Below are 227,717 nucleotides of genomic sequence, written 5' to 3' on the forward strand. Positions count from 1 at the left end.
GGCCGATCACGGCCCAGACCTCGTCTGAGATCACGTCACGCGACATCCCTCAAGACTGAGGCATCGACCCCTTGGAACCCTTTAGCAACACGCCCAGTGCCCGGCCATGGACGTGGCCCACGTCCTGCCCGAGACGACCGAGCACCTAGAGTGATCCACATCACTCCCGCCTCGGCCTCTCACCCTGAACAGGAGCCCTATGTCCGCCACGTCCACACGTCCGCCCACACCCCGGCCCCCGGGCCGTGCCGCCCGCGAGGGCACGTTCTTCAGCCGCGCCATGCGTCCGCTGAACACGACGATGGAGCGGTTCATCCCGTCCTCGCTCGTGTTCACCATCGTGCTCACGTTCGCGGTGGCGGCCCTGTGCCTGCTGCTCACTCCGGCCGGGCCGGCCGACGTCGTCGTGGGCTGGGGTGACGGCCTGTCCGGGCTGCTGGCGTTCATCACGCAGATGGCGCTCGTGCTCATGCTCGGACACATCCTGGCGAACACCGGCCCGGTGCGCCGCCTTCTGGCCCGGCTCGCCAGCATTCCCCGCACGCCCCTGGCCGCCTACATCTTCGTGTTCGTGGTGGCGGCAGCGGCCTCCCTCATCACGTGGGGCCTGGGCCTGGTGGTCGGTGCGCTGCTGGCCAAGGAGGTCGCGGCGCAGGCCCGTGAGCGCGGGCTGGTCCTGCACTTCCCGATGCTGGTGGCCGCCGGGTTCTCCGGGTTCGTGGTGTGGCACATGGGGTACTCGGGCTCCGGCCCGCTGACGGCCGCCACCCCCGGTTCGTTCCTCACGGAGAGCCTGGACGGCCGGACGGTCCCGGTCTCGGACACCACCTTCTCCTGGTGGAACATCACCGCCGCCGTGGTGACCGTGCTCGTCGTGGCCCTGGCCCTGTTCCTCGTCGCCCCGCGCGCCGGGGACCGCATCATGGAGCTGGAGATCGACGCGCGGGACCAGGACGCCGTGTCCGCACCGGAGATCGAGACGCCGGCGGACCGCCTCGACGCCTCCCGTGTCCCCACGCTCCTCGTCGGCATCATGCTCGTGGTCTATCTGGTAATGCACTTCGTCGGCGGCGGCACCCTCACCCTGGACATCGTCAACTGGTCCTTCCTCGCGCTGATCCTGCTGCTGGTGCGCAGCCCGCACGAGCTGATCGGCCTCACCCAGTCGGCCGCGTCCAACGTGGGCGAGATCCTGCTGCAGTTCCCCCTCTACGCGGGCATCCTCGGCATGATGACGTCCACCGGCCTGGTGGCGGTGCTCTCGGACGCCTTCGTGGCGATCTCGAACCCGGTGACGTTCGGCCTGCTGGCGTTCCTGGCCGCGGGCCTCGTGAACTTCTTCGTCCCCTCCGGCGGCGGACAGTTCGCCGTGCAGGGCCCGATCATGCTCCAGGCCGGCGACGCGCTCGGCGTGGACCCGGCCATCACCATCATGGCCGTCTCCTACGGCGACCAGTGGACCAACATGATCCAGCCCTTCTGGGCGATCCCCCTTCTGGCGATCGCCGGGCTGAAGATGCGCGACATCCTGGGGTACACCACGGTCGTGCTGCTCGCGTCGGGACTCGTCTTCGGCGGCACGCTCCTGCTCGTCTCGCTCTGACCCGATCGGCCGACGCCGGCCGGGGCAGGACAGACGAAGGGCCCCGGGATCACCGGGGCCCTTCGCCTGTCATCACTCGCACCTTCATCACTCGCACCTCGATGAAGTGGTTCCACCATACGAACCGAGCATGGGCGCAGCCGTCACGCAGCCTGGCAGTTGCCTGGCAATGGCCGCCTCAGCCCAGGGCACCGCCGGACTCGGCCAGATAGCACGTGCCGCACAGGGACTCGTAGGTCACCTGGACACCGTCGATCGCCACCTGGTCCCCCTCGAACACGAAGTGCTCGGCGCCCGTGGCCGGGTCAACGACCTTGCGCGTGTTGAACACCGCCTTCCGGCCGCACCGGCAGATGGTCTTCAGCTCCTCCAGGGAGTGCGCCAGCTCCAGCAGTCGCGCGGAGCCCGGGAAGGAGCGGGTGCGGAAGTCGGTGCGCAGCCCGTAGGCGATCACGGGGACGCCGTCGAGCACGGCGATGCGCAGCAGGTCGTCCACCTGCGCCGGCTCGAGGAACTGCGCCTCGTCCACGAGCAGGCACGCCACGGGCGGGGCCTCCACGTGCCCCACGAGGGCGTCCGGGTCGTCACCGGTGGCGTGCCGGCGGAACAGCTCCCGCACGTCCGCTCCCGCCGGGACGAGGAAGTCCACGGCGCGGGTCACACCGAGGCGGGAGACGACGTCGCCCTCCCCCTTCACGTCGACCTCCGGCTTGGCCAGCAGCACCCGCTGACCGCGCTCCTCGTAGTTGAAGGCGGCCTGCAGCAGGCCTGTGGACTTGCCGGAGTTCATGGCCCCGTAGCGGAAGTAGAGCTTGGCCACGGCTCCGCTCAGCCCTGGGCGCGGCCCTGGTCGGCCTCGATCTGCTCCGCGGCCGTGGGGTCCGAGTCCCGCAGGAAGGTGCGGATGCGCTCGACCTCCTCGGACTCCCCGATCCCGGCGGCCGCGCGGCCCAGCGCGTACAGGGCGCGCAGGAAGCCGCGGTTGGGCTCGTGGGCGTACGGCACCGGGCCGGCGCCGCGCCACCCGGCCCGGCGCAGCGCGTCCAGGCCCCGGTGGTAGCCGACGCGGGCGTACGCGTAGGAGTCCACGGTCCGACCCTCGGCCCACGCGTCCTCCGCCATGAGCGCCCACACCAGGGAGGACTCGGGCGCCACCGGCACGATGTCCTCGGGCAGGTCACCGGCCTCGAGCCGGGCCAGCACCTCCGGCTCCTCCGGCAGGCGCGTCGCCGGCGGCTCCATCAGGTTCTTGCCGATCAGGGACTCGGACATGGGATGCCTCTTCTCCTCGCGGACGGTGCGGTCGCGGCCGAGTCTATCGACGGCGCCGGACGGGTCTCCGTTCCCGTCCCCGCGTCCAGGACGGTCCGGTACCGTAGGCGCAGCGTCCGTCCGCCGCCCCACGCTCCCGGGGCCGGGCCGCCGATGCCGTCGAAGGAGCCTCCATGACCCACCCCGCGCCCGCCCGCCGCCGTGCCCCGCTGGCCGTCGGCGTCGCCGCCCTCGCCCTCGCCCTGGCCGGCTGCGGCTCGGCCGGCCAGTCCGGTGAGCCCGCCTCGTCGACCGCCGCGGCGCCCAGCGGATCGGCAGCCTCGGCCGCGGCCGGCTCGGCCACGGAGAGCCCCACCGACCCGGCGTCCGCCGCGGCGTCCCGCGTCCGTGAGGCCCGCGCGTCGGAGTCCGCCGAGGGCACCCCGCGCGCCGAGCCGCGTCAGGCGTTCGAGACCGTCGGCCCGGGCATCAAGGACGGCGCCGCCACCGAGGCCTGGAAGAACACGGCCGCGGTCCGCAACGACACCGTCTCCGTGATGGACTGCACGCGCGACGTCCTGGACCAGCGCACCCTGGACGCCGTCGCCACGCACATCCCGGACAGCTCGAACATCGAGATCGTGCAGCTGTTCGCCTCGCAGGACGAGACCCACGAGTTCCTCACCTGCGTCTACAACGGCTACTTCGAGTACAGCCCCGGCATGCCCCTGGCGCAGGTCCACTACCAGCACAACCTCGACGACTCCCGCCTCGAGTGGTGCCAGGAGGAGCCCGCCGCCGTGGCGGACGAGTACACGTTCGACCCGAAGACCGGCAAGGGGCTGCTCGCCCTGCTGCGCCCGGGCATGGTCGGCGGCCAGGACGGCGCCCCCCTGCTGCCCCAGCGCACCGCGTGGGCCTGCTCCGAGGACGGCAGCGAGATGGTCTCCGTGACCATGGGCTCCATGGAGGGCTTCGGGGACGCCAACGGCGGCCTCACCCAGGTGGAGAACTCGCCGGTCGCGCAGAGCACCACCCTCGTCACCGAGACCCGCGACCACCTCGCGGACACCGTGCTGAAGGACGCCGGGGAGTTCCAAGAGGTCATCAAGCTCAGCTCTCCGTTCTTCCTGAACGCGCAGATGGACGAGGAGACCCTGGCCAAGGCCCGGGAGATCCCCACCGGCCGCGTGCCCGACGAGCTGCTGAACAACCAGTCCACGATCGACCGCCCCGAGGGCGCCCCCGGCCCCGTGGCCCCGGGCCAGCCGCCGCGGCCGTTCCAGGGCGCCGCGCGGGAGGCCGCCGAATCGCAGCGGGCCGCGGAGGCGTCCGCCTCGGCGTCGGCCAGCCCGTCACCGACGAACTCGGCCTCGGCCTCGCCGTCCCCGTCCCCGTCCCCCTCCACGTCCGGGGACTGACACCCGGCACGACGACGGCCGGTCACCCCGTGAGGTGACCGGCCGTCGTCGCGGGGCCCGGCGGATCAGGCCTTCGCCGCGGCGTCGTCCTGGCCGGCGAAGTGCCGGCGGTACGCGCCCAGGGTGAGGAACGCCGGGTACTCCGGCGGCAGGGCCGACTCGCAGAACACGCGCACCGCGTCCTCGAACCGGTGGCCCTCGGGCACCGGGCCGGCGAGGATCCGAGCGTGCTCCTCACGGATCAGCTGCTCCATCCAGCCGCGGTTGGCGGTCCGCACGCCGCCCTCGGTCAGCTGCACACCGGTGCCGTTGTGGGCCCACTGCCAGATCTGGGACCGGGAGATCTCCGCCGTGGCGGCGTCCTCCATGAGTCCGTGGATCGCGGCGGCGCCGTTCCCCCGCAGCCAGGACTCGATGTAGCGGATCCCGACCTCGATGTTCATCCGCACGCCGGCCTCGGTCACCGAGCCCGTGGTCGCGGCGACGTCGAGCAGGGCGGCCTCGTCCGGCTCCACGTCCTCGCGACGGCGGGTGCGGATCTGGTTCGGGGCCTCGCCGAGCACGGCGTCGAACTCCTCCCGGGCGACCGGCACGAGGTCCGGGTGCGCCACCCACGAGCCGTCGAAGCCGTCGCCGGCCTCGCGGGCCTTGTCCGCGCGCACCTTCTCCAGCGCGGCGGCGTTGGCCTCCTCGTTCCGGCGGTCCGGGATCACGGCGGACATGCCGCCGATCGCCGAGGCGCCGCGCCGGTGGCAGGCCCGGACCAGCTGCTCCGTGTAGGCCCGCATCATCGGCTGGGTCATGGTCACCTCCGAGCGGTCCGGGAGCACGAACTCGGCCCCGCGGTCCCGGAAGTTCTTGATGATGGAGAAGATGTAGTCCCAGCGGCCGGCGTTGAGGCCCGCGGCATGGTTGCGCAGCTGGTACAGGATCTCCTCCATCTGGAACGCCGCGGTGATCGTCTCGATCAGCACGGTGGCCCGGATGGTGCCCTGGGGGATGCCCAGCTCGTCCTGCGCCGCCACGAACACGCAGTTCCACAGCCGCGCCTCGAGATGGGACTCGAGCTTGGGCAGGTAGAAGTACGGGCCGTGGCCGCGGCGGATCAGCTCGTGGGCGTTGTGGAAGAAGTACAGGCCGAAGTCCACGAGGGCGCCGGCCATCGGCTCGCCGTCGACGCGGATGTGGTCCTCGATGAGGTGCCAGCCGCGGGGGCGGACGATGATGGTCGGCCGGTCCGTGAGCTCGCGCTCGCGCAGCCGGTACTCCTTGCCCTCGGGGGAGGTGAAGTCGATCTGGTCGCGGATCGCGTCGAACAGGTTGACCTGCCCGTCCAGCATCCGGTCCCAGGACGGCGTCGAGGAGTCCTCGAAGTCGGCGAGCCAGCCCGATGCGCCGGAGTTGAGGGCGTTGATCGTCATCTTCCGGTCCACGGGGCCGGTGATCTCCACGCGGCGGTCCCGCAGGCCGGGGGCCAGCGGCGCCACACGCCAGGAGTCGTCCTCGCGGACCCGGCGGGTGGACCGCAGGTAGTGCGGGTTCCAGCCGTCGGTGATGCGGCGCCGGGTGTACTCCCGCTCCTCGAGCAGCCGCCGACGGCGGTCCTCGGCCAGCCGGTGCAGGCGGCCGAGGAACGCCAGCGCCTCGTCCGTGAGGATCTCGGCCTGCCGCCCGTCGACCGGCCCGTGGACGGTCACCACGGGGTCGGCGCCCTCGGGGATGACGACGGGGATGGCCTGGGTGCTCACGTCATGCGGCAGGGGCGTGTGCTCCCGAACGTCGTCGGCATGGATCTCGTGCAGGGTGGGGGTCGTGGTCTGCGGGCTCATGGGACTGCCTCCTCGCGGTCTCGGCTGAGCGGATCAGTGGAACTGGCCGGACTCCGTGGAGCCCGCCAGGGCCACCGTGGAGCTGTCCGGGTTGATGGCGGTGGACACGGCGTCGAAGTAGCCGGTGCCGACCTCGCGCTGGTGCTTGGTCGCGGTGTAGCCACGGGCCTCGTCGGCGAACTCGCGCTCCTGCAGCTCGACGTACGCGGACATCTGACGCTCGTGGTAACCCTTGGCCAGGTCGAACATCGAGTGGTTCAGGGCGTGGAAGCCGGCCAGCGTGATGAACTGGAAGGTGTAGCCCATGGCGCCCAGCTCGCGCTGGAACTTGGCGATGGTGTCGTCGTCGAGGTTCTTCTTCCAGTTGAAGGACGGCGAGCAGTTGTAGGCCAGCATCTGGTCCGGGAACTCGGCCTTGACGGCCTCGGCGAACTTCCGGGCCAGCTCGAGGTCCGGCGTGCCGGTCTCCATCCAGATCAGGTCCGCGTGCGGGGCGTAGGCCTTGGCGCGGGCGATGCAGGGCTCGACGCCGTTGCGGACCTTGTAGAAGCCCTCCGCGGTGCGCTCACCGGTGATGAACTCGGCGTCGCGCTCGTCCACGTCCGAGGTGATCAGGGTGGCCGCCTCGGCGTCGGTGCGGGCGATGATCACGCTGGGCACGTCGGCGACGTCGGCGGCCAGGCGGGCGGCGTTGAGCGTGCGGATGTGCTGGCCGGTGGGGATGAGCACCTTGCCGCCGAGGTGGCCGCACTTCTTCTCGGAGGCCAGCTGGTCCTCCCAGTGCACACCGGAGGCGCCGGCGGTGATCATCGACTTCATGAGCTCGTAGGCGTTGAGCGGGCCGCCGAAGCCGGCCTCGGCGTCGGCCACGATCGGCACGAGCCAGTCCTCGACGGTGCTGACACCCTCGGCGTGCTCGATCTGGTCCGCGCGCAGCAGGGCGTTGTTGATGCGGCGCACCACCTGCGGCACGGAGTTGGCCGGGTACAGCGACTGGTCCGGGTAGGTGTGGCCGGAGAGGTTGGCGTCCGCGGCGACCTGCCAGCCGGAGAGGTAGATGGCGCGCAGTCCGGCCTTGACCTGCTGGACGGCCTGGTTGCCGGTGAGGGCGCCGAGGGCGTTGGTGTAATCACCGCGGGCGTTCTCGTCCTTCAGCTGGGTCCACAGCTTCTCGGCGCCGCGGCGGGCCAGCGTGTGCTCCTCCTGGACCCGGCCGCGGAGACGGACGACGTCCTCGGCGGTGAAGCTGCGCTCGACGCCGGCCCAGCGGGGGTTGTGCTCCCAGTCGTGCTGGAGCTGCTCGGCGGAGGCGGGAGTGGAGTGGCGGGGCTGGGTGGTCATGACGTCCTCCTGGGGATCGGTCCGGTTCGGTGAGGGTTCGGTGCGACGTGTCCGCCGCTGCCGTTGACATCCACCTTGGCCCCGGGCAAGGCCCTCTGGAACACAAAATCGGTGGAAACTCCGGTCGTTCCTGCCGCTGGGTCAGGACGTGACAGTCCTTACGCCCCAATGTGGTCTGAATCACGACAACGGCCCCCCGCTTGTCAAGAATGTGACCTTCTTTCCGCCACGCGTGATCTCCTGCCCCGGTTCCGTCTACAGTTCCGCGCATGATGACCCGCCCGCTTTCCGAGGACAGCGCGACCGTGGACGCCGTCGCGCTGGGCCGCCGCGTCCGGCACCTGCGCAAGCAGGCCGGCCTCACCCTGGACCAGCTCGCGGAGCGCACGGGCGTGAGCGGCTCGCACCTGTCCCTCGTGGAGAACGCCCGCCGCGAACCGCGGCTCTCGCTGGTCCAACGGATCGCAGAGGTCCTGGACGTGCCGGTCGAGGACCTGCTCACCGGCCGAGCACCCACCCGCCGGGCCGAACTGGAGATCGAGGTCGAACGGTTCGCGCGCTCGGAGCACTACGCCTCCCTCGGTCTGCCGCCGTTGCGCATCGGGCCGCGCACCCCCACCGAGGTCCTCGAGGTGATCGCGGGGCTGGAGGCCGAGCTGCGCCGTCGCCTGGAGGAGCAGGCCGCCACCCCCGAGGAGGCGCGCCGCGCCAACGCCCAGCTGCGCGCGCAGATGCGCGCGGTGGACAACCACTACCCCGATCTCGAGGCCGAGGCGCATCGGCTGCTCGACGCGATCGGCCACACAGGCGGGCCGCTGGGCCTGCACGCGGTCTCGGAGCTGGCCGAGCACCTCGGCTTCACCCTGCGCTTCGTCCCGGACCTGCCGCACTCCACGCGCTCCGTCACGGACCTCAAGCACGGGCGCATCCACATCAGCGGCTCCCGCTCCTCGGACCACGACCGCCGCACCGTGGTGCTCCAGGCTCTCGCCGCCGCCGTCCTGGGCCACGGCGAGCCGCGGGACTACGAGGACTTCCTCGCCCAGCGTGTGGCGGTGAACTACCTGGCGGGCGCGCTGCTCATGCCGCAGCGGGCGGCGTCGTCGCTGCTGCGGGCCGCCCAGAAGCGCCGGGACCTGTCCGTGGACGACCTGAAGGACGCGTTCGGCGTCTCCTACGAGGCCGCCGCGCACCGGTTCACCAACCTGGCCACCGTGGACCTGGGCATCCGCTGCCACTTCCAGAAGGTCCACGAGACCGGGGTGATCCACAAGGCCTACGAGAACGACGGGATCGTGTTCCCCGCCGACCACACCGGTGCGATCGAGGGCCAGCAGGCGTGCCGGAAGTGGGGCGCGCGGCAGGCCTTCTCCCGCAACGACCGGTTCCGCGCCCACACGCAGTACACGGACTCGCCCAACGGGACGTTCTGGTGCACCTCGATGATCGAGAACGGCCCCGACGGGCTGTTCGCCCTCTCCGTGGGCACCCCGTTCGAGCATGCCCGGCACTTCCGCGGCGCGGACACCCGCCACCGGGTCACCTCCACGTGCCCCGATCCGCGCTGCTGCCGCCGCCCCGACCCCGAGCTCGAGGCCGCGTGGGGCGGGCACGTGTGGCCCGCGGCCCGCATGCACGCGCATCTGCTGGCGGCCATGCCCACGCAGACCTTCCCCGGTGTGGACGAGCGCGAGGTCTTCGAGTTCCTCCAGGCCCAGGAGGAGCGGGAGGGCTGAGGACGACGCCGGCCCGCACCCTCACGCGAGGGTGCGGGCCGGTGCGGCGGGCGGCGGGGTCAGCCGATGCTCTTGCCGGCCGAGTTCAGCTCGGTGCAGGCCTGGACCACGCGGGCGGCCATGGCCTCCTCGGCCTTGGCGCCCCACACGCGGGGGTCGTACTGCTTCTTGTCGCCGACCTCGCCGTCGACCTTCAGGACGCCGTCGTAGTTCGCGAACATGTGCCCGGCCACGGGGCGGGTGAACGCGTACTGGGTGTCCGTGTCCACGTTCATCTTCACGACGCCGTACTCCACCGAGTCGGCGATCTCCTGGGCGGCGGAGCCGGAGCCGCCGTGGAACACGAGGTCGAACGGGCGCTCCTTGCCGAACTTCTCGCCCACGGCCTGCTGGATCTCCTGCAGGATCTCCGGGCGCAGCTTCACGTTGCCCGGCTTGTAGACGCCGTGCACGTTGCCGAAGGTCAGCGCGGTGAGGTAGCGGCCGTGCTCGCCGAGGCCGAGGGCCTCCACGGTGGCGATACCGTCCTGGACGGTGGTGTAGAGCTTCTCGTTGATCTCGTGGGCCACGCCGTCCTCCTCGCCGCCCACGACGCCGATCTCCACCTCGAGGATCTGCTTGTTGGCGTGGGTGCGCGCGAGCAGCTCGCGGCCGATCCGCAGGTTCTCCTCGAGGGTCTCGGCGGAGCCGTCCCACATGTGGGAGTTGAAGATCGGGTCGCGCCCGGCCTTCACCTCGGCCTCGGAGGCGTCCAGCAGGGGCAGAACGAAGCCCTCGAGCTTGTCCTGGGGGCAGTGGTCCGTGTGCAGGGCGATGTTCACGGAGTACTTCTTGGCGACCTCGCGCGCGAACGCGGCGAAGGCCAGCGAGCCGGCGACCATGTCCTTCACGGAGGAGCCGGAGAAGTAGGCGGCGCCGCCGGTGGAGACCTGGATGATGCCGTCCGAGCCGGCCTCGGCGAAGCCGCGGATGGCGGCGTTCAGGGTCTGGGAGCTGGTGACGTTGATCGCCGGGAAGGCGAAGGCGCCGTTCTTGGCGGCGTCGATCATCTCGGCGTACTTCTCCGGGGATGCGATGGGCATGCTGCAGCTCCTAGGCGTCGTCGACTCGGGCAGGCGGGGGAGCGCGGCGGGCGCGACACCCTCGGGCACATCCTATCCGCGCGGCCGGACCCGCCCCAGGGTCCCGGACCCGACGGCGCCGCCGGCCTGGGCACGGCCCCGCCGCCGGCCTAGGGTGAGCTGCATCACATTCGCATCCGAGAGACCGGAGACCGCCATGGCCCCCTCCCGCCCCCTCGCCCTGGCCGCCGCCGTGGCCGTCGTCGCCGGGTTCGGCGCGCCGCACGCCGCCCTCGCCCAGGAGTCCGCCCCGGCCCCGGACGCGCCGGAGGTGAGCTCCGCCGTCGAGGACCTGTCGCAGCCGGCCACGACGGCGGAGGACGCCCGCTGGAACGCGGCCCGGGACGCCCTGGCGGCCGCCTCGGCCGACGACCCCTTCTACCTGCCGCCCGCCGTCGTGCCCGCGACCCCCGGCGCCCTGATCCGCAGCGAGCCCGCCGCCTTCTATCTGGATCCCGTGCGGCTGGTGCAGGTGCCGGCGCAGGCCACGCGCATCATGTACGCCTCGCAGGACGCCCAGGGCCGGCCCGTCGCCGTGACCGGCACCGTGCTGACCCCCACCGCCCCCTGGACGGGCGGCGGCGAGCGCCCCGTGATCGGCTACGCGGTGGGCACCCAGGGCGCGGCGGACCGCTGCGCCCCCTCGCGCACCCTCTCGACCGGCGAGCAGTACGAAGGCGTGGGGATCACGTCCCTGCTGAGCCGCGGCCACGCCGTGGTGATCACCGACTACGAGGGCCTGGGCACCCCGGGCGCGCACACCTACATGGTCCGGGAGGCCCAGGCGCACGCCGTCCTCGACGCGGTGCGCGCGGCCGCCCAGGTGTCGGGGTCGGGCGTCACCGCGACCGCGCCGGTCGCGCTCGCGGGCTACTCGCAGGGCGGCGGGGCGGCCGCGGCCGCGGCCGAGCTCGCGTCGACCTACGCCCCGGAGCTGGATCTCAAGGGCGCCTACGCGGGCGCCCCGCCGGCCGACCTCGTGCAGGTCGCGGACCGGATCGACGGCGGTCTCTACGCGGCCTTCCTGCTCTACGCGATGGCCGGGCAGCTCGCCGCGTACGACGTGGACCCGGCCACGCACCTCAACGAGACCGGCTTGACGGCCCTCGACGGCGCGGCCGAGACCTGCATGACGGGCAGCCTCGCCTACGCGCACCTCGACTCCGCCACGCTGACCCGCACGGGGCAGGACTTCCCTGAGCTCGTCCGCTCCGACGCCGAGCTGGGCGGGATCCTCGCGGAGCAGCGGATCGGTGCGCAGGGCCGCCGTCCCGCTGTGCCGGTGATGATCGCGCACTCCGTCACGGACGACGTCATCCCGTACCGCGCCGGCCGCGACCTGGGCCGCCGCTGGTGCGCGGAGGGCGCGCGGGTGCGCTTCGACCCGCTCCTGACCCCGACCCACATGGGCGGCTACGTGGCCGCGCTGCCGCGGATGGGGGCGTTCCTGGACGCGACCCTCGCCGACCGCTGGACCGCCGACTCGTGCGGGTGGTTCTGAGCCTCGGCTAGCGTCGGGGCCAGGACCGTCCCGCCCACCGAAGGAGCAGTCATGCGCGCCGAGCAGGTCACCGATCCCGTCACCTACCACGGCGAGGGCCCCGTCTGGGCCGCCTCGTGGGGCACCGCCGCCGAGGGCGTGACCGCCGGCGGCGGCCTGCGCTGGGTGGACATGCTCGCCGGGGACGTCCTGTCCCTGCGCGCCGACGGGACGGTGGACCGCACGCACGTCGGCGACGTGGCCGCCGCGCTGCGCCCGCGTGCCGGGGGCGGCGCCGTCGTCGCGGTGGAGCGGGGCTTCGCCCTGATCTCCCCCGAGGGCGAGCTGACGACGCTGCCCGAGCTGTGGGGCGCGGACGCGGGGATCCGCATGAACGAGGGCGGCTGCGACCCGGACGGCCGGTTCCACTGCGGCACCATGGCGTACGCCAAGACCCCCGGCGCGGCGAACCTCTACCGGCTCGCCCCCGGGCCGGACGGCGGCGCCGGCGAGGTGGACGTCGTGCTAACCGGCGCGACGACGTCCAACGGCCTCGAGTGGAGCCCGGACGGCACGCGGGCCTACTACAACGACACCCCCACGCGGCAGGTGGCCGTGTTCGACTACTCCCGCGAGGAGGGCCTGACGAATCGGCGCGTGCTCGTGGACGTGCTCGACGGCGAGGGCAAGCCGGACGGGCTCACCGTGGACGCCGAGGGCGGGATCTGGGTGGCCGTGATCAGCCACGGGCAGATCCACCGGTACACGCCCGAGGGGACGCTCGACGAGGTGGTGGAGGTGCCCGTGCAGAAGACCACGGCGTGCACCTTCGGCGGCGACGACCTCGGCACCCTCTACATCACCACCTCCTGGGAGAACCTGGAGCGCGGCGAGGACCCGCTGGCCGGGGCCCTGTTCGCCGTCCGCCCGGGGGTGACGGGCCTGCCGGCCCGCCCCTTCGCGGGCTGAGGCCGTCACGCCGCACGTCGTCGGCGCGGTCCTGCGCCGTCCTGCGCCGTCCTGCGCCGTCCTGCGCCGTCCTGCGCTGTCCTGCGCCGCGAGCCAGACGAATCTGCGGTCCGGAGGCTCCTTTCAGCACGGAATCGTCTGGCTCGCGCCGGAGTCAGGGGACGGCCGCGTGCTGCCGGATCCACGCGTGCATCGCGATGCCGGCGGCCACGCCCGCGTTGATCGAGCGGGTGGAGCCGTACTGCGCGATGGACAGCACCGCGCTCGACGCCGCCCGCACCTCCGCCGAGAGCCCCGGCCCCTCCTGCCCGAAGACGAGCACGCAGGCACGCGGGAAGTCGAAGGTCTCCACCGGCACCGACTCGGGGAACAGGTCCACACCGAGCACGGGCAGCCCCTCCCCCGCCGCCCACGCGGTGAACGCCGCCACCGTCTCGTGGTGGCGCACGTGCAGGTAGCGGTCGGTGACCATGGCGCCGCGCCGGTTCCAGCGGCGCCGCCCGATGATGTGCACCCCGGCGGCGTTGAACGCGTTGGCGGTGCGCACGACGGTGCCGATGTTCAGGTCGTGCTGCCAGTTCTCGATGGCCACGTGGAACGGGTGCCGCCGCGCGTCGAGGTCCGCGACGATCGCCTCGAGGCTCCAGTAGCGGTAGCGGTCGAGCACGTTGCGGCGGTCGCCGTGCGCGAGCAGCTCCGGGTCGTAGCGGGGGTCCTCCGGCCACGGGCCGAGCCACGGCCCGACGCCGACCTCGCGGGGCGCGGCGCCGTCCTCAGCCGGCGCGGGCTCGCTCAGCGGCCGGCCTCGGACCGGTCGACGGCGGCCCAGGCGGCCCCGGCGGACACCGCCGCCACGGAGAGCACGGCCGGCCACGCGCCGATCTTCTTGGCCAGCGGGTGGGAGGCGCCGAAGCCGCCGAGATACAGGGCGGCCAGGCCCCCGGCGACGGCCGGCCCCCGTGTGGCCAGCCACGTCCGGCCGGCGTACAGGCCCGCGGCGGCCAGCACGACGCCGCCGAGCGGGCGGATGCCGGTCTCACGGGCGGTCAGGTAGCCGCCGATCAGACCGAACGCGGTGACCGGGGCCGTGGAGACGGCGTGGGCGGGGAGCAGGGTCTTGCCGTCGCGGACGACGGGCGGGGCATGACGCGGAGTCTTCATGGCGCCACCGTAGCGCGCGCATCCTGGAATACGCCGGGGGCCAGCGTCGGGGAGAATGTCCTGGTGAGCATGATCGACAACGCCGTGTACGTGGACGGGCGGCGCGTCCACGCCCCCTCCACCCTCGAGGACACCTGGGGGGAGTGCGAGCGCACCGGCGGCATGGCCTGGCTGGGCCTGTACCGCCCGGACGTGGCCGAGCTCCAAGCGGTCGCGGAGGAGCTGCGCCTGCACCCGCTCGCCGTCGAGGACGCCCTCGCCGGAGGCGAGCGCGCCAAGCTGGACCGCTACGGCGAGGACTCGTTCATGGTCCTGCACCCGGCCCGCTACATCGACCGCACCGAGACCGTGGAGTTCGGCGAGCTGAGCGTCTTCACCGGTGAGCACTACGTGGTGACGGTGCGTCACGCGGAGGAGCCGGACCTGGCCGCCGTGCGTCGGTCCCTGGAGACGGAGGGCCGCGAGCGCCTCGCGATGGGGCCGTGGCAGGTCACCCTGGAGATCCTGGACCGGGTCGTGGACGACTACTTCCCGGTGGCCGACGGCCTCGAACAGGACATCGCGGAGATCGAGGACCAGGTCTTCGCCGGCGACGGGCACGTCTCCCGGCGCATCTACGACCTCTCCCGCGAGGTACTGAACTTCCAGCACGCCATCCGCGCGCTGCCGCACATCGTGGAGCAGCTCCAGGAGGAGGTGCGCACCCGCCTGCACGAGGACACCCGCCGCCTCGACGCCGACGGCCTGCCCCGGCGCGACGACGCCCACGCCTGGGAGGACGAGGAGCTCAGCGATCAGGCGCGCCTCGAGGTGGAGAACCTGCGCCGCCTGCGCGACGTCCACGACCACACCGTCCAGATCAACGAGCGCGTGACGACCATGCGCCAGATGCTCAACAGCGCCCTCGAGCTGGACTCGACGCTGGCCTCGAAGCGGCTGGCCGAGCAGTCGATCGCCCAGAACGAGCAGGTCAAGCAGATCTCGTCCTGGGCGGCGATCATCTTCGCACCGCAGCTGGTGGGCTCGGTGTACGGCATGAACTTCGACGGCATGCCCGAGCTGCACTGGGCGTTCGGCTATCCGTTCGCCCTGGGACTCATGCTGGCGGTGGCCCTCACCCTCTTCGTGCTGTTCAAGCGCGCGGACTGGCTCTAGGCGGGCGGCGCGGGGCCGTCCGAGGCTCAGCCGAGGCCGAGCTCGTCCTTGCCGAACGCGTACAGGTACGGCACCCCCGCCTCCTCGGCCACGCGCTCGGCGGCCCCGGTCGCGCGGTCGACGATCACGGCCACGGCCTGGACATCGCCGCCCGCGTTGCGCACGCCCTCGACGGCGGTCAGGGCGGAGCCGCCCGTCGTCGAGGTGTCCTCCAGCACGACGACGCGGCGACCGTCCACGCCCGGGCCCTCCACCTGCCGGCCCATGCCGTACGACTTCTGCGCCTTGCGCACCACGAACGCGTCGAGCGCGCGGCCCGCGGCGCCGGCCTGATGCATCATCGCGGTGGCCACGGGGTCGGCGCCCATGGTCAGACCGCCCACCGCGTCGAACCCGATCCCGTTCTCCTCGAGCAGGCGCAGCATCACGCGGCCGATCAGCGGGGCGGCCTCGTGGTGCAGGGTCACGCGGCGCAGGTCCACGTAGTAGTCCGCCTCCTTGCCGGAGGACAGGGTCACCCGGCCGTGCACGACGGCCAGCTCCTGGATGAGCTGCCGGAGCCGCTCGCGGTCCTGCTCGGGCGTGGGGACGGTGGGGGTCTGCGCGTCGGTCATGCCGCCCATGCTAGTGCGGGCCGGACCGCCCCTGCCGCTTCCGCCCCGGCCTGGCTAGGCTCGGGCCATGAGCGAGATCCCGCACGACGACGCCGCCGTCCAACACCCCTCCGGCCTGCCCCTGGCACACTGGCTCACCCTCACCGAGGGCCTGATCGCGGCGCGCGTGGCCGAAAGCCTCGAGGAGCACGGCCTCACCCGCGCCCAGTGGCAGCTGCTGAACACCCTCACGGTGGCCCCGCAGTCCCGCGCCGAGCTCGAGGCCGGCTTCGAGGAGGAGCAGCGCGGCGCGGTGTCCGGTCAGATGGAGGAGCTGGTCGAGTCCCACTGGGTGACGGTCGAGGGCGACCTCTACACCCTCACCGCCACGGGCCGCACCGCGGGCGCCCGCGTGGGCGAGGCGGTCGAGGCCCTGCGTGCCGAGGCGACGGCGGACGTCCCGCGGGACCAGATCGACGACGCCGTCCGCGTCCTGCGCCGCATCGCCCGCAACCTGGGGCACCCGGACGCGTGAGCCGTCGTCGCCGGCCGCCCCTGTCCCCGTGCGCGGGGCCGGTCCTACGCTGACCGGCATGCGTGAACTCCAGCAGCGGATCATCGCCCAGCAGGGCGTCCTCCCCGAGATCGACCCGGCGGCTGAGGTCGAACGGCGCGTGGCCTTCCTCGTCGACTACCTCGCGGCCACGGGCGCGTCCGGCTTCGTCCTGGGCATCTCCGGCGGCGTGGACTCCACCGTGGGTGGCCGGCTGGCCCAGCTCGCCGTCGAGCGTCGCCGCGCCCAGCTCGGCGTCACGGACGCCGTCGCCCTGGGCGGCCCCGGCACCACCCCGCCGGGTGAGGCGGGGGCGGGCGCCGACGTCGTGCCCTCCCGCGAGAACCCCCGGTTCACCGCCGTGCGCCTGCCCTACAAGGTGCAGCACGACGAGGCGGATGCGCGGGCGGCCATGGACTTCGTGGGTGCGGATCAGGACGTCACCCTGAACATCGCGGAGGCCGTGCAGGGTCTGGCCGCCGCCTTCGCCGAGGCCGTGGGGGAGCCGATCTCGGACTACAATCAGGGCAACGTGAAGGCCCGCATCCGCATGACGGCCCAGTACGCGGTGGCCGGCGCCCACGGGCAGCTGGTGATCGGCACGGACCACGCGGCGGAGGCCGTCACCGGGTTCTACACGAAGTTCGGCGACGGCGGCGCGGACGTCCTGCCGCTGGCCGGCCTGAACAAGCGGCAGGTGCGGGCGCTGGGCCGCGAGCTCGGCGCCCCCGAGCCCCTGTGGAACAAGGTGCCCACCGCGGACCTGCTGGACGGCACGCCGGGCCAGACGGACGAGGCCGAACTCGGGATGACGTACGAGGACATCGACGACTACCTCGAGGGCAAGGACATCCCCGCCGAGGTCGCGGAGAAGCTCGAGGGGATCTGGCTCCGCAGCCGCCACAAGCGCACCATGCCGGTCTCGATCCACGACGACTGGTGGCGCTGAGGCGCCGATCCCACCGTGCCCGCGCCCTTCGATAGCCTGGCCGGGTGAAGATCGCCACCTGGAACGTCAACTCCCTCCGTGCCCGCGCCGACCGCGTCGAGGCCTTCCTCGAGCGCCACGACATCGACGTCCTGGCCATCCAGGAGACCAAGTGCCGGGACGAGAACTTCCCGTGGGAGCTCTTCGAGCGCGCCGGCTACGAGGTGGTGCACAACGGCACCTCGCAGTGGAACGGCGTGGCCATCGCCTCCCGCGTCGGCCTGAGCGACGTGCAGCGCGGCTTCCCCGGCCAGCCGCACTTCGGCAAGGGCGGCGTGGACCCGCAGGAGGAGTCCCGCGCCATCGGGGCGACCGTGGGCGCCGAGGCGGCCGACGGCGTCGCCCCGGTGCGCCTGTGGAGCCTGTACGTGCCCAACGGGCGCGGCCTGGAGAACGAACACATGGGCTACAAGCTCGAGTGGCTGCGCGTGCTCCAGGAGCACGCGGCCGCTCGCCTCGCCGAGGACCCGGACACCCGGCTCGCCCTGACCGGCGACTGGAACATCGCTCCGCAGGACGAGGACGTGTGGGACATCGAGCTGTTCCAGCGCGAGGGCTACACGCACGTCTCCCCGCCCGAGCGCGCGGCGTTCCACGCGTTCGAGGACGCCGGGCTGGTGGACGTGGTGCGCCCGCGCCACCCCGGCCCCGGCGTGTACACGTACTGGGACTACACGGGCCTGGCCTTCCCCAAGAAGAAGGGCATGCGCATCGACTTCCAGCTGTGCTCCCCCGCCCTCGCGCGGACGGTCACGGACGCCTGGATCGACCGCGAGGAGCGCAAGGGCAAGGGCGCCTCGGACCACGCGCCCGTGGTCGTCGAGCTGGGCTGAGCCACGGACGAGCCCGCGATGACCCACGACGACGACGGCCCGCCCCCGGGTGTCGCGCGCGGCACCGCGCACCTGCGCGTCTTCCAGCCGCTGGCCGCGTTCCCGGACGCGGTCCAGGCGCGACTGATCGCCGGCGGCCATCGCACGCGCGCCGAGGTCGAGGCCGAGGCGGCGGAGCGGGCCCGGCGTCGCCTGGCACGGCCCGTGGCCGACCCGTTCCCGGAGCCCGGTGAGGACGACCTCGTGCGGGTCCTGCAGGACGAGCACCGCTCCGCCTTCTACTGCCCGGACGAGCGGGGCCTGCGCGCCGAGATGGCCGCGGCCGTGCTCGAGGAGACCATGCTGCCGCGGCTGCACGAGGCCGCCATCCCGCCGGCGGCGCGGGCGATGAACCGCGGCCGCGCGCTCGTGGCGCTCGAGGAGGAGTGGGGCCTCTCCCCCGACCCGGACGCGGCGGGCGAGGACCCGCAGGACGAGGACGGTGCGCCGGACCACCACCGCGGGCAGACGCGCACGGCCACGTGGGGTGTGCCGCACGGCTGGCTCACGGTGTTCGACCCCGAGGAGCCGGTGGAGCGCCTCGTGGACGGCGAGCGCACGGCGTACCGGCGCGCCCCGATCGTGGCCGCCCGGGAGCGGGCCGGGCACGCGGCGGCGGTGCTCGCGCGCCACGCCCCGGACGCGGAGCTGATCGGCGAGCTCACGGTGATGGTGGAGTGGCTCGGCGCGTTCCACCCCGACTCGTGGATCGAGCTGGACTACGGCGGCCTCACGCGGCATGTGTGGCCGGACGACTCCGTCTTCGACCTGTGGACGCTCATCGACGCGCTCGAGGAGGGCGACGAGGCGACCGCCGGCGTCGCGCAGGAACGACTGAACCGGCGCTGGGCCGCCGTCGGGATGCTGGCCCGGCTGACCTGAGCCGGCCCGGCGCACCGGGGTGGGGCCGCCCCGGGCATCCGAGACGCACACCACGCCGCCGACGCCGCCCACGCGGGGCGCGCGCCCCGGCGTCGGGCCTAGGGTGGATCCCATGACCACGCAGCGCCTGAGCACCCCGCCCTCGGAAGCCCGGAACCGGCCCGTCACGCCATGGTGGGTGGACGCCGTGATCTACCAGGTGTACCCGCGCTCCTTCGCGGACGCGGACGGGGACGGCATGGGCGACCTGCGCGGCGTCACCTCGCGCCTCGACTACCTGGCCCAGCTCGGCGTGGACGCGATCTGGCTCTCGCCCTTCTACCTCTCCCCGCAGCACGACGCCGGCTACGACGTCGCGGACTACCGCGCCGTGGACCCGCGGTTCGGCACGCTCGCGGACGCGGACGAGATGATCGCCGCCGCGCACGAGGCCGGCATCCGCGTGGTCGTGGACCTCGTGCCGAACCACACCTCGTCCGAGCACGCGTGGTTCCAGGCCGCCCTGGCCGCCGGCCCCGGCTCCCCCGAGCGCGCCCGCTACCACTTCGCCGAGGGCCGCGGCGAGCACGGCGAGCTGCCCCCCAACAACTGGGAGTCCACGTTCGGCGGCCGGGCCTGGACCCGCGTGACCGAGGCGGACGGCACCCCGGGCCAGTGGTACCTGCACCTGTTCGACACCACGCAGCCGGACCTGAACTGGGAGAACGAGGAGGTGCGCGAGGAGTTCCGCTCCATCCTGCGGTTCTGGCTGGACCGCGGCGTGGACGGCTTCCGGGTGGACGTGGCCCACGGGCTCATCAAGCAGCCCGGCTACCCGGACGCCGAGCACTCCCGCATGGGCATGGTCACGGACGCGGGCGAGGACGCCGACCCCACGTTCGACCCGGACACCTTCGAGCCGCTCACCCCGTTCATGGACCAGGACCGCGTCCACGAGGTCTACCGGGACTGGCGGCAGGTCCTGGACTCCTACGACCACGAGCCGATGATGGTGGCCGAGGCGTGGGTGGCCCCCCTCTCGCGCATGTTCCGGTACGTCCGCCCCGGCGAGATGCACCAGACCTTCAACTTCACCTACCTCATGGCCGGCTGGGACGCCGCGTCGCTGACCCACGCGATCGACCGGTCCTTCGAGCAGGCCGGCCGCGTCGGCGCCCCGAACACCTGGGTGCTCTCGAACCACGACACGGTGCGCCACGCCTCCCGCTACGGCCTCGCGGACCCGAGCTCCTACCCCGCCGGCATCACGGCCGAGGACGAGCAGCCGGACGAGGCGGTCGGCCGCCGTCGGGCCCGCGCCGCCGCGATGGTGGAGCTGGGCCTGCCCGGCTCCGCGTACATCTACCAGGGCGACGAGCTGGGCCTGCCCGAGCACACCACCCTCGCCGCCGAGCATCGCCAGGACCCGTACTTCTTCCGCACGGACGGCAAGGAGCCCGGCCGCGACGGCTGCCGCATCCCTCTGCCGTGGGCCGCCGACGAGCCGTCCTACGGCTTCTCGACCCCCGCGGACGACGACGGCCCCGCGTCCGCCGCCGAGGGCGTCGCCGTGCCGTGGCTGCCCCAGCCCGCGTCCTTCCGAGCGCTGGCGGCGGACCGGCAGGTCGGCGTCGAGGGCTCCGTGTTCGAGCTGTACCGGCGTCTGCTGCAGATCCGCGGCGAGCTCGACCTGGGCACGGGCACGTTCGCGTGGTCCGAGCACCACGACCCCGCACGCGGCGTGCTGGCGTTCACGGTCACCTCGGGCGGTGGCCGGCACCTGGGCTCGGGCCAGCCGATCCCGGCGCGCACCGTGCTCGTGATGGCGAACCTGTCGACCGATCCCGTCGACCTGCCCGCGAACCATTCCCGGGCCCTGTTCTCCCTCGAGGAGGCGGAGGCCGTGCAGGACGGGCGGCTCGCGCACGACGCCGCCGCGTGGCTGCTCATGGACTGAGCTCGGCGCGCCCCGGGACCCGCCGGGGCGCCACGGACCTTCCGCGGGGAATCCGCGGTGGGCGAGGTCACATCATCCGGCCCGGCCGGACGAACGCGACGTAACGTCCACGATGACTCGCATCACACCGGACAAAGTGGCATGAACGCTGTGTCACGAGTCACCATGGCGTGTCCTGATCCACCCCCTTCGAGCGGAGACTTCACGTGAGCACCTCCCCCTCCGGCTCCCGCGTCGCCGAGCCCGGCGCGGCCACCGCGGACCGCGGGCAGCTGCACCGCGGCCTCAGCCAGCGGCACATCATGTTCATCGCCCTGGGCACGGCGGTGGGCACCGGCCTCTTCTACGGCTCGGCCGGCGGCATCCAGGCCGCCGGGCCGGGCGTGATCCTGTCCTTCCTCGTCGCCGGCGCCGCCGTGTTCCTCGTGATGCGCGCCCTCGGCGAGATGACGCTCCGGGAGCCCGTCTCCGGGTCCTTCGCCGCCTACGCCTCCCGTTATCTCGGCCCCTTCGCCGGCTACGTGACCGGCTGGACCTTCGTCTTCGAGCTGGCCGTCGTGATCGTCGCGGACACCGCCGCCATCACCACGTACATGGCGTTCTGGTTCCCGGGGGTCCCGGCCTGGGCCTGGGTCGCGGCCACGATCCTCGTGGTCGGCCTGATCAACTTCACGCACGTCGGCAACTTCGGTGAGGCCGAGTTCTGGCTGACGCTCGTGAAGGTCGGGGCCATCGTGGCGATGATCTTCGGCGGTGTGATCCTGCTCTTCACCGGCGCCTCCACCGCGGACGGCACCCAGGCCGGCCTGGCGAACCTCGTGGACCACGGCGGATTCCTGCCGCACGGCATCCTGGGCGTGCTGACCGCGCTCACCATCGTGACGTTCTCCTTCGGCGGCATCGAGACCCTCGGCGTGGCCGCGGGCGAGGCCAAGAACCCGGAGAAGGTGCTGCCCAAGGCCATCAACACGGTGCCGATCCGCATCCTGTTGTTCTACGTGCTGACGATGGCGGTCATCATGGCCCTCGTCCCCTGGAACCAGGTGGACGGCAAGGCCAGCCCGTTCGTGCAGATCTTCGAGGGCCTCGGCGTCCCCTTCGCCCCGCACCTGCTGAACTTCGTGGTGCTCACGGCCGCCGTCTCCGCGATCAACGCCTGCATCTACGCGTCCGGTCGCCTGCTCTACGCGATGGCCCACGACGGCCAGGCGCCCCGGGCCTTCACCCACACCAACCGCGGCGGCGTGCCGTGGCTGTCCGTGGCCGTGATGCTGGGCGTGATGGTGCTCGGCGCGGTGCTGATCACCGTGGACCCGAATGCCTTCAGCCTGGTGGCCGGCGTCGCCTCGTTCGCCGTGGTGCTGACCTGGGCCATGATCTTCCTGTCCCACCGCGCCATGCGCCGGCGCGTCGCGGAGCAGGGCGCGGAGCCGTCCCCCTTCCCCATGCCGCTGGGCAACGTCGGCACCTACCTGGGCCTGGCGTTCGTGGCCACCGTGGTGATCACCATGGCCACCATCCCGGATTCGCGCCAGGCGCTCATCATCGGTCTCGTGTGGGTCGCGGTGCTGACCCTCGCCTGGTTCGTCACGGGCACCCGTACGTCGGCCGCGGCCCACGACCGCACCGGCACCCTGCCGGTGGTCCGTACCCGCCAGTCCCACGAGGACTGACCCCCCCACGACGACGACGGCCCCTGTCCCGCGCGGGACAGGGGCCGTTCTCGTCGGGGCCGGGAGGGCGCCCGGGGGCCGGACGTCAGTGCTCGGAGCGGCGCAGCCGGGTGCGGCGCGGCCCCTCCGAGGCCGGGACGCCGGCGGCCGCATCGGCGATCCGCTGCTGGTGGTCCCGGCTGAGGGAGGCCCACCACTGCGAGGCCGCCACGGGGCCGGCGTCGACCACCTCGTCGTCGTCGGACTCGAGGCCCAGGCGGTCCTTGATGGAGGCCAGCATGGCCTGGCGGCGCACCGCCTCCACCCGCGCCACGGAGTAGCCGAGCGAGCGGAACGTGGCCAGGCAGATCAGCAGCATCATCACGGAGAACGGCAGGCCGATGGTGATGGCCAGGACCTGGATCGCGGACAGGCCGCCGGCGGCCAGCAGTGCCGCGGCCATGAGCGAGGTGGCGATGGCGAAGAAGATCTTCACCGTGGCCTTCGGGTTCACGTCGCCGCCGGTGGCGAGCATGCCCATCACGAGCGAGCCCGAGTCGGCGGAGGTGATGAAGAAGATGCCCGAGAGGATGATGGCGCCGACCACGAGCATCATGCCCGCGGGCAGCTGCTCGAGCACCTGGAACAGCGCGGTGTTCGAGTCGATGGCGCCGTCCGCGCCCACCACGGAGGTGTACCCGGCGGGGCGGGTGGTCTCGAGGAAGACGGCGGTGCCGCCCAGGATGCCGAACCAGACCACGCAGACCAGGGTGGGCACCAGCAGCACGCCGGCGAGGAACTCGCGCACGGTGCGGCCGCGCGAGATGCGGGCGATGAAGATGCCGACGAACGGCGTCCAGGACATCCACCAGCCCCAGTAGTACGCGCTCCAGCCGGCCTGCCACGCGTCGCCCTCGGCGCCGTAGAACGCGGAGACGTTGAGCGAGTTCGCGAAGAAGTACTGCATGTAGGAGCCGAGGGACTGCACCATCTCCTTGAACAGGAACGCGGTGGGCCCCACGATCGCGATGAACAGCAACAGGCCGGCGGCCAGGATCAGGTTGGTGTTGGACAGCCACTTCATGCCGCGCTCCACGCCGGAGACCACGGTGTAGAGCACCACGCAGGTGACCGCGCCGATCATGACGTACTCGAGCCAGGGGCTGTCCTCGGGCACGATGCCCAGCGCGCGCAGGCCCGCGGACATCTGGGTGACGCCGAGGCCCAGCGAGGTGGCCACGCCGAAGACGGTGCCGATGAGGGCGATGTTGTCGATCAGGTGGCCCCAGCCGCCGCGCACGCGGCGCTCGCCGATCAGCGGCTCGAAGGCCCAGCGCAGCGCGAGGGGACGGCCACGCCGGTGGATGGCCAGCGCGACCGCCACGCCCACCACCGCGTAGATCGCCCAGGGCTGCAGGCCCCAGTGCAGGAACGTGGTGGCCAGCGCCGACTGGGCGGCCTCCGCCTGGGTGGGGTTGGCGGCCGCCAGGTCGGGCCGCGGGTCGGTGAAGTGCATGAGCGGCTCGGTCATGCCGAAGAACACGAGGCCGATGCCCATGCCCGCCGCGAAGAGCAGGGAGAACCAGGACAGCGTGGAGAACTCGGGCTTCTCATCGGGCTTGCCGAGCGTGATCTGCCCCTTCCGGGAGAACGCGAGGTAGCCGCAGAACAGCACGAAGAACAGGGCGACGAGGGCGTACCACCACGAGAAGTTCGTGATGATGGCCTGCTGGACCAGGCCGATGCCCACGGTCATCTGCTCGGGGGCGAGCAGCGTGGCCACCACGAAGGAGAGCACGATGACCGCGGAGGGCCAGAACACCCACGGCAACAGGACGCGGTCGCGGGCGGCCGCGGCGGAGGTGGCAGGGGCGACGCCGGCGTCGGGGGCGGTCGCCGAGGACGGATGGTTCCCGGGTTGCTCGGGGATCATGGGCTCGGTCGAGGGCGGTGTCGGATCGCTCATCCTCCCGACCTTACGTGGTCCCGCGCGCAGGCCCCCCGCCTGAGACGCGGCCGAGTGGACGGTCTCACCCGGCCGGGTGACCGCGCCCACGGCCCCGGCGCGGGCGCCCCCTGGTGACGCGTGGGCGGCCTCACTAGGGTGTGGGGCACCACGACGACGGCGGGGCCGGACGGGCCCGCCCGTGAGAGGAAGGACCCGCACCATGACCGACGTCCCCTTCGAGGACCGCGAGGACGAACGAGAGCTCGAGACGGACCTGCTCGCCGATCCCAACGCCGCCGGCGACCCCGAGCCGGAGGACGGCCGCGACGGCCAGCCCGTGCGCGGCGGCTCGGACGACCCGCAGCACTGGGCCGGGGAGGGACGTGCCCCGGACTCCCTGCGCAATGCGGAGTCCGCCGCCCTGCACATCGAGGAGGACGCCCAGGACCGCACACGTGCGGACGAGGGCGACGTCGAGATCCTGTGAGCGCCCCTCAGCCCCGGTCGGGGACGAGGCCGGTGCGCAGGAGGGTCAGTGCATCGTCCTGCCCGAGGAGCGGCTGACGCATCTCGGCGCGGAGGAAGTCGAGCATCGCCGCGGCCAGCGCCGGCTCTTCGGAGGCGATCGCGTCCGTCGCGATCGCGGCGTGGAAGTCGAGGGCGAACGCGGCCGTGGCGGTCTCGGCGATGCAGCTGTGGGTGGAGACGCCGCACAGCAGGAGCCGATCCACCCCGCGGCCCCGCAGCTCGGCCGCCAGTCCGGTGCCGTGGAAGGCGGAGTCCCGGGTCTTCACGACCTCGACGGCGTCCGGGGCGGCCGCCGCGACCCCGTCGAGCAGAGCGGCCTGCCGGGTGCCCGGGAAGGCGAAGCCCTCGCCGTCGGCCAGCATGTTCAACGTCCACGTGGAGCGGTCCCGCGCGTGCTCGGTCCGCACCAGGAAGACGGGTCGGCCGGCCTCGTGCGCGGCCCTGAGCAGTTCCACGACCGCCGCCGTCAGCTCGGCCTGATGGGCGGCCAGCGCGGGATGCTCGAAGTAGCTGTGCTGGACGTCGATCACCACGAGCGCGGTCTCGCCGCCGGTCGCGCGGGCGGAGGGGGAATCGGGCATCGACCCAGTGTCCCCACCGGGTCGCCGCCTGTCAGCGGCCCGTCGCCCCGGACGACGAAGGCCCCCCGCGTCTGCGGGGGGCCTTCTCGAAGTGGTGGCTCCGACCGGCGTCGATCCGGTGACCTTACGATTTTCAGTCGTACGCTCTACCAACTGAGCTACAGAGCCCGGCGACCTTCGTCACCAGGACCATGCGTCACCGGACTCCGTTTCCGAATGCCGGTGATCGGACGATCCGAGCGACCCTGACGGGACTTGAACCCGCGACCTCCGCCGTGACAGGGCGGCGCGCTAACCAACTGCGCTACAGGGCCATGTTCTGTTGTTCTCGCCGCTTTCGCAACGAGTGGAAACTCTAGCAGAGCCTCCGAGCGTCGTGCAAATCCACGCTCCACGTGCCGTTCCGGCCGCCGAGGGCGGCCGTTCTGCGTACCCCCAACGGGATTCGAACCCGTGTCGCCGCCGTGAAAGGGCGGTGTCCTAGGCCTCTAGACGATAGGGGCAGGTCCGATGTCGAGATTCCCGAGGTGGACCCTGGGAGTCTATGGTGGCCGCACACCCTCCGGCAAGTCCGGCCGCCGGCCGGCCGCCCTCCGCACCGCGGAGCCCCGCACCCCCAGGAGCCGCCGTGGACCACCGCCCGTCGCCCGAGCAGCCCGCCGCCACGTGGATGAGCGAGCAGGAGTTCGACGACGCCGTCTCCGCGGCCCTCACCCGCATCCCGGACGAGCTGGCCCGGCTGCTGACGAACGTCGTCGTGGTGGTGGAGGACGAGTACGAGCCGCAGCGCTGGGAGGACCCGGCCACCGAGCTGTTCGGCCTCTACGAGGGCGTGCCGCTGACCGAGCGCGCCGAGTTCGCGTGGCAGATGCCGGACCGGATCGTGGTGTTCCGCGGCCCGCTCACCCGCCATTGCACCTCCCGCGCCGAGCTCGAGGACGAGATCACCGTCACCGTCATGCACGAGGTGGGGCATTTCTTCGGCATCTCCGAGGAGCGCCTCCACGAGCTCGGCTGGGGCTGAGCGCCGGTCAGGACTCCGGCTGGTCCTGGACCGGGCCGAACGAGGCGCGGCGGCCGAGGCGGACGTCCTCGCGGAACGGGACGACGAGCACCGGGCCCTTCGCGTGGTCCGCGACGCCGCGGCTCGTGGAGCCGACGATCGCACCGGCGAAGCCGCCCAGACCGCGCGTGCCCACCACGGTGAGGCGGGCGGTGGCGGTCTGGTCCACCATCACGTCCACGGGGGTGCCGTCCACGAGCTCGGTGAGGACCTCGAGGCCGGGGAACTCGGAGCCGATCCACGCGGCGCCGGCGTCGAGACGCTCGCGCAGCTCCCGCTCGCGGGCCTCCTCGTCCAGGCTGACGGCCAGCCACGCGGCGTTCGCGCCCAGGGGCGGGACGGCGCACACGAGCTTCAGCGGGGCCTGGCGGAGGCGGGCCTCCTCGGCGGCCTCGAGAGCGGCGGCACGGCCCTGCTCGGAACCGTCGACGCCCACCACGACGGCGGTCCTGTCCCCCGCGCGGCTGGCCTCGACCCCGGCGGGGATGAGGGCGACGGGGCAGTGCGCGTGGCCGGGCAGCGCGGCGGCCACCGAGCCGAGCAGGCGGCCCATGAAGCCGCCGCGGCCGCGCGCGCCCGAGACGAGCAGGGAGGCGTCGGCGGAGAGCTCCACGAGGACGCCGGCCGCGTCGCCGACCTCCACGCGCAGCTCCGGACGCACCCCGTCGGCGTCGAGCTTGCCGGCGACCTCCTCCAGGAGGGCCTGCACGCCCTCGCGGAGGCGGGAGTCGTCCAGGACGGCGCCGCCGGCGTCCGCGCCGTAGCCCCAGTACGCGGGGATCGAGTAGGCGGTGACGAGGGTCAGCGGCTCGCCGCGCAGGCCGGCCTCGCGCTGGGCCCAGCGGGCGGCGGAGACGGACTGGTCGGAGCCGTCCACACCCACCAGGACGCCGAGCGGTGCGTCCTCACGGCGGGGGGCGGCGGGCTGGGTCTGGGCGGACATGGCGACCTCCTCGAGTCAGACTCGACGGGCCCCGGGCGGACCCGACCGAGTGCCCCCAGTCTACGCCTCGGGGCCCGGGACGAGCCCCGTGATCCCGGGCGAGACACCCGCGGGGAAGCCCCCTGGATCCTCCGCGAGCCGGGCCGGGAAGGCGTCCATGCGCAGGGCGCGGGCCAGGCGGTCGCGGGGGTCGGCGCCGGGCGGGGCGTCCGCGGCGGGGCGGGCCACGGGGGCGTCCGAGGCCGCCACGATGACGTTGCCGCGGCGCCGCCCCTTGAGCATGGGCGGGTCCGCGATCACCTCGACGTGTTCGAACGCGGCGACGACGGCGGCCACGTCCGCCCGCACCGACGTCAGGTCCGGCCCGCCGCCCACGTTGAGCACATACAGCCCGCCCGGGGCGAGGACCCGCGCGGCGGCGCGGGCCGCGTCCAGGCCGGTGAGGCCCGGCGGGGTGATGTGGCGGGCACCCGTCAGGTCCGTGGGGTCCGGGGCGAAGACGTCGCGGATGATCAGGTCGCGGCTGGCCGGGTGGGCCGTGGCCAGGACCTCGGCGGCGTCGGCCACGCGGATGCGCAGGGCCGGGGCGCGGGGCAGGCCGAAGCGCTCGCGGGCGAGGGCGGCCAGGCCGGCGTCGATCTCCACCGCGGTCTGGTGGGAGCCTGGGTACGCGTGGTCCACCCAGCGGGCGAGCGCGCAGCCCGCGCCGCCCAGGTGCAGGGCCCGCAGGGGCGTGGGCTCCGGCCAGTGCGCGCGGACGGCCGCGGCGGCCCAGCGCATGTACTCGAAGGCCATGCGCTCGGGGCGCTCGGGGTCCAGCGGGGAGGACTCGACGCCGTTGACGTAGAGGATGAACGCGCCCGGCTCGAAGGCGTCCTCACGGATCTCGGCGGTGCCGTGGGTGATCGCGTGGACGCCCGGCTCGATCCCGGCGGGGCCGGTGGATCCGCCCGCGGCCCGGCCCCGGCGCGCCGACGACCGGCGGCTCACGTCCCACCGCCGTCGTGCCGGAGACGGCGCACCATCACCTGCTCGTGCAGGCCGGCCCACGGGCCGGTCATCGGCTCCGGCGCCCCCACGGCCGCGAACCCGTGCTTGGCGTAGAACGCCACGGCCCGCGGATTCTCGGCGAGGACGCGCAGCATCACGGGGCGGTCCCCGACGACGGCGTCCAGCAGGCGCGCTCCCAGGCCGGTGCCGTACGCCTCGGCCAGGACGTAGAGCACCATGAGCTCCACATCGGGCAGGTCGGCGGGCGATGCGGCCGCGTCGTCCGCACCCGTCCGGCCCGTCTCCGCCGCCGAGCGACGCGGGCCCGCGAGCGCCACGCCGAGCAGACGGCCGCCGTCGTCGGCGACCCAGAGGTCCCGGTCCGATGCGATCAGCGCGGTCCACGCGGGCACGTCCTCCGGGATCCGGGCCTCGATCGCGTCCAGGTAGGCGGACGGCAGGAGCGCGCCGTAGGCCTCCCGCCACGACCGCGCCTTAACGCGCAGCAGCGCCTCGACGTCCCCGGGGGCGGCGGGGCGCACGGTCACGGGCTCAGGCACGGGCTGCTCCTCCGGGCCGCCGGCGCGGCGGCCATTCCTCGAACGAAAGCGCCTCGGCACGCCGCCGTTTCTCGAACGAAAGCGTCCGGGGGCAGCGGGGAGGGGGTCACCCGGCGTCGCCGTCGCGCGGGGCCGGGGCGGCGCGCCGCCCCTCGTCCTCGGCGAGGACCGACTCGAGGCGCTCGAGCTTGCCGTCCAGCTCGCCGGTGTGGCCGGGGCGGATGTCCGCCTTCAGCACGAGCGAGACGCGTGTGCCGTACGGGGACACGGCGTCCACGGCGGCGCGCACGACCTCCATCACCTCGTCCCACTCCCCCTCGATCTCGGTGAACATCGAGGAGGTGCGGTGCGGCAGGCCGGAGGCGCGCACCACGGCGACGGCGGCCGCGACCGCCCGGTGCACGGACGCGGTGTCCGCGTCGCCGGGCAGGTGGTCGGCGTCGGCGGGTTGGCCGGAGGGGGCGACGGAGAAGGCGACGATCATGGCACCAGTGTGCCCCGCCCCCGCCGCCGGCTCACCCCCCGAGCACCGGCTGCAGGGCCTTGAGCAGCTCGTTCACGCCGATCGCCACGAACACGGCCGCGGTCAGGCCCAGCAGGATGTTGCGTACCCAGCCGTTGCGGAACTGCCGCGGCACGTCCTTCGTGTTGTTGAGGAACAGCAGGGTCACGGCCAGGAACGGCATGAACAGGGCGCCGAGCGTGCCGTAGAGCAGGATCAGGAAGATCGGCCGGTCCAGGAACAGCAGCGCCATGGGCGGCAGGGTCAGCCACAGCAGGAAGAAGCGGCCGGGCTTCGAGGACAGCGACGGCGCGTCGTCCTGGTCCAGCTCCGCGGCGGGCCGGCGGAAGTTCGTCCAGAAGTCCGCGAACATCAGCGAGACGCCGTGCCACACGCCCAGCAGGGAGGAGAAGGACGCGGCGAAGAATCCGATGAGGAACACCGTGGACCACACCGAGCCGTAGCGCTCGGCCAGCACGTCGCCGACGTCGAGCAGGCCCTTGTCGCCCGAGGAGATCGCCAGCCCCGCCGAGTGCAGCAGCTCCACGCCCATGACCATGGTGGCGATCACGAAGATGCCCGTGAGGATGTACGAGGTCGCGTTGTCGAACCGCATGACCTTCAGGTACTTCGGGACGTTCCAGCCCTTCTCGCGCAGCCAGTAGCCGTAGGCCGCGAGCGTGATGGTGCCGCCGACGCCGCCGGCCAGGCCGAGCACGTAGAACATGGCCTGGGGATCGCCGGAGGGCAGGCGCGGCACGAGACCGGCGAGGATCTCGCCCAGGTTCGGGGCCGTCAGCGCCGCGGAGAGCAGCACCGTCACGAACATGACGCCGATCAGCACCGTCATGAGCCACTCGATGAGCCGGTACTTGTCCAGCCAGACCAGTCCCAGGCCGATCAGGCCCGCGGCGATCGCGAACACCTTGCTGTCCACACCGGGGAACAGCGCCGCGAGCGGCAGGGCGGTGGAGGACATCGCCGTCGCCCCGTACACGATGCCCCAGATGAGGATGTACGGGCCGAAGTACCAGGACGTCCAGGCCCCGAGGGTGCGCCAGCCCTGGAAGATCGTCTTGCCGGTGGAGAGGTAGTAGCGGCCCACGCCCTCCACGAGCACGATCTTGAAGATCACGCCCAGCACCACGGCCCACAGCAGCATGTAGCCGTAGCGGGAGCCGGCGGTCAGGGTGGCCACGAGGTCCGCCGCGCCCACGCCCGTGGCCGCCGCGACGATGCCCGGGCCGAGGGAGTTCCAGCGCGGGCGGATCGGCGTCTCGTTCAGTTCGACGTCGGTGAACCCGACGATGTCCGGGTTGTGCACGGGGCGCCCGGGGTCGGCGGCGTGGGCCATGGGATGCTCCTGCGATCGGGGATGCGCGTGATCCGGCAAGTATCACGCACGGGGGCGACGCCGCTCACATTTTTCCGCGGTGCTTCACACGTGCGTCCCGTCCGCCTCCACCGCGATCCCCAGCTCGTTGCCCGGGATCGAGGCGAGCAGCCGCCGCGTGTACGGGTGCCGGGGGTTGGTGAAGACCTCCTCGGAGCTGGCCGCCTCCACCACCTGGCCGTCCTTCATGACGCACACGTAGTCGGAGATGAGCCGCACCACCGCCAGATCGTGCGAGATGAACAGGTAGCTCAGCCCCAGCTCGTCCTGCAGGCGGCGCAGCAGCGTGAGGATCTGGTCCTGCACGAGCACGTCCAGCGCGGAGACCGGCTCGTCGCACACGATCAGCTCGGGGTTCAGCGCGAGCGCCCGGGCGATCGCCACGCGCTGGCGCTGTCCGCCCGAGAGCTCGGCCGGGTACCGGCGGTGGAAGTGGGAGGGCAGGGCCACCTGGTCCATGAGCTCGAGCACGCGCGCCCGCCGCTGCCTGGCGTTGCCCCGCCGGTACGTCTGCAGCGGCTCCTCGATGATCCGGCCCACCGTGAACGAGGGGTTGAGCGAGGAGAAGGGGTCCTGGAACACGGCCTGCACGCGCTGCCGGAAGTCCTTGAGCCCCTCCCCCTTCAGCGCCAGCACATCCCTGCCCTCGAAGCTGATCTCGCCCGAGGTCGGCTCGATCAGCTTGAGCAGCATGCGCGCCGTCGTCGTCTTGCCGGAGCCGGACTCGCCGACGATCGAGACGGTCTTGCCGCGCGGGATCTTCAGGGAGACGTCCTTCGCGGCGGTGAAGTCCTCGTGCCCGCGCACGGGGTAGACCTTCGTGAGGTCGCGGATCTCCACCAGCGGGATGAGGTCCTGCTTCGCCAGGGCCACCGTGGTCAGGGCCGCGGTGTCGTCCTCGGCCAGTGCGGCGGGCGCGGGATCGAAGGCCTCGGGCAGCAGGCGGGCCGCCGCCACCGACGGCGCGGCCGCCACGAGCGAGCGCGTGTAGGCGTGCTGCGGGTCCTCGAGGATGGCCCGTGCATCGCCGGACTCCACCACGCGTCCGCGGTGCATCACCACGAGCTGCTGCGCCCGCTCGGCGGCGAGGCCGAGGTCATGGGTGATCAGCAGCACGGAACTGCCGAGCTCGCGGGTCATCTCGTCGATCTGGTCCAGGATCACCTGCTGCACCGTCACGTCGAGGGCGGAGGTCGGCTCGTCCGCGATCAGCAGCTGCGGCCGGCACGCCAGGCCGATGGCGATCAGCACGCGCTGGCGCAGGCCGCCCGAGAGCTCGTGCGGGTACTGCTTGGCCCGCCGCGCGGGCTCGGGGATGCCGGCGCGCTCCATCACCTCGACGACGGCGGCCCCCACGTCCTTCTTCGTCGCCATGCCGTGGGTCAGCAGGGTCTCCCCGATCTGCTGGCCCACCCGGGTCACGGGGTTGAGGTTGGACATCGGGTCCTGCGGCACCAGCCCGATCCGGCGGCCGCGGATGCCGCGCATCCGCGACTCGGGCAGGCCCACGAGCTCCTCGCCCGCGAAGCGGACGGAGCCCGCCGTGACCCGGCCGTTGCCGGGCAGCAGGCCGATCGCGGCCATCGCGGTGGTGGACTTGCCCGAGCCGGACTCGCCCACGATCGCCAGCGTGCCCCCGGCCGGGAGCGTGAGGGACGCGCCCTCCACGGCCTGCACCGTGCCCTGCTGGGTGGTGAACTCCACGTCCAGGTCGCGGATCTCCAGCAGCGGTGCGCCGGCCGCGCCGGCCGCGGGCGCCGCGCCGGGGCCGGGTGCGCCGTCGTCGTGCTTGGGGTCCATGGTCAGCGCCTCCGGGAGGTCGGGTCGAGGGCCTCGCGCAGGGACTCGCCCAGCAGGGTGAAGCCGAGCGCGGTGATGGCGATGCACAGGCCGGGCAGGAACGCAAGCCACGGGTTGATGCCCAGCTCGGCCTGCGCGTAAGTGAGCATGCGGCCCCACTCGGCGGTCTCGGGGCGGCCGCCGCCGAGGCCGAGGAAGGACAGGGCGGCCGCGTCGATCACGGCCGTGGCCAGGGTGAGCGTGGCCTGCACGATCACGGGGCCCAGCGAGTTCGGCAGCACGTGGGACATCGTGATCCGCCCGCGCGAGAGGCCGAGGGTCTGCGCCGCGAGCACGTAGTCCGACCCCTTCTGCGTGAGCATCGAGGACCGCAGCAGCCGCGCGAACACGGGCACCTGCGCCACACCGATCGCGATCATCACCGCGAACGGGGTCTGCCCGAGGATCGCCGCGATGGACACCGCCAGCAGCAGGTTCGGCACCGAGAGCAGGATGTCCACGACGCGCATCACCACGGAGTCCACCCAGCCGCCGAACGTGCCGGCCAGCAGGCCGAGCAGCATGCCGCCGACCAGGCCGAACGCCGTCGAGACGACGCCGATGAGCAGCGAGGCCTGCGCGCCCCAGATCAGCTTGGAGAGCACGTCCCCGCCGAAGCGGTCCAGGCCCAGCGGGTAGCCGGCCACCTCGCCGGGGCCGGGCACGTGGGTGGGGCGGATCTCGCGCATGCCGGGTGTGGCCGTGCCCGCGTACGGGGCCAGCACCGGGGCGAGGACGGCCACGAGCACGAAGAGCAGCACGATCACGGCGCCGGCGATCGCCGCCGGGTTGCGGCGCAGCCGCTGGAACGCGGCGCCCCACACGGAGGTGCCGCGGGCGTCCGCGGCGGCCTCGGTGGTCGCCTGGGTGGCCCCGGCCTCGACGGGCGCCAGCGCGTGGTCGACGGCGTGCTCGGTGGGTCCGCCGCCGGGGCTGGGGGGCAGGTTCACGCTCATGAGACACGCACCCTCGGGTCGATGAGGCCGTAGGAGACGTCCACGACCAGGTTGATCAGCGAGTAGAGCAGGGCGATGAAGATGATGAAGCCCTGCAGCACCGGGAAGTCGAGCTGGAAGATCGCCTGGGCGAGGAACCGGCCGATCCCGTTGAACGCGAACACCGTCTCGGTGAGCACCGCCCCGGAGATCAGCAGGCCCAGCTGCAGGCCGAGCGTGGTGCTCACCGGCAGCAGGGCGTTGCGCATGATGAACCGGTCCCGGATCAGGCGCGGGGCCAGGCCCTTGGCGCGGGCCGTGCGCACGAAGTCCGCGTCCTGCACGTCCAGCACGGAGGCGCGGGTGATGCGCGCGATGATCGCCAGCGGGATGGTGCCCAGCGCGATGCCGGGCAGCACCAGGTGGGTCAGCGCGTTCAGGGCCGCGTCCCACTCGGCGGTGATGATGCCGTCCCACACGTAGAAGTTCGTGTAGTGGGTGGCGTCGATCCGCGGGTCCTGTCGGCCGTCCGTGGGCAGCCAGCCCAGCTTCACCGCGAACACCCACTTGAGGATGAACGCCAGGAAGAACACGGGCACCACCACGCCGATCAGGGACAGCACGACGGCGACGTCATCCTGCCACCGGCCCACATGGCGGGCGGCCCAGTAGCCGAGCGGGATGCCGATGACCACCGCGAACACGATCGCGAAGATCGAGAGCTCCAGCGTGGCCGGGAAACGGTCCGCGAACTCCTCGACCACGGGCCGATTCGTCATGGTCGAGGTGCCGAAGTCGCCGCGCAGCAGCCGCCCCATGTAGGTGACGTACTGCTCGAGCAGGGGCTTGTCGAAGCCGTACGCCGCGTTCACCCGGGCCACGGCCTCGGGGGTGGCGCGGTCGCCGAGCAGGGCGGTGGCGGGGCCGCCGGGCAGGCTGCGGACCCACACGAACAGCAGGACGGACAGTCCGAACAGGGTGGGGATCAGCAGCACCAGGCGCTTGCCGATGAGTCTGAGCACGAGGGGCCTCCATGCCGGCGCGGGGGCCGGGCCGGTCGGTGCGAGGGACGGGCGGTGGCGGGCGGGCCCGCGACGACGGCGCCGGGGCGCGGCGCCGTCGTCGCCGGCGGGGCGGGTCGTCCCCGGCCCGCCGGGCTCACTCGGTCAGGTCGATCTCGTTGAAGACCTCGTCGTTGACCGGGCTCGCCGGGTAGGAGGCCACGCGCTTGTCGAAGGCCAGCGACGGGGCCGGGTGGGCGAGCGGGACCGCCGGGACGATCTCGGAGATCTGCTCGTTGATCTCCTGGTACTTCGGCGTCTGCTCCTCGAGCGTCGGGATCTGACGGGCCTCCTCGAGGGCGGAGAACAGCTCCTCGTCGGTGAAGCCGAACTCGGGCTTCTCCTGGCCGAAGAACACGCCCACGAAGTTGTCCGTGTCGTTGTAGTCGCCGGTCCAGCCGAGCAGGTGGATGCCGTGGTCCGCGGAGCCCTGCACCTGGTCGAGGTAGTCCGGGCTCCACTTGGCCGGCTTCGCGTTCACCGTGATGCCCACCTCGGCCAGCTGGCTCGAGAGGTTGGAGAACGCCTGCTCGGGGGTCGGCATGTACGGGCGCGAGACGCCGGTGGGGTAGTTGAAGTCGATCGTGAAGCCGTCCGGGTAGCCGGCCTCGGCGAGCAGCGCCTTGGCCTTGGCGGGGTCGTGCTCATACGTGGTGACGTCCTCGCTGTACCCGTTCACGGACTTCGGGATGAACTGGGTGGCGGGCTCCGTGCCCTCGGGAAGGGTCTGCGCGATCAGGGCGTCCTTGTCGATCGCGTGGGCGATCGCCTGGCGCACCCGGACGTCCTGGAGCTCCTCCTTCTCCTGGTTCAGGCCCAGGTAGAGGATGGTGAACGGGTCGCGGGCCACCACGTTGAAGCCGGCCTCGGACAGGGCCGCGGTGTCCGCGGGGGCCACGAGGTCGTAGCCGTCGATGTCCCCGGCCTCGAGCGCCTGACGGCGGGCCACCGGGTCGTCGATCACGCGGAAGGTGATGTCCGTGACGTCGCCGCCCTCACCCCAGTAGTCCTCGTTGGCGGTGAGCTTGACGTCCTCGCCCACGCTCCAGGACTCGAACTTGTAGGGGCCGGTGCCGGTGGGGTGTGCCCGGGCGTACTCGGACAGCTGCGGCGACTCGGCGGTGCCGCCCACCTCGTCCGCCTTGTACTCCTCGAGCGCCTTCGGCGACTGCATGGCGAAGGCCGGCAGGGACAGGGAGGAGATGAAGCCCGCGAACGGCTGCGCCAGCGTGATCGTGGCCTCGTGCTCGCCGGTGGCCTCGCACTCTTTGTAGACGGCGTCCTCGGGCTTGTCCGCGAAGCCGCGGAACAGCTTGCCGTAGTAGTACGAGAGGGTCTCCGACTGCTGGATGCCCGTGAAGTTGTACCAGCGGTCGAAGTTGGCGCACACGGCCTCCCCGTTGAACGGCTCGCCGTCGTGGAAGGTCACGCCCTCCTTCAGCTGGAACGTGTGGGTCAGGCCGTCCTCCGAGGACTCCCAGGACTCGGCGAGCAGCGGCGCGGGGTCCGCGGTGCCCGGCTTCGTGCCGACGAGGCCCTCGAAGATCTGACGGGAGACCCGGAAGGTCTCGCCGTCGGAGGCGAAGGCCGGGTCCAGGGTCTTCGGGTCGGAGGAGGCGGCGAAGAGGAACGAGCCGTCCACTTGGGCGGCATCGCCCCCGCCCGAGCCGCCGGAGCCGCCGCCGTCGCGCTGGCTCTGGGCGCAGCCGGTGACGAGCAGGGCGCCGGCCGCGGTGAGCGCGGCGGCGGACAGGAGTCGGTGACGCAGACGGGTGGCCATGGGGGCTCCTCCGGGAGAGGTCTCAGCCGAGACGCGGGTGCGAGGGGACCGCGCCGTCGGTTGTGACCTGGAGCACGGTCGTGGATGTGACTATAGCCACAAGCGCGGGCGGGGACGCAACGCGGGCCGCGTCTGCGCGTGCGGCGCGGCGCCCTCAGGCCCCGGTGGGCACCCGCTCCCGACGCGCGGCGGCCCGCTCGCGGACCCAGCGCAGCACGTCCTCCGGACGGTTGGTGGTGAGCTCCTGCACCCCCTGGGCGAGGAGGAACTCGGCGTCCTCGCGCTCGTCGACGGTCCACACGCGCAGCCGGCGCCCCGCCGCCAGCCACGCCTTCACGTCCGCCAGGTGCTGCCGCACGTAGGCCACGGAGGGCCCCGCCAGCCCGGCCCGGCCGCGCCAGACGAGCGCCTCGGACCCGGCCAGCGACTGGCGCGCCGCCGCACGCACCGCCGCCCGGCTCAGCGGCCCCCGCGCGAGCCGGGTCGGCAGCTGCGTCGGCAGGAGGTCCATCAGGGGGCAGAGGGGGTCCGTGCCGGCCAGCGGCGCCACGTGGCGCAGCGCGTCCGGGTGGAAGCTCATGAGGGACACCTGCACCTGACCCACCCGGCCGGTCTCCGGGTCCCAGCCGGCCCGCAGCAGCTCCCGCAGCACCCGCTCCTCGAGCTCATGCCCGAACGGGGAGGGGTGCTTGAGCTCCACGGCCAGTCGCAGCGGCCGGTCCGCGGCCGTCGCGACCGCCAGGAGGTCGGCCAGGGTGAGCACCTGCTCCCCAGCGCCGCCGTACGCGGCGGGCGGCGCCGTCGTCGGGGCGGGCTCGGCCCCCGGGCGCTGGGCGTGCCACGAGACGACGTCGAGGGCGCGCAGACGATCCAGCGTGTGGTCCGCGACGGCGCCGCGCCCGTCCGAGGTGCGGTCCACGGTGGGGTCGTGCCAGCAGACGACCTCGCGGTCCCGCGTGAGCTGGACGTCGCATTCGAGACCGTCCGCGCCCACGGCGAGGGCGTGGAGCATGGCGGCGCGGGTGTGCTCGGGGAAGGCGGCGGAGGCGCCGCGGTGGGCGATCACGAGGGCGGGCACGCCGCCAGGCTAGGGAGCGCGTGTGCCGGCCACGTCACCGCAGGGTGCCCGGCTGGTTAACTGGTGGGGACCATTCGGTGCGCGCGATCAGGAGCCTCCCGTGTCCCTCTCCCCCGACCCCGCCCAGCAGCTGCTCAGCGCCGGCGCCCTCGAACGTGCGGCGGGCCTGCGGCGCATGAAGGCCGTCGCCCTGGGGCTGCTCATCCTGCTGGCCGTGGTGTTCGTGGTCGCGTTCCCGTTGCAGGACACCCACCCGGTGTGGGGCTACGTGCGCGCCGCCGCAGAGGGCGGCATGGTCGGCGCGCTGGCGGACTGGTTCGCGGTCACGGCGCTGTTCCGCCACCCGATGGGGGTGCCCGTGCCGCACACCGCCCTGATCCCGCGGAAGAAGGACCAGCTCGGCGCCGCGCTGACCGAGTTCGTGCAGGAGAACTTCCTGGACTCGGAGGTCGCCCACGAGAAGGTCGACGGATTGAAGGTGGCCGAGGCCGCCGGCGGCTGGCTGCGCCGTGAGGAGAACGCGGCCCGCACCGCCCGGGAGATCGCGACGGCGGCCCGGGGCGCCATGGCCGCGGCCGACGACGACGCCGTCCAGGAGCTGCTGCGCCAGCTGATGGAACGCCACATGGTGGCCCCGGACTGGTCCCCCACGCTCGCAGGCGTGTTGGAGGACGTGGTGGCCGGCCGGCACCACGAGCGCGTGGTGGACCTCGTGGTCGCCCACACCGGGGACTGGGTGGCCGCCCACCCCGAGCTGTTCGTCGAGACGGTGCGCCGTCGCTCCCCCGAGTGGAGCCCGGACCTCGTGGACCGCCTCCTCGCCGAGCGACTGCACGCCGAGACCCTCAAGTACCTCGCCGGCATCCGCCGCGACCGGCAGCACGAGGCCCGCCGCGCCGTCGACGACTGGCTCGACCGCCTCGCCGACGAGATGCGGAACGAGCCGGCCACCCGCGCCTCGGTGGAGCGGTTCAAGCGGAACCTGTTCGCGGACGAACGGCTGCGCGCGTGGGCCGGGCGGGCCTGGGTCTCCCTGCGGGACTCGCTCCTGGACGCGCTCGAGGACCCGTCCTCCGACCTGCACCGCGCGCTCGTGGCCGCCCTGCGCGACCTCGGCGCCCGCCTGCAGGAGGACCCCGAGCTGCGCGACCGCGTGGACGGCCACGCCCGCCGCGCCGCGGCGTATGCGCTGAGCTCCTACGGCCCGGCGCTCACCGGGGTGATCGAGGAGACGGTCGCCCGCTGGGACGGCGAGCAGACCGCGCGCACCCTCGAGCTGTTCGTGGGCAAGGACCTGCAGTTCATCCGCATCAACGGCTCGGTCGTCGGCGCGCTCGCGGGCCTGGCAATCCACGGGGTGGCGACGCTGTTCCTCTGAGACCGACCCGTTGCCCCGCACTTTCGAACGTGAAATGGGGCGAATGGGGGCTTTCGAACGTGAGATAGGGCCTCTCTCACGTTCGAAAGCGCGGGGGCGGGGGCGACGGACGCGCGGGGGCAGGGCCGTCAGGCGGCGGGCTTGTCCTTCTCGTCCTTGCCGCCGGGCAGGGCGCGACGGATCGCGCCGAAGACGCCGCCGTCGTCCTTGGTGCCCTCGGCGCGCTCCCGCGCGGCGCCCTCGCGGATCTCACCGGGGATCACCATCGGCAGGGGGCCGAAGAGCTCCGCGGCGTTCTCCATCACGGCCTTGCCCATGGCGCGGTTGCCCACGCCGCCGATCACGGCGCCCACGCCGAACGGCACGGCGCGGCCCACGAAGCCGGCACCCTGGCGCAGAAGCATCTTGCGCATGAACGTCCTCTTGAGGCGATCCACCACGAACGCGCTGATGCCGGTGCCGGAGGCGGTGCCCGCGAGCGCGTTGAGGCTGGACTGCGGGTCGTAGGGACGGCCGGCCTTGGCGGCGGCCTCGCGGAGCAGCTCCTTGGCGTCGTCGCCGAGCATGAGGGCCATGACGAGGGCCTGGGCGCGCTGCGGGTCCTGCGTGGTGATGCCGTGCAGCTCGGCGAGGGACTGCGCGTAGAGGGCGGTGGCCTCCATGAAGCCGGCGACCGCGGCACCGGACAGGCCGAGCGCGGCCACGGTGCCGATGCCCGGGACGATCGCGGTGCCGCCCACGGCGGCACCGGCCCCCGTGACGGTGGTCAGGTACTGCTGCCCCAGCCGCTCGGCGAGCCGCTCCGGGCTCTCCCCCGGGTGCTTCGCCGTCATGCGCTGGATGTTCTTCAGGACCAGGGGACGCTGGACCGCCAGCACCGTGGAGAGGGCCTTCTCGAAGCCCTCCGTGGGCTCGCCGTTCTCATCGAGTGCCGACTTCAGCGCGAAGTCCTTCACCTTCCCGGATGCGTACCGGCCGATCGTCGAGTTCTTTGCCATGCGCGCCACAGTATCGGCGCGCGACCCCCGCGGTCAGGATCCGGGCGTCGCCGCGCGCAGGGAATGCTCGAGGAAGATGCGCACGTCACGGACCTCGTCGGGGCCGGTCCCGTGCAGGATCCCGGGGTAGGTGCGCACGGTCAGGCGGGTGTGCTCCTCGGCCCACGCGAGGGTGTGGGCGACGGCGTCCGGATGGATCACGGGATCCTCGGCGTCCCGGCCCCAGAAGAACGGGCGCGGGCCCGGTCCCTCGGCCGGGGAGTCGAGCATGGCCAGCAGCTCGTTGTCGACGGCGAAGCCGCTCAGGCCCACTCCGCAGGTGAACGCCTCGGGACGCAGACGCAGGACCGTCGTCGCCATGGCCATGCCCTGGGAGAAGCCGAGCACCGAGACCGTGCGGAAGCCGGCCGCCACGACCTCCTCGGCGGAGAGCACGTCGAACACGCGGTGGGCGGCGGCGAGCACCTGGGCGAAGTCGGACTGCAGCAGCAGGTCGAGCAGGAACCAGCCGTGCGCGCCGGGGTCGCCCGGGCCCTCGGAGGCCGTCTCGTCGATCTCGAAGCCGCCGCGCACCGCCAGGCCGGTGCACCGCTCCGGGAGCATCGGGAAGTGGCGGCGCGCCGCGCGGACCTCGTTGGAGCCGTAGCCGTGGAACACGAGCACCAGGTCCGTGCCCGCGCGCTCCGCCGGCGGGCGCGACCACACCACGCTGTGGCCGGAACTGATCGTCTCGGTGACGGGTGTGGGCGTGGGGCTCATGGCTTCATCCTAGGGAGGGGCCCCTGACCGGGCGTCATGCCTGGTCAGGGGGCCGCTCTCCGGTGGGCCCTGCGGGGATCGAACCCGCGACCGGCGGATTAAAAGTCCGATGCTCTGCCAGCTGAGCTAAAGGCCCCCACCCGCGGCCGACGACGACGGCGCGTGGCCGACGACGGCGACCCTCGCGGGTGCCCTCCGATGGTAGCCCAGGCGTCCGGGCACTACCGTGGACGGGGCCGCCGCCTCCGGCGGCCACATCCCCACCCCGATGCGTCCTCGAAGGGAGCCCGCCCATGGCACGTCACCGCCTGCCCGCCGGCCGCGGCGCCAGCTCGAGCGCCTCGGGCGTGCTGCGCCCCCACCGGCCCCGCCTCTCGGAACCGCAGGAGCTCACCCACTTCGCCGGTGGCGAAGACCCGCAGGAGGTGGCCGCGGCGGCTTCGCGCCTGGCCCACGCCCTCGTGGCCGGCGGCCGCGCGGAGGAGGACCCGGCCGTCGTCGAGCGGCTGGTCGGGCTGGTCCGCGAGCTCGGCGTCGAGACGCTCGCCGAGCTGTGGGCGGACGCCCCGCCCGTCTCGCTCGCCGGCGCCCTGTGGCGCCTGTACGCGCTCCAGGAGGCGACGGCCCGCGACGGCGAACGCTGGGCCGCCTGGTACCGCGCCGGGCACGCCGCCTACGCCTCGCGCGTCGTGGCGGGCGCCGTCGAACCGCCGGGGCCGGCCGAGCTGCGCCGCCTCACGGACACGATCCTCACGGGCGCCTACCGCTCCGAGATCGACGTCGCGTTCGAGCGCGCCGCCGCCTACGCCCGCGTCGTGGCCCTGGGCCAGGTCGAGCACGCCGAGGGCTCCGAGGCCGCCGCCCCGGAGCGCGCCGCCGCCCTCACCCGCCGGGCCGCGCGCCTGGTCAGCACCGCGGACGCCCTGGAGGCGGCGGGTCGAGCGTTTCGGGACGGATCGCTAGACTGATGGGGACGGCGCCGGGCCGCTGGTAACCCCGGGCTCCAACACATAGCCGCTGCGAGCGGCCTTCCGCCGAGAGGCGTTCCCGGTCCGGCGTCGTCGTCGACCCCTTCGCCACCCGTCGACGAGAGAGCGACCGCTGCCCATGTCCCCCCGCATGCCCTGGCTCGTCACGCGCGACACCCCGGCGCTGCGCCACATGGCAGACCTCGCCGAGGCCCTGCACCGGGCGGTGCACCTGGTGGCCCAGGTCGCAGGGACGCGCGGACCCGAGGCGGACCGTGCCGCCCGTGAGCTCGAGGAGCTCGACTCGTCCTCGAGCGCCACCCTCATGGCCTTCCTCACCGCGCTGCGCAGCGCCTACGTGACTCCGCTGCCCCGTCAGGACCTCTACCGGCTGGCCAGCGGCGTGCACGCGACCACCCGGCGCGTCGTGTCGGCGGGCGTGCTGATCCAACGGGCCGACCTCGAGGAGCTGCCCACGCACGCCCTCGACGTCCTCGAGACCGTGGGCCGGCAGGCCGAGCTGCTCGCCCGCGGCGCCGCCGAGATGCGCGACCTCGACGCCCTGGAGGCCACCTGGATGCAGCTGCTGCGCGCCTCCCGCCGCACGGAGCGGATCATGGTCGAGTGGCTCGCCGACCTCGGCATGGACCTGCTGCAGCGCGACTACAACCGCCAGCGCGAGGTCGCCTGGGCCCTGCACGCGGCGCTCGAGGCCCTCTCCCGCGTGAACATGGACCTGGGCATGGTGCTCGTCCGTGAGTCCTGAGCCGGTGGAGGCGCCGTGACCACGGGGCTCGCCGTCGTCCTCGTGCTGCTGTGCGCCGTCGGCGCGCTGATGGGGTTCCGCGACGCCCCCAACGCCGCGGCGCTGCCTGTCCGGTACCGGGCGCTGACCCCGCGCGGGGCCCTCCTCCTGACCGGGGCGGTCAACACCGTGGGCGCGCTGCTGGGCATCGGGTTCATCACCCTGAGCGTGCACTACTTCACCTCGCCCGCGGTGCGCAGCGAGATCGGCCCCCTGGCCGTGGGCGTGTCCTGCGCGGTGACCCTCGTGTGGGGTCTGCTGCTGTGGTGGCGGCGCCTGCCCGGCTCCAGCACGCACGCGCTGATCTCCGCGCTGGCGGGCAGCCACCTCGCCGTGCGCCTGAGTCTGGACATCGACGTCGCCCACACCATCTTCGACCTCGTCCGCGCCGAGGTGCTGCTCAGCCTGCTGCTCTCGCCCCTGATCGCCTGGGCGCTCGCCCGCCTGCTCACCGCCCCCGCCATGCGGCTCGCCACCCGGGGCACCACGGTCAACGTCCAGCACCGGGCCCGCGTCGCGTTGGGCATCTCCGCCAGCGCCATGGCCATGGGACACGGCCTGCAGGCCGGTCAGCGCATGGGGGTGCTGTGGGCCGCCGTGCTGGTGGGGTCCGGGTCCGTCCTGGCGCCGGACGCCCTGACGGCCGAGTTCGTGGGGGGCGCGTTCCTGTTCGCCTTCGCGGTCGGGCTCGGCACGCTGGGCGGCGCCTGGCGGATCGCCTGGACCCTCACCGAGCGTCTCGTGCGCCTCGACCCCCTGCGGGCGTCCGTGGCCGCCGTCATCCCCGGGGGCCTGCTGTTCCTCGGATCCCTGGTGTTCCACCTGCCCCTGTCCTCCACCCACACGGCGACGGCGGCCATCGTGGGCGCCGGCCAGACGCAGACCTACGCGTCCGTGCGCTGGCCCACCGTGCTGCGCGTGGTCGGCTGGTGGGTGCTGACACCGGTGGCCTGCGCGCTCCTCGGCCTCCTCGGCACGCTGGCCCTCGTCCCGCTGGCCTGAGGCCGCGCCCGACGACGACGGCCCGGCCCCGCAGACGCCGCGACCCCGCCCGGCGTGCGGCCGGACGGGGTCGGGGACGGAGCGCGGGGCGGCTCAGCCGAAGCGGCCGGAGACGTAGTCCTCGGTCTGCTGGCTCGAGGGGTTGTTGAAGATGACGTTGGTGTCGTCGTACTCGATCAGCTTGCCGGGCTTGCCGACGCCCTGGATGTTGAAGAACGCGGTCTTGTCCGCCACGCGCGCGGCCTGCTGCATGTTGTGCGTGACGATGATGACCGTGTACTCCTCCTTGAGCTCGTTGATCAGGTCCTCGACGGCGAGGGTGGAGATCGGGTCGAGCGCGGAGCAGGGCTCGTCCATGAGGATCACGTCGGGCTGCACCGCGATGGAGCGGGCGATGCACAGACGCTGCTGCTGGCCGCCGGAGAGGCCGGAGCCGGGCTTGTCGAGGCGGTCCTTGACCTCGTTCCACAGGTTGGCGCCGCGCAGGGACTTCTCCACGAGCTCGTCCGCACGGGACTTGTTCAGGCGGGTGCCGTTGAGCTTGTAGCCGGCCAGCACGTTGTCGCGGATGGACATCGTCGGGAACGGGTTCGGACGCTGGAAGACCATGCCGATCTGGGAACGGACGCGGACCGGGTCCACACCGTGCCCGTAGATGTCCTCGCCGTCGAGCAGGAGCTTGCCGTCCACGGTGGCGCCGGGGAGCACCTCGTGCATGCGGTTGATGCTGCGCAGGAAGGTGGTCTTGCCGCAGCCGGAGGGGCCGATGAAGGCGGTGACGGAGCGGGGGGCGATGTCGATGTTGACGCCCTCGACGGCCTTGAACTTGCCGTAGAAGACATCGACGTCGATGGCCTGGATGCGCTTGGACATGAGTGGTTCTGTTCCTTCGTGGAAGTCTCTGGGGGGTTGCGACGGGGTCGGGGCCGGCCGCCCGGGGGATTCCGGACGGCCGGGCCTCACCGGCCCTTCTTGGGGGCGAACGCCTTGGCGATGAACCGTGCCGCCAGGTTGAGCAGCATGACGATGGTCACGAGCAGCAGGGCGGCTGCCCAGGCGCGGGCGGTCGAGGGGTCCGCCGCCGTGGGCGAGGTCGGGGCGACCAGCTGGCGGTAGATGTACACCGGCAGCGCGGTCATCCAGTTGTCGAACGGGTTCCAGTTGATGCTGGTGGCGAAGCCGGCCGTCACGAGGATCGGCGCGGTCTCGCCCGCCACGCGGGCGATGGCCAGGGTGACGCCGGAGGCGATGCCGGAGATCGCGGTGGGCAGGACCACCTTGGCGATGGTCTGCCACTTGCGTACGCCGAGGGCGTAGGCGCCCTCGCGCAGCTCGTTGGGCACCACACGGAGCATCTCCTCCGTGGATCGCACGACCACGGGGATCATGAGCACCGAGAGCGCGATCGCGGCCGTGAGACCCATCTGCACGGACTGCAGTGCGGTGGACTTGCTGCCGGTGACCAGGGTCAGGACCCACGTGATCGCGGCGTAGGCGAAGAGGCCGGCCACGATCGAGGGGATGCCGGTCATGACGTCCACGAAGAACACGATGGCGCGGGAGAACCAGCCGCCGCGGCTGTACTCCACCAGGTAGATGGACGTGAGCATGCCGATCGGCACGGAGATCAGGGTCGCGATGATCGTGATCACGACGGTGCCGATCAGGGCGTGGCCGAAACCGCCCGCGAGCCCGCCGGCGGGCTTGCCGTCCTCCACCCACGCCGAGTCGTCGATGCCGGTGATGCCCTTCATGTCGTACGCCATGATCTGCGGGTTGGCGATCAGGGTCGGCAGACCGGCGGAGAGGACCGACCACAGCACGGAGACCAGCGGCACCAGGGCCACGAGGAACGCCAGCCACACGAGGTTGCGGCACAGGCCGTCTGCGGCGCGGCGCCGGTTCTCCATCACGCGGGTGGCCACGTAGAGCCCCGCGATGTAGAGGATGGCGGCGATGATCACGAAACCGACGACGTTGAAGGCGCCGCTGAGCAGCACGGTCAGGCCGGCGGCGACGACGGCCGCGGCAGCTGCGACGGCCATCCAGGTCCAGCCGGGCTTCTGACCCTCGGTCAGGGAATGACGCCGCGGCGTCACGCTGTCCTCGGTGGCCCGGGGAGAAGTCGAGACAGTGCTCATGTCAGTTGGCTCCCGAGAATTCCTTGTGCTTGTTCACGATCGCGCGGGCGATCATGTTCACCGCCAGGGTGATGATGAAGAGCATGAGACCGGCAGCGATCAGCTCGTGCAGGCGCATGTTGAACGCCTCGGGGAAGTTGAGCGCGATCTCCGACGGGATCGTCTGGTTCCTGCCGGACTCCACGAGCGACCAGGAGAAGACGCCGCCGGAGAGCACCATGGTGACCGCCATGGTCTCGCCGAGCGCGCGGCCGAGGCCGAGCATGATCGAGGAGATGATGCCGGCTCGGGCGAACGGGAACACGGTCATCTTGATCATCTCCCAGCGCGTGGCGCCGAGGCCGAGCGCGGCCTCCTCGTGGAGCTTCGGGGTCTGGGTGAAGATCTCACGGCAGAGCGCGGTGATGATCGGCAGGACCATCACGGCCAGCACGACGCCCGAGGTCAGCAGGGTGCGGCCCGTGGTGGTGGCCGAGCCGCCGAAGAACGGGATGAAGCCCAGGTTCTCGTTGAGCCAGCCGTAGATCGGCACCATCAGCGGAGCGAGCGTCAGCCAGCCCCACACGCCGTAGACCACGGAGGGGATCGCGGCCAGCAGATCGATCACGAAGCCCACCGACTGCGCGATGCGCGGGGGCGCATAGTGCGAGATGAACAGGGCGACACCGATCGCGACCGGGGTGGCGATGAGCAGAGCGATGATCGACACCATCACGGTGCCGGCCATGAGCGGCCACACGTACTGGAAGAAGGAGTCCGCAGACACGAGCTCCGCGCCCGGCTGCAGGGCAGGCCATGCCTCCGTCAGGAGGAAGACCGCCACGAAGGCGAGCACGAGCAGGATCAGGACGGCGGCCGCCAGGGCCCCGCCGGAGAGGAGCTTGTCTCCGGCGGCTCCGCGGCGGGGGCCGCGCAGGCTGGACGACTTCGGTGCCGCCTCGTTGGTGGTTGAGGACACAGTGCCTTCCCTCAGATCGACGTGCATGGTGATGGACGGGCCGCGACGAACGAGCGCCCTGACGCGGCTTCAGCCGCCGGGCCCGTGGGGCCCGGCGGCCGAAGCGACGGTGGGTCAGCCGACAGGAAGCGACATCAGCCCTTGACCGAGATGGCCTCGATGCGCTCCATGGCCTTCTTGCGGGTGTCCTCGGAGATCGGGGCGTTGCCCGCGGACTCCTCGGCGGTCTTCTGACCGTCCTCGGACACGACGTACTCGGCGAAGGCCTTGACCTGATCCACGGTCTCCTGCGAGTCGTACTGGTTGCAGTAGATGTGGTAGGAGACCAGCACGACGGGGTACACGCCGGACTCGTCGGTGGCGCGGTCGAGCTCGATCGAGCCGTCCTCCTTGGCCTCGGACTTCTCGACGGTCGCGGCCGCGGCCTCGGCGGAGTACTTCACGTACTCCTCGCCGACCTTCACGGACACGGTGCCCAGCTCGCCCACGGCGGAGGCGTCGGCGTAGGTGATGGCGCCTTCGGTCTGGGAGGCCAGGCCCACGACACCCTTGGTGCCCTGGGCGGACTCGGCGGTGATGTCGGACGGCCAGGTCTCGACCTCGTCGTAGGACCAGGCATCGCCGGCGGCCTCGGTGAGGTAGGCGGTGAAGTTCTCGGTGGTGCCCGAGTCGTCGGAACGGTGCACGACGGTGATCGGGGTGTCGGGCAGCTCGACGCCCTCGTTCTGCGCGGCGATGGCCTCGTCGTTCCAGTTCTTGATCTCACCGGAGAACACCTTGGCGATGGTCTCGGCGTCCAGCTTGACCTCATCGACGCCCGGCAGGTTGTAGGCCACGGCGATCGGGGAGATGTAGGCCGGCACGTGGAACGCGCCCTCGTCGCCGCAGTTCTCCTTGGCCGACTCAGCCTCCTCCTCCTTGAGGGCGGCGTCGGAGCCGGCGAAGGAGGTGGCACCGGCGAGGAACTTCTCACGACCGGCACCGGAGCCGTCCGGGGAGTACTGCACGGTCAGGTTCGGAGCGGTCTCGGTGACACCCTGGGTCCAGGCAGTCATGGCCGCCTCCTGCGAGGAGGCGCCGGCGCCGACCAGGTTGCCCTGGACCTCGGAGGTGGTGCCCTGCTCGCCGCCGGCGGAGCCGGAGGCATCGGAGCCACCGTTGCCGCTGTCCGCGGAGGAGCAGGCGGTCAGGGCGATGGCGGCCACGGACAGGAGGGCGGCGGAGCGGCCGAAGCGGAGAGCCTTCACGAAGAGCCTCTTTCAATCGGATGACGACGGTGAGGGCAGAGCGTCCGGCTGGCCCGGTTCTGCACCGCACTCGACCGTACGGTCCAGAGGTGAATCGAGTGCTCGGCCGGGGTGAACAGATGGTGAACTGGAGCGGCATTCGCAGGAATGTGCTGTGCCGTGGGTCACAATACCCGGTTGAGCCCCGCACGGTGGGGGCTCCGCGGCGTCGGACTAGGCTGGCCGCATGACGGACCGCTTCGCCACCGCCACGGGCACGGTGCCGATGGTCGACCCCCAGACCCGCGGGGAGCGCCTCGGCCGCTTCCTGCGTCGGCGCGCCCGTGCGGGCTGGTCCCGCGTCCGCTCCTCCGTGGGCCAGGCCGCCCTCGTCGCGGTCTGCGCGGTGGGCGCCTACTGGTTCGCGGAGGCCGTCCTGGGCCACCAGCAGCCCCTGTTCGCCTCCACCGCCCTGTTGATCGCCCTCGGCTTTCAACGGGAGCCGAAGCTGCGCAAGGTGGCCGAGGTCGCCGTCGGCTGCACCGTCGGCATCCTGATCGGGGACCTGCTCATGGTCGCGCTCGGCCGCGGCCTGTGGCAGGCCTCGGTGGTCGTGTTCGTGTCCGTGATGGTGGCCCGGTTCCTGGACTCCGGCGCCACGTTCACGATGCAGATGTCCCTGCAGTCTGTCCTCGTGGTCCTCCTGCCCATCGGCACGGGAGGGCCGTTCGTCCGCAGCCAGGACGCGATCGTGGGCGGCGTCCTGGCCCTGCTCGTCACGTTCCTCTCGCCCCAGGACGTGCGCCGTCCCGCGGTGCGTCAGCTGGGTGGGCTCTACGACTCGATCGCCACGGTGCTGCGCGACCTCTCCCGGGCCCTGCGGGAGGACGACTCCCGCACCGCCTGGATGGCGCTCGTGGCCAGCCGCGGCACGCACACCACGCTGGAGGCGCTGCGCAAGGAGCTGCGCGTCACGCATGAGCAGACCGTGTTCAACCCGCTGCACCGCTCCTCTCGCTCCTTCGTGGACGACGCGGTGAACGCGGCGGACCGCTCAGACCTGGCGGTGCGCTCCCTGCGGATCGTGGCCCGGCGGGTGGTCACGGTCCTGGAGGAGGGCGTGTTCGACGACGACGACCGCGAGCGCCTGGCCGCCTGGTTCGACGACGCCGCGGACGCCGTCGAGATCCTGCACCGCTCCCTCGTGGAGCCGCAGGCCGAGGGCCGCCATCGCTCGCTGTCCGTGGCCCGGGACGCCCTGGGGGCGTCCGCCTCCACGTTGGACCCGCACCAGCTGGGCGGCGGGTCCGTGCACGGCGAGGCGCTCGTGATGCTGCTGCGGCCCATGATGGTGGACCTCATCGAGGCCACGGGCGCCGAGCACGACGAGGCGCGGGCCTACCTGCCCCGCGTCTGAGCCCGACGGCGGCGCGCGGCCCCGGCGGTCGACGTCGGGGCCGCCTGCGGGCCGGTTAACGCGTCCGCCCCGGATCCTAGAGTGGGCGCATGGCCACCAAGACCGCCCCGAAGCGCGCCCCCGGATACCGCTGCACCGAGTGCGGCTGGACCACCGTGAAGTGGGTCGGCCGCTGCGGGGAGTGCCAGTCGTGGGGCACGGTCGAGGAGGTCGGCCTGACGTCCACCACCGGCCGCACGCGCGCGGCCACGGTCGCGGAGGTCGCGCCGCGCATCGCGGACGTGGACGCCACGCTGGCTTCGTTCCGCTCCACGGGGGTGCGCGAGCTGGACCGCGTGCTCGGCGGCGGCCTCGTGCCGGGCGCGGTGATCCTGCTGGCCGGCGAGCCGGGCATCGGCAAGTCCACGCTGCTGCTGGACGTGGCCGCCCAGACGGCCCGCGGCGCGGGCGGCGGCGGTCCGCGCTCGGTGCTGTACCTGACGGGCGAGGAGTCCGCGGCCCAGGTGCGCTCTCGGGCAGACCGGATCGGGGCGATCGCGGACACCCTGCGTCTGACGGCGGAGACGGACCTGGGCCGGGCCCTGGGGCAGATCGAGCGGACGGACCCGGAGCTGGTGATCGTGGACTCCGTGCAGACCCTGCAGTCCACCGAGGTGGACGGGATCGCCGGGGGCGTCAGCCAGGTGCGCGAGGTGGCGGCCAGCCTCATCCGCACGGCCAAGGAGAAGGGGATCACCACGGTCCTGGTGGGCCACGTGACGAAGGACGGGACCATCGCGGGTCCGCGGCTGCTCGAGCACCTCGTGGACGTGGTCTGCCAGTTCGAGGGGGACCGCCACTCACGGCTGCGCCTGGTGCGTGCGGTGAAGAACCGCTTCGGGCCCACGGACGAGGTCGGCTGCTTCGACCTGCGGGAGGACGGCATCGAGTCCCTGGACGACCCCTCCGGCCTGTTCCTCTCGGGCGTCTCGGAGCCGGTCGAGGGCACGTGCGTGACGGTGACGCTCGAGGGCCGGCGCCCGCTCGTGGCCGAGGTGCAGTCCCTGCTCACCCCGTCCGCCGGCGGCAGCCCGCGCCGCACCGTCTCCGGCGTGGACGCGGCGCGCGTGAACATGCTCCTGGCCGTGCTCCAGCGCCGGGCCCGTTTCGCCCTCGCCCAGGACGACTGCTACGTGGCCACCGTGGGCGGCGTGCGACTCTCGGAGCCCGCCTCGGACCTGGCCGTGGCCGTCGCCGTGGCCTCGGCGAAGCTCTCGGCCCCCGTCCCGCAGGGGATGATCGCGGTCGGCGAGCTCGGGCTGGCCGGGGAGGTGCGCCCCGTGCCCGGCATCGGGCGGCGCGTGCGTGAGGCCGCGCGGCTGGGCTTCACCCGAGCCCTGGTCCCCCGCTCCCCCGAGCCGCTCGGGGACGTCCCCGCGGGCTTCACGGTCGCGGAGGTCGGCTCGATCGGCGAGGCCCTCGCCACGATCCCCACGTGGACCGGCGGCGGCCCGGGCGCGCGTCCGGAGGCCGGCCCCGGCCGCTGACGACGCGCCCGGCTCAGCGGGACGGCGACGGGTCGGTGGTCGTGGCGGGCGCCGCGGACGGCGAGGCCGACGCCGGGTCGGAGGCGGACCCCGACGGGGAGGCGCTGCCGCTCGAGGAGGGGGTGGCCGAGGAGCCGCCGTCCTGGGCCCCCGGGGCGAGCTCCTCGAGGATCTTCAGCGCGACGGGGCGGGAGGTGACGTCGCCGAGGCTGACCGTCAGCAGATGGGGCCCGGGCTCCGCGAGAGCGCCGGGGCGGCCGCAGTCCTGGCTCGAGGCGCGGCCGGACCAGCGGTACACGGCGGTGAGCTCCTCGTGCGGGTACAGCACCCGCTGGGCCTCCGCGGGGTCCGCCTGGCAGATGCGGGTGGAGAAGACGTCGTCGCCCTCGGCCGTGCGGATCGTGAACTCCTGCCGGGCCGTGCCCACATCCGTGCGGCACGGGGTCGAGGAGAGGTTCGTGATGCCCAGGCGCAGCTCGGCCTCCTCGCCCCGCTGGTACTCGGACCGGTCCGCGGAGGCGGCGATCCGCAGGTCCGAGGGCTGGCACTCGGCCGCGTCCTCGAGGGCCACGGTGGGCGAGGCGGAGCCGGACTCGGCGTCCGTCGCCGGGGCGGGCGACGGGGAGTGCACCGGCGTCGGGGCGGCGGAGGGGTCGGCGTCCTCGGAGGAGAAGGCGCCGATCCCGGCGCGGACGAGCGCCACGACGGCCCACCCCACCAGGACCAGGAGCACGAGGGCGAGCAGGGCGGCCACGAGCCGCCGGCGGCGGTAGACGGCGGGGGACGGCTTCGACCCGGGGGAAGTCGGACGAGACGGCATGCGATCCAGGGTAGGCGGCGGCGCACCCTACAGTGGACGCCATGCCCGCGCCCGCCCCCCTCGTCCCGCCCACGGTGGACGTGCCGCGCCTGCACGACGCGGTGCTGGGCTGGTTCGCCGTCCACGCCCGGGACCTGCCCTGGCGCAGCCCGGACTGCTCCCCGTGGGGCGTGCTCGTCTCGGAGATCATGCTCCAGCAGACGCCGGTCGTGAGGGTGCTGCCCCGCTGGCGGGAGTGGCTGGAGCGCTGGCCCACCCCCGCGGACCTGGCCGCCGCCCCCACCGCAGACGTGCTCACGGCCTGGGACCGGCTCGGCTACCCGCGCCGGGCCCTGCGCCTCCAGGAGACCGCCCGGGCCGTCGTCGAGCGCCACGACGGCCGGGTGCCGGCCGACCCCGCCGCCCTGCGCGCCCTGCCCGGCATCGGCGAGTACACGGCCGCGGCGGTCGCGAGCTTCGCGTTCGGCATCCCCGAGACCGTCGTGGACACCAACGTGCGCCGGGTGATCGCGCGCGCGGTCGCGGGTGAGGCCCTGCCCGGCAGGTCGCTGACCCGCGCCGAGATGCGCCGCGCCCAGGCCCTCATGCCCGAGGACCCCGCCCGCGCCAACGCGTGGAACGCGGCCGTCATGGAACTCGGGGCCCTCGTCTGCACCGCCCGCTCCCCCGCCTGCGACCGCTGCCCCCTGGCGGAGACGTGCGCGTGGGTCGCGGCGGGCTCCCCGCCGCCGACGGAGGCGCCGCGCGGCCAGGCCTGGGCCGGCACGGACCGCCAGGTGCGCGGGGCCGTGATGGCCGCCGTCCGCGAGCACGGGCGCGTGGCCGAGGCGGAGGTGCCCGCCGTCGTCGTGGCCGGGGGGCGGCTCGGGTCGCACCGCCCCGAGGACGCGCAGTGGGCGCGGTGCGTGGCCGGGCTCGTGTCGGACGGGCTGCTGGCCCGGGACGACGACGGCGGCCTCACCTTCCCGGCCTGACCTCGCCGGGGCACGGGACGGCCCGCGGTGCGGCGGCTCAGAGGCGGCGGATCATCCGCGTGTTGCCGAGCGTGTTCGGCTTGACCCGGGCGAGATCCAGGAACTCGGCGACGCCCTCGTCCGTGGAGCGCAGCAGTTCCGCGTAGACCTCCGGGTCCACGGCGGACTGGTCCGCCATCACCTCGAAACCGTGCCGGCGGAAGAACTCGACCTCGAAGGTCAGGCAGAAGACCCGCTCGACGCCCACGGCCCGCGCACGGTCCAGCAGCTCCTCGATGACCAGGTGCCCGACGCCGGTCCCCCGGTGGGCCTCCGAGACGGCGAGGGTGCGGACCTCGGCGATGTCCTCCCACATCACGTGGAGGGCGCCGAAGCCGGCCAGGGTCCCGTCCGACTCCTCGGCGACCACGAACTCCTGGATCGCCTCGTAGTAGGCCACGGCCTCCTTCTGGAGCAGCACGCGCTCCCGCGCCAGCGGCTCCACGAGCGCCTGGATGGCCGGGACGTCCTGGGTCCGCGCCGAGCGGAGGGTGAGGGGGCGGTCGGCAGGCATGGGGTCCAGTCTAGGCACGGACATCCCGACCCCGGACAGACGGGAGCCCCCGTCCCGGCGGACCGGGCGGGGGCTCCCGCGGCGTCGACGGCAGGCTCAGGCCTGCTGCTCGCCCTCGTCCCCGGACAGGAACTTCTCCTGCGCGCCGTCGACACCCTTGTTCACGGTGTCGCCGTGCTCGCCGAGCTTGTCGCCGTGCTTCTCCTGAGCGTTGTCCACGGCCTCGTCGATCTTGTCCGAGTGCTGGTTTGCGAGGTTGTTCAGGTCACCGATACCCATGGGCGGCCTCCTTCTTCTCGGGGCTGCCCCGCAGCCGTCCCGGCGAGCGCCGGGTCGAAGCGGAGACAGGACCACCGTCGAGCGGTCACAGACCACAGTGGCACCGATCCCGCCGCGAGGGAACCCCTCTCGTGCCTCCGGGGAGGCGGGCCGGTTCAGCGGTCCTTCGAGAGGCCGTCCTTGATGCCGGCGGCGGTGTCGCGGACCTCGGCCCCGGCGTCCCCGCGGGGGCACGACGACGGCCCGCCGCCTCCTCCCCGAGGGGAGGGGCGACGGGCCGTGGGCACTGGACGCGCGGTCCGGCGTCGTGGGTCAGGCCCCGCGGGTCACGCGGAGCGGTCGGCGTCCACCGGATCGCCGGCGCCGGGCTCGAGCTCGGCCAGGTCCGCACCCTCCAGGGCCTCCCGGCCGCCGGAGAATGTGAACGTCAGCTCGGCGCCCTCCCCCTCGCCCGTGGCGTCCACGGTGATGAGGGAGCCGGCCGGGATCTCGCCGAAGAGGATCTTCTCCGAGAGCTGGTCCTCCACCATCTGCTGGATGGTGCGACGCAGCGGGCGGGCGCCCATGGCCGGATCGTAGCCGCGGTCCGCGAGCAGTTCCTTGGCGGACTGGGTGAGCTCGATGGACAGGTCCTGCTCCGCCAGGCGCTTGCCGAGGCGGGAGATGAACAGGTCCACGATCTCCACGATCTCGTGCTTCTGCAGCTGCGGGAACACGATCACGTCGTCCACACGGTTGAGGAACTCGGGGCGGAAGTGCTGGCGCAGCTCCTCCTTGACCTTGCCCTTCATCCGCTCGTACCCGGTGGTGGTGTCCGTGGCCGACTGGAAGCCGGTCATGACGCCCTTGGAGATGTCCCGGGTGCCGAGGTTCGTGGTCATGATGATCACGGTGTTCTTGAAGTCCACCACGCGGCCCTGCGAGTCGGTCAGGCGACCGTCCTCGAGGATCTGCAGCAGGGAGTTGAAGAGGTCCTGATGGGCCTTCTCCACCTCGTCGAACAGCACCACGGAGAACGGACGGCGGCGGACCTTCTCGGTGAGCTGGCCGCCCTCCTCGTAGCCCACGTAGCCGGGAGGGGCGCCGAACAGCCGCGAGACGGTGTGCTTCTCCTGGAACTCGGACATGTCCAGCGTGATGAGCGCGTCCTCGTCCCCGAAGAGGAACTCCGCGAGGGACTTGGCCAGCTCCGTCTTGCCGACGCCGGTGGGGCCGGCGAAGATGAACGACCCCGAGGGGCGGTTCGGGTCCTTCAGGCCCGCGCGGGTGCGGCGGATGGCGCGGGACAGGGACTTGATGGCCTCGTCCTGGCCGATCACGCGGCGGTGGAGCTCGTCCTCCATGTTGCGCAGGCGGTCCGTCTCCTCCTCGGTGAGCTTGAACACCGGGATGCCGGTGGACTTGGAGAGCACCTCGGCGATGAGGTCCTCGTCCACCGTGGCGACATCGGCGTCGGCGCCGGTGCGCCACGCCTGCTCCTTCTCGCGGCGCTCGTCCTCGAGCTGCTGCTCCTGGTCCCGCAGGCGGGCGGCGCCCTCGAAGTCCTGGCCGTCGATGGCGGCCTCCTTCTGGGTGCGCACCTCCGCGATCCGGGACTCGTAGGCCTTGATCTCCGGCGGCACGGTCATGCGACGGATGCGCAGACGCGCGCCGGCCTCGTCGATCAGGTCGATGGCCTTGTCCGGCAGGTGCCGGTCGGAGACGTAGCGGTCCGCCAGGCCGGCGGCGGCCTTGAGCGCGCCGTCCGTGATGGAGACCTTGTGGTGCGCCTCGTAGCGGTCCCGCAGGCCGCGCAGGATCTCCGTGGCGTCCTCGACGGACGGCTCGGCGACCTGGATCGGCTGGAAGCGGCGCTCGAGCGCGGCGTCCTTCTCGATGTGCTTGCGGTACTCGTCCAGCGTGGTGGCGCCGATGGTCTGCAGCTCACCGCGGGCCAGCATCGGCTTGAGGATGCTGGCGGCGTCGATCGCGCCCTCGGCCGCACCCGCCCCGACGAGGGTGTGGATCTCGTCGATGAACAGGATGATGTCCCCGCGCGTGCGGATCTCCTTGAGCACCTTCTTCAGGCGCTCCTCGAAGTCGCCGCGGTAGCGGGAGCCGGCCACGAGGGAGCCGAGGTCCAGCGAGTAGAGCTGCTTGTCCCTGAGCGTCTCCGGGACGTCGCCGCGGTCGATCGCCTGGGCCAGGCCCTCGACGACGGCGGTCTTGCCGACGCCGGGCTCGCCGATGAGCACGGGGTTGTTCTTGGTGCGGCGGGAGAGCACCTGCATGACGCGCTCCATCTCGCCCGCGCGCCCGATGACCGGATCCAGCTTGCCGTCGTGCGCGGCCGCGGTGAGGTTGCGTCCGAACTGGTCCAGCACCACGGAGCCGGCGTTCTGGCCGGCCTCGCCGCCCTGGCCCACCCCGGCGCCGGCGGTCTCCTTGCCGCCCTGGGCGCCGCCCTGGTAGCCGGAGAGCAGCTGGATGACCGTCTGACGGACGCGGTTCAGGTCCGCGCCGAGCTGCACGAGCACCTGGGCGGCCACGCCCTCGCCCTCGCGGATCAGGCCGAGCAGGATGTGCTCGGTGCCGATGTAGTTGTGGCCGAGCTGCAGCGCCTCGCGCAGGGACAGCTCGAGCACCTTCTTGGCGCGCGGCGTGAAGGGGATGTGGCCGGGCGGGTTCTGCTGGCCCTGGCCGATGTCCTCCTGGACCTTCTCTCGCACGGCGCCCAGGGAGATGTCCATGGACTCCAGTGCCTTGGCTGCGACGCCCTCACCCTCGTGGATCAGACCGAGCAGGATGTGCTCGGTGCCGATGTAGCTGTGGTTGAGCATGCGCGCCTCTTCCTGGGCGAGCACGACCACCCGCCGGGCGCGGTCGGTGAATCTCTCGAACATGGGCACACTCCTTGCGTACGGTCGTGGTCGAGACTACGCACCCGGACCGCGTGCCGCGCGGCTGTTCGCCAGCGGGAGAAGCGGCCCGGCCGTCGTCGGGAGGGGCCGGAACGGGGCCCGGGGACGCCGATTCCTCGACGCACCCGGGCGGGGCGCTCACTTGCGCTTCGCGTTGCGGTAGGCCTCCACCACGTCGCGGTGCAGGCGACCGCGGCTCGAGACCTCGAAGCCGTTCTCGGCCGCCCACTTGCGGATCTGGGCGGCCTCGACCTTGGGCGACGGCGGCGCCACGGCGCGGCCCTTCTTCATGTAGGGCTTCAGGAACTCACGGAGTTCCGCGGCGTGCTCCTTCGACAGGTCGATCTCGTAATTGCGACCGTCCAATGCGAAGTTCACGGTCTCATCTGCAGGCGAGCCGTCAAGATCATCCACGAGGACCACTTCTACCTTCTGTGCCAACGGTGATTCCCACTTTCTTCTCTCGTGCGCGTGTCCCTGGGTTCCGGTCTTCGCTCTCGGGCTTCTTCCCCGCGTGCTCACGATTCCGGCCGTGCACTTGTGGTGATTCAAGAATACCGCAACAAAGCCGGGCAGAAGGATTCTTCAACGCCGAGGAAGGAATCTCAGCGGGCGCGGTCCTCCGGCTCGGCCTCCGTCCCGCCCTCGGCTCGGCGTCGGGCCGCCCACTCACGGGCCTCGGCCTCCTCGCGGGCCGCGCGCGCGTCCGCGCCCGAGAGCCGACGGGCCTGACTCTCGCGCTCACCCGTGTCCGAACGCAGCAGGGAGCGCATCACCAGCCAGAAGATGAGCCCGAGGCCGATCGAGGGGGCGAGGACGGAGAAGTAGTCCCAGAAGTGGGCCATGTCAGGCCTCCGGCTTGAGCAGCGGGAAGAGGATGGTCTCGCGGATGCCGGCGTCCGTGAACAGCATCACCAGGCGGTCGATGCCCAGGCCGATGCCGCCCATGGGCGGTGCGCCGTACTCGAGGGCGCGCAGGAAGTCCTCGTCCAGCTGCATGGCCTCGTCGTCGCCGGCGGCCGCCATCGCCGACTGGGCGGTCAGGCGCTCGCGCTGGATGACGGGGTCGATCAGCTCGGAGAACGCGGTGCCGCGCTCCATGCCGCCGATGATCAGGTCCCACGCCTCGATGACCCGGTCGTCCGAGCGGTGCGGGCGCGCGAGCGGCTGAGCGGCCGGCGGGTAGTCGTACACGAACGTGGGGTTCATCAGGGTGGGCTCCACGATCTCGCCGAACAGCTCGATCACGAGCTTCTCCGCGTCCCACGCGGGGTCCACCTTGACCTCGTGCTCCGCGGCGATCGCCCGCAGCGTCTCGGCGTCCGTGTCCGGGGTGATCTCGCGGCCCACGGCCTCGGACAGCCCCGGGTACACGGCGACCCAGGCCCACTCGCCGTCGAGGTCGATGACACCCTTCGCGGTCTCGAGCCGACGCCCGGCGCCCACCGCGTCCGCGGCGTTGAGGATGATCTCCTGCATGCGCTCGGCCATGACGTGCATGTCCGCCCACGCCTCATAGGACTCGAGGGTGGTGAACTCGGGCGAGTGGGTCGAGTCCACGCCCTCGTTGCGGAACACGCGGCCGATCTCGAACACGCGGTCGATGCCGCCGACGACGGCGCGCTTGAGGTACAGCTCGGTGGCGATGCGCAGGGTCATCGGCTGGTCGAACGCGTTGAGGTGCGTCTCGAAGGGACGTGCGAGGGCGCCGCCGTGGACGAGCTGGAGCATCGGGGTCTCCACCTCCACGTAGCCGTGGCCCTCGAGGGTGCGCCGCACCGCCGAGGTGACCTTGGCGCGGGTGTAGACCATGCGGCGGGCCTCCTCGCGCACGATCAGGTCCGCGTAGCGCTGGCGGACGCGGGTCTCCTCGTTCAGGTCCGCGTGCAGCACGGGCAGGGGGCGCAGCGCCTTGGAGGCCATCTCCCACGCCGAGGCCATGATGGACAGCTCGCCCCGGCGCGAGACGATCACCTCGCCGGTGACGGAGAGGAAGTCGCCCAGGTCCACGACCTTCTTCCACTCGGCCAGGGACTCCTCACCGACGGCGGCCAGGGACACCATGACCTGGAGGCGGACGGCCTCCCCGTCCGCGCCGGACTCCTGCAGGGTGGCGAAGCAGAGCTTGCCGGTGTTGCGGAGGAAGACGACGCGCCCGGTCACCGACACGGTCTCGCCCGAGGCCCAGTCGGGCTCGTGGCCCTCGAACCGCTCACGCACCTCGGCCAGCGCGTGGGTGCGCGGCACCTGCACGGGGTAGGCCTCGCGGCCCGAGGCGAGCAGCTGCTCACGCTTGGCGGCGCGGACGGCCTGCTGATCGTGGTGGTCGACGGCGGCGGAGGCGGAGTTCTGGGTGGTCACGGTCCCCGAGTCTACCGACGACGCCCCGCCGGTCAGCCGCGCACCTCGGGGTTGACGAGGGCCGGGACCTCCGCGCCCGTGGCCATGGCGATCGCGTTGCGCGCGGCCAGCTCGGCCATCGCGGCGCGGGTGTCCCGGGTGGCGGAGCCCAGGTGCGGCAGGAGCATCACGTTCTCCAGCTCGGCCAGGCCCGGGGCGAGGGCGGGCTCGTCCTCGTAGACGTCCAGGCCGGCGCCGAAGAGCCGTCCCTCGCGCAGGGCGGTGACGAGGGCCGCCTCGTCCACCACGGGCCCGCGGGCGGTGTTGACGAGGACGGCGTCGTCCTTCATCTTCGCGATCACGTCCGCATCCACGAGGTGGTGGGTGTCGTCCGTGAGGGGCACGTGGAGGGACAGGACGTCCGCGACCTCGACGAGCTCCTCCCAGCGCACCTGACGGACGCGGCCGGCGAGGTCGCCGAGCTCCTCAGGCGCGACCTCCCGGTGCGCGGGCGGCCGCGGAGCGAACACGACGTCCATGCCGAAGGCGAGCGCACGCTCGGCCACCGCCTTGCCGATCCGCCCGAAACCGGCCAGGCCCAGGGTCGCTCCGCGCACGTCCCTGCCGACGAGCAGGTCCGGCGCCCAGCCATGGAAGCGCCCCTCGCGCACCATCCGCTCGCCCTCGGGGGCACGGCGGGTCACACCGAGGATCAGGAGCATCGCGAGGTCCGCGGTGGCGTCGGTGAGCACGTCCGGGGTGTTGCCGACGGCGATCCCCCGCCGCGTCGCGGCGGCCACGTCCACGTTGTTGTAGCCGACCGCGTAGTTGGCGATGCCCTTGATCCGCGCGTCGGCGAGCACGTCGGCGGTGAACTTCTGGTCCAGGGCCGCGACGACGACGTCGTAGTCCCCCGAGGCCACCAGCCGCGCGAGCGCGGCGTCCCCTCCGACGTCGGCGCCGTCCACCACCTCTCCGGCCGCGCGCAGCATCCCGAGCCCGGGCTCGGGGAGGCGGGTCATGAGCAGGAAACGGGGGGTCACGGCGGGGCCTCACTCTCGGATCGGGGGGGGGGGGAGGACGCGGCGTCGTCCGGCGTGACCAGGCTAACCGCGGACGGCGGGTGCGGCCCGGGCCGACGCCCCTTACGATTGACTCTCGTCAATCATTGACTCATGTCAATCACCGCGCCGCCCCTCCCGCCGAAGGACCCCATGACCCCGACTTCCCCCGCCCCCGAGGCCGTCGCGCCGGCCGGCGCCCCCTCGCTCGAGCGCGCCGCCGACGACGCCGCGCGCCACCGCGCCGTGCTCCAGGCCCTCACCGGCCTCCTGCTGGGCATGTTCGTCTCGATGATCGCCAACACGGTGGTCTCGACGTCGATGCCGGTGATCATCCACGACATCGGCGGCGACCAGACCGCCTACACCTGGGTCATCACCTCGGCCCTGCTCGCCACGGCCATCGCCACCCCGATCTGGGGCAAGCTGGCCGACCTCGTCAACCGCAAGGTCCTCTTCCAGGTCGCCCTGGCGATCTTCGTCGCCGCCTCCGCGGCGGCCGGCTTCACCCACGACCCGACCTTCCTGATCGTCTGCCGCACCGTGCAGGGCCTGGGCGGCGGCGGCCTCGCCGCGCTCAGCCAGGTGATCATGGCGGACATCATCAGCCCGCGTGAGCGCGGCCGCTACATGGGCCTGTTCGGCGCCGTGATGGCCGTGGCCACGGTGGGCGGCCCCCTGGCCGGCGGCGTGATCACCGACCTGTGGGGCTGGCGCTGGAACTTCTTCGTGGCGGTGCCCTTCGCCGTCGTCGCCCTGGTGATGGTGCAGCGCACCCTCCACCTCCCGCACCGCGAGCGCCAGAAGGTGTCCATCGACTACCTCGGCATCGTGTTCCTGGCTGCGGCCACCGCGCTGCTGCTGATCTGGGTCACCAGCGCCGGCCGCGACTTCGACTGGGCCAGCACCACCACCGCGTGGATGCTCGGCGGCGTCGCCGTCGCCACCGTCCTGTTCGTCGTGACCGAGCTGCGCGTCGCCGAGCCGCTCATCCCGCTCACCCTCTTCCGCGACCGCACCTTCACCCTCGCGACGATCGCCTCGATCGCCACGGGCCTGGCCATGTTCGGCTCCTCCGTCTACCTGGCCCAGTACATGCAGCTCGCCCGCGGCGCGACCCCGACCCAGGCCGGCCTCATGACCATCCCGATGATCGTCGGCCTGCTCGTGTCCTCCACGGTGATCGGCGGCGTCATCACCCGCACCGGCGTGTGGAAGCGCTGGCTCGTGATCGGCGCCGTCCTGCTGATCGCCGGCACCGGCCTGCTCGGCACCCTGCACTACGACACCTCGTTCTGGCTGGTGTCCCTCTACATGTTCCTGCTCGGCGCCGGCGTCGGCATGACCATGCAGAACCTCGTGCTCGTGGTGCAGAACACCACGGACCCGCGCCAGATGGGCGTGGCCAGCTCCGGCGTCACCTTCTTCCGCACCCTGGGCGGCAGCATCGGCGTCGCCGTGATGGGCGCCGTGGTGTCCAACGTGGTCCCGGACCGCATCGAGGAGCGCCGCGCGGACCTCGCCGCGGCCCTGCGCAGCCTGGGCCCGGACGCCGCCGAGTGGTCCGAGAGCCTGCAGTCCAGCACCCTGCCGCGCGTGGCGGAGATGCCCGACGGCCTGCGCTCGATCTTCGAGGACGTCTACGCCACCGGCATCTCCCACGCGTTCCTCGTGGGCGTGCCGCTCGCGATCGTCGCGCTGGCCGCGATCCTGTTCCTGCCGAACATCCCGCTGGGCCGCATGACCACCTCCGAGCGCCTCCACGCCACCCGCGCCGACCTGGCCACCCACTCCACGGCCGAGGCCATGCAGACGCTGCCCGCGACCGGTCCGATCCCCGTGGTGACCGCGGCGCCGGGGCGGCATCCGGCCGAGGACCCGGAGGAGTCCCGGGCGGTGGCGGACGAGCGCCCGGCGACGGCGTCGCCGGTGGCCGGCCGGCCCGTCGTCCCCGCGGCGCTGGCCGTGGCGGGGACGGCCCTGCTGGCGGCCGTCGTCACCGCGCTGGTCCGGGCCCGCCGTGGCTGACGGCGCCCCGGACCCGGGCAGAGGCGGCGACGACGCGGGCTTCGAGGCCGCCGTCCAGGGGCTCGAGCAGGCGTTCTCGCGTCTGGTCCTGCAGCACCGCCAGGTCATGGTCCGCTACGCGGCGGCCCTCAGCCCGGCCCTGTCCGTCGGGGCGATGAAGGCGTTCATGATGCTGGCCAACGAGCGGACCATGACGCCCTCGGCCGTGGCCGAGGGCCTGCTGGTGGACCGCGCCCAGGTCTCCCGCATGGTCCGCGACCTCGAGGCCGCCGGGCTGATCACCCGAGAGCCGGACCCGCGGGACCGCCGCTCCGCCCTCCTGAGCGCCAGCCCCGAGGGGCTCGCCCGCCTCGACGCGGTGCGCGGCGGCCCGGCCGGTCGCGGGCTGCGCGACGACCTGGCGCGCTGGGACCGCGAGGACATCCGGACGCTGACGCGCCTGTTGGACCGGCTGGCCGCCGAGCGTCAGACCCGGATGCAGGACCCCGCCGAGTCCGAGTGAGCCGCCGGCCGGACCCGCGGGGCCCGGCCGGCGGGCGGGATCACCAGATGGTGACGCGCTCCTCCGGGGCCAGCCACATCGGGTCCCCCTCGCGCGTGCCGAACGCCTCGTGGAAGGCGTCGATGTTCTTGACCACCTGGTTGCAGCGGAACTCGTTGGGCGAGTGCGGGTCCGAGGCGATGCGGGTGACCATGGCCTCCGGTCGCGTGAGCTGACGCCACACGGTGGCCCAGGCGGTGAAGAACTCGCGGTCCCCCGCCGCGGCGTCGAGGGAGGCGCCGTCGCCCTCGTCCCGCCAGATCTCCAAGGCGCGGTGGGCGATGCCCAGGCCGCCGAGGTCGCCGATGTTCTCCCCGAGGGTGAACTCGCCGTTGACGCGGTGGTCCGGGGCCTCGGCCGGGGAGAGCGCGTTGTACTGGGCCACCAGCCGGGAGGTGCGCTCGGTGAACGCCGCGCGGTCCTCCTCGGTCCACCAGTCCTCGAGCCGGCCGGCGCCGTCGTACCGCGAGCCCTGGTCGTCGAAGCCGTGGCCGATCTCGTGGCCGATCACGGCGCCGATCGCCCCCAGGTTCGCGGCCATCGAGGCCTCGGGGTCGAAGAACGGGGGCTGCAGGATGGCGGCCGGGAAGACGATCGCGTTCTCGAGCGGCGAGTAGTACGCGTTCACCGTCTGCGGCGTCACGTGCCACTCCTCCGGGTCCGGCCCGTCCGCGATCTTGCGCAGGTCCCGCTCCCACTCGAGCTCGGAGGAGGAGCGGGCGTTGCCCAGCAGGTCGCCGGCGTGGACCTCGAGGGCGGAGTAGTCCAGCCACTTCGAGGGGTAGCCCACCATGGGGCGGAACATCGCCAGCTTCTCGAGCGCCCGCTGACGGGTCTCCTCCCCCATCCACTCGAGCTCCTCGATGGACCGGCGGTAGGCCTCCTGGAGCAGGCCCACGAGCTCGTCCATCGTGGCCACGTGGCCCTGCGGGAAGTGGCGGGCCACGTAGAGCTGCGCCACGTCCTCGCCGGCCGCCCCGTTGACGAACGCGACCGCGCGCTTCCAGCGGGGGCGGACCTCCTCGGTGCCGGCCAGGCGGCGGCCGTAGAAGGAGAAGTTCTCCTGCACGAAGGCGTCCGGCAGGAACCCGGCGAAGGAGCGCAGCACCTGCAGGATCAGCCAGTGTCGCCAGTCCTCGAGGTCCGCGGCCTCGGGGCCCACGAGCAGCTCCTGCACACCGGAGAGGAAGTCCGGCTGCCACACCACGACCTCCGCGGCGCGCTCGCCCGCGGCGTCCACACCCTCGAGCCAGGCGTCGGCCAGGGGGAAGAGCTCCGTCAGGCGGTCGTGGGTCATGAGGTTGTAGCGGGCCACGGCGTCCCGGGTGCGGACCACGTCCCAGTGCAGGGCGGCGATGCGCTTCTCCAGCTCCACCACCCGGGCGCCCAGCGCGGCGGCCTCGTCCCGGTCCGCGCCGATCCCGGCCAGCGCCAGCAGGCGGCCGGTGTGCTCGGTGTACTGCGCGAGGATCTCGGCGTAGGCCTCGTCCCGGTAGTAGGACTCGTCCGGCAGGCCCAGACCGCCCTGGAGCAGGTGCAGGAGCATGCGGTCCGGGTCCCCGGCGTCGTTGAGGGCGCCGGTGTTGATGAGGCCGGAGACGCCCTGGCGCTGCAGTCGCCCGGACAGGGCGAGCAGCTCCGCGGGGGTGGACACGGTGGCCACTGCCGCCAGGTCCGAGGCGATCGGCTCGAGGCCGCGGGCCTCCACGGTCTCGTCGTCCATGAAGGACGCGTACAGCGCGGCGATCCGGCGCTTGAGCTCCGGATGCTCCGAGCCCTCCGCGTCCTCCTCGTCCAGCGGGGCGAGCGGGGCGTCCCGGTGCGCGCCGGCCGCGGCCGTCGCCTGCACGCGCGCCTGGGCGGGGTCGAAGCCCGTGCCGACCTCGCGCACGGCGTCCTCGCACAGGTGCCGGACGGCGAGCTCGGCCGCGTCCCGCAGCTCGAGGAACGCGCCGTAGGCGCCCTGGTCCGCGGGGATCTCGTGGGTGTCCAGCCACCCGGCGTTGACGTGGCGGTACAGGTCCTCGCGCGGCGACGGGACGCGGGGCTCGGCGGTGGCGGTCACGGCGGATCCTCCTGGACGTGGGGGGTGGGACGGTCTCGCACGGCACTCTAGCCGTGACACCGGACACGACGACGGGCACGCACCCTGGTCGGGTGTGTGCCCGTCGTCGTGGAGACGGCCGACCCGGGGGCCGCCGTCGGGAAGCGGGGGTCAGCCGACCTCGGCGGCCAGCTTCGCGAGCGACTCCTCCATCTGCTCCTCGGAGACCATCGGGAAGAGGTTCTTCTCCAACAGCTCCGGGTCGGTGACGTCGGTCCAGTCGTAGGTGAGGGACACGTCCGTGCTGCCGGAGCCGTTGTCCTCGAGCCGGTAGACCCACTGCCAGCCCTTGGGCTCGGTGCCGGCGGGGGCGGTCTTCCAGCCGACCAGCTTGTTCGGGTCGTAGGCGACCACGTGGTTGTCCGTCTGGTAGTCGCCACCCATGTGCTCCGCGTGCATGTTCATGGTGAACACGTCGCCGACCTTCTGGATGCGCTGGGTCTTGTCGTCCGACTGCACCATGCCCGAGCCGTCGAACTTCGCGTGGTTCGCGGGCAGGGTCAGGAAGTCGAACACGTCCTTGGCAGACGCGTCGATGGTCCGGGTGACGGTCTGCTGGGTCTCGCCGTGGGCGGTCTTGTTCATCTCGGTCATGGGATCAACCTAGGCACGGGGCCGGGGCGGCCGACAAGGTCTGGGGCTCAGTCCGGCACGTTGCGCCCACGCCGGAACGCGGACACGCTGCGGTGGCCGGCCACGCTGAACCGCCACGGGAAGCGCACGGAGCCGCCCTCCCCCGAGACGCCGACGCGCGGGCCCGTCACGACCTCGATCGGCGGCTCGGCCGGATCGCGGGGCGCGGGCGGGGCCAGCAGGAAGCGGGCGGGTGCGGCCGGCGCGGCGAGGCGGGCCGGGGTGCCGCCGTCGTCGTCCACCTCCGGCGGCGCGGCGACGATCTCCACGGGCACGTGGCCCATCTGCAGGGTGATGCCGAGGCCCTGGCCGAGGTTGCCCGGACCGGAGAGCAGCTTGGGGCCGGTGTCCCGGCCACGTCGGGCCACCGCGAGGTCCCCTCCCGCGAGCACCTCGGCCGCACGCAGCAGCACACCGCCGGCCTCCCCCTCGGGGTGGCCCACCAGGTTCAGGCAGCGGTGGATGCCGTAGTTCAGGTACACGTACGTGCGCCGCGGCGGCCCGAACAGCGCGGCATTGCGCTCGGTGCGGCCGCGGAACGAGTGGGCGCCGGGGTCCGCACCCGCGTTCCCGTACGCCTCGGTCTCGGTCAGCCGCACGGTGACGGCGCCGTCCGGGGCGACGACGGTCAGCCGGCACCCCAGCAGCGTCGCGGCGAGCGCGGGCGTGGGGCCGTCGAAGGCGGCGGCGAGACGCTCCGGGGTCACGGCAGCGGTCCCACGGCGGGCAGCACCATGTTGTCGATCAGCCGGACGGGCGGCACGTGCGCGGCCACGAGGGCGAGGGCCTCGCGGCGCAGCGGCTGGCACAGCAGCTCCGGACCGAGCTCGGCGAAGGTGTCCCGGTCCACCACCACGAGGTGGTCCAGCTCGACGCCCGGCTCGTCCTCGACCATCCGGCGAGCGGCCTGGACGTCGACGGGCTCGCCAGCCGCCGCGGCGTCGGCCAGGGAGCGCAGGGCGCGGCTGAGGACGAGCGCGTGCTCCAGGCCCGCGGCGTCCAGGCGGGTGTTGCGGCTGGAGAGCGCGAGGCCCTCGGGCGAGCGGACGATGGGCACGGCGCGGACGTCGACGTCGATGTCCAGGTCCGTGGCCAGGCGGCGCAGGACGGTGAGCTGCTGCGCGTCCTTCTGGCCGAAGTAGCTGCGCAGGGCCGGCGCCGCCGGGCGCACGATGTTCCACAGCTTCGCCACGACGGTGGCCACGCCGTCGAAGTGGCCCGGGCGGGAGGCGCCCTCGAGGACCTCCCCCATGCGGCCGGCCGAGACGGTGACGATCGGCGCGTCCGGGTAGCCCGGGTACATCTCCTGCAGGTCCGGGGCGAACACGACGTCGGCGCCCGCCGCCGCCAGCAGGTCCAGGTCCGCGTCCAGGGTGCGCGGGTAGTGCTCCAGGTCGGCCGGATCGCCGAACTGGAGGGGGTTCACGAAGATGCTGACCGCGACGACGTCGTTCTCGGCGCGGGCCCGCCGCACCAGGGCCGCGTGGCCGCCGTGGAGGGCGCCCATCGTGGGGACCAGGCCGACGGTGACGGGCTCGGCGTCGCCGTCGTCCGTGGCGTGGGCGACGAGCTCACGGAGAGCGGAGCGCATCTGGGCGACGGTCCGGGCCAGACGCGGGCGCGCGGAGGCACCGTCGACGTCGGCCGTCGCGGGGGCCGGGAAGGCGTCCTCGAGGGTGAGGCCGGTGCCGGCGGGGACGGGGCGCTGGTCGGGGACACGGTCGAGAGGGGTCACCCTCCGAGTCTAGGCACGGGGCCTCGTGGAGGACTTCCGCCTCACCACACGCATCTGGTCGAAGGCCTGAACCGCAGGCCGGATTCGGCCCCACCACGCACGACGCCGGCCGGCCCCGTCAACGGGACCGGCCGGCGTCGTGCTCGGATCGGGCTCAGGCGTCCTTCGCCGTGTCCTTCACCTGGCGGGCGGCGTCCTGGGACTCCGCCTTGAGGTCCTGCGCCGTGTCCGTGCCCTGCTCCTTGAGGTGGGACGCGGCCTCGGCGGCCGACTCCTTCACGCTCCCGGCGGCCTCGCGGGCGGCGGGCTCGAGGTCCTCGCGCAGCTGCTGGGCGGCCTGCTTGGCCTCGTCCACCAGCGGGGCGGCCTGGTCCTTGAGGCCCTGCGCGGCGCGCTGCTCCGCGCGTGAGGCGGGGATCAGCGAGCTGAGCAGCAGGCCGGCACCGAAGGCGATCAGCCCGGCGGCCAACGGGTTGCCCGCAGTGCGGCCGCGCAGCTGAGCCGGGGCCTGGTGCAGGGCGTGCTGGGCGTCATCGGCCCACTCGGACACCCGGTCGCCGGCGTCGCCCAGGCGGTCCTGGGCCTGGCCGGCCGCGTCATACGCGGAGGCCCGGGCGTCGTCGACCACCGCGTGGGCGCGATCGCCCAGCGAGGGCTCGTGGCGGTGCTGCTCCGGGGAGCCCATGATGTTCTCCTTCGCGTGGATGAAGCCGTCCTTGATGCGGTTGGTCTGCCGGGACACGGCCTTCGTGGGGCTCACCTTCTCGGCGAGGGCGTCCACGTCCTGGCCGAGCTCGCGGCGCGTGCGCTCGATGTCGGCGCGGATCTCGTCGGGGTTGTTGCTCGTGGTCATCGCGTCTCCTTCGCGGGGTTCAGGGTCTCGGGGATCTCCTGAAGCGTCTCCTGGGTCTGCGGCAGACCCTTGATCTTCTCGATGTCCTTCTTGCCCTGCACGGCCAGCACGGCCGCGACGACGCCCCACAGCACGGCCACGATCAACGCGGCCCAGCCGATCGGCAGGAACACGTCGAGCAGGTGCATCAGGGCCAGGGACAGGAACATCAGCAGGAAGAAGCCGCCGACGGCGGCGCCGGCCAGCAGGCCCGCCCCCTTGCCGGCCTTCTTCGCGGACTCGGTGGCCTCGGCCTTGGCCAGGGCGATCTCCTGGCTGACCAGCGTCGACAGCTTGGCCGACAGGCTCTGGAACATCTCGCCGAGGCTCTCGTGCTCGGCGCGGAACTCCGCCTGCGTGGGCGGCGGGGTGTGCGCGCCGGAGTGCGGCGTCGCGTCGCGGAACGGTTCCTGGGCGGTGCTCATGCGTCACCCCCGGGACGGGTCTGGTCGAACGGCCGCTCGGCGGTCAGGCCCTGCTGGACCGGCGCCTGCGTGCCGTACGGGGTGTCCCCGACGCCGGCCGCGCGGCGGGGCCCGGCGCCGTCCGCGACGCGGCCGTCGGCCTGGGAGAGCGAATCGCTCGAGTAGGCCGGGGCCTGCGAGTCCAGGTGGTGCGGGGTCACGTCCGCGTGCACCGCGTCCGGACGGGTCTCGTGACGGCGCGGCGAGGTGGCGGCGGCGGAGTCCGGCTGGGCGGCGTCGCGGATGCCGCGCGTCAATCGACCGGCCACCAGCCCGGCACCCAGGGCGAGGGCCAGGAACGTGCCCGGACGGCGAGCGGCGAAGCCGCGCACGTCCTGCAGCAGGTCCTGCGGGGAAGCGGTCTCCAGGCGCTGCGTCAGGGCCTCGGCACGGTCCGCCACCGAGGCGACGCCCTGGCGCACCAGGTCGGTCTGCGGCTGCTCACCGGAGACCACGCGGTGCAGGTCATCGGTGTAGCTGCGCACCTGGCCCGCGAGCCGCTCCTGCTGGGTCTGCACCTGAGCGCCGACCTGCTCCTGGGCGGAGCCGACCAGCGACTGCACCTGGTCAGCGGCCTCGTCCTTCACCTGGCCGGCCTCGTGCTTGGCGGTGGCCGCGAGGTCCTGGGCCTTGTCCTTGGCGTCGTGGGCCACGGCCTTCACCTGGCCCTGGGCCTCGCCCGCGGCCTGCTGGGCCTTGTCCTTCGCCTGGTCCTTGGCGTCACGGCCCTCGGCTGAGGAGCCGTGGGCGTTCTTCGGCGTGTTCGTCGTCATGCTGTGCCTTCCTTCGTCCGGGTCGGCGGCCCCTCATGGTCGGCCCTTCTGGCCGTCCACGTCACCGGGTCCACCGGTCTTGAGGGCCAAGGTAAGCACCGCCGGGACCGTGCCGGAAGACCTCGCGTCCGCCGGGATCGGCCGACGCACCACGCGTGCCGTCGCGCCCCCCACCGGGCCGGGCGGCGCGACGGCGTCGTCTCCGGTCGGGACGGGGTCAGCGCACCTGCAGGCCCCGCTGGGCGGTCTTGCCGACGCCCCGGCCCGGGTGCTCCTTCTTGCCCTGCATCCAGGTGTCCACGGCCTGCACGCCGAGGTCGGGGTGGTCGGTGAAGAAGCCGTCGATGCCGGCGTCGAGGAACGGCTGGATCATGCCGACCATGTCGCCCTGCGCGTTCCGGTCCGTGGAGGATCGGAACTCCGTGTAGAGGAACTGGTTCTCGGCGCGGAAGGTGTAGGGCACCACCTCGAGGCCCGCGCGGTGGGCGAGGGAGACGAACGCGGTCTCCTCGCCCATCGAGCCGTCCTTCTCCTTGGTGATGATCTGCGCGAAGGCCGGGCCGAGCGTGTCGACACCGGCCGCGCGGATCTCGCGCATGCCCGCGGCGGTCTCGTAGAAGTCGTAGTCGCGGAGCCCGTCGCCGGCGGCCACGGAGTCATAGGGCGCACCGTTGACGCTGGAGAGGAACACCGTCTCGGCCTTGAGGCCGAGGTTCTCGTTGAGATCGCGCAGGTTGGCGAGCTCGAAGGACTGCACGGTGGCGGGGGCGTTGCGCTTGTTCAGGCCGTGCTCGTCGAGCAGCTCGACGACGCGCTCCTCCATGGACAGGCCGATGGAGTCGAAGTAGGTGGGGTGCTTGATCTCGGGGATGACGCCGATCTCGCGGCCGTACCGGGCCGAGAGGCGCTCCCGCAGCTCGAGCACCTCCTCGAAGGTGGGCACCTGGTACCGGCCGTCGTAGGACGCGGACTCGGGGCGGACCTGCGGCAGGCGCTCCTTGGCGCGCAGGGTCTTGAGCTCGGCGAGGGTGAAGTCCTCGGTGAACCAGCCGGTGAGGGCCACGCCGTCGACGACCTTGGTGGTCTTGCGGTCCGCGAACTCGGGTCGCTGGGCGACGTCCGTGGTGCCGTCGATCAGGTTCTCGTGGCGGACCACGAGCACGCCGTCCTTGGTGGAAACCAGGTCCGGCTCGATCACATCCGCGCCCTGGGCGGCGGCCAGCTCGTAGGCGGCCAGGGTGTGCTCGGGGCGGTAGCCGGAGGCGCCACGGTGACCCACGACGTCGGGACGCACCACGGGCTTGCCCGTGACGGACTGCGCGGCGGCCGGGGTCTCCGTTGCGGCGGGGGCGGCGACGGCCGGGGCGGCCAGCGGGGCGCTGACGGCGACGGCGGCGGCGAGGGCCACGAGGCCGCGGGCGGCGTGACGACGGACGGAGGTCATGGAACGGTCCTTTCCGGGAGGGGGATGACCGCTCCAGTGGGCCAGATCCGGGTGTCGGCCGGGTGGCCCCCCTCCGGCCACAGCCGGCCCGTCCGGTGAACAGCCGGTGACGGGCGGCTGATCGGAGACGTTCAGCCGCCCGTCACGATGCGCGGCGCCGGGCGCGGCGACTCAGCTCGCCGTCGACGACGGCCGCGTCAGTCCCAGCGTCTCCGGGGTCGACGGGACGCCGTCGCCGAGGACGTGCTCGCCCAGGAAGCCGAGGACGACCTCGTACCAGACCTTCGCGTGCTGCGGGGCGAGGATCCAGTGGTTCTCGTGCGGGAAGTAGAGGAACCGGTGGTCGGTGGTGCCGTCCGCGGCGGCCGGCCGCCCGGACTTCGCCAGCAGGTCCGACCACAGGCGCAGCCCCTCGCCGATCGGCACGCGGTAGTCCTTGTCGCCGTGGATGACGAGCATCGGGGAGACGATCTCGCCCACGGACCGGTGCGGAGAGTTCTCCTGCTGCATCTGCTCGTCCATCTCGCGGGCCCAGTAGAACGCGGCGTCCGTCGTCGGGCCGAAGCCGTCCAGCGCCCACAGCGAGGCGTGCGTGACCACGCACCGGAACCGATCGGTGTGCCCGGCCACCCAGTTCGCCATGTAGCCGCCGAACGAGCCGCCCATGGCGGCGGTGCGGTCGCCGTCGACGTCCTCACGCGCCACGACGGCGTCCGTGAGCGCCATCAGGTCCGTGTAGGGCGCCTGGCCCCAGCGGCCCCAGCCGCGTTCGATGAAGTCCTGGCCGTAGCCCGTGGACAGCGCCGGGTCCGGCAGCAGCACCGCGTAGCCGCGCGCCGCCATGATCCACGGGGTCCAGCGCCAGCTCCACGCGTTCCACGAGCCCAGGGGCCCGCCGTGGATCCACAGCAGCAGCGGGTGACCGCCGGCCGGCGCCTCCCCCTCGGGGAGCACGAGCCAGCCGCGCACGCGCGTGCCGTCCTCGGCGACGGTCTCCACGTCCTCGAGGGTGCCCGGGATCGCGGGGCGTTCCACGGGGTTCGGCAGGCGCGTGGCCTCGCCCGTGGCCAGGTCGATCCGCGCCACCTCCGGCGGGAACAGGTAGGAGGAGCGGACGCCGTAGGCCGTGGCCCCGTCCGGGGAGAGCACGACGTCGGTCCACGCCTCGTCCTCCCGGGTCACCTGCGCGACGGCGCCGGTGGCCACCTCGATGCGGAACACCGGGCGGCGGCCCTCGGAGTCCGCGAGCGCGATCACCGCGGAGTCGTCCGGCAGCCACGCGACGACGTCGGCCCACCGGTCCCAGCCGTGGGCCAGGGGCGTGGTCTGGCCCGTGGCCGTGTCCATCACGTACAGGCGCGGGTGCACGGCGGAGTGCGGGGTGGAGTCGGGCGTGCGGACGACGACGGCGCGCGTGCCGTCGTGGCTGACGGGGCCGACGGCCACGTCCTCACCGGGGACGTCGTGCAGGACGCGGTGCTCGCCCGTGGCCAGGTCCACGCGCACCACCGTGCCCTCGCGCACGTTGCCGCGGGCCTCGGCGGTGGCGGCCGTGGTGAGCAGGAACGAGCCGTCCGGGGCCACCTGCGCGCCGATCCCGAACGCGTGGGAGCGCGGGAATCCGGAGACGTGGCGCAGGTGGTGCGCCACGTCGTCGGCCTCGGGAGCCAGGCCGGAGGCGGCGGGGCCGGGCTCGGCGGCGTCGGCGTCCGTGGCGGGCTCACCCTGCGGGTCCGGGCCGGCCTCGAGGACGAAGAGCTCGGGGCGGGCGGGGCCGAGGTCGTGGTCCCAGAAGCGGATGGGGTAGCCGGTGTGCAGGATGGCGTCCACGCCGGCGTCCTTGCGGGTCTGCGCGAGGGCCGCGTGCTCGGCCTCGGTGGTCGCACCGAGCAGCCGGTCCGCCGTGACGACCACGCGGTCCGCCGCGGAGGCGCACGTGACCGCGGCGACGCCGCCCGGGCGGGAGAGCACCACGCGCGCCTCGCCGCCCCGGGCCGGCAGGGCCCACAGGGCGCTGCGCTTCTCGGCCTCGGCGTCGGCGGGGTCGGGGCGGGCGGAGGTGAAGAAGAGGGTGCCGTCCGCGGCGAACTGCGCACCCGCCTCGCCCTCGCGGGAGCGGGTCAGGCGGTGGGCGGGGCGCTCGCCCGCGGGGTCGACCTCCCAGAGGGCGGTGGCGTAGCCGGTGCCCTCCGCGTCCCGGGTGGCGACGGTGGTCACCAGGCGGGCGCCGTCCGGGCTGAGGGTGAGACCGGCGACGCGCGGCAGGGCGGTGAAGGCGTCGAGGTCGTGGAAGGGGGTGGCGGGGGTGTCCGCGGTGTCCGGGGTGGAGGTCATGCGTTCGTTTCTATCGGCCCGCACGTGATCCGGGCAACACGGAGGGCGGCGGGGGTGGTGGCGTCGACGGCGGGCCGCCCCGGCGCCCGCCGCGCCTCAGGCGCCGGGCAGCGTGCCGACGTCGGCCCGGATCTGCTGGAGCTGCTCGCCGAGCCAGTCGACGTACCCGCCCATCCACTCCCCCGTGGCCTGGTCGTTCCAGCTCTGGCCGACCACCGGCTGCGGGAAGACGACGGCGTCCGAGAGGGTGTCCCGCAGCGCGAGGGCGGGCCCCTCCTCATCCGCGACCGTCACCCACTGCATGCCGTGGCGCGCGCCCAGGTGCTCGCCGAGCAGCACCGCGACGACGTCCAGCAACACCGCCAGCTCCTCGGGGTCGATCTCCTCGGCCTCGGCCTGCGAGCGGGCCAGCACGGCGTCGTAGTAGGCGGCGACCGCGTCCAGGTCCAGGTGGTCCACGCCCTCCTGCGCGGCGAAGTCGCGACGGACGCGCACCCACTCCCGCTCGGACTCGGTCAGGGGGCTCATCTCGGGCTGGTCGGTCATGGCCTCCATCCTGCCAGGCGAGTCGGGCGCCGCCGTCGGTGGAACGGACGGCGCCGGCCGCGCTTTCGTTCGAGAAACGGCGGCGTGTCGCAGCGCTTTCGTTCGAGAAACGGCGAGGAACCGGGGGACGGACCGCCGGAGGCCTGCGATCCCCCAGCGGGAGCACTCGTGGAGGCACCCGATGTCGTGCCGCCAGCGACGAGGCGAGCGTGCGGGCCGTCGTCGTCCGCCGCCCCCGACCGGACTTGAGACACTGGCCCCATGCGCGTCATGACCGTCTGCCTGGGGAACATCTGCCGCTCGCCCGCCGCCGAGGCCGTGCTGAACCGCAAGCTCGCGGAGGCCGGTCTCGACGACGTCGAGGTCACCTCCGCCGGCACGTCCGACGAGCACGTGGGCGCCCGGCCGCATCACCTCACCCGCGAGGTCGGCGGGGAACTGGGCTACGAGTTCCCGACGGTGGGGGTGCAGCTGTCCGCCGACCTCGTGGACGACGCCGACCTGATCCTGGTGATGGACGAGGCCAACCTCGCCGACGCGCGGCGGCTCGCGACCACGGACGAGCAGCGGGACCGGATCCACCTGATGGGCGAGTTCGCGTCGGATGCGGACCGCGCCGGGGTGCGCGAGGTCCCCGATCCGTACGGGTATCCGCGGCCGCAGTTCGAGGACATGTACCGGCAGATCGAGGACGCGGCAGACGGCGTCGTCGCCGCGATCCGCGACGGACGCCTCTGACGGCCGGGGCGCGGTCCCGGGGTCCCGTCCCAGCGACGCGAACGCCGCCGGACCCGCCGTTTCCCGAACGAAAACGGCCGGGGACCCGCCGTTTCCCGAACGAAAGCGGGGGCGGGGGGCGGAGGGGGATCGGTCAGTCGTCGTGGGGGTCGTCGGAGCCGTCGAGGACCTCGCGCAGCCGCGCCGCCGTGTCCGCGCGCAGGGTGCCGCGGGTCTCGGCACGGTCGGTCGTCGCGCGGGCGAGGGTCTCCCACACGGCCCGCACGTCCGCCGGCAGTCCCCCGGCCTCGAGCTCGCCGAGGGTCTCACGGTGGGTCCGCAGCGTGTCGACGTCGCCGCGGGCCACGGGTCCGGTGAGGGCGCCGTCGCCGTCGGTGAGCGCGTTCTCCAGCGCGGCGGTCATGAGCGAGCGCAGCACCCGCTCCGGGTCGGCCACCCCGATCGTCTCGAGGATCTGACGGGCCTGCGCCGTCAGCGTCACCAGGTGGTTCGACCCGTGGGACAGCGCCAGGTGGTAGGCCGCCCGGTCGGCCTCCTTCACGACCACGGGCTCGCCGCCCATCTCCACCACGAGCGCCTGGGCCACGGGCAGCACCACGGGGTCCGCGGTCACGCCGAACACGCAGTCCTGCAGCCGGGCGACGTCGAGGCTCAGCCCCGTGAACGTCATGGCCGGGTGGATCGCCAGGGGGATCGCCCCGTGCGCGCGCACCGGCTCCATCACCCCCACCCCGTAGCGGCCGGAGGTGTGCACGAGCAGGTGGCCGGTCTGCACGTGCCCCGCGGCGGCCAGGCCGGCCACGAGCTCGCCCAGTGCGTCGTCCGGGACGGCGAAGACGACCATCTCGGAGCGGCGCAGGATCTCGGGGATCTCCAGGACGGGCACGCCCGGCAGGAGCATCTCCGCGCGGTCCCGCGAGGCCTCGGAGACGGCGTGCACGCCCGTGATCGTGTGGCCCGCCGCCCGCAGCGCCGAGCCCAGCACGGCCCCCACACGACCCGCGCTCACCACGCCGACGCCCAGCCGCCCGGGCCGCTGCGCCGGGTCGTGCGGGTCCAGGCTCAGGTCGAGTCCGCCGGTCATCGCTCCTCCTCGCTGCGCACGGCGGGGACGTCTGCCCCGCTCTCCTCCCCGACGACGGCGCCGCCGACGACGCCGGCCCGGGCCAGTTCGCGGCGGCCCACCTCGGTGGCCGCGACCTCGCGCGTGCGCTGCTCGAAGCGGGCCAGCTCCTCGGGCCGCATCCACTGGTCGCGGTCGGTGAGGCGACGCGAGACGGCGGCGTGCCGGGCCTCCCGGGCGTACAGGTCCACGGCCACGTCCTCGTCGAGGTCGCGGACCACGGCGTTCGCCCCCGCGACCCACACGCGCACCGTGGCCAGACCCAGGCGTCGCTGCACCGGGCCCTGCGCCAGCTCGGCCGCCTGCATGCGCTCGTGCTGGAGGGTCTGCAGCCGGCGGTTCAACCAGCCGCTGCGCACCACCAGCAGGGACCGCGTCGTCGTGAAGCCGGTCCGCCGCCAGGCGAACCAGTTGAACCACCACCTGCCGCGCCGCGGCACGTGCTGGAAGCCCCCCTCCGTGCCGGTGCCGTGCACGCCGAGGTGCATGAGCCCGGCAGGGGTCAGCCCCTGCGCGGCCCGCGGATCACCGTCCAGGCCCGGGTCCGGGGCCACGACCGTGAGGACGCGGAGCACGTCCTCCCACGGACCGACGGGCAGCGCCACGTCCCGGGCGCCGTCGGACTCCTGCCCGTAGCCGGCCACCGCCACGTTCACCCGATACCAGCCGAAGGGCCGCCAGAACAGGGACTGGGACACGGTCACCCCCTGCACCCGCCCCGGCGGGACGGTCTGGTGGGTGGTCTCGGTGAGCCCGTGCCGCAGCCGCAGCCCGTCGGTGGAGCGGCGCACCTGGAAGCCCCAGCCGGCGTTCAGCCGGGACCACGCGACGCCGGCCACGGAGAACAGGGCGGGCAGGGCCGCGGCCGCGCCGACACCGGTCAGGGTCTCCCCCTCGTCCAGCACCGCCTCGGGCAGCAGCGCGACCACGAGGGCGAGGCCGGCCAGCCAGATCAGGGACCCGGCCAGCACCCCCAGCACGCCTCCGGAGAGCAGGACGGAGCCGAGGAGCCGCCCCGCGGGCACCTGCAGCATGAGTTCGCCGGCGTCCGCGTCCGCGGCGTCGGCGCCGGGGAGGCCGGCCTCGGCCGCGCGCTCCGGCGCGGACGCGTCCGCTCCGGCTCCCCCGAGCACCCCCGACGCGCGGTCCAGGATCTCCCGGCGCACCGCTTCGGCCTCGGCGCGGCGCAGGAAGGACAGCTCGAGCGCGGACTCGCCGCCGTCGGCCGCCTCGACCTTCACCGTGGCCAGCCCGAGCAGCCGGGCCACGAGGGGGTGCTGCAGGTCCACCGCCTGGATGCGGTCATAGCGCATCTGCCGGCGGCTGCGGAAGAGCCAGCCCTGGCGCAGCTCGATCCGGTCCTCCCCGCAGCGGAACCGGGTGAACCACCAGGAGAAGAAGAACACGAGGCTGATCAGCAGGGTGACCCCCAGCAGGATGCCGCCGGCCACGAACAGGCTGCCGTCTCCGCCACCCGGGACGTCCTCCCCGCTGAGCCGGCCCGCCGCGAAGTCCTCGACCGCGTTGCGGCCCGCGAAGAACAGGATCAGCAGCAGGAAGGTCCAGCCCCGCACCCAGGGCGAGGCGGGGTGGACGCGGACCCAGCCGGCGTCGTCGGCGGGGGGCGGGGCGGCGGCGCTCACAGGCCCGCCAGCCGCGCCTGGCCGCGCGCCATGAGGACCTCGCGCAGCTCCTCGGCCCTCTCGCGGGGCACGCCCTCCAGGGTGACGTCCCCGCCCGCGGCGGCGGTCTTCAGGGTGAGGGTCTGCAGCCCGACCCGGCGCAGCAGCGGGCCGTCCGAGACGTCCACGTACTGCAGGCGGCCGTACGGCACCGCATGCACGCTGCGGAACAGGATGCCCTCGCGCCACAGCACGTCGTCCTCGCGCTCGGCCCAGCCCATCGCGCGCACGCGCCGCGGGATCAGGATCAGGTCCACGATCCAGGACACGACGACGACGGCCGGCAGCCCCCACGCGGCCCACGCGGCCATCCCCGCCCATGGGCCGGTGAGCTTGAGGATCAGCGGCACGGAGAACGCGGCGAGCCAGATCAGGTGGCCGATGGTCGTGGCGATGAGCTTCACCGTCGCCAGCCGCGGCGAGGCCGGCGTGAAGGCCACGCCGCTCAGGTCAATGCCGGGCACGGGCATACCCTCCTTCGGTCTCCGGACGGGCCGGTCGGCCCGGGGACCCATCCTGCCCACGACCGCCCTCAGGCGCATCCTCCTCAGGGGGGATCCGGCACCACCGTTCGACGATCAGCCCCACCACCAGCAGGACGAGGCCGCCGACGGCCTGCAGGGCGGCCTCCCGCACGGTCGGCGCCCCGACGCCGGCCCGCAGCAGCACCTGCACCGCCACACCGGCGTGCCAGCCGCCGAGGGCCGCTCCCGCGAAGCCGGAGGCCTGGCCGAGCACAAGCGTGCGGGCCGCGGCGAGCGGGTCCATCCGCGCGGCGGCGGGCTTCTCCCGGTCGCGGCGCACCCGCCAGCCCAGCGCGAGGCACAGCACGGAGACCGCGGCCACGGTGATCAGGCCGCTGCGGCCCACCACGGGCGCCGGCCAGCCCAGGGACGGCGCGGCGACCCCGGCCAGCCAGCCGAGCACGGCGGCCACCAGCACCACGAGCAGGGTCCACCCGGAGCGCAGCGCGATCACGTGGCCTCCCTCCCGAGGGCGTCCGGGCGTGCCGGACGGAGCGGGGCGACGTCGTCGGTGCCGGCCAGCAGCCGGTGCCGCTCGGGCTCCTGGCGGCGCACCCCGGGGGCGTCCGCGGCGACGGCGGCGAGGTCGGCGACGGGCGTGCCGGCGAGCGTGGCGTCCGCGTCGAGCCACAGCCACGGCAGCAGCACGAAGGCCCGCTCGGCCGCGCGGGGATGCGGCAGGGTGAGGTCCGGGTGGTCGCTGCGCACGTCCCCGTAGGCGATCACGTCCACGTCCAGGGTGCGCGCGCCCCAGCGGACCTCGCGCCGCCGATGGTGGTCCTGCTCGAGCCGGTGCGCCACCGCGAGCAGCTCCCACGGCGCGAGGTCCGTGCGCAGGGTGACCACCTGGTTGAGGTAGTCGGGCTGGCCCGGCGGCCCGCCCACGGGCGCGGTGACGGCTCGGGGCGAGGCCCGGACGTCCGTGATGTGCGGCAGCGCGGACAGGGCCGCGACGGCGGCGTCCAGCGTCTGTGCGGGCTCGCGCAGGTTGGCGCCGAGGGCCAGCACGGCCGGGACGGGCGCGTCCGGGCGGGCGCCCAGCGCGGGGACGGGCGCGGGGCCCTCGGCCGGGTGCGACCAGTCGACGGTGCTCACGCGAGATCCCCCCGGGTGCGGTGCACGGTGACGGCCGCGTCCGCGAAGTCGTGCGGGATGGGCGCCTGCGGCTTGTGCACGGTGACCTCGACGGCGGTCACCACGGGCTGCTCGGCGAGGACGGCGCGGGCGATCCGGTCGGCGAGGGTCTCGATCAGGTCCACCGGCTCCCCGGTGACCAGGCGGACCACCGTGTCCGCGACCTCGGCGTAGTTGGCGGTGCGGGCGAGGTCGTCGCCGGCCGCGGCGGGGCCGGCGTCGAGGTGGAGGACGACGTCCGTGACGAACGGCTGCCCGTCCCGGCGCTCGTGGTCGAAGACCCCGTGGTGCCCGACGGCGGACAGCCCGGCCAGGCGGATGCGGTCCCGGGCGCTCACGGCAGCACGTCCTCGGAGACGGGCTCACCCGGGGCATGCGCCCCGGCCCAGGCCGCGGCGGTGCGGACGGCGTCGGCGCTGGCGCGCACGTCGTGCACGCGCACGCCCCAGGCGCCCTGGGCGGCGGCGAGGGCGGAGATCGCCGCGGTGGCGGCGTCGCGTGCGGCGGGCGGGGCCGGGGCGCCGTCGTCGTCCGCCAGCAGGGTGCCCAGGAACCGCTTGCGGGAGGCGGCGACGAGCACCGGGTGGCCCATGGCGCGGAGCCACTCGAGGCCGCGCAGCAGCTCCCAGTTCTGCTCGCCGGCCTTCGCGAAGCCCAGGCCCGGGTCCACGATCAGCTGCGCGGGCTCGACGCCCGCGGCGAGGAAGCGGCCGGCCACGTCCCGCAACTCGCACACGACGTCCGGGACGGTGTCCTCGTAGACGGCCAGCCCGTCCATGGTCTGCGGGTTTCCGCGGTTGTGCATGAGGATGTAGGGCGCGCCCGACGCGGCGATCAGCGCCGGCATCTCCGGCTCGTGGGCGAGGCCGGAGACGTCGTTGACGATCACCGGCCCCAGCGCCAGGGCAGCCCGGGCCGTGGCGGTGTGGCGCGTGTCCACGGAGACGACGACGTCCTCGGCCAGCAGCGCCTCGATCACGGGCAGGATGCGCTCCTGCTCCTCGGCCGGCGGCACGGCGCGGGCCCCGGGGCGGGTGGACTCCCCGCCCACGTCCACGATGTCCGCGCCGTCCGCGACCATGCGCCGGGCGTGCTCGACGGCCGCGCGGACGGTGGCGTGCTCCCCGCCGTCCGAGAACGAGTCAGGGGTGACGTTGAGGATGCCCATGATTAGGGTCCGGCCCGCAGGCAGCCGCCCCAGCAGGGCGCGGTTCGCCTCCCGCGCCGCCGCGTCGATGCTCTCGTCCACGTGTCCTCCTCCGCCGTCGGTGGTCCTCAGCCGTGCATGATGAGGCTCATCGCCTCGGAGCGCGTGGACGGATCCCGCAGCTGGCCGCGCACGGCCGAGGTGACGGTCTTCGCGCCCGGCTTGCGCACGCCGCGCATGGACATGCACATGTGCTCGGCCTCCACCACCACGATCGCCCCGCGCGGGGCCAGATGCTCCATGAGCGCCTCCACCACCTGCGTGGTCAGCCGCTCCTGCACCTGCGGACGCCGCGCGTACAGCTCCACGAGGCGGGCCAGCTTGGACAGCCCCGTCACGCGGCCCTCGGCGGAGGGGATGTAGCCGATGTGTGCGGTGCCGTGGAACGGCACCAGGTGGTGCTCGCACGTCGAGTAGAACGGGATGTCCTTCACCAGCACGAGCTCCTCGTGCGCGATGTCGAACGTGGTGCCGAGCACCTGGTCCGGGCTCTGGTGCAGGCCCGCGAAGAACTCCGCGTACGCCTTGGCCACCCGCGCCGGGGTGTCCGCCAGGCCCTCGCGGTCCGGGTCCTCACCGATCGCCAGCAGGATCTCCCGCACCGCCGCCTCGATGCGCGGCCGGTCGACCGCGGTCGAGTCCGGGTCGAACGTGCCGGGGACGGCGTCGTCGGGGGTGTGGGCTGTCATGCGGGCCTCCTGCGCGGTCAATAGGTCGGCCCCTCGCCGGGGCCCGGCGTGTTGCTCGGGCCGCCGTGCGGAGGCAGGCCGGGGCCGGCCGCGTCCCCGCCCAGCGACGACGGCGGCGCACCCTCCGGACGCACCGGCACCGTGGTGCCCTCGACGCCGACGGGGGTCTGCTCCCCGCCGTCGTGGCGCGAGCGGCGCTCGGAGGGGGAGAGGACGGGCGGGATGTCCTGCGGGAGCCGGTCGTCCGAGGCCAGCCACACGCCGCGCTCGGGCCGCTTGCGGACGTCCGCGAAGATGGCGTCGATAGCCTCCTGGGTGAGCGTCTCCTTCTCGAGCAGCTCGTAGGCCAGGCGGTCCAGGACGTCCCGGTTCTCCGTGAGTACCCAGTGGGCCTCGGCGTGGGCCTGGTCCAGCAGGGTGCGGACCTCGGCGTCCACCAGGTACGCGAGCTCCTCGGAGTACTCGCGGGAGGAGCCGCCGGTGGCGCCGCCCACGAAGGGCTCGGAGCTGCCGCCGCCGAGCTTGACGGCGCCCACCTTGGCGGACATGCCGTACTCGGTGACCATCTTGCGGGCCGTGTCCGTGGCCTTCTGGATGTCGTTCGCGGCCCCCGTGGACGGGTCCTTGAACACGATCTCCTCCGCCACGCGCCCGCCCATCGCGTACGCGAGCTGGTCCAGGAGCTCGTTGCGGGTGACGGAGTACTTGTCGTCCTCCGGCACCACCATCGTGTAGCCCAGGGCGCGGCCGCGGGGCAGGATCGTGATCTTGGTGACCGGGGCGGAGTTGCGCAGCCCGGCCGCGACGAGCGCGTGGCCGCCCTCATGGTAGGCGGTGACCTTGCGCTCATGCTCGTTCATCAGGCGGGTGCGCTTCTGCGGGCCGGCCATCACGCGGTCCACGGCCTCGTCCAGGGCGTGGTTGTCGATCACGTTGTTGTTCGAGCGCGCCGTGAGCAGCGCGGCCTCGTTGATCACGTTGGCCAGGTCCGCGCCCGTGTAGCCGGGGGTGCGCTTGGCCAGGGAGCGCAGGTCCACGTCCAGGGCGATCGGCTTGCCCTGCGCGTGCACCTCGAGGATCCTGGCGCGGCCCTCGAGGTCCGGGGCGTCCACGGGGATCTGGCGGTCGAATCGGCCCGGGCGCAGCAGCGCCGGGTCCAGGACGTCCGGGCGGTTGGTCGCGGCGATCATGATGACGTTCGTGGAGGCGTCGAAGCCGTCCATCTCCACGAGCATCTGGTTCAGGGTCTGCTCGCGCTCGTCGTTGCCGCCGCCGATGCCTGCGCCGCGGTGCCGACCGACGGCGTCGATCTCGTCCACGAAGATGATGGCGGGGGCGTTGGACTTGGCCTGCTCGAAGAGGTCGCGCACGCGCGAGGCTCCGACGCCCACGAACATCTCCACGAAGTCCGAGCCGGAGATCGAGTAGAACGGCACGCCGGCCTCCCCGGCCACGGCCTTGGCGAGGAGGGTCTTGCCCGTGCCGGGCGGGCCGTAGAGCAGCACGCCCTTGGGGATCTTGGCGCCAACCGCGCGGAAGCGGTCCGGCATGGTGAGGAACTCCTTGATCTCCTGGAGCTCCTCCACGGCCTCGTCCGCGCCCGCGACGTCCTTGAACAGCACGTCCGGGTTGTCCTTGTTGATCAGCTTGGCGCGGGACTTGCCGAACTGCATGACCTTGCCGCCGCCGCCCTGCATGCGGGACATCAGGAACCAGAACAGCAGTGCGATGAGCAGGAACGGGACCATGAAGCCGAGCAGCGAGAGGAACCAGTTGCTCCGCACCGGCTCGTCCGTGTAGCCGTCCAGGGCCGAGTCGTCCACCGCGGTGACCACGTCCGTGGCGCGCGCGGTGGCGAAGTAGAAGTAGACCTCCTTGCCGAGGTCCCGGTCGTCCTGCTTGTAGGGCTCACGCAGGGTGAGGTCCACGCGCTGGTCCCCGTCCACCACGCGGGCCTGCGCAGCCTTGTCGTCCTTCAGCAGGGCCATGCCCACGTTGGTGTCCACCATGGTGCGGCCGCTCTGCGACGTGGTCAGCGGGATCGCGACGGCGAGGACCAGCAGGCCCAGCAGGATCCAGACGTAGGGCTTGTTGAACAGCTTCTTCACGGTCCGAGTGTCTCCTGGTCTGCCGCGGGGGCCGGGCTGCCCGGGGCGGCCGCCGTGCGGCCGGGGCCGGCGCAGGGCCGACGTCGCGCCCGGGTCAAGCCCCCACGGTACCGGCCCGGCCCGGGTGGCCGCTGACTGTTCGCGTCAGGTGGACAGGGCGCGGCCGGCCAGCCGGGGTCGACGTCGGCCAGCGCCGTCCTGACACCCACCGGGAATGCGGGGGGTCGGAATGGCGCGTGGATCGCACCTCAGAGCGACCGCTCGCGTGACAGGTCGCCGGCGCTGCGGTCGCGCCCCTGCGTCCCCGCCTGCACAGACCCCCGTGCACCCGAACTCCTCCCCAGGCCGACGGCGGCCCAGGACGCCGCCCGCCCCACCGCGCCAGGCTGGCACCATGCGTCGCCCTGCCCCGCTTCCCGCGTCCTTGCTGGACGGCCCCTTCACCGCTGCGCAGGCGAGGGCCGCCGTCGAGCGCCCCGTGGCCGGCTCCTCCCCCTACCGGTGGAGCACCCCGCTCTCGACGGCCCAACGGGAGCTGCTGCTGCGGCTCGCCCCGCACCGCGCCACCACGGTGGTGTCGCACCAGACCGCGGCCCGCGCCCGTGAGATCTGGCTGCCGGAACGGCTGGACGCGGGGGACGGCGTCCACGTGAGCCGCCCGCGGGACCGTGGCCAGCTCTCCCTCCCCGGCGTCACCTCCCACCGGACAGCGCTCCCGCCCGCGGACGTGGAGGGCGTGCGGATCGGCGGCCTGGCCTGGTACGTCACCGCCCCGCCCCGTCTCTGGGTCGACCTCGCGGCCCTGCTCGACGACGACGAGCTCGTCATCCTCGGCGACCATCTCGTCCGCCGGGCGGAGCTGTCCGGCGCTCCGGGCGCCGCCGAGCGGACCCGGGCGGCCCTGGCCCAGGGGGCCGAGACCAGCCCGTCCGCGCACAACCGGCGACGACGGCTCCGCACCGCCGCCACGCTGGTCCGGGTGGGGGCGCACTCGCCGAAGGAGACGCGGCTCCGGCTCGCGCTGACGGCCGCCGGGCTCCCCGAGCCCGCACTGCAGCTCGAGGTCTGGGACCCGGAGTTCTCCCTGCACCACCCCGCGACGGCGGACCTGGGCTATCCGCGGGCGAGAGTGGCCCTGCACTACGACGGCGGCCACCACGGCGCGGATCGCCAGATCGATCGCGACGTGCAGCGCAACGCGGCCTTCGAGCGACGGGGATACCGGAACATCACCGTGTCCTCCTCCGACGCTCGCCGCGGATTCACGCGCGTGATCGTGGAGGTGCGCCGTCACCTCGAGAACGCCGGCTACCTGTCACGCAAGGAGTCGGAATGGGGCGGAGATCCGGCGTCAGAGCGACACCACGCGTGACAGGTCAGCCCCGCCGGGCCACACCGGGCCGGGCCCCCGGTCAGCTGTACACGTGTGGGGCGAGGGTGCCCACGAAGTCCAGGTTGCGGTACTTCTCCGCGTAGTCCAGGCCGTAGCCCACCACGAACTCGTTGGGGATGTCCCGCCCGACGTACTTCACGTCGATGTCCACCTTCATGGCCTCCGGCTTGCGCAGCAGGGTGCAGATCTCGACCGAGGCCGGGCCGCGGGACTCCAGGTTGGCCTTGAGCCAGGAGAGGGTCAGGCCGGAGTCGATGATGTCCTCGACGATCAGCACGTGCCGGCCCGTGAGGTCCGCGTCGAGGTCCTTGAGGATGCGCACCACGCCGGAGGACTTGGTGCCGGAGCCGTAGGAGGAGACCGCCATGAAGTCCAGCTCCACGTGGGAGTGCAGGGCGCGGGTGAGGTCGGCGACCACCATCACGGCGCCCTTGAGCACGGCGACGATGAGCAGGTCCTTGTCCGCGTAGTCGCGGTCGATCTGGCGGGCCAGGTCCGTGATCGTGTCCTGGACGTCCTCGCGGGACATGAGGACGTGGCTGAGGTCGTTCTGGACATCCTGTGCGTCCATGCGCCGCTCCTGGTGAGTGCTCGTGCGGGAATGCCGGGCCGGGCCGCAGTCAGGGACCGGGCAGGCAGGGGATGAAGTCCAGTCTGGCACACGCCCGATGCGCGGCCACCCCGCCGGGCAGCTCCACCGGGCCGGCCGACGTGCCCCCCGCGCGGGCGCCCGTCACGAGGGCGTCCACCGCGAGGATCCGTTCGCGGGGCGGGGCCTGTCCTCCCGTGGCGCGGGCGGCGCGCGCGATGACGCGGTGGCGCACGGCGGCGGGCAGGGCGGCCAGGGCGTCCAGGTCCAGGGAGACGACGCGCGGGTCCCCGGCGGGCGGGTCGACGCGCAGCCGGGTGACCTCGTCGCCGGCCCATGCGTCGAGGGCCGCGGCGTCCTCGGCCGCGATGGCCGCGGTGCGCACCAGCCCGGCCCGCACGCCGGGGCCGAGGCCGGCGTCGGGGTCCTCGAGCGCGGGCAGCACGCGGGTGCGGACCCGCGAACGCAGCAGCGCGGGATCGCGGTTGTGCGGGTCCTCGAACCAGGTCAGCCCGGCCCAGTGGCAGATCGTCTTGGTGTCCGCGCGGGTCAGGCCCAGCAGCGGGCGGACGACGGCGGCCCCGCCCGGCAGCGTCCCGCGCACCGGGATGCCCGCGAGGGACCGCGTGCCGGACCCACGTGCGAGCCCGAGGAGGACCTGTTCGGCCTGGTCGTCGGCGGTGTGGGCGGTGAGGACGACGGCGTCCCCCTGCCCCGCGTCCCGGGCGGCGGCGGCGAGGGCCTCCCGTCGGGCGCGCCGGGCGTCGGCCTCGGGGCCGTCGCCGGTGCGGGCCACCTCGACCCGCGTGACGGTGACCGGGGCCAGACCGAGGATGCGGGCGACGTCGGCGGCGGCCGCCGCCACCGCGTCGCTGCCCGACTGCAGCCCGTGGTCCACCACGGCCGCGCCGATCGGGCCGAACCGCTGGCCCTCCCGGGTGCCCACAAGGACGGCGCAGGCCACGGCGAGCGCGAGGGAGTCGGCGCCACCGGAGAGGGCGACGAGCCCGCGGGGGCGATTCCCCGCCCGGCCCGGCACGGCATCCGCGCGACAGGACCCGTCGCCCGCGAGGGCCTCCCGCACCGCCGCGACGGCCCGGTGCAGGGGCTCGGGCCAGCGGGTGCGCGGCGGCCATGCGCCGACCGCGGGCAGGCCGCCGGCCCCGCCCGCCGGCGTCGGCCCCGGGCCCTGCGCCTCAGGCCTGGGCACGGATGCGCGCCACCCACGTCTCGGGGGCGTGGAGCTCGGCCTCGCTCGGCAGCAGCTCGGGGGCGTCCCAGACCACGTTGAACCCGGCCATGCCGAGCTCGGCCACGGCGGTGGCCACGAACCTCTGGCCGTCGCGGTACTGGGCCATCTTGGCGTCCATGCCCAGCAGGCGGCGGAGCATGCGGTCCAGGGGCGAGCGGCGGTCGCCGCGCTCGTCGAAGCGGCGGCGGATGGTCTTGACGGAGGACACGACGGAGGAGTCGACGCCGTCCATCACCACGTTCGCGTGCCCCTCGAGCAGGGACATCACGGCCGTCAGCCGGGACAGGCGCTCCCGGTCCTCCTCGTCCTGGATCGCACCGAGCAGGCCCGGCGCGGGGCGGGCGTCCACACCGTCCCGGCCCAGCGGGTTCGCCGCCGCGAGCGCGGAGCGCAGGCGCTCGGGCAGGGACTCGGCCTTGTCGAACAGGCCGACGGTGAGCGCCATGATCTCGACCCGCAGGTGCTCGCGCAGCCAGGGCGCGGCCGCGAACTGCACACGGTGGGTCTGCTCGTGCAGGCACACCCAGAGGCGGAAGTCCGCCGGGTCCACGTTGATCTCCGCGCGGACGTGCGCCACGTTCGGGGCCACGAGCAACAGGCGTCCGCCGGCGGGGCCGGCCGCCGTCCCCCCGGGGCCGGGCAGCGCGATGAACGGGTCGTACTGGCCGAGGATCTTCCCGGACATCCAGGCGAGGATCCCGCCCATCTCCAGGGCGGTGGCGTGCCGGGTGACGCGGGTGGTGGCGGCGGCGTGCTCGCGGGGCCGGGTGTCCCGCAGATGCGCGAACGTGGGGTCCAGCAGCGTGGCGAAGGACTGGGTGGCGGCGCGCGACCAGGTGGGGCGGTCCACCACGAGCACCTGCGAGTCGCGCAGGTCCCGTGCCGCCTCGAGCCCGGTCAGGCGGTGGACGTGCGGCACGGCGGCCTCCGCGGCGGCGCGCAGGCCGTCCGCCTCGCGCGTCGCCTCCCGCGGCGTGAACCGGGGGCCGGCGGCGCCGAGGGACCGTGCGGTCCGTGCCGCGAAGGCCCAGTCCACCGGGTGGGCGACGGCGGGGCCCGGCTCGGCGGTGGCGCCCGGCTCGGCGTCCGCGGCGCGGGGGCGGTCGGTCGCGTGGTCGTCGCTCATGGCTCCATCAGATCACAGGGCCCGGACCTCGGATCAGAGCCCGGCGACGGCGCTGACGGCCTCGTCGACCGCCGCGCGCGCGGGCTCCAGCTTCCACTGCAGATCCGAGCAGATGATGCTGAACGCGAGGACCCGCCCGGACGTCGTGGTGACGGTGCCGGTGAGGGAGACCGTCTGGTCGAGCGTGCCGGTCTTCGCGGCCACGGCCTGCCGCGCGGGGGCATCCGGGAACCGGTCGCCCAGGGTGGAGTCCTCGCCGGGCCGCGGCAGGCCCTCCAGCACGGTGCCCAGGGCGGGTGTGCGGGCCACCCCGGCCACGACGCCGGCCAGCTGGCCCGCGCTGACCCGGTTGTCCGGGGAGAGCCCGGAGGAGTCCACGAGCGCCATCCCGGCGGTGTCCACGCCGAGGTCCTCGGCGGTGGCCGTCAGCAGCCGCGTGGCGCCCTCGTGGGTGGCCGGCAGGTCGGCGGCGGGCGCGGCCGTGTGGGCCAGGGCCTCGACCACCTGGTTCTCCGAGTGGGCCAGCAGGTACGCGACCTGCTCCCCCACGGGTGCAGACGCCACGGCCGCGACGGGGGCGGCGGCGAGGACCGTGGAGCGCGGCGCCTCGGTGGCCGGGATCGTGTCCCGCAGACCCACCTCGAGGTCGGCGCCGGAGGCGGCCACCGCGTCGTCGAGCGCGGCCTGGAAGGTGAGCGCGGCGAACTGCGCCGGGTCCTCGATGCGGTCCTCCCCGGTGCCGGAGGCCTCACGACCGCCGTAGGTGGCCAACGGCTGCACCGGCGCGATGTTGCCGCTCTCCGGGATGTCCGACGTCCAGCGCGGGTTCAGGGCCGTGCGGTCCGTGAAGAGCCGCAGGTCCGTGCTGACCACCACCTGCCCGGTGACACCGTCCTCGACCAGCCCGGCCACGGTCCGCTCCGCGAGGGTGCGCAGGCCCGCGCGGCCGGAGACGTGTGTCGAGTCCGAGGCGCCCGTGCCCAGCAGCACGTCGCCGCCGCCCACGAGCACCAGCTCGGTGGCCGCGCCGTCCGCGGTGGGCTGGGCCACCACGGTGGTCTGCAGGGTCGTCTCAGGACCCAGGGCGGAGACGATGGCCGCGGCGGCGAGCACCTTGAGCGAGGACGCGGGGGCCACGGGCTCGTCCGCGTCCCGCGCGTACAGCACCTCGCCGGTGGCCAGGTCGCGGAACTCGGCGGAGACCGTGCCCGGGGACGTCTCCAGCCCCGGCTCGACGGCGGCCGCCACCTGGTCCGCGGTGGGGCCGGCGGACGGGGACGACGACGTCGGCGCGGCGGTCGTCGACGAGGCGGGCGCGCCCGACGGGGCCGTCGGCGCGGTCACGGGCCCGCAGGCGACCAGGACGGCCGCGAGCGCGGCCAGGAGGACGGCGGGGAGCGAGCGGCTCCGGCGGCGTTCCGTGCGTCGATCCCGACGCCCAGCGCGCCCCGTGTCCACCTGTCCCATGCGTCCATCATGACGGACGCCCCCGGTAGGCTGACGGCAGCACCGCCGGTCGGCGCCGCGCCGCCCGGACACCCCACCCTCTGTGCGAAGGAGAGTCATGGCGCACGACGTCACCATCGAGATCCCCGCGGGCTCCCGCGTGAAGTACGAGTTCGACCACGAGACCGGCCGCCTGCGCCTGGACCGTGTGCTCTTCACCTCCATGCAGTACCCCACGCACTACGGCTACTTCGAGAACACCCTCGGCGAGGACGGCGACCCGCTGGACGCCCTCGTGTACCTGCCGGGCTTCGACCTGGTGCCGGGCTGCGTCGTCGAGGCCCGCCCGATCGGTGTGTTCAACATGACCGACGACGGCGGCGGCGACGCCAAGCTGCTGTGCGTCCCGGCGGACAAGCGCTACGACCACATCACCGAGCTCGAGCACGTGGAGGAGTCCCTCAAGCAGGAGATCGAGCACTTCTTCACCCGCTACAAGGACCTGGAGCCGGGCAAGTGGGTCAAGGCCGAGGGCTGGGAGGGCCGCGCGGCGGCCGAGGCCGAGCTCGAGGCCTCCATCCAGCGCTTCAACGCCGAGGGCGAGGAGTCCCCGACCGACGAGCCCCAGGGCCGCGAGGTGGACACCGAGGAGGCGCAGCCCGCCACCGAGGAGGGCGAGGAGACCGACGAGCCCCAGGGCCGCTGATCACCGCACCGCCCCCGCGCGCGACGCCGGCCGCTCACCCCTCGGGGTGGGCGGCCGGCGTCGTCTGCGGACTGGCAGAATCGACGACCATGTTCGTGCTCACCATCAACCAGCGGGACACCCTCGACGCCGGCGACCGCGTGGACACGTTCCTGCGCGCCCTCCAGGACGTGCCGGGGCTGGGCGACGCCGTCGTGCTCCCGTTCCAGCGCGCCGTGGGCGACGAGCTGATCGGCGCCGTCGAGGATCCGCGCGTCGCCGTGGACGTGGCGCTGCGCGCCCTGCGGCAGCGCCGCTGGAACGTGGGGGTCGGCGTCGGGACGGTGACGCACGCGGACGGTGCGGCGGGCGTGCCCGCCTCCGGGGACCTGCACGATGCCGGCGGGCCCGGTCTCGCGGCGGCGCGGCGGGCCGTGGAGGCGGCGGCCGTGTCCACCGCGCGGATCCCGTTGGCCGTGCGCGGCCGGGACGAGGAGGCGGCCGCCGAGGCCGAGGCCGTGCTGCGACTCGTCGGGCAGCTCGTGTGGTCCCGGACCGACGCCGAGTGGGCGGTGCTGGACCTGCTGGTGCCGGGGGTGCGCGGCCAGCAGAAGCCGGCGGCCGCCGCGCTCGGGATCACGGCGCAGGCCGTCTCGCAGGCGGTGCAGCGCTCCTACTGGAACGAGGAGCACGCCTGCCGCCCCGCCGCCGCGCGGCTGCTCACGCTGGCGGGAGGCTGACCCGGCGGCCCGGGCCGGTCGCGCCGCTCAGGCCGCGGCCGGCTCCTCGAGGAGCGAGCGCAGCACCGTCGCGAGCCCGTGCTCGTCCACGTGCCCGGTGACCTCGTCCGCGGCGGCCACGACCTCCTCCACGGCCTGGCCCATGGCCACGCCGCGGCCGGCCCAGCGCAGCATCTCGATGTCATTGCGGCCGTCGCCCACGGCCACGGTGTCCTCGGGGGCCACTTTCAGCACGGTGCGCAGCGCCTCGAGCCCGGAGGCCTTGGTCACGCCCGCCGCGGCGACGTCGAGCCACGCCGTCCAGCCCACGGAGTAGGTCACGCCGGACAGGCCGATGCCCTCCACCGCGCGGCCGAACTCCTCGGCGGAGGAGTCCGTGGAGAACACCACGAGGCGCACGGCCGTGGTGTCCATGAGCTCCTCGAACGTGACGCCCTCCGCGGCCACGCCGAAGGACATGTCCTGGAACCGCTCGGTGGAGCGGAAGCTGCCGTCCGGCAGCTCGAGAGCGTACTTGGCGCTGGGCAGGCGGTGGCGCAGCTGGGTCAGCACCGAGCGCGGGTCGAAGGTGCGCAGGTCCGTGACCTCGTAGCCCTCCTCCAGCTCGGGGTCCAGGCGCAGCGTGACGCCGCCGTTGGAGCACACCATGTAGCCGGCGTCGATCTCCAGGGAGCGGGCCACGGGCAGGGTGGCCCCGCGGGAGCGGCCCGTCGCGATGACCACGTGGTGCCCGGCGTCCAGCACGTCCCGCACGGCCGCGCGCACGGGCTCATGCAGATGGCCGTCATGGTCCACGATCGTTCCGTCCACGTCCAGGCACACGAGCTTCTTCGTCATGGCCCCCACCCAACCACACGGCCCGGACACGACGGCGACGCGCGGGTGAACGGCGGGGGCGCCGCGGGGCAGGCGGGCGAGGCGGCCGGCGCCGCCGGGGGACGACGTCGTCCGCTCAGACCAGCTCGAAGCGCTCCATCCCGCCGAGGTAGGGGCGCAGCGCGGCGGGCACGGTGACCGAGCCGTCCGCGTTCTGGTGGTTCTCCAGGATCGCCACGATCCAGCGGGTGGTGGCCAGGGTGCCGTTGAGCGTGGCCACCATGCGGGTGCCGCCCTTGGAGCCGTCCTCCGTGCGGACCCGCTCGCGGATGTTGAGGCGGCGGGCCTGGAACGTGGTGCAGTTCGAGGTGGACGTCAGCTCGCGATAGGTGCCCTGCGTGGGGACCCAGGCCTCGCAGTCGAACTTGCGGGCGGCGGAGAGGCCGAGGTCGCCGGCGGCGATGTCGATCACGCGGTACGGCACCTCGATGGCGCCCAGCATCCGCTCCTCCCACGCCAGCAGGCGCTCGTGCTCCGCCTCCGCGTCCTCCTGTGCGGCGTAGATGAACATCTCCAGCTTGTTGAACTGGTGCACGCGGATGATGCCGCGGGTGTCCTTGCCCGCCGAGCCCGCCTCACGCCGGTAGCACGTGGACCAGCCCGCGTACCGGACGGGGGCGGACACGTCCATGATCTCGTCCGCGTGGTAGCCGGCCAGGGCCACCTCGGAGGTGCCCACGAGATACAGGTCGTCGCGCTCCAGACGGTAGATCTCGTCGTCGTGCTCGACGTCGAAGCCGGTGCCCTGCATGGTCTCCGGACGCACCAGGGTGGGCGGGATGACCGGCACGAAGCCGTTCTCCAGGGCCAGATCCAGGCCCAGCTGCATCAGGGCGAGCTCGAGACGCGCACCCACGCCCTTGAGGAAGCTGAACCGGGCGCCGGACACCTTCGCGCCGCGCTCCATGTCGATCGCCCCGAGCAGCTCGCCGAGCTCGAGGTGGTCGCGCGGCTCGAAGCCCTCGGCGGCGAAGTCGCGCGGCGTGCCGACCTCCTTGAGGACCACGAAGTCGTCCTCGCCGCCGGCCGGGACGCCGTCGACGATCAGGTTCGGGAACCCACGCTGCAGCTCCGCGAGGCGGGCCTCGGCGGCGCCGGCGGCCGACTCGGCCTCCTTCACGCGCGCGGCCAGGTCCTTCACCTCGGCCAACAGGGCCTGCTTCTCCTCGCCCTTCGCCTGGGCGACGCGCTTGCCGAAGGCCTTCTGCTCCGCGCGCAGCTGCTCGAAGCCCGCGATGGACGAGCGGCGGGCCGCGTCCGCCTCGACCACGCGGTCCACGAGGGACGCGTCCTCCCCGCGGGCCTCCTGGGAGGCGCGGTACTTCTCGGGCTGCTCGATGAGGTCCTTGACGTCGATCACGTGCGCCAGCCTAGCGGGCGGGGCCGACGCCTAGACTCGGGGCATGACTCCCGAGTGGTGGATGGCGCTGGCCGCCCTGGTGCTCCTGGCCGTGCTGGCCGTCGTCGTGGTGGTGCTGGCGGTGCGCCAGGTCCGCCTCGGCGTGCAGCACGAGCGGACGCGTCTCCTGGTGGACGCCCTCGACGCGCGGGTGGGCGGCGTGCAGCGCCGGCTGGAGGAGGTGCCCGGGATCAGCACGGGCCGCCACGAGGTCGCGCTGGTGCTGAACCCCATCAAGACGCACGCGGACCGGGTGCGGCGCGAGCTCGAGCGGCTCGCGGAGGCGGAGGGCCTCGGCGAGGTGCTCGTGCTCGAGACGCAGGAGGACGACCCCGGCACCGCGATGGCGCGGCAGGCCCTCGACGCCGGCGCCCGGCTCGTGATCGCCGCGGGCGGCGACGGCACGGTCCGCACCGTGGCCGAGCAGCTGGCCGGCACCGACGTCGCCCTCGGGGTGGTGCCCCTGGGCACCGGGAACCTGCTGGCCCGCAACCTGGACCTGCCGATCAACGACGTCGAGCAGTGCCTGCGGATCGCCGTGGGGGGCCGGCAGCGGCGCATCGACACCGTGGACGTCCGCTTCACGCACGAGGACGGGCGCGTCACCCGGCAGACCTTCACCGTGATCGGTGGCGCCGGCTACGACGCGGACATCATGGGCGACACCAAGGACGAGCTGAAGAGCCTGGCCGGCTGGCTGGCCTACAGCGAGGCCGGCATGCGTCACCTGCGCGGCAAGCGGCACGAGGTGACCGTGGCCCTCGACGGCGGTCAGCCCCGCCGGTTCAAGGTGCGCACCGTGATGGTGGCCAACTGCGGGATGCTCACGGGCGGCGTCGAGCTGCTGCCCCAGGCCAAGCTGGACGACGGCCTCCTCGACGTCATGGTCCTCTCACCCCGGCACGCGCTCGACTGGGCACGGATCGCCGTGAAGACCGTGACCCGGCACCGCAGCTCCATCCCCGTGATGCACACGGAGCAGGCCCAGCGCGTGAAGGTGGAGTTCGCCGAGCCGATGCCCTCCCAGCTCGACGGCGACGCCACCGGGGTCATCACCGCCCTCGACGCCCGCGTGCAGCCGGACTCGCTCGTCGTGATGCTCGTGGCCGAGGACGACGCCTCCGTCCGCGACGACGGCGTCTCCGCCTCCGCCCCCGTCCCGGAACCGGCCCCCCGCATCTGATCCCCCGTCCCCGCTTTCGTTCGGGAAACGGCGGCTTCCCCACCGTTTTCGTTCGGGAAACGGCGGCTTCCCCAGCGCTTTCGTTCGGGAAACGGGCGCCGGGGCGACGCGCGGACGGGAAGCACGACGACGGCCCGTCGTCGTGGTGATCGTCCCGCTTCGGCCACGAAAGGGGCCTAGGAACCTCCCGTTTCGTCAACGAAAGTCCCTCGGGGGCCGCCGTTTCCCGAACGAAAGTGACCCTGGGGCCGCCGTTTCCCGAACGAAAGTGCTGCACCGCCTCAGCGGGAGCGGAGGGACTCCACCCAGGCGCGGCCGGAGCGATACGCGGCGTCGGTGAACTGGGCCGGCACCCTCGTGGGCACGGGCTCGGCCTGCGCGTACGAGCCCAGGAACCGCAGGTCGGGGTACTCCCGGTACAGGGCCGCGAGCGCATCACCCACGCGGGCCTCCGCCAGGTGCCCCTCGAGGTCGAGGGAGAAGAAGTACCGCCCGATGCCCTCGCCGGTCGGCCGGGACTCGATGCGGGAGAGGTTCACCCCGCGCGTGGTGAACTCGGCCAGGATCTGCCCGAGGGCGCCGGGCCGGTCCTCCGGCAGCGGCACCACCAGCGTGGTCTTGTCCGCTCCCGTGGGCGCGGGCAGGGCCGTCGGGCGGGAGAGCAGCACGAAGCGCGTCACGGCGCCCGGCACGTCCTCGATCCGCTCGGCGAGCACCGGCAACCCGGTCTGCTCGGCCACGAGCGGGGCGCACACGGCGGCGTCGGAGTCGCCCTCGGCCACGAGGCCGGCCCCGGCCGCCGTCGACGGGGCGGGCGTGAACTCCACGCCCGGCAGCGCCGTCTCGGCCCAGCCGCGCACCTGAGCCCAGGCGTGGGGGTGCGTGGTCACGCGCCGCACGTCCTCGATCGCGACGCCGGGCCGGCCCACGAGCACGAAGCTGATGGGCACGTGCACCTCCGCGAGGATCTGCAGCGTCTCCCCGAGGGCGATCTCGTCCACGGTGGCGGAGACGCCGCCCTCCACCGAGTTCTCGATGGGCACGACGGCGCGGTCCACCTCCCCCCTGCGCAGCGCCGCCACGGCGCTCAGCACGGAGCCCGCAGACACGAACTCGGCCTCGGTCGGGTCCGCCACCTTGCGCAGGGCGGCCTCGGTGAAGGTGCCTGCCGGGCCGAGGAAGGCGTAGCGCAGGCGCGACGGCGTCGCGTCAGCGGAGTCCGTCCCCGTCACTTGACGGTGGGCTCGGCGTCGCCGTCCGCCTCCATCGGCTTGCCGGCCTCGAGCCACGCGCCGGAGCCGCCGGCCACGTTGATGGCCGAGTAGCCGCGGCCGGTCATGAACTCGGCGGCGCGGGCGGAGCGGCCGCCGGTGCGGCAGATCAGGTAGTAGTCCGTGTCCGGGTCCAGCTCCTCGAGCCGGTCCGGCAGCTGGCCCAGCGGGATGTGCTGGGCGCCGGCGGCGCGGCCCAGGGCCCACTCGTCGTCCTCGCGGACATCCAGGATGGCCGCATCGGCGGGGATCTCGTTCACATCGACGGTCTCGAAGGCGCTCATGGCTTCAGCGTAGCCACCCGCCCGGACGTCCCAGGAAGGCCCCGCCGTCCATGACCCGGGCCACGCCCGTTAGGCTCGGCCGCATGCAGACCTCCGACGCCGCACCCGCCGCCGACGACGACCGCACCCCCTCCGCCCCCGGCCCGGCCCGGCTCCTGGACCGCTCGGCCGTGCGCCTGCGGGAGGACCTCGCCGCCGGGGAGCTGAGCGCCCGGGATGTCACGGAGGCCGCCCTCGCCGCGGCCCAGGCCCACGCGGACCTCGGCGCGTTCGCCCTCCTCGACGCCGAGGGTGCCCGGGCCCGTGCCGCCGAGCTGGACGCGGCCCACCCGCGCGTCGCGCCCCGGGCCGTGCCCGGTCCGCGCACCTCCCCCGCCCCGGACGACGACGGCGCCCCCGCCTCCCTGCACGGCCTTCCGCTGGCGTACAAGGACCTGATCGACGTGCGCGGGATGCCCACGCGGTTCGGCTCCGCCCTGCTGGCCGACGCGCCGCCGGCCGCGCAGGACGACCCGCTCGCGCTCCGCCTGCGCGCGGCCGGCACCGTCACCCTCGGCAAGACGACCGTGCCCGAGTTCGGCCTGGACTCCTACTCGGAGAACCTCGTCACGGCGCCGGCCCGCAACCCCCTGGACCCCACCCGCACCGCGGGAGGCTCCTCGGGCGGGGCCGCGGCCGCCGTCGCCGCGGGGATCCTGCCGTTCGCCCCGGGCTCGGACGGGGGCGGGTCCATCCGCATCCCCGCCGCCGCGTGCGGGCTCGTGGGCCTCAAGCCCGGTCGCGGGGAGCTGCCGATGGACGAGCACGCGGACACGGTCCGCAACCTCACGGTGTCGGGCCCGCTGGCCCACACGGTCGAGGACGCCGCCCTGCTCTACGACGTGCTGCTCTCCCCCGAGGGCCTGCCCGGCCGGGTGCTGCCGGACCTGCGCCGCACCGTGGAGACCGCACGGGCGGGGGGCGCCGTCGACGTCCGCCGGATCGGCGTCACCACGGCCTCGCCCTTCGCCTCCGACCTCGAGATCTCCCTGGCCCGGCCCGCCGTCACCGCCCTGACGAAGGCCGCCGCCGCCCTGGACGCGGGCGGCCACGCGGTCGAGGACCTCTCCCCCTACTATGGCGAGGACTACCACCGGGACTTCCGCACGGTGTGGACCGCCGGGCTGCTCCGGGCGCCGCTGCCGGAGGACGCCGAGGCGCACGTGGGCGCGGTGGCCGCGCACTTCCTGCGCACGGCCCGGGCCGCTGGGCGCGCCGAGATCGACGACGCCGCCCACCGGCTCGAGGAGTGGGCGCGCGGGGTGCGGGCGCAGTTCGCCGCCGTCGACGTGGTGATGACCCCGGTGCTGGCCACGGCGCCCCCGCCGGTCGGCCACTTCCTGGCGATGGAGCCCGAGGCCAACTACGAGGCGCAGTGCGCGTTCACGCCCTACACCTCGATGGTCAACGTGCTCGGCCTGCCCGCGGTCGCGGTGCCCGTGCTCCGGGACGAGCGGGGCCTGAACTGGTCCGTCCAGCTCATCGGCCGGCCCGGCACGTCCGCGCCCCTGCTCGCCCTGGCCGCGCACCTCGAGCTGCTGCTGGCCGGCTGAGCCGGCCGGTCAGGTCGAGGTGTAGTCGCTCACGGACATGCCGGCGATCACCAGGATCACGAGGAACACAACGGCGAGCAGCAGCAGGGCGAGGGACACGTAGTTCATCACGAGTCCGGCGATCGCCATGCCGCGGCCGTGGGGCTCGCGCTTGAGGCCCAGGTGTCCGAGGACCACGCCCACGATCGGCGGGACGAGGAACGTGAACCCGCCCACCACCGAGATGATGCCGAGGATCATGGACGCCACCGAGCGGCCGACGCCCTCGGTCTGGCCGGGCTGCAGCGGGGCCCCGAAGCCGTAGCCGGGCGTGCCCTGCCCGTAGCCGTAGGCGGGAACGGTGTTCGCGTCCTGGCCGTAGCCGTACGGCTGCCCGTAGGCGGGGCGGGTCTGCTCCTCCTGCTCGGCGTACGAGGGGGCCTGATCCCAGGCGGCGCGGTCGGCGTCGCCGGTCGGGGCGTCGGGCCAGCCGGCGGCGGAGGAGCCGGTGCCGGAGGAGCCCGCACCGGCCTCGGACCCGTACCAGCTCGGCCGGGCGGCCTCGCGGCGCGGGTCGTGGGAGGCGTGGGGGTCGGTCATGACGGTCCTTCCGGTTCGGGGCGTCGCGGTCCGGTGCCGAGTCTAGGCGGTGCCCCCCGGTCCCGGCCCGGACCCGCACCCCTGCTCCACGGCCGGCCTCACCCGGGCCGGTCCACCGCCTTGAGGTGCCCGGAGAACCCGCCGGGGGTCCGCCCCTCCAGGCGGGACGAGGTGAGCACGCGGGTGGTGTCGGTGGCGATCACGCGCACCCGGCGGCCGTCACCGCCGTCGCGCTCCCCTGCCAGGGCCCGCACCGCCTCGGCCAGGCCGACGTCCTCGTGCTCGGCCACCGGCGGGAACCCGCCCACGGCCTCGTACAGCGACCACGGCAGTCCCAGGTTCGCCCCGTGCACGTGTGGGTGCCCCTCCTCGTGCCGGTAGCCGCGGAGCCAGGCCTGCCGCAGCGGCCCCTGGCGCACGTCCACTGTGCCCAGCACGAGCACCTCGTCGCGGCCGGCGGCCACGGTCTGCGCCAGCAGCCAGTCGGCGGGGACGCGGCTGTCCGCGTCGGTGGAGGCGAGCCAGAGGCGCTCGGCCGGCACGTCGGGGAACAGCGCGCGGGCCCGGCGCGCACCCTCCACGCGGGCCCGCCCGACGCCGGCCTGCCCGGCGGTCGGCTCCCCCAGTTCGAGGACGTGGATGCGCGGGTCGGCGGCACGGGCCTCGAGGGCGGCGGCCACCGTGGCGTCGTCGCAGCGGTCCGCGGCGACCACGACCGCGGCCGTGCCCTGCGCGTGATGCTCCTCCCAGCGGTCCAGGGCGGCGGTGAGGGCCGCGAGCGCGGCCGGCAGCCGCTCCTGTTCGTCCTTGGCGGGCACCACGACGACGGCGTGGGTCGCGGCGGCGGCCCGCACGTGGAGGCTGAGCCGGAAGTCGTCCTCCACGAGCTCGGTGCGCAGCCGCCAGCGCGGGTCGGCGGCGACGCGCGCGTGCACGGCATCCCCGTCCAACGGCCAGCCCTCGATGGGGTGGCGCCAGTGGCACAGCAGCAGCTCGCCGCCGGGGGCGAGCGCGGCATCGGCGTCGTCGATCAGCGCGTCGAGCTCCTCGGGCTGCAGGAAGTAGCCGATCTCGGAGGCGATCACGAGGTCCGCGCCGGCGACGTCGGCCGGCCAGTCCGCGGGCAGCACGGCACGGCGCACCTCGGCGTGCGGCGCGCCGGCCAGCCGGGCGGCGGCGCGCTCCACAGCGATGTCGGAGGCTTCGAGGCCGACCACGCGGTCCGCGCGCGCGGCCACGTCCGCGGTGAGCACGCCGATGGACGCGCCCGCCTCCACCACGGTCCGGTAGCGGGGCCGGGGCAGGGCGGCGAGGGTGAGCGCCCGCTTGCGGGCCTCGTACGACGAGCTGAGGTAGCGCCACGGGTCCTCCTGGGCCCGGTAGAGCCGGTCGAAGACGGCGGCGGCCCGGTGGGCGTCGGCGTCGTCGGGGCCGGAGACGCGGTGGGCCTCGAACGGGCGCTCGTGGTGGGCGAGCACGGCGGGGCCCAGGATCGCCTCGTCGCCGGGGGCGGCGGAGAGGGGCCGGACCTGGGAGGCGTGCGCGTCGAGGGCGGCACGGCGGGCGGCACGGTCGTCGTCGGTGAGCGGCAGCCGTCGGTAGCGGCGGGCGGGCAGGTCGGCCGGGTCGGCCCAGTGCCAGAACCAGATGGGGAAGGCGTAGAGCGGCAGGTCGCACTCGCCCGCGACCGCGCCGACGGCCCGGCCCACGGCCTCGTGGTCCGCGTGGCCGTCGCCCGGGTCGTGGGAGGCGAGCACGGCGGGGCCGGGGTGGGCGTCGAGGGCCACGGCGACGGCGTCGCGCACGGCGTCCTCGTGCTCGGCCACGCCGGAGTCGGGCAGGGCCAGGGACGCCCACGTCAGCCGGTCCCGCGCCGGGGAGCCGGGGCCCGCGGAGGCGGGCAGGCCGGCGGCGAGGGCGTCGAGGGCGTGCTCCATCTCGTCCCGGCGCAGTCGGACCAGGTCCGCGGGCGTGTGCGTGGGCGAGTGCGGGTGGGAGGCCTCACCGGCGGTGGCGACCAGCACGTGCACGCGTGCCCCGCCGCGCAGGGCGGAGCGGATCAGGCCGGTGGCGGCGAGGGTCTCGTCGTCCGGGTGGGCCACGGCCACGAGCAGCAGCGTCTGCGCGTCCCAGACGGGCAGGCGCAGCTCCGGCAGCTCGCCGACGCCGCCCTCGGCCCAGGCCGCCTCGGACGTGCCGTCGTCGGTGTGGGAGAAGCTCACCACGTCCAGCCGCCGTCGGTCTCGCCGGTCAGGAGTGCGGCGCCCAGCCGGGCGTCGTCGCGGTGTCCGTGGTGCTGGCGCAGGTAGACCTGCAGGTCGGCGACGGCGCGGGCGTGCGCGGCGCTGCCGGTGAGCGGGCCGGGGCCGGTGGCCTGCCCGACGACGTCCATCACCTCGGTGCACAGCTGCGCCACGGTGCCGCGGATCCGGTCGGCCTCGACCATGCCGCGGCCGTGGTCGAGGCGGCCGGCGTCCACGTCGTCGGCGGCACGGGCGAGCAGGGCGGCCATCGCGTGGAGCAGCCGGTCGACGCGGCCGAGCGCGGCTTGACCGATCTGGTCCGGGCCCGGTCCGCGGCCCTCGGCCTCGGCGGCCGTGCGGGCGGCGGTGGCGTTCCGCAGGGTGCGGGCGATGCCGACGGCACCGCCGAACCACACCGCTGCCACGCCGATGCCGCCCCACGCGAAGCCGGGCCGGCGCAGGTACCACTCGGCGCCGCCGACGGCGCTGCCGGGGACGGCGTCGAAGGCCAGGCCCACCGTGCGGATCGGGGCGAGGCCGAGCGCGGGCCAGGCCGAGTCGGTCTCGGCCACGCCGGGGTGGGACAGGTCCACGAGCACGGCACGGCGGGTGCCGTCCGCCTCCCGGCCGGTCACGACGGCGGCCGCGCACCGGTCCGCGAGCGAGCACCACGGTTTCTCGCCGTCGAGCAGCCAGGCGGTGTCGGGGCCGTCCGGGGCGGGGCGGAGGGCAGGGGTGCGGCCGCCGGACTCGGAGGCGTAGACGCCGAGCAGCCCGGCCGGGGCGGGGACGCCGGCCTGGGACAGGATCGAGAGCGCGTCCAGATGGGGCTCGAGCACGCGGGCGGCCGAGAGGTCCTGCGCGGCGACGGAGGCGAGCAGCTCCCACTGCTCCCGGGTGCGCCCCGCGCCGGTCAGCGGCAGGTCGAGCGGGGCGGCGTCTTCACCGGACGCGGCACCGGAAGCCGCACGGAGCAGCCCGACCATCGCGTCGACGTCGCCGCCGCAGGCCGCGGCGGCCGCGAGGAGGGCCTGCTCGGCCGGGCGGTCCACGGCTCCACCCGGGACGAGACGGACGGGCTCGGGCTGGGCCATGGGTGGGGACCTCCTCGTCGACGGCGCCCGGGCCGGTGCGCCCCGGGGTCGAGGATTCACCGTAGTCAGCGCGGGCGCGGCGGGGAATGGCCGGTGCGCCGGGGGCGAAGCGGCCCGCTCTTTCTTGACATGTTCCAGAGAACCGGATGGGATCGACTGGCATGGAGACCACGACGCGGGACGAGGACGAGCGCACGCTGCTGCGCGGCGTCGGCCTGCGCGTGACCCGGCCCCGCCTGGCGGTGCTGACCGCCCTCGCCGACCACCCCCACGCGGACGCGTCCACCGTGCTGGCCGCCGTGCGTCGGGCCCTGCCCGGCACCTCGCACCAGGCCGTCTATGACTGCCTCCACGCGCTCACCGAGGCCGGGCTCGTGCGCTCCCTGCAGCCGGCCGGCTCCCCGGCCCGCTACGAGATCTGCGCAGGCGACAACCACCACCACTTCGTGTGCCGCGGCTGCGGCACGGTCGTGGATGTGCCGTGCCGCACCGGCTCCGCACCGTGCCTCGACGCCCCCGAGGACCACGGCTTCGCGGTCGACGAGGCCGAGGTCTACTACTGGGGGCTGTGCGCCGGCTGCCGGGAGTGACCGCCGGCGTCGTCCCGCTGGGCCGCGCGTCTTCCCCCGTTCGCCCGCCCGTGCCAAGGTGTGGCACATGACCGAGAACACCGCCGCCCTGCCCGCCGCCGAGCGTCCCGGCACCCCCGCCCTGCCGCAGGACCTGATCGACGTCGACGCCCTCCTGGAGGCCTACCGCACCGGTCACCCGGACGTGACGGACCCGACGCAGAAGGTCGTGTTCGGCACCTCCGGCCACCGCGGCTCCGCGTTCACGACCTCGTTCAACGACGACCACATCGCCGCCATCACGCAGGCCGTGGTCGAGTACCGCGCGCACCACGGGATCACGGGGCCGGTCCTCGTCGGCAAGGACACGCACGCCCTGTCCGGGCCCGCGCAGGACACCGCCGTCGAGGTGCTGCTCGGCAACGACGTCGAGGTGCTCGTCGACTCCCGCGGCGGCTACACGCCCACCCCCGCCGTGTCCCACGCGATCCTGCACCTGAACGCCGGGCGCGAGCTGTCGCCGTCGGGCTTCGCGGTGGACGGGGACAACGCCGGCCTCGTGGACGGCCTCGTGATCACCCCCTCGCACAACCCGCCCGCGGACGGCGGCTTCAAGTACAACCCGCCCCACGGCGGCCCCGCGGACACCGAGGCGACCACGTGGATCGCCGACCGCGCCAACGAGCTGCTCGCCGCCGGGCTGACGGGCGTGCACCGGGTGGCGAGCGCCGACGTCGCCGGCCACGCGAAGCTGGGCGGCTTCGACTTCCTGGATCGGTACGTGTCCGATCTGCCGCAGGTGATCGACGTGGAGGCGATCCGCGAGGCGGGCGTGCGCATCGGCGCCGACCCCATGGGCGGGGCGTCCGTGGCGTACTGGGGCGAGATCGCCGACCGCCACGGGCTGGATCTGACCGTGGTGAACCCGGAGGTGGACCCGCGGTTCGGGTTCATGACCCTGGACTGGGACGGCAAGATCCGCATGGACTGCTCGTCGCCGAACGCGATGGCCTCGCTGATCGAGCGGATGACCCCGGACGCGGACGGGCAGGCGCCCTTCGACGTCGCCACCGGCAACGACGCCGACGCGGACCGGCACGGGATCGTCACCCCCGACGGCGGGCTGATGAACCCGAACCACTACCTCGCCGTGTCCATCGACTACCTGTACCGCCACCGCGAGCAGTGGCCCCAGAGCGCGGGCGTGGGCAAGACCCTGGTGAGCTCCTCGATGATCGACCGCGTGGCCGGGGACCTGGGCCGCGACCTCGTCGAGGTGCCGGTGGGCTTCAAGTGGTTCGTGCCGGGCCTGCTGACGGGCACCGGCGTGTTCGGCGGCGAGGAGTCCGCGGGCGCGTCCTTCGTGCAGTTCGACGGCAGCCCGTGGTCCACGGACAAGGACGGGCTGCTGCTGTGCCTGCTGGCCGCGGAGATCATCGCCGTGACGGGCCAGTCCCCGTCCGAGCGGTACCGCGACCTCGTGGCCCTGCACGGCGACCCGGCGTACGCGCGCATCGACGCCCCCGCGACCGCCGAGCAGAAGGCGAAGCTGAAGACCCTCTCCCCCGACGACGTCCCCGTGACCGAGCTGGCCGGCGAGACCATCCTCGCGACGCTGACCAACGCCCCGGGCAACGACGCCCCGATCGGCGGGCTCAAGGTGGTCACGCAGCACGCGTGGTTCGCGGCGCGGCCCTCCGGCACCGAGGACGTCTACAAGATCTACGCGGAGTCCTTCCGCGGCCCCGAGCACCTGACGCAGGTGCAGGCGGAGGCGCAGCGGCTGGTGGACGCGGTCATCGGCTGACCCCCCGCCCCCTCCCCGTCCGCTTTCGTTCGGGAAACGGCGGCGTGTCGAACCGCTTTCGTTCGGGAAACGGCGGGGCGCGTGCGCCGTTTCCCGAACGAAAAGGCCCTGGGGGCGCCGTCTTCCGAGCGAAAGTGCGCGGGTCGCGCGGGGGGCGACGACGGCGCCACGCCCTGCCGTCGCACAGGGCCGCTCGGTAGCGTGGCCGGCATGAGCACGCAGCCCCCCGGTCTGACCACCGACTCCCCCGACACCCCCGCCGACGATCCGGTCCGCGAGCCGTTGCCCACCGAGGCCCTGCCGATCGCGCCGGCCGGGCCCCGACCCGAGGAGCCGCGGGCCGCCGTCGAGCGTCTGCGCGCCGCCGCCCGCTCCCGCGCCGCCCACCCGCGCGCGGTGCGGGTGCGCCAGCTCAAGGGCCTGAAGCGGATGCTGACCGAGCACGCGGACCGGTTCGTCGCGGCGCTCGGCACGGATCTGGGCAAGCCGGCCACCGAGGCGCTGATCACGGAGATCGTCTCGGTGCGCTCCGAGGTGGACCATGCGCTGCTGCACCTGACCGACTGGATGGAGCCGCGGCCCGTGAAGCTGCCGCTGGCCCTGCGGCCCGCGAGCGCGGAGGTCCGGCCGCGGCCCAAGGGTCTCGTGCTGGTCATCGGCGCGTGGAACTACCCGGTGCAGCTCGCGCTCGCCCCGGTCGTGGGCGCGCTGGCGGCGGGCAACACGGTGGTGCTCAGCCCGTCGGAGAAGGCCCCGGCCACGGCGGCGGCGCTGCGGGAGCTGGTGCCGCAATACCTGGACTCTGCACTGGTCTCCGTGGTGGCCGGCGGCAAGGAGTGCAACACCGCGCTGCTGGCGGAGCCGTGGGACCACATCCTCTACACCGGCGGGGAGCGCGTGGGCCGGATCGTCTACGAGGCGGCGGCGAAGACCCTCTCCCCCGTGACGCTCGAGCTGGGCGGCAAGTCGCCGGCGGTGGTGACGCCGTCGCGGAACACGGGCGCGATGGCCCGCCGCATCGCGTGGGCGAAGTTCACCAACGCGGGCCAGACGTGCGTGGCCCCGGACTACGTGCTGGCCGTCGGCGAGGCCGCGCTGCGCCAGGTGACCGCCGAACTCCCCGCAGCCCTGCGCGAGTTCTACGGCGACGACCCCCGCGCGTCGACGGACTACGGCCGGCTCATCTCCGCCGAGCACGCGGAGCGGCTGCGGGAGATGCTCCAGGCGGACCTCGACGCCGGCGCCGAGCTGCTCGTCGGCGGCGACGTGGACGCGGCGGCGCGGTACATGGCGCCGACCGTGGTGACGGGCGTGCGGCCCGACGGCGCGCTCATGCAGGAGGAGCTGTTCGGCCCGATCCTTCCCGTGCTGACCGTGGACACCTTCCAGGACGCCCTGGACTTCATCGCGGAGCGCCCGCACCCACTGGCCGCGTACCTGTTCACGGACCGGCCCAGCTACCACCGCGCGTTCGACGACCAGGTGCAGGCCGGTGGCCTCGGCTACGACGTCGGCCTGCTGCACGCCGGCATCGCGACGCTGCCGTTCGGCGGGATCGGCGCGTCCGGGATGGGCGCGTACCACGGCGTCCACGGGTTCGAGACGTTCTCCCACCTGCGCCCGTCCATCACGAAGTCGGACCAGGTGGACACGCTCAAGACCGCGTACCCACCGTACGGGCGGATGAAGCGGGCGCTGCTGCCGAAGATGCTCTGAGGGGTGGAGTGGAGGCGGGGCTGACTGGGCCTGGCTGGGCCCGGCTGCGCCCCGTGCTTTCGAACGTGACATGGGGCCTATCTCACGTTCGAAAGCGCCCATAGCCCCGATTTCACGTTCGAAAGTCGGCCGCGGGCCGGGGGCGGGGATCAGCTCTGCGGCCAGAAGCCGCGGCAGTCGTAGACCTCGGCGAGGACGTCGGCACGGTCGGTCATGACGCCGTCGACGCCGAGGTCGAGCAGGCGCTCGATCTCCGCGGGCTCATCCACGACCCACACGTGCACCGGCAGGCCCGCCGCGTGGCAGCGGCGCACGAAGTCGGCGGTGGCCACGGGCACGCGGCCGTGCCGGACGGGCACCTGCACGCAGTCGACGTCGAGGGCGTACCGGCGCAGCCAGCGGGTCAGCCCCAGCGGGCCCAGCGTCACGAGCGCCGCGATGGCGGCCGCCCCGCCCGACGTCGCCACCCGCTCCGGCCCGTACGCCCGCTCGGGGTGACCGAGGCGGGCGAGGGCGCGTCGGAAGAGGCGGCGCCGCGAGTCGTGGAACGAGGCGACGAGCACGCGGTCCCAGGCGCCGTGCTGGGCGAGGATGCGGGCCAGGGCCGGGGCCGACGCGCGGTCCTTGAGGTCCACGTTGAGGCGTGCCTCGGGGAGCGCCGTGAGCAGCTCGGTGAAGCGCAGCAGCGGCTCCCCGCCGACCGTGACGTCCGCCAGCCGCTCCCACGTGTGGTCGCGCAGCCGGCCGCGGCCGGTGCTGACGCGGTCCAGGGTGTCGTCGTGGAAGACGACGAGCTCGCCGTCCGCCGTGGTGCGCACGTCCAGCTCGAGGTAGGTGAACCCGGCGGCGTGGGCGTCCACGAACGCGGCCAGGGAGTTCTCCCGGTCGACGGCGGCGCCCCGGTGCGCGAACCCCAGCGGGTGACCGCGACGGGCGGGGACGGAGTCGGTGAGGTAGGCGGGGGCGGGACGGGACGAGGTCGGACGCACGGGATCACGGTAGCGGGGACGGGCGGCCGGCTGCCCGCTGCCGCAGCCGGGAACGTGAGAGGTCGGAATGAGCGTCAGATCGGCCCTCATTCCGACCGCTCGCGTGACAAGAGGGGCCGAAGCGCCCGCCCTCAGTCCTCCGCCGGCAGCTCCAGCATGGGGCGGTGCTCGTAGAAGGTCTGCAGCACCACGGTGGTCCGGGTGGACACCGACGCCGTCTGGCGGATCTCCGTCACGAGGGCCTCGAGCTCGCGCGGCGAGCCCACGCGCACGAAGAGCATGTACGCGGCGTCGCCGGCCACGGAGTGGCACGCCTCGATCGCCGCGATGGACTCGAGGAGCTCGGGGGCGTCGTCGAGCTGGCGCGGGTCCAGCGGGCTGATCTCGATGAACGCGGAGAGCGGCCTGCCCACGGCCTCGGGGTCGAGCAGCGCGCGGTAGCCCGTGATCACGCCCGTGCTCTCGAGCCGACGCAGGCGCGCCTGCACGGCGGAGGTCGAGAGGCCGACCCGCTCGGAGAGCTGGGCGAGCGTGGCGCGCGGGTCATGGGAGACGGCGGCCGCGAGCCGCGCGTCGACAGGGTCGTCCATGCGCCGCACGCTATCAGCCGGCCCCGGCCGCCGGGTTGACAGCCCCATGCTCTCATGGAACCCTTCCGGCAAGTGATCCGCGTCACCGGATATTTTCCGGCGATTCGACCTCAGGAGGGTTCTATGTCCACCACTCTGCAGCCCGTCCGGACCGACGTCGTCGTCCCGGAGACCTCGGCCGACGCGCGCACCGTCGAGACCCACCCGGCCTGGCTCCGCCTCAAGGCCGCCGCCACCGCCCTGCAGCCCCTGCAGGTCAAGGACGGCTCCATCCCGGGCCCGGCGGACCACGCCGCCGCGCGCGAGCACGTGGAGACCATCGTCGCCGCCGTCGAGGAGCTCGCTCCGCTCTTCCCGCACGACGCCGCCTACCTCGCCGCCCTGCCCCGCGACTTCGCCCGCTGGGCCGACGGCGGCTTCGCCGAGCCCGACTTCCTGGACTCCCTCGTCGCCTTCCAGCCGCAGGAGCACCGCGTCGACGGCGTCCGGCACCTCGTGGTCTTCCCGATGTACACGCAGAACGGCTCCCCCGACCGGCACGTGGAGGCCCTCATCGTCGAGACCATCTGGCCCGAGTTCATCGCCGCACTCGAGGCCGGCGACTACGGCAACCGCCTCTTCGTCTCCCTGCGCCTGATCGACTTCACCCCCGGCTACGACACGAACTCGGCCGTGCTCTTCCCCGAGACCGTGGCCATGCGCGAGATCCCCACCTTCACGTGGGGCGCCATCTTCCAGGACCGCGAGGCCGCCCGCTTCCGCCGGGTCGTCACCGCCGCCGCCGAGATCACCCAGCTCGAGCTCCCGGCCGAGCTCGCCGAACTGCTCTCCAGCCAGGAGCTCGCCGAGGGCACCTTCGTGATGTGGGACCTCATCCACGACCGCACGCACATGCGCGGCGACCTGCCCTTCGACCCGTTCATGATCAAGCAGCGCATGCCCTTCTTCCTCTACACGCTCGAGGAGATGCGCTGCGACATGACCGCCTTCCGCGAGTGCGTGGCGATCGAGCGCCGCCTCACGGCGCGCGCCGCCGCCGGCGAGCAGCTCACCGCGCTCGAGGAGCAGACCCGCCGCCACGCCGGGCTCGTGCAGCACGCCGTCCTCTTCGACCGGGTCTTCCGCTTCGCCCTCACCGGCTCGCGCGTCCGCAACTACGACGGCCTCGGCGGCCAGCTGCTCTTCGCCTGGCTGCACCGCAAGGACGTGATCCAGTGGCGCGACGTCGCCCTCAGCGTGGACTGGGACCGGCTCGCCGACGCCGTCGTCGAGCTGGGCGACGCCATCGACACGCTCTACTGGGAGTCCATCGACCGCCCCAAGACCGTGCACTGGCTCAAGGCCTACGAGCTCGTCGCCTCCGTGGTCACCCCGCACCCGGCCTCCGTCTGGGCGCAGGGCCTGCCCCGTGAGGTCCTCGCCGGCCCGCCCAAGGGCTACACCGACCTCGTGCTCGACGACGAGTTCCCCCTGTCCATGTTCTTCGAGGCCCTCGAGAAGAAGATGCGCGGCATCATCGAGTCCACCGCCGGGATCCGCGGCACGGACGCCTGAGCCGTGGCCGCGCTGACCGACCGCGCGGTCCTGATCGCGGGCGCCACGAGCGCCTCGGGCCGGGCCGCCACCCGCACGCTCCTCGACGCCGGCGCGCACGTCGTCGCGACCGGACGCGACGCCGCGAAGCTCGCCCCGCTCGCCGCGCTCGGCGCCGAGACCGCGGCCCTGGACCTCACGGACGAGACCGCCGTCGGCGGCCTCGTCGAGGACCTGCACGCCCGCGGCACCCGGATCGACGGCCTGCTCCACCTGGTGGGCGGCTGGCGCGGCGGCGGGGGCCTCGCCGGCCAGACCGAGGAGGACTACCGCGCCCTCGAGGCCTCGTTCACGGCGCTGCGGCACGTGAGCCGGGCCCTCGACGACGACCTGCGGGCCTCGTCCGCCGGTCGCCTCGCGATCGTCTCGTCCCCGGCGGTGACCCGGCCGCTCGCCGGCGGCGCGAACTACGCCGCGGTGAAGGCGGCGAGCGAGGCATGGACCCGCGCGGTGGCGCAGGGCTGGGCCAAGGCCGCCCGGGACGCGGGGACCCCGCTGCGCTCGGCGGCCGTCGTGTTCCGTGTGAGGTCCCTCGCCGGGCTCGAGGAACGGCTGGCCGAGGAGTGCGCGCGACTGTGGGAGGCTGAGGCGGGCGCGCTGAACGACGCCGTCCTCACGCTCCAGGAGAAGGGAACGGACTGACATGCAGAGGATCCACGATCCGCAGGAGCGGGGCTTCGCCTCGGACAACTACTCCGGCGTCCACCCGGAGGTGCTCGCGGCGATCGCCGAGGCCAACGGGGGCCACCAGGTCGCCTACGGCGAGGACGTGTACACGGCGCGTCTGCAGGAGGTCGTCGCCCAGCACTTCGGCAAGGACGCCACCGTGTGGCCGATGTTCAACGGGACCGGGGCGAACGTCGTCGGACTCCAGTCCATGCTGCCCCGCTGGGGCGCGGTGATCTGCGCGGACACCGCGCACATCCACGTGGACGAGGGCGGCGCGCCGGAGAAGTCCGCCGGCATCAAGCTGCTGCCCGTGGCCACCGACGACGGCAAGCTCACCCCCGAGCTGATCGCCGCCGAGGCCTGGGGCTGGGGCGACGAGCACCGCGCCCAGCCCCTGGTCGTCTACCTCACGCAGTCCACCGAGCTCGGCACGGTCTACACCCCGGACGAGGTCAAGGCCATCACGGACTACGCTCATGAGCACGGGATGCGCGTCTACATGGACGGCGCCCGCATCGCCAACGCCGCGGCCTCCCTGGGCCTGCCGCTGCGCGCCTTCACCACCGACGTCGGCGTGGACGTGCTCTCCCTCGGCGGCACCAAGAACGGGGCGCTGCTGGCCGAGGCCGTCGTCGTGCTGAACCCGGACGCCGCGGACGGCCTCGTGTACCTGCGCAAGAACCAGATGCAGCTGGCCTCGAAGATGCGCTTCGTCTCGGCGCAGCTGCTCGCCCTGTTCGACGGCGACCTGTACCTGCGCTCCGCCCGCCACGCCAACGCCATGGCCGCCCGGCTGCGCGCCGGCATCGAGGCGGGGGTCGCCGACGGCTCGCTGGCCGGCGTCGAGTTCACGCAGGCCACGGACGCCAACGCCGTGTTCGCCGTCCTGCCCGCGGGCGTGGCCGACCGGCTGCGCACCCGCTTCCGGTTCTACGACTGGGACGCGGCGCGCCGCGAGGTGCGCTGGGTGTGCGGCTTCGACACGACCGAGGAGGACGTGGACGCGTTCACGGCGGCGCTGCGCGCCGAACTCGCCCCCGCCGCCTGACGGACGCGCCCGGCCGGGATACCCTTCTACCACCGTGCAGCAGGGTGGGACGCCGCGGCCTTCGACGCGCGTCCGACCGCTCCTCCACCGAAAGGCCACCGTGGACACCAGCGCACCCCGGACGTCCCCGTCGACGCCGCCCGCCTCCGCCGCCCACGCCACCCCCGAGGGCGGCTCCCTGCGGCGCACCCTCAAATCCCGCCACCTGACGATGATCGCGATGGGCGGCGCCATCGGCACGGGCCTGTTCGTGGCCTCGGGCAACACCATCGCGACCGCCGGCCCCGGCGGCGCCCTCGTGGCCTACGTGGCCATCGGCTTCATGGTGTTCCTGCTGATGCAGTCGCTCGGCGAGATGTCCACGTACCTGCCGGTCTCCGGCGCGTTCGAGGAGTACTCGACCCGCTTCGTGAGCCCCTCGTTCGGCTTCGCCATCGGCTGGAACTACTGGTACAACTGGGCGATCACGGTGGCCGCCGAGCTCGTCGCGGCGGCCCTGATCATGCGGTACTGGCTCCCGGACGTGCCCTCGTGGATCTGGTCCGCGATCTTCCTCGCGCTGCTCTTCGGCCTCAACGCCCTCTCCACGCGCGCCTACGGCGAGAGCGAGTTCTGGTTCTCGCTCATCAAGGTCGCCACCGTGGTGATCTTCCTGGTGCTCGGCGTCCTGATGATCGTCGGCATCCTCGGCGGCTCCTCCCCCGGCTTCCACAACTGGACCGACGGCGAGGCCCCCTTCGTGGGCGGCGGCGCCGGCATCCTGGCGATCTTCATGGTGGCCGGCTTCTCCTTCCAGGGCACCGAGCTGGTCGGCGTGGCCGCGGGCGAGGCCGAGGACCCGGAGAAGAACGTGCCCAAGGCGATCCGCACCGTGTTCGTGCGCATCCTGCTCTTCTACGTCGGCGCGATCACCGTCGTCGGCTTCCTCATCCCCTACACCAGCCCCCACCTGCTGGGCAGCGACGTCGAGGACATCTCGATCTCCCCGTTCACGCTCGTCTTCGAGAACGCGGGCGTGCTCGCCGCCGCCTCCGTGATGAACGCCGTGATCCTCACGGCCATCCTCTCCGCGGGCAACTCGGGCCTGTACGCCTCCACCCGCATGCTCTGGGCCCTGGCCGACTCCGGCAAGGCCCCGCGCTTCCTGGCGAAGGTGAACCGGCGCGGCGTGCCCATGAACGCCCTCTACGCCACCACCGCAGTGGGCGCGGCGTGCTTCCTGACCACGTTCATCGGGGACGGCGCCGCCTACGTGTGGCTCGTCTCCGCCTCCGGCCTGGCCGGGTTCATCGTGTGGATGGGCATCGCCTGGAGTCACTACCGGTTCCGGCGGGCCTACGTCGCGCAGGGCCACGACCCGAAGGACCTGCCCTACCGCGCCTTCCTGTTCCCCCTGGGCCCGATCGTCGCGCTGGTCATGTGCGCCGTCGTGATCCTCGGCCAGAACTACCAGGCGTTCATGGGCGACGTGGACCTCGTGGCCGTGGCCAGCGCGTACATCGGTCTGCCCCTGTTCCTCGCGCTGTGGCTCGGCCACAAGCTCGTCACCGGCTCGAAGCCGGTCTGCTACGAGGACGCCGACCTGACCCGCGCCCTGGACTGAGTCCCCCACCCCGGAGGTCGCCGTGCCCGCCCCCTCCTCCCACGCTCCCGCCGTCACCCCCACCGCCCGCGGCCGCCTGGTCTGGGTGGACGTCGCGCGCGGTCTGGCCCTGGTCTCGATGCTGGTCGCCCATACGGCGCCCGCCGGCGGCCCGGGTGGGGTGCTCCACCTCTCCGAGCACCTCACCGCGCCCCTGTTCGCGGCGCTCGTGGGCGTGGGTGCGCGGCTCGAGGCGGAGTGGCTGGGCCGTGGCCGGGCCGTGCCCCGCGCGCTCGTGCGGGCGGCCGCCCTGTTCGGGGCGGTGTGGCTGACCGGGCACTTCGGGGCGGCCGTCGTGAACGTGCTGGCGCACCTGGCCGTGCTCACGGTGCTCATGGCGCTGCTGGCCGCTCTCCCGCTCGGCGCGCACCTCGTGCTGGCCCTCCTCAGCGGCGGGGGCGGCCTCCTGCTCGCCGCCACGCCGACGGCCGATGTCGTCGACCGGCTCGTCCCCGCCGCGCAGGCGCTCGGGCTGAGCCCCGCGGCACTGACCCGGTGGGTCTCCACGTTCCTCACGGACGGCCCGTACCGTCTCCCCCTGTTCCTCGCGTGGGCGCTGCTGGGGGCGGTGCTGGTCGCCACCGTCCACGGCACGACGACGCCGGCCCCGGCCCGGCGCGTGCGGCTCACGGGGCTCGCCTGGGCGGCCGGCGGGATCGCGCTGGCCGGCGTCGTGCTGGCCCTCTCCCGGACGCAGACCGGCGCCGCCCCCGTGCCCTACACGGCGACCCCCGCGGAGGCCCTGCTGGACACGGGCCTCGTGCTCGCCGTCCTCGGCGCGTGCGCGGCCCTGGCGCCGCGGCGGGCCGGGCTGCTGGCCGTGCCCGGCGCGATGACGCTGTCCGTGTACGTGGCGCACCTGTGGTACCTCGGCTGGGTGCTGCGGCTGGGTCCCGGCCCGTGGCGCAGCGCCACGGGCACGGACGACACGTGGTTCAACCTGGCCGTGTTGGTCGCCGGCGCGCTGCTGCTGCCGCTGCTGTGGCGGGCCGTCGTGCGCGTCGGGCCGTTCCGCGCAGGGCCGCTCGAGGGCGTCGTCCGCCTGCTGACGGCCCCGTTCGGCCGCGGGCGCTGACCGACGTCCACCCCAGCGGGTAGCCTCGAGAGCGTGAGCGAGCGAACCACCTACCTGCTGATCGACGGCGAGAACATCGACGCCACCCTCGGCACGTCCATCCTGCAGCGGCGCCCCCAGCCCGACGAACGGCCACGCTGGAAGCGCCTGCTCGGCTACCTCGAGGACCACTGGGACCAGCCGGTCAAGGGCCTGTTCTTCCTCGCCATCGACGGCGACATCCCCATCCCGTTCGTCCAGGCGCTCACCGCCCTCGGCTTCCAGCCGATCATGCTGCGCGGCGAGGGCAAGGTCGTGGACATCGGCATCCAGCGCACCGCGGAGGCGTTGCTGGGCCGGGAGGACGACGTCGTCCTCGTCAGCCACGACGCCGACTTCGCCCCCCAGCTCACCGACCTCGCGGCCACGCCGGGCCGGCGCACCGGGATCATGGGCTTCGAGGAGTTCCTCTCCCACGAGCTGCGCCGCATCCCCGGGGTCGAGTTCTTCGACCTGGAGCACGCGGTGGGCGCGTTCGACTCGTCCCTGCCGCGCCTGCGCGTGATCGACGTCGAGGCGTTCGACCCGTACGAGTTCCTCTGACCGCCGGGGGCGGCCCGCGGCTCAGTCCGTGGGCAGCTCCAGCAGGCGTTCGACGGTGGCGGCCACCCCGTCGTCGTCGCACGCCCCGACCACGCCGTCCGCCGCGGCCAGCAGCGACGGGTGGCCCGAGGCCACGGCCAGGCCGAGACCGGCCCACTGGAGCATCTCCAGGTCGTTGGGCATGTCCCCGAACGCGACGACGTCGGCCGGCGCGACCCCCCGGCTCGCGGCGAACTCCGCGAGGGTCGCGGCCTTGTGCACGCCCGGCGCGGACATCTCCACGAGCGCGATGCCGGGCGCGGAGTGCGTGGCGCTCACGAGCTCGTCCAGCTCGGCGCGGGCCGCGGCGAGGAAGGCGTCCGGGGCCAGGGTGTCCGAGCGGGCCAGCAGCTTCACCACGCCCAGCCGACCCGGCAGCGCGGCCTCGAGCGTGGCCGCCGCGTGGACCTCGGCCCGGAACTCGGCGCGCTCGGAGAACGCGTGCTCCCAGAAGAAGCCCTCGAGGGTCTCGGCGCCGAAGGACACGGTGCGGTCCAGGGCGCGCAGCCGGTCCGTGGCGGTCCACACGGCCTCGACGGGCATGGGGTGGGCGATCAGGACGTCGTCCGTGGCGGTGTCCACGACGACGGCGCCGTTGGAGCAGATCACCGGGCCGACGGGACCGAGCTGCGCGCTCAGCGGGCCGAGCCAGCGGAGGGGACGGCCGGTCACGAACACCACCTCGACGCCGGCGTCGTGGGCGTCCCGCAGCGCCGCGATGGTGCGCGGGCTCAGGCGCCCCGACCGCGTGTGCCGGTACCCGATGATGGTGCCGTCCAGATCCGTCGCGATCATCCGCGGACGGCGCGAGGGCAGGGGCAGGGCGGGCATGCGCCCAGTCTAGGCGGGGCCGTGCGGCGGGCCGGGGTGTCCTCCGCGGGCGAGCGGGGGCACGATGGGGGCGTGGACACCGCACAGCAGAGCACCGCACAGGACACCGCCCCGGACCCCGCGTCGATGACGCCCCACACGGTCACCGTCACCGGCCCCGCCGGCAACATCGGCTACGCGCTGCTCTTCCGCATCGCCGCCGGCGGGATGCTCGGCCCGGACACCCCGGTCCGCCTTCGCCTGCTCGAGATCCCGGCCGCCCTGGGCGCCGCGGAGGGCACCGCCATGGAGCTCGCCGACGCGGCCTTCCCGCTGCTGGCCGACGTGGAGGTCACGGACGACCCGGCCCGCGCCTTCGACGGGGTCCAGCACGCGCTGCTCGTCGGCGCACGGCCGCGCACGAAGGGCATGGAGCGCGGCGACCTGCTCGAGGCGAACGGCGGGATCTTCGGGCCGCAGGGCCGGGCGATCAACGACCACGCGGCGCAGGACGTGCGGGTCGTCGTCGTCGGGAACCCGGCCAACACCAACGCGCTGATCGCCGCCGCCCACGCCCCGGACGTGCCGGCCGAGCGCTTCACGGCGCTGACCCGCCTGGACCACAACCGGGCCGTGGCGCAGCTGGCGGCCCGGGCCGGCGTCGCGGTGACGGACGTGGCCGGCGTGACGATCTGGGGCAACCACTCCGCCACCCAGTTCCCGGACCTCACGCACGCCCGCGTGCGGGTGGACGGGACGTGGCGGCCGGCGCTCGACGTGGTGGACCCGGTGTGGGCGGGCGAGGAGTTCGTGCCGCGCGTGGCCAAGCGGGGCGCGGAGATCATCGAGGTGCGCGGGGCGAGCTCGGCGGCCTCGGCGGCGTCCGCGGCGATCGACCACCTGCGCGACTGGACCCTCGGCACCGGTGTGGACGCGGACGGTGCGTCCCGGTGGACGTCCGCGGCCGTGGTCTCGGACGGCTCCTACGGGGTGCCGGAGGGGCTGATCAGCTCGTTCCCCGTGACGTCCGACGGCGGCACCGCGTGGCGGATCGTGCCGGGGCTGGAGCCGGACGAGTCCCTGCTGCCGGGCGAGGGCGGGCGGCTGGCCGCGACCGTCGCCGAGCTGGAGGCCGAGCGCGACGCCGTGCGAGGGCTGGGCCTGCTCTGAGGCGGGCGGGATCGTCTGCGTCTCTGACCCTTCTGGGGGCGTCCCCGCCCGCCGGAAGGGTCAGATGCGCAACAGATCCGTGCGGGGACGGGCGGGCGTGGGGTCAGTCCGCCAGCTCGGCCCGCGTGGGCGGGTCCGCCCCCGGGCGGGAGGCCGTGATCGCCGACGCGCGGGAGGCGTAGATCAGCACCGACTCGACGTCGGCCGGGTCCATCGCGTGCAGGCGGCCGCGGTTCGCGGCGCCGAGCAGCGAGCGGTCCTCGAGGGCGGCGAGCAGGGCGGCGGTGAACGAGTCGCCGGCGCCCACGGTGTCCGCGACGTCCACGGGCACGATCGGGCGCTCCACCACGCCGTGCGCGGTCACGGCCACGATGTCCTCGGCGCCGCGGGTCATCACCACGAACGCCGGGCCCATCTGCTGCCACGCCTGCAGCGACTCGAGCAGCGGGCGGTCGGGGTACAGCCACGCGATGTCCTCGTCCGAGGCGTGCACCACGTCCGCCAGCCGCACGGACTCCTCCGCGCGGGCGCGGGCGAACGCCCGGTCCGGCACGATCGTGGGCCGCACGTTGGGGTCGTAGCTGATGGTCGTGACCGCGGAGATCCGCTCGAGCAGGGCCATCACCTCGGCGTCGCCGGGGGCGAGCATGGTGGCGATGGAGCCCGCATGCATGTGGTGCAGCGGGCCGCCGGCGGCGTCGTCGAAGTCCCGGGCGAGCGCGGCGGCGGGCGGCAGCGTCCAGTCCAGCTCGAACTCGTAGCTGGCGGCACCCGTGGGGTCCAGGCGAGCGGTGGCCACGGAGGTGGCGGCGGCATCCGGCTCGAGCAGGCAGCGCACGCCGTTCTCCCGCAGGTGCGAGGCGATCATCTCCCCGTGCGCATCGCGGCCGAGACGGCCGGCGAACAGGACGGGCCGCTCCAGCCGGCTCAGGCCCACGGCCACGTTCAGGGGGCTGCCCCCGACGTGCACGCGGGGGGTCGCGGTGTCCGAGACCACGACGTCGACGAGCGCCTCTCCGATCACACCACAGTACTGAGCCACGCGCCCCACGGTACCCTAATCACCGGCGCGGAACCGGGGCTGTGCGCAGGCTTCCAGGCCCCCGAGAAACGCCCGACACCCCCATCCCCGACCCCTCGGCAGGCGGCCATGTCCCCCACCCCCACTCGGCCCTCGCGCGGCCCCGGCTGGCGCGTCCACGGCGACGGCCGCACCATCACCCCGGGCACCGTCGTCGCCCCGGACGAGCGGCTGAGCTGGCCCCGGACCGTGGGCATCGGCGTGCAGCACGTGATGGCCATGTTCGGCGCCACCGTGCTCGTGCCCGCCCTGACCGGCATGCCCGCGACGACGGCGCTGCTCTTCTCCGGCCTCGGCACCCTGCTCTTCCTGGTCATCACGGGCAACCGCCTGCCCTCGTACCTGGGCAGCTCGTTCGCGTTCATCGCGCCGCTGACGGCCGCCGCCACGATCGGCGGCACGGGGGCCGCACTCGGCGGCATCCTCGTGACGGGCCTGCTGCTCACGGTGATCGGCGTGATCGTGCACCGCGCCGGCACCGGCTGGATCCACGCGCTCATGCCGCCGGCGGTGATGGGCACGATCGTGGCCCTGATCGGCCTCAACCTCGCCGGCGCCACGACGACGGCCATGCAGGAGGTGCCCGTCACCACGTTCGGCACGGCCCTGGCGGTGGTGCTCACGGCCGTGACGTTCCGGGGACTCCTGGGCCGCCTGTCCATCCTCGTGGGCATCGTGGTGGGCTACCTGCTGGCCCTGGCGCAGGGCCAGGTGGACTTCACCGCCGTCGGGGAGGCCGCCTGGATCGGGCTGCCCCCGTTCCACGGCCCCGAGCTGCGCTGGGACCTGCTGCCCCTGTTCCTGCCCGTGGTGCTCGTGCTGGTGGCGGAGAACATCGGCCATGTCAGGACCGTCGGGCTGATGACCAAGCGCGACCTGGATCCGCTGACCGGCCGCGCCCTGATCGCGGACGGCCTGTCCACCATGCTCTCCGGCGCGGGCGGCGGCGTCGGCACCACCACGTATGCGGAGAACATCGGCGTGATGGCCAGCTCGCGCGTCTACTCGACGGCGGCGTACTGGGTGGCCGGCCTGACCGCGATCGCCCTCGCGTTCCTGCCGAAGTTCGGGGCCGCCGTCGCCACCATCCCGGCCGGGGTGGCCGGCGGCGCGGGCATCATCCTCTACGGGATGATCGGCATGATGGGCGTGCGCATCTGGGTGCAGAACCGCGTGGACTTCTCCAACACCGTGCACCTCATGACGGCGGGTGCGGGCCTGATCATCGCGATCGCCGACCCTCAGCTCGTGGTCGGCGGGCTCGTGTTCGGCGGCATCACGCTCGGCACGATCGCCGCCCTGGTGGTGTACCACCTCATGACGGCGATCGCCCGCGCCCGCGGCACCGAGCCGGTGCCCGAGGACGAGGAGGAGTTCGAGGCCTCGGAGGCCGGCCGACTCGGCTGACCCCGATCCCGCGCCCCGCGCACCCCGCCTCGCGCACTTTCGGTCGTGAGATAGGGCCAATCTCACGACCGAAAGCGCTGAGAACCCCCATTTCACGTTCGAAAACGCCGGGCCGGGCGGGGCGGGGGGGCGGACCCCGTCAGCCGGCCGCGACCTCCTCGTCGGCGAGGGTGAGGACCTGGTCGAGCACGTCGAGGCCGAAGCGCAAGTCCTCGTCCGAGATGTTCAGCGGCGGGCACAGGTGGAACCGGTTCTCGGCCATGAACAGCAGCAGCCCGCGGTCCTTGGCCTCGGCCATCATCCGCCCCATCACGGGCGCGACCTGACCGAGCGGGGCCAGCCGCTCCCGGGTCTGCCGGTCCTTCACCAGCTCGACGGCCCAGAACGCGCCGGCGCCGCGCACGTCGCCCACGCTCGGATGGGCCGCGGCGATCTCGGCCAGGCGCGGCCCGATGACCTCCTCGCCGATGCGCTTCGCATGGGCGACCATGCCCTCCTCCTCCATCGCGGTGATCGCGGCGACGGCGGCCGCGCACGCGAGGGGGTGGCCCGAGTAGGTCAGGCCGCCGGGGTAGGGCGTGGTCGCGAAGCTCTCGTAGACGTCGTCGCTCATGGCGACGCCGCCCAGCGGCACGTACCCGGAGTTGACCCCCTTGGCGAACGTGACGATGTCCGGGGTGACGCCCGTGAGCTGGTGGCCGAACCACTCGCCCACGCGGCCGAAGCCGACCATGACCTCGTCGATGATCAGCAGGATCCCGTGCTCACGGCACAGCTCCTTGACGCCGGCCATGTAGCCGGGCGGCGGCAGGAAGATGCCGGCGGTGCCGGGGACGGCCTCGAGGATCACGGCGGCCACGGTGGAGGGGCCCTCGAGCTCGATCACGTCGCGCAGGTGGGCCAGCGCGCGCTCGGCTTCCTGCTCGTCGCTCTCCGAGCCGAACGCGGAGCGGTACGTGTACGCGGGCTGGAAGTGCACGACGCCGTCGGAGGCCGAGTCCGAGCCCACGCGCCGTAGGGAGCCGGTCAGGTTCGCCGTCAGGCGCGTGGCGCCGTGGTACGAGAGGTACGCGGAGAGCACCTTATGCCGGCCCGTGTGCAGGCGCGCCATCCGCACCGCGTGCTCGTTGGCCTCCGCGCCCGCGTTCGTGAAGAACACGTGGTTGATGGACTCGGGCAGCCGCTCCGTGATCAGCCGGGCCGCCTCGGACCGGGCGTCGTTGACGTGCTGCGGGGCCACGGTGGCCAGCGTCTCGGCCTGCTCCCGGATCGCGGCCACGATCTTCGGGTGGCGGTGGCCGACGTTCGTGAAGACGAGCTGCCCGCTGAAGTCGACCATGGGCCGACCCTCGCCGTCCCACACCCACGACCCCTCGGCGTCGAGGATGGTCATGGGTGTGAGGTCGCGCTGCGCGCTCCACGAGTGGAACACGTGCGCGCGGTCGAGCTCGTGGGCGCGGCGGCCCCGCTCGATGGCCTCGTCGCTGATCCGGGGGTCCCGGCGGCCGACGTGCTGCTGATGCTCGGACATGCGCCCTCCTTGAGTGTGATGCGGGTCATTCCGAGCATAGGCAGGCCCGCCCTCAGCGCGAACTGGCGCCCCGCCGCCCGCGCGCCACCCCCACGAACGCCTGCACGAGCTCCGAGTCGGCCGCCTTGAGCCAGGCCAGGGCGACGTCCCAGCCGGGGTGCCGGGCCTCGTCGTCGGCCTGGCCCGTGGGATCCGGCCCGTCGACGACGGCGGCGCCCGCCTCCGCCTCGGCCCGCGCCTGCTCGTCCGCGAGCGCGGCCCGCGTGGCGGCGGCCTCGCGGTCGGCGCGGGACAGGCCCACGGTGTCGTCGAGGGTGGAGGCCAGCGGCAGCACGATCACGTCCTTGCGGCCGAACATGCGGGCCACGGACATCGGCAGCACGACGTGGCCGGCGCCGGACGCGGCGATCTCCAGCGCCATCCGCTCGCCCGCGCCGGGCAGCTCGGCGGCGTCCATCGGCTCCGCACTGGGGGCCGGGGCGAAGCGGGCGGGTTCCAGCTCCTCGTCCGGGTCGAGCTCGGCGGGCGGCACCGGGCCGTCCGCGTCCACGTCCCACGCGGCGAGCAGGTGGTCCCTGCCCACGCACACCACCGGCAGCTCGGAGTACACGCCCACGAGGTGCACGTGCCGCGGGTCGACGCCGCCGGCGCGCAGGAACTCCTCGGCGGACACGTCGCGTCGGCGCCGCACGTAGCCCAGCTGCGGCAGGAAGTGGCGGGGCTGACCGGCGTCGTCGTGGGCGAGGTGGGCCAGCTGGGCCGCGTCGTCGTGGTTGACGAGCTGCACCGTGCGCTGGCGCGTGGTGAACCGCTCCACCCACGTGGACGGTGTGGCCCCGGGGATGGTGGCCAGGAAGAGGGTCTCGGGCGGGACGGGCAGGTCGGCCGGTGGCGCGGGCGCGGGACGACGCCGGCCCTCGCCCCCGGCACGGCCCGCGGGCTTCACACCCTTGGCCACGCCGCGCCCGCCGCCGGAGCGGGTGGATCGGGCGGGACCGCCCCTGCTCGCGCGGGACTTCCCGCCCCGGCCGCCACGGGAGCCGCTCAGCGGACCTTCTCCTTCAGGAAGGAGACGGCGCGGTCCCAGGCGAGGGCCGCGGCCTCGGGCCGGTGGTTGCCCTGGGGGTTCTCGTCGTTGTGGAAGGCGTGCGGGGCGTCGTAGTAGAAGTACTCGACGTCGGCCCCGGACTCCTCACGGATCTGCTGCTCCTGCTTCCGCGCGTCCTCGACGGGGAAGGAGTCGTCCTGCTCGGCGTAGTGGCCCTGGACGGCGGCGGTGACGCCGGAGAAGTCGCCGGGCACGCCCTGGCCCACGCCGTAGAACGGCACGGCGGCAGAGACCTTGTCCCCCTGCTGGGCCGCGAGGGCGAGCACGAAGCCGCCGCCCATGCAGAAGCCGATCGCGCCCACGGTCTGCGAGGTCACCTCGTCCCGCGCGAGCAGCCAGTCGACGGCGCCGGCCAGCTGGCGGGCGCCCTCCTCGGCGGGCAGGTTCTGCATCATCTCGCCGGCCTCGTCGCCGTCGTGGGCGATCCAGCCGCCGTAGAGGTCGGGGGCGAGCGCGACGAAGCCGAGGTCGGCGAGGCGGTCGCACACGTCCTTGATGTGGTCCACCAGGCCCCACCACTCCTGGATCACGATCACGCCGGGGCCCTTCCCGGCGGCGGGCAGCGCGAGGTAGCCGTGGCCCGTCCGGTCGCCGTCCTGGCCGGCGTCCTTGGTGGGCAGGTCGAACGTGACGTTCTGGTGCGGGGTCTTCGAAGCCATCATGGGCCCCACCCTACGAGCAGACCGGGCCCCTCATCGAGGGACCCGGTCTCGACGCGCGACGTCGACTCAGGCTCAGGCCTGGGCGTCGGCCTCCGGCAGCACGAAGGCGGCGCCGATCTCGAGCTTCACCTTGTCCGAGACCAGGACGCCGCCCGCCTCGGTGGCCGCGTTCCAGGTCAGGCCGAAGTCCTTGCGGGAGATCTCGCCCGTGGCCTCGAAGCCCACGCGGGTCACGCCGAAGGGATCCTTGTCCTGGCCGCCGAACTCGGCCTCGAGCTCCACGGTCCGGGTGACGCCGTGCAGCGTCAGCTCGCCGACCACGGTGAACTCGCCGGGCTCGCCGCGGACCTCGGTGGAGCGGAAGGTCATGGTGGGGAACTGCTCCACGTCGAAGAAATCGCCGGAGCGCAGGTGGCCGTCGCGGCCCTCGTTCTTGGTGCTGATGGAGGCGACGTCGACGGTCACGTCCACGGAGGACTGGGTGAACTGCTCGGCGATGACGAGCTGGCCCTCCACGGCGTGGAAGGTGCCGCGGACCTTGGAGATGCCGGCGTGGCGGACGACGAAGTCGACGTCCGAGTGGGTGGGGTCGAGGTTCCAGGTGCCGGTGGTGATGGCGTGCATGGGGTGCTCCTTCTCGGGGGATCTGTCTGGTGTGTCCGGGGTGGGCCGCCGCGGGGGGGCGGGGGCTCCTCGGCCTCCGAACTTGTTTCAAATTCAAACATCATCCGGGCGGGTTGTCCACGCTCGATCGTCAAAATTCGAAATAGAGACGGATGTCACGGGTCATGGGGCGTCAGGCCGAGTCCGCCCACGACGACGGCCCGGAACCTCCGGGGGTTCCGGGCCGTCGGCCGGACGGGGTCAGGCGGCGGGGCCGCCCCCCGTCACGGGTAGAGGCCGCGGGTGCGGTGGGCCTCGGCCACGCGCTGCACGGCGGTCAGGGTGGCGGCCTCGCGCAGGCTCACGCGGCGGCTCTCGGAGGTGGCCAGCACGGCCTGCCATGCGGCGACCATGCGCCGCTTCAGGCGCTCGTCCACCTCCTCGCGGCTCCACCAGTAGGCCTGGTTCGCCTGGACCCACTCGAAGTAGGAGACGATCACGCCGCCGGCGTTGGCCAGGATGTCCGGGACGACCAGGACGCCCTTCTCCGCGAGGATGCGATCGGCCTCGCCCGTGGTGGGGCCGTTGGCCCCTTCCACCACCAGCCGGGCGCGCACGCGCGGGGCGTTCTCCTCGGTCAGCACGGACTGCACGGCGGCCGGGACCACGAGGTCCACGTCCATCTCGAGCAGCTCGTCCGCGTCCATGGCCGCGGTGCCGGGGGTGTCCTTCACGGAGCCGGTGTCCCAGAGCTGCTTCTGCAGGGCGTCGTAGTGCAGGCCCTCGTCGTCGCGCACGGCGCCGTACTGGTCCGACACGGCCACGACCGTCACGCCGGCCGCCTCGAGCAGCTCGACCGTGCCGGCGCCGACCTTGCCGAAGCCCTGGACCGCCGCCGTCGCCTGCGACGGCTCGATGCCGAGGTGCTCGAGCGCGGCGAGCGCCACGTGGACCACGCCCGCCGAGGTGGCGGAGGCGCGGCCCAGCGAGCCGCCGAGCGAGACGGGCTTGCCGGTGACCACGCCGAGCGTGGTGTGGCCGACGTTCACCGAGTAGGTGTCCATCATCCAGGCCATGGTCTGCTCGTCCGTGCCCACGTCCGGGGCGGGGATGTCCACCTCGGGGCCGATGATCGGCTGGATCTCGGAGGTGTAGCGGCGGGTGATGCGCTCGAGCTCGGCCTTCGAGTACTGGCGGGGGTCGATGGTCACCCCGCCCTTGGCGCCGCCGTAGGGCACGTCCAGCAGGGCGCACTTCCAGGTCATCCACATGGCCAGCGCACGGACCTCGTCCAGGTCCACGTCCTGACTGAAGCGCACTCCGCCCTTGGCCGGGCCGCGGGAGAAGTTGTGCTGCACGCGGTAGCCGCGGAGCACCTCGGTGGAGCCGTCGTCGCGGCGCAGGGGGATGGAGACGGCCATCTCGCGGCGGGGGGCGGCGAGCATCTGGTGCAGGCCCTCGTCGTAGCCGAGCGTCTTCACGGCGGCGGAGAGCTGGGCCAGGGCGTTGTCGAGCGGGGAGGACGGGGCCGTCACGGCCTCGTCCTCGGCGGGGATCCTCGTCATTGAGCGTCCTCGTGGTCCGGTGGGAAGGGATGTGTCGCGGCCCGACCGACGCGCGGAGGGCCGCGCCCCATTGCGCGGCCGACGCCGTCCGGACCGCGATGAACGCTACGCGCTCCCCCCGCACCCGTCACCCCTTCTGAGCCGCGATCCACGCTCACCCGGGTGACGCCGGACACAGCGGCGTGTACTGTGCTGTGGACGCGCCGCACACCCGCGGCGCCCTTCGGCGTCGAACCGACGCCGCTCGCTCAGGGCCCACCTGGTCCGTCCCCCGGCCGTCCGCCGCGCGAGGCACCCCGCCCGCGACCTCGGCCCGACGCCCCAGCCCCGTGAAGGAGCCCCTCATGACCGTGACCCTGCCCGCCGCGATCACCCCCTCCCCCGCGTTCCAGCCCGTGCCCGGCCAGCGCATCGACCCGGAGCTCGCCCGCTCCTGGCTGCTGGTCAACGCCGCCCAGCCCGAACGGTTCCAGCCCGCCGAGGACTCGGCCGCGGACATCGTCATCCTCGACATCGAAGACGCCGTGGCTCCCAAGGACAAGGACCAGGCCCGCGCGGACGCCGTCGCCTGGCTGACCTCCGGGCACACCGGCTGGGTGCGGCTCAACGGCTACGGCTCGCGGTGGTGGGAGGAGGACGTCGAGGCGCTCGCCACGGCCCTGCCCGCGCACCTGGGCGGGCCGGTCGCCGAGGGCGGCCTGGCCGGCGTCGTGCTGGCGATGGTGGAGTCCACGGACCACGTGAACGAGACCGCCCGACGGCTGCCCGGGGTGCCCGTCGTGGCGCTCGTGGAGACGGCGCGCGGGCTGCAGCGGATCGACTCGATCGCCGCCGCGAAGGGCACGTTCCGGCTGGCCTTCGGGATCGGCGACTTCCGCCGCGACACCGGCCTGGGCGAGTCGCCGCAGGCGCTGGCGTACACGCGGTCCCAGTTCACGATCGCGGCGCGGGCCACGGGGCTGCCGGGCGCGATCGACGGGCCGACCGTGGGCTCCACCGGCGTGAAGCTCGCCGAGGCGACGGCGGTCACCGCGGAGTTCGGCATGACCGGCAAGCTGTGCCTCGCGCCGGAGCAGTGCGCGGCCGTGAACGAGGGGCTCAGCCCGTCCCAGGAGGAGCTGGCGTGGGCCCACGAGTTCCTCGCGGACTTCGAGGCCGACGGCGGCGAGATCCGCAACGGCTCCGACCTGCCCCGCAAGGCGCGCGCGGAGAAGATCCTCGGGCTGGCCACCGCGTTCGGGGTGCACTCCACGCGGTACCCGGACCAGGACAACGCGATCACGGCGCCGTCGGACACGTACCACTACTGAGCGGGCCGCCGCCCACCAGAAACGCGGGTTGAGTTGTCACGGGTGCGGAGGCCGCACACCGGTGACAACTCAACCCGCGTCGCCTCGGGGGGCGAGGATCCGGCCTCCGCTCACACGTCGTGGCGCGTCCGGCGCACGACGGCGGCCCGCACCGAGAACGCCAGCACGAGCACGAGGATCCCGTAGATCACCCACGTGATGGGGGTGGAGACGAGCACGGCCGGGTCGCCCACCGAGCTGAGCAGGGCGTCGCGCAGGCTGGTCTCCGCGAGCGGGCCGAGCACCATGCCGATCATCAGCGGGGCCAGCGGGTAGCCGTACCGTCGCATCAGGAAGCCCAGCACGCCGATCCCCAGGAGCATCAGCAGGTCGAACACCGCACCCGTGGTGGCGTAGATGCCCAGCCCGCAGAACAGCGTGATCCCCGCGTAGAGGTAGTGCTTCGGGATGAGCAGGAGCTTGGCCCACAGCTGCGCGAACGGCAGGTTGATCGCCAGGAGCACGATCATCGCGATGAAGAAGCTGGCCAGCAGCGCCCACACGAGGTCCGGGCTGCGGTCGAACAGCAGCGGGCCGGGCTGCAGCCCGTACTGGCGGAACGCCGCCAGCATGATGGCCGCCGTCGCGGAGACGGGCAGGCCGAGCGTGAGCAGGGCGCCCATCGCCATGCCGGTGGTCGAGTTGCCCGCGGCCTCGGGGGCCGCCAGCCCGCGGATCGCGCCGCGGCCGAACTGCGGATGCGCCCGGCGCCGGTCCAGGCGCCGCTCGGCCGAGTACGCCAGGAACGTCGGCACCTCGGAGCCGCCCACCGGCACGATGCCGAACGGCAGGCCGATCGCCGTGCCGCGCAGCCACGCCGGGGCGGCCTCGCGGAACTCGGCGCCCGACAGCCACGGCCGGCCGGTGCGGCGGACGCGCAGGTCCTCGTGCTCGCGGCGCACCCGGGAGGCCACGTGGAACACCTCGCCGAGCGCGAGGATCGCCACCGTGACGGTCACGAGCGGGATGCCGTCGAACAGCTGCGGGGAGCCCATCGTGAAGCGCTCGGTGCCGGTCACCGCGTCGATCCCGACGACGGCGATGCCCAGTCCCAGCACCAGGGAGGCCAGGCCGCGCAGCACCGAGTCGGCGACCACCGAGGAGGTGGCCACGAACGCGAAGAGCGCGAGCGCGAAGTACTCCGCGGGCCCGAAGCTCGTGGAGAACTCCGCCAGGACGGGGGCGAGGAACACGACGCACACCGAGGCCACCATGCCGCCGATGAAGGCGCCGAGCGCCGCCGTCGCCAGGGCCTGGGCCGCCCGGCCGTCCTGGGCCATGCGGTGGCCCTCGAACGTGGAGGCGATGGCCGAGGCCTGGCCGGGGGTGTTCATGAGGATGGCCATGGTGGAGTCGCCGAAGAGGCCGCCGAAGTACACGCCGGAGAACATGATGAACGCGGCGGTGGGCTCGAGGGCGAAGGTCATGGGCAGCAGCAGGGCCACGGCCATCGAGGAGCCGAGTCCGGGCATCACGCCGACCGCGGTGCCGAGCAGACAGCCCAGCACCACCCAGAGCAGGTTCATGGGGGTGAGGGCTCCGGCGAAGCCCTCCATGAGGAGTCCGAGGGTCTCCATGTCAGAAGCCACCTCCCAGGATGCCCGAGGGCAGGGTCAGGCCCAGGGCCACCGCGAAGCCGAGGTAGGCCAGCGAGGAGACGAACAGGGCGACGAGGATGTCGAACACGGGATGCGGGGCGCCGAACGCGCGGGTGATGCACCAGAACAGCAGCGCCCCGGCGAGGATCCACCCCAGCCAGGGCAGCAGGACGGCGAACGCGAGGAAGCCGAGGAAGCACCAGGCCAGCGCGCCGAAGTCCGAGTGGAACAGGGTCAGCGGGCCGGCCGCCTGGCCGACCTCGCCGTCCGCGTCGGCCTGACCCTCGGGGGCCTGGCGCACGCGCACGACCTCCACCGCGAGCGCGGCGGCGATCACGAGGCCCGCGACCGCGAGGATCAGCGGGAAGAAGTCCGGGCCGGGGAAGTCGGCGCCGTCGGTGTCCATGGCCAGGGATCCCAGCAGCAGGTAGAGGCTGAACGCGGCCAGCACGGCCGGCATGACGAGCGCGGAGAGCCCGGCGGCGCGCCCCCAGCGGGAGGGGGCGTCGGCGGCGGGGGGGACGGTGGATGCGTGGCTCACTTGATCTCCTCCGTCAGCGTGCCGATGCGCTCCTTCTCGGCGGCGATGAACTCCTCGAGTTCGGCGCCGGAGAGGGGCACGGGGTTCCAGTAGTTGCGCTGCACCGCTTCCTTCCACTCGGGGGTGTCGACCGCCTCGGCGATGAGGGCCTCGAGCTCGGTGCGCTCCTCCGCGGAGACGCCCGGGGGCACGAACAGGGCGCGCCAGTTGGTGAGCGTGACGTCGTAGCCCTGGGAGCGCAGGGTCGGGATCTCCTCGACGCCGGCCAGCGGCTCGGCCGCCACCACGCCGAGGGCACGCAGTCGGCCGGCCTGGACCTGCGGGTAGATGTCCGCGAAGCCGCCGGCGGAGGCCTGGGCGGTGCCGTTGAGCAGGGCCTGGATGGCCTCGCCGCCGCCGTCGGACGGGATGTAGGTGGTGTCCGCGACCGGCACGCCGGCCGTGCGGGCGATGTCCGCCATGACGAGCTGGTCGAAGGAGCCGCCGCCGGTCCACGCCACATGGGCGGGGTCGGCGCGCCAGGCGGTCACCAGGTCGTCCATGCTCTGGTACGGCGAGTCCGCCGGGACCACCACGAGGCTGTACTCCTCGACGACGCGGCTGACCGCGGTGACCTGGGAGAGCTCGGGGCCGGTGCCACGGGCCGCGTGGGCGGCGATCTGGCCGGTGCCGCCCACCATGAGGTTGTTCGCGTCCTCGAGCGTGGTCAGCTGACCGAGGGCGATGTTGCCACCGGCGCCGGGGATGTTGACCACCTGGACGTTGTTCACGAGCCCGTTGACGCGCATCGTCTGCTGCATCTCACGCTGGAACGAGTCCCAGCCGCCGCCGGCGGCCGCGGGCGCGATGAGGGTGAGGTTGGTGCGGATGTCATTGCCGCCGGAGGCCGAGCGGATGGAGAAGGCGGAGGCCGCGAGCACGGTGAGCACCGCGATCACGCTGAAGACGATCCGGCCGATCCCCGTGCGTCGGCGCGGGGCGCCGTCGGGGGAGGTGGAGGACATGGCGGTTCCTAACAGAGACACCCCGCCGCCAGGAAGTGGCGCCGGGGACAGGTGCGAGTGGTGGAGGTCACGGTAACAGCGCGGCGGGGCGGCGTGCGCTCGGCGTCCGCAGAGTGACCGACGACAACCGGTCGGGGAGGTGACGGGGGCCGCGTCCATGGCGCACAGTGGTCCCCATGACGATCATCAGCACCGGAACCAGCACCCCCGAGAGCGCCGCGGCCTGGCGGGCCGCCCTGGCCGAGGCGGCCCTGCGCGGAGAGGACGTGGTCTGGTTCTCCCTCGACGGGACCGAGCCGGACGAGGCGGAGGCGCGCGAGGCCGGCGTCGCCGCGTCCGTGGCGCACGCCCAGGAGCGCGGCCGGGACGCCGTCGGCGACCTGCTCGAGCACGCCGAGCGCGTGGGCGCGAGCCGGATCGTGGTGGGCGTGAAGCACCGCTCCCCCGTGGGCAAGCTGCTGCTGGGATCGGCCGCGCAGCAGATCATCCTCGAGGCGCGCGTCCCGGTGGTGTGCGTCAAGCCGTGAGGGCCGGCGTCGGGCGGGCGGCCCCGCCGTCGCTCGCCCCACCCCGCGGCGTTTGGGGGCGGTTTCGGGCGGTATTCGGCGTGGATACCGCCCGAAACCGCCCCCAACCGGTGAGTGGGGACCAGCCCGGGAACGCCGAAGGCCCCGGAACCGTGTGGTTCCGGGGCCTTCGCCCTCGGTGCGCGAGGGGGGACTTGAACCCCCACGTCCTTGCGAACACTGGCACCTGAAGCCAGCGCGTCTACCAATTCCGCCACTCGCGCGAGTGGCTTCCCGCTCTCAGCCCCGGACACCCGGCGACCGTCACAGGCAGCGAGGAATACTCTAACCCCCGCCCGCCCGGGCATGCAAATCGGCCCCGACGCCCACCCCCGCGGCTCGCCCCCTCCGACGCCTCTCCCACCCGCGCTCCACCCCGCAGAATCCTGCTGTTCTCGGCGGTCTCCCAGCCCGGCCCGTAGTATCGGGAAGGACAACTGTGGAAAGGGGCCCCGTCGTGGGACTTCTGGACAACCTCGAACGCGGCCTCGAGCGGGCCGTGCGCTCGGCCTTCTCGGCCGGCGGTCCGCGGGCGGTCAAGCCGGTGGAGATCGCCTCGGCCCTGCGGCAGGCGATGGACGACGAGTCGTTCGCGCTGTCCGAGGGCCACACGGTCGCGCCCAACAGCTACGTGGTCCACTTCTCCCCCGCCGACTTCGAGCGCGCCCGCTCGTGGGGGTCCACCCTCGCCAGCGAGCTGTGCGATGAGGTCATCCGCCACGCCGACTCCCAGGGCTACGCGCTGCCCGGCACGGTCCGGGTCGCCTTCCACCCGGACGCGGACGTGCGCGCCGGGGACCTGCGCGTGGTCACCCGCCTGGACGACGGCTCGCTCACCGCCCCGGCCCCCCACGACGACGGCGCCTCGCCCGCCACCGCCCACGGCCCGGGAGCCTCCGCCGCGGCGCCGGACCGGCTGGTCGAGGACCTGCCGGCGGCCCCACCCCGCGAGCCCTCCCCCGCCCCGCGCGTCGGGCCCCGTCCGGCGCCCCGCCGGGCCGCCGCCCCGACCGCGCCCGCCGCCCACGCCCACGCCGACCAGCCGACCGTCGTGATGGGCCGCCCCGTGACCGAGCCCGCCGGCCCGGCCCTCGAGCTGGACGGCCGCATGCTCCCCCTGGACGGGGACGACCTCATCCTCGGCCGCTCCGCCGAGCGTGCCGACCTCGTGATCCCGGACTCCTCGGTGTCCCGCGAACACCTGCGCCTGCTCACCGTCGGCTCCACGGTCACGCTCCTGGACCTGGGCAGCCGCAACGGCGTGCTCGTCAACGGCCGCCGCGTGGACGGCTCCGTCACCCTGCGCGACGGGGACGTGGTGACCGTCGGCCAGACCGAGCTGCTGTTCTTCGGCGGGACGGGGGGCCGCGCATGAGCGAGCTCGCCGTCGCCGTGTTCCGCATGGGCCTGCTGCTGGCCCTGTGGGTGCTGATCATCTCCATCGTCATGGCGCAGGGCCGCGACCTCGTGGTCGGCCGGCGCAACAAGACGCGCCTCCAGCAGGCCCAGCACGACGCCGGCCTGGTCACCGCGGTGCCCGCGGCCGGGGTCGCCGGGGCGGGCTCGTCCGCGGTCGACCGCCCCGCGCCCGCGTCGACGCCGTCCCCCGCCGCGTCCGCGCCGACGACGCCGGCCCCGCGGCTGTCCCGCACCCTGCGGGTGGTCGAGGGTCCGAAGGCCGGGCAGACCATCGCCCTGGAGGGCCGCCCCCTGCTGATGGGCCGCGCCCAGGACGCCGACCTGGTGCTCGTGGACGACTACGCCTCCGGCCGCCACGCCCGGCTGTTCCCCCAGGGCACCCGCTGGTTCCTCGAGGACCTCGGCTCCACGAACGGCACCTACGTGAACGGCGCCCCCGTCACCCGCGCGCTGCCCGTGGGCCCCGGCACGGCCATCCGCATCGGCAAGACAGTCATGGAGCTCGAGGCCTGACCCATGACCCTCGTCCTCCGCTACGCCGCCCGCTCCGACGTCGGCCGCGTCCGTGCCAAGAACGACGACTCCGCCTACGTGGGCCGTCATCTGGCCGTGCTCGCAGACGGCATGGGCGGGCACGTGGGCGGCGACGTGGCGAGCGCGTCCACGGTGCTGGACCTGGCCCCGCTGGACGCGGTGGGCTACGAGGACCCGGCCACGGTGCTGCCGGACGAGATCCAGAACGCCAACCTGATCCTCAACGAGCTGGTGCACGCCAACCCCAAGCTCGCCGGCATGGGCACCACGTGCACCGCCGGCCTGCTCGCGGGGACCACGCTGCACATGGCGCACATCGGCGACTCCCGGGCCTACCGGCTCGCGGACGGCGAGTTCTCCCAGGTCACCACGGACCACACGTTCGTGCAGAAGCTCGTGGACGAGGGGCGCCTCGAGGCCGGGGAGGCCCCGTTCCACCCGAACAAGAACGTGCTCATGCGCGTGCTCGGCGACGTGGACGCCTCCCCCGAGCTGGACGTGTTCGAGGTGCCCGTCGCCCCCGGAGAGCGCTGGCTGTTCTGCTCGGACGGCCTCACGGACGTGGTCTCCCCCGAGAGGATCCACGAGGTGCTGCGGGACTCGGAGGCTCTCAACCAGGCCGTCGACACCCTCGTGGAGCTGACCCTCAAGGGTGGCGCCCCGGACAACGTGACCGTGGTGGCGTTCGAGATCGCGGAGGGCACGGCGGAGGAGCTGGCCCCCGTCCCGGAGGTCCACCTGTCCGAGCAGGCCCTCGCCGCGGCCCACCCGCCCGAGGTCGGTCCGGTCTCCGGCCTGCTGCTGCGCGAGGACCTCGACGCACGGCCCCACCTGCTCGTCGGCGCGGCCTCCAACGCCGTGAAGACCGATCGCATCCCCGTGGTCACCCGCAGCTCCACGCTCCGCCGCGCCGCTGCCCTGCTCGGCGAGACGCCCGTGCCGGAGAACCGTCCCCGACGCACCGCGGCCGTCCTCACGGACGGGCCGGATCCCGACGCCGCCCCGCGCCCGGACGCGTCCGTCCCGCCCGCCGCGCCGAACGGCACCGCGGCCGCCGCCGCGGCCGGTTCCTCCTCCGCCGCCACACCGGCCGCCACCGCCGCCGACCACCCGTCCGACGAGGCCGCCGAGGCGTCGACCGCGGCCCCGGCGACCGCCGGGCCCGCCGGCGGCTCCGACGACCGGGCCGCGCGTCGGCGGCGTGGGAAGGACGACCGCCCGGTGCAGTACCGCCGCGGCTGGTTCATCCCCGTGTTCACCACGCTGCTCGCCCTCACCCTCGCGGCCGTGGCCGTGTGGGGCTACCTGTGGACCCAGACGCAGTACTACGTGGGGGCCAACGACGGCCGGATCGCCGTGTTCAAGGGCGTCTCCCAGCGGCTGGGCCCGCTCGAGCTGTCCCACGTGGACCGCCAGACCGACCTCCCGGTGGACGCGCTGCCCGCATACGCACGCGACCGCGTGAACGCCGGCATGGCCGCCCGGGACGTGGACCACGCGGAGCAGATCGTCGCCGAGCTGCGCGACTCGCTGCACCCGAACGCCCCCGCCCCCGCCGGTGAGCCCTCCGAGCGGGCCCAGCCGAGCACGACGCCGTCGTCGTCTGCCCGCCCCTCGGACGCGTCCGGCTCCGCCGCGCCGACGAGTCCGGCGTCGTCCCCGAGCGCGACGGGAGGTGAGGCCCCGTGACCGAGGTGATCTCCCCCGCACGCCCGCGCCGGAACATCGAACTGGTCCTGCTGCTGGCCTCCCTGGCCATCGCCCTGGGGGCGGACCTGCTGGGCATGATCGGCACGGACGCCCCGCTGGACTCCACCGCCTGGGTGCCGCTGGGCGTCTTCGGGGCCGCCACCCTGGTGTTGCACGTGGTCCTGCGGCTGCGCGCCCCCTACGCGGACCCGTTCATGCTGCCGATCACCGCCCTGCTCAACGGGCTGGGCCTGGCCATGATCCACCGGCTGAGCCAGGACGCCGCGATGGCCAATCCCACCTCGCAGCTCGTGTGGTCCGTCCTGGCCGTCCTGGTGGCCTCCGCCCTGGTGTTCCTGGTGCGCGACCACCGGGTGCTGCGGCGCTGGCCCTACCTGTTCCTCGCCGCGTCCGGCGTGCTGCTGCTCCTGCCGCTCGTGCCCGGGCTGGGCCTGAGCATGTACGGGGCGCGGATCTGGATCGACGTCGGATTCGGTACCTTCCAGCCCGGCGAGATCGCCAAGATCACGCTGGCCATCTTCTTCGCCGGCTACCTCTCCGCGAACCGCGACCTGATCCTGCTGGCCGGCCGCCGCGTGGGCCCGGTGACCTTCCCCCGCGCCCGGGATCTGGGCCCGTTGCTGGCCGGCTGGCTCCTGGCGCTCGGCGTGCTCGTGTTCCAGCGCGACCTGGGCTCGGCCCTGCTGTTCTTCGGCATGTTCATGGCGATGCTCTACATCGCCACGTCCCGCGCCTCCTGGATCCTCCTCGGCCTGGGCCTGATCGCCTTCGGCGCGGCGCTGGCGTTCCTGTTCATGCCGCACGTGACCGCCCGGTTCGAGATCTGGCTGAGGGCCTTCGACCCCGAGATCTACCATCGGGACTTCGGCGGCTCCTACCAGGTGGTCCAGGGCCTGTTCGCGATGGCCTCGGGCGGGCTGATGGGCACCGGCCTGGGCGCGGGCAACCCCACCCAGGTGCCGCTGTCCTTCTCGGACATGATCCTCACGGCCATCGGCGAGGAGCTCGGCTTCGTGGGCCTGGCCGCCGTGCTCGTCCTGTACTTCCTGCTCGTCACCCGCATGATGCGCGCCGCCCTCGGCGTGCGCGACGCGTTCGGCAAGGTGCTCGCCTCCGGCCTGGCCTTCACCATGGCGTGGCAGGTGTTCGTGGTGATGGGCGGCGTGACCCTCGTGTTGCCGCTCACCGGCCTCACGACGCCGTTCCTCGCCGCCGGCGGCTCGTCGCTGCTGGCCAACTGGATCATCGTGGGGCTCGTGCTGCGCATCTCGAACGCCGCCCGCCGTCCCGTGGTCGTGGACGGGATGGTCAACGCGTCCGGGCCCGGCGCCGGCCACCTCGACCCCGGCACGGCGCTCCCGGCGGCCGCTGTGCCCTCGGGAGGAGGTGAGGCGCGGTGAACGAGGCGATCCGACGCACGTGGACCGTCATGGCGGCCATGATCCTGGTGCTCGCGCTGGCCGCGTCCGTCATCCAGGTGCTGGCCGCGGACCAGCTCAAGACGCACGCCCTGAACTCGCGGCAGATGTTCCTGGAGTTCGGCGCCCCGCGCGGGCCGATCCTCGTGGACGGCGAGCCGATCGCCGAGTCCGTCCCCTCCGACGACGCCTACCACTACCAGCGCGTCTACCACGAGCCCGAGCTGTACGCCCCGCTCACGGGCTTCTATTCGCTCACCTACGGCACCGACGGGCTGGAGGCGGCCATGAACGAGCAGCTCTCCGGCACCCCCACGTCCCAGTTCGTGGACCGCGCCATGGAGATCATCACGGGCGCCACGCCCGAGGGCGACCAGGTGGAGCTGACGATCGACCCCGAGCTGCAGCGTCTGGCGTACGACGCGCTCCCGGACGGCGTGCGCGCCTCCGCCGTAGTCACGGACCCGACGACGGGCGAGATCCTGGCCATGGTGTCGAAGCCGGGCTTCGACTCCAACGCGCTCTCCTCGCACAGCCCGGCCGAGGCGCAGTCGGCCATGGCCGCGATCGACCAGATCCCCGGCGCCAGCGCGTACCGCAACCGCGCCGCGGAGCAGCTCGTGTCCCCCGGCTCCACATTCAAGCTGATCGACGCGGTGGCCATGCTCGAGTCCGGTGACTACACCCCGGACGGGACGGTGGACATCCCCGCCGCGTGGACGCTGCCCGGCACGACCACGGAGCTGCCCAACTACGACGGCTCACCGTGCAACACCGTGGGGCGTCAGACCCTCACGTGGGCACTGGCGCAGTCCTGCAACACGCCGTTCGCCATGGCCGCCGTCGAGCTGGGCCAGGACCGGATCCGGGAGGTCGCCGAGCGGTTCGGCTTCAACGACTCCTTCGACTACCCGCTGCCCGTGACCGGCTCCGTGTTCCCCTCCGACCTGGACGACGCCGCGCTGGCGCAGTCCTCGATCGGCCAGCGGGACGTGCAGGCCACCGCGCTGCAGATGGCCATGGTGGCCGCCGGCATCGCGAACGACGGCGTGGTCATGGAGCCGCAGCTGATCAAGGCGGTCCGCCGTTCGGACCTCACCACGGTGCAGGAGTTCAGCCCCCGTGAGCGCGGCCGGGCCACGACCCCCGAGGTGGCCGGGCAGGTCTCGGACATGATGGTCTCGGCGGTGGAGGACGGCATCCTGGGATCCGTGCAGTCGGACACGGTGCGGATCGCGGCGAAGTCGGGCACGGCCGAGGTCGGGGACACGGGCAACGTGCACTCCTGGATCACCGGCTTCGACGCGAGCGAGAACCCCCGGGCGGCCGTGACGATCGTGGTGGAGGACGAGCCGCCGGGGGTTGGACATCAGACAATCGTCAGTGGCATGAAGGCAATCATGGAAGCGGTGGTCACGGAATGAGGCCGACATCGGGCATCACCCTCGGGGGCAGGTACCAGCTGACCGATCGCATCGCGATCGGCGGCATGGGCGAGGTGTGGAAGGCCCGGGACAAGGTCCTGGGCCGGATCACCGCCGTGAAGATCCTCAAGGAGGAGTACACGGGTGACCCCAACTTCCTGCGCCGCTTCCGGGCGGAGGCCCAGCACACCGCGCTGCTGAACCACCCCGGCGTCGCCAACGTCTATGACTACGGCGAGGAGAAGGGCTCCGCCTACCTCGTCATGGAGCTCGTGCCGGGCCAGCCGCTGTCCTCCATCCTCGAGAAGGAGAAGGTGCTCTCCCCCGAGCGGACCCTGCGGATCATCGCGCAGACGGCGGCCGCGCTCTCGGCGGCCCACGCCCAGGGGCTCGTGCACCGCGACGTCAAGCCCGGCAACCTCATGATCACGCCCACCGGCCGGGTGAAGGTGACGGACTTCGGCATCGCGCGCCTGGCGGACCAGGTCCCGCTCACGGCCACCGGCCAGGTGATGGGCACCGCCCAGTACCTCGCGCCCGAGCAGGCCACGGGGCAGCAGGCCACCGGCTCCTCCGACCTCTACTCGCTGGGCATCATCGGCTACGAGGCCCTCGCCGGGCATCGCCCGTTCACGGGCGAGTCCCAGATCGCGATCGCCCTCGCCCAGGTCAACGACACCCCGCCGCCCCTGCCGGACACCGTCCCGGCCCCGGTGCGCGCCCTGATCATGTGCATGCTCTCGAAGGACCCCCGGGAGCGGCCCTCGGACGCGACCGCGCTCTCGGACGCCGCCGACGCGCTGCGTCGTAAGGACACCCGCGGCGCCGTGGAGGCCGTGCCCGGCCTGGCCGTCTTCCTCGAGGAGCAGGGCGTGGCCGACCCCTCGGGCGCCGAGACCGCTCCCCTGGACTACGACGGCATGCGCACCACCCATCCGCGCGCCGAGGGCACCCGGGCGGACGGCTCCCCCGCCACCGCGGCGCTGCCGGTGACCGCGGCCCAGCCCCGCGCCGACGACGACGCCCGCGGCCCCGCCGCCGGTGCGGCGGCCGTGGGCGCGGCCGGTGCGGCCGGCGCCGCCGCGAGCGCGAGCACGCGCGACCACGAGATCGCCGCCGCGCGCGACCAGCAGACCCGCCCGGGCGACGTCGTGGACCCGGGCCCGCCCGCCGGGGGCGGCTCCGCGCCCGCCCGCCGGCGGCGCGCCAACCCCTGGCCGCTGTGGGCGCTGCTCGGGCTCGTGGTGTTCGCCCTGCTGGGGGCGCTGCTGTGGCCGCTGCTCACGGGTGGCCGCGGCGACGGCGGCTCGGCGCCGGCGACCTCGCAGGAGGAGTCGTCCGTGAGCGTGGACCCGGAGGCGTACAAGGGTCGCCCCGTGAGCGAGGTGCGCACCGAGCTCGAGGGACTCGGCCTGGCGGTGCGCGAGGAGGACCGCGACGCGCAGAGCCCGCAGGGCACCGTCGAGGAGATCAACCCCGTGGGGGCGCTGCAGCGCGGTGAGACCGTCACGCTGGCCGTCTCCACCGGGGAGGGCGTCATCCCGGAGGGCCTCGTGGGCCAGCCCGTGGACAGCGCGATCCAGACGCTGCGCGACCGCGGCTTCACCGTGGACCGGGTGGACGACCCGTCCGCCGACGGCGCCGACGGCGAGGTGGTGCGCGTGGTGCCCGGCGAGGGCGAGCGTCACCGCTACGACACGCACGTGCAGCTGATCGTGGCCACTGGCGGGTCCGACGCCGCGCCGACCCGCGAGGCGTCCCAGCCCGCCTCGGAGCCGGAGCCCAGCGCGTCGGAGGAGCTGAGCACCGAGCCGAGCCCGTCGGCCTCGGACGAGCCCAGCCCGTCCCCCACCGCCGAATCCCCGACGGCCACCGCCGACCCGGAGCCCACGCAGGAGCCGACCGAGGAGCCGACGACGCCCACGGGGGATCCGACGACGGAGTCCTCCGGGGAGTCCACGGCGCCGACGGGCCAGCCCACCACTGACCCGTCCGCTGGCGCGCGCGGCGCGGATGCCTCCTCCGCCGACGCGCGTGGCGCGCAGACCTCGTCCGCCGACGCCACGCCCTCCGCCTGAGCGGCGGGCGGGACGACCACGCGGACGTGTCTGTGGACGAGCAGAGGACCCTGAACGGGCGGTACCGGATCGGTGAGCTGATCGGGCGCGGCGGCATGGCGGACGTCTTCCGCGGCGAGGACCTGCGGCTGCACCGCCCGGTGGCGGTGAAGCTGATACGCCGGGATCTGGCGCGCGACCCGCACTTCCAGGCGCGCTTCCGCAAGGAGGCGCGCTCGGCGGCCTCCCTGAACCACCCCTCGATCGTCTCCGTGTACGACACGGGCGAGGTCTCCCTCGAGGACGGCCTCCATCCGGTGGACTGCCCGTTCTTGGTGATGGAGCTCGTCTCCGGCCGGACGCTGCGGGAGATCCTGCACGCCGAGGGCGCCGTGGGCCCGGACCGCGCCGTGGCCTGGACCCGGGGCGTGCTGGAAGCGCTCGAGCACGCGCACGAGGAGGGCATCGTCCACCGCGACGTGAAGCCCGCGAACGTCATGGTCACGGACACGGGCACCGTGAAGGTGATGGACTTCGGGATCGCCCACGCGCTGGCCGACACCTCCGCCACCACGTCGCAGACCCAGGCCGTGGTGGGCACAGCCCTGTACCTGGCCCCGGAGCAGGCGACGGGCCGCACCGTGGACGGCCGCGCCGACCTCTACGCGGCCGGCTGCCTGCTGTTCGAGCTGCTCACGGGCCGGCCCCCCTTCACGGGTGACACGCCGCTGGCCGTGGCCTACCAGCACGTGCGCGAGGAGCCGCCGGCGCCCTCCGACGTCGACCCCGACCTGCCGCCCGCGTTCGACCCGGTGGTGCTGCGCGCCCTGCGCAAGGATCCGCGGGACCGGTTCCCCACCGGCGCCGCGTTCCTCGCGGCCCTCGAGGAGGCCGCCGCGGATCCGCACGCCGCCCCCGGCCGCCACACCCCGCCGCTCGGTGCCGGCCATCCCGCCCTCGTCGGCGCGGGCGGCGCGGTGCCGGGCGCCACGCCCGCGGAGCACGGGGCCGACGACACCGACGTGCCGACGGCCACGGTCCCGCTGACCCGGCCGACACCCTCCGTCCCGGCCGAGCCGGACGTCGCACAGCCCCAGGCGGCGAACCACGCCGTCGCGGGTGCGGGACTGCCCGGCGCCGCCTCCGCCGCGCAGCTGGCCGCCGCCGCCGCCATGGACGGCCCCCGCCCGGTGACCGGCGGCCAGCCGGTGACGCCCGGTGCCGCGGCGACGCCCCGGCCCGAACCGCCGCCCCGAGACACGCCGGCACCGGCGACGGCCGCACCCCGTCGCGTCCGCCGGCGCGTCCGCCGGCGCACGCTCCTGGCGGCCGGCGTGGTCCTGGTCGCGCTGGCCCTGGTCCTGGCGCCGTGGCTCGCGGCGGCCCTGCGCACCACCGTGGAGGTGCCCGCGGTGGTGGGGCTGCAGCAGGACGAGGCGGTCGCGGCGCTCGAGGACGCAGGCCTGGTGGCCGTCGTCTCGTCCGCGTACATGGCCGACGCCCCGGACGGGACCGTCACCCAGAGCGACCCGCAGACGGGCACGGAGGTGCCCCGCGGGGCCGAGGTGCGGATCCGGGTGTCCCGCGGCAAGGAGGGCATCGCGCTGTCCGACTCCCTGCACGGGCTGTCCGAGGACGCGGCCCGCCGCGAGCTGGGACGGCTGGGCCTGCGCGTCTCCTCCGTGCAGTACCAGGACGACGGCCGACTCGAGCGCGGGCTGCTCGCCCGCACCGACCCCGCGATGGGCACCCACGTGCCGCCCGGCTCCTCCGTGGTGCTGCACCTGTCCAGCGGCATGGTCGCCGTGCCGGACGTGGTGGGGATGAGCGCTCCGGACGCGCGGCGTCAGCTGGCGCTGAGCGCCCCCGAGCTGCGCGTGCGGATCCAGGACGAGGACGGCGCGACCACCGACACCGGCACGGTCGTGGCCCAGGATCCGCCCGCCGGCGTCCGCGTGGACAACCGTTCCTCCCTGACCCTGACGGCTTCCTCGTGGATCGCGCCCACGGCCGAGCCCTCCGAGCCGGCACCGCCGTCCAGCGAGGCGCCCGAGCCCACGCCGTCGGCGTCCGCGTCACCGAGCCCCCCGCCGTCGGAGAGCCCCGAGCCCTCCGAGAGCGCGGAGCCGTCGCCCTCGCCGTCCGCCTCGAACACGCCCAGCCCCGAGCCGACGGCGACCGCGACGCCGTCGCCGACGCAGAGCCCGTCGTCGACGTCGGCGGCCCCGTCGACATCGCCGGGGCCGACCGAGCAGTCGCCGAGCACCTCGCCCACCGGGACGCCGGTGGACCCGCTGCCGACGCTGACGCCGGACCCCGAGCCCTCGATCGATCCGCCGCCGTCCACCTGAGCGGACGGGGCGCCGTCGGACCCGCGAACCGGGCCCCGGGACCGGTCAGTCCTGGCGGACGAGGGGCGAGAGCCGGCCGCCGCGCTCGGCGGCCCCGGAGAGCCCCACGGACTCGAGCCAGTTGCCGAGCATCCGGTAGCCGCCCTCGGTGAGCACGGACTCGGGGTGGAACTGCACGCCCCACAGGGGCGCGGTGCGGTGGGCCAGTCCCATCACGACCCCGTCCTCGGTCTCGGCGGTGATCTCCAGGACCGCCTCGTCCACGGTGGGCCGCACGGCGGCCAGCGAGTGGTAGCGGGTGGCGGTGAACGGCGAGGGGACGCCCTCGAACATGGGGTGCTCACCGTGGCGGACCAGGGACGTCTTGCCGTGCATGAGGGACTCCGCGTGCGTCACGGTGGCGCCGAACGCCTCCGCGATGGCCTGGTGCCCCAGGCACACCCCGAAGAGCGGACGGCCGCCGTCGGCGGCGGAGCGGATGAGGTCGAGGGAGACACCGGCGTCGGCGGGCGCGCCCGGCCCGGGCGAGATGAGCACCGCCGTGTGCTCGGCCGCGAGCTCGAGTGCGCGGGCGGGGGTGACCTCGTCGTTGCGGATCACGGTGGTGCGGGCCCCGAGCTGCTCGAGGTAGCCCACCAGGGTGTAGACGAAGCTGTCGTAGTTGTCGACGACGAGGACGGAGACCTCGGGGCTCTGCACGGGGGCGCTCTTTCCTCCCCGCCGCGTGGGAGCGGGGTGCATAGACTGGCCGGGCACGTCGCTGACCCCGGTCCTGGGCAGGTCAGCAGGATACCGTCCCCGCCCCGGTCCCCGCCGGTGGGGGCGCCCACCACCCCCCCACCCGAGGAGAAGACCCGTGGCAGCACCCGCCGGCAAGCGCAAGGACTCGGCCCGTCGGAAGCGCGAGGAGCTCGAGGCCGCGCGCCGCAGCCGCTCCGCCGTGCGGACGGACCTCGGGGACGTGAACCCAGGTCCGAAGCCCCTCTCCCCCGGGTACAAGGCCGTGATGTTCGGCCTGCTGATCCTCGGCCTGCTCTGGATCATCGTCTACTACCTGACCCAGGGTCTCTTCCCGGTCGTGCAGATCGGCGGCTGGAACATCCTCGTGGGCTTCGGCATCGCGCTCGTCGGGTTCCTCATGATGTCCCGCTGGAGCGAATGACACCCGTGTAGTTCTCCACAGCGGTGGACAACCCTGTGGATGACGGATCCGCACGATCCCGCCCGAAGACGAGTTGTCCCCGGAGTTGTCCACAGGTGTGGACACCCCTGTGGGAAGAAGTGCACACCCGGCTGTGGAGAACTCCGGGGACGGTGGGGGACGGCGGCCTAGCCGAGCAGGCCGGCCACCGTGACCCGTGCGGCGCCGAGCACCGTGAGCGCCGCCAGCGCCGCCGCCACGACCACGAGGCCGGCCGCCTGGGCGCCCACGGACGGCACGCGCGCGCGGCCGGGGCGCAGCCCACCGGCCAGGGAGAACACGACGGCGACGACGGCGCCCGTCAGCAGCCCGCCCACGTGCACCTGCCAGGCCACCCCGGGCAGCAGGAACGAGAACACGAGGTTCAGGCCGATCAGCACGGCGATCGAGCGCACCTGCCCGCCCCGCACCCGGGTGAGCAGGAACAGGGCCGCGAACATGCCGTACACGGCGCCGGATGCCCCGACGACGGGCTGCAGCGGGTCCGAGACCCACAGCGCGAACACCGCGCCGCCCACAGCGGAGAGCACGTAGAGGGCGAGGAACCGCCACCAGCCCAGCGCGGGCTCGAGCACGCGCCCGATCACCCACAGCGCGAGCATGTTCAGCAGCAGGTGCGTGGGACCGGAGACGTCGTGCACGAGCGCGTAGGAGGCCATCCGCCACGGCTCCATGCCGTATGGGGACGTGTAGAGCCCGGCGTACCAGAGCGCCTCGGTCACGCCGGACGACTGGTCCCGGGTCAGCCACTGCGCCGCATAGAACACCACCGTGACCGCCAGCAGGATCCAGGTGACGGGCGAGGCGGCGAAGCCCGTCCGCCGTCGGAGCGGGACCGTCGCGGCGGCGCCGGCGGCGGGGGCCACCGTCGGAGCAGGGCCGGCCACGACGCCGGACGCACAGTCCACGCAGACCGGCCCGGCCGCGGAGCCGGGACGCTGGCAGTCGAGGCACGCGGGGCGCCGGCAGACGGCGCAGCGCACATACGCCGCACGGCCCGGATGCCGCGGGCACACCGGGGGTGTGCCGTCCGCGGAGTCCGGGCCGTGCGGGTCAGAGGGGGTGGTGCTCACCGAGGGGCTGCTCAGGCCTCGTCGATGTCGATGGACTCGATGACGACGTCCTCGAGCGGGCGGTCGCGGGGATCGGTGGCGACGGCGTTGAGCTCGTCCACGACCTTCTGGGAGGCCTCGTCCTTCACCTCGCCGAAGATGGTGTGCTTGCCGTTGAGCCAGCCGGTGGGCACGGAGGTGATGAAGAACTGCGAGCCGTTGGTGCCGGGGCCGGCGTTGGCCATGGCCAGCAGGTAGGGACGGTCGAACTGCAGCTCGGGGTGGATCTCGTCGCCGAACTGGTAGCCGGGGCCGCCGATGCCCATGCCGAGCGGGTCGCCGCCCTGGATCATGAAGTCCTTGATGATGCGGTGGAACACGGTGCCGGAGTACAGCGGGGCGCCGTTGTTCTTCTCACCGGTCTGCGGGTGGGTCCACTCCTGCTCGCCGGTGGCGAGGCCCACGAAGTTCTTCACGGTCTTCGGGGCGTGGTTGCCGAACAGCTCGACGACGATGTCGCCGTGGTTCGTGTGGATGGTCGCGGTGTGCGTCTTGTTCGCCATGCGCCCCATTGTTCCATCCGCGGCGGCGGGCCGTCCGGATCCCGCCGTCCGGGGGCGGGTCGTCCGCGATCGGCGTACGCCGTCCCGGCGGGCCGGGACCCGTGCCACGGCGGGGGTCGGCCACTAGGCTGGGCCTCGAGGACCACCGCGTTCAACGACCATCCAGAACCCACGGGAGGCATCACATGGCTCGCAAGACCCTGCACGACGAGATCCAGCACGACGGCGGCGCGAACGCGTTCGTCGCGCGCCAGGCGGAGAATCTGCGCCACTGGGCCGCCCCGAAGGTGGAGTCCACCCGCGCCTGGAGCGAGGTGGCCGCGGCGTACGGGCTGATCGGCGGCTCCGCAGCGGCCGAGGAGGGCCGTCGCAAGGCCCAGGACGCCAAGAAGGAGTACGGCCCCGTGGTCGAGCGCGGGGCGCGGAAGGCCGGTGAGGCCGTCGCGCACCAGTACGGGCTGCTGGCCCCGGCCGTCGCCAAGGGCGTGGACACCGTCCAGGACTTCTTCGAGCACCTGCAGGCCCAGGCGCAGGACGCCGGCCACGAGGTGCAGCAGCAGTTCGCCGCGGCGCGCAAGGATGCCGAGAAGGCCGCGAAGAAGGGCCGCCGTCGTGGGGGCCGCAAGGCCAAGCAGCTGCGCCGGGACGGCCGCCAGGCCGCCAAGGGTCTGCGCAAGGACGCGAAGAAGGCCGCCAAGGGCGCCCGCAAGGACGCCCAGCGGTCCGCCACCCTGTTCAGCGACCGTGCCGGTCAGGCCAAGGACGCCGCCGCGGCGGGCGGCCTGACCCTCGCCGGTCTCCTCGCCACGGGTCTGTCCGCGCTGCAGGAGCAGGGCGGGAAGGTGGCCCCGCAGGTGCAGGCCCGCCTGGCCGACGCCGGCGACTACGCCCAGCGCCGCAAGGAGGAGGTCCTCCCCGTGGCCGCCGCCCGCCTGGCCGACGGCGCCGCGCACGCCCGCAAGACCGCCCACGACGTCGAGGTCCCGGACGCCCTGGAGCAGGCGCTGATCAAGCTCACCGGGGACAAGGCGATCGTGAAGCGCCTGCGCAAGGGTGCCGAGCAGTACGCCGGCGCCGCCGAGAAGGACCTGAACCGTGCCGCCGGTCGCCGGGCCTCCCGCTCGGGTGGCCGCGCCTGGATCGTCGCGGGCATGGCGGCCGCCGCCGCCGGCGCCGGCTTCGCCCTGTGGCGCCTGACCAAGCCGGTGCAGGATCCGTGGACCGCCCCGGTGCCGGGCCCGATCACCGCGAACATCCCGGTGGTGGAGGCCAACAACCCCTACGCCCAGCAGCAGAAGGTCGTGGCCGAGGCCGGCTCGGCCGCGGCGGGCCAGGGCGTGCGGGTGGACACCGCCGCCCCGGACCCGGTGGCCGCCGCCAACGCGAAGGTGCTGGGCGTCCAGCCCGGGCAGCAGCGCTGACCCGCTTCCCCGCGCCCTGAGCGGACGTCGCCCGGCCCGCGCATCCTCGGCAGGACCGAGGGGGCGCGGGCCTTGTCCGCCGCCGGGAGCACGCGGGAGGCTGGGACCACCCGGGAACCCGACGCCGGGCGAAGGAGTGATCCGCATGAGCACGACCCTGACCCTCTTCGGCCACTCGGCCGTCCGCCTCGAGAAGGCCGGCCGGCGCCTCGCGTTCGACCCCGGCGCGTTCAGCGACGCGGCGGTCCTGGACGGCGCGGACGCCGTCCTCGTGACGCACAGCCACCCGGACCACGTGGTCCCCGAGCAGCTGACCAGGGCCGTGGCCGGCACGGAGGCGCACGTCTGGGCGCCACGGGACCTCACGGGGCCGCTGGCGGAGGCGGGACTCGACGCCGGGCGCGTGCACACGGCCGTCCCCGGGGAGACGTTCGAGGCCGCCGGCTTCCGGGTGGAGGTGCTCGGCGGGGAGCACGCGGTGATCCACGCCGAGGTGCCGCGCCCGGTCAACGTGTCCTACCTCGTGGACGGGGCCGTGCTGCACCCCGGCGACTCGTTCACGGTGCCGGACGCCGACGTCGAGGTGCTCCTGCTGCCCGCCGCGGCGCCGTGGTTGCGCATCGCGGACGTGGTGGACCAGATGCGGGCCATCGCGGCGACGCACACCCGCCCCATCCACGACGGCATCCTCAGCGAGGACGGCAAGGGCGTGGTGGACGGGGTGCTCTCGGGTCTCGCCGAGGGCGTGACCGACTACCGGCGCCTGGCCCCCGGGGAGCCCTGGACGTTCTGAGGCACGGGAAGGCGACGGCGGCCGGCCCGGGGCCGGTCACCAGCTGAGGGTGATCTCCAGCTCGGCGTCGCCGCCGTCCTCGACCTCGAGCTCCACCTCGAGGCCCACGCGGTCCGGGACGGTGACGACGACGTCGCGGCCTCCGTGCTCGACCCGCACCTCGTTCTGCCGGGAGAGCTGGTCGGCGAGGTCGCGCAGGCGTGCGGCGGCCTGCTCGCGGCTGAGGGTCTGCTGCTGCTCGTGCTCGAAGAGGTCCTTGCCCATGGCACCGACGGTAGCCGGTGGGCGGGGTGCGCGCGACGGACGGGCCCCGGCGCGGCCGCGCCGGGGCCCGTGCGGGTCAGCGGGATGCGGCCGGGCCGACGGCGGGGTCGTCGTCGCGGTGGATCTCGAAGCCGGGCGCCCGGTAGGTGGGCTCCCGGCGCTTGAGGGCGCGGATGACGAGCAGGGTCACCGGCACGATGAGGATCTCCACGAGCGTCTTGTAGCCGAAGCCGGTCACCGTGTAGTTCGCCAGTTCCAGCAGCGAGATCTTGCCGGCGTAGGCGATGGTGCAGAAGACCAGGGTGTCGAAGAACTGGCCGACCACGGTGGAGAGGATGAGCCGGAACGCCACGTGCCGTTCCTTCATGCGCTCCTTGAGGCGGACCACGATGGACGCGTTGAGCAGGGAGCCCACGAGGAACGCGACGATGCCGGCCACGGTGATCCGCAGCATGGGCGCGAGGGCCTGGTCCCAGACCTCGAAGTTCTCGACGGGCGTGGTCCAGGAGACCACCGTGTAGGTGAGGGCGGCGAGCACGAGCATCGCGAAGCCGAGGACGATGGCGCGGCGGGCCCGGCGCCAGCCGTACACCTCGGCGAGGATGTCGCCGACGATGTACGCGAACGGGAACAGGAAGGCGCCGCCGTCGAAGATGAGGGGGCCGCCGTCGTAGAAGAGGTCAGAGATGACCGGGACGGTGGGGCCGTAGAAGAGCTTGGCCGCGGTGACGCCGGAGAGGATGAGGAGGGCGATGAAGACGCCCACGAAGATGTCGTAGTAGCTCGCGGGCACCCGGGCGTAGGCCGGAGTGCCCTGCCCAGAGGCGGGTCGGTCGGGGGACGGGGTGTCGATGGTGGTGTTCACCGGACCATCCAACACCACACACGACGGCGACGGGCGCGGTGGGCGCGGACAGACCCACCCTGGGCATACGAAAGGGCCCGGGGGTCTCACGACTCCCGGGCCCTTCATCGGTGGAGGCAAGGGGACTCGAACCCCTAACCCCCTGCTTGCAAAGCAGGTGCGCTACCAATTGCGCCATGCCCCCGTGAGGACCGGTCAGTCCTCCGGTGCCGGCTCGACGCCGTCGGCGTCCTCCGGCAGGTCGTCCGTGGCCGTGGCCCAGACGTCCTTCCCCGCACTGTTCTCCCGCCAGAGACGCGCCCCGTAGGCGGCTGCCGCGGCGCCGACCACGAGGGCCACGCGTGCCAGTCGACCCATGGGAAGACCTCCGGAGACGAACGGAGCCCCAGCGGACCGGGGCTCTGTGTGGTGGGAGTGGGCGTACCAAGACTTGAACTTGGGACCTCTTCGTTATCAGCGAAGCGCTCTAACCGCCTGAGCTATACGCCCTCACCGTCGCTCACGACTGACGCCGTTCACAACAGGAGATGACTGTACCGGAACGCCGACGCCCCGCGCAAATCCGCGCGGGGCGTCGTCGAGGGTCGGCTCAGTCGTCCGCCAGCGTGACGCCGAGGCCGCCCACGAGGCTCGCGCAGAGGTTGTAGAGCAGCGCGGCCAGGGTGGCCAGGGCGGTCAGCAGGATGACGTTGACCACGGCCAGCACGGTGGCCAGCGAGGTCACGGTGCTCAGCGGAGCCAGGGACGCCACGGTGTAGCGCCCGGCCTCGGAACCGAGCACGGTGCCGATCACGTCGTTGACCCTGTCGAAGATCCCGAGGACGTCGGACAGCGAGTAGAGCGCCACCGCCGCCACCACCGTGAGGATGCCCAGCGCCACCGAGAGCAGGAACGCCAGCTTCAGCACGGACCACGGGTCCACCCGGGTCAGCACCAGGCGGGCGCGGCGCACCTTGGCCTTCGGGACGGCGCGGACCAGGTCCTCCTGCGAGGACCCGCTGGCCTTGCGCACCGGACGACCGGACCGCGGCTCGGCGGCCTTCCCGGTGCTCCGTCCCTGGCCGGGACGCGACGACGCGGACGTGCTCACTGCTCTCCTCCGTCTGCACCCTCACCGGCGTCCTGCGTCAGGGCGTCCTCCGGTGCGGCTACGGGGTCGGTCGGGTCGATGTCTGCGTCCAAGGGTACATCCGGCCCCGCCTCGGCCTCGGCGTCCGCCTTCGCCTCCATCTCCTGCTCGTTGTTCAGGGTGACGGCGACGATCCGGTCCCGCTTGTCCGGCTTGGCGAAGATCACGCCCATCGTGTCGCGGCCCTTGGCCGGCACGCCGGCGACGGCGGAGCGCACCACCTTGCCCGAGGCCATCACCACGAGGACCTCCTGGTCCTCGCGCACCACGAGACCGCCGGCGAGCTCGCCGCGGTCGTCCACGAGCTTGGCGACCTTGATGCCGAGGCCGCCGCGGTTCTGCAGGCGGTACTCGTCCACGTGGGTGCGCTTGGCGAAGCCGCCGTCCGTGACGGTGAAGACGTAGCCGTCCTCCTCCACCACGTCCATCGTCAGCAGGGAGTCGTCGTCGCGGAACTTCATGCCGGTCACGCCCGAGGTCGCACGGCCCATGGGACGCAGCGCCTCGTCCGTGGCGGTGAACCGCAGTGACTGGCCCTTGTGCGAGATCAGGATGAGGTCGTCGTCGGGCGAGACCACGCGGGCCGAGACCAGCTCGTCCCCCTCACGCAGCTTGATGGCGATCAGGCCGGCGGTGCGGTTCGTGTCGTAGTCCAGCAGCGGCGTCTTCTTCACGAGGCCGCCGCGCGTGGCGAGCACGAGGTACGGGGCCCGGCCGTAGTCCACGAGCGGCTGGATCTGGGCGATCCGCTCGTCCGGCTGGAACGCGAGCAGGTTGGCCACGTGCTGGCCCTTCGCGTCGCGGCCGGCCTCGAGCAGCTCGTACGTCTTGATGCGGTACACGCGGCCGAAGTTCGTGAAGAACAGCAGCCAGTGGTGCGTGGACACGGTCAGGAAGTGCTCGACGACGTCGTCGCCGCGCAGCGTCGCCCCGCGCACGCCCTTGCCGCCGCGTGCCTGGGACCGGTACTGGTCGATCCGGGTGCGCTTGACGTAGCCGCCGCGGGTGATGGAGACGACCATCTCCTCCTCGGGGATCAGGTCCTCGATGGACATGTCCCCGTCGAAGCCGGCCATGATCTCGGTGCGGCGGTCGTCGCCGTGCTTGGCCACGATCTCGGCGAGCTCCTCGGAGATGACCTCGCGCTGACGCTGCGGGGACTCCAGGATCCGGTTGTACTCGGCGATCTTCGCCATGAGGTCGTCGTACTCGTCCTGGATCTTCTGGGACTCCAGGGCGGCGAGCTGGCGCAGCTGCATCTGCAGGATGGCCTGGGCCTGGACGTCGTCGATGTCCAGGAGCTCCTTGAGGGCCTCGCGGGCCACGTCCGCCGAGGCCGAGCGGCGGATGGTCGCGATGACCTCGTCCAGCATGTCCAGGGCCTTGAGCAGGCCGCGCAGGATGTGCGCGCGCTCCTCGGCCTTGCGCTTGCGGAACGCGGTGCGGCGCACGATCACGTCGATCTGGTGCTTCACCCAGTGGTGCACGAAGCCGTCCAGGGACAGGGTGCGCGGCACGCCGTCCACGAGCGCGAGCATGTTGGCCGAGAAGTTCGACTGCAGCTCGGTGTGCTTGTAGAGGTTATTCAGCACCACCTTGGCGACGGCGTCGCGCTTGAGCACGATCACCAGGCGTTGGCCGGTGCGGCCGGAGGTCTCGTCGCGCATGTCCGCGATGCCGTTGATCTTGCCGTCCCGCACCATCTCCGCGATCTTCGCGGCGAGGTTGTCCGGGTTGGTCATGTAGGGCAGCTCGGTGACCACGAGGCACGTGCGGCCCTGGATCTCCTCCACGTTGACCACAGCGCGCATGGTGATGGGCCCGCGGCCGGTCCGGTAGACCTCCTCGATGCCCTTGCGGCCCAGGATCTGGGCGCCCGTGGGGAAGTCGGGGCCGTGCACGCGGGCCAGGAGTGCCTCGAGCAGCTCCTCGCGGGTGGCCTCGGGGTGCTCGAGGTACCACTGCACGCCCGCGGCCACCTCGCGCATGTTGTGCGGCGGGATGTTCGTGGCCATGCCGACGGCGATGCCCGAGGAGCCGTTGACCAGCAGGTTCGGGTACCGGGCTGGCAGGACGACGGGCTCCTGCTGCTTGCCGTCGTAGTTGTCCTGCATCTCGACGGTGTCCTCGTCGATGTCCCGGACCATCTCCATGGCCAGCGGGGCCATCTTGGTCTCGGTGTAGCGCTGGGCGGCCGCGCCGTCGTTGCCCGGGGAGCCGAAGTTGCCCTGGCCGAGCGCCAGCGGGTAGCGCTGGACCCAGTCCTGGATGAGGCGCACGAGGGCGTCGTAGATCGCGGTGTCGCCGTGCGGGTGGTAGTTGCCCATCACGTCGCCCACCACGCGGGCGGACTTGTTGAACGCGCGGTCCGGGCGGTAGCCGCCGTCGTACATCGCGTAGAGCACGCGACGGTGCACGGGCTTGAGGCCGTCGCGCACGTCCGGCAGCGCGCGGCCGACGATCACGGCCATCGCGTAGTCCAGGTACGAGCGCTTCATCTCCGACTCGAGGTCGACGGGCTCGACCTTGTCGGCGGCGCCCTCGGGGAGCACGTAGTGCTCGACCTCGATGTCCAGGCCGGTCTGCGGGGGCTGCGGGGTCGGGGCGCCCTCGACGGGCTCGTCCGGGGTCTGGGGGGTGGTCTCGTCGCTCACGCGGGTCCTCTCGTGCTCCCCGCGGCGGCGGGGAGGGTGGTCGGCTCAGGCAGGTCTGCGGGTCCGGCTCAGACGTCCAGGAAGCGGATGTCCTTGGCGTTCTGCTGGATGAAGGTGCGGCGGGACTCCACGTCCTCGCCCATGAGCATGGAGAAGACGGCGTCCGCGGCGGCGGCGTCCTCCATGGTCACCTGCAGCAGGGTGCGGTGCTCCGGATCCATGGTGGTGTCCCAGAGCTCCTGGTAGTTCATCTCGCCCAGGCCCTTGTAGCGCTGCACGCCGTTGTCCTTGGGGTAGCGCCAGCCCTTGGCCAGGCCGGCCTCGACGGCGGCGTCGCGCTCGTCGTCCGAGAACACGTAGTCGTGCGGGGCGTTGGACCACTTGATGCGGTACAGCGGCGGCTGCGCGAGGAACACGTGGCCGGCCTCGATGAGCGGGCGCATGTACCGGAACAGCACGGTCAGCAGCAGCGTGGTGATGTGCTGGCCGTCCACGTCCGCGTCCGCCATGAGCACGATCTTGTGGTACCGCAGCTTGGAGATGTCGAACTCCTCGCCGATGTTGGTGCCGAACGCCGTGATCATCGACTGGATCTCGGCGTTGCCGAGGGCCTTGTCGAGGCGGGCGCGCTCCACGTTCAGGATCTTGCCGCGCAGCGGCAGGATGGCCTGCGTCTCCGGGTTGCGGCCCTGCTTGGCCGAGCCGCCGGCGGAGTCGCCCTCCACGATGTACACCTCGCAGCGCTCGGGGTCCTTCGAGGAGCAGTCGGCCAGCTTGCCGGGCATGCCGAAGGACTCCAGCGGGGACTTGCGGCGCGCGTTGTCCCGAGCCTTGCGGGCAGCCAGGCGGGCGTGCGAGGCCATGATGGCCTTGCGGATGATCTCCTTGGCCGGGCCCGGATTGCGCTCGAACCAGTCGCCGAGGTGGTCCGTGACCGCCTTGGACACGAACCCGCGGGCCTCGGAGTTGCCGAGCTTGGTCTTGGTCTGGCCCTCGAACTGCGGCTCGGAGAGCTTCACGGAGATCACGGCGGTCAGGCCCTCGCGAATGTCCTCGCCCGTGAGGTTGTCCTCCTTGGGCTTGAGGATCTCCTTCTCCCGCGCGTACCGGTTGACCAGGGAGGTCAGCGCGGCGCGGAAGCCCTCCTCGTGGGTGCCGCCCTCGTGGGTGTTGATCGTGTTCGCGTAGGTGTGCACGGACTCCGAGTAGGCGGAGGTCCACTGCATGGCCACCTCGACGGCCATGGAGCGGCCGTCCGAGACGTCCTCGGCCTCGAAGGCGATGACGTCGTCGTGGACGTACTCGACCTTCTTGGCGGAGTTGAGGTGCTGGACGTAGTCGAGCAGGCCGTTCTCGTACAGGTAGGTGACGGAGCGGCGCTGGGGCTCCTGCTCCGCCTCCTCCGCCAGGCCGTTCTCCGCGACGTCCTCACCGGCGGCGCCCTCGCCCGCGATCTCGTCGTCGACGACCTCGTTGGACTCCTGGACGCGTTCGTCCGTGAGGGTGATGCGCAGGCCCTTGTTGAGGAAGGCCATCTGCTGGAAGCGGGCGCGCAGGGTCTCGTAGTCGAACTCGATCGAGTCGAAGATCTCCGAGTCCGGGTAGAACGTCTGCACGGTGCCCGTGGCGTCCGTGGCCTCACCCTTGACCAGCTCGCCCTGGGGCACGCCGCCGTCCGCGAAGGACATGCGCCACACGTGCCCCTGACGGCGGACCTCGGTGTCCACGCGGCGGGAGAGCGCGTTGACCACGGAGATGCCCACGCCGTGCAGGCCGCCCGAGACGGCGTAGCCGCCGCCGCCGAACTTGCCGCCGGCGTGCAGGATCGTCATGACGACCTCGACGGTCGGCTTCCCCTCGGTGGGGTGCAGGTCCACGGGGATGCCGCGGCCGTCGTCCGCCACGCGCACGCCGCCGTCGGCCTGCAGCGTGACGTCGATGCCGGTGGCGTAGCCGGCCAGCGCCTCGTCCACGGAGTTGTCCACGACCTCGTACACGAGGTGATGCAGGCCCCGCGGGCCGGTGGAGCCGATGTACATGCCGGGGCGCTTGCGGACGGCCTCGAGGCCCTCGAGCACGGTGATGGCGCTGGCGCCGTACTCACCGGGCACCTTCCGGTCCTTCACCGGGGCCTCGGGCTGCCCGACGGCGTCCGGCACGGCCTCCGGGTTCGGCGCGGCCGACGCGGCGGTCGGCTCCTCCGCGGGGTTCTCGGGCATGGCGTCAACCACGGGTGGCTCACTTCCTCGGACGTCGGCGGCAGGGTCGACCCGCGCGCAGGCGCGCGACGCCGCCCGGACAGGACCGGCACGCGACACGCTCCCGCAGATCCACGGGGGCGGGGGACGGACGACGGCCGGCCCCCTTTCACTGGTCCCAGTGTACCGCCTGGCACCCCGAGGGCCCGCATCGACGGGGGTCCGCCACGGGAGAACACCCGCTCAGCGGCCAGGGACACGGCTCAGGACGTGCGCAGGAGACCGCCCATGCCTCCCGGGCCGTCACCGACCCTGTGAGCGCGCCAGAGCGGCGCCCATGGCCTCGCCGCGTCCGGGACGTCGTCGGGCGGCGCGGGGGCGGCCCCGGACTCAGCCGTAGGTGTCGCGCGGCCCCCGGCCGCCGCGCACGGTGCGCGGCCCCTTGCGCCAGCTCGGGGCCTGCGGCCCCGCCACCTCGATGCGGGTCACGACGCCGGGCCCGAGCGCCTCGTCGAAGCGCTGCAGGAGCACGGGGCTCATCAGGCGCAGCTGCGTGGCCCACGCGGTGGAGCTCGTCCGGACCCGCACCACGGAGTCCTCGAAGCTCTCCGGGCGGCAGTGCAGCGCGATCTCCGGCCCCACCAGCTCGGCCCAGCGGGTGAGCACGGAGCCGACCGCCACAGGGGTGGACCAGCCGCGGTCGCGGATGAGCCGGCCGAACACGGTGGACACCGTGGCCGGGTCCCGGTCCGCACCCCCGAACGGGCGCCGACGGTCCTGCCGCTCCCGGCCGGCCGACGTCGTGCCCGCCATGGCCCCGGCCAGGCCCGCGCCCGTCCCCCGCGCCCGCAGCGGCGCCTCGCCCCGCTCCCGGGCGGCCTCGCGGACCCGACGCAGCTGCACGAGCGCCAGGTCCGGCCGGTCCGGCTCGAACGGGGCGGGGGTCTCAGCCATCGGCGCCGCCCTCGCGCCGGGGCTCGCGGATGTCCCCCTCCACGGGGGCCGCGGCGGCCACGGCCTCGGAGCCCTCCGCGTCCTGGCGGATGAGCACGCGGTGGGCCGTGAGCTCCTCGGGGACGTCCTCGAGCGCGGCGGCCGTGACGATCACCTGCTCGGCCCGGTGGACGAGCGCGGCGAGGCGGCGGCGACGGGCGGCGTCGAGCTCCGCGAACACGTCGTCCAGGATCAGGACGGGGCGGGCGTCGGGGTCCGGGTCGTCGGCCACGAGCACGTCGTAGGCCGCCATGCGCAGGGCCAGGGCCAGCGACCACGTCTCCCCGTGGGAGGCGTAGCCGCGCGCGGGCGCCGGGCCCAGGAAGAGGGCGAGCTCGTCCCGGTGGGGGCCCACCAGGGTGAGCGACCGCGCCCGCTCCTCCTCCCGCTGGGCCTCGAGCGTCCGGCGCATGTCCGCGGCCAGGTCCGCCACGGCCGGGACCTCCGCGTGGGTGCCGCGGGCCAGCGGGACGGTGGACTCGTAGGCGTAGGCCGCCGCCTTGGAGCCGTTGGTCAGCGCCGCGTACATCTCCTGGAGGGGGCGGGCCAGCAGGCGCAGCACGTACAGGCGGCCGTGGAGCAGGCGGGCGCCGGCGGCGCAGAGGTGCTCGTCCCAGACGGCGAGGGTCGCGTCCTCCTCGGGGCCCCAGCGGCGAGAGCCGCGGCTCGACTTGAGCAGGGCGTTGCGCTGGCGCAGCACGCGTTCGTAGTCGGCGGCGGCCTCGCCGAGGGCCGGACGCAGCTGCACCATGAGCTGGTCGAGGAGACGACGGCGGCCACCGGGCTCCCCCGTCACGAGGCTCAAGTCCTCCGGGGCGAAGACCACGGTGCGCAGGATCCCGAGGCCCTCCTTCGCCCGCACGGGGGCACCGCGGTTGATGGCCACCCGGTTGGACCGGCCCGGCAGGATCTCCAGCTCGAGGGCGACGGTGCGGGAACCGCGGTGCACGCGTCCGGCGATCCGGGCCCGGTCCCGGCCGAAGCGCACGAGCTGCGCGTCCGAGCTGACCCGGTGGGACTGCTGGGCGCCGAGGTAGCCGATCGCCTCCACGAGGTTGGTCTTGCCCACCCCGTTGGCCCCGAGCAGCACCGTGGACCCCGGCGTCAGCTCCAGGTCGGCCCAGCGGTAGGACCGGAAATCCGCGACGGTGAGGTGGGACAGGTACACGGGAGCGTCGGGCCCCCTGCGTCAGGCGATGCGCACCGGCATCACGAGGTAGCGGTAGTCGGAGACGACGCCGTCCTCCTGGTTCACGCCGGTGAGCAGGGCGGGCTTGGGCGCGGAGGTGAAGGCGAAGCGCACCTGCGGCTGGTCCACCACGGCCAGGCCCTCGGAGAGGTAGGACGGGTTGAACGCCACGGTGATGTCCTCGCCCTCGAGCGTGCACGGCACGGACTCGTTGGCGCTCGCGTCGTCGCCGGTGCCGGCGTCCAGGGTGACCTGGCCGTCCGTGAACACCATGCGCAGGGCGGTGTTGCGCTCGGCCACGAGGGCCACGCGGCGGGACGCCTCGACCAGGGCGGCGGTGTCCACCACGGCCTGGATGGGGCTGGACTCGGGGAAGAGCGAGCGGATCTTGGGGTACTCGCCGTCCACGAGCACGGAGGTGGTGCGGCGGCCGCCGGAGGCGAAGCCCACGAGGTCGGCGGTCTGACCGAGCAGGATCTCCAGGTCGCCGCCGGAGCCGAGGGACTTGGCGACCTCGGTGAGCGTGCGCGCCTTGATGAGCAGCGACGTCGAGAGGGACGGGTCCGCCGGGGTCCAGCGGATCTCCTTCATGGCCAGCCGGTAGCGGTCCGTGGCCAGGAAGGTCATGGTGTCGCCCTCGATCTCCACCTTCACGGCGGTGAGGATCGGCAGGGTGTCGTCCTTGGAGGCGGCGACGGTGACCTGGGCGACGGCGTGGGCGAACGCGGCCCCGTCCACGGTGCCCGCGGGGGCCGGCAGCTCGGGCAGGGCCGGGTAGTCGCCCACGGGCATCGTGGCCAGGGCGAAGCGGGAGGAGCGGCACGTGACGAGCACCTTGCCGCCGTCGAGCTCCACCGTGACCTGGGCCTGAGGCAGGGAGCGGACGATGTCGTTCAGCAGGCGGCCGGAGACGAGCACCTGGCCCGCGGTCTCGACGTCCGCCTCGATCTCCAGGCGTGCGGAGGTCTCGTAGTCGAAGCTCGCGATGGACACGATGCCGGCCTCGGCCGTGATCAGCAGGCCCGAGAGCACCGGCACCGGCGGGCGCGGGGACAGGGAGCGGGCGGCCCAGGAGACGGCGTCGGTGAGGATGTCGCGTTCGACGGTGAACTTCACGAGCTGCACTGCCTCTCTGGGGGTGATGACGGGGGTTGCGGGCCCGGGGGGAACGGCGACACGCGGGCCTCAGCATAGGCGGTCCGTGCGGCGGGTGTCAGGTCGCCGACGAATGACAGCGGTGTGATTCCACGGATTCCGAGCGCCCGGGCGCAGCCCGGGCCGTCGAGGCGCTCGGCTCGGTGCGGGGCGGCGGAGATGATGTTGCTTGGCGGGATCTCTCCAGAGGGATCAGAAGGAGTGGTAGCGGGTGTGGATCCTGTGGAGAACGCCGTTCTGCCGCGCCACCATGCGGATCCGGTTGGGGGAACCGTGTGGACGCCCGCTCGTTCGGGGTGTGCATCCGGTGTGGACGAGCCGCGAAGGCCCTCCCCCCGCTCTGCACAGGCCCGTCCGGAGTTGTCCAGACTCGTCCCCGGATCGACCCCCCAGTTGTCCACATTCCTGTCCACAGGACGCATTCACACCCGTCGAAAACCGCGAGATCATGCGGTTTTCGGCTGTGGAGATCTGTGGATAGATGTGGACCATCGAATGACATCCGTGTGATTCACCAGCCTGTGCACCGTCGTCGTCCCCAGGGGTGTGGACGCGCCGTGAGCGGCCTGATTCCGCCATCCACAGGGGCGGAGGTTGTCCACAGCACCGGGGGTTCTCCACAGAGTTGTCCACACCGGTGGACAATGTGGAAGAAGGCTCGAGTCCCGGTCGAAGGTTCGAACCGGGACTCGAGGGTGGGACAGCGGGTGGCTCAGGCGCCGCGCTGCTTCCGCTTGATCTCGTTAGTGAGCTCGGTGACCTGGTTGTAGATCGTCCGCCGCTCGGCCATCAGCTCGCGGATCTTGCGGTCCGCGTGGATGACGGTGGTGTGGTCGCGGCCGCCCAGGACCTGGCCGATCTTGGGCAGGGACATCTCCGTCAGCTCGCGCAGCAGGTACATGGCGATCTGCCGCGCCGTCACCAGCGTGCGGGTGCGGGACTTGCTGGTCAGCTCCTCGAGGGTGAGATTGAAGTACTCCCCCGTGGCGTGCAGGATCAGCTCCGGCGTGATCTCGTGCGCCGTCTCGTCCGTGATCAGGTCCTTGAGCACATGCTCGGCCAGCTCGATGTCCACGGTCTGCCGGTTGAGCGAGGCGAACGCGGTCACGCGGATCAGCGCGCCCTCGAGCTCGCGGATGTTCGTGGAGATGCGCGAGGCGATGTACTCCAGCGCCTCCGGCGGGGCCACGAGCCCCTCGGCCTCCGCCTTCTTCCGGAGGATCGCGATGCGCGTCTCCAGGTCCGGCGGCTGGATGTCCGTGATCAGCCCCCACTCGAAGCGGGAGCGCAGCCGGTCCTCGAACCCGGAGAGCTGCTTGGGCGGCAAGTCCGAGGTGATGACCACCTGCTTGTTGTTGTTGTAGAGCGTGTTGAAGGTGTGGAAGAACTCCTCGACCGTCGCCTCCTTGTCCGCCAGGAACTGGATGTCGTCGATCAGCAGGATGTCCACGTTGCGGTAGACCTGCTTGAACGAGGCGCCCTCGTCGTGGCGGATGGAGTTGATGAAGTCGTTGGTGAACTCCTCCGAGTTCACGTACCGCACCCGCAGGCCCGGGTAGAGGCGACGGGCGTAGTGTCCGATCGCGTGCAGCAGGTGCGTCTTGCCCAGGCCGGACTCGCCGTAGATGAACAGCGGGTTGTACGCCTTCGCCGGCGCCTCGGCCACCGCGTTCGCGGCGGCGTGCGCGAACCGGTTGGACGAGCCGATCACGAACGTCTCGAAGTGGTAGCGGTCGTTGAGGCGGCTGGTCTCCGCGGACGTCGACGGCGGCGCGGGGGTCGGCTTGCCGTTCCCGTTCGGGGCCGCGGTCGCGGCGGGCGCGACGTCGGCCGGCGGCTCGATGCGGAAGCCTGGCAGCTCCTCGGCGACGGCGCGGCGGGAGGTGGCGGCGGTCGCGGCCGGGGGCAGCTCGACGTCCGGCGCCGCGGTGCCGGACGGCCCGCCGGCGAGGGAGGAGCGGCGGGCCTCCGAGGAGGGGGTCCGCGGCGGCTGCAGGTTCGCATCGATCGAGATGGCCAGCAGGATCTCCTCGCGGAACTCCTTGGTCAGGGCGTCCGTGAGGGCGTCGGCCACCTGGGTGCCCTGGAGCGTCTCGCGGGTGGTCTCGTTCGGCACGGCCAGCAGGAGCGTGTTGCCGATGAGGCCCTGCGGCTGGGCCAGGTAGACGAAGCCCATGAGGCGGGCGCTGACCCGCGCGTCGTCCTCGAGGGAGCCCACGACGGAGCGCCACGAGCTGAGCACGGCCTGGTCTGCCACCACGGAGGCTTCCTTTCCTGGGACAGACGTCCCAGGGGACGGGGACGGCTGCGCGAGACGGACGACGGTGCTCGGAGTCTAACGGTTGTCCACAGGGTTGTGCACAGACGGTGGACAACCCCTATCATCCTGTGGACGACCGTCCCGGGCGCCCGTGCGCGTCCGGGATCCGCGCGCACCCGTTTGACCCCCGCGCACCCCGGCCACTAGAGTCGTCTGGTCCCCCGGGTGTCGGTTGATCGTGCCCGCCGGGGATTTCATGTCAGAGCCTCACCGGTCCTTCCCCCTGGTCCACCTGCTCAGGTCGACGGTCGAAGGCACACAACACGTCGTGGAGAGATCACAGTGACCAAGCGCACGTTCCAGCCCAACAACCGCCGTCGTGCCCGCAAGCACGGCTTCCGTGCCCGCATGCGCACCCGCGCCGGCCGCGCCATCCTGTCCGCTCGCCGCGGCAAGAACCGCGCCGAGCTGTCCGCCTGAGGACGTCGGTCCAGGGACGGCGCGCCCCGTGCTGCCCCGTGACCGCCGCGTCCGCACGCCCGCGGAGTTCCGTCACCTCGGTCGCACCGGTACCCGCGCGGGTCGGCGCACCGTCGTGGTGAGCGTCGCCACGGACCCCGACCAGACCCGGTCCACGTCGCCGAGCGCCCCTCGGCCGCGGGCCGGGTTCGTCGTGTCCAAAGCCGTGGGGAACGCGGTGACCCGCAACCGGGTGAAGCGGCGGCTGCGGGCCGTCGTCGCGGATCAGATGCGCGTGCCCCCGCTGCGCGACCTGCCGGTGCTGGTGCAGGTCCGCGCGCTGCCGGCCGCCGCCGAGGCGGACTACGCGCGGCTGCGCCGCGAGACCATCGGTGCGCTCGGCAAGGCCGTGAAGCCGCACCTGCCCGCCGCCTCGGAGCACGCCTAGATGACCGTCACGCCCTCGCCCTTCGTCGTGCTCGAGCCCTCCCGTGAGTGGGGGCCGCTGCGCGCGCTGCCGTCCGCCCTGCTGGCCGGACTGCTCACGGTCTACCGGGCCGTGGTCTCCCCGCTGTACGGACCCGTGTGCCGGTTCTTCCCCAGCTGCTCCGCCTACGGGCTGGAGGCCGTGCACGTGCACGGCGCGGTGAAGGGCTCCTGGCTCGCCGCGCGGCGCATCGGCCGGTGCCATCCCTGGAACGACGGCGGCGTGGACCCGGTCCCGCCCGGGCACCGGCGCTGGCCGCCGGGCCGGCAGCCGCGCATCCTCGCCCTGAACCACCCTCCCATCCCACCTGATCTCCCGCAGGAGGATTGACCCCCATGTTCGAAGCCATCCTCTCCCCGTTCCGCTGGCTGATGTCCTGGCTGCTCGGGGCGTTCCACAGCGTCCTGGAGTTCGCGGGCCTGTCCGCGGACTCCGGTTGGACGTGGGCCCTGTCCATCCTCCTGCTGGTGGTGCTCATCCGCACCCTGCTGATCCCGCTGTTCGTCAAGCAGATCAAGGCGCAGCGCGCCATGCAGGCCATCCAGCCGGAGCTGCAGAAGCTGCAGGCCAAGTACAAGGGCAAGAAGGACCAGCTGTCCCGCCAGGCCATGGCCCTGGAGCAGCAGGCGCTCATGAAGGAGCACAAGGCGAACCCGTTCGCCGCCTGCCTGCCGCTGCTGATCCAGATGCCGTTCTTCTTCGCGCTCTACCAGGTGCTGATCGGCGCCCGCGGCGCGGCCGAGCGCGGCGAGGCCATGGACGCCCTGTCCGCGGACCAGATCCGCTCCTTCGAGGGCTCCACGATCTTCGGCGCCCGCATGTCGGACACCTTCATGAACTCGCTCGGCGCGCCGGGCAGCACGCCCGTGATCGTCACGGCGATCGTGCTGATCCTGCTCATGTCGGGCTCGATGTTCTTCATGCAGAAGATGCTCATGACGAAGAACATGACGCAGCAGGCCCTCACCGGCCCGATGATGCAGACGCAGCAGGTCATGCTCTACGCCATGCCCCTGATCTTCGGCATCGGCGGCATCAACTTCCCGATCGGCGTGCTCCTGTACTGGACCTACTCCAACTTCTGGGCCGTCGGCCAGCAGTGGTGGATCATCCGCAACAACCCGACCCCGGGCTCCCTCGCCGAGAAGGAGCTCAACGAGCGCCGCGCCGCCAAGGGCCTGCCTCCCGTGGGCCAGAAGGTGTCGAACGCCGAGGCCACGCCCTCGTCCGCGCACACCCAGGCGGGCCGCGGCGGCGCCGTGCTGAACGGTGAGGTCGTCCGCCAGTCGGGTCAGCGCGTCCAGCCCCAGCGTAAGAACCGCAGGAGGAAGTGAGCATGTCCGCCGAGAACGTGACCCCGGCCGCCGAGGCCGAGGACGCCGTCGTCGAGACCCCCGCGGGCCAGGGCTCTCGCGTCGCGGAGCAGGACGATGCCGCCGTCTCGGAGGCGGTGCGCCGCCTCGAGGAGGAGGGCGACGTCGCCGCGGACTACGTCGAGGAGCTGCTCGACATCGCGGACCTGGACGGGGACATCGACATCGAGGTCCGCGACGGGCGCACGTACGTGTCCGTCGTCTCCGAGGACCACGACGAGCGCCTGGACGGCCTCGTCGGCCCCGACGGCCGCACCCTGGAGGCCCTGCAGGAGCTCGTCCGGCTGGCCGTGCTCGCCGCCACGGGGCACCGCTCCCGGCTGATCCTGGACGTCTGCGGGCACCGGGAGCGCCGCAACGTCGCCCTGCGCACCGCCGCCCAGGCGGCCGTCGAGCGCGTCCGCGCCGGCGAGGGTCCCGTGCACCTCGAGCCCATGGGCGCGTACGAGCGCAAGATCGTCCACGACGTCGTCGCGGACGCCGGCCTGACCTCCGAGTCGGAGGGCGAGGGCGCCCGCCGGCACGTGGTCATCTCCGCCGATGACTGAGCGGGGCTCGGCCTACGAGCGGCGCCCCGGGCTGGATCCGCAGGACCGGGGCGACCGCCCCGCGCCCGTGGGACAGCCGGCGCCGCCGCTGACCGGTGCGCTGCGGCCGGCCGCCGTCGAGCTGTTCGGCGAGGCCCTCCCCCGGGCCGAGGCGTACGTGGCCCACCTGGCGGACACCGGCATCGAGTGGGGCCTGATCGGCCCGCGCGAGGCACCCCGTCTCTGGGAGCGCCACGTCCTGAACTGCGCCGTGGTCGAGGAGCTCCTCCCGCAGGGCGCGCTCGTGGCCGACGTCGGCTCCGGCGCGGGCCTGCCCGGCCTGTGCCTCGCGCTCGCGCGCCCTGACTGCCAGTTCCTGCTCATCGAGCCGCTCGAGCGGCGCGTGGAGTGGCTGGACATGGTGGTCGCCGACCTCGGTCTGGAGAACGTGGACGTGATCCGCGGCCGCGCCGAGCAGGTCTCCGGGAACCTCGACGTCGACGTCGTGACCGCCCGCGCCGTGTCCGCGCTGAAGACCCTCGTGCCCCTGACCATGCCCATGCTGCAGGGCGCCGGGGAGCTGCTGGCGATCAAGGGCCGCTCCGCGGCCGACGAGATCGCCGCCGCCCGCAAGGTCCTGCGCAAGTATGGTGGTGCCGAGCCCGAGATCCTCACGGTGGGCGTGGGCCTGCTGCCCGAGACCACCACCGTCGTGCGCGTCAGCGCGCGTCCCCGCTGACCCCTCCCACACCGGGACGGGACGGGCCGGGCGGCAGCAGATCCGCACACCCGCGACCCAGGAGGTAGAGCCGCATGGCGCAGGAGCAGGAGAGCCGGGGTGGGGCCTGGAGGGCCCTGCGCCAGAAGTGGACCGGCCGGACCGCCGAGAGGGGCGGCGCCGACGCCGAGGAGCCCGCGCGGCTCCAGCGTCGCCGTCTGACGCGCCCCGACCGCACCCGCGTGTTCACGACGTCCAACCAGAAGGGTGGCGTCGGCAAGACGACGACGACGGTCAACCTGGCCGCGGCTCTCGCCCGCGCGGGGATGCGGGTGATGGTGGTGGACATCGACCCGCAGGGCAATGCGTCCACCGCGCTGAACATCCCCCACACCGGAGACGTCGCCTCCGTGTACGACGTGCTCCTGGGCGAGATGGAGATCCAGGACGTCGTGCAGGACGCCCCGGACGTGGACGGCCTGCAGGTGGTGCCCGCGACCATCGACCTGGCCGGTGCCGAGATCGAGCTGGTCTCGCTGGTGGCCCGCGAGCAGCGACTGTCTCGGGCGCTCGAGGCGTACACCGCCTGGCGCGAGGAGGACGGCCAGGAGCGGCTGGACTACGTGTTCATCGACTGCCCGCCGTCCCTGGGCCTGCTGACGGTCAACGCGTTCGTGGCGGCCGAGGAGGTGCTCATCCCGATCCAGGCCGAGTACTACGCCCTCGAGGGCCTCTCCCAGCTGCTCAAGAACGTGCAGATGATCCAGAAGCACCTGAACCCGCGCCTGCAGGTGAGCACCATCCTGCTGACGATGTTCGATGCGCGGACCAACCTCGCCGTGCAGGTGGCGGAGGAGGTCCGGACACACTTCCCGGAGCAGCTGCTGAACACCGCGATCCCCCGCAACGTCCGCATCTCCGAGGCCCCCAGCTATCAGCAGACGGTGCTGACCTACGACCCGGCCTCGGCCGGCGCCGTGGCGTACCGGGAGGCGGCCGCGGAGATCGCGGGCCGTGGTGCCCCGGCCGTGAAGGGCTGACGCGCAGGCGGTCCGCTGCTGCGGTCGCCGGATGGCGCTGCTGACGACGACGAAGCCCGCCGGGGGATCGCTCCCTCCGGCGGGCTTCGTCGTGAGTGAGTGCGGCCCGGAAGATGAGGGGTGAAAAGACAAGCGGAAACGCTGGGCATGTCGGGGTCCGTGTTTCACGTGAAACGGCCGTCTCCGAGGGTGCGAGCGCCGTGCCGCTGCGGCGGGACGGTGGGCGGGGTCCCGTGCTCGAACGCTCCCGTCTGACGCGCTCCCCTCTCCTCACCTGGGCCGAGCCCTCTGCCGCTCCGTCGTGGGCGGGGCGCATCTGTCGCCAGGCGCGGGGGCAGCCGGGGGCGGCGACGCACGAAGTCACGGGGAGGACGGTTTCGTCCCGGGGCGGGACCGCGGCTGTGATGGCCGGCCGGCGGTGCACCGTGCGTTGAGGTGCGCCTCGGGAGCTGCGCGGTTCGTAGGGAACGTCCTAACCGGCGGGTGCGGACGTGCAGGGCATGGCCCGTCCCTGGCCCTCAAGCGGGCTCGTGGCAGCCCCGAGAAGGCAGCCGTCGAGCAGGCCGGGTGCCGTGGCTGGGTGCCCCCTCTCCCCCACGGTCGGACCTCCTCGCCGTCGGTGACGTGCAGGGAATCGGGGGCCAGAGCGGAGCACGAGTCAGAGTGCCGTCGCGGGGGTGCGCGGCCGGTCTGTCAGGCAGTGTGTGCGAGAGGGCCCGTAAGCGGCGAGGTGGTCTGCTGTGATTCGCCTGAGTTGGAGGGGCCGATTGGCGGCGCCTGAAGGACAGTTCTGCTGTGCATTCCTGTGTGCGGAGAAAGAGAGCCTCCAGTGAGGAAGAGCGGTCGTGTGCCCCCAATGTATACAGAGACAAGTGGTTGAGCTGGCCAACAGGCGTCTTGACGTGGTCACCAGCGAACGTCGATGTTGATATGTGGACAACATCTGTGGACAGGGGACGTCTAGGGTGTGTGGCCGTTGATACCTCTGCGGTGCTGATGAGCCCTGCTCAGTCTCCTGTGGCGTCTGACGGCTGGGCACGGGGACGGCGTGTGAATGGTGACTGCGGTGGAGGCCCCCCGGGGAGCCCGCGGCGGCTCCGTGCGGGATGGGGCGGGCCGTGTGGTTCTGTCGCTTGCAGCGACGTGGGAACCAGGACGTCGAGTAATCGGCCGGTTGCCGGGGGTTTCACGTGAAACACGGTGGTCCGCGTTCCCCTAGCGTCGGTCCCTGACCGCAGCTGTACGCGGGTGGAAGCATTGAAGACCCAGTTTCCACACGAGGCGGTCCTGAGACTTTGATGGGCGGCCTCAGCTGACAAGACGAATGGATTCGGTAGGTCGGGTGGAGCGCCGGCCTCGTCACTGTACTGCCGCCCGTGACATCGGCGACCACATCGAGCAGTACCGTCAACGGGGGAAGTGGGTGCACGCTCCCCCGACATGGGACCCGCGACCCGGCGTTCCCGCCCAGCACGTTTCACGTGAAACCGAACGACCGGCGATCGGGGCTCACTAGATCGAGCCAGTATCAGCAGCGACGCGGCGAGCCTGAACTTCTCAAGATATAGAGGCTCCTGCGCACGCTGGCCTCGGGATGCGGCCTGCTTGTGGGCGGGCTTCCACGGCATGAGCGTGCGGTCGAATCTTCGAACGATACGTTTCACGTGAAACGGGCTTCGGGTGAAAGGGCCGTGCCGCGAGGTCACCATCGCGGGCGATCCAGGGAGCGCACGATCCGTGCCGGGAGCGAGCTGACCGAGAATGGCGCAGGGATGTGGCACTGACTCGCGGGTGAGCGAGCACGTGGCCCACCCGAACTCATGTCGTACGTGGATGACAGACTCGTCCGTGTTTCACGTGAAACGCGGACGGTGAAGCAGCGGTCAATTCGTGAGCTGCGCGGGTGTGAAAAGCACTGACGGCGAAGCGACGAGGAGGCCGAGCTCATCCGTTCGGTGATTCGAGTGTTCACATCGCACCGCGGGGGAGTGGGACGGGTGCTTCGCTGCTGGTCCGCCATTGCGCGTCCGATGAAGCACATCATCATGCGGGTGGCCAGCAATCTGAGTACCGTCCGCACGGAGGGCTGATCGTCCGGGGAGCACATGGAAAACAAACCGAACAACCGTGATTCGGATATCACCGCTCGTCGACGCGGGCTCGCGTTTCATGTGAAACGAGTGAACCTCAAGAGGGAACACGAGGAGGTCTTGAGGATTGCAGCGGCACCCTTCCGAAGTGCCCCCTCGTAGTGTTCCACGTGAAACACTCACGCTCGCGGCAGGTGCCGCCCGCGCGCCCACCTCCTGCCGTCCGGGCCCAGTACGGACGTCTCATGCCAGAACCGAGGCCCGAACCTCGCCGCGCCCTTGCGCGTGTCAGGCCCTCGCGCGCCCCCGGCAGTCAGGGCCAGTGCACCTTGAGGAGTGTCTTCCGTCGCTCGGGACCATCGAGACCAGGCCGCTCACCTACACTGATCGCAGACCCACTCACTGCAGGAGGACCCGTTGAAGACGAGCCGTCGAGGAGGCCTGGGGCGAGGCCTCGGCGCCCTGATCCAGAGCACTGTAGAAGCCCCGGAAGAGAACGCCGAGGCATCCTCCCCGAAGGACTCTCCGACGCCGACGAAGAGCGGCCCGAAGGCCGCGCCGGCATCGGAGACCACCACGACATCGACGCGGAGCACCACGACGACCGAGACGTCAGGGGAGTCCAGCGAGCCCGCCCCGTCGGCCTCGCAGCGGAAGGCCGCGGGCCGAGCGACGCAGGCCGGGAAATCAACGTCCACGACTGGCCGGAACGCCACGTCCGCCACGAAGACAGGGACCACCTCGTCGAAGCGTGCCTCGCGACCCGCTCAGCGTCCCGTGGACGTGTTCTTCTCCGCAGATTCCGAGGACGCACCTGCGGCTCGGTCGACCAAGGGGCGTCCGGCCATGCCGACGGTGAAGGCGCCCAGCAAGCGTGCCACCTCCACGACGTCGTCGAGGAAGGAACCGGCGGACTCGACCGCGGACCCCGTCGCGGCCGAGGGGACCGTGTCCGCGGACATCGCGGTCCTGCGGGAGATCCCGGTGGGGGACATCCACCCCAACCCGCGGCAGCCGCGTGAGGTGTTCGACGAGGACCACATGGCGGAACTGGTCACCTCGATCCGCGAGGTCGGCATCCTGCAGCCGATCGTCGTGCGCGAGGTGGACGGCCCCACCCCCTATGAGCTGATCATGGGCGAGCGCCGGTGGCGCGCCACCCAGAAGGCCGGCCTGGACACCATCCCGGCGATCGTCCGCCAGACCCCGGACCAGGACCTCCTGCGGGATGCTCTGCTGGAGAACCTGCACCGCTCCCAGCTGAACCCGCTCGAAGAGGCCGCCGCCTACCAGCAGCTCATGGAGGACTTCGCCTGCACGCAGGAGGAGCTGTCCCAGCGCATCGGCCGCTCCCGTCCGCAGATCTCCAACACGCTGCGGCTGCTCAAGCTGCCGCCCCTCGTGCAGCGCCGCGTGGCCGCCGGCACGCTCTCGGCCGGCCATGCTCGTGCGCTGCTCGGTCTCACGGACCCATCGGACATGGAGCGTCTGGCGCAGCGGATCCAGTCGGAGGGCTTGTCCGTCCGGGCCACGGAGGAGGCGGTCGCGCAGCTGCAGGGCGGACTCCGGCCGGGCCGCACGCCGCGGCGCAGCACGGACGACGCCCGCCACGAGCGCCTGGACCACTACGCCACCGCGCTCACCAGCCGCCTGGACACCGCCGTGAAGATCACCCTCGGCGCGCGCAAGGGCCGCATCGCCATCGACTTCACCACCGTGGAGGACCTGAACCGCATCATGGACCTCATCCAGGGCGGTCAGGACGGCAAGGGGAAGGGCAAGAAGTCCTGATCCGGACTTCCCGCGGACGGCGTCCACGGGCACCCGCCGCTGGTCCTGAAGATCAACGCACGACGGCCCCGTCACCCTCTCGGGTGACGGGGCCGTCGTGGTGAGTGGGGGAGGGGCTCAGCCGAGCAGGGCCGAGAACTCCTTCTCCAGCGCGGCCTTGGGCTTGGCGCCCACGGACTCGGCGACCTTCTCACCGTTCTGGAAGCCCACGACGAGCGGGATGGAGGTGACGCCGTAGCGCGCGGCGATGGCCGGGTTCTCGTCCACGTTGAGCTTGGCGATCACGGCCTTGCCCTCGTGCTCCACGGCCATGTCCTCCAGGACGGGTCCGAGCATGCGGCACGGGCCGCACCACTCGGCCCAGAAGTCCACGAGGACGGGCAGCTCGGACTGGAGGACCTTCTGGTCGAAGTCGGCGTCGGTGACGGTGATGGTGCTCATGGCAGCCTCCTGGGGTTTGTTCTGTGTCTGACGAGGGTGGACAGGGGTGTTATCGACATGACCCATGACGCTCCGTCAGGGGTCATGAGTCAGTGGCTCATGCCGGGTTCGCGTCGGACTCCGGGCCGGCCGGCGCGGCCTCCTCCACATCGGCCACGGTCGCGAGGTAGTGCTCCACGTCCTGGGCGGCCACGCAGCCCGAGCCGGCGGCGGTGACGGCCTGGCGGTAGGTGTGGTCCGTGACGTCGCCGGCGGCGAAGACGCCCGGCTGGGAGGTCCGGGAGGACGGATGGTCGATGCGGATCGTGCCGTGTTCCGTGAGCTCCACCTGGCCCTGCACCAGGTCCGTGCGCGGGTCCTGGCCGATGGCCACGAACAGGCCGGTCACGTCCAGCGTGGACGCCTCGCCGGTGCGGGTGTCCCGCAGGCGGAGGGTGTTGACCTTGTCGTCACCGGTCACCTCCGTGACCTCGGTGTTCCAGCGGAACTCGATCTTCTCGTTCTCCATGGCACGGTGGGCCATCACCTTGGAGGCGCGCAGCTCGTCCTTGCGGACCAGCACGGTCACCTTGGACGCGAACTTCGTGAGGAAGAGGGCTTCCTCCATGGCGGAGTCGCCGCCGCCGACGACCGCGATCTCCTGCTCGCGGAAGAAGAAGCCGTCGCACGTGGCGCACCAGCTGACGCCGTGGCCGGAGAGGCGCTCCTCGCCGGGAACGTCGAGCTTCCGGTAGGCGGAGCCGGTCGTGAGGATGACCGCGTGGGTGCGCAGCTGGGTGCCGTCGCCGAGCGTGAGCACCTTGGGGTTCGACGTCAGGTCGGCCTGCACGACGTCGTCGTAGACCACCTCCGTGTTGAACCGGCGGGCCTGGGCCTCGAGGTTCGCCATCAGCTCGGGCCCCTGCACACCCTCCGGGAAGCCCGGGAAGTTCTCCACCTCGGTGGTGTTCATCAGCTCGCCGCCCGCGGTCACCGCCCCGGCCACGAGGACGGGGGAGAGGTCGGCGCGGGCGGTGTAGATCGCCGCGGTGTATCCGGCGGGGCCGGATCCGACGATCACGACGTTGTGGACGCTCTGGTCCTGGGCGGTGGGGGCCACGGGTTCCTCCAGTGGATCGGGGTGGTGGGCGCTCCTCCAGGACAACGGCGGAGCCACGGGCGGGTATTCCGCGGTGTCGGGGCCGCGGTGCAGCGACGCCCGGCGACGGCGGCCGGTAGGTCCGGCGCGCCGTCGCCCGGGCGCGGGGTCAGCGGACGGCGATCTCGCCGAGGCGCAGGCCGAACGGGAGGTCCGACGTCGTGCCCTCCAGCTGGGGCAGCGAGGTGAGGCTGACGATCACGTACTCGGCCTCGGCCTCGGCGCCCTCGAACGGCACGGGGATGGAGACGGTGTCCTGGTCGAAGGTGCCGTTGCCGATCTCCTTGGCGTTCGCGCCCTCGGGGGAGTCGGCGATGTAGGCGAACCAGGCGCCGCCGGTGGCCCCCGTGCTCTGCAGGGTCACCTCGTTCACCTCGGTGCGGTCCTCGAGCTGGACCACGAGGTTCATGCTCTCCACATAGCCGCCGAAGTTCGGCCGCGTGTAGGCGAAGGTGCGCCACACGGTGGTGGGGTCGCCGTCGATGAGGTTGGGCAGGTCCCCGTCGTGCTCGACCTCGTGCTCAGGCAGGTCCGGCACCATGCGCAGGGCCTGTGCGGCCTTCGGGGCGGCTGCGGCGCTCTCGCTGGTCGGGGTGGGGGAGGGGCTGGTGCTCTCCGACGGCGACGAGGTCTCCGATGCGGACCCGGACGACGCGGACTCGGACGACTCGGCCGCGGCCTGCGGGGCCGGCCCGCCGCGCAGGTTCTGGGCCAGCAGCACCCCGCCCACGACGAGTGCGGCGAGCAGGCCGAGCACGAGGAGCAGGGCCAGCGGACCGCCGCCGCGCGTGCGGCCGTGGCCGTCGCCCGGGTCGGCCACCGTGGCGCCGTCGCCGCCCCCGGTGGTGGCCGGGGCGGCCTGGGCATCCGGAGCCGCGGCGGCGGCCGTCGAACCGGCAGCCGCGGCGCCCGCTGCCGTTGCGACCCCGGCCCCGGCAGCCACCGGCTCCTCCGTGCCGCGGGATTCCTCGTGGGCGGGCGGCGCGGACTCGGCCACGATCGCTCGGCGGGGGACGGGGCGCTGGCGCCGCACGGGGATCGCCTCGGTGTCCGGGGCGACCGGCTCCGGCGGGTCGGTCTTCTCGGCCGCCACGGACTCGACGGGCTCGGTGGGCGGCGTGGCCCCGTCGGCATCGGCATCCGGGGCCTGCGCGGCGGCGGCCCCCGCCGCGACGGCCGGGAGTGCGGCGGTGCCCGCCTGGGCCTCGCGCTCTGCGGCCTCGCGTTCCTGGGCCGCGCGCTTCTCAGCCTCGCGCTCCGCGGCCTCCCGGGCCCGCTCCTCCTCGGCACGACGGCGGGCCTCGGCCCGGCGCTCGAGCTCGCGGCGCTCGGCCTCCTCCCGCTCCGCGGCCAGCCGGGCCTGCTCGGCCTCCCGCTCGCGCGCGGCCCGCTCCTCAGCCTCCTGCTCCGCCTGGCGACGGGCGCGCTCGGCCTCGGCGCGGCGTTCCTCCTCGGCACGCTCCTCCGCCTCCCGACGCTCGCGTTCGGCGCGCTCGGCGGCCTCCTTGCGCTCCCGCTCGGCCCGCTCGGCGGCCTCCCGTTCGGCGCGGGCCTTCTCCTCGGCCTCCTTGCGCTCTCGTTCTGCGCGCTCGGCGGCCTCCTTGCGCTCTCGTTCTGCGCGCTCGGCGGCCTCCTTGCGCTCCCGCTCGGCCCGCTCGGCGGCCTCCCGCTCCGCCCGCTCGCGCTCCTCCTGCTGCTTCCGGGTGGCGGCGTCCGCCGCGGCCAGGGCCGACGCCCCGGCGGCCGCCTTCGCCGCGGTGCCGTCGGAGGGACGGACCCGCTCGGCGAGGCGCTCGGAGAGGCGGTTCAGGAACCCGGGACGACGCTGGGCCTCGTCCTCGTCCGCGCGGAGCCGGCGGTCGAGGTCGGTGTAGTACGCCTCGTCGTCGTCGTAGGCGTGGGGGTCTCCGGTCCGCGACTCGCCGAACAGCTCGGAGCCGAGGCTGTCCGTCTGGAACGGCTCCACGTACAGCTCCTGCGGGTACGCCAGACCCAGCAGGACGTCCGGGTCGGGGTCCCCGCCGGCGATCAGGTACGTGCGGCCCTCCGACAGGCCCAGGTCGAGCACCTGCACGTCGTCGGTGCGCTCGCCCGTGGCCAGCTCCCGCGCGGACGAGGCCACCTGCGTGGCGTTCTCACGGGAGGCCACGAGCACGGTGACGCGGCGGTTGAGCACCTGGTCCGTGCCCAGGAACACCATGTCCTGGTCCGCGGACGTCACCACGTGCTGGGTGATGCGATAGCGGCCGCCCAGGACGGCGCCGACGGCGATGGGCTGGGGCACGGGCTCTTCTCCTGACGACGGGGTCGGAATCCGATGATACGTGGCGCGGCCGTCGCGGCCAGGAATCAGCCGACGCGCAGCAGACGGCCCAGCGCCGGCACGCGGGCGACGAGCGGCCGGAGGGCGTCGTCCAGCTCGGGGAACCGCATGGCCCGCAGCACCGCCAGGTACACCGGCCCCATCGCCACGGCCGCCACCGCGCACGTGAGCAGCGCCGTCCCGATGGAGTTCCACGCGAACCCGCCGGTGTACCCGCCCAGCAGCCACACGACGACGGCGCCCGCGGCCGCCGCGGCCAGCGCGGCCAGGCCGGTCTGGACGTGGGCACGCAGCACGGACGCGAGACCGTAGTCCCCGAACCGGCGCACGGTGAGCACATGGGTCAGGACGAACTGGTACACGTACGAGACGGACGAGGCGAACGCGACCCACAGGGCCATGGACCACAGCGGCAGCAGCATCGCGCCCGCCCACGAGAGCAGCAGCATCAGGAGCGAGCCGCTGACCTGGACCACCATCGGCACCTTGGCGTCCTCGGCCGCGTAGAACACGCGCAGCAGGTAGAAGGAGCCCGAGCGGAACGGGATGGACAGCGCCAGCGCGAGCAGGACCGAGCCCACCGCGATGCCGGCCACCATCGCCGTCTCGGCCGTCGAGCCGAAGACGCGGCCCAGGGGGCCCGCCAGGACCACCACGCCGGCGAGGCAGAACATCAGCGGCACCGTGAACGCGCGCAGGCCCTGCGCCGTCGTGCGCCGCACCGCGGACATGTCCTGGCGGCCCATGGCGCGGGCCAGCCGGTTGAAGAGCACGGTGGCCAGGGAGAGCACGAACACCGAGTGGGGCAGCACGGCCATCAGCATCGCCATGTTGTACGCGGCCACGCCGGGGATGGCCGCCTGCGCCATCTCGGCGCTCCAGGTCTCCGTGCCGGGGATGCGCAGCTCGCCGCGGTCGCGGGCCTCCGTGGCGGAGGTGACGTACCGCTGGCACAGCAGGAGCACCACGTTCGTGGCGACCATCGTGACCAGGGTGTACCCGGCGATCCGGCCGGTGTCCCGCAGGCCGATGCCCTTCCAGCCGAACTTCGGGCGCAGACCCAGGCCGAGCCCGCGCAGCGGCAGGAAGAGGATCACCGCCTGCAGCACGACGCCCAGGGTGTGGCCGCCGGCCAGCACGACCGTCTGCGCGGTCGTCCACCCGGCGAGGTCGTCCCCGGCCCGGTACGCCCCGAACATGCCCAGATACAGCACGATCGCGCCGATCGCGACGACGTTGTTCAGCACCGGCGCCCACATGTAGGCGCCGAAGCGCCCGTTGGCGTTGAGGACCTGCCCCACCAGCGCGTACATGCCGTAGAAGAACACCTGGGGCAGACACCACAGGGCGAACACGGTGGCCATCTCGAGCTTCTCCGGCGACCAGCCGCGGGTCAGGGCCGTCATGAGCGGGGCCGCCGCCAGCATGACCACCACCGTGCCGGCGAGCATCACGAGCGTGCCGAGCGTCATCAGGCGGGAGGTGTAGTCCGCGCCCCGGTCGGCGTCGCGGGCGTGCTTGATCAGCTGCGGCACGAGCACCACGTTGAACACGCCGCCCACCAGGAGCAGGTAGATCACGTTCGGCAGGGAGTTGGCGATCTCGAAGATGTCGGCCATGTCCGCGGACAGGCCGATCGCCACTGTCACCAGCGTCGCACGGACGAGGCCCAGCACGCGGGAGAGGAGCGTGCCCGAGGCCATGATCGCGGTGGACCGGCCGGCGCGGCGCTCGCCCTCGGGGGTCTCGTCCCCGGGGTCCGCCGCGGGCGGGGCGGCCGGATCCGTGGCGGGGGCGGGGTCCGTCGTCGTCGGCTCCTCGTCGGCGACGCCGGCGTGGGCGGGGTCCTGCGCTCGGCGCGGGGCGGGTCTGCTGCTCAAGGGTCACCCAATCGTGGTCGGAAGGCCCCGTGCCGGGGGCGGCGGATCAGGGGCGGGGGCCCCGGGCACGGCCCGGGGGGAAGTGCTGGTCGACCACCTGGCGGGCCAGGTCGACGATCCGGCGCTCGTTGGCGAAGGAGAGGCGGCGGGCGACGTCCTCGAGGCGCACCCACGCGACGTCCACGGCCTCGTGGTCCGGGTCGTTCTCCGTGGTCAGCTCGCCGCCCGTGGCGCGCAGCAGGAAGTGGTGCACGGTCTTGTGGACGCGGTGCCGGGCGACCGTGAACCAGTAGTCGATCGCGCCGAGCGGCTCGAGGATGTGGCCGGCGATCCCGGTCTCCTCCTCCACCTCGCGCACGGCCGCCTGCCGGTGGTCCTCCTCGCCCTCGGGATGGCCCTTGGGCAGGCACCACTCGAGCCGGCCACCGCGGTTGTAGCGGGCGATCACGGCCACCTCGAGGCCGCCGTCGTGCTCGCGGACGATGACGCCGCCGGCGGAGACCTCCTCCACCGTGGGCAGGGAGGCGGCACCGGCGGAACGGGGTCCCGCGGGGGCCGAGGTGACGGGGCGCAGAGGCGGCTGCGGCCGGCGACGCCACGCCCCCAGCGCGGAGGGCAGGGGGGCGCCCCGGTGCGCGGAGGGATCGGGGCGGGTCATGCCGTCAACTCTAGCCCGGCCCGCGCGAACCCGTGCCGGGACCGTCTGGCACCCTTGTAGGCATCATGGATCTGACCACCGCCACCCACGCGCTGCCCCCCGGCTTCCCCGCGGACGCCACCCTGCCCGCCGTCGTCGTGGAGCTGGGGCGGAGGTTCGAGGCCGCCGGCCACGAGCTCTCCCTGGTGGGCGGCCCGGTCCGCGACCTCTTCCTGGGGCGGCCGTCGCCGGACCTGGACTTCACCACGGACGCCGACCCGGACGCGTCCGAGGCCGTCGGCGCCGGCTGGGCGGACGCCACGTGGGACGTGGGGCGGCGGTTCGGGACCATCGGCTTCCGCAAGGCCGGCTGGCAGCTCGAGGTCACCACCTACCGGGCCGAGCAGTACGACCCGGCCAGCCGCAAGCCGCAGGTGGCCTTCGGCGACAGCCTCGAGGACGACCTGCTGCGCCGCGACTTCACCGTCAACGCCATGGCCCTGCGCCTGCCCGCCCTCGAGCTCGTGGACCCCTTCGGCGGCATGCGGGACCTGCACGCCGGCGTGCTGCGCACCCCCGGCACCCCCGAGGACTCCTTCTCCGACGACCCGCTGCGCATGATGCGCGCCGCCCGCTTCGCCTCCCAGCTCGGCTTCGCCGTGGCCCCCGAGGTGGAGCAGGCCATGACCGCGATGGCCGAGCGGATCACGATCATCTCCGCCGAACGCGTGCGCGAGGAGCTCGTCAAGCTCGTGTGCGGTGCGCACCCGCGGGCCGGCCTCGACCTGCTCGTGCGCACCGGCCTGGCCGACCACGTCCTGCCCGAGCTGCCCGCCCTGCAGCTCGAGTCGGACGAGCACCACCGCCACAAGGACGTCTACGCCCACTCCCTGACCGTGCTGGAGCAGGCCATGGAGCTGGAGGGCGAGTACGCGCCGTCGACCCCCGACCCCGTGCTGCGCCTGGCGGCGCTGCTGCACGACGTCGGCAAGCCGGCCACGCGTCGCTTCGAGAAGGGCGGGGCCGTCACCTTCCGGCACCACGAGACCGTGGGCGCCAAGCTCGTCCGCAAGCGGCTGCGCGCCCTGAAGTTCGACAACGACACGATCAAGGCGGTGGCCCGCCTGGTGGAGCTGCACATGCGGTTCTACGGCTACGGCGACGCCGGCTGGACCGACTCCGCCGTCCGCCGGTACGCCCACGACGCCGGCGACCTGCTGCCCCGCCTGCACGCGCTGACCCGCTCGGACGTGACCACCCGCAACCGGCGCAAGGCCGAGCGGCTGGCCCATGCGTACGACGACCTCGAGCGGCGCATCGCCGAGATCGCCGAGGCCGAGGAGCTCGCCGCCGTGCGGCCGGATCTGGACGGGCAGCAGATCATGGCGCTGCTGGGGATCCGCCCGGGCCCGGTGGTGGGCCGGGCGTACACCCACCTGCTCGAGTGGCGCCTGGACGAGGGGCCGCACGAGCCGGCCGAGGCCGAGGCGGAGCTGCGGCGCTGGTGGGCCGAGCAGCCGGAGGCCCAGCAGGACTGAGGCGGCGCGGCGGACCTTCCACCCGTCGTCGGGCCGGGACCACACTGGCCGCATGGCTGAGAAGAAGACCGAGAAGAACGGCGCCCCCATGGGCCCCGGCACCTCCAACATCAAGGACCCCGAGGTCTACGAGGCGCTGCGCCGCGAGGGCGCGAGCGAGGAGAAGGCCGCGCGGATCGCCAACGCCTCCGCCCGGGACGGCCGGGACGAGGTCGCCGAGCGTGGCGGCGAGGCCGGCTCCTACGCGGACTGGACCAAGGACGAGCTCGCGAAGCGGGCCCGCGAACTCGACATCGAGGGCCGCTCCACCATGACCAAGGACGAGCTCATCGAGGCGCTGCGCGACCACTGACCGGCGCCCGCACCCCCGCTTCCGGGGGCAGAACCCGGTGCTTTGGGAGCGGAATACCGCCGGAAACCGCCCCCAACGCGGTGGGTGGGTGGGGGATGGCCGGAGGCTTTGGCCCATCCAGGTCCGGATGGAATGATCGACCGCTGTGAGTTCCGACCAGCGCACCGCGCCCGTGCCCCGCCATGCCCTGTCGCCCCAGGACGGCGTGCCCGCCGTCAAGGTCGGCACGCGGGTCAGCCGCGGCCCCGGCCGGGTGACCGCCCTCGACGGGCTGCGGGGGATCGCGGTGCTCGCCGTGCTCGTCTTCCACGCCTGGCCCACGTTCCTGCGCGGCGGGTTCGTGGGCGTGGACATGTTCTTCGTGCTCTCCGGCTTCCTCATCACCACCGGCCTGGTCCGCGGTGTGGACGCGGGCCGGGGCGTGGCGCTGGGCACCTTCTGGATGAAGCGCGTCCGGCGACTCATCCCGGCCATGCTGATGGCGCTCGTGGGCACCACCGCGCTCGCGTGGCTGGCGGTGGACGAGTTCCCCGCGGGCCTGGGCCGCCAATGGTTCGGCGCCCTGACCTACACCAGCAACTGGGTGATGATCCTGCAGGGCGGGGACTACTTCAACCGCGCCTCGCCGCCACTGTTCGAGCACCTGTGGTCCCTGGCGATCGAGGAGCAGTTCTACATCCTCTGGCCTCTGCTCCTCTGGGGGCTGCTCCTGCTCACCTGGCCGCCGCGCAGCACGGTGAACTCGGGGCGGGTGGCGGACCGACGCCGCATCCTCGCGGTCGCGGTCGCGGCCGTGGCCTCCGCGGCGTGGATGGCCTGGGGCTCGTGGCACGGGTTCGAGCAGGCCCGCCTCTACTTCGGCACGGACACCCACGCCTTCGGCCTGCTGTTCGGCGCGTGCGTGGCGATCGGCCTGGCCCACGTGCCCCGGCCCGAGCACGGCGGCCCCGAGCCGCGGACCTCGGCCACGCGGGTGGCCGTCGCGTGGGGCGCCGTCGCGGTGCTCGCGGCGGGCTTCGCCCTGGTCGACGGCGGCCACGCGAGCACGTACCGCGGGGTGCTGGCGGGCCTGTCCGCCGTCGTCGCGTTCATCGTCTGGCACGTGGTGCAGGGTGACCGGCGCGACTCGCTTTCGCGCGTGCTGGGCAACGGGTTCCTGCGCTGGTGGGGGCGCCGCTCCTACGCCGCGTACCTGTGGCACTGGCCGCTGCTCGTGATCATGCGCGTGATGGTGCCCGTGGACGCCCCCGGGTGGGTCGAGCCCGTGGCCGCCGGCGCGATCCTGCTGCTGACCGCCCTGATCGCCGACCTGAGCACCCGGCTGATCGAGGAGCCCATCCTCCACGAGGGGTTCAGGGGCGCCTTCGGCCGCTGGGGCGCGGCCGCGCGGCGGGCGTTCACGGGCGGGGCCGGGCCGATCGGCCGGCTCGCGGCCGCCGCCACGGCGCTGGGGCTCGTGGCCGTGCCCGCGGCGGCCGTGGCCGCCGTGGTGCACTCGCCCGCGCAGACCCAGCTCGAGCAGGACATCGCCCAGGCGGAGGAGTCCCTCAAGGCCGCCGAGGCGGCGCAGCAGGCGGCCCGCGAGTCCCGTGCGGCGGAGCAGTCGAAGCGGGCCGAGGCGTCGGCCTCGGGGGCACCCGGCTCGGCCGCCCCCGGGGACGCGGAGGGCTCCGCCGGCGCGACGCCCTCGCCCGGATCGTCCGCCGAGCCGTCCGGGCTCGGGCTCGGCGACCCGGCCGTCACGCGCCCCACGTACTCCAAGGAGCAGCTCACCGCGGCCCTGCCGCCGTCTGAGCTCGGCCCGGACGTCACCCTGATCGGCGACTCCGTCTCGCTCTCGGCCGCGCCCCAGCTCATGGAGCAGCTGCCGGGGATGCTGCTCGAGGCGGAGGTGGGCTACCAGATCTGGGACGCCGCGGACGAGCTCGAGAAGCTCGAGGCGGACGGCCAGCTGAGCGACGTCGTCGTGGTGGCCCTGGGCGCCAACGGCACCACCCATCGGGGCGACTGGGAGAAGATCCTGGCGGCCGTCGGCGAGGACCGGCTGCTCGTGCTCGTGGTGCCGCACGGCCCGATGGACTGGATCGCGGACGTGCAGGTGCAGATGGAGGCGCAGGCCGAGGCCCACCCGGACCGGATCGTCCTGGCGGACTGGGACGCCGCGGCGAAGCAGCACGTCACGGACTTCTCCGCCGACGGCGTGCACCCCCGCGCCGACGGCCAGGCCATGTACGCCCAGCTCGTCCGGCTCACCATCGAGGACCGGCTCGGCACGCGGCGCTGAGCGCGGTGGCCGGGGCGGTACGCGCCCCCACGACGACGCCGGCCCGTCACCTCCACGGGGAAGGTGACGGGCCGGCGTCGTGCGCGGTCCGCGGGGACCGGGCGGGTCAGCGCTCGATGTCGCCGCGGATGAAGGCCTCCACGAGCTCGTGCGCCGCGTCGTCGTTGTGCTGCACGGGCGGGGACTTCATGAAGTAGGACGAGGCCGAGAGGATCGGGCCGCCGATGCCGCGGTCCAGGGCGATCTTCGCGGCGCGCACGGCGTCGATGATCACGCCGGCCGAGTTGGGGGAGTCCCACACCTCGAGCTTGTACTCGAGCGAGACCGGGGCGTCGCCGAAGTTGCGGCCCTCGAGGCGCACGAACGCCCACTTGCGGTCGTCGAGCCAGGCCACGTAGTCGGACGGGCCGATGTGCACGTCCTTCTCGCCCAGCTGCGCGGAGGTGTTGGAGGTGACGGCCTGCGTCTTGGAGATCTTCTTGGACTCCAGGCGCTCGCGCTCGAGCATGTTCTTGAAGTCCATGTTGCCGCCCACGTTGAGCTGGTAGGTGCGGTCCAGGGTGACGCCGCGGTCCTGGAACAGCTTGGCCATCACGCGGTGGGTGATGGTGGCGCCGATCTGGGACTTGATGTCGTCGCCCACGATCGGCACGCCCGCGGCGGTGAACTTCTCGGCCCACTCCGGGGTGCCGGCGATGAACACGGGCAGGGCGTTCACGAACGCGACGCCGGCGTCGATCGCGGCCTGGGCGTAGTGCTCGGTGGCCCGCTGCGAGCCGACGGGCAGGTAGCAGACCAGCACGTCCACCTTCGCGTCGCGGAGGGCCTGGGCCACGTCCACGGGCTCGGCGTCCGACTCCTCGATGGTCTCGGCGTAGTACTTGCCGAGGCCGTCCAGGGTGGGGCCGCGCTGGACGGTGACGTCCGCGTGGGGCACGTCCGCGATCTTGATGGTGTTGTTCTCGGAGGCGGTGATGGCCTCGGACAGGTCCAGGCCGACCTTCTTCGCGTCCACGTCGAACGCGGCCACGAACTCCAGGTCGGACACGTGGTAGTCGCCGAACTGCACGTGCATCAGGCCCGGGACCGTGTCCGTGGCCTTCGCCTCGCGGTAGTACTCCACACCCTGGATGAGGGATGTTGCGCAGTTGCCCACGCCGGCGATGGCGACGCGGATGGGGTTGGTGGCCACGGTCTGGTTCTCTCCTCGACTGTCCGGAACGGGTGCGGGCACGCGGCGCGCGCACAGGGGGCCCACACCGTTCGGCGGGGCGCTCACCCGGGGATCAACCCCGCCAGTCTACGACCGACGACGGCGGCCCCGCCCGTCCGGTGTCCGGGCGGCTTCCTAGGATGGGGGGCATGAGACCGGCCCCCGCGCACGCCGCGACCCCCAGCGAGCCGCCCACTCACGCCGCGGACAGGGCCCCGAGCGACGCCGTGACCGCCCCGGGCGCCCCCGCCGGGCGTTCCGCTGACAGCGCACCGTCCGGTGCCCTGCCCGCCCCCGGCGAGCGCGGCGGCCGCTTCCAGCTCGCCGGCGGCCTCGCGGCGAACGGCCCGGGACGGGGGACCGGCTCCTGGGCCGGGCCCGTGGCGCTGACGGGGCTGCTGGTGGCTCTGGCCGCCGTCGTGACCGTGCTGCAGAAGTCACCGTGCCTGCTGCACGGCTGGGGCGCGCCGAACGTCTACTACGCGGGCTGCTACTCGGACTGGGCCGCGCTCTACGGCGGGCGGGGGTTCGCGGCGGACCCGTGGGCGCCGTTCCGGGCGGGCTCCACGTTCGAGTACCCCGTGCTGATGTCCGTCGTGGGCTCGGTGGCGGCCTGGATCACGCAGGCGCTGCCGTTCTCGCCGGAGCAGGGCACGGCGGTGTTCTGGCTCGTGAACCTCGGGTTCGTGGTGGTGCTGTGGGCCGTCGTCGCGGTGCTGACCGTCCGGATGGCGGGGCGTCGGTGGACGGACGGGCTCATGGTGGCCGTGGCCCCGGGGATCGTGCTGGCCGGCACCATCAACTGGGACCTGTGGGCCGTGGCCCTGCTGGCGTGCGGCATGTACGCGTGGTCGCGCGGCCGGTCCCTGACGGCGGGGGTGCTGTTCGGCCTCGGCGCGGCCATGAAGCTGTATCCGCTGCTGATCCTGGGGCCGCTGCTGATCCTGGCGGTGCGCTCGCGGCGGTGGCGGCCGTTCCTGCTCGCGGCCGGGGGCACGGTGGCGGCGTGGGCGGCGGTCAACGTGCCGCTCATGGCGGTGAACTTCCAGGCGTGGTCCGTGTTCTTCACCTTCTCCGGCGAGCGCGGGCCGGGCCTGTCCAGCGTGTGGCACGCGTGGGACGTGACCGCCGCGCAGGCCGGGTGGGCGTTCGTGCCGGAGGACTCCCTCACCCTGCTGGCCTACGGGACCTTCGCGGTGTGCTGCCTCGGGATCTTCGTGCTCGGCGTGCGGGTGCGGCACACCCCGCGGCTGGCCCAGCTGACGTTCCTGGTGGTGGCGGCGTTCGTGCTCACCAACAAGGTGTACTCACCGCAGTTCGTGGTCTGGCTGATCCCGCTCCTGGCGCTCGCCCTGCCGCGCTGGCGGGACTTCTGGGTGTGGCAGACGGTGGAGGCGCTGCACTTCTTCGCCGTGTGGATGTACCTGGCCAAGGGGGTGGCCGAGACCCCGCCGCAGCACTCCATGGACGACTCCGTCTACGTGGCCGCGATCCTCGCCCACATGCTCGCGGTGCTGTGGCTGTGCGGGCGCGTCGTGTGGGAGATGCTGCACCCGGCCGAGGACCTCGTGAAGCGGGACCACGGCGGCCACCCGGACACTGACCCGCTCGCCGGTGCGTACGCCGCGGACGCCGGCCCGGGGGCGCTCAGGCCGGCCGGCCGCGGTTCAGGCGTAGTCCCAGCGGTGGATCGGGCAGTCCGGGGACGACGGCGGCGCGGTCATCCCCGTCTCGGCGGCGCCGTCCTCGCGGGGCGGCGGCGGACAGACGCACTGCGCCCCGGAGGCGGCCGTGGCCGCCTTCATCTGCTCGCGCCAGATCACGTGGGGGTCGGCGGCCGGGTCCGCGGCCGCGCCGGGGTGCGCCGGACGCGCGGCGCCGTCGTCGTGGGCGTCGTGGGCGGGGGTGCGGGCCGCGTCCCCGTCCCGGGTGAAGCCCATCCGCACGATGGCCCAGCCGCCCACGGTCCACGCCACCAGGAGGAAGACCCCCACGGCGACGGCGATCATGATGTCCACGGCGGGCTCCTCCTGCGCTGACGGGCGGGCGATGCGGCCGGGGCCGCTTTCGGGCCAGGGTAGCCGGACGGATGGTGGGGCGCGGTACGGTCGGGGCATGACCCCCGTGACTCGTGACACCGTCGCCGAGCTGCCCGCCCACCTGCGGGACCTGGCCGACTTCGTGACCGCCTCGCCCTCCAGCTACCACGCCGCGGAGGAGGTCGCACGCCGCCTGGAGGCCGTCGGCTTCACCCGCCTGGACGAGACGGTCGACTTCCCGTCGGCCCCGGGCGGCTACGTCGTGGTGCGCGACGGCGCGGCGGTGGCCTGGATCGTGCCGGCGGGTGCCGGCGCGCTGGGCCGCCACGAGGGCGCTGAGGTGCGCGCGGCCGGGCCGGACGAGGCGGGGCCGAGCGCCGCCGTCGTGCCGGTGTTCCGCGTGCTCGGCGCGCACACGGACTCGCCGGGGTTCAAGCTCAAGCCGAACCCGGCCACCGTGACGGCCGACGGCTGGGTGCAGGCCGGCGTCGAGGTGTACGGCGGCCCGCTGCTGAACTCGTGGCTGGACCGCGAGCTGCGGTTCGCCGGGCGTCTCGCCCTCGACGACGGCACGCAGGTGCTCGCCGCGACCGGGCCCGTGGGGCGCATCCCGCAGCTGGCCATCCACCTGGACCGCGACGTCAACGAGGGGCTGACGCTGAAGCGGCAGCGGCACACGAACCCCGTCGTGGGGGCGCTCGCCCCGCGCGGGGAGGGCGAGGTCGACGGTCTGGCCGCCCGCGTGCCCGGTGACGTGCTGACCGCGCTCGCGGCCGCCGCCGGCGTGGACCCGGCCGCGGTGCGCGGGCACGACGTCGTGGTGGCCGACGCCCAGGCGCCCGGGCTCTTCGGGCTGGCGGGCGAGTTCTTCGCGTCGGGCCGGCTGGACAACCTGAGCTCGGTGCACGCGGGCCTCGTGGCGCTCGAGGAGCTGGCGCGCGAGCACGGCGGCGCCGAGGGGGCGATCGCGTACGAGGGGACCGTCGCGGGCGGGGCGGCCGGTGAGGCGGCCGGCGCCCCGGTGATCCCGCTGCTCGCCGCGTTCGACCACGAGGAGCTGGGGTCGGCGTCGCGGTCCGGAGCGGCCGGTCCGCTCCTCGAGGAGGTCATGGGGCGCGTGCTCGAGGCGCTCGGCGTGGCCGGGCAGGGCCGGGCGCGGGCGATCGCGGGGTCCTGGCTGCTGTCCGCGGACGCGGGACACCTGGTGCACCCGAACTACGCCGAGCGGCACGATCCCGTGAACCACCCGCGCGTGAACCACGGCCCGCTGCTGAAGATCAACGCCAACCAGCGCTACGCCACCGACGCGGGGGGAGAAGCCGCGTTCGCCCGCTGGTGCGGCGTGGCGGGGGTGCCGTTCCAGGAGTTCGTCTCGAACAACGACGTCCCCTGCGGCTCCACCATCGGCCCGATCTCGGCGACCCGCCTGGGCATCCGGACCGTGGACGTGGGCCTGGGCCTGCTGTCCATGCACTCGGCGCGCGAGATGTGCGGCGTGCGGGACGTGGAGCACCTGACCGCGGCCGTGCGGGAGTTCTTCCGCGGGGTGTGAGGCTGCGCGTGGGGGGCGCGAGCCAGAGATTCCTGCTCCTGGATGGCCGCGAGCCAGAGATTTCGGTCGGAGAAGCGGCCGGAAAACGACTGAATCATCTGGCTCGCGCGGCGTCTCGGGCTCGACGCGCGGGTCCGACGCGCGGGAGGCGCCCGCACACGTGGACGCCCTGCCAGCGCCCCTTCGTCGAACTGCTAGGATGGGTCAGGTTGTCTGTGTGCCGCCGAAGAGCGCGGAGCATCGCACGGACGACGAGCACAGAACCTCCTGCCGCGGAGAGACCGCGGCCGCAAGCCCAGAGGAGGTGGGTTCGCATGCGTGCTTATGAGCTGATGGTGCTGATCGACCCTGAGGTCGACGAGCGCACCGTGGAGCCGACCCTGAAGAAGTACCTCGAGGTCGTCACGAACGCCGGCGGCACCGTCGACAACATCGACGTGTGGGGTCGCCGCAAGACCGCCTACGAGATCCAGAAGAAGTCCGAGGCCATCTACGTGGTCGTCAACTTCCAGTCGGAGCCGGCCGCCACCCAGGAGCTGGACCGTCTGCTGAACCTCAACGAGACGATCCTGCGCACCAAGATCATCCGTCCGGAGGAGCAGAAGATCACCGCTGAGTGATCCTCGTACCGTGTCCGGAGGGTCTGAGAGCATCGGATCAGTCCCCGACGCCCCCACCGGAACCCCGCTGAGCAGCCCCGGATCCCCGGATCCGGTCACTGACCGGCAGAACCCCCGAAGACAGGAGTGACCATGGCAGGCGAGACCGTCATCACCGTGGTCGGCAACCTCACCGCCGACCCGGAGCTGCGCTTCACCCCGAACGGCGCGGCCGTCGCGAACTTCACCGTCGCGTCCACGCCCCGCACGTTCGACCGCCAGACCAACGAGTGGAAGGACGGCGAAGCGCTGTTCCTGCGCTGCTCGGTCTGGCGTGAGGCCGCGGAGAACGTGGCGGAGTCGCTGACCAAGGGCATGCGCGTGATCGTGCAGGGCCGCCTCAAGGCGCGCTCCTACGACGACCGGGACGGCAACCGTCGCACCAGCTGGGAGCTGGACGTGGACGAGGTCGGCCCGGCGCTGCGGTTCGCCACGGCCAAGGTCACCCGCGCCCAGCGCGGCGGTGGCGGCGGCGGTGGCTTCGGCGGCGGCCAGCAGGGGGGCGGCTTCGGCGGCGCCCCGGCCGGCGGCGGCTTCGGGGGGAACAACGACGGCGGCTTCGGCGGCGCCCAGCAGGGCGGCGGCTGGGGCGGCCAGCAGCAGGGCGGCGGCCAGGCCGCACCGCAGGACCCCTGGTCCGGCGGCGGTGGCGGCGGATGGGACACCCCGTCCTCCAACGAGCCCCCGTTCTGATCCTGCGTTGACCGGGCGCGGCCCCCACGGCCGCGACGGACACGGAACACCACGGACCTCTCCGTCCGGGCGCACCTCGCCCGGAGGGCCGCCCCCGGTGGCCCATCCCACCCGCGACCCGGCACCGCCGGGCCGCACTGCACACGGCCCCGTGCCCGGCACGGGACGCCGCATGATCCCATCCCGCAGAACCGTTCTGCGGGCTCCAGAGAACTCTGAAGGAGCACCACGATGGCGAAGGCTGAACTCCGCAAGCCCAAACCGAAGTCCAACCCGCTCAAGGCCGCCAAGATCACCGAGATCGACTACAAGGACGTGGCCCTGCTGCGCAAGTTCATCTCCGACCGCGGGAAGATCCGTGCCCGTCGCGTGACCGGCGTGACCGTCCAGGAGCAGCGCAAGATCGCCCAGGCCGTCAAGAACGCCCGCGAGGTGGCCCTGCTGCCCTACGCCGGCGCCGGCCGCGGCTGATCGAGCGAGCGAAGGAAGGAACACCCAGATGGCAAAGCTCATCCTGACCCAGGAAGTGGCCGGTCTCGGCACCTCCGGTGACGTGGTCGAGGTCAAGAACGGGTACGCCCGCAACTACCTGCTCCCGCGCGGTTTCGCCACCGTGTGGACCAAGGGCGGGGAGAAGCAGGTCGAGTCCCTGCAGAAGGCCCGCGCGGCCCGCGCCGTGGCGAACCTGGAGGACGCGCAGGCCCAGGCCGCGCAGCTCCAGTCCGCCACCGTGAAGCTCGAGCGCACCGCCGGTGCGGAGGGCCGCCTGTTCGGCGCCGTCCAGACCGCCGACGTCGCCGAGGCGATCGAGGCCGCCGGCCTCGGCTCCGTGGACAAGCGCTCGATCACCCTGCCGGCGCACATCAAGTCCGTGGGCAACCACGAGGCCCAGGTCCGCCTGCACGAGGACGTCATCGCGACCGTCCAGCTGCAGGTCGTGGCCGCCAAGGCCAAGAAGTGATCATCCGCTTCTGAGCCCGTCGCGCACGCGACGCACCCGAGGCCCCGGTCCGCTCTTCACGAGCGGGCCGGGGCCTCGTGCCGTGGGGGAACATGGAGGTCATGCCCTCCGCCCCACCGCCCTCCGACCCCGCCGGCTCGACGGCGGCCCCGCGTCCGCCGCTGTGGACGCGCCCGTTCATCCTCGTCAGCGCCACCTACCTGTTCGTGGCGATGATCTTCTACACGCTCATGACCGCCATGGCGCTCTACGCCGTCACGTCCTTCGGCGCGTCGGACGCGGAGGCCGGTGTCGTGGTGGGGGGCGTTCGTGCTGGGCGCGGTCCTCACCCGCATGACGACGACGCCCGCCACCTTCGCGTGGGGGCGGCGGCGGGTCCTGCTCGTCGCCTTGGCCTGCTACGTCCTCACGACGGCGGCGTACCTCTGGGCGGACTCCCTGGCCACGCTGACCGCGGTCCGGCTGCTCAACGGCATGTGCTTCGGCGCGGCCGGCACCGTGCTGGCCACGGCCGTGCAGCGGATCGTCCCGCCCGTGCGCCGCTCCGAGGGCACCGGCTGGTTCTCCACGTCCATGACGCTCGCGGGCGCCGTCGGGCCGATGGTGGCCCTGCAGCTGAGCACCACCCTCGGCTACGACGCCCTGTTCTGGGCGTGCATCGGCTTCACGGGCATGGCCCTGCTGATCGCCCTGTTCTTGCGCGTGCCCGAGCCACCGCTGACGGGCCGGTTCCGGCTGCACCGGGCGGACGTGTTCTCCGCGGAGGTGGCGCCGGCGGCGGGCGTGGCCCTGGCCTCCGGGTTCATGTACGGCGGCATCCTCGCGTTCATGGCCACGTTCGCGCAGCAGCAGGGCTACCCGGCGATGGTGCCGAGCCTGTTCTTCCTGCTCTTCGCCGCGGGCACCATCGTGGGCCGTGCCGTCCTGGGCGTGCTGCACGACCGGCACGGGGACAACGCCGTCGTCTACCCGATCCTCGCGGGCATGGCCGTCTCCTACGCGGTGCTGGCGCTGTGGAGGGAGCCGGCGGGCATGCTCGCGGCCGGCGCCCTGCTGGGGCTGACCTACGGCCCGTGGCGAGCGTGTTCCAGACCATCGCGATCAAGGTGGTCCGGCCCACCGAGATCGGCGTCGCCACGGGCACGTTCTTCCTGCTCCTGGACCTCGGCACCGGCCTCGGCCCCATGGTGCTCGGCGCGGTGGTGGCCGCCGTCGGGATCCCGGTGATGTACCTGCTCTCCGGCGGGGTCGGGGTGGCCCTGCTGCTCTACTACCGGCTCGTGCACGGCGGCCGGGCCATCGCCCGGCGCCCGCCCCCGGCCTGAACCGGGCGGCGCGCTCAGGCGGGCCCGTGCCGGCGCGCCTCCTCGACGGCGCTCGCGACGCCGCTGTGCCACGGCTCGCCGTGACCGGGCAGGACTGTGCCGGCCCCCGTCGCGGCGAGGGCGTCCAGCGAGCGCAGGGCGAGGCCGCTGTCGGCGGTCGCGGCCCCGGCGATGATGCGCGGGCCGCGGCGACCGGTGTAGGGGTCCAGGGTGACGAGGGCGTCGCCGGAGATGAGGACGTCCCGGTCGGGCAGGTGCAGGGCGCAGTGGCCGTGCGTGTGGCCCGGGCTCGGCACCACTACGGGGCGCCCGGGGACGAGCACCGTCTCCCCCGGGGTGAGCTCGGCCGTCGCCCTGACGCCCTTCACCGCGAACACCCCGGCGGCCACCATCGAGCCCAGGATCGGCAGCGCGGCCGGGTGGCGGAGGGGGTAGAGCGCGCGCGGGTTCTCGTGCGCGTAGGAGTAGGGATGGGCGGCGAGGTAGTGCTCGGCGCGGTGGGCGTACACCGGGACTCCCAGCCGCTCCACGAGGCGACGCGCGGCACCGACGTGGTCGAAGTGCGCGTGCGTGAGCACGAGGGCCTTGATGTCCTCCGGGCGACGCCCGAGCGCGCGCACGGCGTGCCCCAGCGGACGCCACACGGCGGGCAGGCCGGCGTCCACGAGGGTCAGCCCGTCCGTGTCCTCGATGAGGTAGCAGTTCACGTTCGCGTGCTGGACGAGGTGGATGCCGGGGGCGACGGGACGGGCGGTCATGACGGAACCTCCAGGACGGTGGGCGGGTCGCACCGCCGGCCCGGCGCGGGCCTCGGCGGGCGGTTCGAACCCCCAGTGGAGCATCGGCGCGCGTGGCTGCGATAGGGCTCAGCGTCCCGCACCGCCCGACGACGGCGCGCCGCGGCCCCGGCTCGCCCTGCGGTGGCCCCGGGTCAGCGCGCGGGCGTCGGGGCCCGCCGCGGCCCGTGCGTGATCCGGCGCAGCAGCAGCTCGGCGGGGCCGCGCCGGCCCGCCCGGTCCAGGACCACGGCGAGCGCCAGGGCCACGAGCCACGCGGCGGCGGCGACGCCGAGGGAGGCCGCTGTGCCCAGGTCCCGGCCGAGGCCGAGGCCCCAGCCGGCCAGCAGCGGGGCCATGAGCGCGGTCAGAAGCAGGTAACCGCTCAGGGACATGCGTCCCAGCGCGGACAGCGCTCGCGCCGGGGCGGGCAGGGCACCCGCGCGCCCCTCCAGCCGTGCAGCCACCAGTCCGAGCAGGGCCGCATAGCCGAGGCCGCCGAGCACGCCGGTGGCGAGGTGCACGCCCGTCGTGAGGAGCGGCGAGACGGGGTCGGGCCACACCCCCAGCGGCGTGAGCGCCAGCGGGAGACCGCCGAGCCAGGCCGCGGGGATGCCGACGACGGCGATGCGGGTGAGCTCTCCCGCCGGTGCTCCGCTGGGCGGTCGAGGAGGCCGCGGCGGGCCCACAGCAGACCCGTCAGCATGGGGACGGTCACCGTGAGCACGAGCGGCGTGGTGATCGAGGCGCCGAGCCACACGGCCAGCCGCTCCGGCAGGTCCACGAGCCAGGACGCGTCCGATGCCCGTCCGATCTCCTGGGCGGATTCCCGGATCAGCGCGTCCAGGTCCAGGCCCTCCCCGGTGAGCGTCTTGCGTTCCATCGCCAGGGCCCACATCACGAGCGGCGTGAACAGTGCGACGAGCCCGGCCACCCCGGCCATCACCCACGCCAGCGCGTTGCGCCACAGCCGGACGGTGCGATCGGTCCGGCGGTAGAACGCGTAGGTCAGCACGAAGCCGAGCACGGCGTAGCCGCCCAGGATGTCCCCGGACCACAGGAGCACGGTGTGCGCCAGGCCGAGCAGCGCCAGGCCGAGGTGCCGGCGGTCCAGCGTGGCGCGGAACGCCTCCCACGGCAGCCCCCGGGCCTGTTGGCTGCGGCCGAACTGGACCATCGAATACCCGAACAGCAGGGCGAACATCGGCAGAGCGCGTTGGTCCACGGCCATCAGCATGACGGCCTGGGCCACGGCGTCCACGGTGGTCTCCGGCTCCGAGTGGGTGCCGACGGGCATCCCGCGCAGCGGCAGCCAGTAGGCCACGTTCGCCAGCGCGATCAGCAGCAGCATGACGCCCCGGGCCAGGTCAGGGGCGAGGGTGCGGGCGGGGCCGGGGGCCGCCGTCGTCGTGGGGGTGCTCATGCGTCCCATCCCCCGATGTGCACGAGGGCGTCGCCGCGGTGCACCAGGGGCGCCTCGGTGCGGCCGATGACCACGCCGGTCAGCTCGGCCTTCACGTGCGCGAGGCGGCGGCCGAACGAGTTGTAGAGCGCGCCGATCCGGTCCCCGGCGTTCACGCGTTCGCCGAGGGAGACGTCCAGGTGCACGAGGCCGTCCGCGCGGGCGCGCACCCACGTGGACTGCCACACCAGGTAGGGGGCGTCCTGCTCGCCGTCGACGACGTCGGGGTGCACGGCCTCGGTGTCCTCGCCGGTGGCGTCGGTCGCCTCGGGCACGTCCGTGGTCCGCTCCTCGGGGACCTCACCGGGCAGCGGACCGGGGGCGTCGACGACGGCGTCCGGCCCGGGCTCGGTGAGCCCGACGTCGGCGGGATCCACCATGTCCAGGGCGGCGAGCACGCGCAGGACCCCGTCTACGCCGGGGGCGATCGCGTACTCGTCGAACCGCCAGGCCTCGCCGGCCTCGTAGAGCAGCACGCGGGCGCCGGTCTCGCGGGCCGCGGCGCGCAGGGAGCCGTCCCGCAGGCGGGCGTGGAAGAGCACGGGCGCGCCGAACGCCTCGGCGAGCGCGCGGGTCTGGGGGTCCTCCAGGTCGCAGCGGATCTGCGGCAGGTTGGAGCGGCGGTCCGCGCCGGTGTGCAGGTCGATGCCCACGGTGCAGCGGCCGATCACCTCGGTCATCATCAGGTGCGCGATGCGCGAGGCCAGGGAGCCCCGGGCGGAGCCGGGGAAGGAGCGGTTCAGGTCGCGGCGGTCCGGCAGGTAGCGGTCCCCGGCCATCACGCCGAGCACGTTGACGATGGGCACGGCCAGCAGGGTGCCGCGCAGCTGCGTGGGCTGCAGGCGCTCCAGGACGCGGCGGACGATCTCGACGCCGGCCACCTCGTCCCCGTGGACCGCGGCGGAGACCCACACCGTGGGCCCGTCCTCGCGGCCGTGCAGCACGTGCACGGGCAGGGTGACGTCCGCGCCGGTGACGAGCTGGGAGATCGGCAGGGACAGCTCGTGGCGGCGGCCGGCCGCCACCTCGATCCCGCCGAACGGGAAGGGGGCGCGGGCGGGGCGACGGCTCATCCGCGTCCCCGGTTCCGGCGGCGCACGCCGCGCGGCGGCTGCCCGCCCACGTACGAGGCGGCGGGGTCCACGAGAAGGCCGCCGGCGGCCAGCGCGGTGCGCCCCACGAGCATGCGGAAGCCCATCTCGTCCCGGTGGGTCAGGGTCACCTCCGCCTCGATCGTGCGGCCGGCCAGGGTCAGCGGCATCACGACGACGACGCGCTCCTGCGCCTCGCCGTTCGAGGAGCGGACCGTGCGCAGATCGGCCACCGGCAGCTCGGCCGTCCGCGCGTCCGCCGCCGAGGTCTGCCACGGGTGCACCTCGAACCGGACCCACGCGGCGCCGTCGCGGGTGAACCGCTCGATGCCGAAGGCGTGGAGCGCCGAGGTGCGGGCGCCGGTGTCGATCTTGGCCTTGATCCAGGGGGTATGGGCGGCGGGCAGGCCGACCCATTCGCGCCAGCCCACCAGCCCCGGGCGAGCGGCGCCATCGTCGGTGGAGGGCACGCCGTGGGGGGCCGGGGCCGTGTGCTTAGATTCAGACACGCCCCTCATCCTCCCAGGAAAGCGGTCATGAAGCTCGCCATCCTCTCCCGTTCCCTGCGCGCCTACTCGACGCAGCGGCTCAAGACCGCGGCGCTCGAGCGCGGCCACCAGGTGAAGGTCCTGGACACCCTGCGCTTCGGCATCGACCTCAGCTCGGACGAGCCCGATCTGATGTTCCGCGGCCGCCCCCTCTCCGGCTACGACGCCGTGCTGCCGCGCATCGGCAACTCGGTGACCTACTTCGGCACCGCCGTGGTGCGTCAGTTCGAGCAGATGGACGTCTACACGCCCAACACGGCCGCCGGGATCATGAACTCGCGGGACAAGCTGCGGGCCACCCAGATCCTCTCCCGCCACGAGATCGACATGCCCGCCACCGTGTTCGTGCGCAACCGCGGCGAGGTCTCCACGGCGATCGACATGGTGGGCGGGGCGCCCGTGGTGATCAAGCTGCTCGAGGGCACCCAGGGCATCGGCGTGATCCTGGCGCCGACCAAGAAGGTGGCCGAGGCGATCATCGAGACGCTGCACGGCACCAACCAGCAGGTGCTCATCCAGCGGTTCGTGGAGGAGTCCAAGGGCAAGGACATCCGCGCGCTCGTGGTGGGGGACCGCGTGGTGGCCGCGATGCGCCGCCGGGCCCAGGGGGACGAGTTCCGCTCCAACGTGCACCGCGGCGGCACCGTGGAGCGCGTCGAGCTCTCGCCCGAGTACGCGGAGACCGCCGTGCGCGCCGCCCACATCATGGGCCTGCGGGTGGCCGGCGTGGACATGCTCGAGGGCGAGCACGGCCCGCTGGTCATGGAGGTGAACTCCTCCCCGGGGCTGCAGGGCATCGAGGCCGCCACGGACCTGGACGTGGCCGGCGCGATCATCGACTACGTGGCGGACCAGGCCGGCTTCCCGGACATCGACGTGCGCCAGCGCCTGGCCGTCTCCACCGGGTACGGGGTCGGTGAGATCACCGTGCACGCCGGCTCCGGCTGGGTGGGCCAGTCCATCGAGGACTCCGGGCTGCTCGCGAAGGACCTGCAGGTGCTCACCCTGCACCGCGGCACCTCCGTGTTCCCCAACCCCGCGGACACCAAGGTCCTCGAGGAGGGCGACCGGCTGCTCTGCTTCGGCAAGACCGAGAACATGCGCGCCCTCATCCCCGCCCGCGCCCGCCGCCCCAAGCGCGTGCGGAAGCTGCCGGCCACCCCGATCCTCGTGTCCGTGCCCGAGGAGGCCCCGGCGCCCGAGGCGCCCGCCGACGACGCCTGAGCCCGGGCGCGGGGCTCAGCGGGCCGGGGCGAACGCGCCGATGCCCGTGAGGTGCCGGCCGAGCGTGAGCTGGTGGACCTCGTCCGTGCCCTCGTAGGTGCGCACGGACTCGAGGTTGTTCGCGTGCCGCAGCGGGGAGTGCTCCAGGGTGATGCCGTTGCCGCCGAGCATCTCGCGCGCCTCCCGGGCGATGCCGATGGCCACGCGGCAGTTGTCCAGCTTGCCGGCGGAGATCATGGCGGGGGTGAGCGGGCCGGCGTCCTTGGCGCGGCCGATCTGGTGCGCCAGCAGGTAGCCCTTCCCGATGGCCACGGCCATGTCCGCGAGCTTGGCCTGCGTCAGCTGATGGGAGGCCAGCGGCACCCCGAACTGCCGCCGCTGCATCGCGTAGTCGAGGACGGCGTCGAAGGAGTCGCGGGCGGCGCCCATCGCGCCCCAGATGATCCCGTAGCGGGCCTCGTTGAGGCACTGGAAGGGGCCCTTGAGCCCGACGGCGGTGTCGGCCGGCAGCATCGCGGAGGCGGGCAGGCGCACGCCGTCGAGGTGGATCTCGCACTGCACCGAGGCCCGCATGGACAGCTTCTGGGTGATCGCCTCGGCACGGAAGCCGGGGGTTTCGGTGGGGACCACGAAGCCGCGCACCCCGCGCCCGTCGCCGGGCTCACCGGTCTGCGCCCAGATGATCGCGACGTCGGCCAGGGTGGCCAGCCCGATCCACCGCTTGACCCCGTCGAGCACCCAGTCGCCGCCGGGCTCCTGGCGGGCCGTCGTCGTCATGGAGGCCGGGTCCGAGCCGGCGCCCGGCTCGGTGAGGCCGAAGCAGCCGACCGCCTCGCCGGTGGTCATGCGCGGCAGCCACTGCGCCTTCTGCTCCTCGGAGCCGTGCTTGTGGATCGCGCCCATCGCGAGCGAGCCCTGCACCGAGACGAAGGTGCGCAGACCGGAGTCGCCGGCCTCGAGCTCCTGGGCGGCGAGGCCGTACTCCACCGCCGAGCGGCCGGGCATGCTGTGGCCCTCGTAGGGCATGCCGAGCACGCCGAGGCGGCCCAGCTCGGGGACGATCTCGCGCGGGAACACGGCGTCGTCGTACCAGCGGGCGATGTGTGGGCGGATGTGCTCGTCCACGAAGCCGCGCACCTGCAGCGCGACGGCCTTCTCCTCGGCGGAGAACAGGGAGTCCAGGCCGACGACGTCGGCGCGGCCGAGGAACGAGTCGGCTTCGGCGTGGAACGGGGTGGTCATGGCGGGGGTCCTCTCTGCGGGGTGGTCAGTGGGCGTCGAGCCAGGTGTTGACGGCCGCCGTGTCCGCGCCGAGCGCGGGCGGTGCGTGGCGCGGGTGCGCGACGGGCGGGTCCCACTGCACCGGGTGGCGGAACTGCCGGCCGGCGGGGGCGCCGGAGCGGTCCTGGACCTCGACGGTCGGCTCGAGGCCGAGGGACTCGGCCAGCTCGACGCCCTCGGCGACGGTGGATACGAGGCCGACCGGGAGCCGCTCGGCCTGCAGCACGTCCCGCCAGTGGGCCGCCGTCTGCGCCGAGAGCGCGTCCTCCAGGGCGGTGCGCAGCTCCTCGCGGTGCTCGACGCGGTCCGTGTTCGTGGTGAAGCGCGGGTCCTCGGCGAGCTCGGGGGCGCCGAGGGCCGCGGCGAAGGTGCGGAACTGCGCGTCGTTGCCGATGGCGACGGCGAGCGGCGCGTCCCGGCACGCCAGCAGCTGATAGGGGGCGATCGAGGGGTGGTCGTTGCCCATCCGCCGCGGGACGACGTCGGCGCCGAGCCAGGCCTGGCCCTGGTTGGCGAGCGCCCCCTGCAGTGAGGAGAGCAGGTTCAGCCGCAGGTGGGCACCCTCCCCGGTGCGCTCGCGGCGCAGCAGGGCGGCGAGCACGCCGGCGGTGAGGTCCTTGGCCGTGAGCACGTCCACCAGGGCGACGCCCGCCTTCATCGGGGCGTCCGGTTCGCCGGTGATGCTCATGAGCCCGCCCGCGGCCTGGACGATGAAGTCGTAGCCGGGCAGGCCGCGGCCCTCGCGGTCGCCGAAGCCGGAGACCGCGGCATAGACCACGGACGGGTTCTCCCGCGCGACGTCGTCGTAGCCCAGGCCGAGGCGCTCCACGGTGCCGGGCTTGAGGTTGTGGACCACGACGTCGGCCCGGGCGGCCAGGGCGGCGGCCCGCCGCTGGTCCTCGGGGTCCTTCAGGTCCCAGCCGACCGACTCCTTGTTGCGGTTCACGGACTCGAAGTAGGTGGCGCCCGTCGCCGAGCGGGGCGGGGCCCAGCCGCGGGTGTCGTCGCCGCGCTCGGGGTGCTCCACCTTGATGACGCGCGCCCCGAGGTCCGCCAGCGTCATGGTGGCGAGCGGGCCGGCGAGGACGCGGGAGAAGTCGGCCACGAGGACGCCGTCGAGGGGGAGCGAGGCCGGGGAGGGGGCGGTGGTGGCCGGGGGCACGGCGGACTCCTCACTGTGGCGGACGACACGACGACGGGTTCCACCCAAGCACCGTGCTCGCGTTCCGTCCACTGACTCTGGGGCGGGTCACTGACGTGCGTGAGTCATCGGTGCCGGGCGGCCCGGGGCGGCCGGGAGAGGTGGGCACGGGGAGGCCCCGGGGCCGCGGGCAGAGGCTGTCAACTTCGCCGTCCCCAGATCCGAGCACCTTGTCCACAGGAGTTGTCCACAGATGTGGAGGGTGTGGACGACGGTGTGGATAGGCGTGTACCAGGCGGTGTGATGAGGGCGCAAACGAGGATGCTGTCAAGTCCAGTGGCCGGGCCCGAAAGGGGGGTGGAGAATCTTCCTCCACAGCGCTGGGGATCGCATCGTCCCAGGTCAGAGCCGGATTCTGGGAGCGGCCGAGCGGTTGTCCCCAGCGTGGTCCCCAGGCGATCCACACGACACGCCGCCGAATCCACACGTTGTCCACAAGACCTGTGGGAAACGCGGTTGCCCACCCTCCACGGCGCGCGTAGTGTCGCGTGGTATCCCCAACGCGAGGGCGGGTATTGGCCGCAGGTGACCACTGACAGGCGCGCATCCGCTCTGACCGTCGCCCCGGGGACCGTTGCACCGTCCGCCTGCAGGAGGGTGCGGCGGCACGGGCGGTGAGAACAGAGGAATCAGGGCCGGGAAGACCGGCGAGGGCCGCCGTCGTGCGGGCTGTGGGAAGGGAGTCTCCGGACGTTGAGTGAGAACTACGGAGACTCGGGCTCCTACGACGGCGGCCGTTCCTCTGAACGCTTCCTGCCGCCCCAGGACCTGGAGGCGGAGCGCTCGGTGCTGGGCGGCATGATGCTCTCCAAGGACGCGATCGCGGACGTGGTGGAGCTGCTGCGCGGCCACGACTTCTACCGGCCGAGCCACGAGATGATCTACGAGGCGATCATCGACCTCTACGGCCGCGGTGAGCCCGCGGACGCCGTCACCGTGGCGGACCTGCTGAACAAGCGCCAGGAGCTGAGCCGCGTGGGCGGCCCTGCCGTGCTGCACGAGCTGATCCAGTCCGTGCCCACCGCCGCCAACGCGAGCTTCTATGCGGAGATCGTGGCGGAGAAGGCCGTCCTGCGGCGCCTCGTGACCGCCGGCACCAAGATCACCCAGTTGGGGTATCAGGGCGACGGCGAGGTCGAGGAGATCGTCAACGAGGCGCAGTCCGAGATCTACAAGGTGGCGGAGAACCGCCAGTCCGAGGACTACGTGCGCCTCGCGGAGATCATGGAGCACGCCGTCGACGAGATCGAGGCGGCCGGCAACCAGGGGGAGGGCCTGACGGGCGTCCCCACCGACTTCTACGACTTCGACGAACTGACGCAGGGCCTGCACGGTGGACAGATGATCGTGATCGCGGCGCGCCCCGCCGTCGGCAAGTCCACGCTCGCGCTGGACTTCGCGCGGGCCGCGGCCATCCACCACAACATGGCCACCGTGTTCTTCAGCCTCGAGATGGGCAAGAACGAGATCGCCATGAGGCTCCTGAGCGCCGAGGCGACGATCGCGCTGCAGGACCTGCGCAAGGGCACCATCCGGGACGACCAGTGGTCCAAGATCGCCGCGACCGTGGGGCGGCTGAACGAGGCGCCGTTCTTCATCGACGACTCCCCGAACATGACCATGATGGAGATCCGCGCCAAGTGCCGGCGGCTCAAGCAGAAGAACAACCTCAAGATGGTGGTGCTGGACTACCTGCAGCTCATGAGCTCGGGCAAGAAGGTCGAGTCCCGTCAGCAGGAGGTCGCCGAGTTCTCGCGTGCCCTCAAGCTGCTGGCCAAGGAGCTCGACGTGCCGGTGATCGCGTTGAGCCAGCTGAACCGTGGGTCCGAGCAGAGGACGGACAAGCGGCCGCAGGTGTCCGACCTGCGCGAGTCCGGCTCGATCGAGCAGGACGCGGACATGGTGATCCTGCTGCACCGCGAGGACGTGTACGACAAGGAGTCCCCCCGCGCCGGCGAGGCGGACCTGATCGTAGCCAAACACCGCAACGGGCCCACGAAGACCATTGTGGTGGGGTTCCAGGGGCACTACTCGCGGTTCTCGAACCTGGCTCAGGACGGTGGGGGCGGCGGGGGGTTCTGACGGCCCTCACTGCGTCAACTGACGCCCCTACGGCACGAGATCGAGCTTCAACCTCGGTGTCGTCTGGCGCATGCATTCCCACAGGTCGACGCAGTGGACCCCCAGGGCGGCACAGGCGTCGGGGATTTTCACGCGCTTGCGCGCCTGAGGGGCGGGCACCTCGAAGGTGACCACGGTGGCGTCTATGCACGCAGCGTGCGCCACCAGCAGTAGGTCGGCGCTGTCATCCAGGAACTCGTCCTGCGCGGCCTGCTGATATGCGGGCTGACGGGTCAGTGTCCATTGAGCCAACTCGCCGATGCGCTGGGGCACCCCTGCTGTGGGTGGGAGGAAGAGCTGCGGGTGGCTGGACGCCCAGGTGGCGAGTACATCCGCGCCCCGGCACAGCTCCTGCCGCACGGCTTCCACGCTGGCGACCGAGCCTGCCGCATGAGCGCGCTCCATCCACGTCCAGAACCCCGGGGCGAGGTCGAACCCGTAGTAGCTGTTCTTCGGTGTGATGAAGGTGTTGGCGTCGAGCAGGAACATCACGCGCCCGCCATCTTCTGAGCCAGGGTGTCCATGACCTCACGCTTGTGGGTCCCGAGCAGGCGGAACGCGTCCCGGTAGCTGGTTCCGCCTTCCCGGGCGCTGGCCACCACCGCGGTGGTGAACGGGACGCCGAGGCGGTAGCGGGCGGTGCGGTAATAGTCGCCCCCTCCGCTCTTCGTCGCCGGGGTCTGGGGGCGGGGGGCGCGGGCCAGTGCTGCGAGCTGTGCGTCGGCGGTTGTTTGATCGATGAGACCGCAGGTCTTCATCCGGAGGACGACGACGGCGCGGCTCACCTGGCAGCGTTTGGCCACGTCGGAGACCACCTCGTCGAACTCCGTGCTGAGTCGCCCCCCCTGCTGCTCCAGGACGGCGCGGGGCACCAAGGCTGCGGCGGCCACCCGGTTGCACCAGGCTTCCTCGTGGGGTGCGCGGCGCCCGGGGCGGGCATCGGACAGCGCGCTGTGTCCGAGGAGCAGGTGAGCAGCCTCGTGGAGGAGGGTGAAGTGCTGGGCGGTCTTGGCCTCGGCTCCGTTGACGAAGATCAGGGGAGCGAGGTCGTCGGCCAGAGCAAAGCCCCGGAACTCGTCCGGGTTCAGGGCCCGTCGGGTCTCGTTGCCGACGTAGCCGCTGATCATCACCAGCACCCCCGCCTCTTCCAGGGCGCCCACGAGCCCACTGCGGAAGGCGTCACTGGCACTGGGCAGGACGTCCAGGTGGAGGATTTCCCGGAGGCGTGTGCCGGCATCCTCTGCATCGTCCTGGAGCGTGGCGCTGCCCACGAGGGGCACGGGGTCGGCGCCGATGGCGATCATATGGTCCCGGTACCAGTCCTGGCGGAGCTGGCACTCCCGCAGGACGTCCACCAGTTCGGCGGAGGGACGATCCACGCCCTGGCTGCCCGGAGTGCGCATGTCGGGAATGGGGATGGGTGCCGGCACCGGGGGAGCGCTGAGGAACAGCATGCCGAAGGGCACGTGGACTTTCTGCCCGAAGCGTTCCAGCTGCTTCATGGTGGGCTTTTTCGTCCGGTTGAGCCAGGACTCGAGGTCGGGGTGTGCGGCGGTAGCGCTGGCCAGATCGAAGCCTCCGCGTTCGAGGGCCCAGCGCAGGACGGCCGGCTCGACGTCAACGCGCACCGTGGACGTGGACATGGACCGCCTCCTTCCTGCACCGGGGTGGGTCTGTGTCGCCCTGCGTTCAGCGTAGTCATCGCCTCGGACGCTGTAAGCCCTGCCCCCGTACACTCGCGTTGTGATCACCGGAGAACTCAAGAGCCAGGTCGACCGCGTCTGGGACGCCTTCTGGACGGGTGGCATCAGCAACCCGCTGGAGGTGATCGAGCAGATCACCTACCTGCTCTTCCTCCGCCGCCTGGACGAGAGGCAGACGCAGGCTGAGGCCAAGGCGCGGCGCATGAGCCAGCCGGTGGAGAACCCGGTCTTCGGCCCTGGCCAGCAGCATCTGCGCTGGCAGCAGCTGAAGAACGAGTCCGCGGAGACGATGTTCGCCCGCATGGACCGCGAGGTGTTCCCGTTCCTGCGGCAGCTGGGCCAGCAGGTGGGCGGTGAGGACTCCACGTACGCGCATCACATGCGGGATGCCCGGTTCACCATCCCGAACGCACGCATGCTCTCCACTGCGGTGGACCTGATCGACCAGCTGCCGATGGGCAACCGAGACACCACCGGTGACCTCTACGAGTACCTGCTCTCGAAGATCGCCTCGGCGGGCGTCAACGGCCAGTTCCGCACGCCGCGCCACATCATCGACCTCATGGTGCAGATGACGGCACCCACCCCGGATGACGTCATCGTGGACCCGGCCTGTGGCACGGCGGGCTTCCTCGTGGGTGCGGCGGAGCACCTCCGGGAGACGCACCCGGACATGTTCTACAACGCGCATGCTCGTCTGCACTTCAACCGGCGGATGTTCCACGGGTACGACTTCGACAGCACGATGCTGCGCATCGCGAGCATGAACATGCTGATGCACGGGGTGGAGGCCCCGGACATCGCGTACCGGGACTCCCTGGCCCAGGGAGCCAGCGACGGCGACGCCGGCAAGTACAGCTTGATCCTCGCCAATCCGCCGTTCGCCGGTTCGCTGGATGCCGCGGGGGTGAGCGCGGATCTCCAGCGCGTGGTGAAGACGAAGAAGACGGAGCTGCTGTTTCTGGCCCTGTTCCTGCGGCTGTTGAAGCCGGGGGGCCGTGCGGCGGTGATCGTCCCGGACGGTGTGCTGTTCGGCTCCACGAAGGCCCACAAGGACCTGCGGAAGATGCTGGTCGAGGACCAGCGCCTGGAGGCGGTGGTCAAGCTCCCCTCGGGCGTGTTCAAGCCGTATGCGGGGGTCTCGACGGCGATCCTCTTCTTCCAGCGCACGGATTCCGGGGGCACGGACGACGTGTGGTTCTACGACGTCCGTGCGGACGGGTTCAGCCTGGACGACAAGCGGAACCCGACCGAGGCGAACGACCTGCCGGACGTGCTGCAGCGCTGGCAGGACCTGGCAGGGGAGAAGGACCGCCCGCGGACCGCGCAGTCCTTCCTGGTGCCCAAGGCGGACATCGTGGAGCAGGGGTACGACCTCTCGATCAACCGATACAAGGAGATCGAGGTCGAGGAGGTCGAGCACCGGGACCCGCTGGAGATCCTCGCGGACCTCGAGAAGCTCGACGCGGAGATCGCCGAGGGAACCTCCGAGCTGAAGGCGATGCTGCAGTGAAGACTGTGAAGTTGGGGGACATCATCTCTCTCCAGTACGGGAAGGCGCTGAAGAAAGGCGATCGCCGAGGAGGGTCCGTTGCCGTCGTGGGTTCAAGCGGTGTCGTGGGGTTCCATGATCACGCGCTCAGTTCGGGACCTACGATTGTCGTAGGGAGGAAGGGGTCAATCGGGTCGGTTACTTGGGTGCCCGGTGATGTTTGGCCTATAGATACTGCCTATGAGGCGGTACCTCGCGGGGAGGGGGTCGATCTTCGGTGGCTGTATTGGATCCTTGGCTCTCTCGGTCTCGAAGGGATGAACAAATCAGCGGCAGTGCCAGGATTGAATCGAGATGATGTGTATCGTCTCTCAATCCGACTTCCTGATCTAAAGACGCAGAAGTGCGTCGCGGAGATCCTGGACCGAGCTGACGAGCAGCGGTCGCGGCGACGGGCTCAGATCACTCATCTCATGGATCTCCGATCAACGGTGTTCGAATACCTCTTCCCCTCCCCGGGGAAGAATGTGCGGCCGCTCGGCGAGGTTGCAGCCGTTTCGTCGGGGATCACCAAGGGGCGCAAGGTGAAGGAAGCCGTGCGCGAGGTTCCGTACATGGCGGTGGCGAACGTCCAGGCTGGTTCTCTGGATCTCACAGCGGTGAAGACCATCGCTGCCACGGAGGCGGAGATCAGCAAGTACGAGCTCCGGGAGGGGGACCTGCTGCTCACCGAGGGCGGGGACCCGGACAAGCTCGGGCGAGGCACCGTCTGGCGCGGGGAACTCCCGCTGGCATTGCATCAGAACCACATCTTCCGCGTGCGCCTGCCAGAAGAGGGTGCTGTCGTCATCCCCGAGTACCTGGAGAGCTACGTGGCAAGCCACGCGGCCAAGAGTTACTTCCTCCGCTCCGCCAAACAGACCACCGGCATCGCGTCCATCAACTCGACCCAGCTGAAGGCGCTTCCTGTGCCTGTCCCTCCCTTCTCCGTCCAGCGCGAGTTCGCGGCCGCCGTCGCGAAGGTCGACGCGCAACGGGAGCGGATCGAGCGGGCACTGGCCCTCGAGGACGAGCTGTTCGCGTCCCTGCAGTACCGGGCATTCCGCGGCGAGCTGTGAACCCGGCAGGATAGGGCCCAGCCGCAGCGTGGCGGCGCGCACCGAAGGAGGAGCCGATGGCAAGCAACATGGACTGGGTGGAGCAGGCGCTCCCCGTCGTCCATCGGGATGCCTCCCAGGCCGAGGCCTACCTCACCACGGACCCGCGCGCCGCCGCCTTCTACGCCCGACGCTCAGTGGAGCGGATCGTGGAGTTCCTCTACGCCACCCGGGGCCTGGACGACCCCTACAGCACCGACCTCGCCGGCCGCATCAACGCCCCCGCCTTCACCACGCTCACCGGGCGGGACATCGTGGACAAGCTGAATTTCCTCCGCAAGGCGGGCAACAACGCCGTCCACAAGGACCTCGCCCTGGACTCCCGGGCCGCCCTGACGATCCTCCGTGAGCTCTTCCACGTGCTCGTCTGGACGGCCTTCCATCACGGTCCCCACCCCGAGGCCGTCCCCACCACGGCGCAGTTCGACCCCGCACGAGCCCCGCGCCAGGCAGCCATGCCCGTCGAGCAGCTCGACGCGGTCATCGCCCGACTCAAGGCCCAGGACGAGGCCAACGCCCGCCTCCGCGAGGAGAGTGAGCAGCAGGCCGCTGCCTACGAAGCGGAGATCGCCGCCCTGCGGGAGCAGATCGCCGCCGCCCAGGCCGCCGCGGCTGCCAGTGACCTCACCGACCTCCACGCCTACGACTACGCCGAGGCCGAGACCCGCACCCTCTACATCGACCTGCTCCTCCACGAAGCCGGATGGCCCCTCGACCAGGACCGCGACCGCGAATACCCCGTCACCGGACTGCCCACCCCGGGCGGCACCGGCCGTGTCGACTACGTCCTCTGGGGTGCCGACGGCCTGCCCCTGGCCGTCCTCGAGGCCAAGCGCACCACCCGCAGTGCCCACGAGGGCCAGGAGCAGGCCCGCCGCTACGCGGACGCCCTCGAGGCGCAGTACGGCCGCCGTCCGCTGATCTTCTACAGCAACGGCTACGAGCACTGGCTCTGGGACGATGCCGCCTTCGGCCCCGCCGGGGGCTACCCACCCCGTGAGATCGAGGGGTTCCTGACGGCAGACGAACTCGAGCGGCTGATCCAGCGCCGCACCGCTCGCCAGGACCTCGCCACCGTGCTTCCCAAAACCGAGATCGCCGGGCGCCCCTACCAGCTCGAGGCGATCCGCGCCGTCGGCGAGGCCTTCACCGCCCGCCAACGCGACGCCCTGCTCGTCATGGCCACCGGAACCGGCAAGACCCGCACCGCCATCGCCCTCGTCGACCAGCTGCTGCGTGCCAAGTGGGTCAAGCGCGTCCTCGTCCTCGCGGACCGCACCGCCCTGGTGAAACAGGCCGCCGAGAACTTCACGAAGCACCTGCCGCACGAGACCGTCGTCAACCTGCTCAATGACAGGACCGCCGAAGGGCGTATCTACGCCGCCACCTACCCCACCATGCTCAACCTGCTCCAGCGCGACGGGCAGGACGGACCCCGCCGCTTCGGCGCGGGGCACTTCGACCTCGTGATCATCGACGAGGCCCACCGCTCCGTCTACCAGAAGTACGGGGCCATCTTCGACTGGTTCGACTCCCTCCTGATCGGCCTCACCGCCACCCCCAAGGACGAGGTGGACCGCAACACCTACCGCCTCTTCCACCTCGAAGACGGCGTCCCCACCTTCGCCTTCGACCTCGCCGAGGCCGTGGAGCAGGGCTACCTGGTGCCGCCGGAGGGGGTGTCTGCCGGGACCGAGTTCCTCCGCCGGGGCATCCGCTACGACGACCTCTCCGAGGAGGAGAAGGCCGAGTGGGATGCCCTCGACTGGGGCGAGGACGGACCTCCGGAGAACGTGGACTCCCAGGAGATCAACGCCTTCCTCTTCAACGACGACACCGTAGACAAGGTGCTCGAGCTGCTCATGGAGCGCGGGCAGAAGGTGGCCGATGGAGACCGGCTGGGGAAGACGATCGTCTTCGCCAAGAACCAGCGGCACGCCGAGTTCATCGAGCGCCGGTTCAACGAACGCTTCCCCGAACTGGGCGGTGGCTTCGCCCGCGTGATCACCAGCAGGACCGCCTACAGTGGCGCCCTGTTGGACGACTTCTCCGACCCGGACAAGATGCCCCAGATGGCCATCAGCGTGGACATGCTCGACACCGGCGTGGACATCCCCGACGTGGTCAACCTCGTGCTCTTCAAGGTGGTCCACTCCAAGACCAAGTTCTGGCAGATGCTCGGCCGCGGCACCCGCCTGCGCCCTGACCTCTACGGTCCTGGCCGGGACAAGACCTCCTTCACCGTCATCGACGTCGGCGGAAATCTCGAGTACTTCAACCAGGACCTTCCCGAACGGGAGGCATCCCAGCAGAAGTCCCTCACCCAGCAGATCTTCGAGACGCGGGCCGCCGTCGTCGCGGCCCTGGACGCTCAGACCGAAGCGGGCGGACGGGAGGACAGAGCCGGCGCTGTGCGCCGCAGTCACGCCGACTGGCTGCACTCCTACGTGGCGGCTATGCCCGGGCAGAACCTCTTGGTGCGCAAGCACCGGCGTCAGGTGGAGCGCTGGTCCGACGCCGCTGCCTGGGAGCGCGTGAGCGACGAGGACGTCCAGGAACTCTCCGAGCACGTGGCAGGACTGCCCTCAGTGGTGCGTGACTCCGACGAGGCCGCCAAACGCTTCGACCTGCTCGCCCTGCGCTGGCAGCTCGCCGACCTGGATCAGGACCTCACCACGGCCGAACGGTGCCGAACGGCGATCCAGGACATCGCCGGAGCCCTGTTGAGCCAGGTGCGCATCCCCGCTGTGCGGCAGAAGGAGGATCTGCTGTCCCGCGTGGCCGAAGACCTCTGGTGGGAGGACGCGGGGCTCGCAGACGTCGAGGCCCTGCGCGAGAGCCTGCGCGACCTCGTGGCGTTCCTGCCCCGGCGGACCTCGTCACCCGTCTACACCGACTTCGTGGACACCCTCCTGGACTCCGACGACGTGGTGATCGTGCCGTCCAGGCCCGGCATGGACTGGGAGCGCTACCGGCGGAAGGCGAGGGCCTTCCTGCAGGGCGAGCGGGACACACTGGCACTGCGGAAGCTTCGCGGCAACCAGCCTCTGACGGAGGCGGACCTGGACGAGCTCGGCCGCATGCTGGTGGAGGCCGGAGGGTCGGAACGTCCCGAACTGGACTGGGTGCGCGACCACGCCGGGGGCGAGCTCGGGGTGTTCGTGCGGAGCCTGGTCGGCCTGGACCGCAGTGCCGCCGAGGAGGCCTTGGCCGGGTTCCTGGATGAGGGGCGGTGGAACGCCGACCAGATCCACTTCACCCGCATGCTCGTGGACGACCTGGTCCGCAACGGGGTGGTCTCTCCCGGGCGACTGTACGAGGACCCCTATCTGTCGATGGGCGGGGTGGACGCCGTGTACCCGGGCGAGGCGGCCGACGCCGTGGTGGCCGTGTTGGACGAGGTGCGGAGGCGAGCCGAGGTGAGAGCGGGGAGGGTGGCGTGACGGGAGCCTGCCCCTCCCGCCTTCTGCGTGGCTGCGGCCGTGGTCATAATTTTCCTGGCGGGAAAATTATGACCCGTGGCATCCTGGGGGCATGACCATCACTTTCGGTCCGGACCCGGTGCGCACGCGGGTGCAGGAACTGTTGAGTCGCCTCGACGCAGGCACGGCCCTCGGCGACCCCGATGAGACAGCACTCGTCGACTTCAAGGAGGATCCCTCGCGTCGTGGTCCGCGGGGCGAGCTGCTCGAGGGCCGGAGGGAGGACGCGGACGCTGCCGAGTTCCTCGCCAAGGAAGCCGCCTGCATGGCCAACACGCCCGGCAGTGGCGCGCTGATCGTCGGGGTCTCCAAGACGGGGGAGCTGATCGGTACCGCCTTGGACGCCGAGTGGCTGCGCTTCCGCATCTTCGAGGTCGCCGGGCGTGCGCTCACGGTGGATGTGCAGGAAGTGGTCGTCCAGGGAACGCGCCTGCTCGTCCTCTACCCGCCGGCTGCCGTCGAGCCGATCCGCATGGAGGGGCGCATCCGCTGGCGCGTCGGGGATCACTGTGCTGAGGTCGACGCCAGCACCTGGCACACGCGCCAGATGTATCGCAGGCAGTACGACTGGTCGGCCGAGGCGTCCGCTGTTCCGGTGGCAGATGTGCGTTCCTCTGCCGTCGATATCGCCCGTGCGTTCCTCTACGACAGCGGTGACGAGCGCAGTGAGGACCTCGCCAACGCGCCGACCCCGCAGCTGCTGCGCCGGCTGAACGTCGTCACTCCGGAGGGAATGCTGACGAACGCCGGCGTCCTCGCCTTCGTGGGGCGGGCCGAGCCGTCCCTGGACTACACCCACCACGAGGTGGCCGGCGCTGACAGCAGCATCCGCGTCCACCGCGGCGGACGCTCCCTCCTGGAGGAGCTGGCGGACGTCCTTCAGGCGTTCGAGGCCCGGAACACGGTGCGGCATGTGCAGACGGGCCTGGCCGTCGGGCAGCTGCGGGACATCCCTCGGATCGCCGCTCGTGAAGCCCTGGTGAATGGGGTCGCCCATCGCGAATGGGGACAGCCGGAGGCCACCCGCGTGGAGCACATCGGCCGCACCCTGCGGGTGACTAGCCCTGGCGGGTTCTTCGGCGGGGTGGAGCCGGGGAACATCATCACCCACCCCTCGGTCTCACGAAACAGGGCCCTCACTCAGTTGCTGGCGGACCTGCGCGTGGCCGAGCGGCAGGGCATCGGTGTGGACCGCATGGTCCGCGAGATGGTGCGTCTGGGGCATCCACGCCCGGAGATCGAGGAGATCCCCGGCCCGTACGTCCGCACCACCTTGGTGGGCGAGTCTCTGGACGAGTCGTGGATGACGTGGTTGGGCAAGGTGGAACCTCGACATCTCACGCAGGACGTATCTGCCGTTCTCATTCTGCGGCACCTGGTGGAGCGGGTGTGGATCGATGAGATCAGGGCTGCCCGGCTGACCCAGGTCTCTCCGACGGAGGCGCGATCGGTGCTGGATCGACTCAGGGCGGCGACCGTCGGTGATGCCCCCCTGGTGGAGCTCGCGGCAGGGACGCCGGACGCCGCTCCGCCCGTGTGGAAGCTGAGCGACGGGGCCAAGCAGCTGCTCACAGCGCTGGACGCTGAGGTCGGCCGCCACCGCGCGGCACCGGCCCGGCGTGCCGTGGCCATGGACTTCGCGCGTGAGCGCGGGCGGATCAGCACCACCGAGCTGGCCTCGCTGGTCGGCGGCCACGCCTCCAACATGGGCTCCACCCTGCGAGCGCTGGAGGAAGAAGGGGTCCTGGAGCCCTCCACTCCGTCGCGTCGAGGGCGCGGCTTCTTCTACCGCTGGGTGCAGGAGAGGGCCGCGGGCGGCCCGGCGGGCGTCGAGGGAGGGGCATAACTTTCTGGACGAGAAAATTATGGCTCGCCGGTGCCGGGGCGTGCAGTCATAACTTTCGGGCTCGCCTCTCCCTCGGCAGCCGGCGCGCCGGCGGCGAGCACCTCGTGTGCCGCGATCTCCGGGCTCAGCTCCGGTGCGGTGCAGCGACTACAGCATGGACGCACACGAGCTCCCAGCTAACACTCCAGCTCCTGCGGCCGAACATGCGGTCTGCGAAGATCGACGCACGGGGGGGGGGGGGGGGGATGGAAGGCGAGGGCCGGAGAGGAGCGACGGTGAACGCATGGGTGGTCCGCGCGGGGCAGCGCGGGGAGAACGAGCACTGGAACATCGAACATGGTCGGGTGACCGTCGGGTGGCCGGAGGTCGGGGATCTGACCTCGACCGCCGCGCGGGAGGACGTCCGCGCCCGGGTGGAGAACGCCTTTCCCGGCGGCGGCGCTGCGCGCTGGGCCAATTCCACCGGCCAGCTGTGGGCGTTCCGCGACTCCATCCGCCCCGGTGATCTGGTGGTCCTGCCGTTGAAGACCAAACCTGGCTACCTGCAGTTCGGACGAGTCACCGGCGCGTACGCCTACGATGCCGCACAGGCCCCTTGGCACCGCAGTCACTCCCTGCCGGTGGACTGGTGCGGAGAGCCGGTCTCCAAGACCCTGGTGGGCCAGGACCTCGTCCACACCGTCAACGGCAGCCTCACCGTGTTCCAGCCGAGCCGGAACGACGCCGCCGCGCGCCTCGAGGCCATCGCCGCCGGCCGCCCAGACCCCGGGTTCGGAGCGGCCGCCGCCACGCCGCCGGTGCCGGCACCCACCGACCAGGCCACCACCGAGGTGACGGACCCCGAGACGGCACCGACCGTCGTCGCCATCCGAGACCGTATCCGCGCCCATGTGGCCGGGGAGTTCCGCGAGCACGAGCTGACCCACCTGGTCGCGAAGATCCTCACGGTGCTCGGCTTTAGGTGTGAACTCTCGCCACCCGGGCCCGACGGCGGCGTGGACATCATCGCGGGCACCGGACCCCTGGGGCTGGACGCGCCGACGCTGATCGTGGAGGTGGAGTCCGAGCCGACCCCGATCGGTTCCCGGGTGCTGCGGGGGCTGCACTCTGCCATGACACAGCACCGGGCGGATCAGGCACTCCTCGTGGCCTGGGGTGGGGTGACTCGGCCCGCCGAGCTGGAGTTCAAACGAGACCGCACGACCATGTGCATCTGGGACGCCGACGCGCTGCTCGACCAGCTCTTCCTCACCTACGACCGGCTGCCGGCCTCCACGCGGGCGCGGATCCCGCTGCAGCAGGTGTGGGTGCTAGAGGACGAGGGGTGACTGCGCCCGGGGTGCTGGTGGCCGAGGCGCGGGGGGTGCTGCTGAACGGGTCGGTGTTCCGGGTGTGGCGGGCTGGGGCCGCGCCTGGTGGCGTCAAGGCCGTCATAGCGGACGGTGTGGAGTTTCCGAAGGGGCGCGGACTGTACGCGATCTCCGAGGTGACGCCGTCGTGCGTGAAGGCCGGGCCGCTGGACGCGCCGGTCGGCCCCGGCGGCCTGCTCTACGTCGGCAAGGCGGAGAAGAGCCTGACGCGGCGCGATGTGCGGCAGCACTTCGGGACCGGGAAGACCGGGTGGTCCACTGTGCGGAGGTCGTTCGCTGCGTTGCTGCGGGACGAGTTGGGACTGGTGCCCGTCCCACGGGCGACGGCATCGGTGACCTCGACGGCGCCGGCCACGTTCGCATTGACGGGGGAGTCGGACCTGCGGCTGACCACGTGGATGACCAGGCACCTGGCACTGCGCGTCTGGACGCCGCCGTCCAACGTGGTGCTGGCCGCCGTAGAACGAAAGGTGATCGCGGACCTGAACCCGCCGCTGAACCTGACCCACGCTGGCCCGCGGCCGCGGCTGAAGGCGGCGCGGAAAGTAATGGTGGGCTTGGCCATGACCCATACTGGCTGACAGAGTGGACCCCTGACAGACTCCGATCCCACGTCTAGCCTGACGAAATGGACACCCATCAGGTTGATGCCCTCGAGGCAGCGGTACGCAGTGAGATCGGCGAGGATGCCACCGACTGGTACGAGCCGGACGGCTACGAGAGTGTCGCGTTGGCTGTGCTCGATTCCATTTATTCGACCGGGAATCACTACACCGGTGTCATCAACCTGGTGAACAAGTACCGGGCGGCCCGGACCGCAGAAGGCGGCTCCCCAGACACCGATACCGCCACGGACCTCGTCGAGGCTGTCGGACGGTGGGGTGGTATCGACGGACTCGTCGACAACACCAATCAGTGGAAGACGTCGTCGGCTGACGGTGCTCCGCCTAAGGCGCTTGCCGCATATGGCGCCGCCCAGATCCTCCAGCGGCATGGTCTTGAGACTGTCGTCCAGGTGCGAGATCAGTTGATGGATCGGGAGGATCGGCTGTCGTCGCCCGCGTGCACTGAATGGCTGGCCTTGCCAGGACAGAGTTCTGGCCTCACCTGGGGCTACTTCCTCATGCTCTGCGGTGTACCGGGAGTCAAGGCCGACCGCATGATTCTGCGGTATGTGCGGCGCGTCGTCGGTGACCATGTCAATGCCGAACAGGCTTCGGAGCTGGTGGAGAACGTCGCGGGTCGACTGGGCATCGGCTTCACCGCCCTGGACCACGCGATTTGGCGCATGGAGTCCGGTCGTCCTGTGCGTCGCAAGGACGAGACCGACGATTGAGAAGCACAGAACCCGGCTTACAGCCGGTTTATCTCCCCGGCAGGGTGACCTCATGACCCCCTCGCCCTTCACCGTGGTCGCTGGCACGTTCTACCGTGCCGTGGACGCCCGGTTCGTCGATAGCGCCCTTCGCGGCTCCCGCTCCGCCGGTCGGTACTCGCCACCGGACGCACCCACGCTCTACCTCAGCTCCTCACCGGAAGGAGTGGACGCGGCCATGGTTGCTCACACGGACGCGACCACCCCGCCGCGCGAGCTGCTGACCTTCGACGTTCATGCCGAACGGATCGTGGATCTGCGCGACTCCGAGGCGCTCGCGGCCCTCGGCGTCGACCTCGCCGACGCCATGGCCCCGTGGAAGCCGGCCGTGGAAGTGGGGGAGGAGCCGTCGTCGTGGGCGGTCCGCCGCCGCCTGGAGGAGGCCGGTGCGCACGGGCTGATCGACCCGTCCCGCACGGCCCCCGGGCTGTGGCACCTGACCCTGTTCCGGTGGAACGAGGACGGCGCGCCCCGGGTGACGCGCACGTTGTGACGCGAACGGCTCCCCTCGGACGTTCAATCCCCGCGGCTACTCTGGCCCCATGTCCGCCATCTTCGACCACCTGCGTTCCGACGACGGCGAGCACGTCGGCTACATCGAGATGGTCGGTGACCTCTTCGTGCCGCACGACCTCCTCCACCGACGCCGAGGCGAGCCCATGGAACTGCACGAGGCTGAGGCTGTCCTCGACACGATCGGCTTGCGTGCGCTCGCTGAGGACTGGCTGCTCGACCCGGCCGACGGCATCGGCGAACCCGTGCGGGTGCGCATCCAGGAGGTCACGCGCACGCAGGTGACCATCGCACCCACGGTGGACGGCGCCGTCGGGGAGGTCGCCAAGAGCATCGACCCCGCCGCGAGCATCACCCTGACCCTGCCCGCGGAGCGGCTGCGCCCGGCGGGGTGAAAGGGGGCGCGAGAGGAGCTACGGGGCGTTTCGCGCACCAAAGATGCTCAAAGTTATGGCAAGCATGAGCGCACGATGGTTCATCGCTCCATAACTATGGATACTTATGGCATGGATCTTGGACCTCTCCTCGCCGCGGGCGAGACCCTGGACGTCGAGTTCAAGCGACGGCTGGGGAAGGACGACCTCTACCAGGCCGTCGTCTGCATGGCGAACGGAACCGGGGGCCTGATCCTCGTCGGTGTTGATGACGACGGCACCGTCGTCGGGGCGACGGGGGACCACGGCGGCCCTGTGGACGCAGACCTCTTGGCTGGACGCATCCAGAACGGCATCGAGCCACCGTTGAGCGTGGACGTCGAGGTGGTCCCCTGGGAGGGCAAAGACGTGGCGGTCATCACCGTCCCCCAGGCGAAGTCCTCGTTCGTCGGTACGCGCAAGGGGCTGTTCGTCAAGCGCCTCGTGGGGCCGGACGGTCGCCCCGCGTGCATGCCGATGACACCGATGGACGTCCTGCGGGCCGGGTTCGACGGGATCGGGCTGGACTATGCCCGGGCGGAAGCGCGCGGAGCAGAGTGGGCACACCTCGATCCAGGCGAGTTCGATCGGTTCCGGCGGCTCGCCGCCCAGTCCGCCGGCGACAAAGGGCTGGCGGAGCTCGCCGATGCGGAGCTGCTGCGGGCGTTGGACCTCCTCACCCCCGACGGCGGCATCAGCCTCGGCGCGATTCTTGTCTTCGGCACGTCAGAGGCCCTGCGCCGGTGGGCGCCCACCGCAGAAGTCCTCTTCCAGGACTCCCGGCCCCATGGTCTAGAGGCAAACGAAGACCTGCTGCTTCCCCTGTTGAGTGCATTCGAGGAGATCGAGGCGCGCTTGGCACTGCGGAACTCCGTCACACCCGTAGAGGTGGGTCTCGTCCGTGTGGATGTCCCCCTGTTGTCAGAGAGTGTGCGACGCGAGTCGATCGCCAATGCACTGGTACACCGCGACTACGCCGAAGTGGGGCCGATTCAGGTGACCTTCACCGGGGCGACGTTCTCGGTCGCGAGCCCTGGCGGGTTCCCTCGCGACGTCTCACCGGTCAACATCCTGAATCGCTCGGCTCCCCGCAGCCCCGCCCTGGCGAACGTGTTCAAGCGCGCCGGTCTCGTCGAGCGCAGGGGAAAAGGCGTGCAGGACATGTTCGCCTCGCAGCTCCGCGCCGGCCGTGGCGCACCGGACTACGGCCGTTCCACGCAGCGGTCCGTGATCGTCGACGTCCCCTTGGGTGACGAGGACAGGGAGTTGCTGATCTTCCTTGCCCGCAGGCAGAACGAGGGTCAGCGCGCACTGACACTGACAGAGCTGCGAATGGTCCACGAGATCAAGCACGGAGGGCCTGCCAGCTCGGCGGATGTGGCGGAGTGGCTTCGACTTCCCGTGGCGGACGTGCGCGGAGCGGCTACCGCGCTCGTCGAGGCCGGCGTCCTGGAGGCGCGTGGGAACGGCCGGGCGCAGCGGTACATGCTGACCGCGCGGTTCTACGAGCTGGCCGAAGACCGAGCCGCCTACCTGCGCCTGCGTCCGGTCGACCGAATCCAGCAGCGGCGGCTGATCGCTGACTACGTCCTCGAGTTCGGGTCCATTACCCGAAGCAAGGCCGCTGAACTGTGCCAGATCGCGCCCACGGCAGCGAGAGCGGTGCTCAAGAGCATGACGGAAGAAGGCCTCCTCGAATTGCGTGGGGAGCGGCGCGCAGCGCACTACGTGCTCCCGGGCTCGTAGCAGTGTGCCCGGCCGCGCGCGCCGAAGCGATCGCGCGGCTCAGCAGTGTCCGTGCACAATGATGGCTCTTACGCAACGATCGATCCATATCGTTGCGTAGGATGCCCGTATGGGTACGGATCGGACTACCAGTACGGCCATCGGCTCGGAGGAGCGCCCCTGGACCGCGGACCCCGACGACGCTGGCGTCCTCACCCGCCGCGCTCGCGTGCGCGCGTCGGGCCCGTATCGAGCTGCGCTCCCAGCCCGTATCGCCCGACTCGGGTTCGACCTGCCCTCCGATCTGGCGACCGAGGTCGAGGAGGCGACGGCCGCCGTCGTGCGCTTCGACGCTGAGATCAGCCACGCCCTCCCGGGGCTCACGGGAGAGATCGCCCCGATCGACGCGGTGCTCCTGCGCACTGAGTCCGCGTCCTCCTCGCAGATCGAGCACATCACCGCGGGCGCGCGAGCCCTCGCCCTGGCGACTCTCGGCGAACGCACCCGCCCGAACGCAGCGCTCGTGGCGGCGAACGTGAGGGCCATGGGCGCTGCTTCCCGGCTGGCTGCCGACCTGGACGAGCCCGCCCTGCTGGCCGCCCATCGTGCCCTCATGGACGGTCAGGAGCATGCCCGGCCGGGCGCCTACCGCGATGCGCAGGGGTGGATCGGGGGCGGGGCGCCCACGCCGCACACGGCGCAGTTCGTCCCGCCCCACCCGGAGCGCCTGCGTGCCGGGATGGACGATCTCTTCGCCTCCCTGCGACGCACGGACGTACCCGCCCTCGTGCAGGCCGCCATCGCGCACGCCCAGTTCGAGACCATCCACCCGTTCGCGGACGGCAACGGCCGCACCGGGCGCGTCCTCGTGCACGCCGTATTGCATCGGGCCGGCGCGATCACCCGTATGGGGGTGCCCCTCTCAGCGGGACTCCTCACGGACACGGCCGGATACTTCGACGCCCTCACCGCCTACCGCGACGGCGACCCCGCGCCCATCGTGCGCCGCTTCGCGCAGGCCGCCCTGGCCGCCGTCGGCAACGGCCGAGAGCTCGTCGCGGACCTGGACGAGGCCCTGACCGGCTGGCGCGAGCGGCTCACCGCCCGGCGGGACGCGGCGGTCTGGCGGGCGCTCGCGGTGATCATCGCGCAACCCGCCGTGACCGTGGACCATCTGGCCCAGGCGCTGGGTGTCTCGCGCCCGGCCGCCCAGCGGGCCGTGGACCAGCTTGTCGAGGCCGGCGCTCTGCAGGCCGTGTCCGCTCAGCGTCGGAACCGGGTGTGGCTGGCCACCGAGGTGCTCGCCTGTCTGGACGAGTTCGCCGCGCGTGCGGGCCGGCGGGGTTGACCGGGTGTGGACTACCGGGCTGACCAGCCTCAGTGCCGCGTGTAGTGTCCCGGCCATCCGGGCGGGCGTCGGGTTGCGGGCGTCCATCTGCGCCACCACCCGGTGCAGGCCGTACGTCTCGAACCCCAGGTCCAGCTGGGACACCGATCCGGCAGGGCTGGCGAGGCCGTCCTCCCGGTACGGGCGCAGCGTCAGCCGCGCGGTGCGCAACGGCCAGTCAGGGGCGGGGCCGCCCGCAACCGCGCCCTCCCCGCGCACCCCTGACCGGCACAGAACTCGGCTGACAGCCGCCCCGCATGCCCGCTTCGACAGGCGCCGGCATCTTGTGCCCCTCCCCACCCGGACCCCTTCCGAGTCCGACACAATGCATACATCCATGCATGCATCCGATTATTCTGGCCCGCATGACTCCACTCTCCGACCCCTTATGGGGCAGTCGTGCCACGGCTGCCGGCCGCCTGGCTCACGACGTCGCCTGGCGCATCGTCCGCGGTGAGATCGCCGCGGGGGAGATGCTCACCGAGGTCCAGCTCTCCACGGAGGCCGGCATCTCCCGGACGCCGGCCCGGGAGGCCCTCCTCCAGCTCGAGCGCTGGGGCCTGGTGCGGCTCCTCCCCAAGAAGGGCGCGGCCGTGCAGGCCCTCACGCCGCAGAGCGTGGCCGACCTCACGGCCCTGCGCGGCCTCCTCGAGTCCACCGCCCTCGCCACGGTCGCCGCGCGGCCCGACGCCGTCGGGCCCCTCGTCGCCACGCTCACCGCCAACCTGGAGCAGCAGCGCGCCGCCCTGGACGCCGGCGACCTCGCGGCGTTCTCCGCGCTGGACGTGCGCTTCCACCGGGACGTGATCGCCACGTGCGCCAATGCCGCCTTCGACGAGGTCGTGCGCACCTTCGCCCCCCGCCTGGCCCGCCTCATCCACGCCGCCACCGGCGGATCCGTCGACGCCGCCCGCCGCCTCCTCGACGGGCACGCCGAGATCTGCGCGCAGCTGGCCGCCGGGCGCGCCGCAGACGCCCAGCGCGCCCTGCAGGCGCACCTCGACGCCGCGGGGAGCGGCGTCGTCCCCGGCCTGCCGACCGTGGGCCCGTCCGAGGCAGGTGAACCCCGATGATCGAGGGCCTGCTGATCCTCCTGCTCTGCCAGCTGGCGGGCACGCTCGTGGCCGACACGCTGCACCTGCCGATCCCCGGGGCCGTGCTGGGCATGCTCTTGCTGCTCGGCCTGCTCGCGTGGCGTCGGCCGGCCGAGGACGCGCCGGTGATGACGGCGAGCCATCACCTGCTCCAGCACCTGCCGCTGCTGTTCGTCCCGGCGGGCGTCGGCGTCGTTGCTGTGCTGGGCCTCATCGGGGAACACCGGGCGCTGATGCTGGTCGGCTTCGTGGTGCCCTGGCTGCTGGGGCTGGTGGTCACGGCCGGCGTCGCCGCCCCGCTCGCCCGCCGCCTCACGGACAAGGAGGACGCACAGTGAACGCCGCCGAACTTACCGACTCCCTCGCCGAGGCCTGGGACGCGCTCCTGCACACACCGCTGTTCGGCATCGCGCTGACCCTCGCCGTCGCCGTGCTCTCCCGCCGTCTGTGGCTCGCCGCCCGGCAGACCGCCCTGCTCACGCCCGTGCTCGTGACGATCGTGCTGGTGGCCGCGTTCCTGGCCCTGACCGGCATCGACTACGAGACCTACATGATCGGCGGCAGCTACCTCACCTTCCTGCTCGGTCCCGCCACCGTGGCCCTCGCCGTCCCCCTGTACCGGGCCGGCCCTGACATCCGGAAGCTGCTGCTGCCGGTCGCCGTCGGGGTCACCGTCGGCTCGCTGACCGCCATGGTGAGCGCCGTGCTGATCGTGCGGCTGATGGGCGGGGACGCCGCGCTGGCCGCCACGTTCGCCCCCAAGTCCGCGACGACGCCGATCGCCATGGCGGTGGCCGACGCTGGCGGCGGGATCGTCTCCCTCGCCGCCGTGCTCCCCGTGCTCACCGGCGTGCTCGGCGCCGTGTTCGCCCCCTGGGTGCTCGACCGGCTGCGCGTGCGCGACCCCCGCGTGCGTGGCCTGGCTATCGGCGTGAGCTCCCACGGCATCGGCACCGCCCGGGCCCTCGCCGAGGGGCCGAAGACCGGTGCGTTCTCCGCCCTCGCCATGGCCTGTTCCGGCGTGCTCACCGCCCTGCTGGCCCCGCTGGTGCTGGCGATGACGGGGTGAGGGGCCGGGCGGCCGCCCCCCGGTCGGGCGGCCGCCTCGACCCGCTCCGGCCGCCGCGGCCTCCTTACCGTGTCCGCCCCGCCTGCCACCCTGGTCCTCTTCCTTCCCCGCGGGCCGCCCGCCGGCCCTCGCAGGCGCGGTGACGCGGCCCGGTCCTGCGAACGAGAGGACCCCACCCATGATGGGCCCGTCCCACGCGGCCACCGGCGCCGCGGCCTGGCTGGCGCTCACGCACTGGCAGTCGCCGATCGCCGTGCTGCACCTGCCCGCCGAACTCCAGCTGCTCGGCGCCGTGACCACCGCCGGCGCGGCCATGATCAGCGACTGGGACCACCCCCGGGCCACCGTCGTCCACGCCCTGCCGCCTCTGACCGAGTGGATGAGCCGCGGCATCCGCCGCGTGGCCGGCGGACATCGGCGCGGCACGCACTCGCTGGTGGGGATCGCGGCGTTCACCGCCATCGCGACGGCGGCCGCCTCCATCCAGGTGCCGATCGCGGGGCGCGTCTACACGCCGGGGCAGGGGGTCATCGCCGCGTTCCTGGCAGCTGTGGCCGCCAAGGCCCTCCGACTGCTCCCGAACCGGGGATGGAGGGCCGCGTGGGCACTCGGCATCCTGGTCGCGGTGTCGGCGACCGTCCTCAGCGACGGGCTGTGGTGGATCCCCGCCTCCGTGGCCGTCGGCGTGAGCGTGCACATCCTCGGCGACGCCCTCACCAACAACGGGGTGGCCCTGCTCTGGCCGCTCAGCCCGGAGCCTCCCGCGCGCCTGTGGTGGTGGCAGTCCTCCGGACGGTTCCGGCTTCCCCTGCTCGGCCGGACCGGGTCCTGGCGGGAGTGGGCGCTCGTCTCGGTGGTCACCGCGTTCACCGTGGTGCGGGCCGTGCGGCTCGTCCCGCTCGCCGCTCGGGGGGTGGCGGCACTGTTCTGAGCGGCGGCGCCCGGCCGCCGCCCCCTCACGCCTCCGGGAACCACCCCGCCCGCACGGTCGCCTCGGTCCCGCGCGGCAGCCTCGGACGGCCGCCGGCGGCCAGGTCCCGGCACGCGTCCGTGAGCGCCTCGAACGACCACCCCGGGACACGGTCCAGCCCCTCGGCCGTGCCGTCCGCACGCCAGTGCACATGCCAGTCCCGGCGCCGCAGTCCATGACGGCCCCGCAGGCTCACCCCCGTCCCGACCGCGCGCACGACCGCCTGGTCCACGGCCTCGAGCAGCTCATCCGACCCGGGGTCGCAGGCGTTGCAGGGTCGTCATGGGAGGCTCACCGTGTGTCCGGCCCGGGCGGTCACCCCGAGCTCACTCCGCCGGCGTCAGTTCCCGCTTGAGGATCTTGCCGGTGGCGGTCTTGGGCAGTCCGTCCCGCACGGACACGGTGCGCGGGTACTTGTAGGGGGCCACCTGGGACTTCACGTGCTGGATCAGCTCCTCCTCCGTGGCGTGCGCGCCGGGGGCGAGCACCACGTGCGCGGCGACCTCCTGGCCGAGCTCCGGGTGGGGCACCCCCACCACGGCGGCCTCCGCGACGGCCGGGTGCTCGTAGAGCACCTCCTCGATCTCGCGCGGGTACACGTTGAGCCCGCCGCGCAGGATCATGTCCTTCGTGCGGTCCACGATGTAGTAGTTGCCCGCGGCATCGCGCCGGGCGAGGTCGCCGGAGCGGAACCAGCCGTCCTCGGTGATGGCCTGGGCGGTGGCCTCCGGCTTGCCCCAGTAACCCTTCATCACGTTCTCCCCGCGGATCCACACCTCGCCCAGGGTCTCCTCGTCGCCCTCGGGCACGACGGCCCCGTCCGGCGTCACCAGCTGCAGTTCGCACCCGCGGACGGCGCGTCCGATCGAACCCGGCCGATGCTCCTCACCCGGATGGTTGAAGCACGCCACCGGGGAGGTCTCGGACAGGCCGTAGCCCTCGAGGATCTCGCAGTCGAAGGTGGCCTCGAAGCGGCGCAGCAGCTCCACGGGCAGGGCGGATCCACCGGAGACGCCCAGGCGCAGGCTGGCCAGGTCCTCCGGACGGTCCTTGGCCGCGGCCAGCACGGCCCCGTACATGGTGGGCACGCCGATGAACACGTCCACCCCGCACTCCCGGACGGTGCGCGCGGCCACGGCGGGATCGAAGCGCGGGATCAACGCCAGGCTGGCGCCCATCGTCACGGGCGCCATGAGCGCGCACGTGAGGCCGAAGACGTGGAACAGCGGCAGGCAGCCGAGCACGGTCTCCCCGTGCTGGAGCTGGATCAGCGTCTCCGCCGCGGTGTCCGCGTTGGTGCCCATGTTCCGGTGGGTCAGCTGGGCCCCCTTGGGGCGGCCGGTGGTGCCGGAGGTGTAGAGGATGACGGCGTCGTCCTCGAGGCCCCGCTCGACGGTCTCGGTCACCGGGCCGGGGCTCTCCGCGAGGTGCGGGGCGAGGCCGTCCTCGCCGAGGGTGCGCAGCGGCACACCGCGCTCGCGGGCGCCCTCCACGGCTTCCTCGGACGGCACGGACCACAGCATCGACGCGCCCGAGTCCTCCAGGTAGTACTCGATCTCGCGGCGCTTGAACAGCGGGTTCATCGGGACGACGACGGCGCCCAGCTGCAGGGCCGCGAAGAACACCACCGGGAACGCCGGGATGTTCGGCACCATGAGCGCCACGCGGTCCCCGGGGCCGATGCCCTCCTGCCGCATGAGCCCGGCCAGACGCTGGGACTGGCCCTGCAGCTCCGCGTACGTCATGCGGTTCTCGCCGAGGATCAGGGCGGTGGAGTGCGGATGCTCGGCGGCGGTGCGCTCGAGGCGGGCGGGCAAGGTGAGGGTCACGACGGGCCTCCGAGGGGAGTCGGATGTGATGGGAACCACAGCGTAACGCCCGGCGGTGCTCGTTCGCTGTGAGCCGAGCGGGGTGTGTCGGCCGACCTCACGCCAGCGACATCACCGCGGTTCTGCCCGGCGGTGATGTCGCTGGCGCGCGGTCCTCCACCGGCCCCGCCCGCGTCGCCGATGTGTCGTCTTCGCGCCCCAGGGGCGCAAGACTGGTCCCCGCACACCGCCGCCCGGACCGCCGGGCCAGACCGGAGGACAGACCATGACCGCACAGATCCCCGCCACCCCTGCCATCCCCGAGACGATGAAGGCCGTCGTCATGCGCGCGCCGGGCGACGTCGTCGTGGAGGAGGTGGACACCCCGCGCGTCGCTCAGCCCACGGACGTGGTCCTGAAGCTGGCCGCCGCGTGCGTGTGCGGCTCGGATCTGTGGCCCTACCGCGGCCACAACGACGTCGACCACCGGCGCATGGGCCACGAGTACGTCGGCACGATCGTGGAGAAGGGCGAGGACGTCGCCACCCTCGAGGTCGGCGACTTCGTGATCGGCTCCTTCATGCTCTCGGACAACACGTGCGAGATCTGCCAGGCCGGCTACCAGTCCCGCTGCGTCAACGCCGGCGAGTACACGGGCAGCCAGGCGCAGTACATGCGCGTCGAGCTCGCTGACGGCTCCCTCGTGAAGGTGCCCGGGGGCGAGCCCTCGGACCCGGACCGCCTGGCCGACTACCTCGCCGCCTCGGATGTGCTCGGCACCGGCTGGTACGCCGCCGTCGCCGCGCAGGCCGGCCCCGGCAAGACCATCGCCGTGGTCGGCGACGGCGCCGTCGGCCTGTGCGCCGTCCTGGCCGCCAAGACCCTCGGCGCGGAGAAGGTCATCGTGTTCTCCCGCCATGAGGATCGGGCCGCGCTCGCCCGGGAGTTCGGCGCCGACGTCGTGATCGCCGAGCGCGGCGAGGAGGGCGCCACTCAGGTGCGTGGGCTCACCGGCGGCTACGGCGCGCACGGGGTGTGCGAGGCCGTCGGCACGCAGGGCTCCATGGACCAGGCCCTGGCCTCGGTGCGCCCCGGCGGGTACGTCGGGTTCGTGGGCGTCTCCCACGACCAGACCCTCGACGGCTCCGACCTCTTCGGCCGTGAGATCCACCTCGAGGGCGGGCCCGCGCCCGTCCGCCGCTTCCTGCCCGAGCTGATCGAGCGCATCCAGTCCGGTGAGATCCAGCCCGGCCGTGTGTTCACCGCGCGCATGCCGCTCGACGACGCCGCCGAGGCGTACCAGGCCATGGACGAGCGCCGCGAGATCAAGGTGCTGCTGGAGGTCTGAGGCCCCCGCGCGCTGAGCGTGTCCGCCTCCGCTGGGAAGGTGGGCGGCCCGGCCACGTCCGCGCCGGCCACCCCCGTCCTTCGAGGAGGACTTCCGCTCATGATGGGCCCTTCCCATGCGGCCACCGGCGCCGCAGCCTGGCTGGCACCGACCGGGCCGACGTCGCCTGCCGCGTGGCTGCACCTGCCGCCGGTGCCGCAGCTGCTCGGCACGTTGACCACCGCCGGTGCCGCCCTGATCAGCGATTGGGACCACCCCGCGCCACGATCGCCATGTACTTCCAGCCGATGTTCCGGTGGGTCAGCTGCGCACCCTTGGGCCGGACCGTGGTGCCGAAGGTGTGCAGGATGACGGCGTCGTCCTCGAGGTCCCACGGGGTGGCCTCCGTAACGGGTCCGGGCTCTCCGCGAGGTACGGGGCCAGGCCGTCCGGGCAGAGCGGGCGCAGGGCGACGCCGCATTCCTGGGCGGCCCGGGCGGCGGTCACGGGGGCCTCCGAGGTCGAACAAGTGTGATGGCGGCCGCAGGGCAACGCTCACGGTCGACGCCCTTGCGGGCCACGCTTGGCGGTCCTCCGGCCGCACCACGCCCCGCGCGCCAGCCATCGGCCTCGGGTCACTGCGGCCCGAGGAGCTCCTGGACCTGCGCCTCGGTCAGCGGGCGGGTGGGGCGCCCCTCCAGCAGGAAGGCGAGCTGCGCCGACACCTCCAGCTCCTCCGCGGCGTTGACCGCGCTCTCCAACGTGGCACCGGCGACGATCGAGCCGTGGTTGGCCAGCACCACGCCGGGGGACCGGCGCCCGGCCCCGAGGATGTCGTCCAGCATCTCCGCCGAACCGGGTCGGTGGTAGGGGACGGTCGGCACGTCCCGGCCCAGCCGCATCACGAAGTACGGGGTGAGGGGCGGGATGCCCCCGTCCTCGGCCAGGCAGCTGTACGCCGTCACGTAGGTGGAGTGCAGGTGCACGATCGCCTGTGCCTCCGGGCGGGCCTCGTACATGGCCCGATGCATCACCACCTCCTTGGACGGACGGGGGCCAGCCTGGTGCCTCCAGTGTTCATCCAGCACGGAGAGCGCCTCGGGGTCCAGCCGGCCGAGGGAGGAGTTGGTGGGCGTCATGAGATACCCGCCCTCGATCCGGACGCTGATGTTGCCGGCGCTGCCCACGGAGAATCCACGGGAGAACAGGCTTGCACCGAACTCGGCGATCTGACGGCGCAGCAAGGACTCGTCGGTCACGGGGCTCCTCTCAGACGAGTGCGTTGGCGATGAGCAGGGCGATCAGGGTGGTCGCCCAGGCGATCGTGGTGGGGATGGACCACGCGAGGATCTGATGTTTGGCGTTCTTGATGCCCAGCATCCGGTTCACCACCCAGAAGAAGCTGTCGTTGAAGTAACCGAAGAACAGCGAGCCGAGGGCGGCGGCCTGCGCGGCCAACACCATGTTCACATCCGGCATGGCCGCGAGGATGGGTGCGGAGATCGAGGCGGAGGTGATGATGGCCACCGTACCGGACCCCTGGATGAGGCGGACGATGGTCGCGATGACGAACGGGATCAGGATGGTCGGCAGGGGGAGGCCGGCCACCGCCTGGCCGATGGACTCCGCCGTCCCGGACTCGCGCAGAACGCCGCCGAGGGCTCCGCCGGCGCCGGTGACCAACAGGATGATGCCCGCCGACTGTACGCCGAACTCCATGTCGTCCAGAGTCTCCTGGCGCGACTGGTTGCGGGCGAGGCCGTAGATCGCCACGAGGACGCCGAGCAGCAGGGCGATGACGGGGTTGCCGATGAAGGCGAGCGTGGAGACCAGCCCGGCAGGCAGGGCACCTTCGTTGTTCTCCACCATGGTGGCGGAGAAGGTGTTCAGGAAGATCAGGACGATCGGCAGCAGGATCGGCAGGATCGAGATGAACAGCCCGGGCAGCTCGCGTTCCCGGACGGCGGCACGCTCCTGGAACTCCTCGAAGGCCTCCGCGGGGGAGAGGCGTTCGCCCGTGTCCCGTTCGATCATGGCCTCGATCTTCGGACCCATGACCTTCGCGTACAGGGTCACCACGATCATGGCGGGGAAGCTGAGGATGAGGCCCCAGAGGATCATCTCGCCGACGTTCACGTCGAAGATGCCGGCGGCGCCGAGCGGGCCCGGCGTCGGGGGGACGGCGTGGTGGGTGACGACCAGGCCGCCGGCGAGGGCGATGCCCAGGGTGAGGATGGACCGCCCGGAGGTCCGGGCCAGCGACCGCACGAGCGGCTGCAGGATCACGAAGGCGGAGTCCACGAAGATCGGGATGGAGATGATGAAGCCAGCGCCGGCGAGCGCCCACTCCTCCTTCCCCTTACCCAGCACGCGGATGAGGGAGTAGGCCAGCTTTTCCGCGGCACCCGAGACCTCGAGGATGCGCCCCATCATCACGCCCATGCCGATGACGAGGCCGATGGTCCCGAGGGTCGAGCCGAAGCTGGTGGTGATGGCCTGGATAACGGCGTCGGGGGCCATCCCGGCCGCCAGACCCGCGATGGAGGCGGCGATGACCAAGGCCAGGACGGCGTGGATCTTGGTCCGGATGACGAAGAAGATGAGCAGGGCGACGGCTGCCGTGAGGCCGACCAGCGCACCGATCTCGGAGGCTCCGAGCCCGTTCATGGTGGTTCTCCTAGTGGTGTGGATCCGAGGGGTGAGGCCGACTCAGGCGACGAACTCGCGGTGGAACTGACGGACGGCGGCCTCGAAGCTGCTGTCTGGGCGGAAGCCGAGGGACAGGGTTCGTTCGACGTCGAACTCGCCGGGCCACGAGCACACGATGTCCATGACCCGCTGATCCGGGCGTGGGACGACCCGTGCCCGTGCCTCGGGCCCCCCGACGGCCTCGAGGGCGTCGAGCATCTCCGCCACGGTCACGGAGACGCCCGGGATGTTCAGCACCCGCCAGCCCCCTAGCCGCTCGGACTCCACGATGAAGGCGTGCACGAGGTTCTGCACCGCCGTGTCGGGGGAGGACAGCCACATCCGGGTGTCCTCCGGCACCGGCAGCTCAGCCTGCAGACCCTGGAGGGGCTCGCGGATGATGCCGCTGGCGAACGAGGACGCGGCCGAGTTCGGCTTCCCGGGTCGCACCGAGATGGTGGGCAGCCGGCAGACCCGGCCGTCCACGTACCCCTTGCGCGAGTACTCGTTGACCAGCAGTTCGCCGATGGCCTTCGTGGCCCCGTAGGTGGACTCGGGCTGGGTGGCCAGGTCTTCGGGGACCACCGTCGGCACGGCGCTGCCGAACACGGCCAGGGAGCTGGTGAAGACGAACCGGGGCCGGGCCCCGGTGGCACGGGCGGCCTCCAGCAGCCGCTCCGTGGCGTCCACGTTCACGCGCAGCGCGAGGTTGAAGTCCTGCTCGGCGCCGCCGGAGAGCACGGCGGCGAGGTGGAAGATCCCTGCCGTGTCTGCGGTGATGGCCTCGGCCAGGACCGCGGGGTCGGCCATGTCGCCGACCCGGGAGCTCACCCGGGGGTCCTCCACAGGGCAGGGCGCCAGGTCGAGCGATACGACGGAGTCCACCGGCACGGGCAGGCGACCGGCGTCCTGGGCCTGGAGGAGGGAGCGGATCACGCGGCTGCCGAGGAAGCCGGCGCCGCCGGTGACGACGATGTTCATGGGTGTTCTCCTACGTGGGAAGGGTCGGGAGGGGAGGTCAACAGGAGATCCACACCGACCGCGGTCGCCCGATCGCGGACGGCGTCGGGCAACGACGGGTCGGTGACGATCGCGTCGAAGGCCCGGAGGGGGAGGGCCTTGAAGGTGGACACGCGCCCGTACTTCGAGGAGTCCGCGACGAGCACGCAGCGGTCCGCGTGCTCAGCGATGCTTCGCTTCACGATCGCCTTGCCTTCGGTGGGCACCGAGAGTCCGCGGAGGTCGAACGAGGACGCCGAGATGAACGCCAGGTCGATGTTGAAACCCGCCAGCTCCGCGGCGGCAGTAGGTCCGTCCGTGGACAGGTTCCCGGCGTCCAGGCGGCCGCCGAGCACGTGGATCTGGGCCCCCGGGTGCTCGCCGACGGCCGCCGCCACGGCCAGGTCGTTGGTGACCACGTCGACCCGCTCCGCGGCGGGGCGGGCCGCAAGCAGTCGGGCCAGGGCGAGCATGGTGGTCCCGGCATCCAGATAAAGGAGGTCCCCCGGGCGGATCAGCTCTGCCGCTCGGCGGGCGATGGCCGCCTTCTCCCGGGGCCGGATCCCAAGCTTCACCCGATGCGTCGCGTCCAGGGACAGGCGCGCCGGCTTGGCGACGCCGCCAGCCACGGAGACGAGGCGGCCCTCCTCCTCGAGCCGCTTCACATCCCGGCGCACGGTCATGGAGGACACGCCCAGCTCATCCGCCAGCGCGGTCACGGAGGCAGAGCCGCGCTCCACCACGAGGTTGACCAGACGCCGCCGCCGCTCGTCCGCGATCATGCCCGTTCTCCGGGGCGCTGGGACCCGCGGTGGGCCGCGAACCAGCCGAGGCCGTCCTCGGTGCGCCCGGCGGGGCGGTACTCGCAGCCCACCCAGCCCGTGTAGCCGGCCCTGTCCAGGTGCGCGAACAGGTGCTCGTAGGCGACCTCTCCGGTGTCCGGCTCATGACGGTCCGGGACGCCGGCGATCTGCACGTGGCGGGTGAGGTCCACAGACGCGTCCACCAGTCGGGTGAGGTCCCCCTCGGTGATCTGGGCATGGTAGAGGTCCAGCTGCAATCCGACGTTGGGGCGGTCAACCTCGGCCAGCAGCTCCCGGGCCTGCGGGACGCGGGAGAGGAAGTACCCCGGCATGTCCACCGCATTGATGGGCTCCAGCAGGACCTCCACGCCGTGCTGCGCCGCGGCGTCGCAGGCGCGGCGGATCCGCTCCACGTAGCGGCGTCGGGCGTCGGCGTCGTCGGGATCCGCGATGCCGGCCATCACGTGCACCCGCGGGCACGCGAGGGCACGCGCGTACTCCAGGGCGGTGGTGATGCCGCGTTCGAACTCCGCGTCCCGGCCGGGCAGGGACGCGAGCCCCCGTTCCCCCGCGTCCCAGTCGCCGGCTGGGGCGTTGAACAGCGCCTGGGTCAGCCCGGCCGAGCGCAGGGCCGCCGCGACCTCTGCGGCGGGGTACTCGTACGGGAAGAGGTACTCGACACCGGTGAAGCCCGCCTCCGCGGCGGCGGCGAAGCGCTCCAGGAAGGGACGCTCGGTGAACATCATGCTGAGATTCGCGGCGAACTGCGGCATCGGTGGGTCCTCGGTGTCGGGCGGGCGATGGTCGGTGGAGGGTCAGGTCCGGGGGTCGGTGAGGCGCTGAGCGGCGGCGAAGAAGTCCTCGTCCCCGAAGTTCCCGGACTTCAGCGCGAGGTCCACCGCACCGTCCAGGCTCGCCGTCCACGGGACGCCGGGGGCGATCTGGGGACCAACGCGCAGCCCGGTGACGCCGAGCGCCTGCGTCACCGCACCGGAGGTCTCGCCCCCGGCAACGACGAACCGGCTCACCCCGCGTTCGCGCAGCGCGGCCGCCAGGGTGCCGAAGAGGCGCTCGATGGCCGTGGACACGCGCTGCCTTCCGTGGGCCTCCTGCAGGCGACGTACCTCGTCGGGCCCGGCCGTCGCGTACACGAGGGGGGCGAGGCCGCCGTCCTGGGCGAGGACGAAGGCGAGGATCTCGTCTCGGAGGGCCGTGGTGTCCTCCAGCGTGCGGACGACGTCGACGGCCAGGGACGGGGCGATCTTGCGATAGCGATCGACCTGTCGATTCGTCATCTCGGAAGCCGAGCCGGACAGCACCACGGTGCGCCCCGGGGTGAACCGCCAGGCGTCGGCCGCGGTCGTGGCGGCGCCGGTGATCGCGCGGCCGGTGAGTGAACGGGCCAGTCCGGAGCCGAGGCCGGAGCCGCCCGTGGTCAGGCGTAGGCCGGACACTGCCGCGCCGATGGTGTCGAGGTGGGTGTCGTCCAGGGTGTCCAGCACGGCATACCGGACCCCTTCGGAGCGGAGGCGGTCTAGCTCGCCGCGCAGCACCTCGGACCCACCGCCCACCACCGTCGAGGGGACGGAAGCGGCCCGTCCGCTGCTCTGCCGTTCCATGAGCCGGACCAGGTCCGAGTCCCGCATGGGCGTCACGGGATGGTCCTTCATGCCCGACTCCTGGAGGAGCCGGTCGTGCACGAACAGGTGTCCCTGGTAGACGGTGCGGCCGTTGACCGGGAGGGCCGGGGCCACGACGGTGAAGTCCTCGCCGAGGTGCTCCAGCAGAGCGTCCGTCACGGGGCCGATGTTGCCCTCGGCTGTGGAGTCGAAGGTGGAGCAGTACTTGAAGACGATCCGCTCCGCACCGAGGCGTTCGAGGGCGCGGCAGGCCGCGAGGCTCTGGGCGACGGCGTCCCCGGGCGGGATCGAGCGGGTCTTGAGGCTGATGACCACCGCGTCCGCGTCCACATGATCGGGGACGTGTGCGGCACCCGAGAACTGCACGGTGCGGAGCCCGCCGTCCACAAGGGCCCCGGCGATGTCCGTGGCTCCGGTGAAGTCGTCGGCGATCACTCCTGCTCGCAACGGCATGGTGCACCTTTCTGATCGGGCGGGGTCGCCCGATTTGTTCGACTCTGTGAACATGGGACGGAATTTCACATAAGCTAACATCGAAGGGCCAGATTGTGAACCGCACCACGGAAGGCGCTGCTGTATGACTCCTCAGGCACAGAACGTCACCTTCGTCGGCATCGGCGCCATCGGCTTGCCGATGGCCCTCTCGGTGGCGGCGGCGGGGTTCGACGTCACGGGGGTTGACTTCTCCGAACGCCAGCGAGTGGCGGCGCTGGAGCAGGGGCTGCCGGCCGCGGCCGACGCCGCCTCGGCGGCCGAGGCGGACGCCGTGATCGTGATGGTGGCAACCCCCGACCAGCTGTCCTCCGCAGCCCTGGGCCAGGACGGGCTCGTCGCCCGCATGCGGCCCGGGAGCACGCTGATCGTGATGAGCACCGTGGGCCCGGAGGCGGTGCGCTCGCTCATCGCGCCGGCCGCCGAACGGGGCATCGGACTGGTGGACGCCCCCGTCACCGGCGGCATCGCGCGCGCGGCACGCGGAGAGCTGCGCATGTTCGTCTCCGGTGACCCGGCGGCCATCGACGCGGGACGCGCCGTCCTGGATGCCATGGGCGCCGTGGTGGACTGCGGGGCGGAGCCGGGGCGCGGCCAGTCGTTCAAGGTGGTCAACCAACTGCTGTGCGCGGTGCACATCGTCGCCGGAGCCGAGGCCCTGGCCCTGGCCGAGCGTCTGGGGCTGGACCCCGCCGAGGTGCTCGACGCCGTGGCGGACGGCGCCGCCGGGTCGTTCATGCTCTCCGACCGGGGGCCCCGGATGCTCGAGGGCCTGGACGCACAGGTCGCCAGCGCGATCGGGATCTTCGTGAAGGACTCCGCCCTGGTGAGCGCCACCGCCGCCGAGGCCGGGATCGCGGTGCCCGTGCTGGAGGCCGCCAAGCAGAAGTACCTGGACGCCGCCGAGGCCGGTCTGACCCTGAAGGACGATTCGCAGGTCATCCAGACTTACCGGCCCTGACCTCGGTCTGAACCGGACTCGTGTGGTGGCGGCGGCCGCACGCTCCGCCCCGCCTTCGCGCTCGTGTTGCACCATCGCACGGTGCATCCGACGTCGTGATTGCCGAGCGGGGCGAGGAGGGCGCCGCCCAGGTGCGCGAGCTCACTGGCGGCTACGGCGCGCTCGGGGTGTGCGAGGCCGTCGGCACGCAGGGTGCCATGGACGAGCGCCGCGAGATCAAGGTGCTGCTGGAGGTCTGAGGCCGCTGCGGCGTGCGGAAGTGCCGAGGGGCTCCTCCGCCCCTCAGCCCTTCTTCACGGTGATCGTCCACTCCGCTGCGCCGCGCTTCACGAAGTCGGTGACCTCGTGGCCGTTCTCCGCGGCCCAGCGGGGCAGGGAGTCGGTGGCCTGGGTGCAGTCGAAGTCGATCACGAGCTCGTCCCCGGAGGGGATCTGCTCCATCGCCTGGGTGGCCTCCACGAGCGGGAAGGGGCAGACCTGGCCGTCGGTCTCGAGCAGGTGCTTCGCCATGGGGTTCTCTCCTTGGTGTCGGTGGTCAGAGGTCGTGCGCGGGCGGGCCGGCTCAGCCGATCGGCGTGAGCTTCACGGGGCGGGCCGCCCCGGCGTCCGCCGCCGCGCCCTCGGCCGAGGTGAGGCCGGAGCCGGAGGCGGGGACCGGCGTCGTGCCCTTGCCGCGGTGGTTGAGGATGAAGAGCTTGGCCGCCAGGCCGGTGCCGAGCACCATGAACACGAGCGCGGTCCAGCCCTGGAAGCTGAAGGTCGCGGTGTTCACCATCGCGTTGCCGATGGTGCAGCCGCCGGCCCACGCCGCGCCCCAGCCCATGCCGAGGCCGCCGATGATCGAGCGGACGGTGGTCTGCGCGTCGGGCACGCGGACGCGGAACTCGCCGGAGGCCTTCGCGGCGATGAACGAGCCGATCAGCAGGCCCGTCACCATCAGCACGCCCCAGTCCACGAGCTCGAGTTCACCCGTGCCCAGGAACGCACCGATGTTCGCGGACGGGCCGGTGATGCCCAGACCGGACTCACGGCCGGTCGCCCAGGAGAGCGGCCACGCGAGGATCGCCAGCACGCCGATGATCGCCGCGGTGACGAACGGGTGCCACGCCTTCTCGGTGAGCACGTGCGCGAGGCCGGTCTTGGCAGCGGGCAGGCGGAAGCGGGTCATGGCCGCCTCGCGACGCAGGTGATGACGCACGGCCAGGCCGACGCCGGCCACGAGCAGCGCCACGAACACCCACGGGGACAGTCCCGTGAGCTGCTGGAACGAGCCCGTCTGCGTCTCCACGGAGCGGACGGCCTCGGTGGTGCCGGCCAGCGGTCCCTTGCGGAACGCGGTGGCGCCCACGATGTAGAAGATCAGCGCGAACCACGAGCCCACGAGGCCCTCGCCCGCGCGGTAGTACGTGCCGGTGGCGCAGCCGCCCGCGAGCACGATCGAGAAGCCGAAGATCAGGCCGCCGATGATCGTGCCCAGCCACGGGAACGTCTCCGCCTCCAGGGTGATCACGCCGAGCGCGTCGAGGGCGAACACGCCCACCGACTGGACGGCCACGATCACCATGAACGCGGTGAGCCATCGGGTGGACCGGATGGTGAACAGGTCGCGGAAGGCGCCCGTGACGCAGAAGCGTCCGCGCTGGAACACGAAGCCCAGGACGAGGCCGAGGAGGAGTCCGGTGATGATCATGCCTGCCATGAGACAGGGTGTGGCGGGGCCCGCGCGCCGCGCAGGACGTGCGGGGTAACAGTCGCAGGGCTGTGCCGGGGACGGCGCTGCGCCCGGTGCCGGGCGCCGCCGACGTCGTGGAGACCGTCCTGGCCGTCCCGCTGAGCGGTCCGGCTCCCACGGGCCTCAGGGTCGACGGGCACGAGGTGGTGACCGGGACGCTGCCGCGCCGCGTGGAGCGGTACGTGGACGTGCGGGCCGACGCGGGCGACGTCGACCTCCTCGACGACCCCCCCCGGCGGCGCGCTGCCCCATCCGGATCTGCTGGGGCTCATGGACGCGTTCGACGCGGAGGACGGCGGCGCCGCGCCGGAGATCCGCCAGATCCTCGCGGACCCGGAGGCCGGACACATCGAGCTGGCGGTGACGGTGCAGGAGGAGGCGGGAGCGGGGCAGGGGTGAGCCGGTGCGGGGACGGCACGGCGTGTCCGGCCGGCCGACCCTGTCGGTCCCGCGCAGACCCCCCGGGGGGCTCAGGGGTGCCCGGGGTGGCCTAAATGTGATGAAGTGCACGGGTCCTGTCCACGACCTGGGAAGTGACCATGGAGCAGTTCGTCACCGCCGCCAACTCGATCATGTGGAGCCTGCCCATGGTCGTCGGGCTCCTCGCCCTGGGCCTGTACTTCACGATCCGCATGGCGGCTCCCCAGGTGCGGCTGCTCAGGGACATGGTGGGTCAGCTGGTCAGGGGAGGATCGTCGTCGGCGGGGATCAGCTCGTTCCAGTCGTTCGCCATGGCCCTGGGCGGGCGCATCGGGGTCGGCAACATCGCGGGTGTCGCGGCCGCGATCTACCTGGGCGGCCCGGGCGCGCTGTTCTGGATGTGGGTGACGGCGATCCTCGGCGCCCCCGTGGCGCTTGTGGAGAGCTCGCTGGCACAGCTCTACAAGCACAAGGTCCGCGGCGAGTACCGCGGCGGGCCCGCGTACTACATCCTCGAGGGGCTCGGCCGGAACTGGCGGTGGCTGGCGGTCGCCTATGCCGCGGCCACCGTGTTCGCCACCGTCTTCACCGGCCCGCAGATCCAGGCCAACGCCGTCACCGCCGCCACGACCGAGGCGTGGGGCTGGGACCCGCTGTGGGTGGGTCTCGGGATGGCCGTGCTGTTCTGCGTGATCGTGTTCGGCGGCATGCACCGCCTCGGCCGCACGGTGGGTCTCGTGGTCCCGTTCATGGCCGGCGCGTACATCCTGGTGGGGCTGCTCGTCGTCGGGCTGATGTGGCAGCAGGTCCCCGCGATGTTCGGCCTGATCTTCTCCAGCGCGCTGGCCCTGGACTCGGTCTACGGCGGCATCCTCGGCGCCGCCGTCGCGTGGGGCGTGCGCCGTGCCGTGTACTCCACCGAGATCGGCACCGGTTCGGGCGCCCAGGCCTCGGCGGCCGCCCACGTCTCCCACCCCGTGAAGCAGGGCCTCGCCCAGGCGTTCTCCGCCTACGTGGACACCCTGTTCGTCTGCACCATGACCGGCCTGATGATCCTCGCCACGAACAGCTTCAACGTGCTGGGCCCGGACGAAGAGAGTCTCCTCGCAGAGCACGTGCCCGGCGTCGAGGAGGGCCCGGCGTGGGTCCAGATCGCCATCGACGAGGCACTTCCCGCCTTCGGCCCGTCCTTCGTGGCGATCGCCGTCTTCCTCTTCTCCTTCACCACCCTGCTCTCCTTCGCGTTCTACGCGGAGACGAACGTCGCCTACCTCATCCCGAACAAGACGGCGCAGCGCGCGGTCATCGCGATCGCCCGGCTGCTCCTGGCCGGCTCCATGGTGTTCGGGGCCGTGCAGAGCTCGGCCCTCGTGTGGGCGTTCGCGGACTTCGGCGTCGGCCTCTACACGTGGGTGAACATCGTGGCGCTCATCCTGCTGAGCCCCGTGGCCATCCGGCTGCTCAAGGACTACGACCGCCAGCGCCGAGCCGGCCAGGAACCCGTGCTGGATCCGCACGCGATCGGCGTCCGCAACGCCCGCCTGTGGGAGCAGATCCACGCGGCGTACCAGCAGACCGGCGACCTCGACCGCGCCATGGAGCACGTCGCCGACACCGCCCCGGACACCCGCGCGATCACGATCGTGCGCGGGGGCCCGGAGCGCGGGGAGGGGTGAGCGGGACGGGGTCGGCCCCGGGCCCGCGACGATCCGAGGCCGTCCGGCCGGCCCCCTGGCCGCCGCCTCAGCGCGCCCGCTCGTACA

Annotated in this window: 206 protein-coding genes and 7 tRNA genes (1 of these 213 running past the window's edge); 92 read left to right on the forward strand and 121 right to left on the reverse strand. The window is 72.9% G+C overall.

The features are described 5' to 3' along the window. Positions 1-280: 280 nt before the first annotated feature. Positions 281-1,603 (forward strand): short-chain fatty acid transporter, encoded by a 1,323-nt coding sequence (locus tag ACUXPL_RS05490; protein WP_454182945.1) that lies wholly within the window; start codon positions 281-283, stop codon positions 1,601-1,603. Between the two features lie 178 nt (positions 1,604-1,781). Here the strand turns inward: ACUXPL_RS05490 and ACUXPL_RS05495 are convergent, their stop codons facing one another. Beyond that, positions 1,782-2,423, reverse strand: a complete 642-nt coding sequence (locus ACUXPL_RS05495; protein WP_010079593.1) for a thymidine kinase — start codon at positions 2,421-2,423, stop codon at positions 1,782-1,784. 8 nt (positions 2,424-2,431) lie between these two features. Next, a complete protein-coding gene (locus ACUXPL_RS05500) occupies positions 2,432-2,875 on the reverse strand; it encodes a DUF3151 domain-containing protein (RefSeq protein ID WP_095695231.1) in 444 nt (147 codons plus the stop codon). A gap of 173 nt (positions 2,876-3,048) precedes the next feature. Here ACUXPL_RS05500 and ACUXPL_RS05505 point away from each other — a divergent pair, with 173 nt between their 5' ends. Continuing rightward, positions 3,049-4,275 carry a hypothetical protein gene (locus tag ACUXPL_RS05505; RefSeq protein ID WP_454182433.1) on the forward strand — a complete coding sequence of 409 codons (1,227 nt, stop codon included), beginning with the start codon at positions 3,049-3,051 and terminating at the stop codon, positions 4,273-4,275. Between the two features lie 65 nt (positions 4,276-4,340). On the opposite strand, the gene aceB is transcribed toward ACUXPL_RS05505, so the two are convergent. Continuing rightward, positions 4,341-6,104 carry a malate synthase A gene (gene aceB, locus ACUXPL_RS05510; protein WP_454182435.1) on the reverse strand — a complete coding sequence of 588 codons (1,764 nt, stop codon included), beginning with the start codon at positions 6,102-6,104 and terminating at the stop codon, positions 4,341-4,343. A 33-nt stretch (positions 6,105-6,137) separates the two neighbouring features. Then, entirely contained in the window at positions 6,138-7,445 is a 1,308-nt protein-coding gene (aceA, locus tag ACUXPL_RS05515; RefSeq protein ID WP_180536736.1) for an isocitrate lyase, read from the reverse strand. 269 nt (positions 7,446-7,714) lie between these two features. Here aceA and ACUXPL_RS05520 point away from each other — a divergent pair, with 269 nt between their 5' ends. Continuing rightward, on the forward strand, positions 7,715-9,181 hold the full coding sequence (locus ACUXPL_RS05520) for a helix-turn-helix domain-containing protein (protein WP_454182437.1): 1,467 nt from the start codon (positions 7,715-7,717) through the stop codon (positions 9,179-9,181). Positions 9,182-9,240: 59 nt separating this feature from the next. Here ACUXPL_RS05520 and fbaA read toward each other — a convergent pair whose 3' ends face one another. Further along, entirely contained in the window at positions 9,241-10,263 is a 1,023-nt protein-coding gene (fbaA, locus tag ACUXPL_RS05525; protein ID WP_180536734.1) for a class II fructose-bisphosphate aldolase, read from the reverse strand. 196 nt (positions 10,264-10,459) lie between these two features. Between fbaA and ACUXPL_RS05530 the strand changes: the two genes are divergently transcribed. Further along, complete coding sequence (locus ACUXPL_RS05530; RefSeq protein WP_454182439.1) at positions 10,460-11,803, forward strand: lipase family protein; 1,344 nt, start codon at positions 10,460-10,462, stop codon at positions 11,801-11,803. Between the two features lie 51 nt (positions 11,804-11,854). Then, a complete protein-coding gene (locus ACUXPL_RS05535) occupies positions 11,855-12,751 on the forward strand; it encodes an SMP-30/gluconolactonase/LRE family protein (protein WP_454182441.1) in 897 nt (298 codons plus the stop codon). Between the two features lie 154 nt (positions 12,752-12,905). Here the strand turns inward: ACUXPL_RS05535 and ACUXPL_RS05540 are convergent, their stop codons facing one another. Together ACUXPL_RS05540 and ACUXPL_RS05545 are read right to left on the reverse strand one after the other, a co-directional pair. After that, positions 12,906-13,547: a TrmH family RNA methyltransferase gene (locus ACUXPL_RS05540; RefSeq protein ID WP_405355600.1), complete on the reverse strand. Its 642-nt coding sequence runs from the start codon at positions 13,545-13,547 to the stop codon at positions 12,906-12,908. Further along, the gene (locus ACUXPL_RS05545; protein ID WP_036334633.1) at positions 13,544-13,912 is read right to left on the reverse strand and encodes a hypothetical protein; all 369 of its coding nucleotides are present in this window, start codon (positions 13,910-13,912) and stop codon (positions 13,544-13,546) included. The genes ACUXPL_RS05540 and ACUXPL_RS05545 overlap by 4 nt, the downstream gene beginning before the upstream one ends. A 69-nt stretch (positions 13,913-13,981) precedes the next feature. Here ACUXPL_RS05545 and ACUXPL_RS05550 point away from each other — a divergent pair, with 69 nt between their 5' ends. Then, positions 13,982-15,067: a magnesium and cobalt transport protein CorA gene (locus tag ACUXPL_RS05550; protein ID WP_454182947.1), complete on the forward strand. Its 1,086-nt coding sequence runs from the start codon at positions 13,982-13,984 to the stop codon at positions 15,065-15,067. Between the two features lie 26 nt (positions 15,068-15,093). Here ACUXPL_RS05550 and pyrE read toward each other — a convergent pair whose 3' ends face one another. Next, positions 15,094-15,690 carry an orotate phosphoribosyltransferase gene (gene pyrE / locus ACUXPL_RS05555; protein ID WP_454182443.1) on the reverse strand — a complete coding sequence of 199 codons (597 nt, stop codon included), beginning with the start codon at positions 15,688-15,690 and terminating at the stop codon, positions 15,094-15,096. A 58-nt stretch (positions 15,691-15,748) separates the two neighbouring features. On the opposite strand from pyrE, the gene ACUXPL_RS05560 reads away from it, so the two are divergent. The 6 genes from ACUXPL_RS05560 to ACUXPL_RS05585 all read left to right on the forward strand — a co-directional run bounded on the left by ACUXPL_RS05560 (position 15,749) and on the right by ACUXPL_RS05585 (position 22,564). Continuing rightward, positions 15,749-16,195, forward strand: coding sequence for a MarR family winged helix-turn-helix transcriptional regulator (locus ACUXPL_RS05560; protein WP_454182445.1), 447 nt, complete (start codon positions 15,749-15,751; stop codon positions 16,193-16,195). 58 nt (positions 16,196-16,253) lie between these two features. Next, a complete protein-coding gene (gene nadE, locus ACUXPL_RS05565) occupies positions 16,254-17,162 on the forward strand; it encodes an ammonia-dependent NAD(+) synthetase (protein ID WP_454182447.1) in 909 nt (302 codons plus the stop codon). 44 nt (positions 17,163-17,206) lie between these two features. Next, complete coding sequence (locus ACUXPL_RS05570; RefSeq protein WP_222958819.1) at positions 17,207-18,034, forward strand: exodeoxyribonuclease III; 828 nt, start codon at positions 17,207-17,209, stop codon at positions 18,032-18,034. Positions 18,035-18,052: 18 nt separating this feature from the next. Continuing rightward, positions 18,053-18,955 carry a hypothetical protein gene (locus ACUXPL_RS05575; protein WP_454182449.1) on the forward strand — a complete coding sequence of 301 codons (903 nt, stop codon included), beginning with the start codon at positions 18,053-18,055 and terminating at the stop codon, positions 18,953-18,955. A gap of 112 nt (positions 18,956-19,067) precedes the next feature. Next, positions 19,068-20,891: a glycoside hydrolase family 13 protein gene (locus ACUXPL_RS05580; protein ID WP_454182451.1), complete on the forward strand. Its 1,824-nt coding sequence runs from the start codon at positions 19,068-19,070 to the stop codon at positions 20,889-20,891. Between the two features lie 206 nt (positions 20,892-21,097). Beyond that, positions 21,098-22,564 carry an amino acid permease gene (locus ACUXPL_RS05585; RefSeq protein ID WP_180536722.1) on the forward strand — a complete coding sequence of 489 codons (1,467 nt, stop codon included), beginning with the start codon at positions 21,098-21,100 and terminating at the stop codon, positions 22,562-22,564. 85 nt (positions 22,565-22,649) lie between these two features. On the opposite strand, the gene ACUXPL_RS05590 is transcribed toward ACUXPL_RS05585, so the two are convergent. Next, positions 22,650-24,509, reverse strand: coding sequence for a BCCT family transporter (locus tag ACUXPL_RS05590; RefSeq protein ID WP_454182453.1), 1,860 nt, complete (start codon positions 24,507-24,509; stop codon positions 22,650-22,652). A 202-nt stretch (positions 24,510-24,711) separates the two neighbouring features. On the opposite strand from ACUXPL_RS05590, the gene ACUXPL_RS05595 reads away from it, so the two are divergent. Then, the gene (locus ACUXPL_RS05595; protein ID WP_115165508.1) at positions 24,712-24,978 is read left to right on the forward strand and encodes a hypothetical protein; all 267 of its coding nucleotides are present in this window, start codon (positions 24,712-24,714) and stop codon (positions 24,976-24,978) included. Between the two features lie 7 nt (positions 24,979-24,985). On the opposite strand, the gene ACUXPL_RS05600 is transcribed toward ACUXPL_RS05595, so the two are convergent. The 4 genes from ACUXPL_RS05600 to ACUXPL_RS05615 all read right to left on the reverse strand — a co-directional run bounded on the left by ACUXPL_RS05600 (position 24,986) and on the right by ACUXPL_RS05615 (position 26,103). Continuing rightward, the gene (locus ACUXPL_RS05600) at positions 24,986-25,600 is read right to left on the reverse strand and encodes a cysteine hydrolase family protein (RefSeq protein ID WP_454182455.1); all 615 of its coding nucleotides are present in this window, start codon (positions 25,598-25,600) and stop codon (positions 24,986-24,988) included. Between the two features lie 92 nt (positions 25,601-25,692). Further along, a tRNA-Phe gene (locus ACUXPL_RS05605) sits at positions 25,693-25,768 on the reverse strand. A 72-nt stretch (positions 25,769-25,840) separates the two neighbouring features. Continuing rightward, positions 25,841-25,914, reverse strand: a tRNA-Asp gene (locus ACUXPL_RS05610). A 116-nt stretch (positions 25,915-26,030) separates the two neighbouring features. Then, positions 26,031-26,103, reverse strand: a tRNA-Glu gene (locus tag ACUXPL_RS05615). Positions 26,104-26,228: 125 nt separating this feature from the next. On the opposite strand from ACUXPL_RS05615, the gene ACUXPL_RS05620 reads away from it, so the two are divergent. Beyond that, complete coding sequence (locus tag ACUXPL_RS05620; protein WP_002856128.1) at positions 26,229-26,624, forward strand: metallopeptidase family protein; 396 nt, start codon at positions 26,229-26,231, stop codon at positions 26,622-26,624. Between the two features lie 7 nt (positions 26,625-26,631). Here the strand turns inward: ACUXPL_RS05620 and ACUXPL_RS05625 are convergent, their stop codons facing one another. The 10 genes from ACUXPL_RS05625 to ACUXPL_RS05670 form a co-directional block, all read right to left on the reverse strand. Then, positions 26,632-27,606 (reverse strand): universal stress protein, encoded by a 975-nt coding sequence (locus tag ACUXPL_RS05625; protein WP_180536719.1) that lies wholly within the window; start codon positions 27,604-27,606, stop codon positions 26,632-26,634. A gap of 60 nt (positions 27,607-27,666) precedes the next feature. After that, positions 27,667-28,596: a spermidine synthase gene (locus ACUXPL_RS05630; protein ID WP_454182457.1), complete on the reverse strand. Its 930-nt coding sequence runs from the start codon at positions 28,594-28,596 to the stop codon at positions 27,667-27,669. Then, on the reverse strand, positions 28,593-29,156 hold the full coding sequence (locus ACUXPL_RS05635) for an N-acetyltransferase family protein (RefSeq protein ID WP_454182459.1): 564 nt from the start codon (positions 29,154-29,156) through the stop codon (positions 28,593-28,595). Before ACUXPL_RS05635 ends, ACUXPL_RS05630 begins: the two co-directional genes overlap by 4 nt. A 106-nt stretch (positions 29,157-29,262) precedes the next feature. Further along, entirely contained in the window at positions 29,263-29,640 is a 378-nt protein-coding gene (locus ACUXPL_RS05640) for a thiamine-binding protein (RefSeq protein ID WP_454182461.1), read from the reverse strand. 31 nt (positions 29,641-29,671) lie between these two features. Then, positions 29,672-31,012 carry an Nramp family divalent metal transporter gene (locus ACUXPL_RS05645; RefSeq protein ID WP_454182463.1) on the reverse strand — a complete coding sequence of 447 codons (1,341 nt, stop codon included), beginning with the start codon at positions 31,010-31,012 and terminating at the stop codon, positions 29,672-29,674. 84 nt (positions 31,013-31,096) lie between these two features. Next, on the reverse strand, positions 31,097-32,851 hold the full coding sequence (locus tag ACUXPL_RS05650; protein ID WP_454182465.1) for a dipeptide ABC transporter ATP-binding protein: 1,755 nt from the start codon (positions 32,849-32,851) through the stop codon (positions 31,097-31,099). Positions 32,852-32,853: 2 nt separating this feature from the next. Continuing rightward, on the reverse strand, positions 32,854-33,846 hold the full coding sequence (locus tag ACUXPL_RS05655; RefSeq protein WP_396744770.1) for an ABC transporter permease: 993 nt from the start codon (positions 33,844-33,846) through the stop codon (positions 32,854-32,856). Further along, entirely contained in the window at positions 33,843-34,847 is a 1,005-nt protein-coding gene (locus ACUXPL_RS05660; protein WP_454182468.1) for an ABC transporter permease, read from the reverse strand. The genes ACUXPL_RS05655 and ACUXPL_RS05660 overlap by 4 nt, the downstream gene beginning before the upstream one ends. A 136-nt stretch (positions 34,848-34,983) precedes the next feature. Beyond that, positions 34,984-36,666 carry an ABC transporter substrate-binding protein gene (locus ACUXPL_RS05665; RefSeq protein ID WP_454182470.1) on the reverse strand — a complete coding sequence of 561 codons (1,683 nt, stop codon included), beginning with the start codon at positions 36,664-36,666 and terminating at the stop codon, positions 34,984-34,986. 154 nt (positions 36,667-36,820) lie between these two features. Then, positions 36,821-37,744: a glycerophosphodiester phosphodiesterase gene (locus tag ACUXPL_RS05670; RefSeq protein WP_454182472.1), complete on the reverse strand. Its 924-nt coding sequence runs from the start codon at positions 37,742-37,744 to the stop codon at positions 36,821-36,823. Between the two features lie 100 nt (positions 37,745-37,844). Here ACUXPL_RS05670 and ACUXPL_RS05675 point away from each other — a divergent pair, with 100 nt between their 5' ends. After that, on the forward strand, positions 37,845-39,122 hold the full coding sequence (locus ACUXPL_RS05675; RefSeq protein WP_002856110.1) for a DUF445 domain-containing protein: 1,278 nt from the start codon (positions 37,845-37,847) through the stop codon (positions 39,120-39,122). A 128-nt stretch (positions 39,123-39,250) separates the two neighbouring features. Here the strand turns inward: ACUXPL_RS05675 and ACUXPL_RS05680 are convergent, their stop codons facing one another. The 3 genes from ACUXPL_RS05680 to ACUXPL_RS05690 all read right to left on the reverse strand — a co-directional run bounded on the left by ACUXPL_RS05680 (position 39,251) and on the right by ACUXPL_RS05690 (position 41,015). Then, complete coding sequence (locus ACUXPL_RS05680; protein WP_454182474.1) at positions 39,251-40,120, reverse strand: hypothetical protein; 870 nt, start codon at positions 40,118-40,120, stop codon at positions 39,251-39,253. Between the two features lie 33 nt (positions 40,121-40,153). Next, positions 40,154-40,879, reverse strand: a complete 726-nt coding sequence (locus tag ACUXPL_RS05685) for an alpha/beta hydrolase (protein WP_200969726.1) — start codon at positions 40,877-40,879, stop codon at positions 40,154-40,156. Positions 40,880-40,942: 63 nt separating this feature from the next. After that, positions 40,943-41,015, reverse strand: a tRNA-Lys gene (locus tag ACUXPL_RS05690). Between the two features lie 157 nt (positions 41,016-41,172). Between ACUXPL_RS05690 and ACUXPL_RS05695 the strand changes: the two genes are divergently transcribed. The 3 genes from ACUXPL_RS05695 (at position 41,173) to ACUXPL_RS05705 (ending at position 43,654) form a co-directional block, all read left to right on the forward strand. Next, positions 41,173-41,847 carry a hypothetical protein gene (locus ACUXPL_RS05695; protein ID WP_406906482.1) on the forward strand — a complete coding sequence of 225 codons (675 nt, stop codon included), beginning with the start codon at positions 41,173-41,175 and terminating at the stop codon, positions 41,845-41,847. A gap of 139 nt (positions 41,848-41,986) precedes the next feature. After that, on the forward strand, positions 41,987-42,613 hold the full coding sequence (locus ACUXPL_RS05700; protein ID WP_044658636.1) for a hypothetical protein: 627 nt from the start codon (positions 41,987-41,989) through the stop codon (positions 42,611-42,613). A gap of 15 nt (positions 42,614-42,628) precedes the next feature. Further along, entirely contained in the window at positions 42,629-43,654 is a 1,026-nt protein-coding gene (locus tag ACUXPL_RS05705; RefSeq protein ID WP_454182477.1) for an anion permease, read from the forward strand. Between the two features lie 93 nt (positions 43,655-43,747). Here the strand turns inward: ACUXPL_RS05705 and pstB are convergent, their stop codons facing one another. From pstB to pstS, 4 genes are all read right to left on the reverse strand, one after another. Beyond that, positions 43,748-44,527, reverse strand: coding sequence for a phosphate ABC transporter ATP-binding protein PstB (pstB, locus tag ACUXPL_RS05710; protein WP_073116260.1), 780 nt, complete (start codon positions 44,525-44,527; stop codon positions 43,748-43,750). A gap of 86 nt (positions 44,528-44,613) precedes the next feature. Beyond that, positions 44,614-45,795, reverse strand: coding sequence for a phosphate ABC transporter permease PstA (pstA, locus tag ACUXPL_RS05715; protein ID WP_036384203.1), 1,182 nt, complete (start codon positions 45,793-45,795; stop codon positions 44,614-44,616). A 1-nt stretch (position 45,796) separates the two neighbouring features. Then, entirely contained in the window at positions 45,797-46,780 is a 984-nt protein-coding gene (pstC, locus tag ACUXPL_RS05720; RefSeq protein WP_418888395.1) for a phosphate ABC transporter permease subunit PstC, read from the reverse strand. 107 nt (positions 46,781-46,887) lie between these two features. Continuing rightward, positions 46,888-48,000, reverse strand: a complete 1,113-nt coding sequence (gene pstS, locus ACUXPL_RS05725; protein WP_454182479.1) for a phosphate ABC transporter substrate-binding protein PstS — start codon at positions 47,998-48,000, stop codon at positions 46,888-46,890. Positions 48,001-48,226: 226 nt separating this feature from the next. Between pstS and ACUXPL_RS05730 the strand changes: the two genes are divergently transcribed. Together ACUXPL_RS05730 and radA are read left to right on the forward strand one after the other, a co-directional pair. Beyond that, positions 48,227-49,396 (forward strand): FUSC family protein, encoded by a 1,170-nt coding sequence (locus ACUXPL_RS05730; RefSeq protein ID WP_180536702.1) that lies wholly within the window; start codon positions 48,227-48,229, stop codon positions 49,394-49,396. An 89-nt stretch (positions 49,397-49,485) separates the two neighbouring features. Continuing rightward, on the forward strand, positions 49,486-50,922 hold the full coding sequence (radA, locus tag ACUXPL_RS05735; RefSeq protein WP_454182481.1) for a DNA repair protein RadA: 1,437 nt from the start codon (positions 49,486-49,488) through the stop codon (positions 50,920-50,922). Positions 50,923-50,935: 13 nt separating this feature from the next. On the opposite strand, the gene ACUXPL_RS05740 is transcribed toward radA, so the two are convergent. After that, positions 50,936-51,742 carry a hypothetical protein gene (locus ACUXPL_RS05740; protein WP_454182483.1) on the reverse strand — a complete coding sequence of 269 codons (807 nt, stop codon included), beginning with the start codon at positions 51,740-51,742 and terminating at the stop codon, positions 50,936-50,938. 41 nt (positions 51,743-51,783) lie between these two features. On the opposite strand from ACUXPL_RS05740, the gene ACUXPL_RS05745 reads away from it, so the two are divergent. After that, positions 51,784-52,716 carry an A/G-specific adenine glycosylase gene (locus ACUXPL_RS05745; protein ID WP_454182485.1) on the forward strand — a complete coding sequence of 311 codons (933 nt, stop codon included), beginning with the start codon at positions 51,784-51,786 and terminating at the stop codon, positions 52,714-52,716. A gap of 37 nt (positions 52,717-52,753) precedes the next feature. Here the strand turns inward: ACUXPL_RS05745 and ACUXPL_RS05750 are convergent, their stop codons facing one another. The 7 genes from ACUXPL_RS05750 to ACUXPL_RS05780 form a co-directional block, all read right to left on the reverse strand. Continuing rightward, on the reverse strand, positions 52,754-53,269 hold the full coding sequence (locus ACUXPL_RS05750; protein WP_454182487.1) for an amino-acid N-acetyltransferase: 516 nt from the start codon (positions 53,267-53,269) through the stop codon (positions 52,754-52,756). A gap of 96 nt (positions 53,270-53,365) precedes the next feature. After that, the gene (locus tag ACUXPL_RS05755) at positions 53,366-53,548 is read right to left on the reverse strand and encodes an Rv0909 family putative TA system antitoxin (protein WP_061867596.1); all 183 of its coding nucleotides are present in this window, start codon (positions 53,546-53,548) and stop codon (positions 53,366-53,368) included. Positions 53,549-53,874: 326 nt separating this feature from the next. Further along, positions 53,875-56,430, reverse strand: a complete 2,556-nt coding sequence (locus tag ACUXPL_RS05760) for an ATP-dependent Clp protease ATP-binding subunit (RefSeq protein WP_454182489.1) — start codon at positions 56,428-56,430, stop codon at positions 53,875-53,877. A gap of 156 nt (positions 56,431-56,586) precedes the next feature. Next, the gene (locus ACUXPL_RS05765; protein ID WP_206396741.1) at positions 56,587-56,889 is read right to left on the reverse strand and encodes a histone-like nucleoid-structuring protein Lsr2; all 303 of its coding nucleotides are present in this window, start codon (positions 56,887-56,889) and stop codon (positions 56,587-56,589) included. A 164-nt stretch (positions 56,890-57,053) separates the two neighbouring features. After that, positions 57,054-57,293 carry a hypothetical protein gene (locus ACUXPL_RS05770; RefSeq protein ID WP_135040268.1) on the reverse strand — a complete coding sequence of 80 codons (240 nt, stop codon included), beginning with the start codon at positions 57,291-57,293 and terminating at the stop codon, positions 57,054-57,056. A gap of 1 nt (position 57,294) precedes the next feature. Further along, positions 57,295-58,809, reverse strand: a complete 1,515-nt coding sequence (gene lysS / locus ACUXPL_RS05775) for a lysine--tRNA ligase (protein ID WP_454182492.1) — start codon at positions 58,807-58,809, stop codon at positions 57,295-57,297. Between the two features lie 32 nt (positions 58,810-58,841). Further along, entirely contained in the window at positions 58,842-59,831 is a 990-nt protein-coding gene (locus ACUXPL_RS05780; protein WP_454182494.1) for a 2-hydroxyacid dehydrogenase, read from the reverse strand. 171 nt (positions 59,832-60,002) lie between these two features. On the opposite strand from ACUXPL_RS05780, the gene ACUXPL_RS05785 reads away from it, so the two are divergent. Next, complete coding sequence (locus ACUXPL_RS05785; protein ID WP_454182496.1) at positions 60,003-61,877, forward strand: DHA2 family efflux MFS transporter permease subunit; 1,875 nt, start codon at positions 60,003-60,005, stop codon at positions 61,875-61,877. Then, on the forward strand, positions 61,870-62,379 hold the full coding sequence (locus ACUXPL_RS05790; protein WP_454182498.1) for a MarR family winged helix-turn-helix transcriptional regulator: 510 nt from the start codon (positions 61,870-61,872) through the stop codon (positions 62,377-62,379). The genes ACUXPL_RS05785 and ACUXPL_RS05790 overlap by 8 nt, the downstream gene beginning before the upstream one ends. Positions 62,380-62,419: 40 nt before the next feature. On the opposite strand, the gene ACUXPL_RS05795 is transcribed toward ACUXPL_RS05790, so the two are convergent. From ACUXPL_RS05795 to ACUXPL_RS05840, 10 genes are all read right to left on the reverse strand, one after another. Next, positions 62,420-64,483, reverse strand: a complete 2,064-nt coding sequence (locus ACUXPL_RS05795) for a M13 family metallopeptidase (RefSeq protein WP_454182500.1) — start codon at positions 64,481-64,483, stop codon at positions 62,420-62,422. Between the two features lie 150 nt (positions 64,484-64,633). Continuing rightward, a complete protein-coding gene (locus ACUXPL_RS05800) occupies positions 64,634-65,116 on the reverse strand; it encodes an SRPBCC family protein (protein WP_036314813.1) in 483 nt (160 codons plus the stop codon). 47 nt (positions 65,117-65,163) lie between these two features. Further along, complete coding sequence (locus ACUXPL_RS05805) at positions 65,164-65,862, reverse strand: DNA-3-methyladenine glycosylase (RefSeq protein WP_454182502.1); 699 nt, start codon at positions 65,860-65,862, stop codon at positions 65,164-65,166. Further along, entirely contained in the window at positions 65,859-66,890 is a 1,032-nt protein-coding gene (gene panC / locus ACUXPL_RS05810; RefSeq protein WP_454182504.1) for a pantoate--beta-alanine ligase, read from the reverse strand. The genes ACUXPL_RS05805 and panC overlap by 4 nt, the downstream gene beginning before the upstream one ends. 154 nt (positions 66,891-67,044) lie before the next feature. After that, positions 67,045-67,743 (reverse strand): DUF3618 domain-containing protein, encoded by a 699-nt coding sequence (locus ACUXPL_RS05815; protein WP_454182506.1) that lies wholly within the window; start codon positions 67,741-67,743, stop codon positions 67,045-67,047. Next, positions 67,740-68,207 carry a phage holin family protein gene (locus tag ACUXPL_RS05820; protein WP_144825003.1) on the reverse strand — a complete coding sequence of 156 codons (468 nt, stop codon included), beginning with the start codon at positions 68,205-68,207 and terminating at the stop codon, positions 67,740-67,742. Before ACUXPL_RS05820 ends, ACUXPL_RS05815 begins: the two co-directional genes overlap by 4 nt. Then, positions 68,204-69,019 (reverse strand): hypothetical protein, encoded by an 816-nt coding sequence (locus tag ACUXPL_RS05825; RefSeq protein WP_454182508.1) that lies wholly within the window; start codon positions 69,017-69,019, stop codon positions 68,204-68,206. The genes ACUXPL_RS05820 and ACUXPL_RS05825 overlap by 4 nt, the downstream gene beginning before the upstream one ends. Positions 69,020-69,236: 217 nt before the next feature. Then, positions 69,237-70,463 (reverse strand): glycerophosphodiester phosphodiesterase, encoded by a 1,227-nt coding sequence (locus ACUXPL_RS05830; RefSeq protein ID WP_454182510.1) that lies wholly within the window; start codon positions 70,461-70,463, stop codon positions 69,237-69,239. A 171-nt stretch (positions 70,464-70,634) separates the two neighbouring features. After that, a complete protein-coding gene (locus ACUXPL_RS05835; protein ID WP_454182512.1) occupies positions 70,635-72,797 on the reverse strand; it encodes an alpha/beta fold hydrolase in 2,163 nt (720 codons plus the stop codon). A 96-nt stretch (positions 72,798-72,893) separates the two neighbouring features. Continuing rightward, the gene (locus ACUXPL_RS05840; protein WP_454182514.1) at positions 72,894-73,343 is read right to left on the reverse strand and encodes a DUF3806 domain-containing protein; all 450 of its coding nucleotides are present in this window, start codon (positions 73,341-73,343) and stop codon (positions 72,894-72,896) included. A gap of 261 nt (positions 73,344-73,604) precedes the next feature. Between ACUXPL_RS05840 and ACUXPL_RS05845 the strand changes: the two genes are divergently transcribed. After that, entirely contained in the window at positions 73,605-74,081 is a 477-nt protein-coding gene (locus ACUXPL_RS05845) for a low molecular weight protein-tyrosine-phosphatase (RefSeq protein ID WP_454182516.1), read from the forward strand. A 133-nt stretch (positions 74,082-74,214) separates the two neighbouring features. On the opposite strand, the gene ACUXPL_RS05850 is transcribed toward ACUXPL_RS05845, so the two are convergent. From ACUXPL_RS05850 to ftsH, 9 genes are read right to left on the reverse strand one after another with little or no spacing between them, the layout of a single operon-like run. Then, complete coding sequence (locus ACUXPL_RS05850) at positions 74,215-75,165, reverse strand: Rossmann-like and DUF2520 domain-containing protein (protein WP_063189138.1); 951 nt, start codon at positions 75,163-75,165, stop codon at positions 74,215-74,217. Further along, complete coding sequence (locus ACUXPL_RS05855; protein ID WP_454182518.1) at positions 75,162-76,847, reverse strand: PH domain-containing protein; 1,686 nt, start codon at positions 76,845-76,847, stop codon at positions 75,162-75,164. Before ACUXPL_RS05855 ends, ACUXPL_RS05850 begins: the two co-directional genes overlap by 4 nt. Continuing rightward, a complete protein-coding gene (locus ACUXPL_RS05860; protein WP_135039851.1) occupies positions 76,844-77,356 on the reverse strand; it encodes a PH domain-containing protein in 513 nt (170 codons plus the stop codon). The genes ACUXPL_RS05855 and ACUXPL_RS05860 overlap by 4 nt, the downstream gene beginning before the upstream one ends. Then, positions 77,337-77,864 (reverse strand): DUF3180 domain-containing protein, encoded by a 528-nt coding sequence (locus tag ACUXPL_RS05865; RefSeq protein WP_454182520.1) that lies wholly within the window; start codon positions 77,862-77,864, stop codon positions 77,337-77,339. The genes ACUXPL_RS05860 and ACUXPL_RS05865 overlap by 20 nt, the downstream gene beginning before the upstream one ends. Further along, positions 77,861-78,505, reverse strand: a complete 645-nt coding sequence (gene folK, locus ACUXPL_RS05870; protein ID WP_454182522.1) for a 2-amino-4-hydroxy-6-hydroxymethyldihydropteridine diphosphokinase — start codon at positions 78,503-78,505, stop codon at positions 77,861-77,863. The genes ACUXPL_RS05865 and folK overlap by 4 nt, the downstream gene beginning before the upstream one ends. Beyond that, on the reverse strand, positions 78,502-78,882 hold the full coding sequence (folB, locus tag ACUXPL_RS05875; protein ID WP_454182524.1) for a dihydroneopterin aldolase: 381 nt from the start codon (positions 78,880-78,882) through the stop codon (positions 78,502-78,504). Before folB ends, folK begins: the two co-directional genes overlap by 4 nt. Next, positions 78,879-79,793: a dihydropteroate synthase gene (folP, locus tag ACUXPL_RS05880; protein WP_454182526.1), complete on the reverse strand. Its 915-nt coding sequence runs from the start codon at positions 79,791-79,793 to the stop codon at positions 78,879-78,881. The genes folB and folP overlap by 4 nt, the downstream gene beginning before the upstream one ends. Before the next feature lie 26 nt (positions 79,794-79,819). Beyond that, positions 79,820-80,440 (reverse strand): GTP cyclohydrolase I FolE, encoded by a 621-nt coding sequence (gene folE / locus ACUXPL_RS05885; protein ID WP_020625291.1) that lies wholly within the window; start codon positions 80,438-80,440, stop codon positions 79,820-79,822. 17 nt (positions 80,441-80,457) lie between these two features. After that, positions 80,458-82,548 (reverse strand): ATP-dependent zinc metalloprotease FtsH, encoded by a 2,091-nt coding sequence (ftsH, locus tag ACUXPL_RS05890; protein WP_180536674.1) that lies wholly within the window; start codon positions 82,546-82,548, stop codon positions 80,458-80,460. A gap of 394 nt (positions 82,549-82,942) precedes the next feature. Between ftsH and ACUXPL_RS05895 the strand changes: the two genes are divergently transcribed. Further along, positions 82,943-83,920, forward strand: a complete 978-nt coding sequence (locus tag ACUXPL_RS05895; RefSeq protein WP_454182528.1) for a hypothetical protein — start codon at positions 82,943-82,945, stop codon at positions 83,918-83,920. Between the two features lie 40 nt (positions 83,921-83,960). Here ACUXPL_RS05895 and hpt read toward each other — a convergent pair whose 3' ends face one another. Genes hpt through dacB form a run of 4 tightly spaced genes read right to left on the reverse strand, consistent with a single transcriptional unit; the run spans position 83,961 to position 88,375 of the window. Then, positions 83,961-84,512 (reverse strand): hypoxanthine phosphoribosyltransferase, encoded by a 552-nt coding sequence (gene hpt / locus ACUXPL_RS05900; protein ID WP_020625288.1) that lies wholly within the window; start codon positions 84,510-84,512, stop codon positions 83,961-83,963. A gap of 49 nt (positions 84,513-84,561) precedes the next feature. Continuing rightward, on the reverse strand, positions 84,562-85,740 hold the full coding sequence (tilS, locus tag ACUXPL_RS05905) for a tRNA lysidine(34) synthetase TilS (protein ID WP_454182530.1): 1,179 nt from the start codon (positions 85,738-85,740) through the stop codon (positions 84,562-84,564). Beyond that, positions 85,727-86,908: a zinc-dependent metalloprotease gene (locus ACUXPL_RS05910; RefSeq protein WP_454182532.1), complete on the reverse strand. Its 1,182-nt coding sequence runs from the start codon at positions 86,906-86,908 to the stop codon at positions 85,727-85,729. Before ACUXPL_RS05910 ends, tilS begins: the two co-directional genes overlap by 14 nt. Before the next feature lie 33 nt (positions 86,909-86,941). Next, on the reverse strand, positions 86,942-88,375 hold the full coding sequence (gene dacB, locus ACUXPL_RS05915; protein WP_454182535.1) for a D-alanyl-D-alanine carboxypeptidase/D-alanyl-D-alanine endopeptidase: 1,434 nt from the start codon (positions 88,373-88,375) through the stop codon (positions 86,942-86,944). A 97-nt stretch (positions 88,376-88,472) separates the two neighbouring features. Here dacB and ACUXPL_RS05920 point away from each other — a divergent pair, with 97 nt between their 5' ends. Both ACUXPL_RS05920 and ACUXPL_RS05925 read left to right on the forward strand, forming a co-directional pair. Then, complete coding sequence (locus tag ACUXPL_RS05920; RefSeq protein WP_041104660.1) at positions 88,473-89,060, forward strand: inorganic diphosphatase; 588 nt, start codon at positions 88,473-88,475, stop codon at positions 89,058-89,060. Positions 89,061-89,149: 89 nt separating this feature from the next. Then, positions 89,150-89,779, forward strand: coding sequence for a hypothetical protein (locus tag ACUXPL_RS05925; RefSeq protein ID WP_020625282.1), 630 nt, complete (start codon positions 89,150-89,152; stop codon positions 89,777-89,779). Between the two features lie 27 nt (positions 89,780-89,806). On the opposite strand, the gene ACUXPL_RS05930 is transcribed toward ACUXPL_RS05925, so the two are convergent. Together ACUXPL_RS05930 and serS are read right to left on the reverse strand one after the other, a co-directional pair. Beyond that, positions 89,807-90,616 carry an HAD family hydrolase gene (locus tag ACUXPL_RS05930; protein WP_454182537.1) on the reverse strand — a complete coding sequence of 270 codons (810 nt, stop codon included), beginning with the start codon at positions 90,614-90,616 and terminating at the stop codon, positions 89,807-89,809. Between the two features lie 115 nt (positions 90,617-90,731). After that, entirely contained in the window at positions 90,732-92,015 is a 1,284-nt protein-coding gene (serS, locus tag ACUXPL_RS05935; RefSeq protein WP_454182539.1) for a serine--tRNA ligase, read from the reverse strand. Positions 92,016-92,058: 43 nt separating this feature from the next. On the opposite strand from serS, the gene ACUXPL_RS05940 reads away from it, so the two are divergent. Beyond that, positions 92,059-93,237 (forward strand): diacylglycerol/lipid kinase family protein, encoded by a 1,179-nt coding sequence (locus ACUXPL_RS05940; RefSeq protein ID WP_454182541.1) that lies wholly within the window; start codon positions 92,059-92,061, stop codon positions 93,235-93,237. Positions 93,238-93,518: 281 nt separating this feature from the next. Here ACUXPL_RS05940 and pheA read toward each other — a convergent pair whose 3' ends face one another. Then, positions 93,519-94,469 (reverse strand): prephenate dehydratase, encoded by a 951-nt coding sequence (pheA, locus tag ACUXPL_RS05945; RefSeq protein WP_454182543.1) that lies wholly within the window; start codon positions 94,467-94,469, stop codon positions 93,519-93,521. Further along, positions 94,466-94,792 (reverse strand): rhodanese-like domain-containing protein, encoded by a 327-nt coding sequence (locus tag ACUXPL_RS05950; protein WP_010079684.1) that lies wholly within the window; start codon positions 94,790-94,792, stop codon positions 94,466-94,468. Before ACUXPL_RS05950 ends, pheA begins: the two co-directional genes overlap by 4 nt. A gap of 83 nt (positions 94,793-94,875) precedes the next feature. On the opposite strand from ACUXPL_RS05950, the gene ACUXPL_RS05955 reads away from it, so the two are divergent. Next, entirely contained in the window at positions 94,876-96,384 is a 1,509-nt protein-coding gene (locus tag ACUXPL_RS05955; RefSeq protein WP_454182545.1) for an amidase, read from the forward strand. Positions 96,385-96,393: 9 nt separating this feature from the next. Here ACUXPL_RS05955 and ACUXPL_RS05960 read toward each other — a convergent pair whose 3' ends face one another. From ACUXPL_RS05960 to ACUXPL_RS05970, 3 genes are all read right to left on the reverse strand, one after another. Beyond that, positions 96,394-96,963: a DUF4190 domain-containing protein gene (locus ACUXPL_RS05960; RefSeq protein ID WP_255167376.1), complete on the reverse strand. Its 570-nt coding sequence runs from the start codon at positions 96,961-96,963 to the stop codon at positions 96,394-96,396. Between the two features lie 98 nt (positions 96,964-97,061). Then, entirely contained in the window at positions 97,062-99,185 is a 2,124-nt protein-coding gene (locus ACUXPL_RS05965; protein ID WP_454182547.1) for a PIG-L family deacetylase, read from the reverse strand. After that, entirely contained in the window at positions 99,182-100,300 is a 1,119-nt protein-coding gene (locus ACUXPL_RS05970; RefSeq protein WP_454182549.1) for an acyl-CoA hydrolase, read from the reverse strand. The genes ACUXPL_RS05965 and ACUXPL_RS05970 overlap by 4 nt, the downstream gene beginning before the upstream one ends. A gap of 161 nt (positions 100,301-100,461) precedes the next feature. Here ACUXPL_RS05970 and ACUXPL_RS05975 point away from each other — a divergent pair, with 161 nt between their 5' ends. The 3 genes from ACUXPL_RS05975 to ACUXPL_RS05985 all read left to right on the forward strand — a co-directional run bounded on the left by ACUXPL_RS05975 (position 100,462) and on the right by ACUXPL_RS05985 (position 104,392). Further along, positions 100,462-100,890 carry a Fur family transcriptional regulator gene (locus ACUXPL_RS05975; RefSeq protein ID WP_454182551.1) on the forward strand — a complete coding sequence of 143 codons (429 nt, stop codon included), beginning with the start codon at positions 100,462-100,464 and terminating at the stop codon, positions 100,888-100,890. A 67-nt stretch (positions 100,891-100,957) separates the two neighbouring features. Continuing rightward, on the forward strand, positions 100,958-102,676 hold the full coding sequence (pgm, locus tag ACUXPL_RS05980) for a phosphoglucomutase (alpha-D-glucose-1,6-bisphosphate-dependent) (protein ID WP_454182553.1): 1,719 nt from the start codon (positions 100,958-100,960) through the stop codon (positions 102,674-102,676). A gap of 210 nt (positions 102,677-102,886) precedes the next feature. Further along, positions 102,887-104,392: an aldehyde dehydrogenase family protein gene (locus ACUXPL_RS05985; RefSeq protein ID WP_454182555.1), complete on the forward strand. Its 1,506-nt coding sequence runs from the start codon at positions 102,887-102,889 to the stop codon at positions 104,390-104,392. A gap of 149 nt (positions 104,393-104,541) precedes the next feature. Here the strand turns inward: ACUXPL_RS05985 and ACUXPL_RS05990 are convergent, their stop codons facing one another. Continuing rightward, entirely contained in the window at positions 104,542-105,381 is an 840-nt protein-coding gene (locus ACUXPL_RS05990) for a glycerophosphodiester phosphodiesterase (protein ID WP_454182557.1), read from the reverse strand. A 131-nt stretch (positions 105,382-105,512) separates the two neighbouring features. Further along, the gene (locus tag ACUXPL_RS05995; protein WP_454182559.1) at positions 105,513-105,971 is read right to left on the reverse strand and encodes an Lrp/AsnC family transcriptional regulator; all 459 of its coding nucleotides are present in this window, start codon (positions 105,969-105,971) and stop codon (positions 105,513-105,515) included. A 123-nt stretch (positions 105,972-106,094) separates the two neighbouring features. Here ACUXPL_RS05995 and ACUXPL_RS06000 point away from each other — a divergent pair, with 123 nt between their 5' ends. The 6 genes from ACUXPL_RS06000 to ACUXPL_RS06025 all read left to right on the forward strand — a co-directional run bounded on the left by ACUXPL_RS06000 (position 106,095) and on the right by ACUXPL_RS06025 (position 112,580). Continuing rightward, positions 106,095-107,525 (forward strand): DUF6421 family protein, encoded by a 1,431-nt coding sequence (locus ACUXPL_RS06000; protein ID WP_454182561.1) that lies wholly within the window; start codon positions 106,095-106,097, stop codon positions 107,523-107,525. 3 nt (positions 107,526-107,528) lie between these two features. Further along, the gene (locus ACUXPL_RS06005) at positions 107,529-108,206 is read left to right on the forward strand and encodes an SDR family NAD(P)-dependent oxidoreductase (protein ID WP_454182563.1); all 678 of its coding nucleotides are present in this window, start codon (positions 107,529-107,531) and stop codon (positions 108,204-108,206) included. 1 nt (position 108,207) lies between these two features. Beyond that, positions 108,208-109,281, forward strand: coding sequence for a threonine aldolase family protein (locus ACUXPL_RS06010; protein ID WP_454182565.1), 1,074 nt, complete (start codon positions 108,208-108,210; stop codon positions 109,279-109,281). Positions 109,282-109,381: 100 nt separating this feature from the next. After that, on the forward strand, positions 109,382-110,884 hold the full coding sequence (locus tag ACUXPL_RS06015; protein WP_454182567.1) for an amino acid permease: 1,503 nt from the start codon (positions 109,382-109,384) through the stop codon (positions 110,882-110,884). 22 nt (positions 110,885-110,906) lie between these two features. Then, positions 110,907-111,998, forward strand: a complete 1,092-nt coding sequence (locus tag ACUXPL_RS06020) for a hypothetical protein (RefSeq protein ID WP_454182569.1) — start codon at positions 110,907-110,909, stop codon at positions 111,996-111,998. 33 nt (positions 111,999-112,031) lie between these two features. After that, positions 112,032-112,580 carry an NYN domain-containing protein gene (locus ACUXPL_RS06025; protein WP_454182571.1) on the forward strand — a complete coding sequence of 183 codons (549 nt, stop codon included), beginning with the start codon at positions 112,032-112,034 and terminating at the stop codon, positions 112,578-112,580. A 21-nt stretch (positions 112,581-112,601) separates the two neighbouring features. On the opposite strand, the gene ACUXPL_RS06030 is transcribed toward ACUXPL_RS06025, so the two are convergent. Further along, complete coding sequence (locus ACUXPL_RS06030) at positions 112,602-113,450, reverse strand: HAD family hydrolase (protein WP_406892101.1); 849 nt, start codon at positions 113,448-113,450, stop codon at positions 112,602-112,604. Positions 113,451-113,576: 126 nt separating this feature from the next. Here ACUXPL_RS06030 and ACUXPL_RS06035 point away from each other — a divergent pair, with 126 nt between their 5' ends. Then, positions 113,577-114,599, forward strand: coding sequence for a malate dehydrogenase (locus ACUXPL_RS06035; RefSeq protein WP_454182949.1), 1,023 nt, complete (start codon positions 113,577-113,579; stop codon positions 114,597-114,599). Between the two features lie 103 nt (positions 114,600-114,702). On the opposite strand, the gene ACUXPL_RS06040 is transcribed toward ACUXPL_RS06035, so the two are convergent. Continuing rightward, entirely contained in the window at positions 114,703-115,623 is a 921-nt protein-coding gene (locus ACUXPL_RS06040) for a carbohydrate kinase family protein (RefSeq protein ID WP_454182951.1), read from the reverse strand. A gap of 126 nt (positions 115,624-115,749) precedes the next feature. Between ACUXPL_RS06040 and ACUXPL_RS06045 the strand changes: the two genes are divergently transcribed. Next, entirely contained in the window at positions 115,750-117,087 is a 1,338-nt protein-coding gene (locus tag ACUXPL_RS06045) for a uracil-xanthine permease family protein (RefSeq protein ID WP_454182573.1), read from the forward strand. Between the two features lie 139 nt (positions 117,088-117,226). Here ACUXPL_RS06045 and ACUXPL_RS06050 read toward each other — a convergent pair whose 3' ends face one another. The 5 genes from ACUXPL_RS06050 to ACUXPL_RS06070 form a co-directional block, all read right to left on the reverse strand. Further along, the gene (locus ACUXPL_RS06050; protein WP_180536642.1) at positions 117,227-118,618 is read right to left on the reverse strand and encodes an aspartate aminotransferase family protein; all 1,392 of its coding nucleotides are present in this window, start codon (positions 118,616-118,618) and stop codon (positions 117,227-117,229) included. A 52-nt stretch (positions 118,619-118,670) separates the two neighbouring features. Further along, positions 118,671-119,576 carry a hypothetical protein gene (locus ACUXPL_RS06055; RefSeq protein ID WP_180536641.1) on the reverse strand — a complete coding sequence of 302 codons (906 nt, stop codon included), beginning with the start codon at positions 119,574-119,576 and terminating at the stop codon, positions 118,671-118,673. 86 nt (positions 119,577-119,662) lie between these two features. Further along, a complete protein-coding gene (locus tag ACUXPL_RS06060) occupies positions 119,663-120,388 on the reverse strand; it encodes a dienelactone hydrolase family protein (RefSeq protein WP_063189180.1) in 726 nt (241 codons plus the stop codon). A gap of 72 nt (positions 120,389-120,460) precedes the next feature. Next, positions 120,461-121,012: a YceI family protein gene (locus ACUXPL_RS06065; RefSeq protein WP_454182575.1), complete on the reverse strand. Its 552-nt coding sequence runs from the start codon at positions 121,010-121,012 to the stop codon at positions 120,461-120,463. Between the two features lie 263 nt (positions 121,013-121,275). Then, positions 121,276-122,556, reverse strand: coding sequence for a Glu/Leu/Phe/Val family dehydrogenase (locus ACUXPL_RS06070; protein WP_454182577.1), 1,281 nt, complete (start codon positions 122,554-122,556; stop codon positions 121,276-121,278). A 344-nt stretch (positions 122,557-122,900) separates the two neighbouring features. Between ACUXPL_RS06070 and ACUXPL_RS06075 the strand changes: the two genes are divergently transcribed. After that, entirely contained in the window at positions 122,901-123,866 is a 966-nt protein-coding gene (locus ACUXPL_RS06075) for an HpcH/HpaI aldolase/citrate lyase family protein (protein ID WP_251650366.1), read from the forward strand. Between the two features lie 110 nt (positions 123,867-123,976). Here ACUXPL_RS06075 and tctA read toward each other — a convergent pair whose 3' ends face one another. The 3 genes from tctA to ACUXPL_RS06090 are packed head-to-tail and all read right to left on the reverse strand — an operon-like array spanning position 123,977 to position 127,048. After that, the gene (gene tctA / locus ACUXPL_RS06080; protein ID WP_454182579.1) at positions 123,977-125,482 is read right to left on the reverse strand and encodes a tripartite tricarboxylate transporter permease TctA; all 1,506 of its coding nucleotides are present in this window, start codon (positions 125,480-125,482) and stop codon (positions 123,977-123,979) included. Position 125,483: 1 nt separating this feature from the next. After that, on the reverse strand, positions 125,484-126,044 hold the full coding sequence (locus ACUXPL_RS06085) for a tripartite tricarboxylate transporter TctB family protein (RefSeq protein ID WP_454182581.1): 561 nt from the start codon (positions 126,042-126,044) through the stop codon (positions 125,484-125,486). Beyond that, entirely contained in the window at positions 126,041-127,048 is a 1,008-nt protein-coding gene (locus ACUXPL_RS06090; RefSeq protein WP_454182583.1) for a tripartite tricarboxylate transporter substrate binding protein, read from the reverse strand. Before ACUXPL_RS06090 ends, ACUXPL_RS06085 begins: the two co-directional genes overlap by 4 nt. Positions 127,049-127,224: 176 nt before the next feature. Here ACUXPL_RS06090 and ACUXPL_RS06095 point away from each other — a divergent pair, with 176 nt between their 5' ends. Further along, complete coding sequence (locus ACUXPL_RS06095) at positions 127,225-127,575, forward strand: universal stress protein (protein WP_180536634.1); 351 nt, start codon at positions 127,225-127,227, stop codon at positions 127,573-127,575. 179 nt (positions 127,576-127,754) lie between these two features. Here the strand turns inward: ACUXPL_RS06095 and ACUXPL_RS06100 are convergent. Further along, positions 127,755-127,838 (reverse strand) — tRNA-Leu (locus ACUXPL_RS06100). Between the two features lie 233 nt (positions 127,839-128,071). On the opposite strand from ACUXPL_RS06100, the gene ACUXPL_RS06105 reads away from it, so the two are divergent. From ACUXPL_RS06105 to ACUXPL_RS06135, 7 genes are read left to right on the forward strand one after another with little or no spacing between them, the layout of a single operon-like run. Continuing rightward, positions 128,072-128,989, forward strand: coding sequence for an FhaA domain-containing protein (locus tag ACUXPL_RS06105; protein WP_454182585.1), 918 nt, complete (start codon positions 128,072-128,074; stop codon positions 128,987-128,989). Beyond that, positions 128,986-129,546 (forward strand): FHA domain-containing protein FhaB/FipA, encoded by a 561-nt coding sequence (locus ACUXPL_RS06110; protein WP_454182586.1) that lies wholly within the window; start codon positions 128,986-128,988, stop codon positions 129,544-129,546. The genes ACUXPL_RS06105 and ACUXPL_RS06110 overlap by 4 nt, the downstream gene beginning before the upstream one ends. 3 nt (positions 129,547-129,549) lie before the next feature. Beyond that, complete coding sequence (locus tag ACUXPL_RS06115; RefSeq protein ID WP_454182587.1) at positions 129,550-131,256, forward strand: PP2C family protein-serine/threonine phosphatase; 1,707 nt, start codon at positions 129,550-129,552, stop codon at positions 131,254-131,256. Then, a complete protein-coding gene (locus ACUXPL_RS06120) occupies positions 131,253-132,677 on the forward strand; it encodes an FtsW/RodA/SpoVE family cell cycle protein (protein ID WP_454182589.1) in 1,425 nt (474 codons plus the stop codon). Before ACUXPL_RS06115 ends, ACUXPL_RS06120 begins: the two co-directional genes overlap by 4 nt. After that, a complete protein-coding gene (locus ACUXPL_RS06125; RefSeq protein ID WP_336639322.1) occupies positions 132,674-134,119 on the forward strand; it encodes a peptidoglycan D,D-transpeptidase FtsI family protein in 1,446 nt (481 codons plus the stop codon). Before ACUXPL_RS06120 ends, ACUXPL_RS06125 begins: the two co-directional genes overlap by 4 nt. Next, positions 134,116-136,197 carry a protein kinase domain-containing protein gene (locus ACUXPL_RS06130; RefSeq protein ID WP_454182590.1) on the forward strand — a complete coding sequence of 694 codons (2,082 nt, stop codon included), beginning with the start codon at positions 134,116-134,118 and terminating at the stop codon, positions 136,195-136,197. The genes ACUXPL_RS06125 and ACUXPL_RS06130 overlap by 4 nt, the downstream gene beginning before the upstream one ends. Positions 136,198-136,229: 32 nt before the next feature. Next, positions 136,230-138,527 (forward strand): protein kinase domain-containing protein, encoded by a 2,298-nt coding sequence (locus ACUXPL_RS06135; protein WP_454182591.1) that lies wholly within the window; start codon positions 136,230-136,232, stop codon positions 138,525-138,527. Between the two features lie 45 nt (positions 138,528-138,572). Here ACUXPL_RS06135 and ACUXPL_RS06140 read toward each other — a convergent pair whose 3' ends face one another. Then, a complete protein-coding gene (locus tag ACUXPL_RS06140; protein ID WP_002858195.1) occupies positions 138,573-139,226 on the reverse strand; it encodes an anthranilate synthase component II in 654 nt (217 codons plus the stop codon). Between the two features lie 157 nt (positions 139,227-139,383). Here ACUXPL_RS06140 and ACUXPL_RS06145 point away from each other — a divergent pair, with 157 nt between their 5' ends. After that, a complete protein-coding gene (locus tag ACUXPL_RS06145; protein ID WP_454182592.1) occupies positions 139,384-139,689 on the forward strand; it encodes a cell division protein CrgA in 306 nt (101 codons plus the stop codon). 167 nt (positions 139,690-139,856) lie between these two features. On the opposite strand, the gene ACUXPL_RS06150 is transcribed toward ACUXPL_RS06145, so the two are convergent. Together ACUXPL_RS06150 and ACUXPL_RS06155 are read right to left on the reverse strand one after the other, a co-directional pair. After that, positions 139,857-140,801, reverse strand: a complete 945-nt coding sequence (locus ACUXPL_RS06150; RefSeq protein WP_454182594.1) for a rhomboid family intramembrane serine protease — start codon at positions 140,799-140,801, stop codon at positions 139,857-139,859. Between the two features lie 11 nt (positions 140,802-140,812). After that, positions 140,813-141,343 carry a peptidylprolyl isomerase gene (locus ACUXPL_RS06155; protein ID WP_010079725.1) on the reverse strand — a complete coding sequence of 177 codons (531 nt, stop codon included), beginning with the start codon at positions 141,341-141,343 and terminating at the stop codon, positions 140,813-140,815. Between the two features lie 185 nt (positions 141,344-141,528). Between ACUXPL_RS06155 and ACUXPL_RS06160 the strand changes: the two genes are divergently transcribed. After that, positions 141,529-142,764 (forward strand): hypothetical protein, encoded by a 1,236-nt coding sequence (locus tag ACUXPL_RS06160; RefSeq protein WP_454182596.1) that lies wholly within the window; start codon positions 141,529-141,531, stop codon positions 142,762-142,764. Between the two features lie 145 nt (positions 142,765-142,909). Further along, positions 142,910-143,557 (forward strand): MBL fold metallo-hydrolase, encoded by a 648-nt coding sequence (locus ACUXPL_RS06165; protein WP_454182597.1) that lies wholly within the window; start codon positions 142,910-142,912, stop codon positions 143,555-143,557. A 36-nt stretch (positions 143,558-143,593) separates the two neighbouring features. On the opposite strand, the gene ACUXPL_RS06170 is transcribed toward ACUXPL_RS06165, so the two are convergent. The 12 genes from ACUXPL_RS06170 to dnaA all read right to left on the reverse strand — a co-directional run bounded on the left by ACUXPL_RS06170 (position 143,594) and on the right by dnaA (position 156,264). After that, entirely contained in the window at positions 143,594-143,821 is a 228-nt protein-coding gene (locus ACUXPL_RS06170) for an amphi-Trp domain-containing protein (RefSeq protein ID WP_020624434.1), read from the reverse strand. A 76-nt stretch (positions 143,822-143,897) separates the two neighbouring features. Further along, positions 143,898-144,686 (reverse strand): queuosine precursor transporter, encoded by a 789-nt coding sequence (locus ACUXPL_RS06175; RefSeq protein WP_454182598.1) that lies wholly within the window; start codon positions 144,684-144,686, stop codon positions 143,898-143,900. 111 nt (positions 144,687-144,797) lie between these two features. Further along, positions 144,798-144,870: transfer RNA gene (locus ACUXPL_RS06180), tRNA-Ala, on the reverse strand. Between the two features lie 11 nt (positions 144,871-144,881). Beyond that, positions 144,882-145,043 (reverse strand): hypothetical protein, encoded by a 162-nt coding sequence (locus ACUXPL_RS06185; protein WP_010079767.1) that lies wholly within the window; start codon positions 145,041-145,043, stop codon positions 144,882-144,884. A 58-nt stretch (positions 145,044-145,101) separates the two neighbouring features. Further along, positions 145,102-145,175 (reverse strand) — tRNA-Ile (locus tag ACUXPL_RS06190). Between the two features lie 100 nt (positions 145,176-145,275). Then, entirely contained in the window at positions 145,276-145,776 is a 501-nt protein-coding gene (locus ACUXPL_RS06195; RefSeq protein WP_454182599.1) for a DUF3566 domain-containing protein, read from the reverse strand. Next, on the reverse strand, positions 145,773-148,469 hold the full coding sequence (gene gyrA / locus ACUXPL_RS06200; protein WP_406890850.1) for a DNA gyrase subunit A: 2,697 nt from the start codon (positions 148,467-148,469) through the stop codon (positions 145,773-145,775). The genes ACUXPL_RS06195 and gyrA overlap by 4 nt, the downstream gene beginning before the upstream one ends. Positions 148,470-148,537: 68 nt before the next feature. Further along, positions 148,538-150,688 carry a DNA topoisomerase (ATP-hydrolyzing) subunit B gene (gene gyrB, locus ACUXPL_RS06205; protein ID WP_454182600.1) on the reverse strand — a complete coding sequence of 717 codons (2,151 nt, stop codon included), beginning with the start codon at positions 150,686-150,688 and terminating at the stop codon, positions 148,538-148,540. A gap of 369 nt (positions 150,689-151,057) precedes the next feature. Continuing rightward, entirely contained in the window at positions 151,058-151,621 is a 564-nt protein-coding gene (locus tag ACUXPL_RS06210) for a DUF721 domain-containing protein (RefSeq protein WP_010079771.1), read from the reverse strand. Continuing rightward, positions 151,614-152,828 carry a DNA replication/repair protein RecF gene (gene recF / locus ACUXPL_RS06215; protein ID WP_454182601.1) on the reverse strand — a complete coding sequence of 405 codons (1,215 nt, stop codon included), beginning with the start codon at positions 152,826-152,828 and terminating at the stop codon, positions 151,614-151,616. Before recF ends, ACUXPL_RS06210 begins: the two co-directional genes overlap by 8 nt. A gap of 21 nt (positions 152,829-152,849) precedes the next feature. Continuing rightward, a complete protein-coding gene (gene dnaN, locus ACUXPL_RS06220; RefSeq protein ID WP_454182603.1) occupies positions 152,850-153,965 on the reverse strand; it encodes a DNA polymerase III subunit beta in 1,116 nt (371 codons plus the stop codon). A gap of 751 nt (positions 153,966-154,716) precedes the next feature. Continuing rightward, complete coding sequence (dnaA, locus tag ACUXPL_RS06225) at positions 154,717-156,264, reverse strand: chromosomal replication initiator protein DnaA (RefSeq protein ID WP_454182604.1); 1,548 nt, start codon at positions 156,262-156,264, stop codon at positions 154,717-154,719. Positions 156,265-156,606: 342 nt separating this feature from the next. Here dnaA and rpmH point away from each other — a divergent pair, with 342 nt between their 5' ends. The 8 genes from rpmH (at position 156,607) to ACUXPL_RS06265 (ending at position 164,749) form a co-directional block, all read left to right on the forward strand. Beyond that, positions 156,607-156,744, forward strand: a complete 138-nt coding sequence (gene rpmH / locus ACUXPL_RS06230; RefSeq protein WP_002856443.1) for a 50S ribosomal protein L34 — start codon at positions 156,607-156,609, stop codon at positions 156,742-156,744. 28 nt (positions 156,745-156,772) lie between these two features. Beyond that, positions 156,773-157,171 carry a ribonuclease P protein component gene (rnpA, locus tag ACUXPL_RS06235; RefSeq protein WP_454182606.1) on the forward strand — a complete coding sequence of 133 codons (399 nt, stop codon included), beginning with the start codon at positions 156,773-156,775 and terminating at the stop codon, positions 157,169-157,171. After that, a complete protein-coding gene (yidD, locus tag ACUXPL_RS06240; protein ID WP_002856440.1) occupies positions 157,172-157,540 on the forward strand; it encodes a membrane protein insertion efficiency factor YidD in 369 nt (122 codons plus the stop codon). It abuts the gene before it with no gap. A 5-nt stretch (positions 157,541-157,545) separates the two neighbouring features. Continuing rightward, a complete protein-coding gene (gene yidC, locus ACUXPL_RS06245; protein WP_454182608.1) occupies positions 157,546-158,544 on the forward strand; it encodes a membrane protein insertase YidC in 999 nt (332 codons plus the stop codon). Positions 158,545-158,546: 2 nt separating this feature from the next. After that, positions 158,547-159,131: a Jag family protein gene (locus ACUXPL_RS06250; RefSeq protein ID WP_135039754.1), complete on the forward strand. Its 585-nt coding sequence runs from the start codon at positions 158,547-158,549 to the stop codon at positions 159,129-159,131. After that, complete coding sequence (gene rsmG / locus ACUXPL_RS06255; protein WP_454182610.1) at positions 159,124-159,849, forward strand: 16S rRNA (guanine(527)-N(7))-methyltransferase RsmG; 726 nt, start codon at positions 159,124-159,126, stop codon at positions 159,847-159,849. Before ACUXPL_RS06250 ends, rsmG begins: the two co-directional genes overlap by 8 nt. 74 nt (positions 159,850-159,923) lie before the next feature. Beyond that, complete coding sequence (locus ACUXPL_RS06260; protein ID WP_454182612.1) at positions 159,924-160,868, forward strand: ParA family protein; 945 nt, start codon at positions 159,924-159,926, stop codon at positions 160,866-160,868. Positions 160,869-163,375: 2,507 nt separating this feature from the next. Next, entirely contained in the window at positions 163,376-164,749 is a 1,374-nt protein-coding gene (locus ACUXPL_RS06265; RefSeq protein WP_454182614.1) for a ParB/RepB/Spo0J family partition protein, read from the forward strand. A 117-nt stretch (positions 164,750-164,866) separates the two neighbouring features. Here ACUXPL_RS06265 and trxA read toward each other — a convergent pair whose 3' ends face one another. From trxA to ACUXPL_RS06290, 5 genes are all read right to left on the reverse strand, one after another. Then, the gene (gene trxA / locus ACUXPL_RS06270) at positions 164,867-165,256 is read right to left on the reverse strand and encodes a thioredoxin (RefSeq protein WP_328832748.1); all 390 of its coding nucleotides are present in this window, start codon (positions 165,254-165,256) and stop codon (positions 164,867-164,869) included. Between the two features lie 31 nt (positions 165,257-165,287). After that, positions 165,288-166,289, reverse strand: coding sequence for a thioredoxin-disulfide reductase (gene trxB / locus ACUXPL_RS06275; protein WP_454182616.1), 1,002 nt, complete (start codon positions 166,287-166,289; stop codon positions 165,288-165,290). A 148-nt stretch (positions 166,290-166,437) separates the two neighbouring features. Continuing rightward, positions 166,438-168,612 carry a hypothetical protein gene (locus ACUXPL_RS06280; protein ID WP_454182618.1) on the reverse strand — a complete coding sequence of 725 codons (2,175 nt, stop codon included), beginning with the start codon at positions 168,610-168,612 and terminating at the stop codon, positions 166,438-166,440. Between the two features lie 65 nt (positions 168,613-168,677). Next, a complete protein-coding gene (gene murJ / locus ACUXPL_RS06285) occupies positions 168,678-170,531 on the reverse strand; it encodes a murein biosynthesis integral membrane protein MurJ (RefSeq protein WP_454182620.1) in 1,854 nt (617 codons plus the stop codon). A 46-nt stretch (positions 170,532-170,577) separates the two neighbouring features. Continuing rightward, complete coding sequence (locus ACUXPL_RS06290) at positions 170,578-171,189, reverse strand: NUDIX hydrolase (protein WP_049158930.1); 612 nt, start codon at positions 171,187-171,189, stop codon at positions 170,578-170,580. 65 nt (positions 171,190-171,254) lie between these two features. On the opposite strand from ACUXPL_RS06290, the gene ACUXPL_RS06295 reads away from it, so the two are divergent. The 3 genes from ACUXPL_RS06295 to ACUXPL_RS06305 all read left to right on the forward strand — a co-directional run bounded on the left by ACUXPL_RS06295 (position 171,255) and on the right by ACUXPL_RS06305 (position 175,342). Continuing rightward, positions 171,255-172,706, forward strand: a complete 1,452-nt coding sequence (locus tag ACUXPL_RS06295) for a CCA tRNA nucleotidyltransferase (RefSeq protein ID WP_049158932.1) — start codon at positions 171,255-171,257, stop codon at positions 172,704-172,706. A gap of 52 nt (positions 172,707-172,758) precedes the next feature. Next, positions 172,759-173,058: a DUF7218 family protein gene (locus tag ACUXPL_RS06300; protein WP_049145041.1), complete on the forward strand. Its 300-nt coding sequence runs from the start codon at positions 172,759-172,761 to the stop codon at positions 173,056-173,058. 145 nt (positions 173,059-173,203) lie between these two features. After that, positions 173,204-175,342, forward strand: coding sequence for an acyltransferase family protein (locus tag ACUXPL_RS06305; RefSeq protein ID WP_454182622.1), 2,139 nt, complete (start codon positions 173,204-173,206; stop codon positions 175,340-175,342). Between the two features lie 106 nt (positions 175,343-175,448). Here the strand turns inward: ACUXPL_RS06305 and ACUXPL_RS06310 are convergent, their stop codons facing one another. After that, complete coding sequence (locus ACUXPL_RS06310) at positions 175,449-176,534, reverse strand: inositol-3-phosphate synthase (protein WP_336639663.1); 1,086 nt, start codon at positions 176,532-176,534, stop codon at positions 175,449-175,451. Between the two features lie 170 nt (positions 176,535-176,704). On the opposite strand from ACUXPL_RS06310, the gene ACUXPL_RS06315 reads away from it, so the two are divergent. From ACUXPL_RS06315 to ACUXPL_RS06350, 8 genes are all read left to right on the forward strand, one after another. After that, a complete protein-coding gene (locus ACUXPL_RS06315; RefSeq protein WP_454182624.1) occupies positions 176,705-178,594 on the forward strand; it encodes a glycosyltransferase family 87 protein in 1,890 nt (629 codons plus the stop codon). Positions 178,595-178,670: 76 nt separating this feature from the next. Beyond that, positions 178,671-180,146 (forward strand): M18 family aminopeptidase, encoded by a 1,476-nt coding sequence (locus tag ACUXPL_RS06320; protein WP_454182626.1) that lies wholly within the window; start codon positions 178,671-178,673, stop codon positions 180,144-180,146. A gap of 314 nt (positions 180,147-180,460) precedes the next feature. Further along, complete coding sequence (gene rpsF / locus ACUXPL_RS06325) at positions 180,461-180,766, forward strand: 30S ribosomal protein S6 (RefSeq protein ID WP_002857790.1); 306 nt, start codon at positions 180,461-180,463, stop codon at positions 180,764-180,766. 132 nt (positions 180,767-180,898) lie between these two features. Beyond that, positions 180,899-181,498 carry a single-stranded DNA-binding protein gene (locus ACUXPL_RS06330; RefSeq protein WP_135039565.1) on the forward strand — a complete coding sequence of 200 codons (600 nt, stop codon included), beginning with the start codon at positions 180,899-180,901 and terminating at the stop codon, positions 181,496-181,498. Positions 181,499-181,729: 231 nt separating this feature from the next. Then, positions 181,730-181,969 carry a 30S ribosomal protein S18 gene (rpsR, locus tag ACUXPL_RS06335; RefSeq protein WP_002857788.1) on the forward strand — a complete coding sequence of 80 codons (240 nt, stop codon included), beginning with the start codon at positions 181,730-181,732 and terminating at the stop codon, positions 181,967-181,969. A gap of 28 nt (positions 181,970-181,997) precedes the next feature. After that, positions 181,998-182,459 carry a 50S ribosomal protein L9 gene (gene rplI, locus ACUXPL_RS06340; protein WP_002857787.1) on the forward strand — a complete coding sequence of 154 codons (462 nt, stop codon included), beginning with the start codon at positions 181,998-182,000 and terminating at the stop codon, positions 182,457-182,459. A 288-nt stretch (positions 182,460-182,747) separates the two neighbouring features. Then, a complete protein-coding gene (locus ACUXPL_RS06345; protein ID WP_454182628.1) occupies positions 182,748-183,686 on the forward strand; it encodes an MFS transporter in 939 nt (312 codons plus the stop codon). Then, on the forward strand, positions 183,644-183,784 hold the full coding sequence (locus ACUXPL_RS06350) for a hypothetical protein (protein ID WP_454182630.1): 141 nt from the start codon (positions 183,644-183,646) through the stop codon (positions 183,782-183,784). The genes ACUXPL_RS06345 and ACUXPL_RS06350 overlap by 43 nt, the downstream gene beginning before the upstream one ends. 14 nt (positions 183,785-183,798) lie before the next feature. Here ACUXPL_RS06350 and ACUXPL_RS06355 read toward each other — a convergent pair whose 3' ends face one another. The 4 genes from ACUXPL_RS06355 to ACUXPL_RS06370 form a co-directional block, all read right to left on the reverse strand. Next, positions 183,799-184,542, reverse strand: a complete 744-nt coding sequence (locus tag ACUXPL_RS06355; RefSeq protein WP_454182632.1) for an MBL fold metallo-hydrolase — start codon at positions 184,540-184,542, stop codon at positions 183,799-183,801. Positions 184,543-184,715: 173 nt separating this feature from the next. Beyond that, positions 184,716-185,696: a DUF418 domain-containing protein gene (locus ACUXPL_RS06360; RefSeq protein ID WP_454182953.1), complete on the reverse strand. Its 981-nt coding sequence runs from the start codon at positions 185,694-185,696 to the stop codon at positions 184,716-184,718. A gap of 283 nt (positions 185,697-185,979) precedes the next feature. Beyond that, on the reverse strand, positions 185,980-187,095 hold the full coding sequence (locus ACUXPL_RS06365; protein ID WP_454182634.1) for a succinylglutamate desuccinylase/aspartoacylase family protein: 1,116 nt from the start codon (positions 187,093-187,095) through the stop codon (positions 185,980-185,982). Next, entirely contained in the window at positions 187,092-187,622 is a 531-nt protein-coding gene (locus ACUXPL_RS06370) for an ATP-dependent zinc protease family protein (protein WP_454182636.1), read from the reverse strand. The genes ACUXPL_RS06365 and ACUXPL_RS06370 overlap by 4 nt, the downstream gene beginning before the upstream one ends. A 27-nt stretch (positions 187,623-187,649) precedes the next feature. Between ACUXPL_RS06370 and rimK the strand changes: the two genes are divergently transcribed. After that, on the forward strand, positions 187,650-188,885 hold the full coding sequence (rimK, locus tag ACUXPL_RS06375) for a 30S ribosomal protein S6--L-glutamate ligase (protein WP_454182638.1): 1,236 nt from the start codon (positions 187,650-187,652) through the stop codon (positions 188,883-188,885). Positions 188,886-188,900: 15 nt separating this feature from the next. Here rimK and ACUXPL_RS06380 read toward each other — a convergent pair whose 3' ends face one another. Together ACUXPL_RS06380 and ACUXPL_RS06385 are read right to left on the reverse strand one after the other, a co-directional pair. Then, the gene (locus tag ACUXPL_RS06380) at positions 188,901-190,127 is read right to left on the reverse strand and encodes an acyl-CoA dehydrogenase family protein (RefSeq protein ID WP_454182640.1); all 1,227 of its coding nucleotides are present in this window, start codon (positions 190,125-190,127) and stop codon (positions 188,901-188,903) included. Between the two features lie 25 nt (positions 190,128-190,152). Further along, positions 190,153-191,328 carry a CaiB/BaiF CoA transferase family protein gene (locus tag ACUXPL_RS06385; RefSeq protein WP_454182642.1) on the reverse strand — a complete coding sequence of 392 codons (1,176 nt, stop codon included), beginning with the start codon at positions 191,326-191,328 and terminating at the stop codon, positions 190,153-190,155. 732 nt (positions 191,329-192,060) lie between these two features. Here ACUXPL_RS06385 and dnaB point away from each other — a divergent pair. Then, positions 192,061-193,449, forward strand: a complete 1,389-nt coding sequence (gene dnaB, locus ACUXPL_RS06390; protein ID WP_454182644.1) for a replicative DNA helicase — start codon at positions 192,061-192,063, stop codon at positions 193,447-193,449. A gap of 27 nt (positions 193,450-193,476) precedes the next feature. Here the strand turns inward: dnaB and ACUXPL_RS06395 are convergent, their stop codons facing one another. Both ACUXPL_RS06395 and ACUXPL_RS06400 read right to left on the reverse strand, forming a co-directional pair. Beyond that, entirely contained in the window at positions 193,477-193,977 is a 501-nt protein-coding gene (locus ACUXPL_RS06395) for a DUF4411 family protein (RefSeq protein ID WP_439883867.1), read from the reverse strand. Beyond that, complete coding sequence (locus ACUXPL_RS06400; protein WP_439883861.1) at positions 193,977-195,131, reverse strand: ImmA/IrrE family metallo-endopeptidase; 1,155 nt, start codon at positions 195,129-195,131, stop codon at positions 193,977-193,979. The genes ACUXPL_RS06395 and ACUXPL_RS06400 overlap by 1 nt, the downstream gene beginning before the upstream one ends. Positions 195,132-195,231: 100 nt before the next feature. On the opposite strand from ACUXPL_RS06400, the gene ACUXPL_RS06405 reads away from it, so the two are divergent. The 15 genes from ACUXPL_RS06405 (at position 195,232) to ACUXPL_RS06475 (ending at position 213,045) form a co-directional block, all read left to right on the forward strand. Continuing rightward, positions 195,232-196,704: an N-6 DNA methylase gene (locus ACUXPL_RS06405; RefSeq protein ID WP_439883862.1), complete on the forward strand. Its 1,473-nt coding sequence runs from the start codon at positions 195,232-195,234 to the stop codon at positions 196,702-196,704. Beyond that, a complete protein-coding gene (locus ACUXPL_RS06410) occupies positions 196,701-197,801 on the forward strand; it encodes a restriction endonuclease subunit S (protein WP_439883863.1) in 1,101 nt (366 codons plus the stop codon). Before ACUXPL_RS06405 ends, ACUXPL_RS06410 begins: the two co-directional genes overlap by 4 nt. 56 nt (positions 197,802-197,857) lie before the next feature. Then, a complete protein-coding gene (locus ACUXPL_RS06415; protein WP_454182647.1) occupies positions 197,858-201,283 on the forward strand; it encodes a DEAD/DEAH box helicase family protein in 3,426 nt (1,141 codons plus the stop codon). Positions 201,284-201,374: 91 nt separating this feature from the next. Further along, the gene (locus ACUXPL_RS06420) at positions 201,375-203,168 is read left to right on the forward strand and encodes an ATP-binding protein (RefSeq protein ID WP_454182649.1); all 1,794 of its coding nucleotides are present in this window, start codon (positions 201,375-201,377) and stop codon (positions 203,166-203,168) included. Positions 203,169-203,443: 275 nt separating this feature from the next. Then, positions 203,444-204,496, forward strand: coding sequence for a restriction endonuclease (locus ACUXPL_RS06425; RefSeq protein ID WP_454182651.1), 1,053 nt, complete (start codon positions 203,444-203,446; stop codon positions 204,494-204,496). Then, entirely contained in the window at positions 204,493-205,119 is a 627-nt protein-coding gene (locus ACUXPL_RS06430) for a GIY-YIG nuclease family protein (protein ID WP_454182653.1), read from the forward strand. Before ACUXPL_RS06425 ends, ACUXPL_RS06430 begins: the two co-directional genes overlap by 4 nt. 47 nt (positions 205,120-205,166) lie before the next feature. Further along, entirely contained in the window at positions 205,167-205,874 is a 708-nt protein-coding gene (locus ACUXPL_RS06435) for a hypothetical protein (protein WP_454182655.1), read from the forward strand. Positions 205,875-205,926: 52 nt separating this feature from the next. Then, the gene (locus ACUXPL_RS06440; RefSeq protein ID WP_454182657.1) at positions 205,927-206,406 is read left to right on the forward strand and encodes an RES family NAD+ phosphorylase; all 480 of its coding nucleotides are present in this window, start codon (positions 205,927-205,929) and stop codon (positions 206,404-206,406) included. Positions 206,407-206,455: 49 nt separating this feature from the next. Continuing rightward, a complete protein-coding gene (locus tag ACUXPL_RS06445) occupies positions 206,456-206,821 on the forward strand; it encodes a serine/threonine protein phosphatase (protein WP_088477507.1) in 366 nt (121 codons plus the stop codon). 111 nt (positions 206,822-206,932) lie between these two features. Then, the gene (locus tag ACUXPL_RS06450; protein WP_454182659.1) at positions 206,933-208,585 is read left to right on the forward strand and encodes an RNA-binding domain-containing protein; all 1,653 of its coding nucleotides are present in this window, start codon (positions 206,933-206,935) and stop codon (positions 208,583-208,585) included. Between the two features lie 109 nt (positions 208,586-208,694). Continuing rightward, complete coding sequence (locus ACUXPL_RS06455; protein WP_454182661.1) at positions 208,695-209,912, forward strand: Fic family protein; 1,218 nt, start codon at positions 208,695-208,697, stop codon at positions 209,910-209,912. 404 nt (positions 209,913-210,316) lie between these two features. Then, complete coding sequence (locus ACUXPL_RS06460) at positions 210,317-211,024, forward strand: GntR family transcriptional regulator (protein WP_454182663.1); 708 nt, start codon at positions 210,317-210,319, stop codon at positions 211,022-211,024. Next, positions 211,021-211,383, forward strand: coding sequence for a CidA/LrgA family protein (locus tag ACUXPL_RS06465; protein WP_002855541.1), 363 nt, complete (start codon positions 211,021-211,023; stop codon positions 211,381-211,383). Before ACUXPL_RS06460 ends, ACUXPL_RS06465 begins: the two co-directional genes overlap by 4 nt. Then, positions 211,380-212,114: an LrgB family protein gene (locus ACUXPL_RS06470; RefSeq protein WP_020625927.1), complete on the forward strand. Its 735-nt coding sequence runs from the start codon at positions 211,380-211,382 to the stop codon at positions 212,112-212,114. Before ACUXPL_RS06465 ends, ACUXPL_RS06470 begins: the two co-directional genes overlap by 4 nt. Before the next feature lie 178 nt (positions 212,115-212,292). Further along, positions 212,293-213,045 (forward strand): metal-dependent hydrolase, encoded by a 753-nt coding sequence (locus ACUXPL_RS06475; protein WP_454182665.1) that lies wholly within the window; start codon positions 212,293-212,295, stop codon positions 213,043-213,045. A 25-nt stretch (positions 213,046-213,070) separates the two neighbouring features. On the opposite strand, the gene ACUXPL_RS06480 is transcribed toward ACUXPL_RS06475, so the two are convergent. Together ACUXPL_RS06480 and ACUXPL_RS06485 are read right to left on the reverse strand one after the other, a co-directional pair. Further along, positions 213,071-213,316: a hypothetical protein gene (locus ACUXPL_RS06480; protein ID WP_454182667.1), complete on the reverse strand. Its 246-nt coding sequence runs from the start codon at positions 213,314-213,316 to the stop codon at positions 213,071-213,073. 94 nt (positions 213,317-213,410) lie between these two features. Continuing rightward, positions 213,411-214,913 carry a long-chain-fatty-acid--CoA ligase gene (locus ACUXPL_RS06485; protein WP_454182669.1) on the reverse strand — a complete coding sequence of 501 codons (1,503 nt, stop codon included), beginning with the start codon at positions 214,911-214,913 and terminating at the stop codon, positions 213,411-213,413. 265 nt (positions 214,914-215,178) lie between these two features. Between ACUXPL_RS06485 and ACUXPL_RS06490 the strand changes: the two genes are divergently transcribed. Further along, entirely contained in the window at positions 215,179-216,240 is a 1,062-nt protein-coding gene (locus tag ACUXPL_RS06490) for a zinc-binding dehydrogenase (protein ID WP_454182671.1), read from the forward strand. A gap of 614 nt (positions 216,241-216,854) precedes the next feature. Here the strand turns inward: ACUXPL_RS06490 and ACUXPL_RS06495 are convergent. The 6 genes from ACUXPL_RS06495 to otnK are packed head-to-tail and all read right to left on the reverse strand — an operon-like array spanning position 216,855 to position 222,802. Beyond that, the gene (locus ACUXPL_RS06495) at positions 216,855-217,478 is read right to left on the reverse strand and encodes a class II aldolase/adducin family protein (RefSeq protein ID WP_049147437.1); all 624 of its coding nucleotides are present in this window, start codon (positions 217,476-217,478) and stop codon (positions 216,855-216,857) included. Positions 217,479-217,488: 10 nt separating this feature from the next. Then, complete coding sequence (locus tag ACUXPL_RS06500; protein WP_454182673.1) at positions 217,489-218,886, reverse strand: GntP family permease; 1,398 nt, start codon at positions 218,884-218,886, stop codon at positions 217,489-217,491. A gap of 42 nt (positions 218,887-218,928) precedes the next feature. Continuing rightward, positions 218,929-219,888 (reverse strand): D-erythronate dehydrogenase, encoded by a 960-nt coding sequence (gene denD / locus ACUXPL_RS06505; RefSeq protein WP_020625806.1) that lies wholly within the window; start codon positions 219,886-219,888, stop codon positions 218,929-218,931. Continuing rightward, complete coding sequence (locus ACUXPL_RS06510) at positions 219,885-220,688, reverse strand: DeoR/GlpR family DNA-binding transcription regulator (RefSeq protein ID WP_454182675.1); 804 nt, start codon at positions 220,686-220,688, stop codon at positions 219,885-219,887. The genes denD and ACUXPL_RS06510 overlap by 4 nt, the downstream gene beginning before the upstream one ends. After that, positions 220,685-221,482 carry a 2-oxo-tetronate isomerase gene (gene otnI, locus ACUXPL_RS06515; RefSeq protein ID WP_454182677.1) on the reverse strand — a complete coding sequence of 266 codons (798 nt, stop codon included), beginning with the start codon at positions 221,480-221,482 and terminating at the stop codon, positions 220,685-220,687. The genes ACUXPL_RS06510 and otnI overlap by 4 nt, the downstream gene beginning before the upstream one ends. A 42-nt stretch (positions 221,483-221,524) precedes the next feature. Next, positions 221,525-222,802 carry a 3-oxo-tetronate kinase gene (gene otnK, locus ACUXPL_RS06520; protein ID WP_454182679.1) on the reverse strand — a complete coding sequence of 426 codons (1,278 nt, stop codon included), beginning with the start codon at positions 222,800-222,802 and terminating at the stop codon, positions 221,525-221,527. Between the two features lie 124 nt (positions 222,803-222,926). Between otnK and ACUXPL_RS06525 the strand changes: the two genes are divergently transcribed. Continuing rightward, positions 222,927-223,802: an NAD(P)-dependent oxidoreductase gene (locus tag ACUXPL_RS06525; RefSeq protein WP_454182681.1), complete on the forward strand. Its 876-nt coding sequence runs from the start codon at positions 222,927-222,929 to the stop codon at positions 223,800-223,802. Positions 223,803-224,084: 282 nt separating this feature from the next. On the opposite strand, the gene ACUXPL_RS06530 is transcribed toward ACUXPL_RS06525, so the two are convergent. Beyond that, positions 224,085-224,312 carry a sulfurtransferase TusA family protein gene (locus ACUXPL_RS06530; RefSeq protein ID WP_041104858.1) on the reverse strand — a complete coding sequence of 76 codons (228 nt, stop codon included), beginning with the start codon at positions 224,310-224,312 and terminating at the stop codon, positions 224,085-224,087. A gap of 52 nt (positions 224,313-224,364) precedes the next feature. Next, complete coding sequence (locus ACUXPL_RS06535; protein WP_123243968.1) at positions 224,365-225,492, reverse strand: YeeE/YedE family protein; 1,128 nt, start codon at positions 225,490-225,492, stop codon at positions 224,365-224,367. Positions 225,493-225,804: 312 nt separating this feature from the next. On the opposite strand from ACUXPL_RS06535, the gene ACUXPL_RS06540 reads away from it, so the two are divergent. Together ACUXPL_RS06540 and ACUXPL_RS06545 are read left to right on the forward strand one after the other, a co-directional pair. After that, positions 225,805-225,933 (forward strand): hypothetical protein, encoded by a 129-nt coding sequence (locus ACUXPL_RS06540; RefSeq protein ID WP_454182683.1) that lies wholly within the window; start codon positions 225,805-225,807, stop codon positions 225,931-225,933. Between the two features lie 140 nt (positions 225,934-226,073). After that, the gene (locus ACUXPL_RS06545) at positions 226,074-227,630 is read left to right on the forward strand and encodes an alanine/glycine:cation symporter family protein (protein WP_454182685.1); all 1,557 of its coding nucleotides are present in this window, start codon (positions 226,074-226,076) and stop codon (positions 227,628-227,630) included. Positions 227,631-227,697: 67 nt separating this feature from the next. Here the strand turns inward: ACUXPL_RS06545 and ACUXPL_RS06550 are convergent, their stop codons facing one another. After that, a protein-coding gene (locus tag ACUXPL_RS06550; RefSeq protein ID WP_454182687.1) for a polysaccharide lyase family protein crosses the window boundary here: on the reverse strand, positions 227,698-227,717 show its end. The gene runs 829 nt beyond the window's last position; the window shows 20 of its 849 coding nt (coding positions 830-849); its start codon lies off the right edge, out of view; it ends in the stop codon at positions 227,698-227,700.

The organism is Micrococcus sp. 140720015-1 (genome assembly GCF_053627595.1).

Bases quoted from the DNA above. Each gene is read 5' to 3' on its own strand.
- ACUXPL_RS05925 (WP_020625282.1), top strand. From the start codon at position 89,150: ATGTTCGTGCTCACCATCAACCAGCGGGACACCCTCGACGCCGGCGAC.
- ACUXPL_RS05820 (WP_144825003.1), bottom strand. From the start codon at position 68,207: ATGAGCACCGCCCAGGAACCGTTCCGCGACGCGACGCCGCACTCCGGC.
- ACUXPL_RS05800 (WP_036314813.1), bottom strand. From the start codon at position 65,116: ATGACCGAGATGAACAAGACCGCCCACGGCGAGACCCAGCAGACCGTC.
- ACUXPL_RS06050 (WP_180536642.1), bottom strand. From the start codon at position 118,618: ATGTCCGAGCATCAGCAGCACGTCGGCCGCCGGGACCCCCGGATCAGC.
- ACUXPL_RS06490 (WP_454182671.1), top strand. From the start codon at position 215,179: ATGACCGCACAGATCCCCGCCACCCCTGCCATCCCCGAGACGATGAAG.
- ACUXPL_RS06395 (WP_439883867.1), bottom strand. From the start codon at position 193,977: ATGTTCCTGCTCGACGCCAACACCTTCATCACACCGAAGAACAGCTAC.
- ACUXPL_RS06315 (WP_454182624.1), top strand. From the start codon at position 176,705: ATGAGACCGGCCCCCGCGCACGCCGCGACCCCCAGCGAGCCGCCCACT.
- ACUXPL_RS05730 (WP_180536702.1), top strand. From the start codon at position 48,227: ATGACGGACCGCTTCGCCACCGCCACGGGCACGGTGCCGATGGTCGAC.
- ACUXPL_RS05625 (WP_180536719.1), bottom strand. From the start codon at position 27,606: ATGTCCGCCCAGACCCAGCCCGCCGCCCCCCGCCGTGAGGACGCACCG.
- ACUXPL_RS06540 (WP_454182683.1), top strand. From the start codon at position 225,805: ATGGACGCGTTCGACGCGGAGGACGGCGGCGCCGCGCCGGAGATCCGC.
- ACUXPL_RS05815 (WP_454182506.1), bottom strand. From the start codon at position 67,743: ATGACCACGAGCAACAACCCCGACGAGATCCGCGCCGACATCGAGCGC.
- ACUXPL_RS05740 (WP_454182483.1), bottom strand. From the start codon at position 51,742: ATGCCGTCTCGTCCGACTTCCCCCGGGTCGAAGCCGTCCCCCGCCGTC.
- gyrB (WP_454182600.1), bottom strand. From the start codon at position 150,688: ATGCCCGAGAACCCCGCGGAGGAGCCGACCGCCGCGTCGGCCGCGCCG.
- ACUXPL_RS05680 (WP_454182474.1), bottom strand. From the start codon at position 40,120: ATGGCAAAGAACTCGACGATCGGCCGGTACGCATCCGGGAAGGTGAAG.
- pgm (WP_454182553.1), top strand. From the start codon at position 100,958: ATGACCGAGAACACCGCCGCCCTGCCCGCCGCCGAGCGTCCCGGCACC.
- rsmG (WP_454182610.1), top strand. From the start codon at position 159,124: ATGACTGAGCGGGGCTCGGCCTACGAGCGGCGCCCCGGGCTGGATCCG.
- ACUXPL_RS06295 (WP_049158932.1), top strand. From the start codon at position 171,255: ATGGATCTGACCACCGCCACCCACGCGCTGCCCCCCGGCTTCCCCGCG.
- ACUXPL_RS06035 (WP_454182949.1), top strand. From the start codon at position 113,577: ATGACGCCCCACACGGTCACCGTCACCGGCCCCGCCGGCAACATCGGC.
- ACUXPL_RS05995 (WP_454182559.1), bottom strand. From the start codon at position 105,971: ATGGACGACCCTGTCGACGCGCGGCTCGCGGCCGCCGTCTCCCATGAC.
- ACUXPL_RS06170 (WP_020624434.1), bottom strand. From the start codon at position 143,821: ATGGGCAAGGACCTCTTCGAGCACGAGCAGCAGCAGACCCTCAGCCGC.
- ACUXPL_RS05835 (WP_454182512.1), bottom strand. From the start codon at position 72,797: ATGACCTCCACCCCGGACACCGCGGACACCCCCGCCACCCCCTTCCAC.
- ACUXPL_RS05825 (WP_454182508.1), bottom strand. From the start codon at position 69,019: ATGACGACGAACACGCCGAAGAACGCCCACGGCTCCTCAGCCGAGGGC.
- ACUXPL_RS06475 (WP_454182665.1), top strand. From the start codon at position 212,293: ATGATGGGCCCGTCCCACGCGGCCACCGGCGCCGCGGCCTGGCTGGCG.
- ACUXPL_RS06350 (WP_454182630.1), top strand. From the start codon at position 183,644: ATGGTGCTCGGCGCGGTGGTGGCCGCCGTCGGGATCCCGGTGATGTAC.
- ACUXPL_RS06500 (WP_454182673.1), bottom strand. From the start codon at position 218,886: ATGAACGGGCTCGGAGCCTCCGAGATCGGTGCGCTGGTCGGCCTCACG.
- yidD (WP_002856440.1), top strand. From the start codon at position 157,172: ATGACCGTCACGCCCTCGCCCTTCGTCGTGCTCGAGCCCTCCCGTGAG.
- ACUXPL_RS06525 (WP_454182681.1), top strand. From the start codon at position 222,927: ATGACTCCTCAGGCACAGAACGTCACCTTCGTCGGCATCGGCGCCATC.
- ACUXPL_RS05640 (WP_454182461.1), bottom strand. From the start codon at position 29,640: ATGATCGTCGCCTTCTCCGTCGCCCCCTCCGGCCAACCCGCCGACGCC.
- otnI (WP_454182677.1), bottom strand. From the start codon at position 221,482: ATGCCGCAGTTCGCCGCGAATCTCAGCATGATGTTCACCGAGCGTCCC.
- pstB (WP_073116260.1), bottom strand. From the start codon at position 44,527: ATGTCCAAGCGCATCCAGGCCATCGACGTCGATGTCTTCTACGGCAAG.
- ACUXPL_RS05595 (WP_115165508.1), top strand. From the start codon at position 24,712: ATGACCGACGTCCCCTTCGAGGACCGCGAGGACGAACGAGAGCTCGAG.
- ACUXPL_RS05770 (WP_135040268.1), bottom strand. From the start codon at position 57,293: ATGGCCCACTTCTGGGACTACTTCTCCGTCCTCGCCCCCTCGATCGGC.
- ACUXPL_RS06465 (WP_002855541.1), top strand. From the start codon at position 211,021: ATGATCGAGGGCCTGCTGATCCTCCTGCTCTGCCAGCTGGCGGGCACG.
- ACUXPL_RS05895 (WP_454182528.1), top strand. From the start codon at position 82,943: ATGCGTCGCCCTGCCCCGCTTCCCGCGTCCTTGCTGGACGGCCCCTTC.
- ACUXPL_RS05700 (WP_044658636.1), top strand. From the start codon at position 41,987: ATGTCCCCCCGCATGCCCTGGCTCGTCACGCGCGACACCCCGGCGCTG.
- ACUXPL_RS05575 (WP_454182449.1), top strand. From the start codon at position 18,053: ATGACCCACGACGACGACGGCCCGCCCCCGGGTGTCGCGCGCGGCACC.
- ACUXPL_RS06440 (WP_454182657.1), top strand. From the start codon at position 205,927: ATGACCCCCTCGCCCTTCACCGTGGTCGCTGGCACGTTCTACCGTGCC.
- ACUXPL_RS05745 (WP_454182485.1), top strand. From the start codon at position 51,784: ATGCCCGCGCCCGCCCCCCTCGTCCCGCCCACGGTGGACGTGCCGCGC.
- ACUXPL_RS05665 (WP_454182470.1), bottom strand. From the start codon at position 36,666: ATGGCCACCCGTCTGCGTCACCGACTCCTGTCCGCCGCCGCGCTCACC.
- ACUXPL_RS06450 (WP_454182659.1), top strand. From the start codon at position 206,933: ATGGATCTTGGACCTCTCCTCGCCGCGGGCGAGACCCTGGACGTCGAG.
- ACUXPL_RS05530 (WP_454182439.1), top strand. From the start codon at position 10,460: ATGGCCCCCTCCCGCCCCCTCGCCCTGGCCGCCGCCGTGGCCGTCGTC.
- ACUXPL_RS05695 (WP_406906482.1), top strand. From the start codon at position 41,173: ATGGCACGTCACCGCCTGCCCGCCGGCCGCGGCGCCAGCTCGAGCGCC.
- trxA (WP_328832748.1), bottom strand. From the start codon at position 165,256: ATGGGTCATGTCGATAACACCCCTGTCCACCCTCGTCAGACACAGAAC.
- ACUXPL_RS05860 (WP_135039851.1), bottom strand. From the start codon at position 77,356: ATGCCCGTGCCCGGCATTGACCTGAGCGGCGTGGCCTTCACGCCGGCC.
- rplI (WP_002857787.1), top strand. From the start codon at position 181,998: ATGGCAAAGCTCATCCTGACCCAGGAAGTGGCCGGTCTCGGCACCTCC.
- ACUXPL_RS06420 (WP_454182649.1), top strand. From the start codon at position 201,375: ATGACCATCACTTTCGGTCCGGACCCGGTGCGCACGCGGGTGCAGGAA.
- ACUXPL_RS05580 (WP_454182451.1), top strand. From the start codon at position 19,068: ATGACCACGCAGCGCCTGAGCACCCCGCCCTCGGAAGCCCGGAACCGG.
- rpsF (WP_002857790.1), top strand. From the start codon at position 180,461: ATGCGTGCTTATGAGCTGATGGTGCTGATCGACCCTGAGGTCGACGAG.
- ACUXPL_RS05490 (WP_454182945.1), top strand. From the start codon at position 281: ATGCGTCCGCTGAACACGACGATGGAGCGGTTCATCCCGTCCTCGCTC.
- ACUXPL_RS06260 (WP_454182612.1), top strand. From the start codon at position 159,924: ATGGCGCAGGAGCAGGAGAGCCGGGGTGGGGCCTGGAGGGCCCTGCGC.
- ACUXPL_RS05930 (WP_454182537.1), bottom strand. From the start codon at position 90,616: ATGACGAAGAAGCTCGTGTGCCTGGACGTGGACGGAACGATCGTGGAC.
- ACUXPL_RS05985 (WP_454182555.1), top strand. From the start codon at position 102,887: ATGAGCACGCAGCCCCCCGGTCTGACCACCGACTCCCCCGACACCCCC.
- ACUXPL_RS06030 (WP_406892101.1), bottom strand. From the start codon at position 113,450: ATGCCCGCCCTGCCCCTGCCCTCGCGCCGTCCGCGGATGATCGCGACG.
- ACUXPL_RS05940 (WP_454182541.1), top strand. From the start codon at position 92,059: ATGACTCCCGAGTGGTGGATGGCGCTGGCCGCCCTGGTGCTCCTGGCC.
- ACUXPL_RS06210 (WP_010079771.1), bottom strand. From the start codon at position 151,621: ATGGCTGAGACCCCCGCCCCGTTCGAGCCGGACCGGCCGGACCTGGCG.
- ACUXPL_RS05505 (WP_454182433.1), top strand. From the start codon at position 3,049: ATGACCCACCCCGCGCCCGCCCGCCGCCGTGCCCCGCTGGCCGTCGGC.
- ACUXPL_RS06535 (WP_123243968.1), bottom strand. From the start codon at position 225,492: ATGATCATCACCGGACTCCTCCTCGGCCTCGTCCTGGGCTTCGTGTTC.
- ACUXPL_RS05970 (WP_454182549.1), bottom strand. From the start codon at position 100,300: ATGGCCCAGCCCGAGCCCGTCCGTCTCGTCCCGGGTGGAGCCGTGGAC.
- aceB (WP_454182435.1), bottom strand. From the start codon at position 6,104: ATGAGCCCGCAGACCACGACCCCCACCCTGCACGAGATCCATGCCGAC.
- ACUXPL_RS06330 (WP_135039565.1), top strand. From the start codon at position 180,899: ATGGCAGGCGAGACCGTCATCACCGTGGTCGGCAACCTCACCGCCGAC.
- ACUXPL_RS05550 (WP_454182947.1), top strand. From the start codon at position 13,982: ATGATCGACAACGCCGTGTACGTGGACGGGCGGCGCGTCCACGCCCCC.
- rpsR (WP_002857788.1), top strand. From the start codon at position 181,730: ATGGCGAAGGCTGAACTCCGCAAGCCCAAACCGAAGTCCAACCCGCTC.
- ACUXPL_RS06160 (WP_454182596.1), top strand. From the start codon at position 141,529: ATGGCTCGCAAGACCCTGCACGACGAGATCCAGCACGACGGCGGCGCG.
- ACUXPL_RS06415 (WP_454182647.1), top strand. From the start codon at position 197,858: ATGGCAAGCAACATGGACTGGGTGGAGCAGGCGCTCCCCGTCGTCCAT.
- ACUXPL_RS06510 (WP_454182675.1), bottom strand. From the start codon at position 220,688: ATGATCGCGGACGAGCGGCGGCGGCGTCTGGTCAACCTCGTGGTGGAG.
- ACUXPL_RS05845 (WP_454182516.1), top strand. From the start codon at position 73,605: ATGCGCGTCATGACCGTCTGCCTGGGGAACATCTGCCGCTCGCCCGCC.
- ACUXPL_RS06165 (WP_454182597.1), top strand. From the start codon at position 142,910: ATGAGCACGACCCTGACCCTCTTCGGCCACTCGGCCGTCCGCCTCGAG.
- ACUXPL_RS06530 (WP_041104858.1), bottom strand. From the start codon at position 224,312: ATGGCGAAGCACCTGCTCGAGACCGACGGCCAGGTCTGCCCCTTCCCG.
- ACUXPL_RS05590 (WP_454182453.1), bottom strand. From the start codon at position 24,509: ATGAGCGATCCGACACCGCCCTCGACCGAGCCCATGATCCCCGAGCAA.
- ACUXPL_RS06460 (WP_454182663.1), top strand. From the start codon at position 210,317: ATGACTCCACTCTCCGACCCCTTATGGGGCAGTCGTGCCACGGCTGCC.
- ACUXPL_RS05750 (WP_454182487.1), bottom strand. From the start codon at position 53,269: ATGCCTGCCGACCGCCCCCTCACCCTCCGCTCGGCGCGGACCCAGGAC.
- ACUXPL_RS06455 (WP_454182661.1), top strand. From the start codon at position 208,695: ATGGGTACGGATCGGACTACCAGTACGGCCATCGGCTCGGAGGAGCGC.
- ACUXPL_RS06000 (WP_454182561.1), top strand. From the start codon at position 106,095: ATGTCCACCACTCTGCAGCCCGTCCGGACCGACGTCGTCGTCCCGGAG.
- ACUXPL_RS05955 (WP_454182545.1), top strand. From the start codon at position 94,876: ATGCAGACCTCCGACGCCGCACCCGCCGCCGACGACGACCGCACCCCC.
- ACUXPL_RS06320 (WP_454182626.1), top strand. From the start codon at position 178,671: ATGACCCCCGTGACTCGTGACACCGTCGCCGAGCTGCCCGCCCACCTG.
- pyrE (WP_454182443.1), bottom strand. From the start codon at position 15,690: ATGGGCGGCATGACCGACGCGCAGACCCCCACCGTCCCCACGCCCGAG.
- ACUXPL_RS05545 (WP_036334633.1), bottom strand. From the start codon at position 13,912: ATGAAGACTCCGCGTCATGCCCCGCCCGTCGTCCGCGACGGCAAGACC.
- ACUXPL_RS06380 (WP_454182640.1), bottom strand. From the start codon at position 190,127: ATGACCACCCCGTTCCACGCCGAAGCCGACTCGTTCCTCGGCCGCGCC.
- aceA (WP_180536736.1), bottom strand. From the start codon at position 7,445: ATGACCACCCAGCCCCGCCACTCCACTCCCGCCTCCGCCGAGCAGCTC.
- ACUXPL_RS06065 (WP_454182575.1), bottom strand. From the start codon at position 121,012: ATGCACGCCATCACCACCGGCACCTGGAACCTCGACCCCACCCACTCG.
- ACUXPL_RS06185 (WP_010079767.1), bottom strand. From the start codon at position 145,043: ATGGGTCGACTGGCACGCGTGGCCCTCGTGGTCGGCGCCGCGGCAGCC.
- ACUXPL_RS06110 (WP_454182586.1), top strand. From the start codon at position 128,986: ATGAGCGAGCTCGCCGTCGCCGTGTTCCGCATGGGCCTGCTGCTGGCC.
- otnK (WP_454182679.1), bottom strand. From the start codon at position 222,802: ATGCCGTTGCGAGCAGGAGTGATCGCCGACGACTTCACCGGAGCCACG.
- pstA (WP_036384203.1), bottom strand. From the start codon at position 45,795: ATGAGCACTGTCTCGACTTCTCCCCGGGCCACCGAGGACAGCGTGACG.
- ACUXPL_RS05500 (WP_095695231.1), bottom strand. From the start codon at position 2,875: ATGTCCGAGTCCCTGATCGGCAAGAACCTGATGGAGCCGCCGGCGACG.
- ACUXPL_RS05655 (WP_396744770.1), bottom strand. From the start codon at position 33,846: ATGAGCGTGAACCTGCCCCCCAGCCCCGGCGGCGGACCCACCGAGCAC.
- ACUXPL_RS06115 (WP_454182587.1), top strand. From the start codon at position 129,550: ATGACCCTCGTCCTCCGCTACGCCGCCCGCTCCGACGTCGGCCGCGTC.
- ACUXPL_RS06045 (WP_454182573.1), top strand. From the start codon at position 115,750: ATGTCCCCCACCCCCACTCGGCCCTCGCGCGGCCCCGGCTGGCGCGTC.
- yidC (WP_454182608.1), top strand. From the start codon at position 157,546: ATGTTCGAAGCCATCCTCTCCCCGTTCCGCTGGCTGATGTCCTGGCTG.
- ACUXPL_RS06300 (WP_049145041.1), top strand. From the start codon at position 172,759: ATGGCTGAGAAGAAGACCGAGAAGAACGGCGCCCCCATGGGCCCCGGC.
- dacB (WP_454182535.1), bottom strand. From the start codon at position 88,375: ATGGGACAGGTGGACACGGGGCGCGCTGGGCGTCGGGATCGACGCACG.
- ACUXPL_RS06070 (WP_454182577.1), bottom strand. From the start codon at position 122,556: ATGACGAGGATCCCCGCCGAGGACGAGGCCGTGACGGCCCCGTCCTCC.
- ACUXPL_RS06355 (WP_454182632.1), bottom strand. From the start codon at position 184,542: ATGACCGCCCGTCCCGTCGCCCCCGGCATCCACCTCGTCCAGCACGCG.
- ACUXPL_RS06075 (WP_251650366.1), top strand. From the start codon at position 122,901: ATGACCGTGACCCTGCCCGCCGCGATCACCCCCTCCCCCGCGTTCCAG.
- ACUXPL_RS06090 (WP_454182583.1), bottom strand. From the start codon at position 127,048: ATGTCCTCCACCTCCCCCGACGGCGCCCCGCGCCGACGCACGGGGATC.
- ACUXPL_RS05920 (WP_041104660.1), top strand. From the start codon at position 88,473: ATGGCGCACGACGTCACCATCGAGATCCCCGCGGGCTCCCGCGTGAAG.
- ACUXPL_RS06155 (WP_010079725.1), bottom strand. From the start codon at position 141,343: ATGGCGAACAAGACGCACACCGCGACCATCCACACGAACCACGGCGAC.
- ACUXPL_RS05650 (WP_454182465.1), bottom strand. From the start codon at position 32,851: ATGGACCCCAAGCACGACGACGGCGCACCCGGCCCCGGCGCGGCGCCC.
- ACUXPL_RS06290 (WP_049158930.1), bottom strand. From the start codon at position 171,189: ATGACCCGCCCCGATCCCTCCGCGCACCGGGGCGCCCCCCTGCCCTCC.
- ACUXPL_RS06545 (WP_454182685.1), top strand. From the start codon at position 226,074: ATGGAGCAGTTCGTCACCGCCGCCAACTCGATCATGTGGAGCCTGCCC.
- fbaA (WP_180536734.1), bottom strand. From the start codon at position 10,263: ATGCCCATCGCATCCCCGGAGAAGTACGCCGAGATGATCGACGCCGCC.
- ACUXPL_RS05685 (WP_200969726.1), bottom strand. From the start codon at position 40,879: ATGAGCCCCACGCCCACACCCGTCACCGAGACGATCAGTTCCGGCCAC.
- ACUXPL_RS05560 (WP_454182445.1), top strand. From the start codon at position 15,749: ATGAGCGAGATCCCGCACGACGACGCCGCCGTCCAACACCCCTCCGGC.
- hpt (WP_020625288.1), bottom strand. From the start codon at position 84,512: ATGGACGCACAGGATGTCCAGAACGACCTCAGCCACGTCCTCATGTCC.
- ACUXPL_RS05910 (WP_454182532.1), bottom strand. From the start codon at position 86,908: ATGAGCGACGACCACGCGACCGACCGCCCCCGCGCCGCGGACGCCGAG.
- ACUXPL_RS05785 (WP_454182496.1), top strand. From the start codon at position 60,003: ATGACCCCGACTTCCCCCGCCCCCGAGGCCGTCGCGCCGGCCGGCGCC.
- ACUXPL_RS05535 (WP_454182441.1), top strand. From the start codon at position 11,855: ATGCGCGCCGAGCAGGTCACCGATCCCGTCACCTACCACGGCGAGGGC.
- denD (WP_020625806.1), bottom strand. From the start codon at position 219,888: ATGAACATCGTCGTCACCGGCGGCGCCGGCTTCCTCGGCAGCCGCGTG.
- ACUXPL_RS06095 (WP_180536634.1), top strand. From the start codon at position 127,225: ATGACGATCATCAGCACCGGAACCAGCACCCCCGAGAGCGCCGCGGCC.
- ACUXPL_RS05975 (WP_454182551.1), top strand. From the start codon at position 100,462: ATGGAGACCACGACGCGGGACGAGGACGAGCGCACGCTGCTGCGCGGC.
- ACUXPL_RS05830 (WP_454182510.1), bottom strand. From the start codon at position 70,463: ATGACCTCCGTCCGTCGTCACGCCGCCCGCGGCCTCGTGGCCCTCGCC.
- tctA (WP_454182579.1), bottom strand. From the start codon at position 125,482: ATGGAGACCCTCGGACTCCTCATGGAGGGCTTCGCCGGAGCCCTCACC.
- ACUXPL_RS06130 (WP_454182590.1), top strand. From the start codon at position 134,116: ATGAGGCCGACATCGGGCATCACCCTCGGGGGCAGGTACCAGCTGACC.
- ACUXPL_RS06400 (WP_439883861.1), bottom strand. From the start codon at position 195,131: ATGTCCACGTCCACGGTGCGCGTTGACGTCGAGCCGGCCGTCCTGCGC.
- ACUXPL_RS05645 (WP_454182463.1), bottom strand. From the start codon at position 31,012: ATGGCCCACGCCGCCGACCCCGGGCGCCCCGTGCACAACCCGGACATC.
- ACUXPL_RS05755 (WP_061867596.1), bottom strand. From the start codon at position 53,548: ATGGGTATCGGTGACCTGAACAACCTCGCAAACCAGCACTCGGACAAG.
- ACUXPL_RS06010 (WP_454182565.1), top strand. From the start codon at position 108,208: ATGCAGAGGATCCACGATCCGCAGGAGCGGGGCTTCGCCTCGGACAAC.
- radA (WP_454182481.1), top strand. From the start codon at position 49,486: ATGGCCACCAAGACCGCCCCGAAGCGCGCCCCCGGATACCGCTGCACC.
- folE (WP_020625291.1), bottom strand. From the start codon at position 80,440: ATGACAGCCCACACCCCCGACGACGCCGTCCCCGGCACGTTCGACCCG.
- ACUXPL_RS05600 (WP_454182455.1), bottom strand. From the start codon at position 25,600: ATGCCCGATTCCCCCTCCGCCCGCGCGACCGGCGGCGAGACCGCGCTC.
- ACUXPL_RS05850 (WP_063189138.1), bottom strand. From the start codon at position 75,165: ATGACCGGCGGACTCGACCTGAGCCTGGACCCGCACGACCCGGCGCAG.
- ACUXPL_RS05840 (WP_454182514.1), bottom strand. From the start codon at position 73,343: ATGACCGACCAGCCCGAGATGAGCCCCCTGACCGAGTCCGAGCGGGAG.
- ACUXPL_RS05960 (WP_255167376.1), bottom strand. From the start codon at position 96,963: ATGACCGACCCCCACGCCTCCCACGACCCGCGCCGCGAGGCCGCCCGG.
- pstC (WP_418888395.1), bottom strand. From the start codon at position 46,780: ATGCACGTCGATCTGAGGGAAGGCACTGTGTCCTCAACCACCAACGAG.
- ACUXPL_RS05760 (WP_454182489.1), bottom strand. From the start codon at position 56,430: ATGTTCGAGAGATTCACCGACCGCGCCCGGCGGGTGGTCGTGCTCGCC.
- ACUXPL_RS06250 (WP_135039754.1), top strand. From the start codon at position 158,547: ATGTCCGCCGAGAACGTGACCCCGGCCGCCGAGGCCGAGGACGCCGTC.
- ACUXPL_RS06435 (WP_454182655.1), top strand. From the start codon at position 205,167: ATGGACACCCATCAGGTTGATGCCCTCGAGGCAGCGGTACGCAGTGAG.
- nadE (WP_454182447.1), top strand. From the start codon at position 16,254: ATGCGTGAACTCCAGCAGCGGATCATCGCCCAGCAGGGCGTCCTCCCC.
- ACUXPL_RS06060 (WP_063189180.1), bottom strand. From the start codon at position 120,388: ATGATGGCTTCGAAGACCCCGCACCAGAACGTCACGTTCGACCTGCCC.
- ACUXPL_RS05950 (WP_010079684.1), bottom strand. From the start codon at position 94,792: ATGAGCGCCTTCGAGACCGTCGATGTGAACGAGATCCCCGCCGATGCG.
- rimK (WP_454182638.1), top strand. From the start codon at position 187,650: ATGAAGCTCGCCATCCTCTCCCGTTCCCTGCGCGCCTACTCGACGCAG.
- ACUXPL_RS06445 (WP_088477507.1), top strand. From the start codon at position 206,456: ATGTCCGCCATCTTCGACCACCTGCGTTCCGACGACGGCGAGCACGTC.
- ACUXPL_RS06365 (WP_454182634.1), bottom strand. From the start codon at position 187,095: ATGAGCCGTCGCCCCGCCCGCGCCCCCTTCCCGTTCGGCGGGATCGAG.
- ACUXPL_RS05520 (WP_454182437.1), top strand. From the start codon at position 7,715: ATGATGACCCGCCCGCTTTCCGAGGACAGCGCGACCGTGGACGCCGTC.